Annotated in this window: 180 protein-coding genes, 3 tRNA genes, 1 other RNA gene and 3 pseudogenes (2 of these 187 running past the window's edge); 86 read left to right on the top strand and 101 right to left on the bottom strand. The window is 71.5% G+C overall.

All coding sequences use genetic code 11. The annotated features are described in order from the left end of the window. Both NUT86_RS23255 and NUT86_RS23250 read left to right on the top strand, forming a co-directional pair. On the top strand, positions 1-131 hold the end of the coding sequence (locus NUT86_RS23255) for a sensor histidine kinase (protein ID WP_274737443.1). 1,072 nt of this gene lie to the left of the window's left edge; the window shows 131 of its 1,203 coding nt (coding positions 1,073-1,203); its start codon lies beyond the left edge, outside the window; its stop codon occupies positions 129-131. 195 nt (positions 132-326) lie between these two features. Next, positions 327-902 carry a hypothetical protein gene (locus NUT86_RS23250; protein ID WP_274737442.1) on the top strand — a complete coding sequence of 192 codons (576 nt, stop codon included), beginning with the start codon at positions 327-329 and terminating at the stop codon, positions 900-902. Between the two features lie 88 nt (positions 903-990). On the opposite strand, the gene NUT86_RS23245 is transcribed toward NUT86_RS23250, so the two are convergent. The 3 genes from NUT86_RS23245 to NUT86_RS23235 all read right to left on the bottom strand — a co-directional run bounded on the left by NUT86_RS23245 (position 991) and on the right by NUT86_RS23235 (position 4,039). Beyond that, positions 991-1,695, bottom strand: coding sequence for a class I SAM-dependent methyltransferase (locus NUT86_RS23245; protein WP_018090050.1), 705 nt, complete (start codon positions 1,693-1,695; stop codon positions 991-993). Positions 1,696-1,788: 93 nt separating this feature from the next. Further along, complete coding sequence (locus NUT86_RS23240) at positions 1,789-3,084, bottom strand: acyltransferase family protein (RefSeq protein ID WP_274737441.1); 1,296 nt, start codon at positions 3,082-3,084, stop codon at positions 1,789-1,791. Next, positions 3,077-4,039, bottom strand: coding sequence for an alpha/beta hydrolase (locus tag NUT86_RS23235; protein WP_274737440.1), 963 nt, complete (start codon positions 4,037-4,039; stop codon positions 3,077-3,079). The genes NUT86_RS23240 and NUT86_RS23235 overlap by 8 nt, the downstream gene beginning before the upstream one ends. A gap of 911 nt (positions 4,040-4,950) precedes the next feature. Between NUT86_RS23235 and NUT86_RS23230 the strand changes: the two genes are divergently transcribed. Continuing rightward, positions 4,951-7,920 (top strand): AfsR/SARP family transcriptional regulator, encoded by a 2,970-nt coding sequence (locus tag NUT86_RS23230; RefSeq protein WP_266440448.1) that lies wholly within the window; start codon positions 4,951-4,953, stop codon positions 7,918-7,920. Between the two features lie 155 nt (positions 7,921-8,075). Here the strand turns inward: NUT86_RS23230 and NUT86_RS23225 are convergent. Next, a pseudogene (locus tag NUT86_RS23225) lies at positions 8,076-9,273 on the bottom strand (RNA-guided endonuclease InsQ/TnpB family protein); the annotation flags it as partial. 181 nt (positions 9,274-9,454) lie between these two features. Between NUT86_RS23225 and NUT86_RS23220 the strand changes: the two are divergent. The 12 genes from NUT86_RS23220 to NUT86_RS23165 all read left to right on the top strand — a co-directional run bounded on the left by NUT86_RS23220 (position 9,455) and on the right by NUT86_RS23165 (position 23,227). Next, the gene (locus NUT86_RS23220) at positions 9,455-10,636 is read left to right on the top strand and encodes a cytochrome P450 (RefSeq protein WP_274737439.1); all 1,182 of its coding nucleotides are present in this window, start codon (positions 9,455-9,457) and stop codon (positions 10,634-10,636) included. Positions 10,637-10,749: 113 nt separating this feature from the next. Then, on the top strand, positions 10,750-12,294 hold the full coding sequence (locus NUT86_RS23215) for a tryptophan halogenase family protein (protein WP_266440455.1): 1,545 nt from the start codon (positions 10,750-10,752) through the stop codon (positions 12,292-12,294). 147 nt (positions 12,295-12,441) lie between these two features. Continuing rightward, positions 12,442-13,020 (top strand): flavin reductase family protein, encoded by a 579-nt coding sequence (locus NUT86_RS23210; protein WP_109891626.1) that lies wholly within the window; start codon positions 12,442-12,444, stop codon positions 13,018-13,020. Continuing rightward, the gene (locus NUT86_RS23205; protein ID WP_018090043.1) at positions 13,014-14,396 is read left to right on the top strand and encodes a cation:proton antiporter; all 1,383 of its coding nucleotides are present in this window, start codon (positions 13,014-13,016) and stop codon (positions 14,394-14,396) included. The genes NUT86_RS23210 and NUT86_RS23205 overlap by 7 nt, the downstream gene beginning before the upstream one ends. 529 nt (positions 14,397-14,925) lie before the next feature. After that, positions 14,926-17,157 (top strand): non-ribosomal peptide synthetase, encoded by a 2,232-nt coding sequence (locus tag NUT86_RS23200; RefSeq protein ID WP_446750831.1) that lies wholly within the window; start codon positions 14,926-14,928, stop codon positions 17,155-17,157. After that, positions 17,141-18,136: a TauD/TfdA family dioxygenase gene (locus tag NUT86_RS23195; RefSeq protein WP_274737436.1), complete on the top strand. Its 996-nt coding sequence runs from the start codon at positions 17,141-17,143 to the stop codon at positions 18,134-18,136. The genes NUT86_RS23200 and NUT86_RS23195 overlap by 17 nt, the downstream gene beginning before the upstream one ends. Positions 18,137-18,200: 64 nt before the next feature. Continuing rightward, on the top strand, positions 18,201-19,238 hold the full coding sequence (sbnB, locus tag NUT86_RS23190; protein WP_274737435.1) for a 2,3-diaminopropionate biosynthesis protein SbnB: 1,038 nt from the start codon (positions 18,201-18,203) through the stop codon (positions 19,236-19,238). Positions 19,239-19,252: 14 nt separating this feature from the next. Beyond that, the gene (sbnA, locus tag NUT86_RS23185) at positions 19,253-20,248 is read left to right on the top strand and encodes a 2,3-diaminopropionate biosynthesis protein SbnA (protein WP_159486992.1); all 996 of its coding nucleotides are present in this window, start codon (positions 19,253-19,255) and stop codon (positions 20,246-20,248) included. Beyond that, entirely contained in the window at positions 20,245-20,481 is a 237-nt protein-coding gene (locus NUT86_RS23180; RefSeq protein WP_266440475.1) for an MbtH family protein, read from the top strand. The genes sbnA and NUT86_RS23180 overlap by 4 nt, the downstream gene beginning before the upstream one ends. Beyond that, the gene (locus tag NUT86_RS23175) at positions 20,481-21,464 is read left to right on the top strand and encodes a clavaminate synthase family protein (protein ID WP_274737434.1); all 984 of its coding nucleotides are present in this window, start codon (positions 20,481-20,483) and stop codon (positions 21,462-21,464) included. Before NUT86_RS23180 ends, NUT86_RS23175 begins: the two co-directional genes overlap by 1 nt. A 39-nt stretch (positions 21,465-21,503) precedes the next feature. Next, a complete protein-coding gene (locus NUT86_RS23170; protein ID WP_109891613.1) occupies positions 21,504-22,472 on the top strand; it encodes an ATP-binding cassette domain-containing protein in 969 nt (322 codons plus the stop codon). Further along, positions 22,469-23,227, top strand: a complete 759-nt coding sequence (locus NUT86_RS23165; protein WP_274737432.1) for an ABC transporter permease — start codon at positions 22,469-22,471, stop codon at positions 23,225-23,227. The genes NUT86_RS23170 and NUT86_RS23165 overlap by 4 nt, the downstream gene beginning before the upstream one ends. 60 nt (positions 23,228-23,287) lie before the next feature. Here the strand turns inward: NUT86_RS23165 and NUT86_RS23160 are convergent, their stop codons facing one another. Then, positions 23,288-23,464: a hypothetical protein gene (locus NUT86_RS23160; protein ID WP_018090034.1), complete on the bottom strand. Its 177-nt coding sequence runs from the start codon at positions 23,462-23,464 to the stop codon at positions 23,288-23,290. A 138-nt stretch (positions 23,465-23,602) separates the two neighbouring features. Next, entirely contained in the window at positions 23,603-23,791 is a 189-nt protein-coding gene (locus NUT86_RS23155; protein WP_229838067.1) for a hypothetical protein, read from the bottom strand. 106 nt (positions 23,792-23,897) lie between these two features. Here NUT86_RS23155 and NUT86_RS23150 point away from each other — a divergent pair, with 106 nt between their 5' ends. From NUT86_RS23150 to NUT86_RS23125, 6 genes are all read left to right on the top strand, one after another. Beyond that, positions 23,898-24,734 carry a helix-turn-helix domain-containing protein gene (locus NUT86_RS23150; RefSeq protein ID WP_274737429.1) on the top strand — a complete coding sequence of 279 codons (837 nt, stop codon included), beginning with the start codon at positions 23,898-23,900 and terminating at the stop codon, positions 24,732-24,734. After that, complete coding sequence (locus NUT86_RS23145) at positions 24,731-24,928, top strand: DUF397 domain-containing protein (protein ID WP_274737428.1); 198 nt, start codon at positions 24,731-24,733, stop codon at positions 24,926-24,928. The genes NUT86_RS23150 and NUT86_RS23145 overlap by 4 nt, the downstream gene beginning before the upstream one ends. 175 nt (positions 24,929-25,103) lie before the next feature. Then, on the top strand, positions 25,104-33,308 hold the full coding sequence (locus NUT86_RS23140; protein WP_274737426.1) for a non-ribosomal peptide synthetase: 8,205 nt from the start codon (positions 25,104-25,106) through the stop codon (positions 33,306-33,308). A 70-nt stretch (positions 33,309-33,378) separates the two neighbouring features. Next, complete coding sequence (locus NUT86_RS23135) at positions 33,379-41,250, top strand: non-ribosomal peptide synthetase (protein ID WP_274740586.1); 7,872 nt, start codon at positions 33,379-33,381, stop codon at positions 41,248-41,250. Further along, complete coding sequence (locus tag NUT86_RS23130) at positions 41,250-46,940, top strand: non-ribosomal peptide synthetase (RefSeq protein ID WP_274737425.1); 5,691 nt, start codon at positions 41,250-41,252, stop codon at positions 46,938-46,940. The genes NUT86_RS23135 and NUT86_RS23130 overlap by 1 nt, the downstream gene beginning before the upstream one ends. Then, on the top strand, positions 46,937-47,695 hold the full coding sequence (locus NUT86_RS23125) for an aspartate/glutamate racemase family protein (protein WP_018090027.1): 759 nt from the start codon (positions 46,937-46,939) through the stop codon (positions 47,693-47,695). Before NUT86_RS23130 ends, NUT86_RS23125 begins: the two co-directional genes overlap by 4 nt. On the opposite strand, the gene NUT86_RS23120 is transcribed toward NUT86_RS23125, so the two are convergent. Next, positions 47,653-48,432, bottom strand: coding sequence for a thioesterase II family protein (locus NUT86_RS23120; RefSeq protein WP_109891495.1), 780 nt, complete (start codon positions 48,430-48,432; stop codon positions 47,653-47,655). The genes NUT86_RS23125 and NUT86_RS23120 overlap by 43 nt on opposite strands. 227 nt (positions 48,433-48,659) lie before the next feature. Between NUT86_RS23120 and NUT86_RS23115 the strand changes: the two genes are divergently transcribed. From NUT86_RS23115 to NUT86_RS23095, 5 genes are all read left to right on the top strand, one after another. Further along, on the top strand, positions 48,660-49,859 hold the full coding sequence (locus NUT86_RS23115; protein ID WP_018090025.1) for an NAD(P)/FAD-dependent oxidoreductase: 1,200 nt from the start codon (positions 48,660-48,662) through the stop codon (positions 49,857-49,859). Between the two features lie 172 nt (positions 49,860-50,031). Next, positions 50,032-50,166: a lasso RiPP family leader peptide-containing protein gene (locus NUT86_RS23110; RefSeq protein WP_018090024.1), complete on the top strand. Its 135-nt coding sequence runs from the start codon at positions 50,032-50,034 to the stop codon at positions 50,164-50,166. 38 nt (positions 50,167-50,204) lie between these two features. Next, on the top strand, positions 50,205-52,043 hold the full coding sequence (locus tag NUT86_RS23105; protein ID WP_274737420.1) for a lasso peptide isopeptide bond-forming cyclase: 1,839 nt from the start codon (positions 50,205-50,207) through the stop codon (positions 52,041-52,043). Next, a complete protein-coding gene (locus NUT86_RS23100) occupies positions 52,021-52,278 on the top strand; it encodes a lasso peptide biosynthesis PqqD family chaperone (protein ID WP_109891491.1) in 258 nt (85 codons plus the stop codon). The genes NUT86_RS23105 and NUT86_RS23100 overlap by 23 nt, the downstream gene beginning before the upstream one ends. Further along, complete coding sequence (locus NUT86_RS23095; protein WP_159487012.1) at positions 52,275-52,706, top strand: lasso peptide biosynthesis B2 protein; 432 nt, start codon at positions 52,275-52,277, stop codon at positions 52,704-52,706. Before NUT86_RS23100 ends, NUT86_RS23095 begins: the two co-directional genes overlap by 4 nt. A 52-nt stretch (positions 52,707-52,758) precedes the next feature. Here the strand turns inward: NUT86_RS23095 and pssA are convergent, their stop codons facing one another. The 9 genes from pssA to NUT86_RS23050 all read right to left on the bottom strand — a co-directional run bounded on the left by pssA (position 52,759) and on the right by NUT86_RS23050 (position 62,167). After that, positions 52,759-53,598 carry a CDP-diacylglycerol--serine O-phosphatidyltransferase gene (pssA, locus tag NUT86_RS23090; RefSeq protein ID WP_026169706.1) on the bottom strand — a complete coding sequence of 280 codons (840 nt, stop codon included), beginning with the start codon at positions 53,596-53,598 and terminating at the stop codon, positions 52,759-52,761. A gap of 117 nt (positions 53,599-53,715) precedes the next feature. Continuing rightward, a complete protein-coding gene (locus NUT86_RS23085) occupies positions 53,716-54,705 on the bottom strand; it encodes a branched-chain amino acid transaminase (RefSeq protein ID WP_274737417.1) in 990 nt (329 codons plus the stop codon). After that, positions 54,702-55,364, bottom strand: coding sequence for an HAD family hydrolase (locus tag NUT86_RS23080; RefSeq protein WP_266440514.1), 663 nt, complete (start codon positions 55,362-55,364; stop codon positions 54,702-54,704). Before NUT86_RS23080 ends, NUT86_RS23085 begins: the two co-directional genes overlap by 4 nt. A gap of 11 nt (positions 55,365-55,375) precedes the next feature. After that, positions 55,376-56,716 (bottom strand): D-arabinono-1,4-lactone oxidase, encoded by a 1,341-nt coding sequence (locus NUT86_RS23075; RefSeq protein WP_229838072.1) that lies wholly within the window; start codon positions 56,714-56,716, stop codon positions 55,376-55,378. After that, complete coding sequence (locus tag NUT86_RS23070; protein ID WP_274737416.1) at positions 56,716-57,621, bottom strand: SDR family oxidoreductase; 906 nt, start codon at positions 57,619-57,621, stop codon at positions 56,716-56,718. Before NUT86_RS23070 ends, NUT86_RS23075 begins: the two co-directional genes overlap by 1 nt. A 9-nt stretch (positions 57,622-57,630) precedes the next feature. After that, positions 57,631-58,305, bottom strand: a complete 675-nt coding sequence (locus NUT86_RS23065; protein ID WP_159487020.1) for an RraA family protein — start codon at positions 58,303-58,305, stop codon at positions 57,631-57,633. A 44-nt stretch (positions 58,306-58,349) separates the two neighbouring features. Next, on the bottom strand, positions 58,350-60,266 hold the full coding sequence (locus NUT86_RS23060) for a transketolase C-terminal domain-containing protein (RefSeq protein ID WP_274737414.1): 1,917 nt from the start codon (positions 60,264-60,266) through the stop codon (positions 58,350-58,352). Positions 60,267-60,300: 34 nt separating this feature from the next. Then, positions 60,301-61,110, bottom strand: a complete 810-nt coding sequence (locus NUT86_RS23055; RefSeq protein WP_109891479.1) for an SDR family oxidoreductase — start codon at positions 61,108-61,110, stop codon at positions 60,301-60,303. Positions 61,111-61,117: 7 nt separating this feature from the next. Beyond that, positions 61,118-62,167, bottom strand: coding sequence for an N-acetylneuraminate synthase family protein (locus NUT86_RS23050; protein WP_274737412.1), 1,050 nt, complete (start codon positions 62,165-62,167; stop codon positions 61,118-61,120). 276 nt (positions 62,168-62,443) lie between these two features. On the opposite strand from NUT86_RS23050, the gene NUT86_RS23045 reads away from it, so the two are divergent. The 3 genes from NUT86_RS23045 to NUT86_RS23035 are packed head-to-tail and all read left to right on the top strand — an operon-like array spanning position 62,444 to position 66,191. Beyond that, a complete protein-coding gene (locus tag NUT86_RS23045; protein ID WP_274737411.1) occupies positions 62,444-63,706 on the top strand; it encodes an ATP-grasp domain-containing protein in 1,263 nt (420 codons plus the stop codon). After that, on the top strand, positions 63,703-64,968 hold the full coding sequence (locus NUT86_RS23040) for an ATP-grasp domain-containing protein (protein WP_274737409.1): 1,266 nt from the start codon (positions 63,703-63,705) through the stop codon (positions 64,966-64,968). The genes NUT86_RS23045 and NUT86_RS23040 overlap by 4 nt, the downstream gene beginning before the upstream one ends. Next, a complete protein-coding gene (locus NUT86_RS23035; protein ID WP_159487028.1) occupies positions 64,965-66,191 on the top strand; it encodes an MFS transporter in 1,227 nt (408 codons plus the stop codon). Before NUT86_RS23040 ends, NUT86_RS23035 begins: the two co-directional genes overlap by 4 nt. A 9-nt stretch (positions 66,192-66,200) precedes the next feature. Here the strand turns inward: NUT86_RS23035 and NUT86_RS23030 are convergent, their stop codons facing one another. The 8 genes from NUT86_RS23030 to NUT86_RS22995 all read right to left on the bottom strand — a co-directional run bounded on the left by NUT86_RS23030 (position 66,201) and on the right by NUT86_RS22995 (position 78,359). Continuing rightward, positions 66,201-68,135: an APC family permease gene (locus tag NUT86_RS23030; protein WP_093642070.1), complete on the bottom strand. Its 1,935-nt coding sequence runs from the start codon at positions 68,133-68,135 to the stop codon at positions 66,201-66,203. Positions 68,136-68,181: 46 nt separating this feature from the next. Next, a complete protein-coding gene (locus NUT86_RS23025) occupies positions 68,182-69,609 on the bottom strand; it encodes a SagB/ThcOx family dehydrogenase (RefSeq protein ID WP_274737407.1) in 1,428 nt (475 codons plus the stop codon). Then, complete coding sequence (locus tag NUT86_RS23020; RefSeq protein ID WP_159487034.1) at positions 69,606-70,643, bottom strand: lantibiotic dehydratase C-terminal domain-containing protein; 1,038 nt, start codon at positions 70,641-70,643, stop codon at positions 69,606-69,608. The genes NUT86_RS23025 and NUT86_RS23020 overlap by 4 nt, the downstream gene beginning before the upstream one ends. After that, complete coding sequence (locus NUT86_RS23015) at positions 70,627-73,155, bottom strand: lantibiotic dehydratase (protein WP_274737406.1); 2,529 nt, start codon at positions 73,153-73,155, stop codon at positions 70,627-70,629. Before NUT86_RS23015 ends, NUT86_RS23020 begins: the two co-directional genes overlap by 17 nt. Next, the gene (locus NUT86_RS23010) at positions 73,152-74,141 is read right to left on the bottom strand and encodes a hypothetical protein (protein WP_274737405.1); all 990 of its coding nucleotides are present in this window, start codon (positions 74,139-74,141) and stop codon (positions 73,152-73,154) included. The genes NUT86_RS23015 and NUT86_RS23010 overlap by 4 nt, the downstream gene beginning before the upstream one ends. A 32-nt stretch (positions 74,142-74,173) precedes the next feature. Beyond that, positions 74,174-76,180, bottom strand: a complete 2,007-nt coding sequence (locus NUT86_RS23005; protein ID WP_274737403.1) for a TOMM precursor leader peptide-binding protein — start codon at positions 76,178-76,180, stop codon at positions 74,174-74,176. Then, on the bottom strand, positions 76,167-78,122 hold the full coding sequence (locus NUT86_RS23000) for a group-specific protein (RefSeq protein WP_274740585.1): 1,956 nt from the start codon (positions 78,120-78,122) through the stop codon (positions 76,167-76,169). Before NUT86_RS23000 ends, NUT86_RS23005 begins: the two co-directional genes overlap by 14 nt. 87 nt (positions 78,123-78,209) lie before the next feature. Then, positions 78,210-78,359, bottom strand: a complete 150-nt coding sequence (locus NUT86_RS22995) for a hypothetical protein (protein WP_018090001.1) — start codon at positions 78,357-78,359, stop codon at positions 78,210-78,212. A gap of 300 nt (positions 78,360-78,659) precedes the next feature. Between NUT86_RS22995 and NUT86_RS22990 the strand changes: the two genes are divergently transcribed. The 4 genes from NUT86_RS22990 (at position 78,660) to NUT86_RS22975 (ending at position 83,230) form a co-directional block, all read left to right on the top strand. Next, the gene (locus NUT86_RS22990) at positions 78,660-79,844 is read left to right on the top strand and encodes a YcaO-like family protein (protein ID WP_274737401.1); all 1,185 of its coding nucleotides are present in this window, start codon (positions 78,660-78,662) and stop codon (positions 79,842-79,844) included. Beyond that, positions 79,841-81,211 (top strand): TfuA-like protein, encoded by a 1,371-nt coding sequence (locus NUT86_RS22985; RefSeq protein ID WP_274737400.1) that lies wholly within the window; start codon positions 79,841-79,843, stop codon positions 81,209-81,211. The genes NUT86_RS22990 and NUT86_RS22985 overlap by 4 nt, the downstream gene beginning before the upstream one ends. Positions 81,212-81,620: 409 nt before the next feature. Beyond that, positions 81,621-82,490 (top strand): response regulator transcription factor, encoded by an 870-nt coding sequence (locus NUT86_RS22980; RefSeq protein ID WP_266440553.1) that lies wholly within the window; start codon positions 81,621-81,623, stop codon positions 82,488-82,490. A 17-nt stretch (positions 82,491-82,507) separates the two neighbouring features. Further along, a complete protein-coding gene (locus NUT86_RS22975) occupies positions 82,508-83,230 on the top strand; it encodes a sensor histidine kinase (protein WP_266440556.1) in 723 nt (240 codons plus the stop codon). A 31-nt stretch (positions 83,231-83,261) separates the two neighbouring features. Here the strand turns inward: NUT86_RS22975 and NUT86_RS22970 are convergent, their stop codons facing one another. Next, entirely contained in the window at positions 83,262-83,897 is a 636-nt protein-coding gene (locus NUT86_RS22970) for a GNAT family N-acetyltransferase (protein ID WP_274737397.1), read from the bottom strand. 790 nt (positions 83,898-84,687) lie between these two features. Between NUT86_RS22970 and NUT86_RS22965 the strand changes: the two genes are divergently transcribed. Beyond that, positions 84,688-85,299, top strand: coding sequence for a hypothetical protein (locus tag NUT86_RS22965; RefSeq protein WP_274737395.1), 612 nt, complete (start codon positions 84,688-84,690; stop codon positions 85,297-85,299). Positions 85,300-85,949: 650 nt separating this feature from the next. On the opposite strand, the gene NUT86_RS22960 is transcribed toward NUT86_RS22965, so the two are convergent. From NUT86_RS22960 to topA, 5 genes are all read right to left on the bottom strand, one after another. Beyond that, positions 85,950-86,023 (bottom strand) — tRNA-Thr (locus NUT86_RS22960). Positions 86,024-86,126: 103 nt separating this feature from the next. After that, entirely contained in the window at positions 86,127-87,716 is a 1,590-nt protein-coding gene (locus NUT86_RS22955; RefSeq protein ID WP_026169700.1) for an alpha/beta hydrolase, read from the bottom strand. 394 nt (positions 87,717-88,110) lie between these two features. Then, positions 88,111-89,358: a DNA polymerase III subunit delta' gene (locus NUT86_RS22950; protein ID WP_018089994.1), complete on the bottom strand. Its 1,248-nt coding sequence runs from the start codon at positions 89,356-89,358 to the stop codon at positions 88,111-88,113. A 238-nt stretch (positions 89,359-89,596) separates the two neighbouring features. Further along, complete coding sequence (gene tmk, locus NUT86_RS22945; protein ID WP_274737392.1) at positions 89,597-92,929, bottom strand: dTMP kinase; 3,333 nt, start codon at positions 92,927-92,929, stop codon at positions 89,597-89,599. 130 nt (positions 92,930-93,059) lie between these two features. Then, positions 93,060-95,912, bottom strand: coding sequence for a type I DNA topoisomerase (topA, locus tag NUT86_RS22940; protein WP_274737390.1), 2,853 nt, complete (start codon positions 95,910-95,912; stop codon positions 93,060-93,062). A 506-nt stretch (positions 95,913-96,418) separates the two neighbouring features. On the opposite strand from topA, the gene NUT86_RS22935 reads away from it, so the two are divergent. Beyond that, on the top strand, positions 96,419-97,048 hold the full coding sequence (locus NUT86_RS22935; RefSeq protein ID WP_148589224.1) for a hypothetical protein: 630 nt from the start codon (positions 96,419-96,421) through the stop codon (positions 97,046-97,048). After that, positions 97,045-97,485 (top strand): DUF2752 domain-containing protein, encoded by a 441-nt coding sequence (locus tag NUT86_RS22930; protein WP_266440571.1) that lies wholly within the window; start codon positions 97,045-97,047, stop codon positions 97,483-97,485. The genes NUT86_RS22935 and NUT86_RS22930 overlap by 4 nt, the downstream gene beginning before the upstream one ends. A gap of 64 nt (positions 97,486-97,549) precedes the next feature. Here NUT86_RS22930 and NUT86_RS22925 read toward each other — a convergent pair whose 3' ends face one another. The 7 genes from NUT86_RS22925 to bldG all read right to left on the bottom strand — a co-directional run bounded on the left by NUT86_RS22925 (position 97,550) and on the right by bldG (position 105,147). Next, complete coding sequence (locus NUT86_RS22925; protein WP_109891443.1) at positions 97,550-97,954, bottom strand: hypothetical protein; 405 nt, start codon at positions 97,952-97,954, stop codon at positions 97,550-97,552. 234 nt (positions 97,955-98,188) lie between these two features. Next, entirely contained in the window at positions 98,189-98,386 is a 198-nt protein-coding gene (locus NUT86_RS22920; RefSeq protein WP_093642008.1) for a hypothetical protein, read from the bottom strand. An 86-nt stretch (positions 98,387-98,472) separates the two neighbouring features. After that, the gene (locus NUT86_RS22915) at positions 98,473-100,020 is read right to left on the bottom strand and encodes a DUF7059 domain-containing protein (RefSeq protein ID WP_371874917.1); all 1,548 of its coding nucleotides are present in this window, start codon (positions 100,018-100,020) and stop codon (positions 98,473-98,475) included. A 130-nt stretch (positions 100,021-100,150) separates the two neighbouring features. Beyond that, positions 100,151-100,735: a hypothetical protein gene (locus tag NUT86_RS22910; RefSeq protein WP_018089986.1), complete on the bottom strand. Its 585-nt coding sequence runs from the start codon at positions 100,733-100,735 to the stop codon at positions 100,151-100,153. 218 nt (positions 100,736-100,953) lie between these two features. Continuing rightward, positions 100,954-103,359, bottom strand: coding sequence for a sodium-translocating pyrophosphatase (locus NUT86_RS22905; protein WP_109891435.1), 2,406 nt, complete (start codon positions 103,357-103,359; stop codon positions 100,954-100,956). An 898-nt stretch (positions 103,360-104,257) separates the two neighbouring features. Then, positions 104,258-104,695, bottom strand: coding sequence for an ATP-binding protein (locus NUT86_RS22900; RefSeq protein WP_018089984.1), 438 nt, complete (start codon positions 104,693-104,695; stop codon positions 104,258-104,260). A gap of 110 nt (positions 104,696-104,805) precedes the next feature. After that, positions 104,806-105,147, bottom strand: a complete 342-nt coding sequence (gene bldG, locus NUT86_RS22895; RefSeq protein WP_018089983.1) for an anti-sigma factor antagonist BldG — start codon at positions 105,145-105,147, stop codon at positions 104,806-104,808. A 162-nt stretch (positions 105,148-105,309) separates the two neighbouring features. Here bldG and NUT86_RS22890 point away from each other — a divergent pair, with 162 nt between their 5' ends. After that, positions 105,310-107,673 (top strand): DEAD/DEAH box helicase, encoded by a 2,364-nt coding sequence (locus NUT86_RS22890; RefSeq protein WP_229838079.1) that lies wholly within the window; start codon positions 105,310-105,312, stop codon positions 107,671-107,673. Positions 107,674-107,817: 144 nt separating this feature from the next. Here the strand turns inward: NUT86_RS22890 and NUT86_RS40480 are convergent. The 7 genes and pseudogenes from NUT86_RS40480 to ssd form a co-directional block, all read right to left on the bottom strand. Next, a pseudogene (locus tag NUT86_RS40480) lies at positions 107,818-108,009 on the bottom strand (Rv3654c family TadE-like protein); the annotation flags it as partial. Positions 108,010-108,064: 55 nt separating this feature from the next. Then, entirely contained in the window at positions 108,065-108,460 is a 396-nt protein-coding gene (locus NUT86_RS22880) for a TadE family type IV pilus minor pilin (protein WP_159487056.1), read from the bottom strand. Then, entirely contained in the window at positions 108,447-108,653 is a 207-nt protein-coding gene (locus NUT86_RS22875; RefSeq protein WP_274737383.1) for a DUF4244 domain-containing protein, read from the bottom strand. The genes NUT86_RS22880 and NUT86_RS22875 overlap by 14 nt, the downstream gene beginning before the upstream one ends. A gap of 287 nt (positions 108,654-108,940) precedes the next feature. Further along, positions 108,941-109,789: a type II secretion system F family protein gene (locus tag NUT86_RS22870; RefSeq protein ID WP_274737381.1), complete on the bottom strand. Its 849-nt coding sequence runs from the start codon at positions 109,787-109,789 to the stop codon at positions 108,941-108,943. Positions 109,790-109,802: 13 nt separating this feature from the next. Next, positions 109,803-110,708 (bottom strand): type II secretion system F family protein, encoded by a 906-nt coding sequence (locus NUT86_RS22865; protein WP_274740583.1) that lies wholly within the window; start codon positions 110,706-110,708, stop codon positions 109,803-109,805. 11 nt (positions 110,709-110,719) lie between these two features. Continuing rightward, on the bottom strand, positions 110,720-111,886 hold the full coding sequence (locus NUT86_RS22860) for a TadA family conjugal transfer-associated ATPase (RefSeq protein WP_274737379.1): 1,167 nt from the start codon (positions 111,884-111,886) through the stop codon (positions 110,720-110,722). Further along, positions 111,883-113,130 (bottom strand): septum site-determining protein Ssd, encoded by a 1,248-nt coding sequence (gene ssd, locus NUT86_RS22855; RefSeq protein ID WP_274737377.1) that lies wholly within the window; start codon positions 113,128-113,130, stop codon positions 111,883-111,885. Before ssd ends, NUT86_RS22860 begins: the two co-directional genes overlap by 4 nt. A 469-nt stretch (positions 113,131-113,599) precedes the next feature. Between ssd and NUT86_RS22850 the strand changes: the two genes are divergently transcribed. After that, on the top strand, positions 113,600-114,493 hold the full coding sequence (locus NUT86_RS22850) for an HAD family hydrolase (RefSeq protein WP_018089975.1): 894 nt from the start codon (positions 113,600-113,602) through the stop codon (positions 114,491-114,493). A 369-nt stretch (positions 114,494-114,862) separates the two neighbouring features. Here NUT86_RS22850 and NUT86_RS22845 read toward each other — a convergent pair whose 3' ends face one another. Further along, positions 114,863-115,747, bottom strand: coding sequence for an oxidoreductase (locus NUT86_RS22845; RefSeq protein ID WP_093642313.1), 885 nt, complete (start codon positions 115,745-115,747; stop codon positions 114,863-114,865). A gap of 101 nt (positions 115,748-115,848) precedes the next feature. Between NUT86_RS22845 and NUT86_RS22840 the strand changes: the two genes are divergently transcribed. The 7 genes from NUT86_RS22840 (at position 115,849) to NUT86_RS22810 (ending at position 125,505) form a co-directional block, all read left to right on the top strand. Beyond that, positions 115,849-116,835: an ATP-binding protein gene (locus NUT86_RS22840; RefSeq protein ID WP_159487066.1), complete on the top strand. Its 987-nt coding sequence runs from the start codon at positions 115,849-115,851 to the stop codon at positions 116,833-116,835. Between the two features lie 489 nt (positions 116,836-117,324). Further along, on the top strand, positions 117,325-119,655 hold the full coding sequence (locus tag NUT86_RS22835) for a bifunctional SulP family inorganic anion transporter/carbonic anhydrase (RefSeq protein ID WP_274737374.1): 2,331 nt from the start codon (positions 117,325-117,327) through the stop codon (positions 119,653-119,655). A 149-nt stretch (positions 119,656-119,804) separates the two neighbouring features. After that, a complete protein-coding gene (gene acs, locus NUT86_RS22830) occupies positions 119,805-121,769 on the top strand; it encodes an acetate--CoA ligase (RefSeq protein ID WP_159487070.1) in 1,965 nt (654 codons plus the stop codon). Positions 121,770-122,237: 468 nt separating this feature from the next. Continuing rightward, positions 122,238-123,632: a Na+/H+ antiporter NhaA gene (nhaA, locus tag NUT86_RS22825; RefSeq protein ID WP_274737372.1), complete on the top strand. Its 1,395-nt coding sequence runs from the start codon at positions 122,238-122,240 to the stop codon at positions 123,630-123,632. A gap of 44 nt (positions 123,633-123,676) precedes the next feature. Continuing rightward, positions 123,677-124,135 (top strand): phage holin family protein, encoded by a 459-nt coding sequence (locus NUT86_RS22820; RefSeq protein ID WP_018089969.1) that lies wholly within the window; start codon positions 123,677-123,679, stop codon positions 124,133-124,135. Further along, entirely contained in the window at positions 124,132-125,070 is a 939-nt protein-coding gene (locus NUT86_RS22815; protein ID WP_127152288.1) for an alpha/beta fold hydrolase, read from the top strand. Before NUT86_RS22820 ends, NUT86_RS22815 begins: the two co-directional genes overlap by 4 nt. Before the next feature lie 237 nt (positions 125,071-125,307). Continuing rightward, positions 125,308-125,505 carry a hypothetical protein gene (locus NUT86_RS22810; RefSeq protein ID WP_078518634.1) on the top strand — a complete coding sequence of 66 codons (198 nt, stop codon included), beginning with the start codon at positions 125,308-125,310 and terminating at the stop codon, positions 125,503-125,505. A gap of 92 nt (positions 125,506-125,597) precedes the next feature. Here NUT86_RS22810 and NUT86_RS22805 read toward each other — a convergent pair whose 3' ends face one another. From NUT86_RS22805 to nth, 3 genes are read right to left on the bottom strand one after another with little or no spacing between them, the layout of a single operon-like run. Further along, positions 125,598-126,797 (bottom strand): MarP family serine protease, encoded by a 1,200-nt coding sequence (locus tag NUT86_RS22805; RefSeq protein WP_018089967.1) that lies wholly within the window; start codon positions 126,795-126,797, stop codon positions 125,598-125,600. Positions 126,798-126,810: 13 nt separating this feature from the next. Continuing rightward, entirely contained in the window at positions 126,811-127,539 is a 729-nt protein-coding gene (locus NUT86_RS22800) for an NUDIX hydrolase (RefSeq protein ID WP_018089966.1), read from the bottom strand. 54 nt (positions 127,540-127,593) lie between these two features. Beyond that, entirely contained in the window at positions 127,594-128,607 is a 1,014-nt protein-coding gene (gene nth / locus NUT86_RS22795) for an endonuclease III (protein ID WP_274737368.1), read from the bottom strand. Positions 128,608-129,052: 445 nt separating this feature from the next. On the opposite strand from nth, the gene NUT86_RS22790 reads away from it, so the two are divergent. Together NUT86_RS22790 and NUT86_RS22785 are read left to right on the top strand one after the other, a co-directional pair. After that, complete coding sequence (locus NUT86_RS22790) at positions 129,053-129,727, top strand: Crp/Fnr family transcriptional regulator (RefSeq protein WP_006604164.1); 675 nt, start codon at positions 129,053-129,055, stop codon at positions 129,725-129,727. Between the two features lie 139 nt (positions 129,728-129,866). Beyond that, positions 129,867-130,676: a nucleotidyltransferase gene (locus NUT86_RS22785; RefSeq protein WP_274737363.1), complete on the top strand. Its 810-nt coding sequence runs from the start codon at positions 129,867-129,869 to the stop codon at positions 130,674-130,676. Positions 130,677-130,762: 86 nt separating this feature from the next. On the opposite strand, the gene NUT86_RS22780 is transcribed toward NUT86_RS22785, so the two are convergent. The 4 genes from NUT86_RS22780 to NUT86_RS22765 form a co-directional block, all read right to left on the bottom strand. After that, a complete protein-coding gene (locus NUT86_RS22780) occupies positions 130,763-131,599 on the bottom strand; it encodes an MBL fold metallo-hydrolase (protein ID WP_109891411.1) in 837 nt (278 codons plus the stop codon). Then, the gene (locus tag NUT86_RS22775) at positions 131,596-132,543 is read right to left on the bottom strand and encodes an NUDIX hydrolase (RefSeq protein WP_018089962.1); all 948 of its coding nucleotides are present in this window, start codon (positions 132,541-132,543) and stop codon (positions 131,596-131,598) included. Before NUT86_RS22775 ends, NUT86_RS22780 begins: the two co-directional genes overlap by 4 nt. Positions 132,544-132,666: 123 nt before the next feature. Continuing rightward, positions 132,667-133,131 (bottom strand): RidA family protein, encoded by a 465-nt coding sequence (locus tag NUT86_RS22770; protein WP_148589799.1) that lies wholly within the window; start codon positions 133,129-133,131, stop codon positions 132,667-132,669. Further along, positions 133,128-133,289 carry a DUF4177 domain-containing protein gene (locus NUT86_RS22765; RefSeq protein ID WP_003975360.1) on the bottom strand — a complete coding sequence of 54 codons (162 nt, stop codon included), beginning with the start codon at positions 133,287-133,289 and terminating at the stop codon, positions 133,128-133,130. Before NUT86_RS22765 ends, NUT86_RS22770 begins: the two co-directional genes overlap by 4 nt. 208 nt (positions 133,290-133,497) lie before the next feature. Between NUT86_RS22765 and NUT86_RS22760 the strand changes: the two genes are divergently transcribed. After that, positions 133,498-134,556, top strand: coding sequence for an ArsA-related P-loop ATPase (locus tag NUT86_RS22760; RefSeq protein WP_018089960.1), 1,059 nt, complete (start codon positions 133,498-133,500; stop codon positions 134,554-134,556). Continuing rightward, positions 134,553-135,959, top strand: a complete 1,407-nt coding sequence (locus tag NUT86_RS22755; protein ID WP_018089959.1) for an ArsA family ATPase — start codon at positions 134,553-134,555, stop codon at positions 135,957-135,959. Before NUT86_RS22760 ends, NUT86_RS22755 begins: the two co-directional genes overlap by 4 nt. Positions 135,960-136,196: 237 nt before the next feature. Here NUT86_RS22755 and NUT86_RS22750 read toward each other — a convergent pair whose 3' ends face one another. After that, positions 136,197-136,538, bottom strand: a complete 342-nt coding sequence (locus NUT86_RS22750; protein ID WP_018089958.1) for a WhiB family transcriptional regulator — start codon at positions 136,536-136,538, stop codon at positions 136,197-136,199. A gap of 383 nt (positions 136,539-136,921) precedes the next feature. Here NUT86_RS22750 and NUT86_RS22745 point away from each other — a divergent pair, with 383 nt between their 5' ends. After that, positions 136,922-139,120 carry a transglycosylase domain-containing protein gene (locus NUT86_RS22745; RefSeq protein WP_274737353.1) on the top strand — a complete coding sequence of 733 codons (2,199 nt, stop codon included), beginning with the start codon at positions 136,922-136,924 and terminating at the stop codon, positions 139,118-139,120. Positions 139,121-139,210: 90 nt separating this feature from the next. Here NUT86_RS22745 and NUT86_RS22740 read toward each other — a convergent pair whose 3' ends face one another. Beyond that, on the bottom strand, positions 139,211-139,675 hold the full coding sequence (locus NUT86_RS22740) for a GatB/YqeY domain-containing protein (protein WP_018089956.1): 465 nt from the start codon (positions 139,673-139,675) through the stop codon (positions 139,211-139,213). A gap of 125 nt (positions 139,676-139,800) precedes the next feature. On the opposite strand from NUT86_RS22740, the gene NUT86_RS22735 reads away from it, so the two are divergent. The 6 genes from NUT86_RS22735 (at position 139,801) to NUT86_RS22710 (ending at position 148,606) form a co-directional block, all read left to right on the top strand. Next, entirely contained in the window at positions 139,801-140,727 is a 927-nt protein-coding gene (locus NUT86_RS22735; RefSeq protein ID WP_018089955.1) for a metallophosphoesterase, read from the top strand. Positions 140,728-140,911: 184 nt separating this feature from the next. Then, entirely contained in the window at positions 140,912-141,640 is a 729-nt protein-coding gene (locus NUT86_RS22730) for an integral membrane regulator (protein ID WP_159487082.1), read from the top strand. A gap of 12 nt (positions 141,641-141,652) precedes the next feature. After that, a tRNA-Pro gene (locus NUT86_RS22725) sits at positions 141,653-141,726 on the top strand. Positions 141,727-142,478: 752 nt separating this feature from the next. Further along, positions 142,479-146,489 carry an nSTAND1 domain-containing NTPase gene (locus NUT86_RS22720; RefSeq protein ID WP_274737351.1) on the top strand — a complete coding sequence of 1,337 codons (4,011 nt, stop codon included), beginning with the start codon at positions 142,479-142,481 and terminating at the stop codon, positions 146,487-146,489. 564 nt (positions 146,490-147,053) lie between these two features. Further along, positions 147,054-147,842, top strand: coding sequence for a GntR family transcriptional regulator (locus NUT86_RS22715; RefSeq protein WP_109891397.1), 789 nt, complete (start codon positions 147,054-147,056; stop codon positions 147,840-147,842). A 5-nt stretch (positions 147,843-147,847) separates the two neighbouring features. Continuing rightward, positions 147,848-148,606 (top strand): glycosyltransferase family 2 protein, encoded by a 759-nt coding sequence (locus NUT86_RS22710; RefSeq protein WP_037741790.1) that lies wholly within the window; start codon positions 147,848-147,850, stop codon positions 148,604-148,606. A gap of 36 nt (positions 148,607-148,642) precedes the next feature. Here NUT86_RS22710 and NUT86_RS22705 read toward each other — a convergent pair whose 3' ends face one another. Next, positions 148,643-149,566, bottom strand: a complete 924-nt coding sequence (locus NUT86_RS22705) for an FkbM family methyltransferase (protein ID WP_274737347.1) — start codon at positions 149,564-149,566, stop codon at positions 148,643-148,645. Between the two features lie 265 nt (positions 149,567-149,831). Between NUT86_RS22705 and NUT86_RS22700 the strand changes: the two genes are divergently transcribed. Then, the gene (locus NUT86_RS22700) at positions 149,832-150,359 is read left to right on the top strand and encodes a hypothetical protein (RefSeq protein ID WP_274737346.1); all 528 of its coding nucleotides are present in this window, start codon (positions 149,832-149,834) and stop codon (positions 150,357-150,359) included. 80 nt (positions 150,360-150,439) lie between these two features. On the opposite strand, the gene NUT86_RS22695 is transcribed toward NUT86_RS22700, so the two are convergent. Continuing rightward, positions 150,440-151,657, bottom strand: a complete 1,218-nt coding sequence (locus NUT86_RS22695) for an amidohydrolase family protein (protein ID WP_274740582.1) — start codon at positions 151,655-151,657, stop codon at positions 150,440-150,442. 189 nt (positions 151,658-151,846) lie between these two features. Here NUT86_RS22695 and NUT86_RS22690 point away from each other — a divergent pair, with 189 nt between their 5' ends. Both NUT86_RS22690 and NUT86_RS22685 read left to right on the top strand, forming a co-directional pair. Then, positions 151,847-152,296, top strand: coding sequence for a DoxX family membrane protein (locus NUT86_RS22690; RefSeq protein WP_093641925.1), 450 nt, complete (start codon positions 151,847-151,849; stop codon positions 152,294-152,296). 72 nt (positions 152,297-152,368) lie between these two features. Next, on the top strand, positions 152,369-152,935 hold the full coding sequence (locus NUT86_RS22685) for a hypothetical protein (protein WP_093641922.1): 567 nt from the start codon (positions 152,369-152,371) through the stop codon (positions 152,933-152,935). 35 nt (positions 152,936-152,970) lie between these two features. Here NUT86_RS22685 and NUT86_RS22680 read toward each other — a convergent pair whose 3' ends face one another. The 3 genes from NUT86_RS22680 to NUT86_RS22670 form a co-directional block, all read right to left on the bottom strand. Continuing rightward, on the bottom strand, positions 152,971-153,168 hold the full coding sequence (locus tag NUT86_RS22680) for a hypothetical protein (RefSeq protein ID WP_159487089.1): 198 nt from the start codon (positions 153,166-153,168) through the stop codon (positions 152,971-152,973). A 73-nt stretch (positions 153,169-153,241) separates the two neighbouring features. Further along, positions 153,242-154,042, bottom strand: a complete 801-nt coding sequence (locus tag NUT86_RS22675) for an ABC transporter permease (protein WP_274737342.1) — start codon at positions 154,040-154,042, stop codon at positions 153,242-153,244. After that, positions 154,039-154,980 (bottom strand): ABC transporter ATP-binding protein, encoded by a 942-nt coding sequence (locus NUT86_RS22670; RefSeq protein ID WP_274737340.1) that lies wholly within the window; start codon positions 154,978-154,980, stop codon positions 154,039-154,041. The genes NUT86_RS22675 and NUT86_RS22670 overlap by 4 nt, the downstream gene beginning before the upstream one ends. Before the next feature lie 143 nt (positions 154,981-155,123). Here NUT86_RS22670 and NUT86_RS22665 point away from each other — a divergent pair, with 143 nt between their 5' ends. Both NUT86_RS22665 and NUT86_RS22660 read left to right on the top strand, forming a co-directional pair. Further along, positions 155,124-156,323 carry a sensor histidine kinase gene (locus NUT86_RS22665; protein WP_274737339.1) on the top strand — a complete coding sequence of 400 codons (1,200 nt, stop codon included), beginning with the start codon at positions 155,124-155,126 and terminating at the stop codon, positions 156,321-156,323. 2 nt (positions 156,324-156,325) lie between these two features. Next, on the top strand, positions 156,326-156,940 hold the full coding sequence (locus NUT86_RS22660) for a response regulator (RefSeq protein WP_229838084.1): 615 nt from the start codon (positions 156,326-156,328) through the stop codon (positions 156,938-156,940). Positions 156,941-156,983: 43 nt separating this feature from the next. On the opposite strand, the gene NUT86_RS22655 is transcribed toward NUT86_RS22660, so the two are convergent. Beyond that, complete coding sequence (locus NUT86_RS22655) at positions 156,984-157,832, bottom strand: class I SAM-dependent methyltransferase (RefSeq protein WP_218041840.1); 849 nt, start codon at positions 157,830-157,832, stop codon at positions 156,984-156,986. A gap of 119 nt (positions 157,833-157,951) precedes the next feature. Next, a complete protein-coding gene (locus NUT86_RS22650) occupies positions 157,952-158,089 on the bottom strand; it encodes a hypothetical protein (protein WP_167540533.1) in 138 nt (45 codons plus the stop codon). A 463-nt stretch (positions 158,090-158,552) separates the two neighbouring features. Here NUT86_RS22650 and NUT86_RS22645 point away from each other — a divergent pair, with 463 nt between their 5' ends. The 7 genes from NUT86_RS22645 to NUT86_RS22615 all read left to right on the top strand — a co-directional run bounded on the left by NUT86_RS22645 (position 158,553) and on the right by NUT86_RS22615 (position 165,533). Next, positions 158,553-159,260, top strand: coding sequence for a hypothetical protein (locus NUT86_RS22645; RefSeq protein WP_274737336.1), 708 nt, complete (start codon positions 158,553-158,555; stop codon positions 159,258-159,260). Then, a complete protein-coding gene (locus NUT86_RS22640; protein ID WP_159487094.1) occupies positions 159,257-160,306 on the top strand; it encodes a TOMM precursor leader peptide-binding protein in 1,050 nt (349 codons plus the stop codon). The genes NUT86_RS22645 and NUT86_RS22640 overlap by 4 nt, the downstream gene beginning before the upstream one ends. Further along, a complete protein-coding gene (locus NUT86_RS22635) occupies positions 160,303-161,703 on the top strand; it encodes a YcaO-like family protein (RefSeq protein ID WP_274737333.1) in 1,401 nt (466 codons plus the stop codon). Before NUT86_RS22640 ends, NUT86_RS22635 begins: the two co-directional genes overlap by 4 nt. Before the next feature lie 13 nt (positions 161,704-161,716). Continuing rightward, on the top strand, positions 161,717-162,571 hold the full coding sequence (locus NUT86_RS22630; RefSeq protein ID WP_274737330.1) for a SagB/ThcOx family dehydrogenase: 855 nt from the start codon (positions 161,717-161,719) through the stop codon (positions 162,569-162,571). Next, positions 162,568-163,323 (top strand): CPBP family intramembrane glutamic endopeptidase, encoded by a 756-nt coding sequence (locus tag NUT86_RS22625; RefSeq protein WP_274737328.1) that lies wholly within the window; start codon positions 162,568-162,570, stop codon positions 163,321-163,323. The genes NUT86_RS22630 and NUT86_RS22625 overlap by 4 nt, the downstream gene beginning before the upstream one ends. Positions 163,324-164,115: 792 nt before the next feature. Further along, positions 164,116-164,871 carry a class I SAM-dependent methyltransferase gene (locus NUT86_RS22620; RefSeq protein WP_159487101.1) on the top strand — a complete coding sequence of 252 codons (756 nt, stop codon included), beginning with the start codon at positions 164,116-164,118 and terminating at the stop codon, positions 164,869-164,871. Further along, positions 164,868-165,533 carry a LuxR C-terminal-related transcriptional regulator gene (locus NUT86_RS22615; RefSeq protein WP_159487103.1) on the top strand — a complete coding sequence of 222 codons (666 nt, stop codon included), beginning with the start codon at positions 164,868-164,870 and terminating at the stop codon, positions 165,531-165,533. The genes NUT86_RS22620 and NUT86_RS22615 overlap by 4 nt, the downstream gene beginning before the upstream one ends. A 112-nt stretch (positions 165,534-165,645) precedes the next feature. On the opposite strand, the gene NUT86_RS22610 is transcribed toward NUT86_RS22615, so the two are convergent. The 3 genes from NUT86_RS22610 to NUT86_RS22600 all read right to left on the bottom strand — a co-directional run bounded on the left by NUT86_RS22610 (position 165,646) and on the right by NUT86_RS22600 (position 169,484). Next, positions 165,646-167,031 carry an LCP family protein gene (locus tag NUT86_RS22610; protein ID WP_274737325.1) on the bottom strand — a complete coding sequence of 462 codons (1,386 nt, stop codon included), beginning with the start codon at positions 167,029-167,031 and terminating at the stop codon, positions 165,646-165,648. Between the two features lie 180 nt (positions 167,032-167,211). Continuing rightward, positions 167,212-169,308, bottom strand: a complete 2,097-nt coding sequence (locus tag NUT86_RS22605; RefSeq protein WP_274737324.1) for a bifunctional polysaccharide deacetylase/glycosyltransferase family 2 protein — start codon at positions 169,306-169,308, stop codon at positions 167,212-167,214. Beyond that, complete coding sequence (locus NUT86_RS22600) at positions 169,305-169,484, bottom strand: hypothetical protein (RefSeq protein ID WP_159487109.1); 180 nt, start codon at positions 169,482-169,484, stop codon at positions 169,305-169,307. Before NUT86_RS22600 ends, NUT86_RS22605 begins: the two co-directional genes overlap by 4 nt. A 430-nt stretch (positions 169,485-169,914) precedes the next feature. Here NUT86_RS22600 and NUT86_RS22595 point away from each other — a divergent pair, with 430 nt between their 5' ends. Together NUT86_RS22595 and NUT86_RS22590 are read left to right on the top strand one after the other, a co-directional pair. Continuing rightward, positions 169,915-170,694: a TetR/AcrR family transcriptional regulator gene (locus NUT86_RS22595; protein WP_274737321.1), complete on the top strand. Its 780-nt coding sequence runs from the start codon at positions 169,915-169,917 to the stop codon at positions 170,692-170,694. A 276-nt stretch (positions 170,695-170,970) separates the two neighbouring features. Next, entirely contained in the window at positions 170,971-172,263 is a 1,293-nt protein-coding gene (locus tag NUT86_RS22590; protein ID WP_274737319.1) for a cytochrome P450 family protein, read from the top strand. 121 nt (positions 172,264-172,384) lie between these two features. Here the strand turns inward: NUT86_RS22590 and NUT86_RS22585 are convergent, their stop codons facing one another. Both NUT86_RS22585 and NUT86_RS22580 read right to left on the bottom strand, forming a co-directional pair. Next, positions 172,385-173,458, bottom strand: coding sequence for a hypothetical protein (locus tag NUT86_RS22585; RefSeq protein ID WP_274737317.1), 1,074 nt, complete (start codon positions 173,456-173,458; stop codon positions 172,385-172,387). Between the two features lie 340 nt (positions 173,459-173,798). Further along, positions 173,799-174,632 carry a methyltransferase domain-containing protein gene (locus NUT86_RS22580; RefSeq protein ID WP_274737315.1) on the bottom strand — a complete coding sequence of 278 codons (834 nt, stop codon included), beginning with the start codon at positions 174,630-174,632 and terminating at the stop codon, positions 173,799-173,801. Between the two features lie 246 nt (positions 174,633-174,878). On the opposite strand from NUT86_RS22580, the gene NUT86_RS22575 reads away from it, so the two are divergent. Beyond that, on the top strand, positions 174,879-176,705 hold the full coding sequence (locus NUT86_RS22575) for a S9 family peptidase (protein WP_159489178.1): 1,827 nt from the start codon (positions 174,879-174,881) through the stop codon (positions 176,703-176,705). Positions 176,706-176,777: 72 nt separating this feature from the next. Here NUT86_RS22575 and NUT86_RS22570 read toward each other — a convergent pair whose 3' ends face one another. Beyond that, complete coding sequence (locus NUT86_RS22570; RefSeq protein ID WP_018089939.1) at positions 176,778-177,764, bottom strand: cation diffusion facilitator family transporter; 987 nt, start codon at positions 177,762-177,764, stop codon at positions 176,778-176,780. Between NUT86_RS22570 and NUT86_RS40675 the strand changes: the two genes are divergently transcribed. Then, a complete protein-coding gene (locus NUT86_RS40675; RefSeq protein WP_446750780.1) occupies positions 177,744-178,088 on the top strand; it encodes a hypothetical protein in 345 nt (114 codons plus the stop codon). The genes NUT86_RS22570 and NUT86_RS40675 overlap by 21 nt on opposite strands. Before the next feature lie 204 nt (positions 178,089-178,292). Here the strand turns inward: NUT86_RS40675 and NUT86_RS22565 are convergent, their stop codons facing one another. The 10 genes from NUT86_RS22565 to ffs form a co-directional block, all read right to left on the bottom strand. Then, a complete protein-coding gene (locus NUT86_RS22565; protein ID WP_274737311.1) occupies positions 178,293-179,204 on the bottom strand; it encodes an SURF1 family protein in 912 nt (303 codons plus the stop codon). 88 nt (positions 179,205-179,292) lie between these two features. Continuing rightward, positions 179,293-180,915 (bottom strand): hypothetical protein, encoded by a 1,623-nt coding sequence (locus tag NUT86_RS22560; protein ID WP_274737309.1) that lies wholly within the window; start codon positions 180,913-180,915, stop codon positions 179,293-179,295. After that, entirely contained in the window at positions 180,912-181,574 is a 663-nt protein-coding gene (locus NUT86_RS22555) for a SigE family RNA polymerase sigma factor (RefSeq protein ID WP_174857682.1), read from the bottom strand. The genes NUT86_RS22560 and NUT86_RS22555 overlap by 4 nt, the downstream gene beginning before the upstream one ends. Positions 181,575-182,064: 490 nt before the next feature. Continuing rightward, positions 182,065-183,180 carry an aspartate-semialdehyde dehydrogenase gene (locus NUT86_RS22550; RefSeq protein ID WP_018089934.1) on the bottom strand — a complete coding sequence of 372 codons (1,116 nt, stop codon included), beginning with the start codon at positions 183,178-183,180 and terminating at the stop codon, positions 182,065-182,067. Then, positions 183,177-184,448: an aspartate kinase gene (locus NUT86_RS22545; RefSeq protein WP_018089933.1), complete on the bottom strand. Its 1,272-nt coding sequence runs from the start codon at positions 184,446-184,448 to the stop codon at positions 183,177-183,179. The genes NUT86_RS22550 and NUT86_RS22545 overlap by 4 nt, the downstream gene beginning before the upstream one ends. A gap of 344 nt (positions 184,449-184,792) precedes the next feature. Next, positions 184,793-185,458, bottom strand: coding sequence for a DUF5063 domain-containing protein (locus NUT86_RS22540; protein ID WP_159487121.1), 666 nt, complete (start codon positions 185,456-185,458; stop codon positions 184,793-184,795). Continuing rightward, on the bottom strand, positions 185,451-186,050 hold the full coding sequence (gene recR, locus NUT86_RS22535) for a recombination mediator RecR (protein ID WP_018089931.1): 600 nt from the start codon (positions 186,048-186,050) through the stop codon (positions 185,451-185,453). Before recR ends, NUT86_RS22540 begins: the two co-directional genes overlap by 8 nt. 51 nt (positions 186,051-186,101) lie before the next feature. Continuing rightward, the gene (locus tag NUT86_RS22530) at positions 186,102-186,452 is read right to left on the bottom strand and encodes a YbaB/EbfC family nucleoid-associated protein (RefSeq protein ID WP_078518632.1); all 351 of its coding nucleotides are present in this window, start codon (positions 186,450-186,452) and stop codon (positions 186,102-186,104) included. A 166-nt stretch (positions 186,453-186,618) separates the two neighbouring features. Further along, the gene (locus tag NUT86_RS22525) at positions 186,619-189,102 is read right to left on the bottom strand and encodes a DNA polymerase III subunit gamma and tau (RefSeq protein ID WP_274737306.1); all 2,484 of its coding nucleotides are present in this window, start codon (positions 189,100-189,102) and stop codon (positions 186,619-186,621) included. 45 nt (positions 189,103-189,147) lie between these two features. After that, positions 189,148-189,246, bottom strand: an RNA gene (gene ffs / locus NUT86_RS22520) — signal recognition particle sRNA small type. 130 nt (positions 189,247-189,376) lie between these two features. Between ffs and NUT86_RS22515 the strand changes: the two genes are divergently transcribed. Further along, a tRNA-Ser gene (locus NUT86_RS22515) sits at positions 189,377-189,464 on the top strand. A 182-nt stretch (positions 189,465-189,646) separates the two neighbouring features. On the opposite strand, the gene NUT86_RS22510 is transcribed toward NUT86_RS22515, so the two are convergent. Beyond that, on the bottom strand, positions 189,647-190,813 hold the full coding sequence (locus tag NUT86_RS22510; RefSeq protein WP_274737305.1) for a serine hydrolase domain-containing protein: 1,167 nt from the start codon (positions 190,811-190,813) through the stop codon (positions 189,647-189,649). 79 nt (positions 190,814-190,892) lie between these two features. Then, positions 190,893-192,089, bottom strand: coding sequence for a serine hydrolase domain-containing protein (locus NUT86_RS22505; RefSeq protein ID WP_274737304.1), 1,197 nt, complete (start codon positions 192,087-192,089; stop codon positions 190,893-190,895). A 141-nt stretch (positions 192,090-192,230) separates the two neighbouring features. Between NUT86_RS22505 and NUT86_RS22500 the strand changes: the two genes are divergently transcribed. Both NUT86_RS22500 and NUT86_RS22495 read left to right on the top strand, forming a co-directional pair. Then, positions 192,231-193,472: a sensor histidine kinase gene (locus NUT86_RS22500; RefSeq protein WP_274737303.1), complete on the top strand. Its 1,242-nt coding sequence runs from the start codon at positions 192,231-192,233 to the stop codon at positions 193,470-193,472. 23 nt (positions 193,473-193,495) lie between these two features. Continuing rightward, positions 193,496-194,176 (top strand): response regulator transcription factor, encoded by a 681-nt coding sequence (locus NUT86_RS22495; protein WP_274737301.1) that lies wholly within the window; start codon positions 193,496-193,498, stop codon positions 194,174-194,176. Positions 194,177-194,429: 253 nt separating this feature from the next. Here NUT86_RS22495 and NUT86_RS22490 read toward each other — a convergent pair whose 3' ends face one another. Next, positions 194,430-195,230, bottom strand: coding sequence for an alpha/beta hydrolase (locus NUT86_RS22490; protein WP_266440826.1), 801 nt, complete (start codon positions 195,228-195,230; stop codon positions 194,430-194,432). Positions 195,231-195,622: 392 nt separating this feature from the next. Between NUT86_RS22490 and NUT86_RS22485 the strand changes: the two genes are divergently transcribed. The 3 genes from NUT86_RS22485 to NUT86_RS22475 all read left to right on the top strand — a co-directional run bounded on the left by NUT86_RS22485 (position 195,623) and on the right by NUT86_RS22475 (position 197,282). Further along, a complete protein-coding gene (locus NUT86_RS22485; protein WP_381680967.1) occupies positions 195,623-195,976 on the top strand; it encodes a hypothetical protein in 354 nt (117 codons plus the stop codon). Positions 195,977-196,164: 188 nt separating this feature from the next. Further along, the gene (locus NUT86_RS22480; RefSeq protein ID WP_159489182.1) at positions 196,165-196,557 is read left to right on the top strand and encodes a DUF6153 family protein; all 393 of its coding nucleotides are present in this window, start codon (positions 196,165-196,167) and stop codon (positions 196,555-196,557) included. Between the two features lie 89 nt (positions 196,558-196,646). Continuing rightward, positions 196,647-197,282: a DUF305 domain-containing protein gene (locus NUT86_RS22475; protein WP_266440828.1), complete on the top strand. Its 636-nt coding sequence runs from the start codon at positions 196,647-196,649 to the stop codon at positions 197,280-197,282. A gap of 223 nt (positions 197,283-197,505) precedes the next feature. On the opposite strand, the gene NUT86_RS22470 is transcribed toward NUT86_RS22475, so the two are convergent. Beyond that, complete coding sequence (locus NUT86_RS22470) at positions 197,506-197,787, bottom strand: SHOCT domain-containing protein (RefSeq protein WP_018089920.1); 282 nt, start codon at positions 197,785-197,787, stop codon at positions 197,506-197,508. 228 nt (positions 197,788-198,015) lie between these two features. Beyond that, positions 198,016-198,522: a hypothetical protein gene (locus NUT86_RS22465; RefSeq protein WP_274737298.1), complete on the bottom strand. Its 507-nt coding sequence runs from the start codon at positions 198,520-198,522 to the stop codon at positions 198,016-198,018. 130 nt (positions 198,523-198,652) lie between these two features. Between NUT86_RS22465 and NUT86_RS22460 the strand changes: the two genes are divergently transcribed. Continuing rightward, complete coding sequence (locus tag NUT86_RS22460; protein ID WP_274737296.1) at positions 198,653-199,483, top strand: helix-turn-helix domain-containing protein; 831 nt, start codon at positions 198,653-198,655, stop codon at positions 199,481-199,483. Between the two features lie 25 nt (positions 199,484-199,508). On the opposite strand, the gene NUT86_RS22455 is transcribed toward NUT86_RS22460, so the two are convergent. The 6 genes from NUT86_RS22455 to NUT86_RS22430 form a co-directional block, all read right to left on the bottom strand. Next, the gene (locus NUT86_RS22455) at positions 199,509-201,167 is read right to left on the bottom strand and encodes an APC family permease (protein ID WP_229838093.1); all 1,659 of its coding nucleotides are present in this window, start codon (positions 201,165-201,167) and stop codon (positions 199,509-199,511) included. Between the two features lie 336 nt (positions 201,168-201,503). Beyond that, positions 201,504-203,435: an ABC transporter ATP-binding protein gene (locus NUT86_RS22450; protein WP_018089916.1), complete on the bottom strand. Its 1,932-nt coding sequence runs from the start codon at positions 203,433-203,435 to the stop codon at positions 201,504-201,506. Between the two features lie 606 nt (positions 203,436-204,041). Beyond that, a complete protein-coding gene (locus NUT86_RS22445; protein ID WP_018089915.1) occupies positions 204,042-205,238 on the bottom strand; it encodes an ABC transporter permease in 1,197 nt (398 codons plus the stop codon). Further along, complete coding sequence (locus NUT86_RS22440; protein WP_274737294.1) at positions 205,235-205,963, bottom strand: ABC transporter ATP-binding protein; 729 nt, start codon at positions 205,961-205,963, stop codon at positions 205,235-205,237. The genes NUT86_RS22445 and NUT86_RS22440 overlap by 4 nt, the downstream gene beginning before the upstream one ends. Continuing rightward, the gene (locus tag NUT86_RS22435) at positions 205,960-207,063 is read right to left on the bottom strand and encodes a peptidoglycan-binding protein (protein WP_274737293.1); all 1,104 of its coding nucleotides are present in this window, start codon (positions 207,061-207,063) and stop codon (positions 205,960-205,962) included. Before NUT86_RS22435 ends, NUT86_RS22440 begins: the two co-directional genes overlap by 4 nt. Then, positions 207,060-207,695 carry a hypothetical protein gene (locus tag NUT86_RS22430; protein WP_018089912.1) on the bottom strand — a complete coding sequence of 212 codons (636 nt, stop codon included), beginning with the start codon at positions 207,693-207,695 and terminating at the stop codon, positions 207,060-207,062. Before NUT86_RS22430 ends, NUT86_RS22435 begins: the two co-directional genes overlap by 4 nt. 133 nt (positions 207,696-207,828) lie before the next feature. Here NUT86_RS22430 and NUT86_RS22425 point away from each other — a divergent pair, with 133 nt between their 5' ends. From NUT86_RS22425 to NUT86_RS22410, 4 genes and pseudogenes are all read left to right on the top strand, one after another. Beyond that, positions 207,829-208,515: a response regulator transcription factor gene (locus tag NUT86_RS22425; protein ID WP_026169681.1), complete on the top strand. Its 687-nt coding sequence runs from the start codon at positions 207,829-207,831 to the stop codon at positions 208,513-208,515. Between the two features lie 7 nt (positions 208,516-208,522). After that, a complete protein-coding gene (locus NUT86_RS22420) occupies positions 208,523-210,064 on the top strand; it encodes an ATP-binding protein (protein ID WP_274737290.1) in 1,542 nt (513 codons plus the stop codon). Beyond that, positions 210,061-210,555 (top strand): GerMN domain-containing protein, encoded by a 495-nt coding sequence (locus NUT86_RS22415; RefSeq protein WP_159487144.1) that lies wholly within the window; start codon positions 210,061-210,063, stop codon positions 210,553-210,555. Before NUT86_RS22420 ends, NUT86_RS22415 begins: the two co-directional genes overlap by 4 nt. 75 nt (positions 210,556-210,630) lie before the next feature. Further along, positions 210,631-211,912 (top strand): annotated as a pseudogene (locus NUT86_RS22410) (SLC13 family permease). A 57-nt stretch (positions 211,913-211,969) separates the two neighbouring features. On the opposite strand, the gene NUT86_RS22405 reads toward NUT86_RS22410, so the two are convergent. Beyond that, positions 211,970-212,134, bottom strand: a complete 165-nt coding sequence (locus NUT86_RS22405) for a hypothetical protein (protein ID WP_018089907.1) — start codon at positions 212,132-212,134, stop codon at positions 211,970-211,972. A 229-nt stretch (positions 212,135-212,363) separates the two neighbouring features. Here NUT86_RS22405 and NUT86_RS22400 point away from each other — a divergent pair, with 229 nt between their 5' ends. Further along, positions 212,364-213,545 (top strand): sensor histidine kinase, encoded by a 1,182-nt coding sequence (locus tag NUT86_RS22400; protein WP_274737288.1) that lies wholly within the window; start codon positions 212,364-212,366, stop codon positions 213,543-213,545. Beyond that, positions 213,533-214,177 (top strand): response regulator, encoded by a 645-nt coding sequence (locus NUT86_RS22395; RefSeq protein WP_018089905.1) that lies wholly within the window; start codon positions 213,533-213,535, stop codon positions 214,175-214,177. Before NUT86_RS22400 ends, NUT86_RS22395 begins: the two co-directional genes overlap by 13 nt. A gap of 127 nt (positions 214,178-214,304) precedes the next feature. Here the strand turns inward: NUT86_RS22395 and NUT86_RS22390 are convergent, their stop codons facing one another. Then, complete coding sequence (locus NUT86_RS22390; RefSeq protein ID WP_274737286.1) at positions 214,305-215,105, bottom strand: Fpg/Nei family DNA glycosylase; 801 nt, start codon at positions 215,103-215,105, stop codon at positions 214,305-214,307. Positions 215,106-215,109: 4 nt separating this feature from the next. Next, positions 215,110-215,859: a TetR/AcrR family transcriptional regulator gene (locus tag NUT86_RS22385; protein WP_342456254.1), complete on the bottom strand. Its 750-nt coding sequence runs from the start codon at positions 215,857-215,859 to the stop codon at positions 215,110-215,112. A 76-nt stretch (positions 215,860-215,935) separates the two neighbouring features. Here NUT86_RS22385 and NUT86_RS22380 point away from each other — a divergent pair, with 76 nt between their 5' ends. Next, on the top strand, positions 215,936-217,669 hold the full coding sequence (locus NUT86_RS22380) for an FAD-dependent monooxygenase (protein WP_274737284.1): 1,734 nt from the start codon (positions 215,936-215,938) through the stop codon (positions 217,667-217,669). A 551-nt stretch (positions 217,670-218,220) separates the two neighbouring features. On the opposite strand, the gene NUT86_RS22370 is transcribed toward NUT86_RS22380, so the two are convergent. The 10 genes from NUT86_RS22370 to NUT86_RS22325 all read right to left on the bottom strand — a co-directional run. Beyond that, positions 218,221-218,841, bottom strand: coding sequence for a Pycsar system effector family protein (locus NUT86_RS22370; protein ID WP_274737283.1), 621 nt, complete (start codon positions 218,839-218,841; stop codon positions 218,221-218,223). Positions 218,842-218,876: 35 nt separating this feature from the next. Next, entirely contained in the window at positions 218,877-219,842 is a 966-nt protein-coding gene (locus tag NUT86_RS22365; protein ID WP_274737282.1) for a hypothetical protein, read from the bottom strand. Then, on the bottom strand, positions 219,839-222,103 hold the full coding sequence (locus NUT86_RS22360) for a hypothetical protein (RefSeq protein WP_274737280.1): 2,265 nt from the start codon (positions 222,101-222,103) through the stop codon (positions 219,839-219,841). The genes NUT86_RS22365 and NUT86_RS22360 overlap by 4 nt, the downstream gene beginning before the upstream one ends. Next, complete coding sequence (locus NUT86_RS22355) at positions 222,100-223,086, bottom strand: hypothetical protein (protein ID WP_274737279.1); 987 nt, start codon at positions 223,084-223,086, stop codon at positions 222,100-222,102. Before NUT86_RS22355 ends, NUT86_RS22360 begins: the two co-directional genes overlap by 4 nt. 179 nt (positions 223,087-223,265) lie before the next feature. Further along, positions 223,266-223,958, bottom strand: a complete 693-nt coding sequence (locus NUT86_RS22350; protein ID WP_274737277.1) for a Crp/Fnr family transcriptional regulator — start codon at positions 223,956-223,958, stop codon at positions 223,266-223,268. Between the two features lie 120 nt (positions 223,959-224,078). Beyond that, positions 224,079-224,837, bottom strand: a complete 759-nt coding sequence (locus tag NUT86_RS22345; protein ID WP_274737275.1) for a chitin-binding protein — start codon at positions 224,835-224,837, stop codon at positions 224,079-224,081. 212 nt (positions 224,838-225,049) lie between these two features. Beyond that, positions 225,050-227,200 (bottom strand): nuclease-related domain-containing DEAD/DEAH box helicase, encoded by a 2,151-nt coding sequence (locus NUT86_RS22340; RefSeq protein ID WP_274737273.1) that lies wholly within the window; start codon positions 227,198-227,200, stop codon positions 225,050-225,052. A gap of 238 nt (positions 227,201-227,438) precedes the next feature. Then, positions 227,439-229,673, bottom strand: a complete 2,235-nt coding sequence (locus NUT86_RS22335) for a family 2 encapsulin nanocompartment cargo protein terpene cyclase (protein ID WP_159487162.1) — start codon at positions 229,671-229,673, stop codon at positions 227,439-227,441. A gap of 157 nt (positions 229,674-229,830) precedes the next feature. Continuing rightward, on the bottom strand, positions 229,831-230,679 hold the full coding sequence (locus tag NUT86_RS22330; protein WP_274737271.1) for an ATP-grasp domain-containing protein: 849 nt from the start codon (positions 230,677-230,679) through the stop codon (positions 229,831-229,833). Then, positions 230,676-230,686: the 3' portion of an ATP-grasp domain-containing protein gene (locus NUT86_RS22325; RefSeq protein ID WP_274737269.1), read on the bottom strand. It continues 1,036 nt past the right edge of the window; 11 of the gene's 1,047 nt are visible here — the last part of the coding sequence; its start codon lies beyond the right edge, outside the window; it ends in the stop codon at positions 230,676-230,678. The genes NUT86_RS22330 and NUT86_RS22325 overlap by 4 nt, the downstream gene beginning before the upstream one ends.

Genomic DNA, 230,686 nt, shown 5'->3' with positions numbered 1-230,686 from the left:
GCGGTGCCGGGATCGGTCTGGGCCTGACCATCGTCGCCGGGCAGGCGCGGGTGCTGGGCGCCCGGGTGACCTACGAGAACCCCCCGGACGGCGGGGCCCTGGCCACTGTGGATCTCGCCCCCGACAGCTGACAGCCGCACCGGTCCGCCCATAGGGCCCGGGCTCCCCCGCCCCCGTTGTCCCTCTGCCGTAGGCCGGGCCGTCTTCGGGACAGTCTGCGTGCCTGTAGGCCAAGCAGCCGTACCCCACGCCCTACTGCGGTACGGGTGCGGGGACACCGCCAGGGAGTGACGCGGGTGACCGCGGCGCGAACCTACTGTCCTGGCATGACGAACCGACCCCCTGTCGTCGTGCGGCGTCCGGCCGGCTCCTCGGGCCCGCCCCGCCTTGCCGAGGCCGCCCGGCACGCCGGTCTCGCGGTGACCCTTTTCCCCGCCGGTGCCCTGGCGCTCTGCTCCACCCTCACCGGTCACCGGGAAGCCGCCCGGAGACGGTGGCTGCGCGCCGGGCCGCTGCCGCTGGGCGCCCGCTCACCGGGCGTCGCCCGGCTGGTCTTCCACGGCGCGCTGACCATACTCCTCGGCGTCGTGGCCCTGCTGCTGGCCGGTGCGCTCGCCCTGGCCGTCGCACGGGGGCTGCTGTACGGGTTCGTCGACCGGACTCCGCACGTCAACGACTGGGGCGGCCCCTCACTGGCCGGGGCGTGGCTGGCGCACTTCGCCGTTTCGGTGCCCTGCGTCGCCCTCGCGCTGGTCATACTGACCGGCCTCACCCGGCTGAACCGCCATACGACGGCTCCGCTGCGCGGTGAACGCCTCCCCGTCTGGGCGCTGCCCACCGCGGCCCTGGCCTGTGTCCTCGGCCTGCTCTTCGTCATCGCCTTCGTGCACCAGCTGCCGTGACCGGTCCCTGAGCACCCCGGACGCAGAAGTCCCCCACCTCGGTCGAGGTGGGGGACTTCGTGGTGTACCGCTGTGGGCCGCTACGGGCTCAGCTCTGCGGGAGGTTGAAGTAGATCATCGGGTTGTGGCGGCTCTCGCGGACCGGCTCGCTGAGGTTCAGTTCCTTCTTCACCTCGGCCAGTCGCGCCGTCACCTCGGGGGCCTTGGCCACGGACGGGGTGAAGTACTCGACGTTCTGGGCGGCCAGCCACTTGATCACGACCGAGCCCTCGCTCATGGGCTTCGGGCGGCGGCCGTGGAAGACGTCATGGACGCTGGTGGGGGTCCCGGGGCGGACCACCGGGAAGAGGTTGTCGATGTACCAGCGCGCGAAGCGGGCGCCGTGGTCGGCGTCGATGAAGAGGTAGTCGGTCTCCGCCGGGACCTTGGCGATGGTGTCCCGCAGATCGCCCTTGGTGAACGTCCAGCGCCCCTCGGAGAGTTCGGCCGGCACATTCTTCACGACGTTGTCGACGATGTCGAAGGAGTACAGGTGGCCCGTGCCGTTGTCACGCAGCGCGCTCAGGATCCATGTGGTGGACCAGCCGCGGAAGGTGCCCACCTCCACGACGACCTCGGGCTTGAGGTCCCGCAGGAGCAGGTAGGTGATCTCCGCCTCGTAGTCGTCGAGCTGGGCCTTGACCGTGTCCTTGTTGTCCTGGAGGAACTTCCGCTGCTGGTCACGCACCGCCCTCAAGTCGTCCGCGTACTTCGCATAGAGCGTGCTTATCGATTCGAGCGTGAGGGTGGACATCAATCCTCCGGAGGGAAGTGCGGGTGGTGCTGAACAAAAGGACACAAGGGCTACGACGGACGACGCGGCGGCGAACTACCTTCTCACATCACGTTATTGATTGATTATTGCTCGGTTGCCGCGGGCACCCTCCCGGTCCCGGAAGGCCGTTGCCAGCACGAGGAGGACCACCGTGAACACCGCGATCCACCCGAATCTGGCCGCGATCCAGGCCGGGGAGTCGGGGCTGGTGTGCAGACCGGGGAAGGTGTGCCCCAGGCCCAGCGGGATGACGGTGGTGGTGAGCATCGCGGTCTGGTGCCAGAGGAAGACCGTGACGGCCGAGAGGTTGAGCAGCGCGACCGCCGCCCAGAGGAACTGCGCCCACGTCGCGCGGCTTCGGGGCGCCGTGACGGGGCCCGTGGGGGCCGGAGCGGTCACCGCCCGGCGCAGCGGACCGCGCAGCAGCAGTGCCGCGCCCGTCTGGGCCAGGCCGAAGGCGACCGCCGCGAGGGTGGGCGGGCTGAGGTTGGAGAGGGTGGAACCCGGGACGCCGACCATGCTCGCGGGATAGCCGCCCCAGAGGATCAGCGCCGCCATGGCGCCGCCACCGCCGAGCAGCAGCGCCACCGCGGGCCGGCGGCGGGTGAAGCCGCCGGCCGCCCAGACCGCGCCGAGGCAGTACGGGACCAGCCAGCCCGCAGGGATGTTCAGCAGGCGGAGGGTGTCGGGCCAGCCGCTGTCCGCGAACAGCACCCGGGAGGCGTCCAGCGCGGCCACGACCAGGCAGGCCGCCACCGCGATACGGGCCCCTGCCTTGTGCACCAGCGGAGTGGCCGCGATCAGCAGCGCGTACACACCGAGGAACCAGAGCGGGGAGTACGCCAGCCACATCAGGGTGTGGATCGTCTCGTGTGCGGTGCCGGCGAGCACCAGGCCCAGCCACACCAGTCCCCAGGTGAGGGCGAACGCCGTCGCCGGGCGGAGCAGTCTCGCCAGCCGCTGGGCCAGCCAGGGCCGGTAGCCGATTCCGCGGGCCCGCGCCGTTGCGTAGCTGCGGGCGCTCACCCGGCCGCCCACCAGGAAGAACACGGCCAGGGGCTGCAGAAGCCAGGTCACCGGGGCGAGGCCGGGCAGATGTCCCAGCGGGCTGTCGCCGACCAGATGGCCGCCGGCCTGGAGGACGACACCGCTCACCAGCCAATGGCCCAGGACCACCCCCGCGATGGCCAGCGCGCGCAGCACATCTATGGCCCGGTCCCGTTCCGTCGGGGTCGCCGCGTCGATGCGCAGTACCGCCGTGTGCAGGGCCTGCCAGGGGGTGCGCCGCGGGGGGAGGGGGCGCAGCGGGCCGGTGGGCAGGGGTGGCCGGCGGACCGGTGACGGCGGGCGCAGTTCCAGATCAGTCATGGGAGACCTCCGTGCCCCGGCCGAGCGCGATCAGGGATATGTTGCGCAGCGCGAGTCCGCCGGGGCGGAGGTAGTCGCTGTGGCTGCCGGCGCCCGCGGGGAAGATCCGCGCACCGAACGCGGCGGTCACGGGGTCGGTGCCGAACCCGACCTGTTCGCCCAGCAGATCGAGGCTGACGTGGGGTACTCCCTCGATCCAGTCGGTCGCTCCCCGGCCCGCCCACACCGGGACCCGGGTGTGCAGTTCGGCCCGGGAGCGCACGCCCGTTCCCGGGCTGCCGTAGAGCACCACGTCCGCGAGGGAGGATTCGGCGGCGGCGTCCATACGGCGCAGGGCGGTCGCGCACACCACGGATCCGTAGGAGTGGCAGAGCATGGACACGGAGGCCGAGGCGTTCACCGTGCGCAGGTCCCCGAGCAGCCCGGCCAGGCGGCGGCCGCCGTCCAGTGCGCGGTCGGTGGACACGATGTCCCGGCTCATGGTGCGGGGCGCCGGATAGCCGTACCAGGCCACCACCGCGGTCTTCCGGTCCGGCTGGAGCTTGGCCATCTCGGCGTGCAGGGACCGGGCGCCGCCGTTCAACGAGGCGTAGACGGTGCCGAGTTGGTCGAAGGTGTCGACCGTGGTGTCCGAGCCGGGCACCACGACCGCGATCCGGTCGGCGTGGGCCAGGTCGCCGAGTACCTCCACGGCCTGGCCGTCGCCACGCGGGCTGAACGAGAGGAAGTGCCGCTCCTCGCGCGCCAGCCGGCCCAGCACCGTGGCCCGGCCGGTGTCGCCCATGTCCCGGGCCGCGCGCTCGGACCGGGCGATGAAGCGGTGGTTCGCCGCGTACCGCGCCGCCAGGCTGTCCGCCTGAAGCGCGGGGAGCCGCGGCTGCTCAGGCGTACCCGGCACGGTGGACCGTGCCGCGGCGGCGACCGTCACCACGATGGAGCATGCGGTGAGGGCCATTGCCAGCCCACGCCTGAGACGTGCAGCGCGCATCGCCGGCCTGCCTTCCTGTCCGTTGGGGGAACTGGAAAAGGAGGTTAGTGACGCGAACGGCCGCAGGAATCACACTGCGGAGCGGGCTTTGCGGTAGCTCTCAGGTAGGGGGTCGACTACGCCGGCGCGGTGCCGAGGGGCCAGCCGGGGCCCGGCCCGGCGAGCAGGCCCCGGGCTCCCAACCGGCCCGCTGTCACACCCAGTCCTGGTTGCGCCGGTGGCGCCCGGAAAAGTCCTGCTGCGATACGCGGACGGCAGCGGGGAACTCTAAGGTGGCGCAGGCGATTTGGGCCGGGGTGGCACGTCGGGCAGTGACGCCATGTATCGCAGTCATGATTCCCCCTAGTTAATACGTGCACGAACGGTGGTCGACCGTCGGTGCCATGAAGCATGAATTTATCCGGGGACGGCTTCACATCGTTATTGGCCTACTTTTCCGGGCGGCGGACGGGAGCCGTGGACCATTCAGTCCGTCAGGCCATGGCAGCGCGGCGGTGTCCGGCGGATGAACACCGGCACAACGACGCCCAGGATTCAGGAAGCGGTCTTGCCGGGGCGCCTTTCGGTCAGGAGGCTTTGATGTGCCGTCAGCGCGGTGCCCTCGGTCCGTCACCGTCCGCCCGGTCACCTCGCCCGGCGCCCGCAGCACACCCTCCCCCCATCGACGGCGCTCCGCAACGGCGTTTCCCGGCCACCCGCCCCGGTGCCCCGATGCCCTGTTCGGCAACAAAAATCACGGCGCGAAAGCCCGCAAAAGTGGTGGAGTAGACCTCTGCCCCGGGCCTCGGCAGGAGCCACGCTCAACGGTCGCGTTACGATCCCTATAGTGGCTGGATCACGGGCCTAGCGGGCCGTGCTACACGGGGGGTAACACAGCCATGCCAGAAGACCGTTCCATACCTCGCGCCATCAAATACTCGGTACTCAGGCCACTCTTGGTCATCACCGGGAGTGGCCGGATCATAGGGGTCCACGGTCCCCGGCAGCGCACCATTCTCACGATGCTCATCCTCGCGTGGGGACGTGTCGTATCGGTCGACAGCCTGGTCGACGCGGTATGGGGCGATGAACCTCCGGCCACGGCCAGGACGCAGGTGGCCATTTGCATCGGGGCGCTGCGAAAGTCCTTCAAACAGGCGGGCGTCGAGGGCGATGTCATTCTGACGACCCACCCCGGCTATCGCCTGGAGACCGCCGGGAGCGACCTCGACGCCCTGCAGTTCACCTCACTCGTCGCCGAGGCCGCCGCACACGTCAAGCAGGGCCGCCACGAACAGGGCCGTGTCCTGTACCGGCAGGCCCTCGACCTGTGGAAAGGCCCCGCCCTCGCGGGGGTCACCGGGCGGCCGGTCGAGGACGAGGCGACCCGGCTCGACGAGCGGCGCTACGCGGCCTACGAGGCCTGGTCCGAGGTGGAACTCGCCCTGGGGCACCACCAGGACATCATCTCCGAGCTGACCTCGATCGCGAACAGCTCCCCGCTGCACGAACAGCTCCGGTACAACCTCATGCTCGCCCAGTACCGCGCCGGCCTCCGGGCCGAGGCGACCGAGGGTTTCCGTATGTGGCGGCGCAACTTCGTCGATGAACTGGGTCTCGAACCGAGCGTGGCGATAAAGGAATTGCACGCGTCCATTCTTCAGGACGACCCGGGGCTCACTCTCCCGGTGCAAGTCAAGCCCATGGTGGTGCCCGCCCAGCTTCCGCCGGACGTGGACCTGTTCCAGGGCCGTGCGGCGGAACTCGGAGAACTCGACCGCCTTCTCGGGGAGAAGGCCCCGGGGATGGGGCTCATCACCGGAGTGGCCGGCGTCGGCAAGACCGGCCTCATTGTGCACTGGGCCCATAAGGTCGCCGGGGAATTCCCGGACGGTCAGCTGTATGCCGATCTGTCCCAGTACGACGGCAAGCAGCCGGAATTCGTGGCCGGCGCCCTGCTGGGGCGTTTTCTCCGGGCGCTCGGAGTGCCCGGGGACCAGATACCGTCCGACCCCGCCGAGCTCGCCTCGCTCTACCGCAGTGTGCTCGCCGACAGGAAATCGCTCATCGTGCTCGACAACGTTCGCACGATGAGCCAGATCACGGCCCTCCTTCCGGGCACCGGCCGCAGCTGTGTCCTCGCGGCCAGCAGGGAGCAATTGGCGGCCGATTCCGGCACGGTCCGGGTCGATCTGGGTCTGATGACCGCGCACGAGTCCCAGACCCTGATCACCAAAATCGCCGGTGAGGGCCGGGCCACCTCGGAAAAGGCGGCGGTCAACGAACTCTGCCGGCTGTGCGACGGGCTGCCGCTCGCCCTGCGGATCGCGGCGGCCCGCCTGGTCGCCAAGCAGCACTGGTCCGTACAGCATCTGGTGGACCGGCTCCGCGACGAGCACCGCCGGCTCGATGAACTCAGCACCGGCGGCCTGGAGGTGCGCGCGAGCTTCGCCCTCAGCTACCGCGGCCTGACCGAGCAGACGGCCCGGATGTACCGCCTGCTGGGGCTGCTCGACGTACCGGACTTCCCGGCATGGGTGGGCGGCGCGCTCCTCGATGTCTCGCCGGCTGAGGCCGAGGACATGATCGAGCGGCTGGTGGACGCCCATCTGCTCACCCCGATCGGCAGCGACGCCACCGGCACCATGCGCTACCGCTTCCACGATCTGCTGCGGCTGTACGCACGGGAGCGGGCCGAGTCCGACGAGGCCGAGGACAAGCGCCGCGCCGCGCTCCACCGGGTCTTCCGTACCTACCTCACACTGGCCGAGCAGGGCCATATCCGGGAGTACGGCGGCGATTTCGCGATCATCCACGGGTCGACGCCGCGCCGGCACCTCGATGCCCCGCTCGTCGGCAGGCTCCTCGGATCGCCGCTCGACTGGTTCGAGGCCGAGCGCCCGTCCCTGGTGGCCTCGATCCTCCAGGCCTGCACGCTCCGGATGGAGGAGCTCGCCTGGGACCTGGCGATGTCCAGCGTGGTCCTCTTCGAGACGCGCAACTACTACGACGACTGGCGCGCCGTCAGCGAGAAGGCGCTGGAGGCGAACCGGAACGCCGGGAACATCCGCGGGGAGGCGGCGATGTGCTACGAACTCGCCTCCGTGGAGATGTTCCAGCAGCGCTTCGACTCCGCCACGCCGCTCTTCACCAGGGCCTTCCAGCTCTTCGACAGTGTGCGGGAGGTGCACGGCCGGGCGCTGACGCTGCGGAACATGGCGATCACCGACCGGGTGCAGGGCGGCCTGCGGTCCGCCATGAGCCGGCTCGACGAGGCACGCAACACCTTCCGGGTCGTGGGCGACGCGTCCGCCGAGGCACACACCCTGAATCAGATGTCACAGATCGAGCTGGAGTGGGGAAACCCGGACGCCGCGGTCCGGCTCTCGCTGGAGGCCGTGCGGATAGCCACCGCGCTCGGGGAGACCCGCGGTGCGGCCCAGGCCCTCAACCGGCTGGCCGCCGCCTATGTGAAGCAGGGCCGTTTCGACGCCGCCAAGCAGTCGTACGACGGGGTGCTGCGGATCGTGCGCAGCAAGGGCGACACCCGCGGTGAGGCGTATGCGCTGCTGGGCATCGGGGAGACCCTGGTGGCGTCGGGCCAGTACGACGAGGCCGAGAGCATCCTGGCGGACGCCCTGGAGATAGCGGAGCGGGTCGACGACCTCTTCCTCCTCGCCAAGGTCCATCTGGCGCTCGGCACCTGCAGCCAGCAGCTGAACCAGCTCACCCGGGCCAGCCAGCATCTGCTGATCGCGCGCAACACCTTCCACGAGATCGGTTCGGTGTGGGGGGAGTTGCAGGCGAGCGCGGACATCAGCCGGCTGTCGGCCGAGACCTGCGGGGGCCGGACGCTGCCGGGGCGGTGACCGCGGGGCGGCGGTGGGTGTGCCGTGCCGATAACGCGCGGAAAACGGTGCGGGGTAGCGTCCGCTGGCGTTCGAGCCGGCACCACCGTTGACTCCTCCCCCTCGTAAACGACGGGGATTCCTGGTTCACGTTGCCTGCGGCCCGGCGGGCGCGCAGGTCTTACACGATCAACGCCAGCCGGGTTGAAGACCAGCCCGGACCAGCATCACGCGGGCGGAATTCTTGTCCCTGGGCGAGACAGCTCCGCACGCGGTGCAGGCATACGTTCGTTCTGAGAGGGGGAGTGCGTGCTTGGTTCTCGCTCCGCATTGTGCGCAGTCCATCGTGGTGTGCGCGGGGTGCACCAGGCGAACATCGCGCCCGTGCTTGCGGCCCATCTCGACCAGCGCAGCCTTCGTCGCGCCGATCGCGGCATCAGCCGCCTTGCGAGCCATGGTCGACTTTGTCAGAAACTTCGACTGGAAGTCCTCCACGGCCAGGGCGTCATGGTCGCGGACCACACGCTTGGCCCACTTGCGGCCGGTGTCCTGACGCTGCCGGGCAACCTTCTTATGGAGCTTTGCGGTCTGCCGCTTCGCCTCGCGGTAGCCCTTCGAACCTGGCCGGCCCTTCTTCGGCCTGCGGCGCGCCATCATCCGCTGGTACTTCGCGAGCTTCTGCGCGGCGGCCTTCCCATGCTGCGCGTGCGGCAGGTCATGGGCGTCGGACGTGGTGGTCGCGGTCTCCTTCACGCCCCAGTCGATGCCGATCACGCGGCCTGTAGCGGGCAGGGCCTCGGCCGTCGTGGCCACCACGAAGGATGCGTACCAGTGCCCGATGCTGTCTCGGTAGACCCGCACCGAGGACGGGGGTCGGGGCAGCGCGCGCGACCACACCACCCTCAGCACGGTTCCGCCGGCCAGGTGGAGACGGCCGTCTTTGAGCCGGAACGCGGTCTTGGTGTACTCCAGCGTCGGCAGGGCCTCGCGCTTCTTCTTGTACTTCGGCATCCCAGACCGCTGCCGCATCGGCAGCCGGGCCTTGATGTCCTTGAGGGCCTTGGCGCGGGACTTGCCGAAGTCTCGTATCAACTGCTGCTGTGGAACACATGCGCCCTCAGCCAGCCAGGGCGTCACCGCGCGAGCTTCGGTCAGCATCTTCGCGAGCTGAACCGGCCCGCACGTCTGCTTGTCCTCGGGGTGCGCCTTGTTGTGCAGGTGTACGGCCTTGGACTTCGCGACGCATTCGTTCCAGATCCACCGGCAGCGGTCCCACTCGGTTTCGAGGGCATGCCGGGCCGTGGACGACAGGCGCAGACGGAAGGTGTACCGGCAGCGCCCGGAACCCTCCGTGGTCTTCGCGTCCGTCGTCATGGATCTGAACCTACCTGGGAGGACTGACAGTTGAGAGCTCTTGATCACTGTGGGCTGCCTCATGCCCGTGATGGCTGTACGGCCAATCGCCCTGGAGGCGATTGCCCATTCCCTGCCCCGCTCACGCGGGAGCTTCGTTTCCTCCCCCGGCTGAAGCCGGGGTATCCACGAAGGAGTCCTGATGACTGTGCGCGACGAGATCGCCGTCCCGGATGCCGACGGCAGCAACGAGTTGTTCGAGTGGCTCGGCAGGATGCGGTCCGAGCACCCCGTGTGGCAGGAGGGGGACGGGCCGTATCACGTCTTCCGTTACGAGGACGTGCAGCAGGTCATCTCCGACCCGAAGACGTTCTCCAACGACTCCAGCCGTGTCATGCCCCATCTGAAGCCGCTGACCGAGGGGCACATCAACTCGATGGACCCGCCGGACCACGGCAAGCTGCGCCGGCTGGTCAATCAGGCCTTCACCCCGAAGACGGTGGCCGGGCTGGAACCCCGTATCGCGGCCGTGACGAACGAGCTGCTGGCCGGGGTCGACGCGGAGCACTTCGACCTGGTGGACGTGCTGACGTATCCGCTGCCGGTGATCGTCATCAGCGAGCTGCTGGGGGTGCCCGCCTCGGACCGTGACCTGTTCCGGGTGTGGGCGGACCGGTTCATCGCGCTCGGCGACCAGCCGATCGCGCCGGAGGATTTCGTCGCCACGTTCCAGGCCGCGACCCGTGAGATGGACGAGTATCTGCTGGGCCATTGCCGCAAGCGCCGGACGGACCCGAAGGACGACCTGATCAGCCGGCTGGCCACGGCCGAGATCGACGGCGAACGGCTCACCGACGACGAAGTCGTGAAATTCACCGGAATTCTCTTCCTGACCGGTCACCTGACGACGACGCTGCTGATCGGCAACGCCATGCAGTGCCTCGACAGCAACCCGGACGCTTATGCCGAACTCCGCGCCGACCGCTCCCTGATCCCGTCCGCCATCGAGGAAGTCCTGCGGTTCCGTTCGCCGTTCACCACGGTCAGCCGGGTCACCGTGACCGATGTCGAGGTGGGCGGCCATCTCATCCCGGCCGACCGCATGGTGACCCCGTGGGTGATTTCGGCGAATCACGACGAGGACCAGTTCCCGGACGCGCACCGCTTCGACATCCGGCGCACGCCCAACCGGCATGTCGCCTTCGGGCGCGGCGGGCACTTCTGTGTGGGCGCGCCGCTGGCGCGGCTGGAGGCGGAAGTGGCGCTCAACGCCCTGCTGGACACCTTCCGTGAACTGCGCGTCGACCACGGCCGCGACGTCGCCTATCACGCCCGCGGAATGTACGGCGCGAAGAATCTGCCGATGACGGCGCGACGCCGCTAATATAGATCGCTCCTTTCCCGATAACGAAGTAAAAGCCCACCTGTCTAACTTCTGTGCGTGAATCAGCCCACCCGCCCTTCTGAGGCCCGTTCACGAACAACAGGAGTCACAGCGTGATTAATTCAGTGGTCATTGTCGGCGGCGGCACTGCGGGATGGATGAGCGCCTCGTACCTGAAGGCGGCGTACGGTGACCGCATCAACGTCACTCTGGTTGAATCCGACCGCGTCGCGACCATCGGTGTCGGCGAAGCGACCTTCAGCACGGTCCGGCATTTCTTCGACTATCTCGGCCTGGACGAGCGCGAATGGATGCCGGAGTGCTCCGGCTCGTACAAGCTGGGAATCCGGTTCGAGAACTGGCGGGAGCCCGGGCACCACTTCTACCACCCCTTCGAGCGGCTGCGGACGTCCGACGGCTACACCCTCGCCGACTGGTGGCTGCAGGAGGGCGACCGCAGCCAGCCGTTCGACCGTTCCTGCTTCATCACGCCGGCGCTGTGCGAGGCCAAGCGCTCGCCGCGGCTGCTCGACGGGTCCCTGTTCGCGGGCGGTCTCGACGGCTCGCTGGGCCGCTCGACGCTGGAGGAGCAGCGGGCCCAGTTCCCGTACGCGTACCACTTCGACGCGGCGCTGCTGGCGAAGTTCCTGACCAAGTACGGCACCGACCGCGGTGTCCGCCATGTCGTCGACGACGTGACGCAGGTGGGCCGCGACGAGCGTGGCTGGATCAGCCATGTCGCCACCCGCGAGCACGGTGACCTCACCGGTGACCTGTTCATCGACTGCACCGGCTTCAAGGGCATGCTGATCAACGAGACCCTGGACGAGCCGTTCGAGTCCTTCCAGGACGTGCTGCCGAACAACCGCGCCGTCGCGCTGCGCGTACCGCAGGCCGACCAGGCCACCACCGGGATGAACCCGTACACCACCGCGACCGCGATGGACGCCGGCTGGATCTGGAACATCCCGCTGTTCGGGCGGAACGGCAACGGCTATGTGTACTCCGACGAGTTCTGCACCCCGGAGGAGGCGGAGCGCACCCTGCGGGAGCACGTCGCCCCCGGCCAGGACGACCTGGAGGCCAACCACATCCGGATGCGCATCGGGCGCAACCGCCGCTCGTGGGTCAACAACTGTGTGGCGATCGGCCTGTCGAGCGCCTTCGTCGAGCCGCTGGAGTCCACCGGCATCTTCTTCATCCAGCACGGCATCGAGCAGCTGGTGAAGAACTTCCCGGACGAGAACTGGGACCCGGCGCTGGTCGACGACTACAACAACCGGGTCGCCGAGGTCCTGGACGGGGTCAAGGAGTTCCTGGTCCTGCACTACAAGGCGGCGCAGCGCGAGGACACCCCGTACTGGAAGGAGGCGAAGACCCGCGCCCTTCCGGACGGGCTCGCCGAGCGCCTCGCGATCGGCGCCTCGCACCTGCTCGACGAGCGCACCATCTACCAGCCGTACCACGGCTTCGAGCAGTACTCGTGGATCACGATGATGCTGGGCCTGGGCCATGAGCCGAAGCGGCCGCGCCCCTCCCTCGCGCACATCGACCCGACGAACGCGCGCGCCGAGCTCGCGCGGCTCAAGGCGGACGCGGACGAGCTGGTCGCCGCCCTGCCCAGCTGCTACGAGTACATCGCCTCCCTCAACAGCTGAGCCCCCGGGCTCACTTCTGCTGCCGACGCCCCTACCCCTGTCCCCCCGGCGGGTACGGGCGTCGGCGCTTCACCCGCCTGCTCGGCCGGGAGTCCGGGGGCCGGTCCCCGGAACGGCCCGGCGCCCCAACCGGAGGACGACCTCACCATGGCTAGCCTTCCCCCACCCCCGTCCGCGCCGGACACGGCCACCCGCCCGGTGCCGGCCGACGACTTCCGCTCCCTGATGGGCGCCTTCCCCACCGGCGTCGCCGTGATCACCACGTACGGGACGGACGACCGGCCCCGCGGGCTGACGTGCAGTTCGCTGTCGAGCGTGACCACCGCGCCGCCGACCCTCTCCGTCTGGCTGACCACCCGGGGAGAGACCCTGGGCGCGCTGCGCGAGTACGGCGCCTTCGCGGTGAACCTCCTGCACGACCGGGGGCAGCGGGCCGGTGAGGTGTTCGCGCACCCGGTCGCGGACCGGTTCTCCCAGGTCGGCTGGCGGCGCTCGCCGGAGGCCGGGCTGCCGTGGCTGGCCGACGACGCCTTCGCGGTCGCCGAGTGCCGGGTGACGAAGCTGGTCGAGGTGAGCGACCACACCCTCGTGGTGGGCGCGGTCACCGGTGTCACCCAGGACCCCGGGACCCCGCTGCTGTACGGGGCACGGCGCTTCGCCTCCTGGCCGGGCGGCGAGGCCCCCGCCGCGCCGCTCGCCCTCGACACCCCCCTGACGTCATGCTGAAGGTCATCGCAGGCGTCGTCCTGCTGCTCGGGGCCATAGGGCTGTGGTGGGGCCGGCTGGGCTCCGGGGGCTCGTCGACCGAGGTCGACACGACGGCCAGGTTCCTGCTCGCCGTCATGGTGATCATTCTGCTCAGCCATCTGCTGGGAGCGCTGCTGGGCCGGCTCGGCCAGCCGCTGGTGATCGGTGAGATCCTCGGCGGTCTGCTGCTCGGCCCCTCGCTGCTGGGCTGGGTGTGGCCGTCCGGGCAGGCCTGGCTGCTCTCCGCCGATGTCGTCTCCGCCCTCAACACGGTGGCCCAGCTCGGGCTGATCGTCTTCATGTTCCTGCTCGGCTGCGAGCTGCGCATGGAGACCCCCAAGAAGGCCGTCGGTTCGCTCGGGGTGAGCGTGCTCGGCGCGATGGGTCTGCCGTTCGTGGCCGGGCTCGCCCTCGCGGCGGCGGCCCCCGCCATGCTGCGCGGCTCGACCCCGCACGACTTCGGCTACCTCTGCTTCTTCGGGCTGGCCATGTCGGTGACGGCGCTGCCGGTGCTCGCCAGGATCCTCACCGATCTGCGTCTGGACCGCTCCCCCGTCGGCCAGTTCGCGCTGGCCAGCGCGGCGGTGGGCGACGGTATCGCCTGGCTCGCGCTGACCGTCATCCTCGCGGCGACCGGGTCCGGTGACGCCACCGACATGGGCAGCACGATCGCGCTGGTGGTGGCCCTGGTGGCGTTCACCGCGCTGGTCGTGCGTCCGCTGCTGGCGACCGTGGTGCGGCGCGCGGAGGAACGGCCCGGCAAGGGGACGCTGCTGCCCCTGCTGCTGGTCGGCGCCATCAGCTATGCCGTGCTGACGCATCTGCTGGGGCTGCACGCGGTCATCGGGGCGTTCCTGTTCGGTACGGCGGTCCCGCGGGACTCCGCGGTCACCCACCGGATGAACCAGCAGCTGCAGGGCTTCACCCTGACGGTGCTGCTGCCGCTGTTCTTCGCCGGTGTGGGGCTCAATGTCTCGGTCGGGGCGCTGGGTCGGGACCCGTGGCACTGGCTGGTTCTCGCCGGGGTCGTCGTCGTGGCGACCCTGACCAAGATCGTCGGTGCGGGCGGCGCCGCCCGGGCGATGGGGTACCGGCCGAAGGAAGCCTTGCGCTTCGGCGCGCTGATGAACTGCCGCGGGGTCACCGAGCTGGTGGTCGCCGGGATCGGCTGGCAGCGCCATCTGATCAGCACGACGGGCCTGACGGTGCTGGTCCTGATGGCGGTCGGCACCACCGCGATGACCGGGCCGCTGCTCAAGCTGCTGGGGACGAAACCGCCGGAGCCGCCGCCCGGGGAGACCGATGACTCCCCGGTCGCCGTCCCGCAGGGCGCTCCGCTCCGGGCGGACGCCTGAGGCGGGCTCCGGACGGACGTCCGAGCCGGACTCCGGGCGGACGCCTGAAGCCGGCGTTCTCCCGGTCCGCCGAATATCTCCGGCCCGCGCAATACGGAGTATCGCCCGTGGCCGGCGGCACGATATCTGGCCAATAAGCCGCCGCCCTACTGTCTTGTTCGCTCATGGGACAGCACCGAGTAATGACAACCGGCAGGGCCATAAAGGAGGTTGCGGTGTGATGGCTGCGGACCGCGTATTCTGGCAAAGAGTTCTCGGCGGCGGGTTCACCCCTTTGCCCCGGTGGTCGAGGATTCCGGCGGACCTGCCTGCCGTGCGTCGCACCGCGATTCCCGCCGGGACCGCAGAGGCACTGCTGCTCCTTTCGGAACGCAGAGGTCTTTCGGAACGGCCGGGACTTTCGGAAGGACAGGGTCTTTCTCCGGACACCCTGCTGCTGGCCGCTTATGTCCGCGTCCTGGCGGCGGTGACGGGCGACTCCTCCGTGGTGACCGGATATCTGCCCGAAGATAGCCCGGAGAAAAGCCCGTTGCCCCTGTGGGCCGCGCTTTCCCAGGGCTCGTGGGCGGAACTCGTCACCGAGGTCGCACAGCTGGCGGACGAGGTCGGGCGGCATGCGCCGCAGGCCCTGGACGAGCTGCGCGCCGAGACCGGCCGGACGGAGCCGCTGTTCGACACCGTCCTGGTCGCCGGCCGGGCACCCGGCCCCGAGGACCTGACGGACGGCACCGTGCTCGCCGCCGGCCTCTCCCGGACCGGCGACCGGCTGGAGCTGGTGCTGAGCCACCGCCCCGACGCCCTGGACGGCGAGCAGGCCGACCGGTTCGCGGGCTATCTGCTCGCCGCGCTGCGCGAGCTGGCCGAGCGGCCCGGGGCGGACCACCAGGAGTGGAGCCCGGTGCCGGAGCGGGAGGTCGCACAGCAGCTGGCCGAGTTCGCGGGCCCGCGGCGCGAGCTGCCCGACCGCCGGGTGCACGAACTCTTCGAGGACCAGGTGCGGTTGCGCCCGGACGACATCGCCGCCGTCCACGGCACCGAGTCCTGGACCTACCGGGAGCTCAACGAGCGCGCCAACCGCGTCGCCCACGCGCTGCGCCGCGGCGGACTGCACGACGAGGACGTCGTCGCGGTGGTCACCGAACGCAATCTCCCCTGGCTGGTCGCCGTGCTGGCCGTGTTCAAGGCCGGCGGTGTCTACCTGCCGGTGGAGCCGCACTTCCCGGCCGACCGGATCAGCGGCATGCTGGTGCGCGCCGACTGCCGCCGGGTGCTGACCGAGCGGGATGCCTCCCCGGGACTGACCGAGGCGCTGGCCGGGCTGCCCGCCGTGCGCGCGGACCATCTGGACACTCTGCTCGCCGAGCACCACCCGGTCACCGACCCCGGCATCCCGGTGGCCGCCGGCCAGAGCGCGTACATCTACTTCACCTCCGGTTCGACCGGTGCGCCCAAGGGCGCCGTGTGCGAGCACGCGGGCTTCCTCAACCATCTCCTCGCCAAGATCGACGATTTGGAGATCACCGAGGGCCGGGTGGTCGCCCAGACCGCGCCGCAGTGCTTCGACATCTCCCTGTGGCAGCTGGTGGCCGCGTTGGCCGTCGGCGGACGCACCCTGATCATCGGGCAGCCGGACATCCTGGACACCGCGCGCTTCATCGAGACGCTCGACACCGGCGGTGTCGAGGTCCTCCAGGCCGTGCCCTCCTATCTCGAAGTGGTGCTGACGGAGCTGGAGCGCAGCCCCCGCGCGCTGCCCCGGCTGCGCCATGTGTCGGCGACCGGCGAAGCGCTCAAGAAGGAGCTGGTGGAGCGCTGGTTCGCCACGTTCCCCGACGTCGCGCTGGTCAATGCGTACGGCCTGACCGAAACCTCGGACGACACCAACCACGAGGTGATGCGCCGGGTGCCCGAACAGGCCTCGGTGCCGCTGGGCAAGCCGGTCGCCAATGTGCGGATCCATGTGGTCGACGAGCGGCTGCGGCTGGTGCCGCTCGGCTCCCCGGGCGAGATCCTGTTCTCCGGCGTCTGCGTCGGACGGGGATACGTCAACGATGAGGAGCGCACCCGGGCCGCGTTCATGCCCGATCCGCTGCTGCCCGGTGAACGGATGTACCGCTCGGGCGACTTCGGGCGGTGGCTGCCGGACGGGCGGCTGGAGTTCCTCGGCCGCCGGGACGCCCAGGTCAAGATCCGGGGCTTCCGGATCGAGATCGGCGAGGTGGAGAACCAGCTGCTGCGGGTGGACGGGGTGCGGGACAGCGCCGTCGTCGTCACCGGCGAGGGCGAGAGCCGGCAGCTGGTCGCCTTCCACAGCGGCGAGGAGCTGTCCGACGCCACGCTCCTGGAGTCGCTCGGCGCGGCGCTGCCCAGCTACATGATCCCCAGCCGGTTCCGCCGGCTCGACGTGCTGCCGCTCACCGCCAACGGCAAGATCGACCGCAAGGCGCTGACCCGGCTCGCCGGGCAGGAGGAGTCCGCGGGCGACGGCGTGGAGCTGCGCACCGGCACCGAGCGGCGGCTCGCGGAGCTGTGGTCCCAGGTCCTGAAGGTGCCGGCCGGCCGGATCGGCCGTGCCTCCCATTTCTTCGACAGCGGCGGGACCTCGCTCTCCATGCTGCGGCTGGCGATCGCGCTCGACCGTGTGGTGACGCCCGTCGAACTCCAGCAGCACCCGGTTCTCGCGGAATGTGCGGCGTTGCTCGACCGCCGGGCCGCCGAGGCTCCGAATCCAGGAAGGCAGCCAGTTGACAGCCACGTTTGACGGTACGGCCGTCCCCGAAACCCTCGGTGACGGCGCCGAGTTGATCCTCGGCGAAGGCCGCACCCCGGTCCTCGGGGTGACCGGTCCGGACCTCCCCGGCGAGACCGTGCGCGCCCTGCTGGGCCGGTACGGCGCCCTGCTCGTCCGGGGCCTGGGCCTGGCGGCGCCCGCCGATCTGGGCCGGGCCGCGCAGGCGCTCGGGGTGACGCCGATGACCGAGCGGGAGGGCTTCACCGGCCGGACCGACTTCGGCGACGGTGTGTACGGCGCCTCGGAGTGGCCGGCCGACGAGCCGATGTGCATGCACCACGAGCGCAGTTACGGCGACGAGGTGCCAGCCATCGCCCTGTTCGGCTGTCTGACGGCACCCCGTACCGGCGGCGCGACCGCCGTGGCCGACGCCCGGACGGTGCTGGCGAAGCTGCCCGCCGACCTCGTGGAGCGCTTCGCCCGCGACGGCTGGCGGCTGGCCCGCACCTACCGTGACATCGGCGTGAGCTGGGCCGAGTCGTTCGGCACCCAGGACACCGCGGAGGTCGACGCGTACTGCCGTGCGCACGCCCTGGACCACGAGTGGCTGCCGGACGGCGGGCTGCGCACCGTCCAGCACCGCGCGGCGGTGGTGCGCCACCCCGCGACCGGTGAACGGCTCTGGTTCAACCAGATCGCCTTCCTCAACGAGCTGACCATGGACCCGGCGGTGCGGGAGTACCTGGTGTCCCTGTACGGGCCCGGCTCCCTGCCGTTCACCACCTTCCACGGCGACGGCGAGCCCGTCCCGGCGCAGGTCGTCGAGACCATCAACGAGGTGTACACGGCGGCGACCGTGCGGGAGCCGTGGCAGGCGGGCGATCTGCTCGTGGTCGACAACCTGCGGATGGCGCACAGCCGCGAGGCCTACGAGGGCGACCGCGAGATCGTGGCGCTCTTCGGCGACCCGGTGCGCCTCGACGGGCATGTCCGGCCCTCCGCCGACTAGAAGGGCCGGCCCGCACCACACGCCTCAGGTCCCTCTTCTCTTCTACGGTTCCACGGAGCTTCACATGCCCCAGCAGCACGCTGCGCCCACGTTCTCCGTCATCTCCGGAGCCCAGGTGCACCGGGTCCTCGACGCGCACCACCAAGGCGTCGTCGACCTGATCGAGACGGCCTACCGGCTGCACGGCGGAGGCGAGACGGTGAACCCGCCGTCGTACTTCCTCCGCTTCCCCGACCGCCCGTCCTCCCGGATCATCGCGCTGCCCGCCTCGATCGGCGGTGAGCTGCCCACGGACGGCCTGAAGTGGATCTCCAGCTTCCCGGAGAACGTCGAGGCCGGTATCCCGCGCGCCTCGGCGGTGCTCATCCTCAACGACCACGACACCGGCTACCCGCTGGCGTGTCTGGAGAGCTCCATCATCAGCGCCGCGCGCACCGCGGCCTCCGCGGCGCTCGCCGCCGACCGGATCAGCGCCGCGCGCGGCGGCCGGCCGGCCCGGATCGGGTTCTTCGGCGTCGGCCTGATCGCCCGCTACATCCACACCTATCTGGCGGGCACCGGCTGGCAGTTCGACGAGATCGGGGTGCACGATCTGTCGGCGGCGCACGCGGGCGGCTTCGCCGACTACCTGCGCCAGTCCGGCGAGTCCGGCACGGTCACCGTGCACGGCTCCGCCGAGGAGCTGATCCGCTCCTGCGACCTGGTGGTCTTCGCCACCGTCGCCGGCACCCCGCATGTCACCGAGCCCGGCTGGTTCGCGCACAACCCTCTGGTGCTGCATGTGTCGCTGCGCGATCTGTCGCCCGAGGTGGTGCTCGGCGCGGCCAACATCGTGGACGACGTGGAGCACTGCCTGAAGGCGGACACCTCGGTGCACCTGGCGGAACAGCGGGTGGGCCACCGGGACTTCCTCGACGGCACGCTCCACGACGTCCTGACGGGGCGGCTGCGGCTGCCGGCCGACCGGCCGGTGATCTTCTCCCCGTTCGGCCTGGGAGTGCTGGATCTGGCACTCGGCAGGCATGTCTATGAATCCGTGAAGGAATCGGGCGAGTTGCAGGTCGTCGACGATTTCTTCCACGAGATGCGCCGTTACGGCTAGGGCGGGAGGCACCCGTGCCGACTATTTCGGCTCCGCAGGAATTCAACGAGGAAGACCTGTACGTCGATCTCGACGCCGTACTCGGTATCCCGCTCCACCTCAAGTGCGAGGGCTTCAACTTCACCGGATCGGTGAAGCAGAAGGCCGCGCTGGAAATGGTCGAGGCCGCGGAGGAGGCCGGGAAGCTGTCCCCCGGTTCGATCCTGGTGGAGTCCTCGTCCGGCAATCTGGGCGTCGCGCTGAGCGTCATCGCGGCCAGCAAGGGCTACCGCTTCGTCTGTGTCACCGACTCCCGGTGCAACCTGGCCTCCAAGCGTCTGATGGAGGCCCTCGGCGCCACCGTCCACACGATCGCGGAGCCGGCGGCCGACGGGGGTTTCCTCGGTGCGCGGATCGCCTACGTACGCCAGCTGTGCGAGGAGGACGCGCGGTACGTCTGGCTCAACCAGTACGTCAACCCCGCCAACTGGCGGGCGCATTACCGGTACACGGCCCCCGGCATCCACCGGAGCCACCCCGAGCTGGACGTCCTCTTCGTCGGGGCGGGGACCACCGGGACCCTCATGGGCTGCGCCCGCTGGTTCAAGGAGCACCGGCCCGAGGTCCGCATCGTGGCCGTCGACAGTGTCGGCTCCGTCGCCTTCGGCCACCCGCCGTCGCCCCGGATGATCCCGGGCCTGGGGTCCGGGGTCCGTCCGCCGCTGCTGGACGAGGACTACGTCGACGAGGTGCTGCTCGTACCGGAACCGGACACCGTGCGCATGTGCCACCGGCTGGCCGGGCGCGGCTTCCTGTTCGGCGGCTCCACCGGGACGGTCGTCAGCGGCGCCGACCGGTGGCTGACGGAGCACGGCAGACCGGCGGGGCTCTCCTCGGTCGCCATCTCGCCCGATATGGGCGAGCGCTATCTCGACACCGTTTACCACACCAACTGGGTGCAGGGCGTCTACGGCGAGGACACGCTCGGGCCCGCGCACCCCAGCCATGAGACGAGAGAGGCAATACGATGACCAACCCGTTCGAGGACACCGAGGGCCGCTACCTGGCCCTGGTCAACGACGAGGGCCAGTACTCCCTGTGGCCGGCGTTCGCCGAGGTCCCGGACGGCTGGAAGGCCGCCCTGCCGGAGACCGGCCGCGCCGAGGCCCTGGAGTACATCGCCGCACAGTGGACCGATATGCGTCCGCTGAGTCTCGTCCGTGCGATGGAGGACTCCGCCGGCACCGCGAAGGCGGCGTCCTGATGACCGTGACACTCGATACCGGGGCCGCGGCGCGGGTCGCGTCGCTGACCCCGGACGAATCCGTGGACGCGGAACAGGCCGCGCGCCGGGTGATGGCGTCCGGCGGTGCCCTGGTCGACAGCGCCGACTGGGTCGATGCCGCGCGTTCCGGCTGGCCGGAACTGCCGCTCGGGCTGCGCCGGCCGCTGCACGAGTTCCGCCGCGACTCCGGGCGCAGCGGAGTGCTGCTGCTGCGCGGCCTTCCGGTGGACGAGGCCGCGCTGCCCGACACCCCGTCCGGCGCCGGTTCCGTGCAGCGTGCGGGCTCGGTCTCCGCCGCGGTGCTGACGATGGTGGCCTGCGGTCTCGGCGACCCGGCCGCCTTCCGGCCGGAGAAGACCGGCGCCCTGGTCCAGGACGTGGTGCCGGTACCGGGGAAGGAGGAGTTCCAGGGGAACGCGGGCTCGGTACTGCTGACCTTCCACAACGAGAACGCCTTCCATCCGCACCGCCCCGACTTCGTCATGCTGCTGTGCCTGCGCTCCGACCACGAGAAGGTCGCCGCGCTGCGCACCGCCGGTATCCGCGGGGCGATGCCGCTGCTGAGCGAGGAGACCCGGGCGGCACTGTCCGCACCGGAGTTCGTCACCGCTCCCCCGCCGTCCTTCGGCGCGTCCGACGGCGGCACCGAGCCGCACCCGGTGATCTTCGGGGCGCCCGAGGACCCGGATCTGCGGATCGACTTCGCGGCCACCAAGCCGGTCACCGACCGCGCCCGCCGGGCGATGGACGAGCTCGGGGACGCCTTCGAGCGGACCGGCCAGAGCACGGTGCTGGCCCCCGGCGATCTGGCGATCGTCGACAACCGGGTCACCACCCACGGGCGCAGCGCCTTCCAGCCGCGCTACGACGGCCGCGACCGCTGGCTCCAGCGCACCTTCGTCCTCACCGATCTGCGCCGCTCCCGCGGATCCCGGTCCGGAGACGGTTACGTCCTTGACTGACAGCCTCCGTACCGCAATTCCCGAAAGGACCTGGAGCCGATGACCCCTGCCATCCGGATCGAGAATCTGGCGAAGAGCTTCGGCAGTACGGCGGCGATCCGGGGGGTCAGCCTGGAGGTTCCGGCCGGCCGGGTGCTCGGCCTGCTGGGCCCCAACGGCGCCGGCAAGACCACGCTGGTGCGCATGGTCTCCACGCTCGTCCGACCCGACAGCGGGCGGATCCTGGTGCACGGGCACGACGTCGTGCGCGAGGCCACCCGGGTGCGCCCGCTGATCGGACTCACCGGCCAGTACGCCTCGGTGGACGAGGACATCTCGGGCTGGGAGAACCTCTATCTCATCGCCCGGCTGTTCAACCTGCGCGGGCGCAAGGCCCGGGCCCGCGCCGACGAGATGCTGGAACGCTTCAGTCTGACCGAGGCCGGCAAGCGGCCCGTCGGCGGCTACTCGGGCGGTATGCGCCGCCGGCTCGACCTGGCGGCCAGCCTCACCGGCGACCCCCGCGTCCTGGTCCTCGACGAACCGACCACGGGCCTCGATCCGCACAGCCGCAACAGCCTCTGGGCGGAGGTGAACCGGCTCGCCGAACAGGGCACCACCGTGCTGCTCACCACCCAGTACATGGAGGAGGCGGAGGCGCTCGCCGACTCCCTGGTGGTGATCGACAGCGGCCGGGTCATCGCGTCCGGCTCCACCGCCGAGCTGCGGGCGCGCCTGGGCGGCCAGATGCTGCGGATCCAGCCGGAGGAGCCCGGCGACCTGGCGCGGATCCACCAGGTCCTGGTGACCGCGGGCCACACCGAGGCCACCGTCATGACGGACGAGGGACGACTCCAGCTGCCACTCACCGGCGGCGGCAGCCAACTCACCGCCGTGGTCCGCACCCTCGGCGAGACCGGTATCCCGCTCGCCTCACTGCACACCCACATCCCGAGCCTTGACGAGGTCTTCCTCAAGCTCACCGGACCCGCGGCCAGGGAACCCGTCGCCGCTAGGAGCGCGGCATGAGTTCACTGGTACGTCACTCACTGGCGCTCTCGCGCCGCAACCTGCGCAAGTCGCTGGCCAGTCCGGGCCAGGTGCTGGACACCGCCCTGATGCCGGTCGTCCTCTCCGTGATCTTCATCTACGCCTTCGGCGGCGCCATCGCCGGGAACAGCGCGGACTACCGGCAGTATCTGATGCCGGGCATCATGGCGCTGAACCACACCATCGTCTCCCGCACCGCGGGCATCGCGCTCAACACCGACTTCTCCTCCGGTGTGATGGACCGCTACCGGTCGATGCCCGTCGCCCGCTCCGCGGTGCTCATCGGCCGGGTCTCGGCGGACTCGGTACGGCTGCTGATCAGCCAGCTGGCGGTCTTCGCCTTCGCCCTGCTCATCGGCTTCCGCGCGGACAACGGCCTGCTGCCCACCCTCGCGGCCTTCGGTCTGCTCCTGCTGTACGGGATCGCGCTCTGCTGGGTGAACGCCTTCATCGGCCTGGCCGCCCGGAGCATCGACACGGTGCAGAGCGTGTCCACGATCGCCATGCTGCCGCTGCAGTTCGGCAGTTCGGTGTTCGTCGCCCCGGACACCATGCCCAGCTGGCTGCGGCTCTTCGTGGAGAACAACCCGATGACCCAGGTCGTCGACGCGTCCCGCAACCTGATGATCGGCGGCCCGGTCGCGGCCCACGCCCAGGGCGCGCTGCTGTGGATCGCGGGGCTGATCGCGGTGTTCCTGCCGCTGTCTGTGTGGAAGTACCGGTCTCGGGTCTGACCGGGCCGCGCGGGGGGCCGTCGCCGGCCTGACACCGGCGACGGCCCGTCCACACAGGGATTACTTGCCGTCCCCGCCCTGCGGCTGCGGCTCGCGGGGTGCCTCAGGGGGCATGGGCCCGCCGTCGTGCCTGCCGCCGTCCGCCTCCATGTCCGCGGGGTGCCGGAACGGGATTCCGCGCCAGCCTTCGGCGTCGGGCGTGCGCGTCTCATACGTCTCGACAGCCAAGGCGCTCATCTACCAGCCTCCTCTTTCGTAAGGGGCCATGCCGCCGTACGGTCGAGGGCATGACCCGTAGGCCGCGGAGTTTTCCTCCGCGGTTGGTCACCCGTCCCGGCGCTCACCTGTCCAGGGTTTTGGACGCCGGGGCGGGAGTCACTGCCCCTCGTGCTCGGGGTGGTTCCTGAGTTCGATGTTCAGGTCAACAACCTTGCTCTTGTCGCCCCGTGCCTCTGCCAACTGCCGCTCGTTTACCAGCGCCTGGCAGACATCGCACTCTGCCGCGGGCTTCGGGGCGGGCCGGGGTTCGCCGAGCTGTACGGGTGGGGTCAGACTGCCGGACACGACCACTCCTCTCCGTAGTGATTCCACTACCAGGAGTCCTCAGCGTGGCCTAGAGTCAGGGGCCATTCAACGTGTCACTTGCGGACGGAAGGACAGTGAAGGCCCTTTGAATCGCAACGACTTGAACCCCGACGCCTCCCCTGAAGCGGCCTACGGAGCACGTTTACGCAGCCTGCGAGAGGCGCGCGGCTGGACTCAAGAGGACCTGGCCGAGCGCGCGGAATATTCGAGCGTGCATGTTTCGGCCGTCGAAAATGGTCGGAAACCCCCAACTCTCCGGTTCTCGCGTAGCGTGGACCGTGTCTTCGGCCTTGAGAGCACAGCGGACTCGTTCGAGCGTGAGTACCGCGAGATCAAGCACGGCAGCCTGTTGGAAGGATTCCCCGAGTACGTCGGGTACGAGGGCCGAGCGGTAGAGATCCGGCTGTTTCAGATCGGGCTGATCCCCGGCTTGTTGCAGACACCGGAGTACGCGCGGACGGTGGCCGACGGCGATGTGCAGCGTGGGGCCATCACGCCCGAACAAGCTGAAGAGCGGGTCTCCTTCCTTGCGGAGAGGCAAGCCGCGCTGGTGCGATCCCGGCCCCCCATGGTGCTTGTGGTGATGGATGAGAGCTGTCTCCGTCACGAGATCGGTGGTGCCGAGGTCATGGAAGGTCAGCTCCGGCGACTGGCCGAAGTCGCTTCCCTCCCCAACTGGGTACTGCAAGTGGCACCCTTCGACATAGGCGCAAGGCGGGCGTTCAACCTGCCGGTGAACCTCCTCACCCTGGCTGACAGGTCCGTGGTCGCGTATGCCGAGTCTCAGGCGCGGGGGCACCTGGAGCGCGAAGGCACAGCCGTGCTGCCCATGCTGACGGCATACCATCAGTTGCAGGCCGAAGCGTTGTCGCAGGCGACGTCTGTGGCAATGATCGAGCAGTTGCGAAAGGGCATCCCGTGACGACCGAATCCCCCCGCTGGTTCAAGTCCTCCTACAGCAGCAACGGCGGCGATTGCATCGAGGTTGCCGCCACTGGCACCGGCGCCGTCCCCGTCCGCGACAGCAAGGACCCCAACGGCCCGGCGCTCACCTTCTCCGCGAACGGCTGGTCGTCGTTCGTCGCTGCCGTCAAGGGTGGGGAGTTCCCCGCCTGAACTCGCAGCAGACGCTGAGTAACCGGCCCTCGCCACACGGCGGGGGCCGTTGTCATACGCGGAAAAACCCCAGCTCAGCAAGCGAAATGGCTTCAATAGCGCACTGAAACCCGAGGTTCTTAGCCTCCCGTCGGTTGATGTGCCGCGTTTCTGCTGATGCACAAGGAGTTCCCCGATGAGTGGTCCGAAGGCCCAGGCGCAGTGGCAGGGAAATGAGCGGCCCTTCGCCGCGCTGACGCTTCCCGAGCTCTTCGAGGACCAGGTGCGGCGGACTCCTGACGCGCCGGCGCTCGGCTGTGGTGACGAGCAGCTCACCTACCGCGAGTTGAACGCCCGCGCCAACCGGCTGGCCCGGCTGCTGACGGAGCGGGGCGTGGGCCCCGAGCGGATCGTCGCGGTCCTGGTGCCGCGCTCCCTCGAACTCGTGGTGTCGCTGCTGGCGGTGGCGAAGACGGGTGCCGCCTATCTGCCGATGGACACCGACTACCCGGTGGACCGTGTCGCCTTCATGCTGTCCGACGCCCGCCCGGCCTGCCTGCTCACCACTGCCGGGGCCGCGGAGGCGGCGGAGGGCTTCGACGGGCGGGCCGTGCTGCTGGACGATCCTGCCGTGATGCAGGCGCTGTCCCGGGCCGGGGAGACGGACCTCGGTGACGGGGAGCGGATATCGCCGCTGCGTCCGGCGCACCCTGCCTACGTCATCTACACCTCGGGCTCCACGGGCGTGCCGAAGGCGGTCGTGATCGAGCACCGTGCGCTCGCCGACTATCTCGGCTGGTCGCGGCAGACGTACCCGAGCGCCCGCGGCACCTCGCTGTGGCACTCGTCGGTGTCCTTCGACATGACCGTCACCTCGCTGTGGGTGCCGCTGGTCAGCGGTGGCCGGGTGCTGGCGGGCCCGCTGGAGGAGGACGCGTTCGGCGGAGCGCCGGAGTGCACCTTCCTCAAGGCCACGCCCAGCCATCTGCCGCTGCTCGATGTGCTCCCGGCGGGCTTCTCCCCGACCGAGGAGCTGATGCTGGGCGGTGAGGCGCTGATCGGTTCCGTTCTGGACGAGTGGCGGCGGCGTCACCCGGCGGCCACCGTGCTGAATGTGTACGGGCCGACCGAAGTGACCGTCAACGCGGCCGAGTTCCGGCTGGAGCCCGGTGAGCCGACCCCCGACGGTGTGCTGCCGCTGGGCCGGCTGATGGACAACGCGCGCGGCTATGTCCTCGACGCCGCTCTGCAGCCGGTCGGGGAGGGTGTCGCGGGTGAGCTCTACATCGCCGGCCCGGGGCTTGCGCGCGGTTATCTGGGGCGGGCGGGGCTGACGTCGGAACGGTTCGTCGCCGATCCGTACGGTGCGCCCGGCAGCCGGATGTACCGCACGGGCGACCTGGCACGGTGGCGGCCGGATGGTCAGCTGGAGTTCCTCGGCCGGACCGACCACCAGGTGAAGGTGCGCGGGCACCGGGTGGAGCTGGGGGAGATCGAGGCGGTGCTGATGCGGCATCCGCTGGTCTCCCGGACCGTGGTGCTGGTCCGGGAGGACCGCGAGGGCGACCAGCGGATCGTTGCCTATGTGACGGGGACGGGCGGCTCGGAAGCGCCCGAGCCGGCGGTGCTGCGGGAGCTGGTCGGGGAGTCGCTGCCGGAGTACATGGTTCCGTCGGCCGTGGTCGTGCTGGAGCAGTGGCCGCTGACGCCGAACGGCAAGGTGGACCGCGCTCAACTGCCCGCGCCTGACTATGCCTCCCAGGCGGAGAGCGGCGGGCGGGCACCGCGTAACGCCACCGAGGAGAGCCTCACCGGCCTCTTCGCCGACGTGCTCGGTCTGCCTGCCGTCACCATCGATGACAGCTTCTTCCACCTCGGTGGGCACTCCCTGCTCGCGACCCGCCTCATCAGCCGTATCCGTACCACCCTGCACGCCGAGATCCCGCTCCGTGCACTCTTCGAGTACCCCACCGTCGCTGAACTCGCGCCCCAGCTCGCCGGTGCACCCTCCACCCGCAGCCCCCTCGCGCCCGCCACCGCACGCCCGACGCACCTTCCGCTCTCCCCCGCCCAGCGCCGCCTCTGGTTCGCCTACCAGCTCGAAGGCCCCAGCCCCACCTACAACATCCCCCACGCCTTCCGGATCGGCGGGCCGCTCGACCACCCCGCCCTGGCCGCCGCGCTGGCCGACCTCGCCGAGCGGCACGAGCCGCTCCGCACCCGTATCGCCGAACACGATGGTGAGCCGCACCAGACCGTGCTCCCCGCCGGTCAGGCGCACCCCGGTCTCCCCCTCCTCGACACCAGCGAAGAGCAGCTCCCGCACGAACTCGCCGAGCAGGCCGCTCACGCCTTCGACCTCACCCGCGAAAACCCGTTCCGTGCCGCCCTGTTCCGTCTGGCCGAGGACGAGCACGTGCTGCTGCTCCTCACCCACCACATCGCCAGCGACGGCTGGTCCACGGCCCCGCTGCTCAAGGACCTCGGTGCCGCGTACACCGCTCGCCATCAGGGCGCGGCACCCACCTGGCGGCCGCTCGCCGTCCAGTACGCCGACTACACCCTCTGGCAGCGGGAGATCCTGGGCTCCGAGGGCGACCCGGAGAGTCTGATATCGGGCCAACTGGACTACTGGCGTGGCCAGTTGACGGGTCTGCCGGAGTTGCTGGAGCTGCCGCTCGACCGGCCCCGTCCCGCCGTCGCCAGCCATCGTGGCGCGAGCGTGCGCTTCGCGCTGGACGCCGAGCTGCACCAGGGGGTGGCGCGGCTGGCCCGGCAGTGTGATGTCACCGTTTTCATGGTCTTCCAGGCCGCGGTCGCCGCGTTGCTGTCACGGCTCGGGGCCGGCACCGACATCCCTGTGGGCACCGCCGTCGCCGGGCGCACGGATGACGCGCTCGACGAGCTCGTCGGTTTCTTCGTCAACACTCTGGTGCTGCGTACCGATGTCTCCGGCGATCCGACCTTCCGCGAACTGCTCGCCCGGGTCCGGGACACCGACCTGGCCGCCTACGCCCACCAGGACGTGCCCTTCGAGCGCGTCGTCGAGGCGGTCAACCCGGCGCGCACGCTCTCGCACACCCCGCTGTTCCAGACGATGCTCACCTCGCAGAACATCCCGGACCACGGCCCGGCCACGGCCGGCCTCGACGCCGTGCCCGAGGAGGTGCCGCGGCGGACCGCGCGGTTCGACCTGTCCTTCCACACCTGGGAGCGGCAGGCCGCCGACGGTGCGTGGGCCGGGGTGGACGGGCTGCTGGAGTACGCCACCGACCTCTTCGACGAGGGCACGGCCGAGGCGCTGGTCGCGCGGCTGGTCAGGCTGCTCGGCGCGGCCGTCGCCGGGCCCGATCTGCCGGTCGGGGAGCTGGAGCTGCTGACGCCCGCCGAGCGGGACCGGCTGCTGCACGAGTGGCAGGGCGAGCCGCGCGAGCTGTCCGAGCGGACGGTTCCGGAGCTGTTCGAGGAGCGGGCCGCGCGGCTGCCGGAGGCCACCGCCGTCGTGCACGAGGGCAGTGCGCTGACCTACCGCGAGCTGAACGAGCGGGCCAACCGGCTGGCCCGGGTGCTGGCCGCCCGGGGTGTGGGGCCGGAGAGCTATGTCGCCGTGGCGATGCCGCGGTCGGTGGACCTGGTGGTCGCGCTGATGGCCGTGCTGAAGGCCGGCGGCGCCTACCTGCCGCTGGACCCGTCCTATCCGGCGGAGCGGCTCGGCTTCATGCTGGAGGACGTGGCGCCGGTGCTGGTGCTGACCGGGCGCGGGGTGGTCGAGGAGGTTCCGGCGCCGTGCCCGCTGCTGCGGCTCGACGAGCCCGGTACGGCCGCCGAGGTGGCGGCGCAGTCGGCCGCCGACCTGACCGACGCGGATCGCAACGGGGCGCTGTCGCTGGACAACGCGGCCTTCGTGATCTTCACTTCGGGCTCGACCGGCCGTCCCAAGGGCGTCACGGTCCAGCACCGCTCCCTCGACGGCTATCTGTCCTGGACCCGGTCCGCGTACCCCGGCGTCGCGGGGACGGCGCTGGTGCACTCCCCCGTCGCCTTCGACCTCACGGCGACCGGTCTGTTCGCCCCGCTCACCTCGGGCGGCTGTGTGCAGCTGATCGAGCTGGACGCGTCCAGCGCGGCGGCCGAGGGCCAGCGCAGCCCCAGCTTCGTCAAGGCGACCCCGAGCCATCTGCCGCTGCTGATCGAGCTTCCGGACGCGTTCTCGCCCGATGAGCAGCTGGTGCTCGGCGGGGAGTCGCTGATGGGTGAGGTGCTGGACGAGTGGCGGGGCCGGCACCCCGGGGCGACCGTCATCAACGAGTACGGCCCGACGGAGACCACCGTCGGCTGCTCGGAGTACCGGATCGAGCCGGGGGACAGCGTCCCGGCGGGTGTGGTCACCATCGGCCGGCCCGTCTGGAACACCCAGATGTTCGTGCTGGACGCGCGGCTGCAGCCGGTCCCGGTGGGCAGCCCCGGTGAGCTGTACATCGCCGGAGACCTGGTGACGCGCGGCTATCACCGGCGTCCCGACCTGACCTCCACCCGCTTCGTCGCCAACCCCTTCGGTCCGCCCGGCAGCCGGATGTACCGGTCGGGTGACCTCGGCAGGTGGCGGGCGGACGGCCAGCTGGAGTTCATCGCCCGCGTCGACGACCAGGTCAAGCTCCGGGGCTTCAGGATCGAGCTCGGTGAGATCGAGGGCGTCCTCGGCGCCCACCCCGAACTCGCCCAGGCCGCGGTGATCGTGCGCGAGGACCGGCCCGGTGACAAGCGCCTGGTCGGCTACGCGGTGCCCGCCCCCGGGTGTTCCCCGGACCCGGCGGAGCTGCGCCGGTACGCCGCCGGGCAGCTGCCCGACTACATGGTGCCGGTGGCCTTCGTCCTGCTCGACGAGCTGCCGCTGACCGTCAACCGGAAGCTGGACCGCAGGGCGCTGCCGGTGCCCGACTACGGATCGGCGCGTGCCCCGGGCCGGGGGCCGCGCACCGCGCACGAGGAGATCCTCAGCGGCGCGTTCGCCGAGGTCCTGGGCCTGCCGCGGGTGGGCGTGGACGACAGCTTCTTCGATCTGGGCGGCCATTCGCTGCTGGCGACCCGGCTGATCGCCGGGCTGCGCGGCACGCTGGGCGTGGAACTGTCCATCCGGGCGGTGTTCGAGACGCCCACGGTGGCGGGGCTCGCGGCCCGGCTCGACGAGGCCGAGCGCGCCCGGCCCGCGCTGGTGGCGGCACACCGCCCGGAGCGGGTGCCGCTGTCGTTCGCCCAGCGGCGGCTGTGGTTCATCCACCGCCTCCAGGGCTCCAGCGTCACCTACAACATCCCCACCTGGATCCGGCTGACCGGTCCGCTGGACCACGACGCGCTGCGGGCCGCGGTCGCGGACGTGGTGGAGCGGCACGAGGTGCTGCGCACCGTCTACCCGGAGGAGGCCGGTGAGCCGTACCAGCGGGTCCTGCCGGCCGGTGAGCTCACCCCGGACGTGACCTTCGTCCCGGTGGCGGGCGAAGCGGAACTGACCGAGGCGCTCGCGCAGGCGGCCCTGCACCCCTTCGGGCTGGTCGGTGAACTCCCGCTCCAGGTCCGGGTGTTCTCGCTGAACGAGCGGGAGCATGTGCTGGCGGTGGTGATGCACCACATCGCGAGCGACGGCTGGTCCATGGCGCCGCTGGCCCGTGATCTGTCGGAGGCGTACGGCGCGCGTCTCGCGGGCGAGCGGCCCTCGCGCGGTGCGCTGTCCGTGCAGTACGCCGACTACGCGCTGTGGCAGCGGGAGCTGCTGGGGTCGGAGGAGGCCCCGGGCAGTGTGATCTCGCAGCAGCTGGCGTTCTGGGAGCGTGAGCTGGCCGGCGCCCCCGAGCTGATCCAGCTGCCGCTGGACCGGCCCCGCCCCGCGGTGGCCAGTCACCACGGCGGCAGTGTGCAGCTGGAGCTCGACCCCGAGCTGCACCGTCAGCTGGTCGCGCTGGCCCAGAGCTCCGGCGCCACGCTGTTCATGGTGCTGCACGCGGCGATCGCCGCGCTGCTGTCGCGGCTCGGGGCCGGCACCGACATCCCGGTCGGTACCGCCGTGGCGGGCCGTACGGACCAGGCGCTGGACGACCTCGTCGGGTTCTTCATCAACACCCTGGTGCTGCGCACCGATCTGTCCGGCGACCCGACGTTCCGCGAGCTGCTGGCCCGTGCGCGCAAGACCGACCTGGCGGCCTACGCCCATCAGGACGTGCCCTTCGAGCGGGTCGTCGAGGCCGTCAACCCGGACCGGGTGCTGTCCCATTCACCGCTCGTCCAGGTCGTGACGACGCTCCAGAGCTACCAGCAGGGCGCCCTGGACTTCCCCGGCACGGAGGCGACCGCACCCAAGGTCACCAACGAGATCGCCAAGTTCGACCTGATCTTCTTCTGGGAGGAGCGGCAGGACGCGGACCTGGTCCCGGACGGGATCGGTCTCGAAGTGAAGTACGCGACCGACCTGTTCGACCACCGGACCGCGGTGGACGTCGCGGACCGGCTGCTGCGGGTGCTGCGGGCGGCCGTCGCCGACCCGGACGGCATGGTCGGGCAGATCGAGATCCTCGCTCCGCAGGAGCGCGACCGGCTGCTCTCCGGCTCGAACGACACCCCCCGCGGTGAGGCCGGGGCGACCCTGCCCGCGCTCTTCGAGGCACAGGTGGCGCAGGCTCCGGACGCCCCGGCGCTGGTCCACGGGGACCGTACGTACCGCTACGCGGAGGTGGCGGAGCGGGTGAACCGGCTGGCCCGGCTGCTGGTGCAGCAGGGCGTGGGCCCGGAGCGGGTGGTGGCGCTGGCGCTGCCGAAGTCGGCGGACCTGATCGTGGCCATGCTGGCCGTGGTCACGGCGGGCGGGGCCTATCTGCCCGTCGACCCGGAGTACCCCGCCGAGCGGATCGCCTACATGCTCGACGACTCCCGTCCCACCTGCCTGATCACCCTCACGGACGTCGCCCTCCCCGAAACCGACTGCCCCCGCCTCCTGTTGGACGACCCCGTCGTCGTCGCCGACCTCAACGACGCGCCCACCACGCCCCTCGACGCCCGCGCCGAGCCCCGGCACCCCGCCTACGTCATCTACACCTCCGGCTCCACCGGCCGCCCCAAGGGCGTCGAGGTCACCCACGCCGGAGTGGCCGACCTGTCCGCCGCCGCGCGGGAGAACTACCTCCTCGACGGCGACAGCCGGGTGCTCCAGCTCTCCTCGCCCAGCTTCGACGCCTCGGTGATCGAGCTGGTCATGGCGCTCACCACCGGCGCCGCCCTGGTGGTCCCGGACGGACAGCCGCTGGCCGGTGAGGCGCTGGCGAAGGTCCTGCGGGACGCGCGGATCACCCACACGCTGATCCCGCCGGCCACCCTGGCGACGCTCCCGGACGGTGAACTGCCGGACCTGCGCACCCTGGTGACCGGCGCCGACGCGGTGAGCGTCGAGCTGGCGGGCCGCTGGGCCACCCGGTACCGCATGATCAACTCGTACGGTCCGACGGAGTCCACCGTCGCCGCCACGATGAGCCGCCCGCTGACCGGCGAGGGCGTCCCGCCCATCGGCGTCCCGGTCCCCAACACCCGGGTGTATGTGCTGGACGCGGGGCTGCGGCCGGTGCCGGCCGGTATCCCCGGTGAGCTGTACCTCGCCGGGCACGGCCTCGCGCGCGGCTACCGGAACCGGGGCGCGCTGACCGCGGAGCGCTTCGTGGCGAACCCGTACGGTGCGCCCGGGGAGCGGATGTACCGCACCGGGGACCTGGTGCGCTGGCGCGCCGACGGCGAGCTGGAGTACGTCGGCCGGACGGACGCCCAGGTGAAGGTGCGCGGCTTCCGTATCGAACTCGGCGAGATCGAGGCGGTGCTCGACGCCCATCCGCGGGTCAAGCAGACGGTGGCGCTGGTCCGCGAGGACAGCCCCGGCGACAAGCGCATCGTGGCGTACACCGAGCTGCTCCCGGAGCTGTCCGGTCCGGCCCCCGCCGAGGATCTGCTGGAGCAGATCTCCGGCAGCCTGCCCCGGCACATGGTGCCCTCCGCGGTCGTCGTGGTGGAGCAGTGGCCGCTGACGCCGAACGGCAAGGTCGACCGCAAGGCGCTGCCCGCCCCGGGCCGGCCGGCGCCGTCCGACGGGCACCAGGCCCCGCGGACACCGCGCGAGGAGACGCTCTGCACGCTCTACGCCGAGCTGCTCGGGCTGCCGGAGGTCGGCATCCACGACAGCTTCTTCCGGCTGGGCGGGCACTCCCTGCTGGCGACCAGGCTGATCAGCGGGGTCCGGGCCGCGCTCGGCGCCGAGGTCACCGTGCGGACGATCTTCGAGAATCCGACGGTCGCCCAGCTCGCTCAGCAGCTCGACGGCGCCCGCAAGGCCCGTCCTTCGCTCCGTTCCATGCGCCGCCGCCCGTCCTGAACCGCCGGTGGCGCCTTTGCCCGGCCGGTCCCTTTCTGTTCAGTTCCTTGAGGAGTCCGCTTTGTTCCCCATGTCGTTCGCCCAGCGCCGGCTGTGGTTCGCGTTCCAGCTGGAGGGACCCAGCCCGACGTACAACTGCCCCCTGTACGTCCGCCTGGCGGGCGAGCTGAACCGGGACGCGCTGGTGGCGGCGGTCGCGGACGTGACCGGCCGGCACGAGGTGCTGCGGACCCGGTTCGCGGAGGAGGCCGGTGAGCCCTGCCAGGTGGTGCTGTCCCCCGAGGAGGGGCGCCCGGAGGTCCGGCTCGTGGAGCTGTCCGGGGAGGCGGCGCTGACCGAGGCGCTGGCGGAGCAGGCGCGTTACTGCTTCGACCTCACCACCGAGGTGCCGCTGCGGGTCACGCTCTACCGGGTCTCCGAGCGGGAGCACGTCCTGCTGCTGCTGATGCACCACATCGCGGCCGACGGCTGGTCGATGGCGCCGCTGGCCCGTGACCTGTCGGAGGCGTACGCCGCCCGGTGCGCGGACGCCGGCCCGGAGTGGGAGCCGCTGCCGGTCCAGTACGCCGACTACGCGCTGTGGCAGCAGGACGTCCTGGGCTCCGAGGACGACCCGGAAAGCCTGCTGTCGGAACAACTCGGCTACTGGCAGCAGCAGTTGGCGGGCGCCCCGGAGCTGCTCGAACTGCCGCTGGACCATCCGCGTCCGGCGGCGGCGAGCCATCAGGGCGCGACGGTGCGCTACACCGTGGACGCGGAACTCCACCGGCGGCTGGTGGAGCTGGCCCGCGACTGCGACGCCACGGTCTTCATGGTCGTCCAGGCCGGACTGGCGGTCCTGCTGTCGCGGCTGGGCGCCGGCAGTGACATCCCGGTCGGGACCGCCGTGGCGGGCCGTACGGACGAGGCGCTGGACGACCTCGTCGGCTTCTTCGTCAACACCCTGGTGCTGCGCACCGATCTCTCCGGCGACCCGACCTTCCGGGAGCTCCTCGCCCGGGTCCGGGACACCGACCTGGCGGCCTACGCCCATCAGGACGTGCCCTTCGAGCGGGTGGTGGAGGCGGTCAACCCGGGCCGGTCGCTGTCCCACACCCCGCTGTTCCAGGTGCTGCTGACCCTGCAGAGCAATGCGGACAGCACCTTCTCCATCCCGGGCGTCGAGGCGTCCTTCGGCGATGTGGCGACCGGGGTCGCCAAGGTGGATCTCACCTTCTACCTGGAGGAGCGGTACACCCCGCAGCAGGCTCCGGCGGGCATGGTCGGCGAGATCCAGTACGCCGTCGATCTGTTCCGGGAGGAGAGCGCGCAGGTCCTGGCGCAGCGTCTGGTCCGGGTGCTCGAAGCGGTGACCGCGGCCCCGGACCGCGCGGTGAGCCAGGCGCCGGTCCTCGACGCGGCCGAGCACCGGCAGCTGATCGTGGAGCGCAACGCGACCGGCCGCGCGGTCCCCCCGGCGACGATGCCGGAGCTCTTCGAGACCTGGGCCGCGCACGATCCGCAGGCGCCCGCCGTGGTGTTCGAGGACCGGGTGCTGAGCTATGCGGAGGTGGCGGAGCGGGCGAACCGGCTGGCCCGGCTGCTGGTGCAGCGGGGCGTGGGACCGGAGCGGGTGGTGGCGCTCGCGGTGCCGCGCTCACCGGAGATGGTGGTGGCGGCGCTGGCGGTGCACAAGGCGGGCGGGGCGTATCTGCCCGTCGACCCGGAGTACCCCGCCGAGCGCATCGCCTACATGCTGGACGACGCCCGCCCCACCTGCCTGATCACCCTCACCGGCGTCGCCCTCCCCGAAACCGGCTGCCCCCGCCTCCTGTTGGACGACCCCGCCGTGGTCGCCACCCTGAACGAGCAGCCCGCCACCGCTCTCGCCCCCCGCGCCGGGCTCCAGCACCCCGCCTACGTCATCTACACCTCCGGCTCCACCGGCCGCCCCAAGGGCGTCGAGGTCACCCATGCCGGAGTGGCGTCGCTGGCGGCCACCCACGCCGAGGCGTTCGCGGTGGGGCCCCGGTCCCGGGTGCTCCAGTTCGCGTCGCTGAGCTTCGACGCGGCGGCCTGGGAACTGATCATGGCGCTCACCACCGGCGCCGCGCTGGTGGTGGCACCCGCGCCCCGGCTGGCACCCGGCGAGCCGCTGGCCCGGCTGCTGGCGGAACAGCGGGTCACCCATGCCACCCTGCCGCCCGCCGCGCTCGGCGTCATGGCGCCGGACAGCCTGCCGGCCGGTATGACGCTGGTGGTGGCGGGCGAGGCCTGCGCCCCGGAGCTGGTCGGCCGCTGGTCGGCCGGGCGACGGATGGTGAACGCCTACGGCCCGACCGAGGCCACGGTCTGCGCCACCATGAGCGAACCGCTGTCGGGCGCCCAGGTCCCGCCGATCGGCGGCCCGATCCTCAATGCGCGCGTCTACGTCCTGGACGCGTCGCTGCGTCCGGTGCCCGCGGGGGTCGCGGGCGAGCTGTATGTCACGGGCCCGGGGCTGGCGCGGGGTTATCTGGGGCGGCCTGGGCTGACGTCGGAACGGTTCGTCGCCGATCCGTACGGCGCGCCGGGCAGCCGGATGTACCGCACGGGCGACCTGGCACGGTGGCGGGACGACGGTCAGCTGGAGTTCCTCGGCCGCACCGACCACCAGGTGAAGATCCGCGGCTTCCGTATCGAACTCGGCGAGATCGAGGCGGCGCTCAGCGCCACCGGTCTGGTGGCCGAGGCGCTGGTCACGGTGCATGACGCCGCGGGCACCGGGCCCCGGCTGGTGGCCTATGTGACGGGTGCGGGCGGTGCGGAAGCACCCGACCCGGCGGCGCTGCGGGAGTTGGTCGCGGAGTCACTGCCGGACTACATGGTCCCGTCGGCCGTGGTCGTGCTGGAACAGTGGCCGCTGACGCCCAACGGCAAGGTGGACCGGGACCGACTGCCCGCGCCCGACTACGCCTCGGAGAGCGAAGGCCGGGCCCCGCGTAACTCCACCGAGGAAACCCTCACTGACCTCTTCGCCGACGTCCTCGGCCTGCCCGCCGTCACCATCGATGACAGTTTCTTCCACCTCGGCGGGCACTCCCTGCTCGCCACCCGCCTCATCAGCCGTATCCGCACCACCCTGCACGCCGAGATCCCGCTGCGCGCGCTCTTCGAGCACCCCACCGTCGCCGAACTCGCGCCCCGTCTCACCACCGCACACACGGCACGCACTCCGCTCACCGCCACCACTCCGCGCCCCGCGCTCCTTCCGCTCTCCCCCGCCCAGCGCCGCCTCTGGTTCGCCTACCGGCTCGAAGGCCCCAGCCCCACCTACAACATCCCCCACGCCCTGCGGCTCACCGGGCCGCTCGACCACCCCGCGCTCGCCGAGGCCCTCGCCGACCTCACCACGCGCCACGAAACCCTGCGCACCCGCATCACCGAGCACGAGGGCGAGCCCCACCAGGCCGTCCTCCCCGCCGACCAGGCACGCCCCGGCCTCCCCCTCCTCGACACCACCGAGGACCAACTCCCCCGCCTCCTCGCCGAGCAGGCCACCCACCCCTTCGACCTCACCCATGAAAACCCCCTGCGCGCCACCCTCTACCGCTTGGGCGAGCACGAGCACGTCCTGCTGCTCCTCATGCACCACATCGCCGGCGACGGCTGGTCCATCGCCCCCCTCCTCAAGGACCTCGCCACCGCCTACACCGCACGCCACCGGGGCACGGCACCCGCCTGGCAGCCGCTCACCGTCCAGTACGCCGACTACACCCTCTGGCAGCGGGAGCTCCTGGGCACCGAGGACGACCCGGAGAGCCTGATATCGGGCCAACTGGACTACTGGCGTGAGCAGTTGGCGGGCGCTCCGGAGCTTCTGGAGCTGCCGCTGGACCACCCCCGCCCCGCCGTCGCCTCGCACCGGGGCAGCACGGTCGAGCTGACCGTCGACGCCGAGGTCCACCAGGGGCTGGTCGCGCTCGCGCAGGCCACGGACTCCACGCTGTTCATGGTGCTGCACACGGCGGTCGCCGCGCTGCTGTCCCGGCTCGGCGCGGGCATCGACATCCCCGTGGGCACCGCCGTCGCCGGACGCACCGACGACGCCCTCGATGACCTCGTCGGCCTGTTCATCAACACCCTGGTGCTGCGCACCGATGTCTCCGGCGACCCGACCTTCCGCGAGCTCCTCGCCCGGGTCCGGGACACCGACCTGGCCGCCTACGCCCACCAGGACGTGCCCTTCGAGCGCGTCGTCGAGGCGGCACAGGTCTCCCGGGTGCTCTCGCACATCCCGCTGGCCCAGGTGATGCTGCACCTCCAGAACAACGCGGACGCACCGGTCGGCCTGCACGACGGGGTGCGGATGACGACCGAGCCGACCACGCTGGAGGCGGCCAAGTCCGATCTGTCCTTCGGACTGCGCGAGCGCTTCACCGAGGCCGGTGCACCCGCGGGCCTGACCGGCTCCCTGGAGTACGCCGAGGATCTCTTCGCGCGTGAGGGGGCGCGGGCTCTCGCCGAGCGGCTGGTACGGATGCTGGCGGCCGCCGCGGCCGCACCGGACCGCGCCGTGAGCGAGGCCGACCTGCTGGCGCCCGGTGAGCGGCACCGGCTGCTGGTGGAGTGGAACGGTGACGCCGTCGAGGCGGCCCCGGCGTCGCTTCCGCAGCTGTTCGAGGCCCAGGTGGCGCGTACCCCCGATGCCGTGGCGGTGGTGTACGAGGGGACGTCGCTGACCTACGGCGAGCTCAATGCGCGGGCGAACCGGCTGGCCCGGCTGCTGGTGGCGCACGGCGCCGGTCCGGAGCGCTTCGTGGCGCTCGCGCTGCCGCGGACCGCCGACCTGGTCGTGGCGCTGCTGGCGGTGGTGAAGTCCGGGGCGGCGTATGTGCCGGTGGACCCGTCCTACCCGGCGGACCGGACCTCCTACATGCTCGCCGACGCCGGCCCCGAGCTGCTGGTGAGCACCGCCGAGGCCGCCGCCGGGCTGCCGGAATCCCGGCCCCGGACGCTGCTGCTGGACGACCCCGGCGTCGTCCGTGCGCTGGCGGAGTACGACACCGGCGACCTGAGCGACGAGGACCGCGGCGGCCCCCTGTCGCCGTCGAACGCCGCGTATGTCATCTACACCTCGGGATCGACCGGCCGCCCCAAGGGCGTCGTCGTTCCGCACCGCAATGTCGCGCGGCTGTTCGCGGCGACCGAGGAGTGGTTCGGCTTCGGCCCGGACGACGTGTGGACGCTGTTCCACTCGTACGCCTTCGACTTCTCGGTGTGGGAACTGTGGGGGCCGCTGCTGTACGGCGGCCGGCTGGTCGTGGTGCCGTACGCGGTGAGCCGTTCCCCGGAGGACTTCCTGCGGCTGCTGGGGGCCGAGCGGGTGACGGTCCTCAACCAGACGCCGTCGGCGTTCTACCAGCTGATGCAGGCAGACGCGGAACACCCCGATCTCGGCCGCCAACTGGCGCTGCGCCGCGTGGTGTTCGGCGGGGAGGCGCTGGATCTGGGACGGATGGCCGAGTGGTACCGCCGCCACGGGGACACCGCTCCGGTCCTGGTGAACATGTACGGGATCACCGAGACCACCGTGCACGTCAGCCATCTGCCGCTGGACGAGCGGGCGGTGGCCGGGCAGACGCGGAGCCTGATCGGCCGGGGCATCCCGGATCTGCGGGTGTACGTGCTGGGCGACCGGCTGGAGCTGCTGCCGCCCAACGTGCCCGGTGAGATGTATGTGGCGGGTGCCGGGCTGGCTCGCGGTTATCTGCATCAGTCCGCCCTCAGCGCCGAGCGGTTCGTGGCCGACCCGTTCGGCCCGCCGGGCGCCCGGATGTACCGCACCGGTGACGTGGCCCGCTGGACGGCCGACGGGCAGCTCGAATACCTCGGGCGGGCCGACGACCAGGTGAAGGTGCGCGGTTTCCGCATCGAACTCGGGGAGATCGAGGCGGCCTTCGAGTCCCATGCGGCGGTGGCGCAGGCCAGGGTCGTCGTCCGGGAGGACGGGCCCGGTGAGAAGCGGCTGGTCGCCTACGTGGTCGCGGAGGCCGGGGCGGGCGGGCTCCCCGCCGCGGGTGTGCTGCGGGCGCATGTGTCCGGGTCGCTGCCGGACTACATGGTTCCGGCCGCCGTCGTCGCCCTGGACGCCCTGCCGCTGACGGCCAACGGCAAGCTCGACCACAAGGCGCTGCCCGCGCCCGAGTACACCGGCAGCACCGGCGGGCGGGCCCCGCGCACCGCCCGTGAGGAGACCCTGTGCCGGGTCTTCGCGGAGGTGCTCAGCGTGCCGCGGGTCGGGATCGACGACAGCTTCTTCGAGCTCGGTGGGGACAGCATCAGCTCCATCCGGCTGGTCTCCCAGGCGCGTGCCGCGGGGCTGGACGTGACGGTCCGGCAGGTCTTCCAGTGCCGTACGGTCGCCGCGCTCGCCGCCGTCGCCACCGAGATCACCGGGGACAGCGCGCCGCGCCCGGCGGACGACGGTGTGGGCGACTTCCCCCTGACGCCGATCATGCACTGGCTGTACGAGCAGGACGGGCCCACGGACGGCTTCAACCAGTCGGTGACGGTCCGGGTCCCGGCCGGGCTCGGGGAACGGCGGCTCACCGACGCCGTACAGAGCTGGCTCGACCACCACGCCGTCCTGCGGCTGCGGATGGCACGGACCGGGGACGGCGCGCCCCGGCCGGTGACCGGCGCGCCCGGCTCCGTCCCCGCGGACTCCGTCGTGCACCGGGTGGAGATCGCCGGACTGCCGGGCGGCGAACGGGACCTGGCGCTCGCCGAGCACGGGGAGAAGGCGCGGCTGCGGCTCTCCCCGCACGACGGATCCGTGGTCCAGCTCGTCTGGTACGACGCCGGGGACACGGCACCGGGACTGCTCCAGATCCTGATCCACCACCTCGCGGTGGACGGGGTCTCCTGGCGCATCCTGCTGCCCGATCTGCAGACGGCCTGGGAGGCCGCGGCGGACGGACGGACCCCGGCGTTCGCCGAGGTGCGCACCTCGTTCCGCCAGTGGGCCCGGCGGCTGGCCGAGAGCGCGCAGGAGCCCCGGTGGGAGGGCGGCCTCGCGCAGTGGACCTCGGTCCTCAGCGACCCGTCGGCCGCCGGCCCGCTGCCCGGCGTACGGCCGCTGGACCCGCGGACCGACACGGCGGAGACCGTGCGCCATCTGACGCTCGACCTGCCGTCGGAGCGCCTCGAACCGCTGCTGACGACGGTCCCGGCGGCCTTCCACGCGAACGTGAACGACGTCCTGCTGACCGGCTTCGCCCTCGCCGTCCTGGAGTGGCGCCGCCGGCGCGGGGACCGCTCGGCCACGGGCGTCCTGGTCGACCTGGAGGGCCACGGCCGCGAGGACATCCTGGAAGGCGCGGACCTTTCCGCCACCGTCGGCTGGTTCACCAGCCTCTACCCGGCGCTGCTGGCCCCCGCTCCCCTCGACTGGGCGGAGCTGCGGGCGGGCGGCCCCGGCGTGGGAGCCGCGCTGAAGGCGGTCAAGGAGCAGCTGCGGGCGCTGCCGGGCAACGGGGTCTCGTACGGCATGCTCCGCCACCTCAACCCGCGCACCGCACCGCTGCTCGCCGAACTCCCCACCCCGCAGCTCGGGTTCAACTACCTGGGCCGGTTCACCGCGGCGGGCGGGACCGACGGCGGGCTGTGGACCATGGCGAACGGTCTGCCCTCCCCCGCCCCGCGCGACGCCGGGGCCGCGGTCCCGCACGCGCTGGAGGTCAACGCGCTCACCGAGGACCTGCCCGGCGGCCCGCGGCTGAACGCCACCTGGTCCTGGCCGGCCGGTCTCCTCCCGGAGCCGGACGTACGAGAACTCGCCGAGCTCTGGTTCGAGGCGCTGGACGCCCTGGTCGTCCACACCGCCAGCGCCGAAACCGGCGGCCACACACCCTCCGATCTCTCCCTCGGGCTCTCCCAGGACGAGATCGACGCACTTGAAGCAGAACTGGGGATGCTCTGATGAAAAAGCAGTCCGCGCTGGAAGACGTCCTTCCGCTGACGCCTCTCCAGGAAGGCATGTTCTTCCACTCCTGGTACGACGACGAGGCGGTCGACGTCTACGGCGTCCAGATGGTCCTCGCCCTCGACGGACCGCTGCGCCCGGACCTGCTCAAGGCATCGGTGGCGGCGCTCCTGAAGCGGCACCCCAACCTGCGGGCGGGCTTCCGGCAGCGGGCGAACGGGCAGCCGTTCCAGGTGATCCACCGCGAGGTGCCGCTCCCCTGGGAAGAGCTCGACCTGGGGGCCGCGGACGACGCCCCGCAGCGGCTGGCGGAGTTCCTCACCGCCGACCGCGCCCGGCGTTTCCCGCTCGACCGTCCGCCGCTGATGCGGTTCACCCTGGTGCGGCTCGGTCCTGACCGGCACCGGCTGGTGATCTCCAACCACCATCTGCTGCTGGACGGCTGGTCCACCCCGATCCTCGTACGGGAGCTGTTCACCCTCTACGAGCACGGGGGCGACGACCGGGCCCTGCCGCCGGTCGTGCCGCACCGGACCTACTTCAGCTGGCTGGCCGCCCAGGACGACGCCGGGTGCGAACGGGCGTGGCAGCAGGCGCTCGACGCCCTGCCCGGCCCCTCGCTGGTGGCGCCCGCCGACCCGGGCCGGGCGCCCGTCGCGCCGGAGCGGGTGGTGGCCGCGTTCCCCGAGGGCTTCGGCGGTGACCTCGACCGCTTCGCCCGGCAGCGCGGGCTGACCGTGAACACCCTGGTCCAGGGCGCCTGGGCGGTGGTCCTCGGCCGGCTCACCGGCCGCGACGACGTGGTCTTCGGGACCCTGGTCTCCGGCCGCCCGCCGGAGGTCACCGGGATCGAGACGATGGTCGGGATGTTCATCAACACCGTCCCGGTCCGGGTACGGCTCGCCCCGGACGCCCCGGTGGCGGACAGCCTCGAACGGCTCCAGGACGAACAGACCGCGCTGCTCAGCCGGCACCACCTCAGCCTCGCGCGCATCCAGCGCCTGGCCGGGACCGGCGATCTCTTCGACACCTTCATGGTGTTCGAGAACGCCCCCGGGGACGACGGCACCCGGCCCTCGTACGCGGGGGTGCGGGTCGAGGTCGTCGAGGGGCATGACTCCGCGCACTACCCGCTGCGGGTGGTCGCCGGTCTCACCGGGCAGCGGCTGCAGGTCGAGCTCGAATACCGTCCCGACCTCTTCGACCGGGACGAGGCCGAGGCCGTACTCGGCGCGCTGGAAGGCGTGCTGGGCGAGATCGTGGCCGGTCCCGGGCAGCCCGTGGCCGACCTCGCCTGCCCGCTGCCGGCCGCCTTCCGGCGCCTGGACTCCGGCGCCCCGGCTCCGGAGACCGGCACCGCCGGCGAGGCCGAGGCGCTGCCCCCGGTCGCCAGGACGGCGTACTCGGCCACCGAGGAGATCCTCCGCGGCCTCTTCGAGAGCGTGCTGGGCCGCCCGTGCCCGGGTGTCGACGACAGCTTCTTCACCCTGGGCGGGCAGTCGCTCACCGCGATCCGGCTGCTCAGCCGGATCCGCGCCGCCTTCGGTGTGGAGCTGCCGGTGCGGTCCGTCTTCGAGTCGCCGACCGTGGCCGGGCTGGCCGTGCGGCTGGCGCAGGCGGACACCACACGCCCGGCCCTGGTGCGGGCCGCGCGCCCGGAGCAACTGCCGATGTCGTACGCCCAGCGCGGCCTGTGGTTCGCCTTCCAGCTGGAGGGCCCGAGCCCGACGTACAACATCCCGCTGCCGCTGCGCCTGCGCGGCGCGCTGGACCGGGAGGCACTGCGGGCCGCCGTGGGGGACGTGGTCGAGCGGCACGAGTCGCTGCGCACCCGGTTCGCGGACGTGGACGGTGAGCCGTGCCAGGTGGTGCTGCCCGCCGAGGAGGCCCGCCCGGAGCTGGAGTTCGTCACGCTCGACGGCGAGGAGCGGCTGGCCGCCGCCCTGGCCGAGCGGACCGGGCACGGATTCGACCTGGCCGGGGAGCTCCCGCTGCGGGTGACGCTGCTGCGGATCTCGGACCGTGAGCATGTGCTGCTGCTCCTCATGCACCACATCGCGAGCGACGGTTCCTCGCTGGCGCCGCTGGTCCGGGACCTGTCCGTGGCGTACGGGGCGCGGCAGCGGGGCGGCGCGCCCCGGTGGCAGCCGCTGCCGGTGCAGTACGCCGACTATGCGCTGTGGCAGCGTGAGCTGCTGGGCTCCGAGGACGACCCGGAGAGCGTGCTGGCGCAGCAACTCACCTACTGGGGCGAGCAGTTGGCGGGCGCGCCGGAGCTGCTGGACCTGCCGCTGGACCGTCCCCGCCCGGCGGTCGCCAGCCACCGCGGCACGACGGCGCCGTTCGCCCTGGACGCCGCGACGCACGAGCGGCTCGTCGAGCTGGCCCGGCGGTCCGACGCCACGGTCTTCATGGTGCTCCAGGCCGGACTCGCCCTCCTGCTGTCGCGGCTCGGCGCGGGCAGCGACATCCCGGTCAGCACCGTGGTGGCGGGGCGCACCGACGAGGCGCTGGAGGAGCTGGTCGGCTACTTCGTCAACAACCTCGTGCTGCGCACCGACGTGTCGGGCGATCCGACCTTCCTGGAGCTGCTGGGGCGCATCCGCGAGACCGACCTGGCCGCGTACGCGCACCAGGACGTGCCCTTCGAGCGGGTCGTCGAGGCGGTCAATCCCACCCGGACGCTGTCCCACGCCCCGCTCGCCCAGGTGGCGCTCATCCTCCAGAACACCGGCAGCGCCACGCTGGAACTGCCGGGCCTCGCCGTCTCCTTCGAGGGGGAGGCCGAAGGGGCCGCCAAGGTCGACCTCGCGTTCAACCTGAGCGAGTCCCGTACGGCCGAGGGCCGCCCGGCGGGTATCGGCGGGATGCTCGAATTCGCCGAGGACCTCTTCGACCCGGCGACCGCGCGGCTGATCACCGAACGTCTGGTGCGGGTGCTGGCGCATGCCTCGGCCGCCCCCGAGCTGCCGGTCAGCCGTCTGGAGGTGCTCTCCGCCGAGGAGCGTGACGCACTGCTCCAGGACGGGCCGCACCGTCGCCCCGCCCCGCCGGCGGCCACCTTCCCCGAGCTGTTCGAGCGCCAGGTGCGCCGCGCCCCGGACCGCCCCGCGCTGGAGGCGGACGGTGTGCTGAGCTACGCGGAACTCAACGCGCGGGCCAACCGGCTGGCGCGGCTGCTCATCGCGCGCGGCGCGGGTCCCGAGCGCGCGGTCGCGGTCGCGCTGCCGCCGTCCGGGCACCTGGTGGAGGCCGTCCTCGCGGTGCAGAAGGCCGGTGCGGTCTATCTGCCGCTGGACCCGGGCTATCCGGCGGAGCGGCTGGCCGCGATGGTTTCGGACGCCGGTCCCGTCCTGCTGCTGACCACGGCGCCGCTCGCCGGGCGGCTGCCGGAGACCGGTGCGGTGCCGGTGCTGCTGGTGGACGACGCCGAGGTCGTCGCCGCGTGCGGGGAGCTGTCCGGCGCGGACCTCGTGGACGCCGAGCGGACCGTCCCGCTGCGGCTCGACCACCCGGCGTACACCATCTTCACCTCCGGCACCACGGGCCGCCCCAAGGGCGTCGTGGTCACCCACACCGGCCTGGCCGCGTTCGCCGCCAACCAGGCCGCGCACTACGGCGTCGAGGAGGGCAGCCGGGCACTGCAGCTCGCCTCGCCCAGCTTCGACGTCTCGGTGGCGGAGCTCTTCTGGTCGCTGCTGTGCGGCGGGTGCCTGGTCGTGCCGGAGGGCACTCCCACGGGCGCCGAGCTGGTCGGGGTCCTCCGGGAGCGCCGGATCAGCCATCTGATGATCCCGCCCTCGGTCCTGGCCGAAGTGCCCCGGGCCGACCTGCCGGAGCTGCGCGTGATGATCACCGGCGCCGAGGTGCTGCCCGGGGAGCTGGCCGCGTTCTGGGGCCGGGACCGGATGCTGATCAACGCGTACGGCCCCACCGAGGCCACCTGCGACGTCAGCTTCGCGATCCGCGACCCGCGGACCGCGGACGGGGCGGCGGACGGGGCGGCGGTCATCGGGCGTCCGATCGACGGCGCCCGGGTGTATCTGCTCGACCCGGCCCTGCAGCCGGTCCCGGCCGGTGTGGTCGGCGAGTTGTACGTCTCCGGCACCGGCGTGGCCCGCGGCTATCTGCACCAGCCGGCGGTGACCGCGGACCGCTTCGTCGCCGACCCCTTCGGCGCCCCCGGGTCCCGGATGTACCGCACCGGTGACCTGGCGTACTGGGACGGCGAAGGGCAGCTCAGGTTCTGCGGCCGGGCCGACAGCCAGGTCAAGGTGCGCGGCTTCCGTATCGAACTCGGCGAGGTGCAGGCGGCGGTGAGCCGGTGCGCCGGGGTGGGCCGCGCCGTGGTGACGGTCCGCGAGGACCGGCCCGGCGACCGCCGTCTGGTGGCCTACGTCCAGCAGGCGCCGGACGGGCCGCCGTTGAGCCCGGCGGCGGTGCGGGACGAGACCGCCGCGCTGCTGCCGTCGTACATGACGCCCTCGGCGTTCGTCGTCGTCGACAGCTGGCCGCTGACGCCCAACGGCAAGCTCGACCACCGGGCGCTGCCGGCGCCCGCCCAGGTCACCGGGCAGCCCACCCGGCCGCCGGCCTCCCCGCAGGAGGAGCTGCTGTGCCGGCTCTTCGCGGAGGTCCTGGGCGCCGAACAGGTCGGCGTGGACGACAACTTCTTCGAGCTGGGCGGGCATTCGCTGCTGGCCACCCGGCTGGTGAGCCGGCTCACGGCGCTCCTGGGAGGCGCCCCGGCGCTGCGGGACGTCTTCGCCGCGCCGACCCCGGCCCGGCTCGCCGCCCAGCTCGACGGCGGCGGCACCAGCGCGTTCGAGGTGATGCTGCCGCTGCGCACGGCGGGCAGCACGGCGCCGCTGTTCTGTGTGCACCCGGTCGCCGGATTCAGCTGGCGCTACTCGGCGCTGCTCGGCGCGCTGAGCACCGAGCACCCGGTGTACGCCCTGCAGTCCCGGGGCCTGGACGGCACGGAGCCGCCCGCCCGCTCCCTCGACGAGATGGCCGAGGACTACATCCGCGAGATCCGCCGGGTGCAGCCCGAGGGCCCGTACCACCTGCTGGGCTGGTCGCTCGGCGGGATCATGGCGCATGCGGTGGCCACCGCGCTCCAGGCGCAGGGCCAGGAGGTGGCGCTGCTCGCCGTGCTCGACGCCTACCCGGCGCCGGCCGACGGCCCCGGCACGGGCGGGCCCGAGGAGATCCTCACGCAGATGTACGAGGGCTACGCCGGGATCTACGGTCTGCCCGAGGGCGCCTCACCGGAGCTGCCGGACACCGACGTGATGCGGGCCCGGATCACCGACTGGCTGGGCCGCGGTGAGAGCGAGCTGCGCCATCTCGACGACGGGCAGCGGGCGGTGGCGCTGGACATCATGGTGAACAACGTGGCGCTCACCAACGCGCGCCGCCTCGACCGGTTCCGCGGCACGATGCTGCTGGTGGTGGCCACCCGCAATCAGCAGAAGTGGACCAGCCCGCAGGCGTGGAAGGAGTTCCTCGACGGCGAGCTGGACATCCACGAGGTGGACTGTGAGCACGCCAAGATGCTGGAGCCGGAGCCGGCCGCCGACATCTGCGCCGTCCTCGCGCCGCGGATCGCCGGGCCGGGGAGCGCCACGGCCGGTGCGACGCCGGGGAGCACCACGGCCGGTGCGACGCCGGGGAGCACCCGATGACCACCTCGGTGCTCCCCGCCGCGGGAGCCCTGGGCGTCCTGGGCGGGATGGGCCCGCTGGCCTCGGCCGAGTTTCTCAGGACGCTGTACGCCGGTGAGTGGCACGGGCCCGAGCAGTCCCGTCCGCGGGTGCTGCTGGACTCCGACCCGGCCTTCCCCGACCGCACCGAGGCCATCCGGCAGGGCAGGGCGCGGGAGATGACCGAGCGGCTGGAGGACCGGCTGTCCCAGCTGCTGGAGCGGGGCGCCGACCAGGTGGTCGTGGTGTGCTTCACCGCGCACCACTTCCTCCCCCTGGTCGATCCGGTGCTGCGCGGGCGGGTGGTGTCCCTGGTGGAGACCACGGCGGCCGAACTGGCCGGTGCCACCGGCCGGTTCCTGATGCTGTCCACGGACGGCAGCCGCCGCGCGCGGATCTTCGAGTCGCAGCCCGGCTGGGACGCCGTGGCCCACCGGGTGGTGCGCCCCGGCGAGGACGATCAGGCCCGGGTCCACCGCCTCATCTACCGGATGAAGCGCTACGGTCCGCTGCCGCACGAGGCGCTGCCGGAAGTGGAGCGCCTCATGCAGCGCCACGACTGCACGGGCGTCGTGCTCGGCTGCACCGAATTCCACCTGGTCTCACGGGACCTGACGGAACGCTACGGCCCGGACCGGACGGTGGACGCCCTGCGCACCCTCGCCGTCCGCTTCTCGGCGGGTCTGCCGGCCCCTCAGCGGCTGGTGAGCAGCCTGCCCACCTCGGCCACCAGATAGGGGGCCTGCTCCAGCAGGTAGAAGTGGTCACCGGACAGGATCCGCAGCCCGAAGTCCCCGTCCGTCACCTCCGACCAGGCCCGCATGTCCGCCTCGTGGACATGCGGGTCGCGGTCGCCGAGCAGGGCGGTCACCGGCACCCCGAGCCGGGGCGGCGGACCGGCCGGCCGGTAGTCGTCGATCAGCCGGTAGTCGGAGCGGATGGCGGGCAGCAGCAGCTCCCGCAGATCGGGGTGGTCGAGGGCGGCGGAGAACGTACCGCCGAGCTCCATGACATCGCGCACCAGCACCTCGTCGCTCTCCCGCGAGAGCCCGGTGGGCCGCAGCCGGGACGGTGCGCTGCGGCTGGAGACCAGCAGTCTGCTCAGCACCCGCCCGTGGCGCCGCTCGATCCGCATCGCCACCTCGTGCGCGACCGAAGCACCCATGCTGTGCCCGAAGAAGGCCAGCGGCCGGTCCAGGGCGGGCACCAGCTCCTCGGCGATCCGGCCGGCCAGCTCGTCCATCGTCTCGACGGAGGGCAGCGCTATCCGGTCCTCCCGCCCGGGATAACAGATAGCGACCACCTCGATATCCGCCGGCAGCCACTGCGGCCAGTCGCGGAAGAAGCTGGCAGCGCCGCCGGCGTGCGGAAAGCAGACCAGCCGCATGCGGGGGTCCGCCACGGGCCGGGGACGGCGGAACCACTCCTGGTCGAGGGCGCGGTGCGGCCCCCTCGCGGCACGGGAAACAGTCATGGTCAACCCTTCGGGGAGATACGGCACAGGGGAGGTACGACCGGGGCCGGACTCGGCCGGGAACGGTAGCGGGCGCCCCTATCGACGCCGTATCAAGACGCCGGCGGCACCACGGAACCGGCCAGAAATAACGACACAATGACGCCACGATTGCCGCCCTCCCTAACGTCCTGATCAGGAACTCGGCCCGCCCAGCAGCGGGTCATGAGCAGGTCAGGGAGTCGACTGTGTACGACGTCATCGTGGTCGGGGCGCGCTGCGCCGGGGCTTCTACGGCCATGCTCTTCGCCCGTGCCGGATACCGGGTGCTGATGGTGGACCGCGCCGAGTTCCCCCGGGACACGCTCAGCACCCTCTACATCCACCAGCCCGGTGTGGCGCTGCTGCGGCGCTGGGGCGTGCTCGACAAGGTGATCGCCACCGGCTGCCCGCCGCTGGACCGGGCGGTCTACCGCATCGCGGACATCCGTATCGAGGGGTGCTCGATCCCGGTCGACGGCCACCGCGCGGCGTACGCGCCCCGCCGCTATCTGCTGGACGAGATCCTCGCGGACGCCGCGGTCGCCTCGGGCGTGGAGTTCCGCCAGGGCTGCACCGTGACCGAGGTGCTGTCCGACGACGAGGGCCAGGCCATCGGGGTGCGCTGCCGTACCTCCGACGGCGGGACCACGGAGGAGCACGCCCGCCTGGTGGTCGGCGCCGACGGGATGCGCTCCCGTTTCGCCACGATGGTCGACTCCCGCATCACCACCGAGCACCCGGCCGCGACCTGCGCCTACTACACGTACTGGGAAGGCGTCACCGACCGCTTCGAGCTCTACGAGGCGCCGGGCCGCTGGGTCGGTACGGTGCCCACGAACGACAACGCCACGCTGATCGCGGCGTACTTCCCGCAGTCCGAGTTCGAGCGGGTCCGCAAGGACGCGATGGGCGCCTATATGGAAGCGGTCCGCGGCACGGCACCGGAGCTGTACGCGAAGATCGCGTCACAGACCCCGCTGGAGCGGCTGCACGGCACCGGCGACCAGCGGAACTACTTCCGGGAGGCGGCCGGGCTCGGCTGGGCCCTGGTGGGGGACGCCGGCCACCACAAGGACTCCATCACCGCCCGCGGTATCACCGACGCCTTCCGCCAGGCGCAGTTGCTGGTGGACTGCATCGGCACCGGGCTGCGCGACCCCGAGAAGCTGATCGACGGGCTGGAGGAGTACGCCTACCAGCGCGACGAGATCCTCGTCGACGCCTACCACTCGACGCTGTCGGTGGCGGCCCTCGAAGTGGCCGAGCACCGGCTGTCCATGCTGCGCACCGTCGCCGGGGACCAGGAGCTCATGGACCGCTACTTCGCCACGCTGGCGGGCGTCATCGGCGTGGAGGAGTTCTTCACCCCCGACCTGCACGCGCGCGAGGAACTCACGCGCCCATAGGGGCCCGCAACCTGGCGGCCCTTACCACCAACGTCCGCCCGGAACAAGCGTGTTCACTTCAGAACGCGCCCCACCGGACGGCTGCTCAAACGTCCTGCCCCCGCACCCGGCGGGGCGCGGACGGACACCGCAGGTGGCCGGATGACCACCTGTTTCACTCAAGGAGGCTGTGATGGAAGAGCAGAACGAGCTGTCGACCGTGGAGCCCTACGCCGCCCCGATGCTGGTCGAGGTCGGCGAGTTCAACGAGGACACGCTGGGCTTCATCGGCTGGGGCAAGGACATCTTCGGCCACTACGGCGGCTGAACCGTCCCCTCCCTGATCACTCTCAGGAGTATGCGTAGATGACCGGTACCGGATTCGTGGTCCTGCCGGACACGGCGGCCGCAGACGAGGCTCGCGCGATGTCGCCCTGGGCGGCCCCGCGGGTGCTCTCCCATGCGTCAGGGCGGCCGTGGCTGGTGGGCCGGTGGTCACCCGGGGAATTGCGGGTGGCCACAGCGGGCCCGGTGCAGGTGGTGGTGGCCGGGGTCTGCCCGGTCACCGCCACCCGGTTGTCCGAACTCACCGCGCGGATACGGACGGTGTCCGACGTGGACGCGCTGGCCGCGGCCCTGCCGGGCTCCTGCCATGTGGTGGCCTCGGTCGGCGGACAGGTCCGCGTCCAGGGCAGCCTGACCGGACTGCGCCGGGTGTTCCACACCCGGATCGGCGAGGTGGACATCGCCGCGGACCGGGCCGATGTGCTCGCCGCGATGACCGGTGCCGGGGTCGACGCCCGCGCACTGGCCGTACGGGTCGCCTGCGGAGGTCTCGTCCCCTCCCCGCTGGCCGATCAGCCCCTGTGGTCCGGTATCGCCGCCCTGGCCCCGGACCACTGCCTGGTGTGGGACCGCGAACGCGCCCGCGCGCTGCGCTGGTGGCACCCGCCCGCGCCCGAACAGCCGCTGGCGGCAGGTGCGGACGCCGTGCGGGAGGCGCTCACCTCCGCGCTGGACGACCGGGCGCCCGCCGAGGGCCGCTTGAGTACCGACCTGTCCGGGGGCATGGACTCGACGTCCCTCTGCTTCCTCGCCGCCCGGAACACCCCGGAGCTGCTGACGTTCCGATGGGGCGAGGCCGAGGCGGGCAACGACGACGCCGCCTTCGCCTCCCGGTCCATCCGCGCCCTCGACCGCGCCGAGCACCTGATCGTCCCGCCCGCCGAACTCCCCCCGCTGTTCGCCGACCCGGACACGCTGATGGACACGGAGGAGCCCTACCCGTTCGTCCGCACCGCCGCGCGCACCCGGCACACCGCCCGGCTCCTCGCCGGCCGTGGCGCGCGCCGGCATCTGGCCGGCCACGGCGGGGACGAGCTGTTCACCCCCTTCCCCGGCTATCTGCACCCCTTGCTCCGGCGCCGTCCGATGACCGCGCTACGGCACGTGCGCGGATACGCCGCCCTCAAACGCTGGCCCGTGCTGCACACCCTGGCCTCGCTGGTGCGCCCCGGGGACGAGGCGGCATGGTGGCAGGCCCAGGCCGAGCACCTCACCGACCCGCCCCTGCGCAAGCGCCGGCCCAGCCTCGGCTGGGGCCTGTGGCCGCTGCGCGCACCGTCCTGGGCCACCGCCACGGCAACCGACGCGGCCCGCGAGGCCCTCCTGCAGACCGCCGCACAGGCCCGGCCGCTCTCCCCCGACCTGGGGCAGCACCAGTCGCTGGTCGCGCTGCGCACCAGCGCCCCCTGGTACCGCCTGCTGGCCCGCCCGTTCGCCGAGGCCGGTGTGCAGCTGGACTCCCCGTTCTTCGACGACCGGGTCGTCGAAGCGGTCCTGGGCGTCCGGGTGCACGAACACGCCGGGCCGTGGCGCTACAAGCCGCTGCTGGCCGACGCGATGCGCGGCATCGTCCCCGAGAGCGTGCTGGGCCGCTCCACCAAGGGCGAGTTCAGCGAAGAGGCCAGTACGGGGCTGCGCCGCAACCTGCCCGCGATCCTCGACCTGTTCACCGATTCCGCCCTGGCCGCGCACGGCCTGATCGACCCCGGGAAACTGCGCACCGGGCTGCTGTCCCCGCAGGCGGACAACGCCATGGGCATCGCGCTGGAGCCCCTGATCGGCTGCGAACTCTGGCTGCGCGCCGCCACCCGCCCCACCCCTGCTTGGAGGTTCGACGATGTCCGTACGTCTTCACCCTGACGTGGTTGCCACCGACACCGACGACGGCACCGTGCTGCTCAACGAACGCACCGGCCGCTACTGGCAGCTCAACTCCACCGGCGGCCAGGTCCTGCGCCGGCTCCTCGACGGCGACGAGGCCCCGCGGATCGCCGCCGATGTCGCGGACCGGCACGGGATCGATCCCCACCGGGCCGAGCTCGATGTGACCGCGGTGATCGAGCAGCTCCGCGCCGCGCGGCTGGTGATCGCGTGAGTCTGCCCGTCGCCCTGTCCGAGCGGCGCAGACTGCCGCCGCACCGCCGCCTCGTGCCCCTCCTGGCCGTCGGCGTCGCCCGGCTGCTGGCCAAGGCCAGACCCGCCCGGCTGCGGAAGGTCCTGGAGTTCACCCGCCGCGGCGCCCGGCCGGCCACCGCCGACCAGGCCCTCGCGGCCCGCGAGGCCGTCGTCTCCGTCAGCCTGCGCTGCGCCGGCCAGGGCTGTCTGCAACGCTCCATCGCCACCGCGCTGCTGTGCCGCGCCCGCGGCGCCTGGCCCACCTGGTGCACCGGCGTCCGCACCCACCCCTTCGCCGCCCACGCCTGGGTGGAGGCCGACGACCACCCCGTCGGCGAACCCCACCCCAAGGGCCACTACAAACCGCTGATCGCCATACCGCCGGTGGGCGAGGCGGGCGGCCGCTGAGCCGCGGGTCCAAGATCCCCGCTGCTCCGCCGGCATGGCCCGCCGGCCGCTGTCAGGCCGCCTTGCCCCGGCCGAACGCCTGCCGCGCCGAGTTGATGCGGCGCACCGTGGCGAACAGCGGCAGCACCGCCGCAAGGGTGAGCTGGAGCACGCAGCCGGTGACCAGGAGGGTCTCGGCCCCCGGAACGTTGGCGGCCCAGGCGACCAGGCAGCCGATGTTGACCGCTGCCCAGCCCACCGCGGCGATCGCCAGCTTGCCCGTGGGCTTGGGGTACTCGACCCGGCTGACCATGAGCCAGGCGACACCGACCACGGCGGCCAGGGTGACCGCGAAGGGCAGTTCGAGCAGGACGATCGAGACCACCGTGAGCGCGGCGAAGGGGATCGGCATGCCCTGGAACATGCCGTCCTGCATCGTCGTGATGGAGAAGCGCGCGAGCCGCAGAAGACCGCCCAGGAGCACGGCGACGGCGGCCGCGACGACCAGCCCGAGATGCGAGCCGTCATTGACCAGGCCCCAGACCACCACGAAGTAGGCGGGCGAGAGACCGAAGCTGATCAGGTCCGAGAGATTGTCGAGCTCAGCGCCCATACCCGAACTGCGGAACCTGCGGGCGACCAGCCCGTCGCACAGGTCGAAGAGCGACGCCATCAGGATGAGCATGACCGCGGTGGCGGCGCCGTGGCGCACCGTGCCGTCACCCCGGCCCTCCGTGAGGTAGGGAACCAGGACGGAGGTGGTGATGAAGTAGATCGAGGAGAAGCCACAGACCGCGTTGCCCAGGGTGAGCACATCGGCGACCGACAGTCTCGAAGGCGACGGCCTGCGAGCCGCGTCCTCGGGCGCTTCCTCGGCCCAAGATGCTGACGTCTCAGGATCAGTAGTGGGCAAAGCTCTCTCCTACGCACGTGTGTGGCTGCCGGTCGGCGGTGGCGAGCATCATCCCAGCGGTCCGCCGGGACCGACAGCCGGGCCGGATGCCGCGGAGCGGCACCGGCCCCTGGACGATCAGAAGGGGATCTCGGTCAACCAGTCTGCATGCTCCACAGAACGGCCCCGCACCACGGAGTGGTACGCCGCATCCAGCGCACGGGTCACGGGACCGGCCTCCCCCTCCCCCACCTTGAGGCCGTCCACCCAGGTCACCGGGAGGATCTCCCACCCCGTGCCCATGAAGAAGACCTCGTCCGCCAGATACAGCTCCGTACGGTCGACGTCCCGCTCGACGACGGTGTGACCGAGCTCCCGCAGCAGGGTGATCGAGGTCTCGCGGGTCAGGCTTTCGAGGATCCCGCTGGTGGTGGACGGCGTCGAGACCACACCGTCGCGGACGATGGCGATGCAGGCCCCGGGACCCTCGCTGACCTTCCCGCGCTCGTTCAGGAGGATGGGCCAGTCATGGCCGTTCTCCCGCGCCTCGATCATGGCGAGACGGCCGTTGTGGTAGTTCGAGAACGCCTTCACGCGCGGGGGCATGGAGGCCTCGTTGATGCGCGTCCAGGAGCTCACCGCCGCGCGGCAGCCGCGCTCGGTGCCCAGGCCGCTCTGGAACGTCCAGCTGTCCACGACGAGTTCGCAGCTCACACCCGCCGGCACCATCTGCTCCTGGACGATGCCCGCGGGGAAGGCCCACGGCCTGAGATAGACGTCCTCGCGGTACTCGTTCGCGCGCAGCACCTCGATCACGGCGTCGCGCAGGGTCTCGACCCCGTACGGGATCTCGATCCTGACCAGGCGCGCGGACTCGTACAGACGCCTGAGGTGCTCGTCGAGCCGGAAGGCGAGCAGCCGGTTCCCGTCGTGGGACACGTACGCCTTGATGCCCTCGAAGACCGAGGCGACCGACGCGTGCCCCACGGCGTTGACGTGGATGCGCGCGTCCGCCCAGGGAACCAGACTGCCGCTGCGCCACAGCCACTTGGGGCCGCCGCGGTCGTTGCGCACCAGTGAATCCATGATCGACATGGGTGCCGCGCCGAGCTCTTGTTCCGTCGTCATGCGGATGCCACCTTTGCTGTGTTACGGGGAACATCGAGCTGTTCCAGACTGTCGAGAACCAGGTCGGCCGCCGCGACCGCGGGGCGCGTGCCCCGCGCCCCCGGTACCGCCACGCACCTCAGCCCCGCGGCCTTGGCCGCCGCCACCCCGACCGCGGAGTCCTCCACAGCAAGACTCGTCTCCGGCCCCGCCCCCAGCAGGCCGAGGGCGCGCAGATACAGGTCCGCGGCGGGCTTGCGGGCCTCGACCTGCTCGCCCGTGACCACCTCGGTGAACCGTGCGCGCACCGTCAGCCTCTCCAGATGGCCGAGCACCCAGTGCCGGTCCGAGCTGGAGACGACCGCGCACCGGATGTCCCGCCGCGCGGCGCTTTCGAGCAGACGCGCCACGCCGGGCCGCAGGGGTTCGGCGGCTGCGAGCCGGGCCTTCTCCGCGCGGCGCTCCGCCAGTTCCGCCGCGGACAGGGCCCGGCCGAGCCGCCCGGCCAGGTCCTGCGCGGCGTACGCCTCCCCGCTCGCGCGACCGGCCATCGCGTTCCAGACCTCGTCGGGAAAGACCAGGCCGTGCCGGTCGTAGAGAATTTCCCACGACCGGTGTGCGGCCCGCTCCGTATCGCAGATGAGTCCGTCGAAGTCGAACAGGAGCGTGTCCGCGGGCATCTCCGTGAGCATCAGCGCGCGTGACGCGTGCCGCCGAGGACACGCCGGAGGTAGTCGCTGGTGAACATGCCGTCGGGGTCGAGCTCGGCCCTGATGTCCTGGAACGCCTTCCAGCCCGGGTAGAGACCGGCGACCGTCTCCTCCGTCGCCGTGTGCGCCTTGCCCCAGTGCGGCCGCCCCTCGTGCTCCCGCAGCGCCGCTTCGAAGACGCGGAGGAGTTCGGTGTAGCCGACGGTGCGCGGAACGGTGATGTTCACATAGGCCGTCGTACGCCCCTGGGCCGGGCTGAGCAGGTAGTCGTCACCGGCGCCGAAGCGCACCGTGATCGAGTACGGGGTGCGCAGCCCGAAACCCTTGACGTCCTCGTGGACGTAGCGCACCGCGTCGGTGGCCCTGGTCAGCGGCAGGGCGTATTCGAGGGAGAGGAACTTGACCGGCTGCGGGAAGGTGAAGGCGTTGTAGCTGACGTCGACGTAGTCCGCGGGGCCCGCATCGCCGCCGAGCTGCGCCGTCATGATCCGCTGCACGGCACGCTGGTCGATCCGGCCCACCAGGCCGGCCGTGGCACAGCGCACCTCGCCGAGGGTGTTGGCCCTCCGGCGCTGCGCGGCGTCCGCGGAGACCGGCTCGTCGCTGGGCTCCAGCTTCAGGGTCGAGGCGTTGTCGCTCCAGCCCTTGAGCGAGAAGGTGGCGTGCTCCGCGCTTCCGGCGTACGCCTCGATGTCCTCAAGGATGCTCTCCAGCGGCTGGCTGCCCTCCGTCACCCTGAGGTTGAACTTGGGGACGCACCGCAGCGTGACCGTGGAGATCACTCCCAGCGCGCCGAGGGACGTCACCGCGGCCCGGAACAGCTCCGGGTCCTTCTCGGGGCCGCACTCGCGTACGGTGCCGTCGGCGGTCACGAGGGTCAGCGCCAGGACCTGCCCGGAGAAGGGACGGTGGTGCAGACCGCTGCCGTGGTTGCCCGTGGAAATGGCACCCGCGATGGTCTGCTCCTCCAGCGTGCCCATGTTGGACAGGGCCAGACCTGCCTTGTCCAGGGCCCAGTTGAGCTCCCGGAGCAGCGTGCCGCCGCGCACGGTCACGGAAGGCGCCGCCGGGTCGAGGGCGACGACGCCGGTGTAGCCGGTCAGGTCCAGCAGCACCCCGGTGGTCGTGGCTATGGGGTTGAAGGAGTGCCCCGTCCCGGCCGCCCGCAGCGTCAGACCGCGCTGCGCCGCGTACCGCACGGCATCGACGATGTCGCCCTCGTCGGTCGCGTGGACCAGACGGTGCGGTACGCACTCGGCGGAGCCCGCCCAGTTGCGCCACCGGGTCATGGCGCGTGAGCGCCCGGGTATCCGCTGACTCATCAGATGGTCCTTTCCTGGGTGGCCGGGCGGGGCAGCACGGCGCAGTGCCGGTTCACGGCGTCCCGCCAGTCGGGCATCGCGAAGCCGAGGCCCGCGAGCCGGTCGGTGTTGAAGGCCGAGAACCTGGGCCTGCCGCCGACGAATTCGCACTCGTCGAAGGAGATCGCGGTCGGCGGGTGGTCCGCGTTGAGCTTGGGGTCGTACTGGCTCAGCGCATACGCCCCGAGCTCGTACCGGGTCGCCCACCCCTCGTTGGCCGCGTGCACCGTGCCGGTGGGGAACTCATCCAGCGTGATCAGGTGGATGAGGGCGCGGGCCAGGTCGACGGTGTAGGTCGGCCTGCTGTACTGGTCGTCGATCAGCTTCTGCTGCTCTCCGCGCTCGGCCGCCCGGATGGTGGCCAGGACGTCGTCGTTGTTCTCGGCCGCGCCGCCGAACAGCCAGGACGTACGGACCACCAGGTGCTCCGGCACATGGGCGGCTATCTGCTCGCCCGCGAGCTTGGTGAGCGCGTACACGCTCAGGGGGTTGGGGACGTCGGTCTCCCGGTAGCCGTCCTCGGGCGCGCCGGCGCCGTCGAAGACGTAGTCACTGGAGATGTAGACCATCTTGCTGCCGACCCGGCGGCAGGCCTCTGCCACCTGGTGGACTCCGGAGACGTTGACGCGCAGGGCGAGCCCGGGGTCGGTCTCGCAGGGGGCCACGATGGAGATGGCTGCCAGGTGCAGGACGATGTCCGGCCGGAAGCTCTCGACGGACGCCAGGACCGCTGCTTCGTCACCGATGTCGAAGTCGGTGACGGAGACGCCCTGGACGGTCCAGCCGGCGGTACGGGGGTCGGTGCTCAGTTCCTGTGTCAGGGCCTTGCCGAGGCTGCCGTCGGCACCGGTGATGTAGAGGCGCATGGCTTCTCCTCAGAGGTTGCCGAACTCGGCCCGGAGGTCGGCGGCGGTCGCCCCGGAACTGATGCGGTCGCGGATCTCGTTCTCACGTGCCGCCACCCCGCGGGCGCTCTCCAGGACCTCCTTGGCCTTCTCCGATGCCACCGTGGCCACGCCGTTCTCGTCGGCCACGATGATGTCGCCGGGGAAGATGACCTGGCCGCCGACGGACACGGGGACGTTCACCTGAACCGGCTCGATGCGGTCGTGAACGGCGCCGGGGGACTGCCGCGGGGAGGTGGTGCGGTACCAGAGGGGGAAGCCGATGTCGCGGATCTCGTCGACGTCGCGGGCGGCGCCGTCGATGATGGCCCCGGCCACACCGAACTTGTGGGAGACCGTCGCGGTGAGGCCGCCCCACATGGCGGTGGTGGCCAGCCCGTGACAGGCCATGATGATGACGTCACCGGGCTTGGCCCGGGACAGGATCGGCAGGGTGTTGACCCAGTCGTCGATCGAGAGGTTGATGGTGAAGGCGGGACCCGCGATCTTCTGATCGTTGCGGATCACCTGGAAGCCACCGATGGCCCCGACACGGCGCTGGGCATCGGTGACGACGCAGCTGGGGCTGTACTCGGCGAGCAGCTCCCGGAAGCCGTCGATGATCTCCTGCGGGGGCCGCTTCAGCTCGTTGTAGACGGTTTCCATGGTTGTGTCCTCTTCTGGTGGTGGGCGGCTCTCTGGTCTGTCGGTCAGCGGTGCGCGCCGCTGCGGACGCGCTCCTGGATGCGCTCCGCGAGCCGCTTCGCGCTCAGTCCGTGGGCGTCGAGGGCCTCTGCCTCGGTGCCGCACCGGGGCACCTCGGTCAGACCGATTCCGGTGAAGGCGGGCAAGCGCTCTCCGCCGAGTTCGAGGAGCGAACGGGCGATCAGATCCGCCTGTCCGCCGTGCGTGTAGTGGTTCTCGACGACGAAGAGCTGGTCGGCCCCGGCGGCCAGGTCGGCGAGCCAGGCGGAGTCGACGCGGTTCAGCCAGGGCAGGGCGACCACGGTGAGCTCGATGCCCTCCGCGGTCAGCAGCTCGGCGGCGCGGAGCAGCTGGGTCAGGACGATGGGCCCGGAGCCGATGGCCACCGTCCTGCCGCCGGCCCGCACGACGCGGCCGTGTCCGAGCGTCAGCGGCCCGGCGCCGAGCGCCTCGGCCTCCTCGGAGACCGGAGTGCTGACGAGCCGCAGATAGGTGCTCGACCCGGCGTCGGCACAGTAGTCGACGGCCGCTTCCGTCTCGGCCGAGTTGGCGGGCTCCAGGACGACCAGCCCGGGAATCGCGCCCAGTGCGCTGATGTCCCGCACCGCCTGGTGGGAGTGGCCGGGCGCGGCCGGAATCAGGCCGGCGAGGGAGCCCACGTAGACGATCTTCCGGTGCTCCGACGCGTTGGTGTAGATCTGTTCGTTCGGCCTGGCGTGCAGGAAGCAGGAGAAGGAGTGCACGAAGGGCAGCAGTCCGCGCGAGGCCAGACCGCCGGCCATCGAGACCATGTCCTGTTCCGCGATACCGCACTCGACGAAGCGCTCCGGCAGGGCCTCCGAGAACGGGATCAGACCCGTGTCGAGCACCAGGTCCGCGTCCAGGGCGACGATCCGTTCGTCGGCCAGGGCCCGGTTCACGAGGGCACGGCCGTAGACCTGCGGAAGCTGCGGGCCCGAGGGCTTGACGGGCAGGGTGAGGTCGGCCCGGGAGAACGCGAGGGGGGCCAGTCCGTGCCGGCCGAGCAGCGCGTCCAGCGACGCGACCAGCTCCCCGTGTGCCCTGAGGTAGTCCTCGCGGGCCGGGGCGCCGCTGTGGAAGCGGTAGCGCCACTCGCCCTCGGGCATCGACGTGGCCTCGAAGGTGGCGGCTCCGGCGCCCTTGACCGTATCGGCGATGATGACGGCGGGAACCCCGGCGTACTCCTTCTCCCGCAGCCGGAACACGGTGTCCAGCTCCTGCGCCGAGTTGCCGTCGCAGCGCAGCACGCCCCAGCCGAAGGACCTGAACTTCGCCTCCAGGTCGCCCAGATCGCTCACTTCGGCGACCCAGGTGTCGGACTGGATCTTGTTGTGGTCGACGATGACGGTCAGTTCGTCCATGGCATGGCGGACCGCACCCGCCAGTGCCTCCCAGTTCTGGCCTTCCTGCAGCTCTCCGTCGCCGGTCAGGACGTAGACGCGGCGCCTGGCACCGGCCAGCCGGTCGCCGAGGATCATGCCCTTGGCCCGGGAGATCCCCATGCCGAGGGAACCGGTGTTGGCGTGCATGTGCGGGATGCTCACATCGGGGTGCCCCGGCAGCCCGCCCAGCCTGCGCAGCTGGTGCAGCTTCTCCTCGGGCAGGGCGCCGAGGCCGATCAGGGAGGCGTAGAGGCCGGGGGCGTCGTGGCCCTTGGAGGAGAAGTAGATGTCTCCACCGGGTTCGAAGGGCGACCGCATCTCCTGCAGCAGCAGCCAGGACACCGTGTCGGCCGCGCTGAAACTGGACCCGAGGTGGCCGGACCCGGCTCGCATGATGCTGTAGAGGGTGTTGATGCGGGAGGCGTCGGCGAAGGCGCGACTGCGCTCGTGCACATCGCCGATGCCCTCGAGAATGCGGGTGAACTCGTCGGCCGGCAGCCAGGCGAGAGAGGTGTTCATGACTTCTCCTGAAGTACGGGCGGCGGGCCGGGCCTCACCAGCAGACGTAGCCGCCGTCCACCAGCAGCTCCGTGCCGGTCACATAGCTGCTCATGTCCGAGGCGAGAAAGAGAAGAGGGCCGGTCAGATCCGAGGCCTCGGCCATCCGGCGCAGGGGCACCCGGTCGCTGAACTTGCCCCGGAACAGCGGGTCCTGGCCGCCCAGCACTCCGCCCGGCGACAGCGTGTTGACCCGTACCCGCCTGGGGCCCCACAGGGCCGCGAGATACCGGGTGAGCGCGGCCGCGCCCGCCTTGGACATGCCGTAGGCCGGCGGCTTGAGGAAGGGCGGGTCCTGCGGCAGGTGTTCGTACAGCCGCGGGTCCGGCGCCATGCTGCCGTACAGGGAACCGATATTGATGACGGAGCCGGTTCCGTTACGGGCCATCTCCGAGCCGAACACCTGGCAGACCCGGAGCACCCCGAGGGCGTTGACGCTCAGGACGGCCTCGGAGACCTCGGCGGGAATGTCGTCGAAGAGCCAGCTGCCGCCCGTGGCGCTCGGCGGTTGGTCGATCCCCGCGTTGTTGACGAGGATCGTCGGGGAACCCACCTCGGCCAGGCACGTTTTCAGTGCCGTGCGGAGGCTCTCGGTGTCCGTGACATCCGCTTCGAGGAGATGGAAGCGGCCGGCCGGACGACGGTCGAGCAGCTCCTGGAACTCCTGGGGAACCACTGTGGTGCGGTCGATGCCCACCACGGCGGCGCCCGCGCCGAGCAGGGCGTCCGTCCATATCCCACCCAAGCGGCCGAGGACGCCGGTCACCACCGCGACCTGACCGGTGAGGTCGATGTGCGTGCTCACGGGACGCTCAGCCGAGGTCGGTGAGCTGGATGGCGTCGTCGGCTGCCAGCGCCACCGACAGCGGACGGCCGATGACCTGGTCGATCAGATAGGGACGCAGGCCGTCGCCGGGAGACTTGATGGCGATGTCCTCGACGGTGAGGAGATGACCGGCACTCAGGTCGCGTGCGGCGACGAGTTTCTTGGCCATCTTGCGCAGGGCGGGGGCTTCGACCGGAAGCTGACGCTTCTCGGGGCTCCCCAGGGAAAGACGGGTCCGCTCCAGGCTGTCCACCAGCTCCCGCAGGTGGCTCCCCTCCAGGGAGAAGTGGTGGTCGCTGCCCGGCAGGGTGCGGTCCAAGGTGACGTGCTTCTCGACGACGCGGGCGCCCAACGTATAGGCGATCACGCTCGATTCGGTCTCGACGTCGTGGCCCGACAGTCCCACCACCACGTCCGGGAACTCCTCCCGGTAGGTGCTGATCACCGAGAGGTTCAGCACCTCCGGGGTGGCGGGGTAGGCCGCGGTGCACTGCAGCAGCGCCAGCTGGTCGTTGATCGGAGCGATGGTGTCGACGGCCCGGCGGACTTCCTCCATGTCCGCGCCACCGGTGCTCACAATGAGCGGAATACCGGTCTTGGCCGCGTAGGCGAGCAGGGGGGTGTTGGTCAGATCGCCGGAAGCAATCTTGATGGCGGGAACACCCAGCTCGGCGAGGAAGTCAACACTCGGGAAGTCAAAGGCGGTCGAGAAGAAATCGATTCCCAGCTCGTCTGCGAGCTGGGCAAGTTCACGGTACTCACGGACGCCGAACTCCAGGGCTTCACGGTGCTCGCCATAAGTGGCACCGAAGCTGTTCCGGCTCGTGTAGGGCTCGTTGTACATGGCCTTGGTGAACAGCGCCTTGTTATCGCGCTTCTGCAGCTTCGCTGCCTGTGCACCGGATTCCGCGGCCATGCGGACAAGTTCGGCCGCCTTCTCTAAATCACCGCCGTGATTGTGCCCGATTTCGGCGATGACATAGGCCTGGGAACTGTCAGTGATTAAGGTGTCACCGATAGTCACGCTGTGAGTCATGAGCAGATATCCCCCTACTTGCACGACAGCACGGAAGAGGGGGCCAAAAAGCGGACATCTCCCTCCCCCGAGCGATTGACCGCCTGAACGGTAACATGGTCTGATCGAGCGCGGTGTCCATTATTTTGACCGCAACTGACCACAACGGGGGCTCAGTTGATGATGATGGCGACCCATGTCTGAGTTGAGTACGAGTAGCCGCTGAAGCGACCGGGGGGCCGGCTCTCGCAGCCTTCAGTGTGGCGTGTCCCACAAACAATTGAGAGAAATGACACTGTGAGCATCCTGCTGCTGCACACGAGGAATCTGAGCCGCCGCAAGCACCTGGCCAGGGTGAGGGACTACGCCAGGGAACACGGTGAGCGCCTTTTGATGATCATGAAGGACGCCACCTGGGAGAGTTCTTATGTCGATTGCGTCGTACCCGCGGATACGACCAGCATCGAAGAGACGGTGGCGGCGGTTCGCACGCTGATCGCCGCAGAGGAAGAACCCGTACGCGGCATTGTGACGTTCGTCGAGCAGAGCGTCCCCGCGGCCGCCGCGGTGGCCGCGGAACTCGGCCTTCCGTCCATTGGCGAAAAGGCCGCGTACCTCGCGCGTGACAAGTACGCCATGCGCTCCGCATTCGGAGAGGCGGGCCTCGCACAGCCGGGATTCCAGCTCGCCACGGACCTGGACGCGGCCGTCAAGGGTGCCGCGGAGCTCGGATACCCGCTGGTCCTGAAGCCGTTGATCGGCGGGGGCAGCAAGTACGTACGCCGGGTGGACAACGACGCCGAGCTGGCCGAGCACTTCGCGCCGCTGCAGCGGGGCGCCTGGACCGGCTTCGCCCACGACCCGTTACACACCCGCACGCGCGCGCAGTACGACGAGGCCCTGCTCCTCGAGGCATACGTCCCGGGGTCCGAGATCAGCGTCGAGTCCCTCGTCGTCGACGGTGAGACCCGCATCGTGGCCGTCCACGACAAGCCGCTGCCCATGGAAGGCCCCTTCTTCGAAGAGGTCTACTACACGACCCCGACCCGGCTCCCGGACGGAGTGGTCCGGCGCATCACCGCTGCGGTCGGCGCCGCTCATGAGGCGCTCGGCATCACCACCGGCGCCACCCACACGGAGTTCCGCATCACCGCGGACGGCGAGCCCTACATCCTGGAGACGGCGGCACGCCTGGGCGGCGGGCCGGTCTACCAGTCCGTCCTCCTGAGCACGGGAATCGACATGGTCGAGGCCCAGCTCGACCTCGCGACCGGCCGCGCGCCACGCCTGGACGTGGCGGGCCCGCCGAGGCCCACCGGCTTCTACCTCTTCTTCGCCGAGCGGGCCGGCGAACTCGTCGGCGTGGCAGGTCTCGACCAGGTCGAGACCGACGACCGGGTCAGCGAGATCATGCTCTACGGGCAGCCCGGCGACCAGGTCCTCGTCCCACCCCATGCCTCGGCGGCCCACGGACATGTCGTCTTCTCTGCCGCCACCGCCGAAGCCGTCGAGGAGGCGTTCCACGAGTTCCGTGACGCCATCGCCGTGGAGGTCCGATGAGGTATCTGGTCCTCAACCGGACCCCTCTCACCGGGCGTCCGTTTCCGGACTGGCTCGGCGCCGGTCACGAGGCCGTTCTGCTGACCGACGCGGCGGCCGTCTCCGCCGAACCGGACGTGCGCTCGGCCCAACTCGGCGGCTACGCGCATGTGGAGGTGATCGACGACTTCCACTTCAACCCTCTGGTGGAGAGCCGGGCCCTGACGCTTCACCGGAAAGGGGGCTTCGACCGCGTCATCGCGCTGTCGGAGTTCGACATCCTCCGGGCCGCGCGCCTGCGTGAGCTGTTCGGCGTGCCCGGCCAGGACGTCGCGAGCGCGACCGCCTTCCGCGACAAGCTCGTGATGAAGCGCATCCTGGCCAAGGCCGGCATTCCGCTGGCCCCCTTCGCGCCCGTCGCGAACCTCCAGGACCTGCTCGGATTCATCGAGCAACAGGGATTCCCGGTCGTCGTGAAGCCCCGGCGCGGCGGCGGCTCCATGGATGTTCACGTCCTGCACGACCCGCAGGACGTCGAATCCCTGCTCGCCGCCCACCGGGACCTCGGCACCGACGACGGGGCCCAGCTGCTCGCCGAGAAGTACATCGAGCACGAGCTGGTGCACGTCGACGGCATCGTCACGGCCGGGGAGACCCGCCTGATGTGGCCCTCGACCCAGGGCGACAGCACCTGTCTGGACATCAAGCAGGGACAGGCGCTGCACAGCTGCCTGCTGGACGCCGACGACCCGCTCCTCGATCCCGTACGGGAACTCACCGGCCGCGCCCTGGCCGCGCTGCCGGTCCCGGACACCTTCATGTTCCACGCCGAGGTCTTCCTCGACGCGGACCGCCGCCTCGTGTTCAACGAGGTCGCCAGCCGTATGGGCGGCGGGATGATCGAGCACGTCCTGCAGCTGGGCTTCGGCATCACCCTGCCCGAGGTCTACGTCCGCTCCCTCGGCGGCAACGCCCCTGCCGCCGTCCCGGCCGTGCCCGAGCGGATCGCCGGCCTCTCCCTGTTCCCGCCCCGTGCCGGCACCCTGGTGGCGATCCCCGACACCTGCCCGGTGCCCGGCATCGACACGTACACCCGACACGCCGCGCCGGGGACCGTGCTCGAACCCGCCCGGCTGAGCGTGGAGAAGATCGGTTCCGTACTCGCCACCGGCCGTACGCGCGGCGAGGTCGAGACGGCGCTCGCCGAGGCCCTGGCGTGGTTCGAGCGCTCCACGGTGATCCGGCCCGGCACGGACGGCACCGGGGCAGGCAGCGCCTCGTGATCACCACGCTGCGCACCGCCGGACGTACGCCGGGCTGTCTGCTGCTGCTGAGCGGGAACTTCGCGGTCGCGTTCGGCAGCAACCTCGTCCTTCCCTACCTGGCGGTCTTCCTGACCCGGGAAGAGCACCTCAGCCCGGCCGTGGTGGCCGTGGCGATCACGGTGAAGTTCTGGTCCCAGCAGGGTCTGACCCTGCTGGGGGGCTGGATCGCCGACCGTCTCGGCGCGGTGGGCGCCATGTGCGGAGGGCTGCTGGTCAGAGCCCTGTCGTATCTGCTCCTCCTGGCCGCCTCCGGTCCCGTGCCGGTGGTCGCCGCCTGCGCGCTCCTCGGATTCGGTGGCGCGGTCTATGTACCGGCCTCGAAGTCGGCACTGGTACAGCTGCTGGGCACCAGCGAACAGCTCAGGACCGTGTTCGCCCTGCGCAGCACCGCCAACAACGCGGGCAACGCCCTCGGCCCCCTCGCCGGCAGCCTCCTGCTGCTCCTCGCCGACGCCCGGATCAGCTTCGTCGTCACCAGCGCCGTCTTCATGGTCCTGGCCGTCGTCCTGCTGCGGCTGCGCGCGCTGCCGGCCGTCGGCAGAAAGACGGAGACCTCAGCCACCGAGGACTCCCCGGCCGCCCCCGGACACCGGCCCAAGGGCTCCCGGAAGCTCGCATGGATCATGCTCTGCGCGTTCGCCTTCGGGTTCTGCTACATCCAACTGGAGTACGCGCTCCCGGTGTTCACCGGAAGCGTGCAGAGCTCGTCGTTCGTCGGTGTCCTGTTCGCCGTCAACGCGGTCGCCGTGGTGCTGCTCCAGGTGCCGCTGAACCGGTCCGTCAGCCGTGTCCGCAGTGGCGCGCTGGTCATCTCCGGCGCGCTCCTACTGATGGCGACCGGCTTCGCGGCCGCTTCTCTGGGGACGATGCCCGGCCTGGTGGTGTGCATTCTGCTCTTCTCCGTCGGAGAGGTGCTGATCGACCCGTGCATCGACAGTGAGGTCGCCGCGTCGGTCCCGGCACAGCACCGCGGTACGGCCTTCGGCTTCATCGGCACCTCCATAGCCGTCGGCGGAGCCGCCGCCAATGCCCTGGCGGCGCTGCTCTCCTCCGACCATGGAGCGGTGAGCCACCAGTTCTGGCTCCTCCTGGCCGCCGTGAGCGCCGGCTTCGCCGCCCTCGTCCACACCACCTCACTGTTCACGTCGCCGGGCCCGGCGGCGAGCGCGAAGAGCCGCTGAATGCCGCCCCTACCGCAGCTGCCACGGCACGTTCGTCACCGCGACCCCACGGACGAACAGCAGGGAGATCTTCAGGCGGAACGCCGTCTGGTTGTGCAGCAGATGCTCCCACCAGTGCGCGACGAGGTACTCGGGGATGAAGACGTTGACCAGCGTCCCCGGGTGCTCCCGCACCAGCTGGCGGACGTGATCGACCACGGGCTGGGTGATGTAGCGGTAGGGGGAGTCGAGGACGACGAGGGGGACGTCGATGTCCAGGGCGGCCCAGTCCGCGCAGAGCCGGCGGGTCTCGTCGGGGTCCACGTCCACGGACAGCGCGGTGACACGGCCGGCGCGGATGGCCTGGGCGTAGCGCAGGGCGCGCAGGGCGGGGCGGTGGACCTGGGAGACGAGGACGACGGCGTGGCTGTCGATGCGGGCATTGTGGTCGGTCTCCGCCTCACGTGACAGCGCCTCGTCCACGCGGCGGTAGTGACGGTGTATGCCGCGCATCGCGAGGAAGATCAGCGCCATGGCGACGAAGACGACCCACGCCCCCGACATGAACCGGCTGACGGTGGCGATCACCAGGACCGTCCCGGTCAGCACCGCGCCGAGCAGGTTGATGGCACGGGAGCGCCGCATCCGCCTGCGCTCACGGTCCGTCGGCGACGTTTCGCGCAGCGCGCGGTTCCAGTGCCGGACCATGCCGCTCTGGCCGAGGGTGAAGGAGATGAAGACGCCGATGATGTAGAGCTGCACGAGCCGGTTGGGGTCGGCGTCGAAGGCGACGATCAGCAGGCAGGCGCAGAGGGTGAGCAGCAGCACCCCGTTGCTGAAGACGAGCCTGTCCCCGCGGTGACGCAGCTGCTTGGGCAGGAACCGGTCCCGCCCCAGGATCGAGGAGAGGACGGGGAAGCCGTTGAACGCCGTGTTCGCGGCCAGGATCAGGATGAGCGCCGTGACGGCCAGGATGTAGTAGAAGAACGGGCTCGACGAGCCGCCGAAGACCGCCATGGCCAGCTGGGCGACGACGGTGCGCTGCGGATCGCTGCGGCAGTCCCCCTCGAACCCTTCGAGATCGCAGGTGTTCTCGGCCACCCGCACCTCGGAGAGGCAGGCGAGCGCGGTGATACCGACGAACATCGTCACGGACAGCGCCAGCATCATCAGCAGTGTGGTGGCGGCGTTGCGGGACTTGGGCCGGCGGAAGGCCGGCACCCCGTTGGCGATGGCCTCCACTCCGGTCAGCGCGGTGCATCCGGAGGAGAAGCCGCGCAGCGCGAGGAAGAGGATTCCGGCGGTGCCGAGGGCGGCGTGGCCGGGTTCCGGGTGCAGGACGTAGTCGGCGCTCTCGGCGCGGGGCAGGTGCCCCGTGACGAGCTGGACCAGACCGGTGACGATCAGTCCCAGGATGCCGATGACGAACGCGTAGGTGGGGACGGCGAAGGCCCGTCCCGATTCGCGTACGCCCCGCAGGTTGAGCAGCATCAGCAGCAGGACGCAGCCGAGGGTCAACTCCACCCGGTACGCGTGTAGTTGAGGAACCGCCGAGACGATGTTGGCGACGCCCGCGGAGGTGGACACGGCCACGGTGAGCACATAGTCGACGAGGAGGGCGCTGGCGACCGTGGTGCCGGCCCGGTCCCCCAGGTTGCGGGTGGCGACCTCGTAGTCGCCCCCGCCACTGGGATAGGCGTGGACGACCTGCCGGTACGAGGCGACGACGGTGCACAGAAGCAGCACGACGAGCGCGGCGAGCCAGGGCGTGAGGGAGAGGAAGGCCGTTCCGGCAACGGACAGTTTGAGCAGCATCTCCTCGGTGGCGTAGGCCACGGAGGAGAGGGGGTCGCTGGCGAAGACTGGAAGGGCGATGCGCTTGCGCAGCAGGGTCTCGCCCAGCTTGTCGCGGCGTACGGGGAGTCCGATCAAGATGCGCTTGGACACCATGGTGATCCAGGGCATGAGGCTGCACCTTTCGAGGAGGGTCCGGGGCACGGGCGGTGCGTACTCAAGGGGCCGTCGGAGCACTGCCGATCAGGAAGGCGCCGACAGGGATCTCGTCGTAGGGGTCGAGGCCGAAGGCGTGCACAGGGGTGTCGCTGTCCCCGCCGCCCAGGGCACACACGGACAGGCCCATCGCGGTGCCGACGAGGTAGAGGGTCTGCAGCAGCACGCCCGAGTTCTTCAGCGTGAGGGCGTACGCGTGCGCCGCGTACTTCCACGACAGGCGCTTGATGCGGGACACCACGGTGAGATGCACGTCCGGCGGGGGTGCGCCGCCGGTGGCGGCGGCCGACTCGTGCAGCAGGCGGTCGACGGTGCCGGGACCGCCGGGCAGCGCGGTGAGGGCGTGCCCCAGGGGGTCGTAGTGGTACAGGCCGCGGTCGAGCCCGTCGCAGCGGTGTACCGCGAGGTACAGCTCCAGTTCGTGGGCCGACCCCGCGCTGGGGTAGGGGCGGCCGGTCACCGCGTAGTGCCGGCCCTCCTCGGGGCGGGCGTCCAGCAGGGTGCGCACCCGGGCGGCCCGGTACAGGTACGCGCCCAACTCGGCCAAGGACAGGGGATGTTCTCCGTAGGCGCGGCGTGAGGCACGGTTCTCCAGGACGTCGGTGAAACTGCGGTCCTCGCGGGCGACCCGGCCGAGGTCCGGACGGTGCAGGCGGACGGTGCGTCCCGGCCGGGCGGGGGCGACCGGAGGCGGAGGCGGCTCGGTGTCGCGCAGCGGGTAAACAGGGCCGTACTGCCGGTCGCGGAGGCCGGCGCGGCTGCCGTCATGGGCGAGCAGTTCATGGAACGACCAGCCGGCGGGGAGCTCGGCGGCAGCCGCACGGCTCCTGTCGTCGGCGGGGTGCAGAAAGCCGGTGGCGTGCAGGAGGGACCGCAACGCGTCGACGGAGTCCGCGGGCAGACCACGCACCGCACACCGCAGTTCGGCGGCGGTGAGCGGTCGGGCCAGGGCCGCGAGGGCCGCCGCCGCCCGGCCGTCCTCGATGCGCACCCGGAAGCGCGACCGCGGTGACTCCAGAGCGAGGCTGTCGCCGACCGGCCGGAGATGGGCGGCGCGGGCGAGGACGACCGGCGCGTCCGGTGCGGGCTCCCGGCCGAAGGTGGCTTCGGGGGCGAGCGGTACGGCGGTGGCCAGGACCTGCGCGTCCGCGGTGATGTGCCGCAGCAGCGTGTGGCCGAGCCGGTCCACGGCGTGCCGCAGCAGGGCGAGCTGAGGCTCGGCGGGCGTCTCCGCGCGTGCGGCGGTACGGATCCGCTCCGCCAGCCCGTCGAGGCTCGCCGGACCGTCCGCCAGGGTGCGCAGCGCCGCGGCCAGCTGAGGGGCGTACGGACCGGTCGTGGTGGCGCCCCAGCGGTGCCGCACGATGAGCAGGCCCCGCTCGTCGTGGAGGGTGGTGCCGGGGTGGAGGGACAGCAGGTGCACGGTCATCGTCGGCGGGCCCCGGCTCCGGCACCGCTCAGGTCACCGCACGCGCGGGCGGCGAAATGACGCAGCAGGGCCTCCTGCGGTCCGTACAGTCCGAGCCGGTTGCACATGAGGTGTGCGCAGCGGTTGACGGTCAGGGCGGTGCGCGGGCCGGGCAGGGAGAGCAGGGACGGGTCGTCGCGCAGGGCGTCGAGCGCGGGGGCGAACTCCCCGTCCCGCTCCAGGACTTCGAGCTCCCCGTGCAGCCGGGAGACGCTCCGGTGCCAGCTGCCGAGCGGTCCCTCGGCACCGTCCGGCCGCAGCGTCGGTCCGGCATCCAGCAGATGGCCGGCGCGTCGCACCAGCGCGGTGCGGCTCCGTTCGTAGGCGCGGTCGAAGCCCTCGGTGTCGTAGTCGGGTCCGAGCATGCGGCGCCAGGCCTCGGCCCCGGCACGCAGACAGGCGAGCCGCCGGTCCGCGTCGGGTTCCACGACGGTCCAGGCCAGCAGCAGGACCGCGAACCCGGCCGACAGCCGCTCGGCGAGGCCGGGGCGGCCGGCGAGCAGCGTCCCGGCGCAGCGGCTGGCCGCCATGAAGTGCCGCTCGACGGCGTCGAGAGAGGCTCCGGAGCCGTAGCGTGCGTGTTCCGGCCGGTAGGTGCGCGGCTCCGCGCAGTCGTGCAGACCGCGCCAGGGCTCGTACGCGGGGAGTCCCTCTCGGGCGGCGGACTCCGTGGCGAACCGCAGATAGGCGTCTTCGTCGACGGCGCGCGGCGACGGATGGCGCTCCAGCCAGTCGTTCCACCGCTCCACGAGTTCCCGTTCGGTGCGGCGGGAGGCGTCACCCGGCGGGCCGGCGGCCCGCACGCGCACCCGCAGATGCGGTCCGCCTTCCCAGTAGCGCAGGAAGAAGTGGCCACGGGCACGGCCGGACCGGGCCAGGTCCGTCACCGCGGGAACGACGGCGTCCAGGACCAGGGCGTCGAGGTCACCCTGGTGGAACAGGTGCACGGCGATCCAGTGCCCGGGGTCCACCGGTGCGTCAGGCGCGTGGCTCATGAGGGTCTCCGGGGAGTTCGACGACGAATTCGCTGGTGTAGGGATCGGTGCCGGGCACGCCCGGATCGGGCAGGGCCTCCTCGATGTGGACCACGGTGTCCGGTCCGCCGAGGGAGCGTGCGAAGGCGGTGACCAGGAGGGGGCTGGCGAAGTCCACGTAGGCGGGCTTGTATCCCTTGTCCGCGAACGCGTCGGAGGTGGGACCGCCAGGGCGTCGGGTGCGGACGAAGCAGCGGTCGGGCAGTCCGAGGTCACGACGCCAGGCCAGCAGCCTCAGCAGGTGCTCGTGGTCGCGCTCGCCCGGTGCACGGCGGGGAAGGGCGGCGGCGCGCCCGAGCCAGGTCGTGCGGCGCAGCACCACACGGCCCACCTCGATGCGGGACAGTCGCCGAAACCCCCGGTCCGGGACGTCGTCCGTGAACGGACCGGGCAGGAGGGGGTGTCCCGTGCGGAAGAGCGTGTGCGGGTCGCCGAACAGCCGCAGGACGACGGCCAGCGGGGGCGGCAGCAGCAGCGGGCTCATCAGCCCGAGGTGGACGGGCACCAGGTCGGCGCCGAGCCGTGGCGCGTGCAGGGCGGGCAGCCCGGTCGCACGGTCGAGGTGGACGGTCACGGCGCCGAGCGGCACGCGCTCGGGGGCCGGGCGGGTGCTGCGGACGAAGGGGTGGTCGAAGGCATGGGGCAGGGTGGGCCGGCGCAGGTTGGTGTTCGAGGCGTACAGCCCGCCGATGTCGACGGGCAGCGGGCCGTCCGCCCTTCCGTGTCCGGGGCCCGGCGGGACCGCGCGGCCGTGCGCCAGGGCCTGAATACGGTCCAGGCGGCCCCGCCAGTGACCGTGGCCGACGGTAACGGAGTTGAGCACGGCGCGGGGCCGGCCGCCGGGGCCGTGCAGGGGCTGAACGTAGTAGGCCAGGCTGAGCGGCGGTCGTGGTGAGGTGAGGTCCGCGGGGAGTTCACCGCGGAGCAGCGTCTCAAGGACCTCGGCGCGGCGGTCCGCGAGAGCGTGCAGGACGGGTGACGGGCGCTCGCGCAGGAGACCGTCCTCGGCGCCGGAACCCGGCCGCAACAGGGAGCGGACATGCTCGGCGGTGGCCGACCGCTCGTCCTGCAGCCCGTGCAGGAAGGTCAGCAGCGGCACCCGCGCACCCCGCCCGTAGCGCTCGGCGAACCATGCGGCGGCCATGTACCGGGCGGGCAGGTCGCGGTCGAGGACGGCCAGGGCCCGGCCGGTCGCCGCCAGGTCGGACAGGAGCAGGGCCCAGGGTCCGCGGGCGAGTTCGGCTGCCGGCCCCGTCAGCACGGCGTCCTCGTGGAACGGGCGGCGTTCGAAGGCCTCGCGCGGCGGCGGCAGCCCGAGGCTCCTCTCCACGGTGTGCAGACGGGCGCGGACGGCCCCGTCGAGGTCGCGCCGTTCGGTGTGGTCCGCCGCCTGTGGGTGCCGCAGCAGCGCGGTGCGCAGCCCCGTCAGGGCGTCGAGCGTGCCGGCGGGCACCGCCCGGGTGTGGCGGGTCAGCCACTCGGTGAACGCCCCCAGTGGGCAGGAGTCCAGGTCGTCCAGGGGAACGTCCTCCAGGAGGATCCCGGCGGCCACGAAGCGCCGGACCGCGGGGCCCGCGCTCCCGGCGGTCATCCCGTCCACCTGCCCGATGGCGTCGCGGAGCTGGGGAAGCCGAGCCGGCGCGGGAAGGCAGGTGACTTGGGACGGGGGCCCTGGTGTGAGGACCCGGAGGGCATCGGACGCGGTGTCGAGTGCGGGGTTGGGCCGCAGGCGCAGACCGTCCCTCAGACCGGGCTCGGCCTGCAGCACGGCGTGGGCGATGCGGCGCAACCGGGCCAGGTTGAGTTCCGTGTGGGTGGTGCGCTGTTCCAGGTCGCCCATCCGGAGCCAGGGCCCCTGATCGGTCCAGCGCCCGCGTCCGGTGGCGGTGAACGCGCCCTGCGGGCTGGTCTTCACGGCGGCGCGGGCCAGGTACCGGGCGAGGCTCACGAGAGCCTTGCCGGCCGGCGGTCCGCTGCCGGGTGCGGCGAGCCAGCGCTCCAGTACGTCGTCGAGTTCGCGGCTGGCGTGCAGCAGTCCTTGCCGGAAGCGGGCCGAGGCCACGGTGTCGCGCAGCGCGCTGTGCACCTCGGGTGTCTCCGCGGCGAGGGCGGCGGCCAGCTCCTCGCGTTGCGCCTCGTACAGGTCACGTCTGTCGAGCCAGCGCCGGATGCGGTCGGCCAGCGGTCCGGGAAGGGCGGACCGCACGGCGGAGTCCCATTCGGCCGGACGCGGGGCACGTCCCCGGTGTACCGCGCGTCGCAGACCGACGACACGGGGCTTGAGCCGTGGATCGGGCAGCGCACCGATCACGGGGTGCAGGGCGTCCGCGAGGGAGCGGCCCTCTTCGGCGATCTGCTCCTGTGCGTCCAGGAGGTGCTCGGCCGCGGCGAAGCTCTTCGGGGTGCGCAGTACGGCGAGCGCGGAGCGGGGGACGCCGGCGACGCGCACCAACGGATCGGACGGAGTGTTCATGGCAGTCCGGGGAGGGCGAGAGGGATACGGATGCGGGGCTCGGGACGGGCCCGGCCGAGGGTGACGTGGCACACCACCTCGTCTCCGCCGGGTCCCATCCCGAGCAGGGGCGCTGCCGCGGGCGCGGGCCGGTCGTCGCACCAGGCGGTGAGTCCCCGGCCGGACACCGCGGTCTGCAGCCGGAGGGCTTCGGTCACGGGGCCCTGGCCGGAACCGGCGAGGTGCACGGTGGCCGCCGCGTCGGCCAGGGCGGCAGCGGCGGCGTGCCCGCCACGGGTGAGGACATGGGCGAGCGGCGCGGTGTGCCCGTGCCAGACGGCGGTGAACGCCCCGTCGGCGCCGTCGGCCCGATAGACCCCCGGAGCCACGCCGTCCACACAGCGCACACTCACCCAGTACGGGGGGACGGGTGCCGCGGCACCCAGCAGGGCGTGCAACTCCTCGGCGGTGAGCGGGGCCGGCGCCGGCAGATAGGCGGGAGGTTCGGCCGGCAGGGCGGCCAGGGCGTCCGCGAGGCCGGTTCCGGGCGGGGCCGGCACCGGGGCGCGGGCCGCCGAAGGGGCGTGCAGGAACAGGGTGTCCGGGCCGCCGGGGCCGGTCCGGGCGCACAGGCCGCTCGCCGCGGCCACGAGCTGCACCCGCGCCACGGCGCTCCGGTCGCCGCCGGGGAGCCGCAGGGCGAGGTCCGCGTCGTGCGGCGAGCCGGGGCGGCCGTCGGGCACGAGGGCATGCGCGACCAGGTCGTAGTGGTAACCCCCGGGCGGGATGGGGGCGTTGGTGCCCGCTGTCAGCCGGACTCCGTCCGCGTCGGCGTACCGGAGACCGGTCCGGCCGCCCGGCCGTGCCTCGAACGGGCCCGGCCCGCAGGCATGGCCCAGCACGGCGGCCAGCTGCCAGAGGGCCACCGGGTGCGGTGACCGCGTCGCGGAGAGGCAGCCCCGGGCGGCCCGCAGGGCGTCGGTGACCGTGCCCAGGGGCGGTGCCACAGGCAGGCGGAGGATGCCGCGTAACCGGCCGGTCATGGGAACGGGTGGGGGTCGGAGGAGAGGGCACCGGTGAGCCGCGGCAGCCCTTCGGTACGCCGCATGAGCGGTCCGTAGGTCACCGTGGCGGTACCGGGGACGACCACCTTCACCGCCGACAGGTCCCAGGCGGCGAGTTCGGCGGTGGTCTGGTCGACCGCGAGCACATCGAGGCCCCAGTCCAGATAGCGCTGTACGAGGTCGCGCAGGGCGTCCGTGAGATCCCGGTGGGGCCGCGGCAGTCGGCGGCCGCTGTGGACGTCGGTGAAGGGGCGGGGCGGCTTGCCGTCGAGGAGGAACGCCAGGCGCGGGAAGGCGTCAGGGGCGGCGGCCGCCAGGGCGTGGTCGGCCGGGTGGGCGATGAGCGACGGGTCGCGGGCCAGCCGGCGTGCCCGCTCCTGCTCGGCCGGATAGCGGGACAGCAGCAGGCTCAGATGGGGCGCCAGCTCCATCAAGGCGCGTACGGCGGCCTCCTCGGGGTCGAGGTGCGCACCGGCCGCGACGGCTGCCCGGGGCGTGTCCGGCCGCTCGTCCTCGTCGACGGCGAGCGCCACGACGCAGGGGATGTGGCAGTCCAGGGTGGCATCGAGCAGATGGATGCGGTGGCCGCTGCTCTGGGCGAGGTGCTCGGCGAGAAGCGGCACGAACCGGTTCTGCGCACTGCCGGGATCGATCGCGTCGAGCGGTGTGCGCCGGTACCAGGCGGTGAAGAAGGCATCCCGCTCGGCCACTTCGAGCAGCCCGTGCAGCTGGGCCTCCTCGGGACAGCCGCCCAGCGCGCAGCCGTTGGAGACCTCGAAGACGAAGGCGGGGTCCTGCTCGGTGGCCGAGAGGAAGTACACGTAGGAGCGCGGCAGCAGAACGGGCTGAGCGCGCCGGTACGACCATGCCCACACCCAGTCGGTCACCTGCTCCTCGCCGAAGCGGCGGAACGGGAAGCCGGGCAGGTCGTAGTGGCTGTCGGGGTGGAGGCCCAGGGTCCGCGGATCGACGGCGCGGTCCCGCACCTCGGCGTAGGCGGCACGGACCGTGGTGCGCCGGGCCCGCGGCCGGACACTCACATACCGCTCGACGCCCTCCAGCAGCGCAGCGGCCGTTGCCGCACGCCAGTCCCTGCCCGTGCCCAGCCCGGCCTCCGGCTCACCGCCGCCGGGCAGGGCGAGGGGCGCCCGGGCCAGCGGAACGGCGGCGGACAGTGCGCCCGCCCCGCGCAGCAGCCCGGTCTCGGGGTCGGCGAGGACCTCGCGCAGCCGCTGCGGATCGGGGCGCCGGAGCCGGTACCCCGCGTCCCGGCCGGCCGTGGGACGCGGGCTGAGCGTGCCCGGCGCGGCGTCGGGGCCGTCGTCCGGCAGCCCGCCGCAGTGGGGGCAGCACGGGTCGGGCAGAAAGCGGTGGCGGCTCACATCGAGGTGGCGCAGGTCGACGACGGTCATCTCGGACGTCGGCCGGTGACCGGGTAAGGGGTGGCCGGGTAAGGGGTGGCCGGGTGATCCTGCGCCGGTCGGCGACGCCTCGACGGGCAAAGCCCCGTCGGCGCCGGGCAGCGCCGCCAGACGGGCCGCCACGAGGTGTGCCGTCACCATGGCGGCCGCGCCGGTGAGCAGGGTGGCCGGCTCCGAGGCCAACTCGGCGGCGTAGCGGTCGCGCACGGCGCTCACCACCGGCCAGTCCTCCCGTGCGTGCGCCCGGCGCATCCGCAGGCAGCGGTCGCATCCGGGGGTCCCGGGGACGACCACGGGGCCGACCACGGCACGGCCGACCTCGGTCCAGACGGGGAGCCAGGGGATGCCCGCCGCGGCGGCATCGCGTCGATACCGGTCGTGCGCGGCATCGGCCTCCCATGCGTCGCTCACCGTGAGCAGAGCGGCGCATCCTGCCTGATCCAGGGCCCCTCCCGAAGAGGCGCGAAGGGTGAACTCCCCTTCGGCGGCCAGGGTTTCGGCGACGGCGCGGTGCAGCAGGCCGTCCCCGGCGATGGCTACGACGACGTCAGCGTGGTTCATGAAGGGCTACCCGGGCCACGTAGGGAGCAAGCGTGTGGAAGGCCGTGTCGTGGACGAGCGGCATCACGTACCCGAGGCAGCCCTGCCGGTCCAGGTGCCCGGCAAGACGGGTGACCCGCTCTCCGGCCGTCGCGCCGGGCAAGGGCCCGGGTACGGCGTCGGTGACGGGGGCCGGTGCCGCGAAGGCACCGGCCGGCGCGTCGGCCGGCCGCGGACGGCCCTGCTGCCGGGCGAGGAGCAGATCACGGGCAGCGGCGGTGAAGGCCCCGGCCGCCGTGGCGGCACAGCCCAGGGCGCCGGGTTCGCCCTCGGCCGCCAGGGCGATCAGAGGTGCCCCGGCACCGCGGGACACGTCCCGGACCTCCGGTGCGGGACCGAGGGCACACAACAGCCGCCAGTGGCGGACCGCTTCGGAATCGGCCGCCAGAGCGTCGGGCGCGAGCCTGGGGTACGGAACCGAAGCGACGGCCATACGCCGGCGGACGAACTCGCGCACGGCGTCGTAGAGGGCCTCCTCCACCGCGGCGTCCCAGCTCTCCGCGCAGACGGTGCCCTCGGCGACGAGCAGCCCGCTCCGGTGTGTCCCGGAGGGCCGGTCCGGCGCCGATGGCGCGGGCAGTCGCTCCGTACGGCCGTCCGTCAGGCGCGCGGCGAAGACATGGACGGCTTCCGGCGTTTCCGGGGCGCCCCATGCCTCACGGGCCACACGGACAGCGTGTGCCGCGGCCGCGCGGCGCAGCGCCACGGCGCGCGCCGCCCGCGGATCGAGGGATGCGCCGACGACGACGTCGCCGGCCACGGCACACCGCGCCACCGTGAGGGGTATCTGGTCTCCGTGGACCGTCGTGGGCTCCCCCCACGGACCGGTGAGGTCATCGGCGCAGGCGGCGAGACGCCCGGTCAGCTCGTCGGCCGGGACCGGGGGTCCTTCGCGCAGGGATGCCATACGGCGGCCGAACTCCGCGGCAGCGCCCTCGGGTTCCGTGCCGGCCGCGCCCCGCACGGGCGGCCCGTCCGGCCTCGGCAGCACGCGATGCCGGTGCGCCGCGAGTGTGCCGAGGTCGATCCGGAGGCACTCGCGCACCGGACCTTCGTCCAGGGCGCTCTCGTCCGCTGCGCTCTCGTCCGGCACCCCGGTCAGCAGCCGGAAGACGGACAGGGCCAGCCGCCCGCCGACGAGCGCGGCAGCGGCCACACCGGGCTGCCGCGCACCGGGCTGCCGCACACCGAGCTCCGCACCGTCCGGCGCCGGACCGGCAGCCACCCTGTGCCGCACCTCGGCCCATCGCGGAGAGCCGGAGTGCGGCAGCAGCCAGCAGTCCCCGTGCCGTCTCAGGGCACGGAACAACGGCCTGTCGTGGCAGGCCTGTTCGGCCGCGGCCACGGCGGAGGCCGATCCGGGGGTCGTGCCGTCGCCCGCGTACACCACGGCGTCGGCCCGCCGGGCCGCCGCGTGCAGCTCCTCGTACGGCGGCCGCGCCCCCAGGGCACATACCTGCCGCAGTCCGCAGGAGAGCAGGGCGTGTTCGGTCGCCGCGCGCAGCGGGCCGTCGCCGAGGAGCAGGACCTGTGCGGTGCGGTAGCGCTCGAAGCGGTGCTCGGGAGAGTCGAGCCAGTGACCGATGTAGGCGATCTCGTGGGCGTGGCGTCGCAGCTCGTCGTCGTCGAGGCCGTGCGGCAGCTCGTCCCCGGGTTCCCTCACGAAGCCCTGCCGCCGCAGAGTGTCGAGCAGGCGCAGTCCCACCGCGCGGTGTCCGGCGGGGAGCCGGTCGAGGGCGGGGTCCACGTCCTGTACGCCGTCCAGCAGCGGGCGCAGCTGCTCCAGCCAGGCGTGGACGAAGGCACCCCGCAGGGCGAGCGTGCCGGACGGACCGAGCACCGCCGCGCCGTCGGCGGTCGGCGCGAACCGGACCTGCCGTACCAGCCTCAGCCGGCGGCCCATGGCGAACACCCCTCTTCCTTCCGGGCTCGTACGCGCGGGGTGACCGGCCCCGGCCAGATCATGTGCCGGAGGCCGGTCGTCGGAGTGCTACGACAGCGCGCAGGAGCTGCTGGCGCTCTGACAGCAGGCGTAGGCCCACGCCGAGTTGGCGTCGCCCTCACCCTGAGCAGACTCCGACCCGACAACCTCGAACATCTCGTCACCGAGCTGCTCAAGGTCGAGGAGGGTGTTCTCCATTTCCCTGTTCCTTTCGGTCGTCCGGCAATGACAACCGCATTGATATCCCGTCCCGGCAACGCCGGTACCCCTCCCTGCACCTCCCGCCGCCACTCCCCCTCCTCCCCTCCTGACCTGCGACGACAACACCTCAAAAACCCTCCTCTGCAATACCCATGACGTTCTCCTTACGCACTTCTTCCGGTGCACTCACAGAAATTTTCCGCATCGCTGCACCAGTGCTTCCCTCCTGCTGTCCGGGCCTTTCGGTAGGACCGTCGATGCTGATCCGCAGGCCACGGAGCAGGGGAAGGGGGACGCGTGCGGAAGGTTCATTTCGACGGCACACACCGCGTCCGGCATCCAGAGGAGACCTGGGCGGTCATCGACCGACTGCGGGGAACGTTCGGCATCACCCGCGTCGCCGATGTGACCGGGCTGGACACCCTGGGCGTGCCCGTGGTGATGGCCGTGCGGCCGGCGGCCAAGACCCTCACCGTCTCCCAGGGCAAGGGCACCTCGCTGCTGCTGGCACGCATCTCCGCCGTCATGGAGTCCGTGGAGCTGTGGCACGCCGAGTACGCGTGCCCGGCCTCCGAGGTGCTGGGCACCCCCGCGTGCGAGCTCACTCTGCCGTACGACGTGCGCGATCTGCAGCAGCACCACGGCAGCCTGCTGAGCGAACGGACGCCACTGGACTGGGTGGTGGGCACCGACGCGGCGACCGGGGAGAAGACCCTGGTCCCCCGCGCCTCCGTCGGCATCGACTACCAGGTGTCGGAAGCCTGGCAGCCGCCGTTGCTGCACGGCTCGACCAATGGTCTGGCGAGCGGCAACAGCTACCACGAGGCGGTCACGCACGCGCTCCACGAGGTCATCGAGCGGGACTGCACCGCGGCGATCGGCTCGGTGCCGGTCTCCGAACGGCGGCATGTGGACCCGTCGACCGTGGACGACCCGATGTGCGTGGGCATGCTGGGGCGGATCGCGGACGCGGGGGCCTGGATCGAGATCGCCGACGTGCCCAACCGCTGGGGACTGCCCTGCTTCGTGACGTACCTCTGGTCCGAGGACTTCCCCGCGCTGGCCGTCGGCTCGGGGGTCCACAGCTCCCCCGCCGTGGCGCTGAGCCGCGCCGTCACCGAGTCGGCACAGAGCCGGCTGACCGCGATCGCCGGCAGCCGCGACGACCTGTCCGCCGCACTGTTCTCACCCGCTCCCTCCGCGGCCGGGCGAGCTCCGGTCACCCAGGGGGACGTGGTCGGGTGGGCGGACGTCTCCGCTCCGGTCCACCAGTTCGCCGAGGACACCGACGAGACACGGTGGCTCGCGGACCGGGTGTGCGAGCTGACCGGTTCGCCGCCCGTGGTCGTCGACCTCAGCACCCACGACGGCTTCAGCGTGGTCAAGGTCGTCGCCGCGGGTGTGACGTTCGACGGACGGCACGAGATCCCCCGCCCCCTCGCCCCACCTGCCTCTCCGCCCGCCCCGAAGGAGTCCGCGTGACCACCCACGTGTTCGTCGGACCCACCATGCCCGCGGACGAGGTCCGCCGGGCCGCGCCCACCGCGGTGGTGCACGGCCCGGTGCGGCACGGCGATCTGCTCGCCCTGTCCACCGGCCCCCGCGACACGGTGCTGATCGTCGACGGGGTGTTCCACCAGAGCGCCCCCGTGCGGCACAAGGAGATCCTCGACGTCCTGGCACGTGGCACCCGGGTCGTGGGCGCCTCCAGCATGGGCGCGCTGCGGGCCGCCGAACTGTGGCCGTACGGCATGGAGGGCGTGGGCCTGGTCTTCGGCATGTACGCACGCGGCGACCTGGAGGCCGACGACGAGGTGGCCGTAAGCCATCTCCCGTCGGGCGACCACCGGCAATTCACCGTCCCCCTGGTCAACCTGCGCTGGACGGTCGCGAATGCGGTGGCCGAGGAGGTGCTGTCCGCCGAGGCCGGCGACGCGCTGCTGGACAGGGCAAGAGCCCTGCACTACACCGAACGGACCTGGCCGGCCCTCGTGCACGCCACTCGGGAGGCGGACCCGTCGTCCACCGACGCTGCCGTGCGGTTACGGGAGTTCGCACAGCGCCATCCCGAACTGTCCGACCTCAAGCGCCGGGACGCGCTCGTGGCACTGTCCCACTGCGCACATCCCCGCCGTCCGGCCGTCTCCCCGTCCACACCGGCCTGGCTGTCCCCACGGACGATGTACCTCGCCCGTTGGTGCGGCCTCTTCCGTCCCGCGACGCCCGGCAGACACCCGGCCGGGGTCTCCGAACTCGACGTGCTGCGCTTCCAGCAGCTCTACGCCCCGGACTTCCCCGCCCGCTACCGCCGGTACGCCCTCGCACGGATCGCCCGCGAGCACCGGTCCCCGGATGACCGCGATCCGGCACCCGCCGCCATCGCTGCGGCCGCCGAACGCGGCATCACCGCGGAGCTGCTGCCGCAGGAGGCGTGGGAATACTGGCTGACACCCGAGGAACGGCGCGGCAGCAGTCCGGAAGGCCGTCTCCTCACCCTGCTGGTGCGGTCCTTCCGGGCCGCTCCGGGTGCGGCCCCCTTCCATGACGCACCCGACGCGCTGCGGGGAACGGACGACGCCTGGGCGGCCAGCGCCGACGCCGTGGCCGCGGCCGGCCGGCTCAACGAGCAGATGGCACGCACCGGAACCCACCGCACCCCCGGGCACCTGCCGCACAGCGTGGTCCGCCGCCACCTGGCGGAGGCCTGGCAGGGCAGCGGAAGCGGGCACCTGGAGGCCACGGCCCGCGACCGGGGCTTCCTCGCCCTCACGGAGGCCGAAGAGGCGGCCCGGCACTTCGTCCTGCTGCACCGGGCCCGGCCCGCTGCATACCGCTTCACGGCACTCTGACGCCTGCCCTTCGCAAGCTCAGCCTTCCCCCTGCCCTCCCCCGGCCCTTCCCCCGCGACGGCCTCTCCCCCACCGTCATGACGCGCCCACCAGCAGCCCCCCACCACGCCTCCGGCAGGGCGCGCCGCCCTCCAGAACTGCACTCCTCCGCCTCTGAGTTGGCCTCCCATAACATCCTCGCTCATACGAGCGAACGGCGTTAAGATCGCGACAGTTCCTGCGATCCACAGCCGGCCGCATCGAAGCAGCACCCGATGCCGAACCTCATCAGGCACCCACCTTCCACACTCGGTCGGGGACGGATTGACCGGCGCGGATCGGCCGGCACGACAACCGCATAGGGGGAAGGCTCTTCGACCAGGACCTTCCACCGCTGTCATGCGCCACGAACGGGGAAGGACGCAGTTCCATGAACGTTCTGATCGTTGAGGACGACGACGGAGTGGGCGAGGCGTTGGAACAGGCCCTCGGCTTCCACGGATTCCTGACACACCGGGTCTGTACCGGCGCCGAGGCACTGGAGCGGCTCACGGACACGAACCTCGTCCTGCTCGACCTCGGCCTGCCCGACCTCGACGGGTACGAAGTCTGTCAGCGCATCCGCGATCGCTCGTGCGTCCCGATCATCGCACTCAGCGGACGCACCAAGGAGCTGGACCGCGTGCTGGTGCTGCACATGGGCGCCGACGACTTCATCCCCAAGCCTTTCAGCCGCTATGAACTGGTCGCGCGCATCGGAGCTGTCTCCCGCAGGGCCAGAGGCTGTCGACAGCACGGAACGGGCCAGTTCACCCCCGGCAGGCCCGCCGCACAGTCCCCCACCACCCCCACGGACTTAGCCCCCCTGCCCCCGTCGGCCCCACCCCCATCCCCATCCTCACCCCCGTCCCCGTCCCCGTCCCCGTCCCCGTGCCAGACTTTCGCGCCCCTCGCCGCGGAGCACCGGGTCGAATCGCACCGGAGTACTGGCCAGGCGCCACTGCAGGTCGGCCCCCTGCGCCTTGAAGCACGCACCCGCAAGGTCTTCGTGCACGGCGAGGAAATACACGTCACCAGGAAGGAATTCGACCTCCTGGCGATGCTGATGGAGGCACCCGGCGCCGTCATGGGGCGTCAGGACATCATGTCCCGGGTGTGGGACGAGAACTGGTTCGGCTCCACACGCACGCTGGACGTCCATGTCGGGTCACTGCGCAGCAAGCTCGGCAGTAGCGAGTGGATCGAGACGGTGCGCGGGGTCGGCTACCGCCTGACGATTCCGGCCGCCGCGCACACCTGAGACAGGAGGGACCGCCCGTGAGCGTCACCCCGCCCCCTCCCTTACCCGTTCCGGCTCCCACCCCGACCGTGGAGGACCCCTCCGCCGTCGCCGCCGCTGCCGCGCACCAGGTCCGCGGCCCCCTCTCCTCCATCCAACTCCGCCTGGAACTGCTGAGGGACCGGCTCACCGGACCGCCGAACGCCTCTGCCCGGCAGGAGATCCAGGACATCCTGCGGGAGATGGAGCGGCTCTCCGAGATTCTGGGCCAAGTCCTTGCCTGGGGCGCTGTTGATCACAGCTCCGGCCCCGTGGAGACGGTCGATGTCCTCGGCGTAGCCGCCACACGTGTCGATGCCTGGGCCGCCCAGGCCTGCGTCCGCGGGGTCCGGCTGTGCCTGGACGGCGTCGCCGTCACCGGCACACAGGTCCGAGGCAGCCTGGAACAAGCCCTCGATGTCTTCCTGGAAAACGCCCTGCACGCCGCGCCCGAAGGCAGCGACATCTGCGTCACGGTGTACGCCACGCCCTCACTGGTCCGCGCGGAGGTCCGTGACCAGGGCCCCGGTATGTCGGACGAGGAGATCGCGCGTGCCTGCGAGCCCTTCTGGCGCGGAACCGCCGGCCGCAGCCGCGAGGGCACCGGCCTCGGCCTGACCGTCGCCGCCGCCCTCCTCGCCGCTTCGGGCGGCCACCTCGAACTCGGCAGGGCCCCTACGGGCGGGCTACGCGCGATCGCCGTACTGCCGGTGGCCGACTGACGGGCTTCCTGAGCACCGGGCCGAGCCCCCGCTATCGGCCCCGGCGCAGGGTGTACGACCACAAATGGTCCACCTCGATGAATCCGGCTGATTCATACAGGGCGTTGGCCGCTGTGCGGTCTCGTTCTCCGCCGGGGGGCTCATCGTCGTCCACGTACAGGACCACCTGATCGGCGCCCAGGTCACTCAGGGCTTGGAGCGCGGAGCCGAGCACGGCGCGGCCGAGGCCGTGCCCCCGTGCGTCGGGGCTGACCTCGATCCACCACAGGACGCCGATGCCCTGGAGCGGCAGGCCGATGACCGCTTCGGCGACCGTCCGGTCGTCGCGACGGACCTGCAGTTTCCGCGCCGCACGGCGTTCCGGCTCGGCAACGATGCGGATGTCCGAGACCCGTGGCAGCTCGGGGCGCGGCAGGTCGGCGCGCATACAACGCCACAGTCGCTCCCCGGCGAACCCGGCGTGTTCCAGTGCCGCCCGCGTCACGGGCCGGTGACGGGCCGGCAGCGCCTCAAGGCCCTGGGTGAGCGCGGTGGCGAACTGAAATGCCTCGACAGGGCGCGGTGGCAGTGTGGTCAGCGCGTGGGCGATCAGCGCCTCGGCCACGGTCGCGTCCTCACGGCAGTGCAGCCACTGAATCAGCCCCGTGTCATCCTTCGTGCGCCGCACACAGGAGATGACCCCCACAAGGCCTCCGGCAGCACTGACGGCCACGTGAACGGCCGGCGGTCCGAACTCACCCCACCAGGAGTCTTCTTGGGCAGCACTGCCTCGCATGGCCTCCGCCAACATGGCGGGAGTGACTTGCGGCTGCCCTGGAAGCCGGTCCGCGTCGATCACCGCCAGAACGGCCGTCTGATCCATCGGGCCGTAGGGACGCAGCGTCACAGGCCCCGGGGAAGACGCGGATGCAACCATGGTCACTGGTCACCTCTCTGTCCGGTATGACTGATGTCGCGAGGGCCGGAAGAAAACCCCCAGAGGAAGTCACCGCCCCCTTCCCATACGGCATCGCGATCGAGCCGGGAGTGCGTCAGGAGGAGCGGCACCTGCGTCTGCGGGCCGGCATGGGCAATCAGCAGACCGATTGCCTGTTCAAGTCTCTTGCACAGCTGGGTGCTCTCGTCGTGCTGAGGGACGACGGCCCTGCACGCCGTCAGGGAAGGTCGGCTGTACCGAGCGGCGCACACCTCGTTTGATGCCTTCTGCCTCGAACGGTGGACCATTAGTCAGAACCACGTCACGGGCCTGATTTGCGCGTGGCGTATCACTGAAGCGCTGTTCGAGATGGAATTAAACGGAGCGGTTCCTATAGGCACCATGAAGAAGCCCGCTGGGGCCGGAAGATCGCCGGTATCCGGTGGGGGATTCCCTTCGCGGAACACCGGGTTGTCGGCCTGCTACGCGGGGATCGGCGTGGCGTGGCATCAGCTGACGGGCAGGATGCGAAACTGACATGGTGTCTGCCACCACCGACGCCATTCAGGCGGCCACAGGTGTGGCTGCCCTGGTCGTTTCCGTATTGGCACTACGAGAGACTCGCCTACTGCGAGTGAAGGACGCGTCCTCGAAGTCGACTGGCGCCGCTGTCAGTCCCGCACGCAGGCCGAAGGCACCCGAACCGCCATCACCCGCCCCCACGGCCGCCGAGCCTCGTGACACGCAGCGCTTGCCAGCATTGACGCAACCGGCGACGTCCGGGCCCACCACGCAGTGGGTCGTCGCGCGTGCCGTGCTCGTCGGGGCCATCTACGGTTTTCTGTTCGATGCGCTGCATGACTGGCCCCTGCTGCAACTGACATTGTCGTTCGGTGTTCTCGCCATTGCGATTGGCCTTTTCGTGTCCCTCCGATTTGCTCCACTCGAGCGCACAAAAAAGACAAAGCTCCTCGGCATCGTAGGTGGCCTTCTCGGAGCGTCAGTTGCCTCAATTTTCACTGCATTCACTACCCGAAAGCAGTCATTGCCCACACAATGGGACATCGTTAGTGCAGTCGCACTCCTGGTCGTTTTGGTTGTCTGGTTTCTCGTCGACAAGCGTCGAGCCGACCGTCAGCAACCACCACACTAAGCGGCTGGCGTTTTGCTCGGCCAAGCGTTCTGGGGGGGCATCCTGCCGGTAGAGCACGCCGTTCTTCTACGGGCCAGCTCCTGCGCCGCGCGGGCCTCATGGACCACCTGTCCCGCAACCGCGCCTACACCAACCCCGCCCGCCTTGCGGGAGTGACCAACCAGACCAACATCCTGCGCGGAGTCGGGTTCTGTGCCAGCAGGGCGCAGCAATGCGTGCACGATCACGCGTGCACCGTGGCGAACACGTGCCGCTCCGAACGGCACCCGCAAGTGCCGAACGTGCCGGCGATAACGAGCCGACGAGCACTTCATCGCCGACGGGAGGTGACCAATGCCCTGCCTGAAACTGACATGCCGCCGCCGCGGTCGCCGCCGAGTCCCGCGAAATGTGCGTCGACGACTCTTGGTACTCCGGCGACCGCAAGCGCCTCACCGAGGTCTACGCCCGCGACCAGCTGCGCCCCGACGGAGGCCTCCGGCCTCCATGGGGACGTCGACCGTCGTCGCCCGGCCAGCGTGACGACCGGCCAACCTGATGGCCACACAATGGCCACACACGAGGGAGCAAAGATCCTTGCGTTCCGCCCCCGCAAGATCCCGCATAAGAAAAAGCCCAGGTCACGAGCTATGTGACCTGGACTTTCTTAGAGCCGCCTTCGGGATTCGAACCCGAGACCTACGCATTACGAGTGCGTTGCTCTGGCCAACTGAGCTAAGGCGGCGTGGTGCGCGGCCCAGTCTACACATGGCGGAGGGGTGCTCTGTAACGCGTTCAGGGGCTGGTCAGAGGGCGGCGGGGTGAGAGGGGGACGGGTGTGGTGTGGGTCACTTGCAGCGTTTGCCCTTCGGGGGGACGGTGCCCTTGAGGAGGTAGTTGTTGATCGCGGTGTCGATGCACTGGCTGCCGCGGCCGTAGGCGGTGTGGCCGTCGCCCTCGTAGGTGAGGAGGGTGGCGCTGGAGAGCTGGGCGGCGAGGGCCTTGGCCCAGGTGTAGGGGGTGGCCGGGTCGCGGGTGGTGCCGACGACGAGGATCGGGGCGGCGCCCTTGGCCTCGATGCGGTGGGCCGTGCCGGTGGGCTTGACCGGCCAGTACGCGCAGTTCAGGGCGGCCCAGGCGAAGTTTTCGCCGAAGACCGGGGAGGCCTTGCGGAAGCTGGGCAGGGCGGCGCGGACCTGGTCGGGGCCGTTGAAGGCGGAGGCGAGGTCGAGGCAGTTGACGGCGGGGTTGGCGTACATCTGGTTGGCGTAGGTGCCGTTCGGGTCGCGCTCGTAGTAGCTGTCGGAGAGGGTGAGCAGCCCGCGGCCGTTGCCGGCCTTGGCCTGGGCCAGGTATTCGCGCAGGACGGGCCAGGCGCGCTCGTCGTACATGGCGGCGACGACGCCCGTAGTGGCGAGGGATTCGGTGAGCTTGCGCTCCTCGCCCGTTGCCACCGGATGGGCGTCCAGCTTTTTGAAGAGGGCGGAGAGCTGACGGCCGGCGTCCTCGACGCTCGTGGTCCCGAGCGGGCAGTCCTTGTGCTTGATGCAGTCCGCGGCGAAGGCGCTGAAGGCGGTGTTGAAGCCGGCGGTCTGGTTGAGGTTGACGGTGCGGGAGTCGAGCGCCGGGTCCATGGCGCCGTCCAGGACCATGCGGCCGACGCGGGAGGGGTAGAGGCCGGCGTAGGTCGCGCCGAGGAAGGTGCCGTAGGAGGCGCCCACGTAGGTGAGCTTCTTGTCGCCCAGGACGGCGCGCAGCACATCCATGTCGCGGGCGGCCTCGATGGTGGAGACATGGGAGAGCAGCTTGCCGGCGCGGGACGCGCAGCCCTTGGCGAAGCTGCGGTAGGCGCTGATGAGCTTGTTGACCTCGGCCGGTGAGTCCGGGGTCACATCGGTCTGGGTGTAGCGGTCCATCTGCTTGTCGGTCAGGCACTCGACCGGTTCGCTGTGGTCCACACCGCGCGGGTCCATCGCCACCAGGTCGTAGCGCGCGCGGACCGGGGCGGGCTGGGGCGCGTACTGCTGGAGGTAGTCGATGGCCGAGCCGCCGGGGCCGCCCGGATTGACCTGGAGGGAGCCGATCCGGCTGCCGGGGCCGGTGGCCTTCTTGCGGGCCACCGCGAGCTTGAGGTCGGTGTCCGCGCTGGGCTTGGCGTAGTCGAGGGGCGCCTTCATCGTGGCGCACTCGAAGCCCGCCACGCTACAGGGACGCCAGCTCAGCTTCTGGTCGTAATACGGGCGGAGGCTTGCCGGAGTGGAAGCCGGGAGGGGCGCGAGGGAGGCGGCCTCGGCGGGGCGCTGGACACCGGCCTCCGTCCTGTGGCCCGGGGACGCCTCACTGCCGGGGGACGAACTCCCCGAGGAGCAGCCGGAGATCAGCAGAGCGGTGGCCGCGAGAACGGCGGCAGAGGTGCGGAGCAGGCGGCTGGTGGCCATGGGCGGTCCCTTGGTCTCGGTCCCTGGGAGTGGAGTGTGGAGTGTGAAGTGCGGAGTCGGTCCCTGGATGTGGAGTGCTGTGGAGTCCGGTGCGGTGGATGGGGCCGGTGGATGAAGTGCGGCGGATCAAGTGCGGTGGATGGAGTGCAGGTACTGCACGGGTACGGCGTGCCGTGCGGGGAGGGGAGCGCTGAGCGGTCGGGCCGGGGCGGTCCGGGCCCGGCTTCAGGCAGAGAGCCGGCTTCGGGCCGGTAGGGCGGATAGCGGTTGGCAGGTGACAGGTGACAGGAACACTCCCGCACGGAGAGTATCCGGGTGAGGACGTGGTGTGTGCGGCTCCTGGAGTAGACGGCCGGGTGACCGGCGGGGCCGGTGCCCTGGGTGGGTGGGGTGGTCAGCCGGCGCGGAGCGCCACCGTCATCGCCTCGACCGCGAGGAGGGGGGCCACATTGCGGTCCAGGGCCTCACGGCAGGCGATGACGGCTTCTATACGGCGGAGGGTGCGCTCGGGGGTCGATGCGGTGGCGATGCGCTGGACGCTGTCGCGTACCTCGTCGTTGGCGAGGGGTACCGAGGCGCCCATCTGGAGGGCGAGGACGTCGCGGTAGAAGCCGGTGAGGTCGACCAGGGCCAGATCGAGGCTGTCGCGCTGGGTACGGGTCGAGCGGCGCTTCTGCTTGTCCTGGAGTTCCTTCATGGCGCCGGCCGTGCCGCGCGGCAGCCGTCCGCCGGTGCCGGCGGCGGCGCCGAGCGCGGCGCGCAGCTCCTCGGTCTCCTTGGTGTCGACCTCCTCGGCGACCTGCTTGGCGTCCTCGCCCGCGGCGTCGATCAGCTCCTGGGCGGCCTTGAGGCAGCCGCCGATGTCGTCGACGCGGAGGGGGAGTTTCAACACGGCCGTCCGGCGGGCCCGGGCGCGCTCGTCGGTGGCGAGGCGGCGGGCCCGGCCGATGTGTCCCTGGGTGGCGCGGGCGGCCCGGCCGGCGGCCTCCGGTTCGATGCCGTCCCGGCGGACGAGGACATCGGCGACCGCGTCGACCGGCGGCGTACGCAGGGAGAGCAGGCGGCAGCGCGAGCGGATGGTGGGGAGGACGTCCTCCACGGAGGGGGCGCAGAGCAGCCAGACCGTACGGGGCGCGGGCTCCTCGACGGCCTTGAGGAGGACATTGCCGGCGCCTTCGGTGAGGCGGTCGGCGTCCTCCAGGACGATCACCTGCCAGCGGCCGCCGGACGGGGAGAGCGAGGACCGGCGGACCAGGTCGCGGGTCTCCTTGACGCCGATGGACAGCAGGTCCGTACGGACGATCTCGACATCGGCGTGGGTGCCGATCAGGGCGGTGTGGCAGCCGTCGCAGAAGCCGCAGCCGGGGCCGCCGCCGAGGGCGCGGTCCGGGCTGACGCACTGCAGGGCGGCGGCGAAGGCGCGGGCGGCGGTGGAGCGTCCGGAGCCGGGAGGGCCCGTGAACAGCCAGGCGTGTGTCATCTGGGAGGCGCCGCTGCGGTCGGCGGAGAGCTCCGGCCGCTCACCGGGCGGGGGCTCCTGCCCCGCCCGCTCCGCGGAGACCAGGGCGTCCGCATCGCGCGCGGCCGCGGCCAGCGTCGCCGTCACCCGGTCCTGGCCGACCACGTCGTCCCATACCGCCATCGCTGTCCGCCGTTCCTGTGCCGATCCCGTGCTGCCCGTGCCGCGCGGTGTGCGGGTGCGCCCGGCCTCGCACACCGCGCAGCGCTCCGCGCCTGACCCATTGTGGTGCAACCCACTGACAAACGAATCCGGAAGCCGGCGCCGGGTGGCCGGACGCCCCCTCCGGAAACGGAGAACGGCCGTGGCCGCAGCTTTTCCGCTGCGGCCACGGCCGTTCGTACGGGGGCGTCCCGGCCGGCTAGCCGCGCCGTCCCTGGCCGCCGCGACGGCCGTCCTCGCCCCTGCCGTCGTCCGCTTCCTCGTCCCCGCGCGGGCCCAGCAGCTCGTCGGCGAGCGTGGGCAGATCATCCAGCGGGGTCTCCTCCGCCCATTCGGGGCGGGGGCGGCTGCGCTGCGGGATCTCCACGGGGTGGCCCGTCGCCGGGTCGATCTGCGGGAGTTCGCGGGTGCGCTCGACGCGTGACTCCGCGGGGGCGGACCGCTGTCCCGACGCCGCGCCGTTCCCGCCGGCCGCCGCGTCCGGTGTCTCCTTGCGGAACATCCACGGCGGCACGCGGTCGGCGGGGTCACCGCTGCGCCCGTCGTCACCGCGTACGTCGCCCCGTACGGGCGGCAGCACGGCGGTCTCCTCCACGTCCGCGCCGGTGTCCAGGCCGCGCCAGGGGTCCTGCGCGTCCCGCACCGGGGGCAGCACCGCCGTCTCGTCCGCCGCACGGGGGACGTCACCGCCCGGTGTCCCGGGCCGCGGCAGCGACTCCTCGGTCCGCTCGCTGTCCGAGCCGGAACCGGAGGACGGGGACGCGTCGTCGGGCGCGCTCTCGCCGAACCGCTTGCGCAGATCCGCGACGTAGGTCTCCGCCGTGGGCGCGTCGGCCGCCTTCGCCGCCTCGGCCGCTTCGGCCGCGGCCTTGGCCTCCGCCGCGGCAGCCGCCTCGGCCGCCGCCTTCCGCGCCTCCTCGGCGCGCACCAGGGCCGCCTCGGCCTTGCGCTGCTTCTCCAGGCGGCGCTCCTCGGCCTCCTTGCGCAGCCGCGCCTCCTCCTCGTGCTGCTTGCGCAGCCGCTCCTGCTCGGCCTGGCGGGCGCGTTCCTCCGCCTCGCGGCGGGCCCGCTCCGCCTCGGCGGCCTGCCGGGCCTCCTCGGCGCGCTTGCGGGCCTCCTCGGCCCGGCGGGCCTCCTCGCGCGCCCTGGCCGCCTCGGCCTCCTGGCGCTTGCGCTCTTCCTCCTCGGCGCGCAGCCGGGCGAGCTGCTCCTGGCGCTCGCGCTCCAGGCGCTCCGCCTCCGCCTTGCGCGCGGCCTCTTCCTCGGCCTTGCGGCGGGCCTCTTCCTCGGCGGCCTTACGGGCCTCGGCCTGCGCCTGGAGCTCGGTCTCGGACAGCGGGAGCACCTGGTCGAGGCGGTGCCGTACGACGGTGGTGACGGCTTCCGGTTCCTGGCCGGCGTCGACGACCAGATAGCGCGCGGGGTCGGCGGCGGCCAGGGTGAGGAAGCCGGCCCGTACCCGCTGGTGGAATTCGGCGGGCTCGGACTCCAGCCGGTCCGGTGCCTCGGTGAAGCGCTCCCGTGCGGTCTCCGGGGAGATGTCGAGCAGCACCGTCAGATGGGGGACGAGACCGTCGGTGGCCCAGCGCGAGATCCGGGCGATCTCCGTGGGGGCGAGGTTGCGCCCGGCGCCCTGGTAGGCGACCGAGGAGTCGATGTACCGGTCGGTGATGACGACCGCGCCGCGCTCCAGGGCCGGCCGGATGACGCTGCTGACGTGCTCGGCCCGGTCGGCGGCGAACATCAGCGCCTCCGCACGGTCCGAGAGCCCGGACGTCGAGACGTCCAGGATGATCGAGCGCAGCCGCTTGCCGATGGCGGTGGCGCCCGGCTCGCGGGTCACCACGACCTCGTGGCCCTTGCCGCGGATCCACTCCGCGAGCGCCTCGACCTGGGTGGACTTGCCGGCGCCGTCGCCGCCCTCCAGGGCGATGAAGAAGCCGGTGGGGGCGGGCGCCTGCGCCGGGTCGCCGCCGCGCAGCGCCTCTCGCAGATCACGCCGCAGCGGTACGCCCTGCCGGTCGTCGACCTTGCCGAGCACCAGCGCGGCGACCGGCAGCAGCAGCGCACCGGCCAGCATCAGGGTGTAGGCGGCGCCGCCGTACGCGAAGCTGAAGGGGCCGTCGCCGACGTGGTGCGGGCCGATGACGGCCGCGAGCAGCGGCGCGACGATGGCGGCCAGCGCGATGGAGAGCCGGACGACGGCGTGCAGATGCTCGGTCGTACGGGCGGTGCGGGATTCCTCGGACTCCTGGTCCAGCAGGACGTGCCCCGTATTGGCGGCGATGCCGGCGCTGATACCGGCCAGCAGCGCGAGCACCAGCACCGTCGTCGGGTCCGGGACCAGGCCCATGGCCAGCAGCGCGAGACCGGTGGCGGCCACCGCGAGGGCGAGCAGCCGGCGCCGGGAGAGCGTGGGCAGCACCCGCTGGGCGCCGCGGATGCCGACGGCCGTGCCGCCGGTCAGCGCCAGCACCAGCAGCGCGAAGGCGGCCGGCCCGCCGGCCAGGTCGTAGCCGTGCAGGACGGCGAGCGAGACGGCCGCGGCGAGGGCTGCGGCCACCGCGGCGCAGGCCGCCACCAGCAGCGGGATCGCACCCGTACGGCCCTTGTCGACGGCCGGGCGGGCGGTGCCGTCCTCCGGCTTCTCGCCCTGGACCGGCTGTCCGGTTTTCGCTCCTGCGGCCTTGGGCCGGCGCAGTCCCTCCAGAGGGGAGCGCGGCCGCGGCGTCGGCACACCGGGGAACTCGATGAAGTAGAGGATCGATACGGAGGCGGCGAACAGCCCGGCGGCGACATACGAGCCGAGCGCGGCCTGGTGGAGGTGGAACCAGTCGATGCCGGTGCCCAGCAGCTTGCTGATGAGGGTGACGACCACCAGGGCGGCGGCCGCGATCGGCAGCGAGACGAAGGCGGTGCGCAGCGAGAGGCGGCGCAGGGCGTCCATGTTGTCGGGCAGCGGGCGGACCGCGGCGCCCTCGGGGGGCGGGGTGGGCAGCAGCCCGGGTGCGGCGCTCTCCCGTGCGACGGTCCAGAAGCGTTCGGCGACACCGGTGACGAAGACCGTGACCAGCAGCCAGGCCAGTGCGTCGTCCGGCGTCCAGTCGATCCAGAGGGGCGCGATGACCAGCAGCGCGAGCCGCAGCACATCCGCGCCGATCATCGTCCAGCGCCGGTCCAGCGGCCCGGCGGGCGCCGTCAGCGCGGACAGCGGGCCCAGCAGGACGGCTCCGAAGAGCAGCATCGCCAGCATCCGGGCCGCGAAGACCGCGGTGACCGCGAGGGCGGCTCCCCGATAACCGCCGCCGAAGACGGCTTCGCCGCCCAGGGGGACGTACAGCGCCGCCTGCAGGGCGAGCAGTACGAGGACAAGCATGGACAGGGCATCGCCGATGCCCCCGACAAATTGGGCGCTCCACAGTCGCTTCAGTGGGGGGAAGCGGAGCAGGGCTCGCACGGCGCGCTCGCGGGAATCCGCCGCTAGGGCGCCTGAAGTGGGGGTCACGACCGTTGGCTGCTCGGCACGCGTCATCTCGCCAGCCTATCGATACGGCGCGGAGCGTCGAGCGCCTGCCCGAACAAAGGGGCGGGCCCGACGGAACGTGTCCGTCTTGCCCGCCCTTGTCCTGCGGCTTTGCCGGCCGGAACCGGCCGGTGCCGCCTCAGTCCTCGGCCGACGCCGCCGTCTTCTTGGCCGCCGCCGTCTTCGCGGTGGTCTTCTTGGCGGTGGTCTTCTTGGCGGTCGTCTTCTTCGCCGTGGTCGTCTTCTTCGCCGCGGTCTTCTTGGCGGCCGTCTTCTTCGCGGCCGTCTTCTTGGCCGGCGCCTTCTTGGCCGCCTTCTTCGCGGTCTTCTTCGCCGGCCCCTTGGCGCGCTTCTCCGCGAGCAGCTCGTAGCCCCGCTCGGCGGTGACCGTCTCGACGTCGTCGTCCCGCCGCAGCGTCGCGTTGGTCTCGCCGTCGGTGACATACGCACCGAACCGGCCGTCCTTGACCACCACCGGCTTGCCGCTCACCGGGTCCGTCCCCAGCTCCTTGAGCGGCGGCTTGGCGGCGGCCCGCCCGCGCTGCTTGGGCTGGGCGTAGATCGCCAGCGCCTCGTCGACGGTGATCGAGAAGAGCTGCTCCTCGCTCTCCAGGGAGCGCGAGTCGGTGCCCTTCTTGAGGTACGGGCCGTAGCGGCCGTTCTGCGCGGTGATCTCCACGCCCTCGGGGTCCTTGCCGACGACGCGCGGCAGCGACATCAGCTTGAGCGCGTCCTCCAGCGTCACCGTGTCCAGGGACATCGACTTGAAGAGCGAGGCGGTACGCGGCTTGACCGCGTTCTTGCCGGTCTTCGGGGTGCCCTCGGGCAGGATCTCGGTGACGTACGGGCCGTAGCGGCCGTCCTTGGCGACGATCTGGTGGCCGCTGTCCGGGTCCATGCCCAGCTCGAAGTCGCCGCTCGGCTTGGCGAGCAGCTCCTCCGCGTACTCCACGGTCAGTTCGTCGGGCGCCAGGTCGTCGGGGACGTCGGCGCGCTGGTGGCCCTCGGCGTCCTTCTCCCCGCGCTCCACATACGGGCCGTAGCGGCCGACGCGCAGCTTGATGTCCTCGCTGACCGGGAAGGACGAGATCTCCCGGGCGTCGATCGCGCCCAGGTCCTCGACCAGTTCCTTGAGCCCGCCGAGGTGGTCGCCGTCGCCGTTGCCGGCGTCCGCGGCACCGCCCTCGCCGTGGCCCTGACCGAAGTAGAAGCGCCGCAGCCACGGCACGGACTGCGCCTCACCGCGGGCGATGCGGTCGAGGTCGTCCTCCATCTTGGCGGTGAAGCTGTAGTCGACCAGCCGGCCGAAGTGCTTCTCCAGGAGGTTGACCACCGCGAAGGACAGGAAGGACGGGACGAGCGCGGTGCCCTTCTTGAAGACATAGCCGCGGTCGAGGATCGTGCCGATGATCGACGCATAGGTCGACGGGCGGCCGATCTCGCGCTCTTCCAGCTCCTTGACCAGCGTGGCCTCGGTGTAGCGGGCGGGCGGCTTGGTGGCGTGCCCGTCGGCGGTGATCTCCTGCGCGGCCAGCGCATCGCCCTCGGCGACCTGCGGCAGCCGGCGCTCGCGGTCGTCGAGCTCGGCGTTGGGGTCGTCGGCGCCCTCCACATAGGCCTTGAGGAAGCCGTGGAAGGTGATGGTCTTGCCGGACGCGCTGAACTCGGCGTCCCGGCCGTCGGCGGCCCGGCCACCAATCTTGACGGTGACGGAGTTACCGGTCGCGTCCTTCATCTGGGAGGCGACCGTCCGCTTCCAGATCAGCTCGTAGAGCTTGAACTGGTCGCCGGTCAGACCGGTCTCGGCCGGGGTGCGGAAGCGGTCGCCGGAGGGGCGGATCGCCTCGTGCGCCTCCTGGGCGTTCTTGACCTTGCCGGCGTAGGTGCGCGGCTTGTCCGGCAGGTAGTTCGCGCCGTACAGATGCGTCACCTGCGCCCGGGCCGCGGCGACCGCGGTGTCCGAGAGCGTGGTGGAGTCCGTACGCATATAGGTGATGAAGCCGTTCTCGTACAGCTTCTGGGCCACCTGCATGGTGGCCTTGGCGCCGAAGCCGAGCTTGCGGCTGGCCTCCTGCTGGAGGGTGGTCGTACGGAACGGGGCGTACGGCGAGCGGCGGTAGGGCTTGGACTCGACCGAGCGCACCGCGAAGTCGGTGTTCTCCAGGGCGGCGGCGAGCGCGCGGGCGTTCGCCTCGTCCAGATGGAGCACATCGTTCTTGAGCTGCCCGTTGGGACCGAAGTCGCGGCCCTGGGCGATACGGCGGCCGTCGACGGTGTTCAGCCGTGCGGTCAGCGTCGAGGGGTCGCTGGCGTCACCGGCCCGGCCGGTGGCGAAGGTGCCGGTCAGGTCCCAGTACTCGGCGGAGCGGAAGGCGATGCGCTCGCGCTCCCGCTCGACGACGAGACGGGTCGCGACGGACTGCACCCGGCCGGCCGACAGCCGGGGCATGACCTTCTTCCACAGGACCGGCGAGACCTCGTAGCCGTAGAGGCGGTCGAGGATCCGGCGGGTTTCCTGGGCGTCGACCAGCTTCTGGTTCAGATCGCGCGGATTGGCGACGGCCTCGCGGATCGCGTCCTTGGTGATCTCGTGGAAGACCATCCGGTGGACGGGGACCTTGGGCTTGAGGATCTCCTGGAGGTGCCAGGCGATGGCCTCGCCCTCGCGGTCCTCATCTGTGGCGAGGTAGAGCTCGTCGGACTCGGCCAGCAGCTCCTTGAGCTTCTTGACCTGGTCCTTCTTGTCACTGTTGACGACGTAGATCGGCTGGAAGTCGGCGTCGACGTTCACGCCGAGGCGGGCCCAGGGCTCGCCCTTGTACTTCGCCGGGACCTCTGCGGCGCCGTTGGGCAGATCGCGGATGTGTCCGACGCTGGCCTCGACCACGTAGCCAGGGCCGAGGTAGCCCTTGATCGTCTTCGCCTTGGCAGGCGACTCGACGATGACGAGTCGGCGGCCGCCGCCGTCTGTGGTCTCGCTGGTCGGGGACAACTTCGCTCTTCTCTCCGGTCGACGCTGGGAATGCTCCCCGGCCGGACGCCGGGACGCACTGCGGTGACGCTTGACGCTGCGGAGTGTGACGGTACCTCCCGGCCCCGTGTCAAACGGAAAAACCCCGCAACGCCACTCGAACGGTAACCCGACTACATGCCTTCATGCCGCCCGGACCGCATCAGGCGCCCGCCACGGGCCCCGGAGGCGACGTTATGGATCATGACGGGGCCGTCCCGCACCCCGGTGTCCACGCCGGCCGTTCCCCGCGGGCCGCAGCCGCGGCACCTTCGGTGATCTCACACAGTGACGATCCCCGGCGGTTCCTCGCTCGCCCGGGGCCGCGCACCGCACCGTCCGCCGGCCGGCGACTGTCACAAGGCGGCGCCGGATGCCGTCATTGCCTTGATACAGCACGTGACCGGGCTGGCAGGATGGACACGGCACGGCTCGCCGTTCGAGCCGAGTACTGCCGTCATCACGCACTCTCGGGGGGAACACCACCCATGGCGAACCAGTACCCCGGACCGCCTCCGGAACAGCCGCCCGGCGGGCCCGGCCAGAACCCTTATGCCGCACCGGAGAGCGGTCAGCCCGCCGACCCCGGTTACGGCTATCCGCAGGGCGGCCGCCCCGGGGAGCCGGGATACGGCTATCCGCAGGCCGGCACTTCGCCTCAGCCCGCTTACGGCTATCCGCAGGACGCCGCGCAGCCGGCGCCCCCGCCCGCTTTCCCGCCGGGCGCGCCGCCGCAGCCGGCGCCCGGCGGTTTCCAGCCCGGGGCCCAGCCCGGCGGGATGTCGCTGTCGCTCGGCGACATCGCGGTGAGCGGCGACACGATCATGACGCCGGCCGGGCCGATGCCGCTCAAGGGCGCGGTGTGGACGGCCACCGATATGTCGCGGACGGAGGAGAAGATGCCGACGCACGCGGTCGTGCTCGCCATCGTCTTCTTCCTCTTCTGTCTGCTCGGTCTGCTCTTCCTCCTGATGAAGGAGCGGGTGACGACCGGGTTCGTGCAGGTCACGGTGAACAGCGGCGGCCGGCACCACTCCACGATGATCCCGGTGCAGTCGCGCGAGCAGGTGATGTGGGTGCTCAACCAGGTCAACTACGCCCGGTCGCTGAGCGTGTGAGCACCGGGGAGTCCTGGGGTCCCGCCGAGCCCGCGGGACCCACCGGGGCATCGGTGCGGACCCGCACCCTCCGGCGGGCGTCGGTCATGCTCGGCGTCGGTGCGGCGGCCGCCGTCTATCTCTGGCACACCGATCCCCACCAGCCCGGGCAGCTGCTGATCCCCTGCCCCTTCAAATGGGCCACCGGGCTGTTGTGCCCGCTGTGCGGCGGGACCCGGATGGCGTACGACCTGATGCACGGCGAGGTCGTGACGGCCTTCCACGACAACGCCGTGCTGCTCGCCCTGGGCGGGCCGGCCGTGGCGTACGCCGTCGGGCGCTGGCTGGTCGCCGGCCTCCGCGGGCGGGTCCACCGCCCGCGGCTGTCGGGCCGCGGCAATGCCGTGGTGCTCGGCATCGCCGCGGTGTGGATGCTCGCCCGCAATCTCGTCGGCTGAGTACGTCCGACGGTCCGGCCGCGGTCCGGACCGTCCGGCGTCAGCGCGTCAGCGCGTCAGCACCTCAGCGCACGGTGACCGTGACCACCGGCGAGACGGTGCTGCCGGTCGCCATGCGGAGCTGGTTGACGCCCTTGATGCCGAGCTTGACGCGGACCGCGTACGCACCGCTGCTGTTGACCGGCGTCTGCGCGGGCAGCGAGACCCACTTCGCGCCCTGCTTCTGCTGGACGGTGAGCTTGGTGCCGGCCTTGATGCCCTTGGCGACGCCGGTGATCCGGAACTGCTCCCAGGCCTTGACCGTGGTCGCACTCGCCTTGGCCGTCAGGGTGGCGGCGGCCGGTGCGGTGGCCACGACCGGCGAGGGCGAGTGCAGGTCCTGCGGTGCGGCGAAGGCCGCGGCCGAGCCACCGGCCAGCAGGGAGACGGCGATGGCGCCGACGGCGGCGTAGCGAAGTGCACGGTTCATAGGGCTTCCTCACTGCGGGGGCCGGCCCGTTGGGCGACCGGCCTGTTGGTGACCTTCACTGAGGAACATGCCCTGACGGCACCGGAAAGTTCCCGCGTACCGGCACACACCGGCCATTTATGGCAGAACTGGCCGGAAGTGAACGTAGCGCCTTCCGGCGGCAGTTGAGGACGGCGCCCCGCCAACGATGGTGACGAACCGATGGGCGACGGAACAACAGGACGACGCCTGCGGCTACAACGCCGCCAGCAGCCAGCAGCCCGTGGCCAGGAACACCACCCCGGACAGCAGTGCCGTCACGGTGGCGACCGGACGGCTGACACCGTCGGCGACCGGGGAACCGGTCCGCGCGCACACGCCCGTCCACACCAGAAGTCCGGCGCCGAACAGCGCGAACGCCACACCGGCGAATGCCTCGGGTCCACTCTCCACGCGGGCAGCCTGGCACCCCGGGGCGGCATCCCGGCGAACGCCGGATGAACGGCGTCCGCATGTCGCCCGCCGCTCCCCCGTCCGCCTCAGCCGTCCGCGGCCACCGGCTCCAGGAACCCCTGCTCGACCAGCATCCGGATCGAGGCCGGGGTGCGGTCCCGCAGCAGGACCGGGTCCTCGCCGACGAGTTGGGCGATGGCGTCCAGAATCCGCCCGGCGGGCAGTGAGCCGTCGCACACCCCGGCGAAGCCGGCGCCGACCGTGTCCACCTTCGTGGCCCGCCGCATACCGCGGTGCTGACGCAGCACCACATGCTCCGGGTCCTCCGCCCCGGGCAGCCCGACCTGCTCCTGGACCACCTCGTCGGCGAGCCGGAAATGGCCGGCCAGCAGCGCCGCGTCGTCCGTGGCCCGTAGATAGTCCTGGCGGTCGAAGTGCCGTACGACCGACTCCCCCAGCGGCTGCTCGACCGGGTGCGGCCACTCCTCGACCGTGATGGAGGGGGTGTCCGAACCGGACTTGCGCAGCGTGATCCATCCAAAGCCGATGGCCTTGGTCTTGCGCGCCTCGAACTCGTCGAGCCAGGCGTCGTAGCGCGCGGTGTACGCCTCCTCGCCCGCCCGGTGATCGCCCGCGTCGCGCAGCCACAGCTCGGCGTACTGGGTGATGTCCTGGACCTCGCGCTGCACGATCCAGGCGTCGCAGCCGCGCGGCACCCAGGACCGCAGCCGGTCGTGCCACTCCTCGCCCGCCACATGCTGCCAATTGGCCAGCAGCTGGCAGTAGCCGCCGTCGTTGAGATGCGCGGCGGACTGCTGGACGAGCGTCCGGCACAGGTCGTCGCCGCCCATACCGCCGTCCCGGTAGGTGAGGCGGGCGCCCGGCGAGATCACGAAAGGCGGGTTGGACACGATCAGGTCGTACGTCTCGTCACCGACCGGCTCGAACAGCGAGCCCTCCCGCAGGTCCGCCGCCTCCGCCCCGGAGAGCGCCAGCGTCAGCGCGGCGACCCGCAGCGCCCGGGGGTTGAGGTCGGTGGCCGTGACGCGCGTGGCGTGCTGGGCGGCATGCAGCGCCTGGATGCCGGAGCCCGTACCGAGGTCGAGCGCCTTGGCGACCGGCCGGCGCACGGTGAGCCCGGCCAGGGTCGTGGACGCACCGCCGACGCCGAGCACCAGCTGTGCCCGGTCCGCCTCCCCGACGCCCCGGATACCGCCGGCCCCGCCGACCGCGCAGCCCAGGTCGGAGACGATCCACCAGTCCTGCCCCTCGGGGCCGCCGTACGGGCGCACGTCCACACTGGCGCGCAGCTCGTCGCCGTCCTGCACCAGCCAGCCGTCGGTGAGGCAGTCCGCGACCGGCAGCGCGGTCTGCGCCTGCCGCAGCTCCACCGGGCGCTGCAGCAGGAACAGCCGCACCAGGGTCTCCAGCGGGCTGTCGCCGCGCGTCGCCCGCAGCGCGGGGACGGTCTCACTGCGGGCCAGCGCGGCATAGGCGGGCGCGCCGAGCAGCTCCAGCAGCCCGTCGGCGGTGAAGGCGGCGGCCAGCAGCGCCTCGCGCAGCCGGGCCGTGCGGGCGTTGCTCTCGGGGTCCTGGGCATCTGCGGTGGGGAGGTGCGTACTCACGCCCACCATTGTCGGCCCTGCCACTGACAAACGGCGACGGCCCGGCGCCACGCCCTTCCCGGGCGCGTCGCCGGGCCGTCGGAGCCGTTGCCGGTTCGCGGATGCCGCGGCTCACCGGCTGGGCCGGCTCCCCTGGCCGCTACGACTTAGGGGACTGTGTGGGCGCCGGGGCACCGGACGCGGCGGGGTTCTGGCAGCCCTTCTGGGCGGCCATCGCCGTGCCGACGTCACCGGCCTCGAGGTTCTTGAAGGCTGCCTCGCTCTGCTTGTTGAGCTTGTTGATGCCGCTGGAGAGGTCGCGCAGACCGTCCGCGAACTTGAGCTTGTCCTTGGTGTCGAGGCTGTCGACCTGCTTCTGGAGGTCCGCATAGCCCTTGGAGAGCGAGTTGAGCTCCTTGACGGCGTTCTGCTGGGCCTGCTTGCCCTGGTCGGTCGGCGGGGGACCGGCCTTCTCCAGGGACTTGGCCAGCGAGGCGTAGGCGCTGGAAATCTTCTGGAAGGCGGCCGAGTCGGTCTGCTGGACCTTTTTGGAGTCCGTGCTGCCGTTGTCGGCCGTCTGCATGGCGCCGTTGGCGTCCTGGATCTTCTTGAACTGAGCCTGCGCAGGGTCGCAGAAACTCTTCGCCCAGTCATTGAGCTTCTTGTTGCTGTCGTCGCTGCAGCCGGTCAGCGCGAGCACCAGTGCGGCACCGCCGGACAGTGCAGCCACAAGCTTCTTGTTCACCGGATTGGTCCCTTCCATGGCTCTCGGCCCCGGAACATACACGTCCAAACGGCCTGGGCGACCGGTCGGGCATCCCGCCCTGCCCTCATTGCAGCCATTTGCACCAAGGACCGCAGGGCCACCCGGGCACGCGGAGGGCGGGTGGCCGGCGCCTGCAAAATACGCCGTCCACCCGCCCAGTTGAGCGGTCCGCGAGCCCTGTTGGTGGTCCTTTGCGGCTAGGACGCCACCGCCGTCTTGGCTGACTTGGCGATGGTTTCCGGATCTTCGGAGTTGTCTTCGTCACCCACGGCGATTCCGCGCCGCTTGGAGACGTAGACCGCACCGACGATGACGGCGATCGCCAGCACCGAGACCACGAGCCGGACGCCGGTGCTCTTGTCCTGGCCGTATGAGAACTTGACCACAGCAGGTGCGATCAGGAGCGCCACCAGGTTCATGACCTTCAGCAGCGGGTTGATCGCCGGGCCGGCGGTGTCCTTGAACGGGTCACCGACGGTGTCGCCGATGACCGTCGCGGCATGCGCCTCGCTGCCCTTGCCGCCGTGGTGCCCGTCCTCGACCAGCTTCTTGGCGTTGTCCCACGCGCCACCGGAGTTGGCGAGGAAGACCGCCATCAGCGTGCCGGTGCCGATCGCACCCGCCAGGAACGAGCCGAGCGCGCCGACGCCGAGCGAGAAGCCGACCGCGATCGGGGTGAGCACGGCCAGCAGCCCGGGAGTGGCCAGCTCACGCAGCGCGTCCTTGGTGCAGATGTCCACGACCCGCCCGTACTCGGGCTTCTCGCTGTAGTCCATGATCCCGGGGTGCTCCCGGAACTGCCGGCGCACCTCGAAGACCACCGCTCCCGCCGACCGCGACACCGCGTTGATCGCCAGCCCGGAGAACAGGAAGACGACCGAGGCGCCGAGGATCAGCCCGACGAGGTTGTTGGGCTGCGAGATGTCCAGGCTGAGGCCCATCCCGGAGGCGGCGTTGCCGACCTCCCGTACGGCGGTGGCGATCGCGTCCCGGTACGAGCCGAAGAGCGCGGCCGCGGCCAGTACGGCCGTCGCGATGGCGATGCCCTTGGTGATGGCCTTGGTCGTGTTGCCGACCGCGTCCAGGTCGGTGAGCACCTGCGCGCCGTCACCGGTGACATCGCCGGACATCTCGGCGATGCCCTGCGCGTTGTCGGAGACCGGACCGAAGGTGTCCATCGCCACGATCACGCCGACGGTGGTCAGCAGACCGGTACCGGCGAGCGCCACCGCGAACAGCGCCAGCATGATGGAGGCGCCGCCCAGCAGGAACGCTCCGTAGACGGCCAGGCCGATCAGCACCGCCGAGTAGACGGCCGACTCCAGGCCGATCGAGATACCGGAGAGCACGACGGTGGCCGGGCCGGTCAGCGAGGTCTTCCCGATGTCCCGCACGGGCCGCCGGTTGGTCTCGGTGAAGTAGCCGGTCAGCTGCTGGATCAGCGCGGCCAGCACGATGCCGATGGCGACCGCCACCAGCGCCAGCATCCGCGGGTCGCCGCTGGTGCTCAGGATCTCGACGTCGGTGACGCCCTTCAGGCCCTGGTAGCTGGACGGCAGGTAGGCGAACACGGCGACGGCCACCAGGACCAGCGAGATGCCCGCGGAGATGAAGAAGCCGCGGTTGATGGCCGTCATGCCGCTGCGGTCGCTGCGCCGGGGCGCGACCACGAAGATGCCGATCATCGCGGTGAGCACACCGATGGCCGGAACCAGCAGCGGGAAGGCGAGCCCGGCGTCGCCGAAGGCCGCCATGCCCAGGATGAGCGCGGCAACCAGGGTCACCGCGTACGACTCGAAGAGGTCGGCGGCCATACCCGCGCAGTCACCGACGTTGTCGCCCACGTTGTCCGCGATGGTCGCGGCGTTGCGCGGGTCGTCCTCGGGGATGCCCTGCTCGACCTTCCCGACGAGGTCGGCGCCGACGTCCGCGGCCTTGGTGAAGATGCCGCCGCCGACCCTCATGAACATCGCGATCAGCGCGGCGCCGAGGCCGAAGCCCTCCAGCACCTTGGGCGCGTCGACCGCGTACACGAGCACCACGCAGGAGGCACCGAGCAGGCCCAGCCCCACGGTGAACATTCCGACGACGCCACCGGTACGGAATGCGATCTTCATGGCCTTGTGAGAGACGGCCGTAAGATCCCTTTCCCGGGTATCGCCCTCTTGCGGAGTGGCTTCCCGGGCGGCCGCCGCAACGCGCACATTGCTGCGTACGGCGAGCCACATGCCGATATAGCCGGTGGCCGCCGAGAATCCGGCGCCGATCAAGAAGAAGGCGCTGCGTCCGGCGCGCTGCGTCCAATCGTCCGCAGGCAGCAGCATGAGCAGGAAGAACACCACGACGGCGAATACGCCGAGAGTCCGCAACTGCCGTGCCAGGTAGGCATTTGCGCCTTCCTGCACGGCCGCCGCGATCTTCTTCATACTGTCGGTTCCCTCACCGGCCGCGAGCACTTGGCGGACCAGCACCGCCGCGACTGCCAGCGCCGCCAGGGCGACCGCGGCGATCACCAGCACGATGACGCGGTTGCCCGCCGTAAGTGACGGCCCGGCCAGAAAAGTGGGGGTGTCAAGCAACTGAGGGGTGTAAGGCCCCGCCATTCGTCCTCCTTGACGTTTGGCACATGGGCGCGCGGAAGCACGCTCAGGCGTCCTGAGCAAGATGTGGACGGATTGTAGGGAGCCGCGGTTGATCAAAACAGTACGCGTCAAAGGGAATTCGCCGGTAGCGGCGAAGATCAAAAGGCCGACGCGCTACGGAATTCGCCCGGACGAAGGAAAGCAGCGAATTCGCTGACCACTGCCCGATGATCTCTCTGTCGTACTGATCGCCCGTGGATCGCCCGCTGATCGCCGCTGCTCAAGGACGCCGCCCCGGAGCCCGGGCCGATTGAGGCGTGCGGGACACCGGAGAGAATTGTTCCACCCCACTACGGCCGAACGGGTGACCCGGGGCGCGCGGACCGCTCCCCGCCACCCGATGAAGAGCCGTCAGATCGAGTCCGGATCGCAACGCATGAGACGGGAGCGGAGACCAGGGCCGGCCGGTAGGGCTCCCCGGTTCGTGCCCGGTGATGACGGTCCGGGGCACCGTCGGGTCGCGCAGTCACACGGGGTGCACGGGGTGCACGGGGTGCACTGGGTGCACAGGACGCACGGGGCGACACACGTCGGCGTGCACGGGGTCAGGGCCATCAAGGGCGCCCCGGAGCCATCACAGGGCCGGAGCCCGGTAGAACGCCGTATGGACGCCTCTCCGGCGACCTCACGGCCGGGCCGGCGCCACTGCCGTGACCGAGCCCGCCACAGCCGCCGTCAGCGCCCTGGGGGCATAGGTGCGTGGAGAGTCTGAGGTGTCAGTGCGTGGAGAGTCCGGGGCGTCAGTGCGTGGAGAGTCCGGGGCGTCAGTGCGTGGAGAGTCCGGGGACGTGACGGCTCGTGCCGCGTCACCTACGGACAGCGCGGCTCGGAGGCGTCCCGCTGACGGGCCACCGGAGCGCTACGGCAGGACCGCAGCCGTCGTGGTGGGCCAGGTCATGCGGATCAGTCCGCCGTCCTTGCCGGCGGTCACCTCGACATCGTCGACCAGCCCGCTGATCACGGCGAGGCCCATCTCGTCCTCGCCTTCGGCATCGCTCTCCGCGACGCCCTCGGCCTCGTCGGCGCCGCGCGCCGAACCGGAGTCGCCGGTCACCCCGTCGCCCACCTCGATCGAGAACTTCTTCTCGTCCTCGATCAGCAGCACCCGCACCGGAGCCGCGATCTCATGGCTCTCGTGCAGGCCCACGGCACGGCTGCACGCCTCACCGACGGCGAGCCGCACCTCGTCCAGCACGGCCTCGTCCACCCCCGCGCGCCGTGCCACGGCAGCCGCGACCAGACGCGCGGTGCGGACATGCTCGGGAAGGGCGCTGAAGCGAAGTTCGACGGTGGCCATGCCATCCCCCTCGTTATGCGGGCGTGCGACGCAGGGGGCCGGACCTCCGTCCGGTACCCCCCACTTCTTCCTCCCCCCGCGCCTGGTGGCGCGGGGGACCGGCAAAACCGTCAGTCAGTCGCCGAGACGGCTTCCTCGACCGAGGTGTGAATCGGAAACACCTTGGTCAGTCCGGTGATACGGAAGATCTTGAGAATGCGCTCCTGGTTGCAGACCAGGCGCAGCGAGCCCTCATGGGCACGCACCCGCTTGAGCCCGCCGACCAGCACGCCGAGCCCAGTGGAGTCCAGGAAGTCGACACGTTCCATGTCCACCACGAGGTGGTAGCTTCCGTCGTTCACAAGCTCGACCAGCTGCTCCCGCAGCTTGGGCGCGGTGTATACATCAATCTCGCCACCGACCTCGACGACCGTACGGTCGCCAACGGTCCGGGTCGACAGGGACAGGTCCACGGATCCTCCAGCACCTTGCTATCGAGCGGTCGCCCCCCTGGGGCCTCCCCACCGAAGGTAGGGGCGGATCTGGCAGCCGCGATGGCATTCAATCACTTACCAGTAGGCGTGCACGACGCCCTTTAAGCATTGTCCGTCACTCCGGTGACACACTCGGTGCCGATGGCCTCCAATCCAGTCCCGCCGGATGCGGGCGCGCGCCCGTCCCCAGGCATGATTCTCGAACGTCTCGCCAGGGGCGCGACCCGCGCTGCGCGCATCACTCATACGGAGCACTTGCCCCCGCGCATCGGCAGCCATGCCGACTGGCCGGAACAGATCCGGCCGGAAGTGATCGATGCCATCCGCTCGGCCGGAATCGATCGTCCCTGGGCCCACCAGGCACGGACGTCCGAACACGCACTGCGCGGCGAATCGGTCGTCGTGGCCACCGGCACCGCCTCGGGGAAGTCCCTGGCCTATCTCGCGCCGGTCCTCTCCACGCTCCTGGACGGCTCCGAGGCCCCGAACGGGAGAGGGGCCACGGCCCTGTATCTGGCCCCCACGAAGGCGCTGGCGGCCGATCAGCGGCGCGCCGTACGTGAGCTGGCCGCCCCGCTGGGCCCGGCCGTCCGGCCCGCGGTCTACGACGGCGACACCCCCGTCGAGGAGCGCGAGTGGGTCCGCCAGTACGGCAATTACGTCCTGACCAACCCCGACATGCTGCATCGCGGCATCCTGCCGTCGCACCCCCGCTGGTCCTCCTTCCTGCGGGCGCTGCGCTATGTCGTCATCGATGAATGCCACAGCTACCGCGGCGTCTTCGGCTCCCATGTCGCGCAGGTCGTCCGCCGGCTGCGCCGTATCTGCGCCCGCTACGGCTCCGAGCCGGTCTTTCTGCTCGCCTCCGCCACGGCCGCGGAGCCGGGACAGGCCGCGACCCGGCTCACCGGCCTGCCCGTGGTGGAAATCACCGAGGACACCTCGCCGCGCGGCGAGTTGGTCTTCGCGCTGTGGGAGCCGCCGCTGACCGAACTCCACGGTGAGCAGGGCGCCCCGGTCCGCCGGACCGCCACCGCGGAGAGCGCGGATCTGCTCACCGACCTCGCCGTCCAGGGCGTACGCACCGTCGCCTTCGTCCGCTCCCGGCGCGGCGCCGAACTGATCGCCCTGATCGCGCAGGAGCGGCTCGCGGAGGTGGACCGCTCGCTGCCCGGACGGGTCGCCGCCTACCGGGGCGGCTATCTGCCCGAGGAACGCCGCGCCCTGGAACGTGCCCTGCACAGCGGTGAGCTGCTCGGCCTGGCCGCCACCACCGCGCTCGAACTGGGCGTGGACGTGTCCGGGCTGGATGCCGTGGTCATCGCCGGATATCCGGGGACCCGGGCGTCCCTGTGGCAGCAGGCGGGGCGGGCGGGCCGCTCCGGGCAGGGCGCGCTCGCCGTGCTCGTGGCCCGCGACGACCCGCTGGACACCTATCTCGTCCACCACCCCGAGGCACTCTTCGACCAGCCCGTCGAGTCCACCGTCCTCGACCCCGACAACCCCTACGTGCTCGCCCCGCACCTGTGCGCGGCCGCCGCCGAACTCCCGCTCACGGCATCGGATTTCCCGCTCTTCGGGCCCGCGGCCGGCGGTCTGATGCCGCAGCTGGAGGCCGCGAGCCTGCTGCGCCGGCGCGCCAAGGCCTGGCACTGGACGCGCCGCGAGCGCGCCGCCGACCTCACCGACATCCGCGGGCAGGGCGGCTCGCCGGTACAGATCGTGGAGGCCGGTACCGGGCGGCTGCTGGGCACCGTGGATGCCGCCGCCGCGCACACCGCCGTCCACGACGGCGCGGTCCACCTCCACCAGGGCCGTACCTACGTCGTGCAGCAACTCGACCTCGCCGACGATGTGGCGCTCGTCGAGGAGGCCAGCCCGCCCTACTCCACGACCGCCCGCGACACCACCGCGATCTCCATCCTCGACACCGACACCGAGATCCCCTGGGGCGATGCCCGGCTGTGCTTCGGGTCCGTCGAGGTCACCAATCAGGTCGTCTCCTTCCTGCGCCGCAAGCTGATCACCGGCGAGGTCCTGGGCGAGACCAAGCTCGATCTGCCGCCCCGTACGCTGCGCACCCGCGCGGTGTGGTGGACGGTCACCGAGGACCAACTCGACGCCGCCCGCGTCAATCCCGAGCAGCTGGGCGGTGCCCTGCACGCCGCGGAACACGCCTCCATCGGCATGCTGCCGCTCTTCGCCACCTGCGACCGCTGGGACATCGGCGGCGTCTCCGTGCCCCTCCACCCGGACACCCTCCTGCCGACCGTCTTCGTCTACGACGGCCACCCGGGCGGCGCCGGATTCGCCGAGCGCGCCTTCCACACGGCCGCCGACTGGCTCACCGCCACCCGCAGCGCCATCGCGTCCTGCGAATGCGAGGCCGGCTGCCCTTCCTGCATCCAGTCGCCCAAGTGCGGCAACGGCAACGACCCGCTCCACAAGCGGGGAGCCATCCGGTTGCTGGGCGAGCTCCTGCGCGGCGCGCCGCAGGGGACGTAGCGGGGGTGCCGCCGCGGGCCGGGCGCGGACCACGGCGGCCGGGGCCGGCCCGGCTCGGGCCCTCGCCGGGTCACCGCGCCCCGGCGGCCCGGCCCGCGCCCGTACCCGGGAGGTGAACGGGCTGCTGCCCGCCTCGGCCGAGACATCCGCGACCTGCCCGGTCACCGCGCAGCGCACCAGACGGGTGTGCTGCGCGGCCGCCACCCGGCGGGCCGCCGCGCAGGCCACGGCCGGGCCCCGCAGGGCGTGATCCGCGGCGGCCAGCGCCGCCAGGTCCGCGGCGCCACCCGCCCGGTGCCGCGCCGTGACGGCCTGGCCCACACCGACCAGGGCCACGAAGACCGCGCAGAGCGCCGCCGTGGCGAAGACCGTCCAGACCGTCGCCGAGCCCTCATCGCCGCACCGTTTCCTCCGCAAGAGCCACCGCCTCCCCCATGACCTGCACCGTCAGCCGCCCCACACCGGGCAGCTCGGCCGCGACCCGTACGCGCACCAGATCGCCCTCCCGTGCCAGCGCGATCCGCGCGTCCCGTGGAGCCGCGCCCCGGGCCGCCGAGATCACCGCCGCCCGCGGCTCCGACCTCGCCGCGGCACGCGCCCCGGCCCGCGCCGCATCCACACACTCGATACGGGCGCAGACCGCCATCAGCCCCCAGACGAGCGCCGCCACCACCGCCACCAGGACGGGTATGACCACGGCCGTCTCCGCCGTCACGAACCCGGCGTCGCGCGTGCGCGGGGTGCCCCGGGCCCGCAGGCCCGGGGCACCGCGGTCAGAACTGGACATTGATCGCCCGCTCGAGCGTCGACCGCAGCAGCGCCTGCACCGGCCCGCTCGTCACGACCTTGTAGAGCACCGCGGCCAAGGCACACGCCGCGAGCGTCCCGACGGCGTACTCCGCCGTGGTCATCCCCCGGTCATCGGCCCCGATCGCGCGCAGCCCCGCCCACCACCGTCGCAACCTTCCGCCCCGAAACATGCGAACCCCCTTTGAACGGCCCTGAGAAGGGCAGCTGATCCATGACTTCTGATGAATGAATTGCTGAATGACCTTGGTGAATGGCTTTGGTGAATGGCTTCTGACCTGCCGGTTGGTCTATGGCCTCCGGCCTGGTAGGCCTCGCCCACCAGGCCCACCAGGCCCGCCTGGCCCGCCTGGCCGGTGAGCCGGTCCTTTCCATCGGTCCGGTCCTTCCGTCGGCCCGGCTCGGTCCGCCGCCCTCGCGGCGAGCTCCGGAACGCCAGCGAACGCGCTGCGCCCGCCGCTCAGTTACGTCCCAGCAAGCCGCTTGCCAGGCCGATCAGCACGGGCGCCACCCCGAGCGTCAGGAACGCCGGCAGAAAGCACGCCGACAGCGGCAGGGTGACCAGCACCCCGGCCCGTCGGGCCTGCGCGGTCGCCGCCCGGGCCTGTTCCGCCCGGAGTTCGGCGGCGATCCGGGACACCGACTCGACGGCCGGTACCCCGGATATCCCGGCGCGCTCCATGGAACGCGCCAGTCCTCCGGCGCCGGGGAGAGCGGCCAACCGTGGCCATACGACGGCTGGTTCACCGCCCAGGCGCAGTTCCGCCGCCACCTGGCGCAGCCGCTCGGCGACCGGCCCGTCGAGCGACCGGCCCACCGCCTCGGCCGATTCCCGCGGTCCGGCCCCGGCCGCGAGGCAGGCCGCCAGCAGATCGCCGGCCGGGGCCAGCTCCGCCCGTACCTCCGCGGCCGCCGAACGGACCGCCTCCGCGCCCCGTTGGCGGGCCAGATAACGATGCGCGGCGTAGCCCACGGCGAGTCCCGCGAGGACGCCCGCCATGCCACCGACGAGGATGACCACGAGGCCGGCCGCCCCCAGGGGCCCGGCCCATTCCCACGGTCGTCCGTTCCGTGCCGCGCCGTCCCGCACTGCCGCTGTGCGCCGGCGCCACCGGGCACGGGCGAACGATCCGGTCCCGGTCCCGGCCCCGTCCTTCCTGCGCCGGACCTGTCCGGCGCCCCACACTGCCGAGATCCGCTTCCGGGCGGCGCTTCCGCGGTGTGCCTCCCGCACCAGCGCCACGGCACACAGCACCGCCGTCATGGCGACGATCGCCATCCCCACCCTGTGGACAACTTCCGTGCCCATACCGATCCCCTCCCTACGCGCCTTCCGCGGCCGCGACGATCCGGGCCGTCCAGGCCACCCCGCCCCACTCCAGAAGCCCGCCGACCACCAGGCAGCCCCACCCGGCCGGGGTGTGCAGCAGCACCCTCAGTGGGTCGGCACCCAGGGCGCTGCCCATCAGGAGCCCGGCCGCGGGCAGCAGTGCGAGCATCAGCGCGGTGGCCCGGGGGCCTGCCAACTGGGCGCGCAGCTCGTCGCGTTGATCGCGCTGTGTCCTGAGCCCGGCCGCGATCCGCTCCAGCCCTGAAGCCAGCCCCGCGCCGCCCTCCACGGCCACCTGCCAGCACGCGGCCATGCCGGTCAGTCCCGCGGCCCCCGGCTGCCGTGCCGCCACCCGCAGCGCCCGGGGCACATCTCCTCCGTACCGCGCGGCCGCCAGCACCGCCGAGCCCTCCGCTCCGAGGCCCGGCGCCCCCACGGCGAGCAGGGCCTGGGCGGGCTGCCGCCCGGCCCGCAGCTCCCCCGCCACCGCCGCGCACAGCCCGATCACCGCGGCAGCCCGCCGGTCGCGCACCCGCCCCGCGCCACGGGTGACCAGCCACCGGCGGACGAGGAAGACGACACCCACGGAAGCGATCACCGGGACCACGGATCCGCCCAGCACCCCCAGCACCAGCCCCGCCGGCAGACACCAGACCTCCCGCCCGACGTCCCACCGGCGGCCGACGCTCCAACGCCGCCCCGCTTCGCCCTCGACCAGCCGCCCCGCGCACCACTTCCGCACCCCCTCGCCCCGCAGGCAGGCCCGCCATCCCCCTGGCGGGACCGCTTCTCCGCGGCCCCCGAACAGCGCCCGGGCCCGCCGCCGTACGTCCTCCGGCCGGCCACCGCCCGACCGGAGTGCGGCGCCCGCGCAGAGCAGCGCGATCACCAGCGCCATCGCGGCCACACTCACCGGGACGCACCCCCGCCTCGCTCACACAGCTCCCGCAACCGCCCCCAGCCGCGCTCCTCTTGGAAGCCGTCCGAGCCCCAGACGGCAGCCGGCACGGTCACCACGAAGCCGTCGCGGTCCCGCTCCAGGACATGGAGCTCGGCGATCCGCCGCCGCCCGGCCCGGTCGCGTACGAGATGCAGGACGACCGAGAGCGCGGCCGCCAGCTGGCTGTGCAGCGCGGCGCGGTCCAGGCCCGCGGTCGACCCCAGGGCTTCCAGCCGCGCGGGGACATCGCATGCGGCGTTGGCATGGACCGTGCCGCAGCCGCCTTCATGGCCCGTATTCAGGGCCGCCAGCAAATCCGTGACCTCCGCACCGCGCACCTCGCCGACCACCAGCCGGTCCGGGCGCATCCGCAGCGCCTGGCGTACGAGGTCCCGCAGCATCACCCGGCCGACGCCCTCCTGGTTGGCGGGCCGGGTCTCCAGCCGCACCACATGGGGATGGTCCGGCCGCAGCTCCGCGGAGTCCTCGGCAAGGACGATCCGCTCGGCCGGGCCGACCAGGCCGAGCAGGGTGCTGAGCAGAGTCGTCTTGCCGGAGCCCGTACCGCCACTGATCAGGAACGACAGCCGGGCCGCCAGCAGCGCCCGGAGCAGCCGGTCGCCGCCCGGCGGAACCGTGCCGGCCGCCACCAGCTCCGCGAGGCCGAAGGCCCGCGGCCGCAGCACCCGTAGGGACAGACAGGTCCCGGCAACGGCCACCGGGGGCAGCACGGCATGCAGCCGGGTCCCGTCCGGAAGGCGGGCGTCCACCCAAGGCCGGGCATCGTCCAGCCGCCGGCCGGCCACCGCCGCCAGCCGCTGGGCGAGTCTGCGCACCTCCGACGCGTCCCGGAAGCGGACGTCCGTACGCTCCAGCCCGCCACCGCGGTCCACCCACACCTCGTCCGGCGCGGTGACCAGGACATCCGTGACGTCGGGTGCGGCCAGCAGCGGCTCCAGCGGCCCGCTGCCCACCATCTCGGACCGCAACGCGGCCACCACGCCCAGCACTTCGGCGTCCCCCAGCAGCCGCCCCTGCTCGCGCAGCGCCACGGCCACCCGGGCGGGTGTCGGCTCCGCGCCGGCCTCGGCGAGCCGCCGGCGCACCACCTCCAGCAAGTCCTGTCCCTGGCTCATGCCCGGCCCCCGCCCCGGCCGGCCGCACGGGACGCCACCGGGAGGGCCGCAGGACCCGTCGCACCGGCTCCGGGGCCCGTGCCCCACCCGGGACCACCGCCCGGCCCCGGCGCCGCGCCAGCCGGCGGTCCGCCGCCGTCGCCCCCGCTCTCCGTCAGCCGCTCCCAGAACGCCGTACAGAATCTCGCCAGCGGTCCGCGCGCCTGCGCCCCCGGTGGCGCCCCTCGCGACAGATCGGCCAACAGGTCGGCCTCCCACGGCACTTCACCGGCCAGGGGCAGCTCCATGAGGCGGGCGATCTCGTCCGGCGGCAGGCCGTGCCCATGGCGGCCGGGAGCCCCGCGCGCCACCACACGCAGATCGCCGAGCACCTTCCGTACCCCGGCGGCCACCCGTTGCGCCGCCGCGACCGCGCGCAGCTCCGTAGGGACGAGCAGCAGACCCATGTCCACCTGGGCGAGGGCCTCCGCCACCGCGGCGTCGACCCTGCGCGGCAGGTCCACCACCACGACCCCGCCACGCCGGCGTGCCGCGGCCATGACCGCGCGCATGGCCGCGGGCGGGATGCTGACATCGGAGCCCCGGTCCCAGCTGAGGACCCGGAGCGAGTGCAGCCGCGGCAGTGACTCGGCCAGTGCGCCGCAGGCCACCCGGCCCCGTGATTCGGCGAAGGCGGGCCAGCGCAGCCCCTTTTCCTTCTCGCCGCCCAGCAGGACGTCCAGCCCGCCGCCCAGCGGGTCTCCGTCGACGAGCAGCGTGCGCCGTCCCGTGCGGGCCGCGGTGACGGCCAGCGCGCCGGCCAGGGTGCTCGCTCCGGCGCCGCCGCAGCCGCCGATCACGCCGACCGTCAGGGCCGGCGGTCCGACGCCCTCGACCGCATCGGCGATCCGGTCCGCCAGCCAGCGTTCGCCGTCGGGGAGAGCCAGCACCCGCTCGGCCCCCAGGGCGACGGCCAGCCGCAGGACGGCCGGATCGTCCGCGTCCCGCCCCGTGAGGATGACGCCCGCCCGGCGTCCGGCGCCGCGCAACCGGGGCGCGCAGTCGGCGCCGATGATCACCAGGGGCGGCGCTTCCCAGTCCCCTTTACGGGCGGGCAGTCCGTGCGCCACTTCGGGCAGCGCCCCGGCCGCCGCACACAGCCGCAAAAGATCGTCGAGAAGCTTTTCGTCCTCGGTGATGATCAGCGGCCCGCACCGCTCCTCGCCGGTGTGGACCAGCCGTTCCGATGGCGTGATTCCGGCCACGTTCCGTCCCCCTATCGCTACGCAACTCGCACTCCGCGAACTCGCGGACTTTTACGTTGCAGCGATCGGGAAAATCTTGTGGATCTTGACCCGAAATTGTGGACAACTCCGCGGCTGTGAATATCCCTGTCACCTATTCCAGCGACGGGCGGCTACTTCTGGGGCCCAAGGGGGCCTTCCTCAGAGCAGCGCTTCAACTACGGTGAGTAATGGCACGGGAGCGTCGGGACAGCGGGCGCCGCGCGGGCAAGGAGAAGTGTGGATCAGCGTCCGGTGCCGGAAAATGCATCCGGACATGCGACGACCCCCGCCGGGGGGGAGAGCGGGGGTCGTCCCCACGGCCGACTCGGGGGGGGAGGAGCCGGACCGGGTTAGCACGGTCGCGAACGATCCGTGACTTCCATGGTGTACCCGAGAGCCTTCTCAGGCAAACCCACGCGCCACACCTTACGCCGAATGGTGGGCGCCTATGCTCACCCCCGTGGAAAACCACTCCGTGCCTCACTCGACTCCCCGTACTGCCGCGTTCTTCGACTTGGACAAGACCGTCATTGCTAAGTCGAGCACGCTGACCTTCAGCAAGTCGTTCTACCAAGGCGGCCTGATCAATCGGCGGGCCGTACTGCGCACTGCGTACGCCCAGTTCGTGTTCCTGGCGGGCGGCGCCGACCACGATCAGATGGAGCGGATGCGGGAATATCTCTCCTCACTGTGCCGCGGCTGGGACGTGGCCCAGGTGCGGGAGATCGTTGCCGAGACGCTGCACGATCTGATCGACCCCATCATTTATGACGAGGCGGCCTCACTCATCGAGGAGCACCATGCCGCGGGACGGGACGTCGTGATCGTCTCCACCTCGGGTGCCGAGGTCGTCGAACCGATCGGCGAACTCCTGGGCGCGGACCGGGTGGTGGCCACCCGCATGGTCGTCGGCGAGGACGGCCGCTTCACCGGAGAGGTGGAGTACTACGCCTACGGCCCGACCAAGGCGGAGGCCGTCCAGGAGCTTGCCGCGTCCGAGGGCTACGACCTCGACCGCTGCTACGCCTACAGCGATTCGGCCACCGATGTCCCGATGCTCGCGGCGGTCGGCCACCCCTTCGCCGTCAACCCGGACCGGGCGCTGCGCCGCGAGGCGGTCGCGCGGGGTTGGCCGGTTCTCTCCTTCAATCGGCCGGTCCCGCTCAAGCAGCGGCTGCCGGCACTGTCGATGCCCTCGCGGCCGGTGCTCGCCGTCATGGCCGCGGCGGGCGCGGCCATGGCCACCGCGACGCTCGTCTGGTACGCGAGCCGGAGGAAAACCACAAAGCCTCGCCTCCTTATTGGCCGGAGCGGCCGCACCGCCCGCAATGCCCGCGTTTGAAGTCAAACGTAAAGATCTGGGGCACGGGGTTCCGCTTCCCCCGCCCGAGTAGTACAAAGGACTTAACGGCCCGCGAGACCAAGGACATCCGAGAGGAACACCTTTAACGCAGGAAGTGGCCCACGGACCGATGCATGAATGCCGGGCACCCACGCGACGTCGACCCGTCGATTGCGGGCCAGCCGCACCAGGTAACCGGACGAAGATTCCGACCTGATGGGCAAATATTCGAGCACGCATGGTAACCCGGCGGACATGCCAGCGGCGGTACCACAGATTGGTACCGCCGCATCTCTTGTTCAGGGCCGAATGAAGCAATCCTTCCGGAATTCTTCGAGCGCCACCCAAAGGGTTTCGCCCGGTCGCCCCTTATGCCGCGCCGCGCTGCAGCGCCTCACAGACGGCGGTGCTCTCCCGTACACCGAGCTCCACCGCGCGTCCGCAGTGCGCGATCCACGCCGCGACGCCCTCCGGGGTGCCCGAGACATAGCCCTCCAGGGCCGCGACATACGCCGCGCGCCCCAGTTCGGCGTGCCCGACCTCGGCGGGGCAGATCGACTTCGGGTCCAGTCCGCTGCCGACCAGCACGATCCGCTCCGCGGCCCGCGCGACCAGCCCGTTACAAGTGGCGAACGGCCGCAGGGCGAGCAGCTCGCCGTGCACCACCGCCGCGGTCACCAGCGCCGGCGCCTCGCTGCCCGCGAGGAGCAGCCGCGCCAGCCCGTCCAGCCGCCCGGCGACCTCGTCGGCACCCGGCAGCGGCAGCTCGATGAGCGGTTCGTCGACCGGCTCGGCACCCAGCCGGGGCCGCCCCACCGTGTCGTCTGCCGCACGGCCGGGCTCATCGGCACTTCGGCCCGCGCCTGACGCGGCCACCAGGTGGAGCCGTGCCAGCACCCGCAGCGGCGACTGCCGCCACACACTGAGCAGCTGCCCGGCCTCGGCGGTCAGCCGCAGGGCCGCGCCGACCGTACGCGGTTCGCCCTCGACGCCGAAGTCGGTGCGGCGCCGGACCTCTTCGAGCGCCCAGTCGGCCCCCGAAAGGGCCGCGGAACCGCGCGCTCCGCGCAGCGCCGCCTCGGACGTCACCTCATTGCTGCGGCGTCGCATGACCCGGTGCCCGTAGACCCGGTCGACGCCCTTGCGTACGGAGTCCACGGAGTCGGCGACTCCCGGGAGCGAGGCCAGGGTCACGAGCGGGTCGGCGCTCGCTTGCGGGGGTTCGGGGGGCGTCCCCCGGGAGATTCCAGCCATGGGTACGACCCTACGCACCACCAGGCCGGACCCCTCGAAGGAGTGGTCTTCCTCACCCAGCTCTGTCACCCGGAGCGAGATCAAGATTACCCTTGGTGAACATGAAGATCGCTTTCGTAGGCAAGGGCGGCAGTGGCAAAACCACCCTGTCCTCCCTGTTCATCCGGCATCTCGCCGCTTCCCGGGTCCCCGTGATCGCCGTGGATGCCGACATCAACCAGCATCTGGGCGCCGCCCTCGGCCTCGACGAGGCGGAGGCCGCCGCGCTTCCCGCGATGGGTGCCCATCTGCCGCTGATCAAGGACTACTTGCGCGGCAGCAATCCCCGGATCCCGTCCTCCGAATCAATGATCAAGACCACCCCTCCTGGCGAGGGCTCGCGACTGCTGCGGGTAGGCGAGGACAACCCCGTCTACGACGCCTGCGTCCGGACGGTGGACCTCGACGGAGCCGCCGTGCGGCTGATGGCGACCGGGCCGTTCACCGAGGCCGATCTCGGTGTGGCCTGTTACCACTCCAAGGTCGGTGCCGTGGAGCTGTGCCTGAACCACCTCGTGGACGGCCGTGAGGAGTATGTCGTCGTCGATATGACGGCCGGTTCCGACTCCTTCGCCTCCGGGATGTTCACCCGCTTCGACATGACTTTCCTGGTGGCCGAGCCGACCCGTAAGGGCGTCGCCGTCTACCGCCAGTACAAGGAGTACGCACGGGACTTCGGCGTCCCCTTGAAGGTCGTGGGCAACAAGGTGCAGGGCCCGGAGGACCTGGCGTTCCTTCGTGACGAGGCCGGCGACGATCTGCTGGTGACCGTCGGCCACTCCGACTGGGTGCGTGCCATGGAGAAGGGCCGCCCGGCCCGCTTCGCCCACCTGGAGGAGGCCAACCGGCACGCCCTGGAAACGCTGCATCACACGGCCGACGCCGCCTACGGGCGCCGCGACTGGGAGCGCTACACCCGGCAGATGGTCCACTTCCACCTGAAGAACGCGGAGAGCTGGGGCAATGCGAAGACCGGGGTCGACCTCGCCGCTCAGGTCGATCCTTCCTTCGTGCTCTCCGAGGGCGCGGCCACACCACAGCCCGCCTGACCTGCCTGACCTGCCGGACGGCGCGGGCGGGCCCGGAGGGCATGGGGGAGGTACGCCGCCCAGCCGCCCTTCGGCGCCCGCCCATTCGCTTTTCGGTGTCCGCCCCGCCGGCAGCGCCCGCGAGTAAGCCGGGCCGCAGCCCGTTTTGCGTCGCGGCTGAGCAGCCGGCCCCTCATTCACGGCACCGGTGAGCGCCTTCCGAGGGGTGCATCGAAATCACCGCGCACACACCTTCCCGCACGAAGAAAAGAGCGGAAAACCACAAGACGAAAGTCACCCTGTTCACCGGATAGGGGGAAGGATTGCGGCGAATGCCTGCAAAAGCTTCTCCTTACCTTTACCTCTCATTACGGTTCATTTACCGAAGCTTGAGAGTCACCGGACCGTCACCCAACAGCGACGACCGCCGGTCGGCTCACGTCCCGCCGCAGTACACCGCCGCCCCACGATCGCGCCCCGCGCGACCGCGTCGCCCCGGAGGAGACGGGAATGTCGCAGACCGAGAAGTCGCCGCCGCAGCCGCCGCGCACACCGCACCCCACCGAAATCGCTCCCGGCCCCCGTATGCCCTCGGGGCACGGCACCCGTCCGAAGAGGGGCCGGGCCGTCCGCCGTGACCTCTCCGCCTCGGCCGTCGTCTTCCTGCTCGCCGTCCCGCTGTCCCTGGGCCTCGCCCTGGCCACCGGCGCCCCGCTCCAGGCCGGTCTGGTCTCCGCGGTCGTCGGCGGGATCGTCGCCGGTCTGCTCGGCGGCGCCCCGCTCCAGGTGACCGGCGCGGCAACCGGCCTCCTGGTGGTCACCGCCGATCTGGTGCAGCGCTACGGCTGGCGCGCCACCTGCGCCATCACGGTGCTGGCCGGACTCGCCCAACTCGCCCTGGGCGCACTGCGCGTGGCCCGTGCGGCGCTGGCCATCAGTCCGGCGATCGTGCACGGCATGCTGGCCGGCATCGGGGCCACCATCGCCCTCGGCCAGCTCCATGTGGTGCTCGGCGGCAGCCCGGACAGCTCGGCGCTCGACAACGCCGCCGCACTGCCCGGCCAGTTGGCGCACCCGCACACCGTCGCGCTGCTGATCGGCGCCGTCACCGTCGCCGTGCTCCTCGGCTGGGGACGGCTGCCGGGCCGCGTCGGGCGGTGGGCGCGGGTGCTGCCCGCCCCGCTGGCCGCCGTGCTCGCCGCGACGGCCGTCAGCGCGGGGACGGAGGTGGCGCGGGTGGAGCTGCCGTCCTGGCGGACGCCCGAACTGCCGGTACTTCCGGACGGGTCCCTTCCGGCTCTTGCCGCCGCGGTGCTGACCGTCACCCTGGTCGCGAGCATGGAGTCGCTGCTGTCGGCGCTGGCCGTGGACCGGCTGGCGGCCGAGCGGCCGGACGCTCCCACGGGGCGTGCGCGGCTCAACCGTGAGCTGGCCGGCCAGGGTGTGGCCAATACCGTCTCCGGGCTGCTGGGCGGGCTGCCGGTCTCCGGGGGCGCGATGCGCGGCTCGGCCAATGTGCGGGCGGGTGCGGTCACCCGACGCGCCACCGTGCTGCACGGCGTATGGGTGCTGCTGTGCGCGGGCCTGCTGGCCACGGCGCTGGAGATGATCCCGCTGGCCGCGCTCGCCGCACTGGTGATGATCGTCGGCGTACGGATGGTGAGCTTCGCGCACATCCGGCATGTGCAGCGGCACCGCGAATTCCCGGTGTATGCCGCCACCTTGGGCGGCGTCGTCCTCTTCGGGGTGCTCCAGGGTGTGGTGACGGGCATCGCGGTCGCGGTCTTCCTGGCGCTGCGCCGGCTGACGCACACCCGTATCACGGTCACGGAGGAGGCCGACGGCCACCGGGTGCGGGTCAGCGGGCAGTTGACGTTTCTGGCGGTGCCGCGGCTGACCCGGGCGCTGGCGCAGGTGCCGGCGCACACCGATGTCGTCGTCGAGCTGTGCGGCTCGTTCATGGATCATGCCGCCTACGAGGCGCTGCAGTCCTGGTCGGCCGCCCACCGGGCGCACGGCGGCCGGGTGACCCTCGGCGGCCGCTCGGGCCGGCCGATCGCCGCGGAGGCCGGTGCGCACTCCTGCCGGCCGTGGACGCCCTGGCGCAACCATCACTGCACCCGGCCCGCCCAGGACCGGGCGGCGGTCCCGGAGAGCAGCGGCAGCCAACTGCTGGGCGGGGTCTCCGCGTTCCAGCGCCATACGGCTCCGCTGGTGCGCGAGGAGCTGTCCCGGCTGGCGCGCGAGGGCCAGCGGCCCACCCAGCTGTTTCTGACCTGCGCCGACTCCCGGCTGGTCACCAGCATGATCACGTCCAGTGGGCCGGGCGATCTGTTCACCGTGCGCAATGTCGGCAATCTGATGCCGCCGCCCGGCTCGGACGCCTCCTGCGACTCCGTAGGGGCAGCGATCGAGTACGCGGTGGAAGTACTGCGGGTCGGCTCGATCACGGTGTGCGGGCATTCGGGGTGCGGCGCCATGGCGGCGCTGCTGGGCGCCGCCGCACCGGAAGACGCCGAGCCGACCCCGCTCGCCCGCTGGCTGCGGCACGGCCGGCCGAGCCTGGCCCGGATGCAGCGCATCGGACGGCTGGGCCGGGGCGAAGTCGCTCTCAGCGGGCGGCCGGTGGGCGACGACCAGGAGCGGCTGGCGCTCGTCAACGTCATGCAGCAGCTCGACCACCTCCGGGCACACCCGTGTGTGGCCCGCCGCGTGGCCGAGGGCACGCTCGCCCTGCACGGCATGTATTTCCATGTCGGTGAGGCCCAGGCATATGTGCTCGACGAGGCCGCCGGGCGGTTCTGCGCGGTGCGCGGCGAAGCGGCGCCGGCCACGGTCTGACCTGCGCAGCTTCCCCTCAACAGCCCTGGCACGGACCGCGAACTGATAGGTCTACACCAATATTTGTCCACAGCCCTTGTCAGGGCCCGGCGCGGGCTGATGAGCTATGACCTGGGGACACATCGGACGCCCTGGGAATGGGAGAAGTTGTGAGCAACGAAAGCCTGGCCAACCTGCTCAAGGAGGAGCGGCGGTTCACGCCGCCCGCCGATCTGGCCGCGAACGCCAACGTCACGGCTGCCGCGTACGAGCAGGCCGCGGCAGACCGGCTGGGCTTCTGGGCCGAGCAGGCCGAACGCCTGTCCTGGGAGACCCCGCCCACCCAGACCCTCGACTGGTCCAACGCGCCCTTCGCGAAGTGGTTCGCCGACGGCAAGCTCAATGTCGCCTACAACTGCGTGGACCGGCATGTGGAGAACGGCCTGGGCGACCGGGTCGCCCTCCACTTCGAGGGCGAGCCCGGCGACACCCGCGCGATCACCTACGCAGAGCTCCAGCGTGAGGTCTCCAAGGCCGCCCATGCGCTGACCGAGCTGGGTGTGCGCAGCGGCGACCGGGTCGCCATCTACCTGCCGATGATTCCGGAAGCGGTCATCGCCATGCTGGCCTGTGCGCGCCTGGGCGCCCCGCACTCCGTCGTCTTCGGCGGCTTCTCCGCGGACGCCCTGGCGACCCGTATCAATGACGCGGACGCCCGCGTGGTGATCACCGCCGACGGCGGCTACCGCCGCGGCAAGCCCTCCGCCCTCAAGCCCGCCGTCGACACCGCCCTGACCAAGCCCGGTACGGAGAACGTCCGCAGCGTCCTGGTCGTGCGCCGCACCGGCCAGGAGGACATCGACTGGCACGAGGGCCGGGACGTCTGGTGGCACGAGATCGTCGAGCGGCAGAGCGACCAGCACACGCCCGAGGCCTTCGACGCCGAGCACCCGCTGTTCATCCTCTACACCTCCGGCACGACGGGTAAGCCCAAGGGCATCCTGCACACCACCGGCGGCTACCTCACCCAGGTGTCGTACACCCACCACGCGGTCTTCGACCTGAAGCCGGAGACCGACGTCTTCTGGTGCACCGCCGACGTCGGCTGGGTGACCGGCCACTCGTACATCACCTACGGCCCGCTCTCCAACGGCGCGACCGAGGTGCTCTACGAGGGCACGCCCGACACCCCGCACCAGGGCCGCTGGTGGGAGATCGTGCAGAAGTACGGCGTGACGATCCTCTACACCGCGCCGACCGCGATCCGCGCCTGCATGAAGTGGGGCGACGACATCCCGGCGAAGTTCGACCTGTCGTCGCTGCGCGTCCTCGGATCGGTGGGCGAGCCGATCAACCCCGAGGCATGGATGTGGTACCGCAAGCACATCGGGGCCGACAAGACACCCATCGTCGATACCTGGTGGCAGACCGAGACCGGCGGGATGATGCTCAGCCCGCTGCCGGGCGTCACGGCGACCAAGCCCGGCTCGGCCCAGGTGGCACTGCCCGGTATCGCCGCGACCGTCGTGGACGACGATGCGCGCGAGGTCCCGGACGGCGCCGGCGGCTACCTCGTCCTGACCGAGCCCTGGCCGGCCATGCTCCGCACGATCTGGGGCGACGACCAGCGTTATCTCGACACGTACTGGTCGCGCTTCGAGGGCAAGTACTTCGCCGGCGACGGCGCCAAGAAGGACGACGACGGCGACATCTGGCTGCTCGGCCGGGTGGACGACGTGATGCTGGTGTCCGGCCACAACATCTCCACCACCGAGGTGGAGTCGGCGCTGGTCTCGCATCCGAAGGTGGCCGAGGCCGCGGTCGTCGGCGCCGCAGACCCGCAGACCACCCAGGCCATCTGCGCCTTCGTCATCCTGCGCGGCGGTGCGGCGGAGGACGAGGGCCTGGTCGAGGAGCTGCGCGCCCATGTCGCCCAGCAGCTCGGCCCGATCGCCAAGCCCAAGCGGATCATGCCGGTCGCGGAGCTGCCCAAGACCCGCTCCGGCAAGATCATGCGGCGGCTGCTGCGCGATGTCGCCGAGAACCGCGACCTCGGTGATGTCACCACCCTCACCGATTCCTCGGTCATGGACCTGATCCAGGCGAAGCTGCCGAGCGCGGCCAGCGAGGACTGAGCAGGACGGAAGGCGCAGGGGGCATCCGGCCGGCGCGGCCGGGTGCCCCCTTGCCGTGGGGCCTCTTGTCGTGGGCCCGGCTCGTCGTGCCCCGGCTTGTCGTGGCCCGCTTGTCGTGGCCCGGCTTACCGTGACCCGGCTCCTCGTGCCCCGGCGGCCCACCTGCCCATCAGCCACGCGCGACGGGCAACGCCCCGGCCGCGGCCCGTCCCTCTCCAGCGGCCCGACGCCCGGATTGACCGTAAAGTGAGGCCACCGGATAGCAGCTTGCACCCGCCCGGTACAGTGGGACACGCGTCAATGACACGCTAAAACTCTGGGTGCGCCGGGAAGTCTGGTCGGCAACTGCAACAGCCGTACACAGCTGCCGAAAGCCGGAGGTCACCGAGTGAGCGCGCCGAGCAACCCAACGATCAAGAAGCGTGTGCTGCGCGCATACCGCCCCGTCGAGCGCAGTGAGGCCGGCGCATGAGCGGCCCCGGAAACCGTCGCGCCCCGTTCCTCGGACGGATGTCCCTGCCCGAGCGGAACTTCATCGCGGAGGCGCTCCGCGCCGAAACCGTCGGCGGCATCCTCCTCCTCGTCGCCGCCGTAGCGGCTCTGATCTGGGCAAACACCCTCGGCGGAAGCTATGAGGCGGTCCGCGGCTTCCATCTCGGACCGGCCGCGCTGGGCCTGGACCTGTCCGTCCAGCACTGGGCCGCCAACGGGCTGCTCGCGGTCTTCTTCTTCGTCGCCGGTATCGAGCTCAAGCGCGAACTGGTCGCCGGCGAGCTCCGGGACCCCAAGGCGGCTGCGCTCCCGGTGGTCGCCGCCCTCTGCGGGATGGCGATGCCGGCGCTCGTCTACTTCGCCGTCAACAGCATCGGCGGCGGCTCGCTGCAAGGCTGGGCGGTCCCGACCGCCACCGATATCGCCTTCGCGCTCGCCGTCCTCGCCGTCATCGGAACGTCCCTGCCCGCCGCGCTGCGCGCCTTCCTGCTCACCCTCGCCGTCGTCGACGACCTCTTCGCGATCCTGATCATCGCGATCTTCTTCACCTCGAAGATCGACTTTCTGGCGCTCGGCCTCGCCGCCGCCGGCCTGGTGATCTTCTATCTGCTGCTGCGCAAGGGCGTCCGCGGCTGGTACGTCTACGTCCCGCTCGCCCTGGTCATCTGGGGCCTGATGGAGAACAGCGGGGTGCACGCCACCATCGCCGGCGTCGCCATGGGCCTGATGCTGCGCTGCACCCGGCGCGACGGCGAGACACAGTCCCCGGGCGAACACATCGAGCATCTGGTCCGCCCCCTGTCGGCCGGCCTCGCCGTGCCGCTGTTCGCCCTCTTCTCCGCGGGCGTGTCCATATCCGGCGGCGCGGTCCATGAGGTCTTCACCCGGCCGGAGACGCTCGGGGTCGTGCTCGGCCTGGTGGTGGGCAAGGCGCTCGGCATCTTCGGCGGCACATGGTGCACCGCCCGCTTCACCAGGGCCGAGCTCAACCCCGACCTGAAGTGGCCGGATGTCTTCGCCGTCGCCTCCCTGGCCGGCATCGGCTTCACGGTCTCCCTGCTCATCGGCGAACTCGCCTTCGCCGGGGACCTGGTGCTGACCGACGAGATCAAGGCATCGGTGCTGATCGGCTCGCTGCTGGCGGCCGTCTTCGCCGGCATCCTCCTCAAGGTCCGCAACACCAAGTACAAGAAGCTGTGCGAGGACGAGGAGCGGGACGAGGACCAGGACGGCATCCCCGACATCTACGAACTCGACAAGCCGGAGTACCACCTGCGGATGGCGGCAATCCACGAAGCCAAGGCCGCCGAGCACCGGCGGCTTGCCGAAGTGGCCTCCGGCACGCATGCCGGAGACGATGGTCCGGCATGATCTGAGAGGCTTTGCATCCGGGTGAAGAGATGAGGGAGACGGCGATGAGCGCAGTGCACGACGGCACGGACCGCAGCCTCGGACAGCTGGTGGCCACGGCCACGGCCGAAATGTCCGCGCTGGTGCACGACGAGATCGCGCTGGCCAAGGCGGAGTTCCGGCAGGACGCCAAGCGCGCCGGCATCGGCAGTGCCGCGTTCATGGTGGCCGGCGCGCTGGCGCTGTTCGCGCTGCCGGTGCTGAGCTTCGCGGCGGCGTACGGCATCCACAACCTCGGCCTCGGGCTCGCCTGGTCCTTCCTGATCGTGGGCGGTGCCTTCCTGGTCCTCGCCGGGCTGCTGGCCCTCATCGCGATGGCCAAGATGAAGAAGATCAAGAAGCCGGAGAAGTCCATCAACTCCGCCAAGGAGACCGCGGCCGTACTCCAGAAGGCCAAGCCGCACCCGCGCGTGGCGCCCGTGGAGCACCCGGTGCTGGAGTCTGTGACACGCTCATCGGTATGACAGCCCCTGACAGCACCGCGTCGGTCGTACGGATCGACATCCCCGGCGGGAGAGAGGTGTCGCACCGCGATGTCGCGGCCAACGGCGCCCGCTTCCACATCGCGGAGATGGGCGACGGCCCCCTGGTGCTGCTGCTGCACGGCTTTCCGCAGTTCTGGTGGACCTGGCGGCATCAGATGCCGGCGCTCGCCGACGCGGGCTTCCGCGCGGTCGCCATGGATCTGCGCGGCGTCGGCGGCAGCGACCGCACCCCGCGCGGCTACGACCCGGCGAACCTCGCCCTGGACATCACCGGCGTCATACGGTCCCTGGGGGAGCCGGACGCCGCGCTCGTCGGGCACGATCTGGGCGGCTATCTCGCCTGGACGGCGGCGGTGATGCGGCCCAAGCTGGTGCGCCGGCTGGCCGTGTCCTCGATGCCGCACCCGCGCCGCTGGCGCTCGGCGATGCTGGCCGACGTCCGGCAGAGCGCCCGGAGTTCGCACATCTGGAACTTCCAGCGGCCCTGGCTGCCGGAGCGCGCGCTGACCGCGGACGACGCGGCGCTGGTGGGCCGGATGATCCGCGACTGGTCCGGCCCCCGGCCGCCGGAGGACGAGGCGCTGGCGGTCTACCGGCGGGCGATGAGCATCCCCTCGACGGCGCACTGCTCGATCGAGCCGTACCGCTGGATGGTCCGGTCGATGGCCCGCCCCGACGGTCTCCAGTTCAACCGCCGGATGAAGATGCCCGTACGGGTCCCGACGCTGCATCTGCACGGCTCGCTCGACCCGGTGATGCGCACGCGCAGTGCGGCCGGCTCCGGCGAGTACGTGGAGGCGCCGTACCGCTGGCGGCTGTTCGACGGCCTGGGGCACTTCCCGCACGAGGAGGACCCGGTGGCGTTCTCCACCGAGCTGATCAACTGGCTGAAGGACCCGGAACCGGACCGGTGACGAGGCTCGGCCCGGGAGGGGCAATGACGCCCCCGGAACGGACCGTTGAACCCGCCGCGCGAACCGGTTCGCCCGTAGGCCCGCGGACCGCTGAGCGGGCTCCCCGAACCGCTCAGCGGAGCCCCTCCGCACCGCGCTCGAACGCGCGTATGACGAACAGCCACTTGCCCGGCGCATAGGCCAATTGGCGGTCCCCGGGGCGGTTACGGACCTTGGGGCACGGGCAGAGTCGAGGGTATGGGCTGGACGCACGACTACCGTGACGTGGCACGCAACCGCCGCAGCAGTGCCGCTGCAGTGGGTACTCAGGAAAGGGGAACCCCGGACCTCAGGTCCGGCGAATCCCCCGACCCGACGCACCCGATGGGGATCCCGCGCATCCTGCGCCGCAGAGCGCGCTGGATGAGCGCGCGGCTACGCCATCCCCGTACCTGAATTCCCGGCCCGCTGACGGGGCGCGGGATCCTTCCCCCGCGTCCCGCCGGCGGACCCGGCAGTGACCCGCCGGCAGACCGGGGTGGCACCCCCTAGATCGCGCAGCCCTGGCTGTCGACCTGCTGCTGGGCCGCGCGCCCCCTGGTGACGTCCTCGCGGACCTCGTCGGCGGTCAGTGCATAGCCGGTGCGCGAGTCGTCCAGCGACTTCGCGAAGACGACACCGTAGACCTTGCCCTGCGGGGTGAGCAGCGGGCCGCCGGAGTTGCCCTGCCGGACCGTGGCGTAGAGGGAGTAGACATCGCGGCCGACCGTGCCGCGGTGGTAGATGTCCGGGCCCTTCGCCTGGATACGGCCGCGGACACGGGCGGCGCGGACGTCATAGCCGCCGTTCTCCGGGAAGCCGGCGACGATGGCGCCGTTGCCGCTGTCCGCGTCCGCGCCGGTGAACTGCAGCGCCGGGGCGTCCAGCGAGGGCACGTCCAGGACCGCGATATCGCGCCGCCAGTCGTAGAGCACGACCTTGGCATCGTACGTACGGCCCTCGCCGCCCACCTGGACGGTCGGCTCGCGCACCCCGCCGACGACATGGGCGTTGGTCATCACGCGGTGCCGGCCGAAGACGAAGCCGCTGCCTTCGAGGACCTTGCCGCAGCTGGGAGCCGTGCCGACGACCTTGACGATGCTGCGCTTGGCCTGCGCCGCGACCGGGCTGGTGGCCAGCCGGGGATCGGGCGCCGGCACATTGGTGATCGGTTCGTTGGAGAACGGCGTGAAGACCTGCGGGAAGCCGTTCTGCGCGAGGACCGAGGAGAAGTCCGCGAACCACGTGCCGGCCTGCTGGGGCATCACCCGGGACACCCCGAGCAGCACCTTGGAGTTACGGACCTCCTTGCCGAGGGTCGGCAGGGAGGTACCGGCCAACGCCGAGCCGATCAGCCAGGCGACCAGCAGCATCGCCAGGACGTTGACCAGCGCGCCGCCGGTCGCGTCCAGCGCTCTCGCCGGTGACCACGTGATGTGGCGGCGCAGTTTGTTGCCCAGGTGGGTGGTGAACGCCTGGCCCACGGATGCGCACACGATCACGATGGCGACGGCCGCGATGGCCGCGAAGGTGCCGGGGGTGGCATCGCCGGTGATCTCGTTCCAGATCACGGGCAGCAGATAGACCGCGATCAGACCGCCTCCGAGGAAGCCGATCACGGACAGGATGCCGACGACAAAGCCTTGCCGATAGCCGATGATCGCGAACCACACGGCCGCGACCAGCAACAGGATGTCCAGGACGTTCACGCCGGACACCGTCTCACGAGCGCCAGTCGAGCGGGACCGCCTTGTCACGGTCCCACGGAATCTCCCAGCCCGCGTAGTGCAGGATCCGGTCGATGACTCCGGCCGTAAACCCCCAGACCAGGGCGTTCTCGACAAGGAACGCAGGACCGATGTGGCCGCTGGGATGGCGGGTTGTCACGCGATGGGCCGGGTTCGTGAGATCCGCCACGGGAACCGTGAACACCCGGGCGGTCTCCGCCTGGTCGACCGCGCCGACCGGGCTCGGCCGGCGCCACCACCCCAGGACGGGCGTCACCACGAAGCCGCTGACGGGGATGTAGAGCCGCGGCAGGACGGCGAAAACCTGCACACCGGAGGGGTCGAGGCCGGTCTCCTCCTGGGCCTCGCGCAGCGCCGCCCGTACCGGACCGGAACCCTCCGGGTCGCCGTCCTCCGGGTCGAGGGCGCCACCGGGGAAGGAGGGCTGGCCGGCGTGTGAGCGAAGGGTGCCGGCGCGCTCCATCAGGAGCAGCTCGGGGCCGCGGGGGCCGTGGCCGAAGAGGATCAGCACCGCGGACTGCCGGCCACCGCTCTCGGGCGGCAGAAAGCGGCTGAGCTGGGGCGGCTCGATGGTGGCGGCCACCTGGGCCACCGGGTCCAGCCACTCGGGCAGGCCCTCGGCCGTGACCGTCGCCTCCCGGCCGGACGCCGGCTCTCCGGCGTCCGCCTCCTTGCCGTACTGCTGCTCCCGTGCACTCCTCATACGCGCCCCCTCAGGCCTGGCGTCGATCGTCGGTCACCTCTGGGCGGGCGGTCGTCAGGAAGCGGCCACCGGGGGCGCCATCGGCGGCGCGGGCTGTCCCGGATAGTCGGCCGGGGGCTTCAGCCGCTGCCCCGGCTGGCCGCCCAGCTCGTACTTCAGCAGCTTCTTGGCCTTCTCCGGGTCCGTCTCGCCCTCGCCGTACGCGGGGCACAGCGGGGCGATGGCGCAGGCTCCGCAGGCGGGCTTGCGGGAGTGGCAGACGCGGCGGCCGTGGAAGACGACCCGGTGCGAGAGCATCGTCCACTCGCTCTTGGGGAAGATCTCGGCGACATCCGCCTCGACCTTCTCGGCATCCTCCGCGGTGGTCCAGCCGAAGCGGCGCGCCAGACGGCCGAAGTGGGTGTCGACGGTGATGCCCGGGACACCGAAGGCGTTGCCCAGCACCACATTCGCGGTCTTGCGGCCGACCCCGGGGAGGGTGACGAGGTCCTCCAGGCGGCCCGGCACCTCGCCGCCGAAACGGTCGCGGAGCGCCGCCGACAGGCCGATCAGCGACTTCGTCTTGGCCCGGAAGAAACCGGTCGGCCGGATCAGCTCCTCCAGCTTCTCCGGGGGCATCGCCGCCATGTCCTCGGGCGTCGGGCAGACCGCGAAGAGGCGCGGAGTGGTCTGGTTGACCCTCAGGTCGGTGGTCTGCGCGGACAGGACCGTCGCGACCAGGAGCTCGAAGGGGTTGGTGAAGTCCAGCTCGGGGTGGGCGTACGGATACAGCTCGGCCAGCTCACGGTTGATCCGGCGGGCCCGCCGCACCATGGCGACCCGGGACTCGGGCTTGCGCGCGGCGGCCTTCTTGGCGGGGGCCTGCCCGGCGGCCGTCTTTGCGGTCTTCTTCGCCGTGGCCTTCTTCGCCGTCGCCTGCTTGGCCGGGGCGGTCTTCCTGGCGGCCGTCTTCTTGGCGGGGGCCTGCTCGGTGGCCGCGGTGGACTTCTTGGTGACGGCCTTCTTCGCGGCAGCCGTCTTCGTGACGGCCTTCTTGGCCGCCGCCGGCTTCTCGGGGGTTGCGTTCACGGAGCGGCCTTCTTCCCTGCCGAGGTCTTGCCTGCCGGAGTCTTCCTCGCGGCGGTCTGCACGGTCGTGTCCTGCGCCGACGGGCGCGACGCGCCGGATTTCCGGACGGGCGGCTTCCGGTGGGGCGTCACCCCGGAGAGCGATTTGTTACTTTTATCCGAATCCGGTGTGCGGCCGGACGGCTGTTCGCCCACAGCGGAATCACGCCCTGCGCTCACTCGTCCGGCCCCCCAGTCCTCTGCTCTCACCGGCGTATTGGACACTCGGCCAGACTAAGGCCAGCCACTGACATCCGGCTTGATCGCTGTGAATCCTGACCCCAATCGGCCCCCTGCCTTATGGCTCGGGGCACCGGTCCGGCAAACTTGTGATTGATCGCACTGTTTTGCATTCCGGCATGATGGGGACCACAGTCCCCCGGAGCATGTCGACAAGGAGAGATCTCGTGGACGACGTTCTGCGGCGCGCACCGCTCTTCGCGGCGCTCGATGACGAGCAGGCGGCCGAGCTGCGCGCCTCTATGGGAGAGGTCACGCTCGCCCGCGGCGACGCCCTGTTCCACGAAGGGGACCCCGGCGACCGCCTGTACGTGGTCACCGAGGGCAAGGTGAAGCTGCACCGCACTTCCCCCGACGGGCGGGAGAACATGCTCGCCGTCCTCGGCCCGGGAGAGCTGATCGGTGAGCTCTCGCTCTTCGACCCCGGCCCCCGTACGGCCACGGCTTCCGCCCTCACCGAGGTAAAGCTCCTCGGCCTGGGCCACGGCGACCTCCAGCCCTGGCTGAACGCCCGCCCCGAGGTGGCCACGGCCCTGCTGCGTGCGGTCGCCCGCCGACTGCGCAAGACCAACGACCAGATGTCCGACCTGGTCTTCTCGGACGTACCGGGCCGCGTGGCACGCGCCCTGCTCGACCTGTCGCGCCGCTTCGGCGTGCAGTCCGAGGAAGGCATCCACGTCGTCCACGACCTGACGCAGGAAGAGCTGGCCCAGCTGGTCGGCGCCTCCCGCGAGACGGTCAACAAGGCGCTGGCGGACTTCGCGGGCCGCGGCTGGCTGCGCCTGGAGGCGCGCGCTGTGATCCTGCTGGACGTCGAGCGGCTGGCCAAGCGCTCGCGCTGACCGGCTCGCAGACAGCCTGGAAGGGCCCCGCTCCGGCGGGGCCCTTCGTCATGGCCGCGCGGGCCCGGCGGAGGCCCCATGGCCCCGCGGGCCCGTAAATGGCTCGCCGGACCGCCGGCGGCCTCGCCATGGTGACGCCATGACCCACGGCACCGGACTGGACCGCGACGGCTGCTTCCTGCGGGAGGGGTCCCTGGACCGGGTGTCCGCGCAGTTCGCGCCCGTCGTGGCGGAGCTGGGCGCGCGGCTCGGCGACCACTTCGGCCCCGGCCGGCTGCACAGCAGCTATCTCTACGGCAGCATCCCGCGCGGCACCGCCGTCCCCGGCACCTCCGACCTCGATGCGCTGCTCGCCCTGCGTCAGGAGCCCACCGAGGCGGACCGGGCCGCCGCCCGCGCCGTCGAGGACGGCCTCGATGCGGCCTTCCCCCAGGTCAACGGCGTCGGAATCCTGCTGGTCGGTGTGGACCAGGTGATGAGCGAGCCGGAGCGGTACGACCTGGCGTGGTTCGTCGCCTGTCTGTGCACCCCGCTCAGCGGTCCCGATCTCGCCGCTCGGCTGCCCCGCTACCGCCCCACCTCGCTCCTCGCCCGCGAGACCAACGGCGACCTCTTCCGCGGCCTGCCCGGTCTGCGCGCGAAGGCCGCGGCGGCCACCACGGAAGCCGAGCGCACCCGGCTGACCCGGGGTGTGGCGCGCCGGCTCGTCCGTACCGGATTCACCCTGGTCATGCCGCGCTGGGGCGGCTGGACGAGCGATCTCACCGAGTCCGCCGAGGTGTTCGGCCGCTATTACCCGGCGCACGCCGGCCAGATGCGCGCCGCGGCCCGCGCCGCCCGGACGCCCGCCGCGTACCCGCAGCTGCTGGACGAGCTGCTTTCCGGCCTCGCCCCCTGGCTGGCCGACGAATATCTGGCCGTCCACGGGGCGAAGGCTCCCCGCCCGTAGGCGCGCTGACGGGGCCTCTCGGCGACTGCGAGGGCCGGCCCCGAGGAATCGCCCCGGGGCGGCCCGCCGGCCGGTCCGCGCCGCCGTCAGTCCTCGATCAGCCCGTGCTCGCCCAGATAGTCCAGCTGCGCCCGTACCGACAGCTCGGCGGCCGGCCACAGGGAGCGGTCCACATCGGCGTACACGCTCGCGACGACCTCGGCGGGCGTGCGATGGCCGGCCTCGACCGCGGTCTCCACCTGGGCGAGCCGGTGCGCCCGGTGCGCCAGATAGAACTCCACCGCCCCCTGGGCGTCGTTCAGCACCGGCCCGTGGCCCGGCAGGACCGTCGCGACCCCGTCGTCGACCGTGAGGGAGCGCAGCCGGCGCAGCGAGTCCAGATAGTCGCCCAGCCGGCCGTCGGGGTGCGCGACCACGGTGGTGCCGCGCCCCAGGATCGTGTCGCCGGTGAGCACCGCGCGGTCGGCCGGGAGATGGAAGGAGAGCGAGTCCGCGGTGTGGCCCGGGGTGGGCACCACCCGCAGTTCCAGGCCTCCGGTGGTGATGACATCGCCCGCGTCGAGCCCCTCGTCGCCCAGGCGCAGCGCCGGATCCAGCGCCCGTACGGACGAGCCGGTCAGCTCGGCGAAGCGGGCGGCGCCGTCGGAGTGGTCCGGGTGACCGTGGGTCAGCAAGGTCAGCGCGATGCGCTTGCCGGCCCGCTCGGCGGTCTCGATGACGGCGCGGAGATGGGTCTCGTCGAGCGGCCCGGGGTCGATGACGACGGCGAGGTCGGAGTCCGGCTCGGCGACGATCCAGGTGTTGGTGCCGTCCAGCGTCATCGGCGAGGGGTTCGGGGCCAGTACGCACTGGGCGCGCGCGGTCGCGGGCCCCGAGATCACTCCGCCGCGGGGCTGACCGGGGAGGGCGGCTGCATCGGTCATGTGGGGGTCCCTCCCGAGGGGCCGGCGCCGTCCGTGGACCCGTCGGGCTCGCCGCCCCCAGGGGCACCGGTACCGGCGTCCGTCTGTGTGATGTGCTTGGTGAACTCATCGTGCCCCGGCCAGCTCAGCTCGATCTCGCCGCCCACGAGGCGGGCCCGGGCCAGCACCGGCGTCAGGTCCTGGGCCTCCGCGGCGGCCAGCGCGTCGGCGGCGGTGGCGTACGGCTGGAGCCCGCGCAGGGTCGCGATGGTCGGCGGCATCATCAGCAGCTCACCACGGTCATAGCCGGCCGCGGCCGCCGCCGGCCGGATCCACACCGTACGGTCCGCCTCCGTGGAAGCGTTCCGGGTGCGCTGGCCCTCGGGCAGCGCGGCGACGAAGAACCAGGTGTCGTAGCGCCGCGGTTCGAACTCCGGGGTGATCCAGCGGGCCCAGGCGCCCAGCAGATCGGAGCGCAGCACCAGACCGCGCCGGCCCAGGAAGTCGGCGAAGGACAGCTCATGGGCGACCAGGGCGGCGCGGTCCGCCTCCCAGTCCTCGCCCGTGGTGTCCGCGACGACCGTGTCGGCCGAGGCACCGGCGAGCAGCACCCCCGCCTCCTCGAACGTCTCGCGGACCGCCGCACAGACGATGGTCTGCGCGGTGGCCGGGTCGACACCCATACGGACCGCCCACTGGGCGCGGGACGGGCCGGCCCAGGCCACCGGCCGCTCGTCACGGGGATCGACGGACCCGCCCGGATAGGCGTACGCGCCTCCGGCGAAGGCCATGGAGGCGCGTCTGCGCAGCATGTGGACGGCGGGGCCGCCGGAGTCGGAGTCCCGCAGCAGCAGGACGGTCGCGGCCCGCCGGGGCTCGGCGGGGGTCAGCTCGCCGTTCGCGAGCGCCCGGATACGGTCCGGCCACTCCGGCGGGTACCACTGGCCATTGGTCGTGGACGACATGGCCGGATGCTATGCGCTCGCGCGCGGATGTTCGAGGGCCTCTTTCGCGCCGGAGGGCCCCTGCTGACGAGGGGCCCTCCGGCACACGGCACGCACTACGGGTGCCGGCGTTCCTACGGGTGCCTATTCGGCGATCTCGACCTGGATCTCGACCTCGACCGGCGCGTCGAGCGGCAGCACCGCCACGCCCACCGCGGACCGGGCGTGCACGCCCTTGTCGCCGAGGATCTCGCCCAGCAGCTCGCTGGCGCCGTTGAGGACACCCGGCTGGCCGGTGAAGTCCGGCGCGGAGGCCACGAAGCCGACGACCTTCACGACCCGCTGGATCCTGTCGAGGTCGCCGATGACGGACTTCACGGCGGCCAGCGCGTTGAGCGCGCAGGTCGCGGCGAGTTCCTGGGCCCGCTCCGGGCTGACCTCGGCGCCGACCTTGCCGGTGGCCGGCAGCGCGCCGTCCACCATCGGCAGCTGGCCGGAGGTGTACACATAGGCGCCGGAGCGCACCGCGGGCTGGTAGGTGGCCAGCGGCGGCACGACCTGCGGCAGCTTGAGGCCGAGCGCCGCGATCTTTTCCTCCGCCGCGCTCACGCCTGCTTCTCCCGCTTCAGGTAGGCCACCAACTGCTCGGGGTTGTTCGGGCCCGGAACGACCTGGACCAGCTCCCAGCCGTCCTCGCCCCAGGTGTCCAGAATCTGCTTCGTCGCGTGCACGAGCAGCGGCACGGTCGCGTATTCCCACTTGGTCATGGGCCGAGCGTAATGCCTGTCCACGGCCGCCGCGGACCCCGTCCGCCACAGCCCGCCCGTACCCGTCCCGGACGGCGTTCAACGGCCCGGCCGCCGGGCCCCTAGGGAGCATCCCCGACCCGCCCCGGAGGGATCAGGGGCAGATATCCGGGGCTTCCCAGGCGTATCCCGTGCGTAGCCGGGACGCGGACTGGTTAGGCTCCTTGGCGTGAGCAGGCTCCATGTCGTCAGCGGCAAGGGCGGCACCGGCAAGACCACGGTCGCCGCTGCCCTCGCCCTCGCCCTGGCCACCGAGGGGCGCCGTACCCTCCTGGTCGAGGTCGAGGGCCGACAGGGCATTGCCCAGTTGTTCGAGACCGAAGCGCTTCCTTACGAGGAACGCAAGATCGCGGTGGGTCCCGCATCGGAAGGGGCCTCACCGTGGGGTTCGCCCCGCGCGGAATCCGGTGGGGACTCCGCGCGCGGCAGTGGCGGGAGACGGGCGGGCGGCGAGGTCCACGCCCTCGCCATCGATGCCGAACGCGCCCTCCTGGACTACCTCCAGATGTTCTACAAGCTGGGCAGCGCGGGCCGGGCGCTGAAGAAGCTCGGCGCCATCGACTTCGCCACGACCATCGCGCCGGGCCTGCGGGACGTCCTGCTGACCGGCAAGGCGTGCGAGGCGGTGCGCCGCAAGGACAAGAACGGCAAGTTCGTCTACGACGCGGTCGTGATGGACGCCCCGCCGACCGGCCGCATCACCCGCTTCCTGAACGTCAATGACGAGGTGGCCGGTCTGGCGAAGATCGGCCCGATCCACAATCAGGCACAGGCCGTGATGCGGGTCCTCAAGTCGCCCGAGACCGCGGTGCATCTGGTGACGCTCCTGGAGGAGATGCCCGTCCAGGAGACCGCCGACGGGGTCGAGGAGCTGCGCGCCGCCGGCATCCCCGTGGGCGGCATCGTCATCAACATGACCCGCCCGGCGCTGCTGGACAACGGCGATCTCGACATCGCCGCCCGTGGCGCCCGTGCGGGCGTCGCCAAGGCGCTCTCCCAGGCCGGTCTGGGCGGCGCCCGCCGCGGCGGCCTGGCCGACCGGCTGATCGACCCCCTGCTGGAGCAGGCACGCGAACACGCCGAGCGGGTCGAGCTGGAGCGCGCCGAGCACGCCGAGCTGACCGCCATCGGCCTGCCCACCTACGAGTTGGAGCTGCTCCCCGAGGGAGTGGACCTCGCCGGGCTCTACCACCTGGCGAGAGACCTGCGGAAACAGGGGCCCATATGACCTCGGACACCACGACGCTGGACGCCTCGGCCCCGCGGCTCGAGGTCGATGCGCTGATCGACGACCCGCACACCCGCATCGTGGTGTGCTGCGGTTCGGGCGGCGTCGGCAAGACCACGACCGCCGCGGCGCTGGGTGTGCGTGCCGCCGAGCGCGGCCGCAAGGTCGTCGTGCTCACCATCGACCCGGCCCGGCGGCTGGCGCAGTCCATGGGCATCTCCGAGCTCGACAACGTCCCGCGTCAGGTCAAGGACGTCGACGAGAGCGCGGGCGGCGAACTGCACGCGATGATGCTGGACATGAAGCGCACCTTCGACGAGATCGTCGAGGGCCATGCGGACGCCGACCGGGCCCGCGCGATCCTGGAGAACCCCTTCTACCAGTCCCTGTCGGCCGGTTTCGCGGGCACACAGGAGTACATGGCCATGGAGAAGCTGGGCCAGCTCCGCGCGAACGACGAGTGGGACCTGATCATCGTCGACACCCCTCCGAGCCGCTCCGCACTGGACTTCCTGGACGCGCCCAAGCGCCTGGGCTCCTTCCTGGACGGCAAGTTCATCCGGGTGCTGATGGCACCGGCGAAGGTCGGCGGCCGGGCCGGCATGAAGTTCCTCAATGTCGGCATGTCGATGATGACCGGCACCCTCAGCAAGCTCATGGGCGGCCAACTGCTGCGCGATGTGCAGACGTTCGTGGCCGCGATGGACACCATGTTCGGCGGCTTCCGCACCCGCGCGGACGCCACCTACCGCCTGCTGCAGGCGCCCGGTACGGCATTTCTCGTGGTGGCCGCGCCGGAGCGGGACGCCCTGCGCGAGGCGGCGTACTTCGTCGAGCGGCTGGCCGCCGAGCAGATGCCGCTGGCCGGCCTGGTGCTGAACCGTGTGCACGGCAGCGGCGCCGCCCAACTGAGCGCCGAGCGCGCACTGGCCGCCGCCGAGGCCCTCACGGACCGCATGGCGGAGGACACGCATGCGGACGCCCCCGCGGACACCGAAGCGGAGGCGGAGTCGGCCCCGGAATCCGCGGCCGGTCCCGCCCCCGACCGCACAGAAAATAATCTTGAAGCCACCGGCATTGTGGATCTCGACGGCGGGAAGGCTGGATCACGTACCGCCGGCGGCCTCTCCCCCGCTGCCGCGGCGGAGCAAGTGACACCCACATCGGCCTCAGCGGCGCAACTGGCCGCCGGGCTGCTACGACTGCACGCAGAGCGTATGCAGGTCCTCGCTCGCGAACGGCGCACGCGGGACCGCTTCACCACGCTGCACCCCGAGGTTCCGGTGACGGAGGTCGCCGCGCTGCCCGGCGATGTCCATGACCTCGCAGGGCTGCGTGCCATCGGCGACCGCCTGGCGCTGAACCCCACGGACACCGAGGACCTCACGAACACCGACGACTGAGCCGTACGCACGGCCGGTTCAGCCATCCGCCCAGCGGCACGGCGCGGTTCACCACGCACCCGCCAGGCGTCTCACCATGTCTTCACGGGGCGCGCTGATCAGCGCGCCCGCCCCCCATCCATGCCTCCAACTCCGGTGGAAATCACCGTCACCGACGGCACGTTGCGTCTGCTGACCGATCAGACCGCGCCATCAACCGAACCTTCTCGGCCGACTTCTCCCGGCCGCTGCCCGCCGCTATCCCACCGCGGCCAACTCGTCGAAGGCGTCGTCGTCACAGTCCACCGGCAGAATGCCCGTGCTGCGCTCATATTCCGTACGCGCTGTCTCCAGCAGCCGGCGCCATGACGTCACGGTCGGGCGGCGACGCAGCAGCGCCCTCCGCTCGCGTTCGGTCATTCCGCCCCACACGCCGAACTCCACCCGGTTGTCCAGGGCGTCGGCCAGGCACTCCGTGCGCACCGGACATCCGGTGCACACCGCCTTGGCGCGGTTCTGCGCCGCCCCTTGAACGAACAGCTCATCCGGATCGGTGGTGCGGCACGCTGCCTGCGTACTCCAGTCGGTTACCCAGCCCATGCTGGCGCCGTCCTCTCCCGAATCGAGGCTCCCCCACGGCGGCAAGCGGCATATTCACCGTTGCCAGTTGAGGACGTTACGGAAGGCAGGCAGGGCGCAACACCCCCTTCGGGCCCAATCTTGGATGGCCCGAACGGACTATGCGTATGCGGCAGATCACCCAACGGAGTGACCGTGCGGCATACGTCACTTTGCGCACAAGGCAGGACAGTTCACCGTCCTGACACGGGGTTTTGCTCGACACCTGCGGGCACGTGGGGGCGCGTCCCGCGGGAAGTAGGGGTTGACGAACCGAGGCGTAACCGTTCGACTGTGGTAGCTGAGGACAGGCTAAACGAACACGTGCGCCCCTGTCCGGCGGATTGAGAACGTAGGCTGCCCTCATGCCTAAGAAGCGCGATGGCGGAGGTCTGTCCAAGACGCAGCAGGCCGCCAAGTTCCTCGGAGTCAGCGTCCTGGCCGGAGCGGTACTCGCCGGTCTTGCGCTCCCGGCGGCCGGGGCGCTCGGCCTGACCGCCAAGGGGTCGGTCGAGGGCTTCGACGACATCCCGGCGAACCTCAAGACGCCGCCGCTCAGTCAGCGGACCAGGATTCTGGACGCGAAGGGCGGCGAGATCGCCAAGGTCTACTCCCGTGACCGCACGGTCGTCGGCCTCAAGGACATGTCGCCGTACATCCGGCAGGCGATCGTCGCGATCGAGGACGCGCGCTTCTACGAGCACGGCGCCATCGACCTGAAGGGCATCCTGCGGGCGGTCAACAAGAACGCCCAGTCGGGCGGCGTCTCCGAGGGTGCCTCGACGCTGACCCAGCAGTATGTGAAGAACGTCTTCGTCGAAGAGGCAGGGGACAACGCGGACAAGGTGGCGCAGGCCACCCAGCAGACCCTCGGCCGCAAGGTCAAGGAGCTCAAGTACGCGATCCAGGTCGAGAAGGAACTCGGCAAGCGGAAGATCCTGCAGAACTACCTCAACATCACGTTCTTCGGGCAGCAGGCCTACGGCGTCGAGGCGGCCGCCCAGCGCTACTTCAGCAAGCACGCCAAGGACCTGAACCTGGAGGAGTCGGCGCTGCTGGCCGGAATCGTCCAGTCGCCCACCCGCTACGACCCGGTCAACGCCCCGCAGGAGGCCACCAAGCGGCGCAACACCGTCCTCCAGCGGATGGCCGATCTGAAGGACGTCACCCAGGCGCAGGCCGACGCGGCTGCCAAGAAGCCCATAAAGCTGGCGGTCAGCCGTCCCAAGAACGGCTGCATCACCGCCACCGACGGCGCCGGCTTCTTCTGCGACTACATCCGCAAGGTCTTCCTCAACGACAAGAACTTCGGCAAGAGCCGGAAGGTCCGCCTGCAACGCTGGGACGAGGGCGGTATGACCATCCGCACCACCCTCGATCCGCAGTCCCAGAAGTCGGTCCAGGCCTCGCTGAAGGACCATGTCTACGAGGACGACCCGGTCGCCGGTGCCGCCACCATCGTCGAGCCGGGCACCGGCAAGATCCTCGGCATGGGCCAGTCACGCCCGTACGGCTTCCGCGAGAACCAGACCGTGATCAACCTCTCGGTCGATCACGACATGGGCGGCGGCGCCGGCTACCAGCCCGGGTCGACCTTCAAGCCGGTGATCGCGGCGGCCGCGCTGGAGCAGGGGACGAATCCGGAGCAGGAGTACCCCTCGCCGTACCGGATGCCGTATCCGAGCCCGGTCCAGACCTGCGACGGCGAGTGGCAGGGCACCGACATGACGCAGAACGAGAACAAGGAAGAGGTCGGCCCGTACGCCATGAAGGAGGCGACCGCGAAATCGGTCAACACCTACTTCGTGCAGCTGATCAGCGACATCGGCATCTGCCCCGCGGTGAAGATGGCCCAGAAGATGGGCATCGAGCGGGCGGACGGCAAGCCGTTGCAGCAGGTCCCGTCGATGACGCTCGGCGTGCAGGAGATGTCGCCGCTGACCATGGCCGCCGGCTACGCCGCCTTCGCCAACGGCGGTGAGTACTGCTCCCCCGTCGCCATCGAGTCGATCACCGACGCACGGGGCCGGGCGCTGAAGGTCCCGCAGACCAGCTGCCGCAGCGCGATGTCCAAGAGGACCGCCGACACGATCAACACCCTCCTCAAGGGTGTCGTCGAGGACGGCACCGGCAAGGAAGCCGGTCTCCAGGGACGTGACAGCGCCGGCAAGACCGGTACCAGCGACAGCCGCTACGCCGCCTGGTTCGTCGGCTACACCCCGAACGCGGCCGGCGCGGTCTGGGTCGGCGACCCGCTGCACAAGCGCAAGATGTACGACATCAGCATCGGCGGGGTCCCGCACGACAAGGTCTACGGCGCCGACACCCCCGGCCCCATCTGGCGCGACGCGATGGCCGGTGCGCTCGCCGACCGGCCCGCGCCCGAGCTGCCCACCGTCCCGATCGCCGATCCGGCCAAGGACAGGGGCCACGGCGACGAGGGCGGCAAGGGCCGCGGCAAGCACAAGCCGGGCCGGGGCCACGGCGGCGACAACAAGCCGGGCGGCGGCTGGAGCATTCCGGGCTTCCCCGACATTCTGGGTGGCGGCAACGGCGGCTGGTAAGCGGCCGGTTGGCCCGTACGACAACGGCTGAGGGGCGCCCCCACCACGGGGGCGCCCCTCAGCCGTCCTTCAAAGACTCCGTCCGGCCGCTCAGCCGGCCAGCAGCTTCTTGACCACCGCGGCCACCCGGCCGCCCTCGGCGCGGCCCGCCACCTGCGGGTTGACGATCTTCATGACGGCGCCCATGGCCCGCGGCCCCTCGGCCCCGGCACCCTTGGCCTCCGCCACCGCCGCCGCGACCAGCTGCTCCAGCTCGTCGTCGGACAGCTGCTTGGGCAGGTAGTCGGCGAGCACCTCGCCCTCGGCGCGCTCCCGCTCGGCCTGCTCGGCACGGCCGCCCTTCTCGAAGGCCTCCGCGGCCTCGCGCCGCTTCTTCGCCTCCCGCGCGATGATCTTCTCGACCTCGCCGTCGGACAGCTCACGTGCCTCGGTGCCCGCGACCTCCTCCTTCTGGATCGCGGTCAGCGTGAGACGGAGGGTGGAGGAGCGCAGCTCGTCGCGCGCCTTGATCGCGACGGTGAGGTCGTCCTGCAGCTTGGACTTGAGCGTGGTCATGACGTCGAGTATGCCTCCCCCCACCGACACCTGCCGCGCCTTTTCCTCCCGGCCCGCCACACCCATCACCCCACGGGGCCGCTCCTCCGCTGCATCCACCCCGCTCACTCTGCGACGATGGGACGATGCGCGCGCGATACGGAGTACCCCTGACCCTGACCGCAGTCGGCGCGGCCGGCCTGGCCTACGCCGCCGGCTTCGAAGTCCGCTCGTTCCGCCTCCGGCGCGTCACCGTGCCCGTACTGCCCCGCGGTATGCGGCCGTTGCGCGTCCTGCAGGTCTCCGACATCCACATGGTCGGCGGGCAGCGCAAGAAGCAGCGCTGGCTGCAGTCGCTCGCCGGGCTGCGCCCCGACTTCGTCATCAACACGGGCGACAACCTCTCCGACCCCGAGGGCGTCCCCGAGACGCTGGACGCGCTCGGCCCGCTGATGGAGTTCCCCGGCGCGTACGTCTTCGGCTCCAACGACTACTACGGCCCCAAGCTCCGCAACCCTGCCCGCTACCTGATCGAGCGGGTCCAGGGCCGGCACGGCCTCAACGGCAACGCACCCGCCGTGGGCGTCGTCCACAACCCGTGGGAAGAGCTGCGGGACGCGTTCGACGCGGCCGGCTGGGTCGGCCTGTCCAATTCCCGCGGCCGGCTGAAGCTGGAGGGCATCGAGATCGCCCTGACCGGCCTGGACGACCCGCACATCAAGCGGGACCGCTACGCCGAGGTGGCCGGCGGCCCGGAATCCGGCGCCGATCTCTCCCTGGCCGTCGTGCACGCCCCCTACCTGCGCTCGCTGGACGCCTTCACCGCCGACGGCTATCCGCTGGTCCTGGCCGGCCACACCCACGGCGGCCAGCTCTGCATCCCCTTCTACGGTGCCCTCGTCACCAACTGCGACATCGACACCGACCGGGTGAAGGGCCTGTCCACCCACACCGCCGCAGGCCGCACCTCCTACCTCCATGTCTCGGCCGGCTGCGGCACCAACCGCTACACCCCCGTCCGCTTCGCCTGCCCCCCGGAGGCGACACTGCTGACGCTGACGGCGCGGGACTGAGAACGGCGCGGGACTGAGAGGGGCCCGGGGCGGGTCCGGGGGCTGAAACCCAAGAGTGTGAGGGCTCGGGCCGAGGATCGTGGGCTCGGGCCCGGGGCCTCGCGTGCCGAGGCCGGGGTGCGGGCGGCGGCAGCGGCCGGATCGGGTCTCCCCCGCCCGCTGATCATCCCCCTAACGTGGAGGAATGTCCGACCCCACCCGGACCTCGCAGTCCACGCGCCACGCCACCGACCCTGCCGCTGCCGCCGCCCGCACCCCGGCCGCCGCCGTCGCCCCCACGATCCGCCGCCCCCGGGCAGCCGCCTTCCGCGCTCTGCTCGCCGCGGCCGCCCTGACCGGCCTGCTCCTCGCCGCCCTCGGCTCCCCCTCCCCGGCCCACCTGCTCACCCGCTTCACCGTGCAGGCCAACCTCGCCGTGGCGCTGGTCTCCGCCTGCTCCGCCCACCGCGCATGGACCGGCCGCCGCCCCGTGAGCCCCCGCATCACCGGCGCCCTCCTCCCCTTCCTCGCCCTGCCCGCCCTCGCCCACTACGCCCTCCCCGCCGACACCACCGCCTTCACGCTGCCGGAAGCCGGCACCCCCACCGCCGCCGCCCGAGTCATCGCCCCTCAGCTCCTCTACGTCCTCACCCCGCTCGCCACCCTCGCCGACTGGCTGCTGCTCACCGGCCCCCGCGGCTTCCGCCTGTCCTGTGCCTGGCAGTGGCCGGCCTACCCCCTCCTCCACCTCGCGTTCGCCCTCGCCTTCCCCGCCGCGGCCGGCGCCCCGCCCCCCACCGTCGCCACCGCTCTCACCCTCGCCCTGGCGATCTGTCTGCTCCCCTTGATCACCATCGGGATCGACCAGGTCAGGCCCGCTCCCCGGCTCCACAACAACCGGATTTCGCCTCAGGGGATCGGTCCGCTAAAGTAGAGCTCGTTGCTTCGGGGTGTAGCGCAGCTTGGCAGCGCGCTTCGTTCGGGACGAAGAGGTCGTGGGTTCAAATCCCGCCACCCCGACTGAGAAGTAGCAGGTCAGGCCCGGCTTCCGGAAACGGAAGCCGGGCCTGATGCGTACTCCGGGCCGCCCCGGGAGCAGCGGAGAGTGGATCTTGAATTCGTGCCCGCCTCCCGGCCGCCGCCTGCTGACGCCCCTTCAGGGACTTCCCCTTGGTTACCGGGCACCGCACCAGAAGTGATCCGGGCCACAATCGGCAGCGCCGCACGAGGTCGGGTTCGCCCGGCGGGACAGGGCGCGGGCCCAACTCACCCCCGGTCCGGCCGGCGAGGCCCACGGTCGGGCCGGGCTGAGCCGCACGGTCCGCACACCCGGCCCGGGTCGTACGGCAGAACCAACGCCGCGCCGTTCGCCACCGGTCCCTCCCCTCGTGGGGACCGGTGCCGAACGGCGCGGGCGGCGTCGATCCGCGCCCCCCGTACCGGCGCGGATCCAGAAAGGGCCGGACCCGTGGTCGACGCGGCGGCAGTCCGGATGGGACGGTTCCACAGTTCCCTCACGCTCATCGCGCCGAGTCCGTCACGACCGTCTTGTGACTCCGACGGAAGGAGACCGCATGCATCAGGAGTTGTCTCCGAGCACTGAACTGGTGGCCTGTCCGGGCAACGCCCACTTGCTGCGCCGCTGCGAGGTGATCCTGCCAGCTGTGGCTCCCGCCGAGGAGGTTCCGGCATCGGGCCGACGGTTTAACCACAGGTCAGCCCGCTAAGGTGAGTTTTCCGGTCCGGATGTCCAAGTGCGGGGGACGTAGGGGGTGGAGACCTTGAGTGCCGACTCAGGGGCACGCAGAGCCTTCGCGGAACGTCTCGCGCTGCTGTACAAGGAGGCCGGCAACCCTCCTCTCAAGAAGGTGGCCGAGGCGGTCGTCCGGCTTCAGCGGGTCGACGAACGAGGGCGGCCCGTGCGGGTGTCCGTCCAGCGGATCAGCGACTGGCGGCGGGCCAAGAACGTACCCGCGCAGTTCGCCGCCCTCGCGGCGGTGCTGCACATCCTGATCCCCCAGGCCCGGCGCCTGCGGCCCGCGCCGGTGTCCACGGGCCTGTACGACCTGGCCCAGTGGCAGCGGTTGTGGGAGCGGGCGGTCGACGACCGTGCCGCGGCGTCCGCGGCATCCGCGCAAGAGGACGAGAGCCCCCCGGACGAGGCCGCGACCGTCCAGGGTGTGTGTCCGTACCGGGGGCTGGCTTCGTACCGTCAGCAGGATGCCCGGTGGTTCTTCGGACGGGAGCGGAGCACGGAGGCCCTCGTCGCCCAGCTCCGCGCTGCGGAGAAGACGGGCGGCCTCGTCATGCTCGTGGGCGCCTCGGGGGCCGGAAAGTCCTCCCTGCTGAACGCCGGCCTGGTGCCCGCGTTGCAGAGCGGCGCACCGGGCGACGAGGACCGCCCGGAGCGGGAGGTCCTGCAGCTCGTGCCGGGCGGCGATCCGCTCGCGGAGCTGACCCGCCGTGTCCCTGAGCTCGCCCACGTCCTCTCCGGCGCGCAGGAGTCGGCGGCGCGGGAGCCCGGTACACCGCACTTCGCGCGCGCGGTGCGGGAGGCCGTCACGGCATGGGCGGAGCGCGGGACGTCCTCCGCCGCCCGTCCGGTCGTGATCGTGGACCAGTTCGAGGAGGCGTTCACCCTCTGCTCCGACGAGGCGGCCCGGCGCACCTTCGTCCAGCTGCTGCACGCCGCGTGCACGCCCTCCGGCCCGGGCGGCCCGGCTCCCGTCCTCGTCATCCTCGGCATACGCGCCGACTTCTACGAACAGTGCCTCGGGTATCCCGAACTGGCCGACGCGCTGCAGCACCGGCACATGGTGCTCGGACCGCTGACCACCACGGAGCTGCGCGAAGCGGTGACCGGCCCGGCCAAGGCCGTGGGTCTGGAGCTCGAACCGGGGCTCGCGGAACTGATCGTCCGGGAAGTGAGCGCCGACGGCTTCAACGGGGCGCACGACGCGGGGGTGCTGCCGCTGCTCTCCCACGCCCTGCTCGCCACCTGGCAGCGGCGGAAGGCGGGACGGCTGACGCTGTCCGGCTACCGCGCGGCGGGCGGGATCCAGGGCGCGGTGGCGGCGACCGCCGAGCAGGCCTGGTCCGGCCTCGACCCGACCGCGCGCCTGGCCGCGCGACTGCTCCTCCTCCGGCTGGTCCGGCTGGGCGAAGACACCCAGGCCACCCGCCGGCGGGGGACGCGGCACCAGCTGGCGGACGAGTCGGCGGACCCGCACAAGACGAAGGAGTCGCTCGAAGCGCTGGTGCACGCCCGTCTGGTGACGCTCGACGCGGATGCGGTGGAGATCACCCATGAAGCGCTGCTGCACGCCTGGCCGCGCCTGCGCGACTGGATCGACGAGGACCGGAACGGCAATCTGCTGCGCCAGCGGCTGGAGGAGGACGGCAGGGCCTGGGAGGGCTCGAACCGCGACACCTCACTCCTCTACCGGGGTTCCCGTCTGGAGCAGGCCCGCAACTGGGCCGATTCTGCCGGTGACACCTTTCTGACCCGCAGCGCGGTGGAGTTCCTGGCCGCCTCGGTCCGGCTGCGCAAGCGCTTCGTCCTGCTCAGCCGTGGTGCGGTGGCGGCTCTGATCGTCATGGCGATGCTGGCGGTCGGTTCCGCGGTGGTCGCCCGGCAGCAGCGCGACGACACCGTTTTCGCGCAGGTGCTCGCCCAGGCCGACCGCGCCCAGTACACGGATCCCTCCTTGTCGGCGCAACTGGACCTGGTGGCACACGGCTTGCGGCCCGACGACGAGGGCACCAACAACCGCTTGATCTCGATGGTGAACGCGCCGCTGGCCACGCCGCTGCTGGGCCACACCGGCGCCGTCTACCTCACCTCGTTCAGCCCGAACGGGCGGATCCTGGCCACCGCCAGTTATGACCGGACCGTCCGGCTGTGGGACGTGGCGGACCCGACGCGTCCCGAACCCCTGGGCAAGCCCCTCACCGGCCATGCGAGCTGGGTGAGCACCGCTGTCTTCAGTCCGGACGGACACACCCTCGCCACTGCCTCGGACGACGGCACGGTCCGGCTGTGGGACGTGCGCGACCCCCGCCACCCGCGCCCGGTCGGGGCGCCCCTGGCCGGCCGTAACGGCACGGTCTTCCTGCTCGCCTTCAGCCCCGACGGGCACACGCTGGCCACCGCCAACGAAGATCACACCGTTCGTCTGTGGGACCTCCGCGACCCGCGGCGGCCGAAGGCGCGCGCTGTCCTGACCGGCCCCACCGCCGCCGTACGCTCCGTGGCGTTCAGCCCCGACGGCCGGACCCTGGCGGCCGGTGGCGACGACAACAGGATCCGGCTGTGGGACGTGGCCGACCGGCGTCGTCCGGCGCGGCTCGACAGGGCCCTGACCGGCCACACGGACACCGTCCACTCCGTGGCCTTCAGCCCGGACGGCCACACCCTCGCCAGCGGCAGCTCGGACAACACCATCCGGCTCTGGAACGTGGCCTCGCCACGTCACGCGGCACCGCTCGGCGCGCCCCTCACCGGCCACACCGGCCCCCTGTGGTCCGTGGCCTTCAGCCCCGACGGCAACATGCTCGCCGCCGGCAGCGCGGACAGCACGGCGAGCCTGTGGAACGTCAGCGATCCGGCGTACCCGTCGCAGGTCGGCGAGCCCCTCGCGGGCAGCAGCGGCGAGATGTACGCAGTCGGCTTCAGCCCTGACGGCCGGACGCTGGCCACGGGAAGCGGCGACAGCAAGGTCCGTCTCTGGTCGATTCCGACCTCGAACATGGTCGGCCGCATCGGCACGTTCCGCCCGGACGGGCGGGTGCTCGCCACGGGCGCCCGCGACCGGAGGGTGCGGCTGTGGAATGTGCAGAATCCCCACCGGCCCGCGGTGCTGGGCAAACCGTTCACGCCCGGTAAGGGCGATGTGCGTTCGCTGGCGTTCTTCCCCGACGGCCGCACCCTCGCGGTGCTGATGGGAAGCCAGACGGTGGAGCTGTGGAACGTCGCCGACCCGACTCATCCGGTCTCGTACGGAAAGCCCGTCGAGCTGCGGACCCGGTTCGTGGGCCCCGATGCGCTGGCCATAAGCCCGGACGGGCGCACGTTGGCAACCGCCTACGAGGACCACACCATTCAGCTGTGGGACGTCAGCGCCCCGTCCCACGTGCGCCGGCTCGGCACACCGCTCACGGGCCACAAGGGCTACGTCAACTCCCTCGTCTTCAGCCCCGACGGACACACCCTCGCCAGCGGCAGCGCGGACGACACCGTCCGGCTCTGGAACACGGACGACCCCCGTCATGCCGCCCAACTCGGCGCGCCCCTCACGGGGCATCTGGGCCCCGTCAACGCGCTCGCCTACAGTCCGGACGGCCGCACCCTCGCCAGCGGCAGCGACGACGACACCGTCCGGCTCTGGAACACGGATGACCCCCGCAGGGCGACCCGGCTGGGCTCCCCCCTCTCCGGGCACACCGAAGCGGTCGTGTCGCTGACGTTCAGCGAGGACGGCCACACCCTGGCGAGCGGCGGCAATGACAACACGGTCCGGTTCTGGCGCGTCGCGCATCCGTCCAAGGCCGCTCCCATCGGTCAGTCGACGAGTCCCAACGCCAAGACAGGCAATTTCCTGTCGTTCAGTCCCAAGAGCCACATGCTCGGGGTGTCGAGCGGCGCCGGTACCGTCCGGCTGTGGGACCTGGATCCCGACAAGGCCATTCGCCGTATTTGCTCAACCACGCGGGGCGTTCTGACCCCGGAGAAATGGCACGAGTATCTGCCGCTTCTCTCGTATGAGCCGCCGTGCGGCACGTAACGAAGCCGCCCGGCCGAACGCCCTCGGCCCAAGCATCGGGCGGGACGCTCCCGGCCGACTCCGCAGCAGCCTCGGTCCGGCGTTTCCACCCCTCACGCACCGCTTTACGTGACTCCAACCACAACTCTGTATGGCAATTCGGCAGTTGGCCCCCACTACGCGGACAGCCTTGCTAGTCTTGGCCACAGCCCGATCGCTGGTGCATCCCCCGTCGCCAGCGATCGGGCGTTTTCGCGCCCTGCGCCGCACATATTGCGCGGCGCATTCGCTACGGTGCGGGGCCGGAATTGGCCGTCCCCCCTCTCGTCCGGATCCCACCCGGATCTCGTCGGCATCTCGCCCGCATCTCGTCCGGGCCCTTTCGGGGCGAAATGGTCGCGGCTTCAAATACCGCCACCCCGCTGCAGGAATGGCACGCCGTTCAGCCCCTTAACTCCTCTTCATGAGCGGCCCCCGCTACGGCGCAGACGTCTCCACTCGTCAACACCTCTTTAGGAGTCGTAAGCTGGAGCTGTCCGGCCGGTGAGCCGGCCGGGGCGCCAGGAAACGGAACGGTGAGCACCCATGGCAGTGGCGTACGAGCGGATCGCGGACGAGCTCCGCGAGGCCATCCGCGCAGGTGAGCTGAAGCCCGGGGACAAACTGCCGGCGGAGTCGAAGCTCGCCGAACGGTTCCGGCGCAGCGTGCCGACCATCCGCGAGGCGCTCCGCGCCCTCCGGGACGAGGGCCTGATCGAGAAGCAGCACGGGCGCGGCAATTTCGTCCGCCGGCAACGCACCTCCGCGCTCCGCACGAACCGCCGCCACCAGTGGGAGAAGAACCGGGCACGCGAGCCGCTGGCGGAGCGGGCCCAGACCGGCGCCACCGAGCACGACACCGGCCTGACGGTCGACGATCTGGTCTTCCACGCCTCGTACCGCAAGGTCGAGGCGGACAAGGGCCTCGCGGAAGCCTTCGGTCTCCCCGAGGGCACCGCCCTCCTCGAACGCACCTACCGCACCAGGTACGCGGCCGAGAGCGCGCCCTTCAGCCTGGTGACCTCGTACCTCGTCCACGACCTGGTCGCGAGGAACCCCGCTCTCCTGGACGAGTCGAACGAGCCGTGGCCCGGGGGCTCGCAGAGCCAGCTCTACACCGTCGGTATCGAGCTGGACCGCGTCGAGGAGCGCGTCACCGCCCGCCCTCCGACGCCGGAGGAAGCAGCGGAGCTGGAGCTGTGGCCCGGCACGTCCGTACTCGCCCTCCGGAAGACCTCGATCGACATCAACGACCGGGTAGTTGACGTCTCCGACGTCATCCTTCCTGGCGACCGCACGGAAATGCTGTTCACCACTCCCCTGGAAAGGTGGTGAGTGCCGTGCGCCGGCGCATCATCATCGTCACTGCCGTGCATGCGCCCTCGGCGCACTTCCTGCCGGAGGCCTATAAGTCGCTCTGCCAACAGGACCTCCCCGACGGATGGGAATGGCACTGGGTCATCCAGGAGGACGGAAAGAGCAACGACGTCGCTCCCCATGTCCCCGATGACGAGCGGGTGACGTTCCGGCAGGGGCGGCCCGGCGGTCCCGGCGTCGCCCGCACCATCGCCCTCGCGCACGCGGAGGGCGAGTACATCAAGGTCCTGGACGCCGACGACCAGTTGACGCCCGGTGTGCTGGCCCGTGACCTGGCCGCGCTCGAAGGCGGCAACGGCATCAGCTGGACGACGTCACGCGTCCTCGATCTGCTGCCCGACGGCTCCACCGCCGGCTTTCCAGGGGACCCCGAGCCGGGGCCGGTCGAGCGGGGAGCCGTGCTCGACTTCTGGAAGGCGAACGGTTTCCGCGCCCAGGTCCACCCCGCGACCCTCTGCGTCCGGCGCGACCTGCTCCTCGCCCTCGGCGGGTGGATGGCCCTGCCCGCCTCGGAGGACACCGGCCTGCTGCTCGCCCTGAATGCCACGAGCCGCGGCTGGTTCTCCTCCGAAGTAGGCCTCCACTACCGCAAGTGGCCCGGCCAGGCGACCGGCCAGGCATCCCACACCGACACCGCCGAACGCGATGCCCGCATGGCGGTCGTGGAGGCCAGGGCACGGCAGCTCACACGGTTCAAGTGGCGTTACCCGGCTACGGATTGACCTGGGGGCAGCTCAGCCGCCGGCCGGCCCAGCCTCTCAAGGCAGCGTTTCCCCATCGATGCGCGAGAAGACCAGATCGCTCTCCTCGACCACCGGATGCCGCCACCGCACCGGCACCGCCGCTGGGCCGCGCAGCGCCGCCGGATAGCTGCCCGGGGCATAGCTGTTGGGGAGTCGATAGACGTGGAACCCGTGCTCCCGCATCGTCGTGAGCAGCTCACCGGGCGACTCCCCCAGCGCTTCCATCCGCTCAGGGGTCACCTCCACAGTGATCTCCGCATCCGGCCGGAGCTTGTCGAGCACCGGAGCCAAGCCACGGATCACGGCGCCCTCCGCGCCTTCCACATCAATCTTGATCACGCGCGCGCCGGCGATTTCGTCCGCGTCCAGCACCTGGGGAAGCGGGTACGCCTCGACATCGAGCGTGGACTCGGCCGGGCCGCCGTACGGAACGATGCTGGCCGCCCCCATGTTGCTTGAGCTCGCGAGGATGAGCGTCACCGTCTTCCGCTCGTCGGCAACGGCGGCATTGACGGTGCGGAGGTTGCTGCAGCCGTTGATCTCGGCGTGTTGGAGGACCCTGGCGTGAAACGTCGGTGAGGCCTCGATGGCCACCACCCGGCCCTCCTCCCCCACGAGCTGTGAGGCGAGCAGGCTGAAGTAGCCGACGTTGGCGCCGACGTCGATGTAGGTGTCCCCCGGTCGGAGCCGGCGCTGGAGCCAGTGCGTCATGTGCGGTTCCCACAGGCCGAACAGGTAGACGAAGCGCTGGATCAGATCCTGCGTGTCCACGGCCATGGCGGCGCCGAACCGGGTACGGACGAGCCTCTGGCGTGGGTGATCCCGTAGCCATGGGTTCAGGTACCGCGTGGCGAGTGCCGCCTTGCCCAGCGAGCCGGGAGCGTCCCTCATATATCCGCGTCCGAGAGTGGCCAGCGTCTCACTTATGGTGCTGCTCATCCGATCGCCCTCCGCCGCCGGGTCCTCCCGGAACCGTAGCGCCCGGTCCCCCCCCCGTACGGCCCTTGCCTCCGCGTCCCCGGCGTCTGCCGGGCGGGCGAGGAGACCGGGCGACGCTCTGGTCTGTTGAGGCCCGGCGTGCCACTCTGCGCGACACCCGTCGCTCGGCCCTGACCGTCACCGTGCCCAGGGCCGGCGAGGGATATCCATGACGCAGCGCTGTCGCTCTGACAGACACGTCGCTCTGACGGACAAGGAGACGGCAATGAGCGAGTCCCACGGAGATGAGCAACCCAGCGCCCCGCAGGCCCACGCCACCCTGATCCAGGGAACGGGGGTGCCGAGCACCGAGGAAGCCCTGAGGAAGAGGCACACCGCACGCGCGCGGAGCGCCGCCGACCGCACCAGGGCCGCGTGCCGCTGTGCCGGAGTCGAGACGGACCCGGGCGCCGTCATAGCCGTACCGACCGAGGCCGCCGCGAAGGCCGCCAACGCCCTTCGTCTGTCCGCCGACGGGCTGGTGGCGATGGCGGAGGGGGCCCCCGACCCGGCGGCCGACGCCCGTCAGGCCCGGAACGCCGCCGCTGCCTCCGTACTCGCCGCCCGGACGGCCCGGGACCGTGGCGCCGACGCGCTCTCCGAGGCCGCGTACCAGGCCGCCCTGAAGGCCTCGCAGGCCGCCGGCACGGCCGCGGGGAGGGAGGGCCTGGGCCGCAACGAGGCGCTGAACGCCGAGGCGGAGGCGGCCGAGGCGGCCGCCGTCGCCGCTGCCAGGGTCGCGGGCTGGGTGTAGGGCGACCCGGGACCCGTCCGGCACCGCATGACCACGACGTGGACGGTGCCGGACAGGGCCGGCGGGCGTGGGGCGGCCGGTCACTCCTGGTCGAAGGGGAGATCCAGCATCCGGATGGCATTGCCGCGCAGGATCTTGTACGTCACGTCGTCGGGGAGGCCCGCCACATGCTCGGCCGCCACCTGCTTCGTGTGCGGCCAGGTCGAGTCGACGTGCGGGTAGTCGGTCTCGAAGGTGGCGTTGTCGACGCCCACGGTCTCGATCGAGGCGACGCCGTGCTTGTCGCGGAAGAAGCAGCAGAAGATCTGCCGGTAGTAGTACGACGACGGCGGCTCGGGGATCAGGTCCTTCACCCCGCCCCACGCCCGGTGCTCCTCCCAGACGTCGTCGGCGCGCTCCAGTGCGTACGGGATCCACCCCATCTGGCCCTCGCTGTAGGCGAGCTTCAGCCGGGGGAACTTCACCAGGACGCCGCTGAACAGGAAGTCCATCATCGAGGCCATCGCGTTGTTGAAGCTCAGGGAGGCCTGCACGGCGGGCGGTGCGTCCGGTGACGCCGCCGGCATCTGCGAGGACGAGCCGATGTGCATGTTCACGACCGTGCCCGTCTCCTCGCACGCGGCGAAGAACGGGTCCCAGTAGCCGGAGTGGATGGACGGCAGCCCCAGGTACGTCGGAATCTCGCTGAAGGTCACCGCACGCACCCCACGCGCGGCATTGCGCCGGATCTCGGCGACCGCCAGGTCGATGTCCCACAACGGGATGAGGCACAGCGGGATCAGCCGGCCCCCGCTGTCCCCGCACCACTCCTCCACCATCCAGTCGTTGTACGCCCGCACGCAGGCGAGCCCGACCTCCTTGTCCTCGGCCTCGGCGAAGGTCTGCCCGCAGAAGCGCGGGAACGTCGGGAAGCAGAGCGACGCCTCCACGTGGTTGAGGTCCATGTCCGCCAGCCGGGCCTTGGGGTCCCAGCAGCCGCGCCGCATCTGCTCCCGGGTGATCCCGTCCAGCGTCATCTCGTCGCGGGAGAAGCCCACGGCGGCGATGATGCGCTTGTACGGGAAGATCAGCCCCTCGTACTCCCACCAGTCCGTGATCTGCCCCTCGGGGTCCGTCGTGAACCGGTACTTCCCGCCGACGTACTCCAGCTCGCCGATGCCTGCGGTGAAGGGCTTCGGCCCCCGGTCCTGGTACTTCTTCGGAAGCCAGGTCTGGAAGAGGTGCGCGGGCTCGATCACGTGATCATCCACGCTGATGACCCTGGGAAGCTCCGCCGTGCCGTTCTCGTTGCTGATCACGCTGTACCCCCAACTGCCTGCCGGATGGCCACGCCGCCGGACCGATACCTGACGACCCATCAGTTCGGAGGTTATGGGCTCACCCTTGCGACGACAAGGCGGGGCCGGGAACTCCACCCCCTTGCGGGATCGCGCGCCTTCCGCTGAACTGACGCATCGTCAGTTCAGCTTGGAAGTCGAGGGGGCAGCATGCAGACGATCTGGCTCAGCGGCGCCGAATGGTGCGCCGTCCTCCGTATCGGCCTCGGGCTGTGGTGGCTGGAGAGCTGGCGCCACAAGGACAAGAAGACCTGGTTCACCGGCGGCGGCATCACCTGGGCGGCCGGCATCGCGGCCGAACACCGATGGCCCGCCGTCCGCAAGAGCTTCGACCGCTTCGTGAAGCCCCACCCCCGCCTGATGGCATACCTCGTCGCCTATGCGGAACTGGCCCTCGGCCTCGGCCTGATCGTGGGCCTCCTGACCCCGATAGCCCTGGCCGCCGGGGCGGTGCTCAACCTGATCTACCTCGCGCTGATGATCCACGACTGGGCGGAGCAGGGCCAGAACCTGATGATGACGCTGATCTCCGTCACCGCACTGTTCGCCATGAGCTGGCAGACCTGGTCACTCGACGGGGCCTGGGGGCTGTTTCTGTAGCCGGGCCGGCGGCGGGCCCGCACTTATATGATCGCCCGGTCGTAGCGAAGAGTGCGTGTACCGGGGGGACGCATGGATGCCGGCGAGCAATGGGCCACGATCGCCGCGGTGTTGCTGGGATCGATTTCCACACACCTGACCACTTACGCGATGGAACGGCAGCGCAAGAAGCACGAATTGGTGACGCGCTGGGACAGCAAGAAGCTCGATGCGTACGAGGGTTACGTCGACAGCATGCGGTCGTGCATCTTCCTCGCGGTGCAGCTCTATGAGCACCGGAACGGCATACGCGCCGGCGAGACGAGCGAGCAGGACATGCTGGCGGAGATGTCGGCGGCGGGCCGGTTACGGGGGCGCGCCTTCGAGCGGATCATGCTGCTCGGCGGCGACGACGTCGTAGAGGCGGCGCACGAACTCAACGCCCTGGCCCTGAAAGTCGATTGGCAGGCAAACGGGAAGATCGACGGCACCTTGGCCGATTGGCGTGAACGCAATCGCGCCGTGTTCCGGGGAATCAACGACTTCCATGAGGCGGCCCGCTCAGACCTGGGTGTCGACGGTGGCGTCACGGGCGAGAAGCACCCCGAGCGCGATCTCCTGCTGCCGCCGGCGCAGCGCGACGGCGGCGGTGGTCCGTGAGCCGGGTGTTCGGTGTGGGCTCCGGCAGTTCCTCGTCAGCGGCCGGAGCGGGCGACGACCAGGTAGATCACCAGACCTATGGCCAGGCCCATCCCTGTCGCGGCCGCGGCAACGGAATAGCTGCCCGAGAATCCGTAGGCCGCCCAGCCTCCCAGAAGGCTCATGACGAGGGCGACCGATGCCCCTATCGCGGCCTCCCTGGCTGACGAGGGCTGCTTCTTCTTGTTCTTCATGGGCGCTCGAACTCCTCTTCCGTTCCTGATGAATGGGATCGGGGCGCAGGGCCCGCCGTGCCCTCCCACGGGGTCATCGGCGGCGCCGCGGCACCCAGCGAAAGCGGGTGGCGACCAGCGTGAGCGCCGCGGCCGTCCAGACGCCGGTGGCCAGGGCCGTCTCACCGAGATCGGCTACGGTCGCCGCACCCTCGTAGCCGGCGACCGCCGCGTCGATTCCGGAGCCGAAGGGCAGGAAGGAAGCCAGCTGCCGGACCCACTCGGGGGAAGCGTCCAGAGGGAAGAAGCCGCCGGAGACCATCAGCAGCGGCAGTGCCAGGGCGTTGGCGATCGGGCCGGCCGCGTTCTCCCCGGGGATCAGGACGGTGAGCGCGAGTCCCAGGGCGCTGCCCGCCATGGCGAGCATCAGCACGGCCGCCACCACGGACATCGGCTGCTCGGGCACCACTCCGTGCACCGCGGCGGCGTACGCGGCGAGCAGGAGCACGCCTCCCAACGAGAGCAGTCCCGAGGCGCCGACCCGGCTGCCGAGCAGTGCCGCACGGCGCACCGGCAGCAGCTGGAGGCGTTTGAGCAGGCCGTACTCCCGCAGGTAGACCAGCGTGATCGCGATGTTGGAGAGGGTGCCGCTGACGACGGCGATCGCCATGGTGGCCGGGGCGTAGTAGACCGCCGTGTCGTCTCCCCTCGCCCCGATCAAGGTGAAGGTGATCAGGAAGATCAGCGGAAGGCCGAGCGAGAAGAAGGCCGCCGCAGGATTGCGCGCCTGCGCCAGAAGGTCGTAGCGGAGCTGCCGGCCGAAGGTGCGCACCGCACCGGGCACGGCGTCGGCGCTCTGCTCCCTCCGGTTGCGGGCAGGGGCGTGCCGGCTCATCGGGGCGCCACCTCCAGGCTGCGCAGCAGGTCGAGGTAGACGTCCTCGAAGGTGGGCGTCCGCACTGCGAGGTCCAGCAGGCTGAAGCCTTCGCGGGACGCCGCCGCGGAGAGCCGCCGCACAGCCTCCGCGGGATCGTCCGTGGTGAGGGTCCAGCGCCCCGTCGGAGCGTCGTACTCCGCCTCACTCAGCGCGGGTGGCCGTGTGCCGCCGGTGAGTTCCGGCGCGAGGAACCCGACCCGGGCGGGCAGCCCGCTCCGCTCGCGCAGTCCGGCGACGGTCCCCTCCCGCCGCACGCGCCCCCGCACCAGGATCACCACCCGGTCGGCCAGGGCCTCCACCTCTTCGAGCAGGTGGGTGGTGAGGAGCATCGCGACGCCGTCGGTGCGTAAGGAGCGCAGCATCTCCCACAGGTCACGGCGGGCCTGGGCGTCCAGCCCGGTCGTCGGCTCGTCCAGGAAGACGAGTTCGGGCCGGCCGATCAGGGCCATGGCGATGTCCAGCCGGCGGCGCTCGCCGCCCGACAACTTGGCGACCCTGCGGCGGTGCAGGCCCTCCAGACCCACCGCGGCCAGCACGTCCTGTACCGGCAGAGGATCGGGGTAGTACCCCCGGGTCATGGCGGTGAACTCACCCACGGTCAGTTCGCTCTCGATCCGGCAGTCCTGCAGCACGGCTCCGATGCGGGCCCGCCAGTGACCTGGAGCCCGCCACGGATCGCGCCCCAGGACCTCGATGCGCCCGCTCTGCGGCCGTTGAAATCCCTCGAGGCACTCGACGAGGGAGGTCTTGCCGGCGCCGTTCGGGCCCAGCAGCGCCACCACCTCGCCCTCGGCCACCGTCAGCCCTGCATCGGCCAGCACCGTAACACCCGCACGGGACAGGCCGATGCCTTCCGCACTGAGCACCGCCTCCCGGGAAGTCCGTTCCTGTCTCATGCAGTTCAGCCTGGCCCCGGCACGAAGAGGCGGACACCATCGTTCGGCTGAGCACGCCTCCACCTATCGGTGGAGGGGTGTCCGTACCTTCCGCGCGGATAATGGGGCTTTACGCCCAGCGACCCGAGGGGGGCAGCCGCGCCGTGCCGGAGTCCAACAGCCCGCCCTCCACGGCCGCGTCCGATGTCTGGCAGTTCCGCCCCGCCGTGTGGTCCGTGCTCTGGGTCTGTACGGCTTCCCTGTCCGCCGGGGCCCTGGCTGCCTTTCCACCGAGCGGGGTGCTCCGGACCTGGGCTGCGGCAGGTGTGCTCTGCGCGGCGCTCATATGGCATGCGCTGCTGGCGCGACGCCTGGTGAGGCGTCACCGGGAGGGTGGTAGGCGGGGAACAGAGCGCGCCGCCGTACTGCTCATCGTTCTGTGGTGTGCCGCGCTCGCCACGGCGCCGGTGGTCTGGCTGGGCACGGCGCCGGTCTCACTGCTGCTGTATTCGACGGCACGGACCGCGGTCGCCCATGTGGGGTCGGCGCTCTTCGCGCTCTCCGGCGGCCTGGCCATCCTGCTGTCCGCACCCGGCCTCCCGGTCGGCTCACGGCTGGTTCTCGCCGCCACGGCCGCGGGATACAGCCATGCCCTGGGCTGGTGGATCGCCCGTATCGTGGCGGAATCGCACGACCGCAAGGGCCTGCTGACCCGACTGGAGAAAACACAGTCCGAACTCGTGGAGGCGGGCCACAGGAACGGGGTGCTGACCGAGCGGCAGCGGCTTGCGCGGGAGATCCACGACACCCTCACCCAGGGCTTCGGCAGTATCCGGATGCTGTTGGAGGCTGTCGAGGCCGAACTCGCCACCGACCCCGAGAAGGCCGTCGCGCACATCCGGCTGGCCCGCCGCACGGCCGAGGACAACCACCGCCAGGCCAGGGCCTTGGTCATGGAGGGCGTCTCGGAAGGCCTGGAGTCGACGCTGCCCAAGGCGCTCGAACGTCTCCTGGACGGAACCTGGGGGTGCGAGGCCCGGCTCCGGATACGCGGCAGACCACGCGCGGTCCCGGTCACACGGGAGGTCACACTCCTGCGGGCAGCGCAGGAATCCGTCGCCAATGTGCACAAGCACGCGCGGGCGACATCGGTCGAGCTCACACTGGAGTACCTCCCGGACCGTGTGGTGCTGACCGTGGCCGACGACGGGGTCGGGTTCGACCAGTCGGCAAGTCCCGGAACGGGACTGGGAATCGTGGGCATGCGGGAACGGATCGCCGGGACAGGGGGAGAGGTAAAGCTGTGGAGCGGACCGGGAAAGGGAACGACGGTGACGGTGAGCGTCCCCGACCGATCCGCGTGATCGTGGCGGACGACCACACCGTGGTACGCCAGGGCATCGTGGCGCTGCTGTCCCTGGAGTCCGACATCGAGATCGTGGGCGAGGCCCAGGACGGTACGTCCGTGGTCAGCGCGACGACAGCGCTGCGTCCCGATGTCGTGCTGATGGATCTGCGCATGCCCGGCGGTGGGGGCATCGCCGCCACCAGAAAGATCAGCTCGCTGGTGCCGGACTGCCGCGTCCTGGTGCTGACGACCTATGACAACGACGCGTCGATCGTCGGTGCCATCGAGGCGGGCGCCATCGGCTATCTGCTGAAGTCGACCTCCACACCCGAACTCGTGGCAGGCGTACGCTCCGCCGCCGTGGGACGCTCCGTGATCACCCCCGCGGTCACCCTGCAGATGGCACGGCGGCGCAGCGGTACGGCCGCCTCCTCCCCGACCCCGCGCGAAATCGAGATCCTCGCCCTCGTCGCCCAGGGACGGACCAACGCCCGCATCGCCGAACAACTGGGCATCGGCGAAGCCACCGTCAAGACCCACCTGCTCAGCGCCTTCCGAAAACTCGGCGTATCGGACCGCACGGAAGCCGTCATGGCGGCGCTGTCGGCGGGGCTCATCAGCTTGCCGGAGTGATGAGCCGGGCCGTGGGCGACGCGGGTCCGTGCGCCCACGGCAGCTACCGGATGGCGGCCACCGTAGCCATGGAGTCGGCCCACCAGTACGTGCAGTCGACGGGCGGTTCCAGGCCGGAGACCACACCGACCCGGAAGCTGCTGAAGTGGCGCAGCAGCGCACGCTGGTGGCGGCGGCTGAGCGAGTCGATCTCCATCGTGTAGTAGCTCAGGGTGCCGCCCGGCCGCAGATGTCCGGCGGCGGCGGGCAGGAAGTGTTCGATGTAGGCGGCGTCGCGGACGACATACTGGTCGTATTCGTGCTCATCCGTGGGGTAGGTGTCGAACAGGATTCCGTCGAAGGTGCCGAGTGAGTCGATGACGTCCTGCCAGCGGCCCTGGACGACACGCGTCGTTGCGCTCCTTTCGCCCGCCCACTTCCGCGCCGTCTCTGCCACCTCGGGGTTGGCCTCGATGACGGTGTGCGAGGCGACCCCTTCCTCCTGGAGCAGGGATGCCGAGATTCCCATGCCGAAGCCCACTTCGAGAACATGGCCGTGCGAGCCGGCAGCGAGCCTGCTGAGTTCGGCCATGAGGGGGCGCTCCCAGCTCTGCATGACCTGTTGCCCGGCGATCACCAGCTGTTCTTCGTCCCGGTGGGCCACCGCACCGGCCAGGTTCGCGGCGATGCCCGGACGCCGGTCACCTGCCACCCCTCGCTCGGACACCGCGTGGAGTTCCTCGAAGTCGTCGATGGCATCGTCGAGGAAACGACGCATCACGAACTGCCGCAGGTCCGGATGGAGACGGGCCAGGTAGCCCGGATCTGTCCGGGTGATCTCCAGGTCCAGGAGCCCGGAGCGCTGCCCGGTGCGGGCGGCGGAGTACGGTCGCAATGCTGGTGTCTCGGTCACGGGCGCATCCTCACCTGCTGTCGGAACGGTACGGTCCGGTGCCCGGGGTCGCCCCCGGGCCCCGGACCACAGGATGTGCGGGTCCGGACCGGCCGGCCCGGGCCCGCACGTCGGCTGCGTCAGCCGGTGCAGCAGCAGGTACAGGTGCTGGACGAACTGCAACGAGCTGCGGTCGGCTCGAAGTAGCTCGACTCCTCACCGTGGAAAGAGAGTTCGATCTCTTCCACATCACCGGCCATCTCAAGAACCTTGATCATGTATTCCCCCTGAACTGTGTTGTCGGAGAGTACGGCTGGGACTGCCGTGGAAAGAGCATCGGATGTTTCCTCGGCCCGGCTCAAGGGGGACCCCCGGATGATTATGGGCGTCCACCCATCGGTTTACCTCCGCCCTCTCCCCCGGCGATAGCCGTTCTCTTCGCGGCCTGGCTCAGGGCGCCTTCGCAGGCCGCAGGGCCTGGCCCGGGACCCGGTTGCCGGTTCACGGAATGAATTGCGGCGTCATCTGATCGACGGACAGGGGAATTCAGTTGATCGGATGTCCTCGCCCGGACAAAAACAGAGCAAAACTCTTGTCATGCGTACAGAAACATCCGGAACTCCCGCACCTTTGCGGTTGTTGTTCATCGGTGGCCGACCCGCGTTGCACAGGGCCTTGGAGGCCACATCCCGGGCGGTCTTGGTCAGCGATCCTGCCGAAGCCAACTGTGCACTGGTGGACGTGGCGTCCCTGACCCCGACCGCACACGCCGAGGCGTGCCGCTATCCGCTCGCCCCGTCCCTTCCGCTGATCATCATCTCGGCCCTCGGGGCCGACACCGCCGCGGAGAGCAATCCCTACCTGGCCGAAGTTGCCCGAGCCGAGAGCACGGCGGCCCAGGCCCACGCGGACCACTGCGTCCTGCGCTGCGCTCCGATGGACGTGGACCTCGCCCAGGTCGCACGGCAGATCGAGGACTTTTCCACCGTCTACGGCTGCTTCTCCGGTGGCCGGGTGCCCTGGCTGGCCGTCGAGGACGTCCTCGACCTCGCCGCGGTGCTGGCCACCGAGCCGGCACGACGCGCCGGCCGGGTCTACGAGATCACCGGCCACGAGTCCGTGACGGTGGCGACGGCCGTCGATCGGCTGGCCTCGGCCCTGGGATCCCGGGCCGACTACCACGTGCTCGAGCCCGCCCAGCTCGTCGACGCCCTGTGCGTGAGCGTCGGATGGAGCCTGGACGTGGCCCTGCGGGTGCCCCACCACCAGCAGTGGATCGGTATCGAGCACCCGACGAGCCCGCTCGTCGAACAGGCCCTCGGCCGCCCGCCGCGCCTCCTTGAGGCATGCATCGCACACGCAGCAGCGTCCGTCGCCGGACCCGCGCCGGAGCCAGGCCCCGGCACCGCCGACAAGCTCGCCGCCCCGACGAAAGGAACACGCTCATGAGCCCCCAGGACGGCATCGCCGTCGCCGTCAATCCCGGCGTGAAGGTCGAAGTGACCGAGGACGCGGTCCTGATCAGGCAGGGAGACCACGTCGCCCGCCTCGTCGGCGGACGGCTACCGGCCTTCACCGAGGCCCTGCTGACCGTGCTCTCCGACGGGAGGCGCACCCTGGATGTCGGCTCCGACATCGACGACACCCGCAGGCTGGCACTCGAATCCGTGCTGACGCAGATGACCGAAGCCGGCCTGCTCCACCGCGACGAGGCCGCCGACGACCTTCATGACGTCCCGCCCGCGGCCGTCGGCATGTGGCTGCGGGTACTGCGCAATGTCCCGCTGCGCACGGTGCAGACCCGACTCGAACAGGGAACGGCCACCGTCCTGGGCCGGGGACTGCTCGCCGAACGCCTGGTGACATCGCTGCGCGACGCCGGTGTGCGGACCGAGACCGCCGCCGTACCGGACGCCGTACCGGAGACGACCGACCACGTCCGCGACGTGGTGATCGTCGCCGGAGAGAGCGAGAGCGACCCCGTCCTGGGCGAGTGGAACACCCAGGCGCTCAAGAGCGGACGCACCTGGCTTCCGGTCATTCCGTTCGACGGACGGCGCGCCCTGGTGGGACCGTGGACGCTGCCCTCCGAGTCGGCATGTTTCGCGTGCTACCGGCTGCGCCGCGCGGCGTCCTTCCCCGACCGGGCCCTGATCGACGACATCCTGGCCGCCCGTCCCGTACGCGACGGCGGAGAGCGCGCGGCCCTGTGGCCCGGGCTGACCACCATGCAGGTAGGGCTGGTCGTCGAGCGGGTCGTGGAGTGGTTCGGACTCACCGACACCAACGCCGGTCTTGCCACTCCCGGCGGGATGCACACCCTGGAGATGACCTCCAGCGGGCTCCGGCTGGACACCCACCGCCTGTTCCGGGTGCCGCGCTGCCCCGAGTGCTCACCGGCCCGTGACCGGGGCTACCCCATGATCTGGTTCCATCCCGACGCCGGCGTGCCCCTGCACCGCCACGACGACACAGACGGAGGGCGGCGGAGTTGACGACCACTGCAGATCACCTCGCCACCTCCCGCGCACGGGACGGGCTCCCTGAGGGAGAAGGGCCGGAGTGGACCCCCGCAGCGGAGTCCGAGCGCCTGCTCAGGCCCCTGCTGTCCGAAGTCGTGGGCGTGGCAACCCGGTTGTACCGCCAGATGCACGACGTCGACGACGCCTTCGCTTTCGCCGTGGGCGCCCGCGCCTGCCAGTCCGAGCACCTCGTGGGCGAGCCCTGCGCCCAGGCGGCCGGCGGAGGCTCCCTCGACGAACGCTCCGCCACCCTTTCGGCCATCGCGGAGACCGTGGAGCGGTACAGCGCCGTTTACTGGTGGGAGCAGGCCATGGTCCAGGCGACCTGGTCGGAGCTGACCGCCAGGGGCGAACCGGCCGTCTCTCCTGAGCAACTGAGGCTGTTCACCGACGCTCAGTACGCCGACCCGGAGTTTCCGTTCACCCGGTTCACCGAGGACACCCGCATCAGCTGGATACGGGGCACCGATCTGCGGGACGGGAGCGCCACCTGGCTCCCGGCCGTTCTCGTGTTCCTGTCCGGGCCGCACCGCGAGACGGCCGAACGCATCTCCAACAGCACGAGCAACGGACTGGCCGCCGGCTGTACCTGGGACGAAGCTCTCTGCTCGGGACTGCTGGAACTCGTCGAACGTGACGGGTTCAGCACCGTATGGCACAACCGGCTGAGCATGCCGCTCATCGACCCCGACAGTGACCCCGAGGTCAAGGCGTTCTTCGACCGTCATGTCCGGCCGGCCGGACTGGATGTCTCCCTGGTCGACCTGAGTCGCTTCTGCGACGTTCCCGCCGTGCTGACCGTCGTGCGGAACCGTGTCACTGACATCAGCCCGATCGCGGTCGGCGGTGCCGCGGCCGGTACTCCGCAGCGGGCGATCGTCAAATCGGTCATCGAGGCGTTCCAGACACGGGTGTGGATGCGGGCCGAGCAGCGCGAGGGCAACCTCCTGCCCCCGGACACCGACTTCGCGGCCGAGGTGCATCGCTTCGACGACCATGTGCGCCTCTATGCCGGGCCAGGACTGGAGCACGAGACGGAGTTCCTGGACGCGAGCACGGAGCGGGTGGCCGTCGCGGACCTGCCCGTACTGCCCGACCACCGTCCGCGCGCCCTGGCTCGCGCCGTCCTGGAACGGCTCCACCGTCAGGGCATCGACGTGTACCTCGCCGACGCCACCAGCCCCGACGTCTATGACGCCGGCCTCATCGTGGCTCGGGTCTTCGCTCCCGCGCTGGTCCCGCTCGACTCCTCCTTCCGGGCGCGGTTCATCGGACCACCGCGTCTGCGCTCCCGGCCGGTCGAACTGGGCCTGCTCGACGGACCGTTGACCGACGCCGAGCTGAACCCCTTCCCGCACCCCTATCCCTGAGCCGGAGGCGACCATGCCCGAAACAGAGAACCTGCACGGGGCGAACCTCATCGACGCCGTCTACGGTGAGTCGCCTCCCCCGCTCGACGACCCCATGGAGTGCTACTTCGAAGCCTCCAAGCTCCATCTCCGAGCCCTGAGCTGGGACGTCCCTGGTGGCGTCGCCCTCGACAAATCGGAGGAACTGCGGCTGTTGACGCAGCGCGCGGCCCGCCTCAACCCCAGCCGCTCGCTCATACCCCTGCCGGACCCGGCGCCGCTGCAGGCAGATCTCGCCGGCGTCATCGACGCCCGGCGCAGCTCCGAGACCTTCGGCCCCGGCGAACTGCCGCTGCCCGTACTCTCCGGGATGCTGGAGCGCTCGTACCGGGTCCGCCTGGTCCAGGGGTGGCCCCGCCGGCCCGTCCCCTCGGGGGGTGCTCTCTATCCCCTCGACCTCTACGTGATCGCCCAGCGTGTGGAGGGCCTGCGACCCGGGCTGCACCACTACGACCCGTTCCGCCACGGCCTCACCTGGCTGCGGGAGGTCGACCATGAGGCACTCCACCTGGCAACGCTCCAGCCCGAGATGGCAGGCGACGCGGCGGCCATGCTCGTCATCGGTGCCTCCTTCTGGCGCTCCCGGTTCAAGTACGGCCAGCGCTCCCTGCGGTTCTGCCTGCTGGAGGCCGGTCATCTGGGGCAGAACCTGCTGCTCCTGGGTACCGCCTACGGGCTCGCCTCCCGCCCGATCGGCGGCTTCCTGGACGACGACTTCACGGCCGACATGGACTACGACGGGGTGAACGAGTCCCCGCTCTACGTCGTACTGCTCGGCCCGTCTGCCGACGAGGGCACCGCAGACCGTCCCGGGCCGCCGACGGCATGACCGCCGCCCTGCTCCCCGCCACGGCGGGGAGCGTCCTGGCCCTCGGCGCCCTCGCCGCGCACACCGCCGTTCCGCGGCTGCTTCGGCACCTGCGCTCCCGCAATCGGCTGCGTCGCTACGACAGGGCGACGATGCTGCTCGCGCTCTGCGCGGTGCTCGCCATCGGTGCCGGCCCGGCGGCCTTCACCGTTCCATGGGGAGCAGCGGAGTCCCCCGCGGACGCGGCGTGGCCGGTCTCCCTCATGGCCTGGCCACCATGGGAACCGGCCATCCTGGTGGCGGCCGTCGCGGCGGGAGTTGCGCTCCCGTGGGCGGCCGCGCGGTGCACCGGGCGGCCCCTGAGGCGCCGTCACGGCAGGCCCCGGGCAGGCCGTCGTGAGCGCGCGGTGGAGGGCGCGCACCTGGCGGGCTGCGCCCTGGGGGAGGAGATCCTGTGGCGCATGGCCGGACCGGTGGCGCTGACCGCGCTGGGGATCCCGCTCCGGCCGGCGATCGCGCTGTGCCTGGTCGCCTTCTGCCTTCTCCACCTGCCGAACTCCGGCTGGCGTTCCCTGCCGTACGTGGCTGTCACCGCGATGCTCTTCACGGTCGCCGCGGCGACCGGCGGTCTGCCGGCGGCGGCCCTCGCGCATATCGCGCACAACGGTGTCCTGGCCGTCGCGGCTCCGGTACGGCGCGACGTCCGGAGGCGGGGAACCTCCGGGCCCGTGGAGGAGATCCCGCGCCTGCCCGCTCCGGGCGGCTGGGACTGAACGGCGTTACAGGACACCGGCCTCGAGCTGGTGAGCGAATCTCTGGCCGGAAGGACCCGCAACCTCGAAAGGACCGATCTAGCATAGGGACAAGTCATGACCGGGGTGTGTTTCTGCCTGGCCACCTGTGTTCCCGCGCCGTTCTCGTGGCCCGGGTGAGCGATTCCATGCCTGACTCCATGGAATCCAGGACACGGGCGAAGAGCAGAAGACGTCAATCCGCCTGGCAGCGGCGGGAAGTGACGACGGTTCGGGTGTCGGGGGGCACAGACGGGGCGACGAGCTTGTGTGGGGACCTGGGGACTGCGTCCTGTGCCCAAGCGCCCGGTCACGAATCCTCGTGAGCCCGGCGCCGGCTACGGCGCTGCGACGGGACTGCTGTAACGGGGGAGGGCGGTCGTACGCGTGAACGCGACAGATCTTCGTGCCGGTGACGGCGCCGCGGGGCCGGCAGGTGTCCCCCGCCGCCCACGAGGCCGGCCGCGGTGTCGTCGGAGGTCCCACCCGTCTGCGTACGGCTTCCGCGCCCCGGGCGTTCTGTCCGTCGCGCCCACCACGATGCAACGCACGGACAGTGGCTTCCGTCTTTCCCCGTGCCCACCCGTCCTCTGTTGGACCGACGACCACCGCCTTCAGAACTCGGGCAAGGAGCCCTCCGGTTTCCCGTGCCCTTGTCTCGATATCGAGGAGTCCGACATCAACGAGCGGAACTTAGTCCATCGGACGTTACGCGCCGGGGAAGGGAAGCGGGACCAGGCACGGAAATGGTTCGAGCACCCTTCGATGGCAGCCGTGAGCACGTGCTACGACGACCGGGAGACGGAGCTGTCCCGCGCCCTCTGTGTGGAGGTGGGACTGGTCCTGGGAGAACACCCGCCCTCCCGTGTTCTCGATGTGGGCTGCGGCACCGGGGGGAGCCTCGCACGGATCCGTCAGCACCTACCCGACGCCGAGCTGGTCGGCATTGACCCCAGCGAGACCGCGGTACGGTCCGCCCGCCGCCTTCTGGGTCCCGGCCGAAGAATTCATGTCCACGCTGTTGCCGCCGAAGACCTGGCGGACCCGGCGGACCACCGCTTCGGCCGTTTCGACCTGATCCTGGTCCACCTGAGCCTGGCACTGATGCGCGATCCCTTCACCGTCGTACACGCCCTGGCCGGGATGCTGACACCGGGAGGCCACTGCTACGTCGTCGATCTCCTGCGCCCCGAGGACTGGGACGGCCGGACGGTCCCCGCTGCGCTCGGTGCTCGAGACGCCTCCGAACAGGCCTATCTGCGCGACCAGCTCGCCGCGTCCATGTCCCTGCCGGAACTCCGCGCTGTGGCGGCCGAGGTCGAACGCCAGGTGCTTGACGTCCGGTCCGAGGTGTACCAGGGCGGGCTCGGCGGGCACGGCCCCGGCACCCCGCAAGCCCGGCGGATATGGGCGCGGGCTCCGCGTATCGGCGGCCTGCTCGCCTCCGCGGGCGCCCGTCCCGGCTCCGGCGCGCAGATGAACACCGTCGCCCATCTCGTGCTTCGCCGGAACGGCGGGGGCGAGCGATGAACGTTTCGCAGGCCGCGGGGATCAGGGTGGCCATCATCGCCTCGCACCCCATCACCGTCGCCGGTCTGGCCTCGGTCGTCGACATACGCCCCGACATGACGGTGGTGGCCACCGCGCCCACTGTGGCGGAGGGCCTGACGGACATCCTGCGCGCCGAGCCCGACGCCGTGATCGCCGAACTGACGCCCGGCTGCGGCGGTTCGCACATCCCCGACCTGGTCGATGCCCTCCGGCGGCAGGGCGGCAAGGCAGCCGTCATCGCCCTCGCCGAGGACCCGGGGCAGGTCGTCACCGCGCTCAAGGCGGGTGCCCGCGGCTTCCTGCTCAGGGATTGCTCGACGGACGAGATCGTGACCGGTGTCGGCCAGGTGGTGCACGGTGCGGTCCCCGTCTCGCCACGCACCCTGCCCCACCTCGTCTCCGAGGTCGTGTCTCCTACGACGCCACCCGCGCTTTCGCAGCGCGAGCGTGAGGTCCTCGAACTTGTCGCCCGCGGCCAGTCCAACTCCAGGATCGCCGCGTCCCTGCATGTCTCGGAGGCGACCGTCAAAACTCACATGCGCCGGATGTTCCACAAACTAGAGGTGAACGACCGCGCCTCCGCCGTCGCCGTCGCCCTCTCCAAGGGGCTGCTGGCGCTGCATGAGGACCAAAGCGCATGAAGCGAACGCGGCGGCCGCGGGGCCGAGGGCATGGGTGACAGAGGGCTCCTGGCCCGTGTGGCCGCCGGGTCCCCTCGCCCACCCTCATCCGGCCGCCCCCTGCCGGACGCGGTCACTTCTTCGCCCCCACCGTCACCGGACGGTCATTGTTCAGTTCGGTGAAGAGTTGGTTTGCGAGGCGCGTGTTCCACTTCACGGCGCTGCCCTTGGGGGTTTGGAAGGCTAGGTTCGATACGGGGACGGTGAGGCGCTTGCCGTCGCCTGTCGTGACGGCCTTCATCGCCTTGAAGAGGGCGGTGAGGTTCGGCAGGCCGGTGTCCTTGTCCACGATGAGGGTGCCGAGGCCCGCGCTCATGGTCGGGTAGACGGTGGACGGGTCGAGCAGGACGCCGGGGGTGGCGGCCTTCTTTGCGAGTGCGGCCAGGAACTTCTGCTGGTTCTCGCCGCGGCCCAGATCGCCCTTGGCCTCCTGGTGGCGCTGGCGGACGAAGGCGAGCGCCGTACGGCCGTCGAGCGTGTGGCAGCCCTTCTTCAGGTCCGCGCCCGACTTCTCGTCCTTGATGTCCCGGTCCAGGCACATCGGCACACCGCCGACCGCGTTCACGATGCCGACGAAGCCGGCGAAGCCGATCTCCGTGTAGTGGTCGATGTGCACGCCGGTGTTGTGCTCGATGGTCCGGACGAGCAGGTCGGGGCCGCCGAACGAGAACGCCGCGTTGAGCTTGTTCTTCGACGCGCGGTAGTGCTTGCCGGTCTCGGGGCGGATGTGCGACGGGATGGTCACCCACGAGTCACGCGGCAGACTCACCATCGTCGTTCCGTGTTCACCTGTGTGCAGAAGGATCATCGAGTCGGTGCGGCGACCGGCGTCGGCCGAGCCGCCGGTGTGCAGATTCTTCCTGGCGCGGTCGGAGAGACCCACCCGGCTGTCGGAGCCCACGATCAGATAGTTGGTCCCCCCGCCGGACGACGGGCGGTCCGCGATCTTGCCCAGGTCGACCTCGCGGTTGAGCTCGGTGTCGGCCCAGACGTAGGTGCCCGCGGAGCCGAGGCCCAGCACGGTGGCCAGGACGATCAGCGCCCGCGTGATCCGCCGGCGCCGGCTGGGAGGGCTCGGGGCGCGCCTGCCGCGGCCGGGGGTGCCGCCGCCGGGGCCCGTAGGGCCGGTGCGGGCCGCGGGGCGCCCGTTGCCGGGGTGACCGTTGCCGGGGTGACCGTTGCCGGGGTGACCGTTGCCGGGGTGACCGTTGCCGGGGTGACCGTTGCCGGGGTGACCGTTGCCGGGGTGACCGTTGCCGGGGTGACCGTTTAAGCGGGGTGGGGGTACCGGTACCGGCGCCTGTGGGGCGGCGCCGGGCGGGCCGAGGTTCGGTGGCGGCGCCTGGTGTACCTGAGGCGGGTGGTCGGCCGGGCTCCATATCTGCCCGCTGATGTGCTCCGCCTGCGCTTCGCCGCCGCGCCAGTTCCCGTCGAGCGGCCCCTCCAGCCAATCAGTCATGCGCGGCAGTCTGCATGCTCATCCGCTCTTCACCAAATGGTGCGCGGATCTGCACAAGCGAATGGGGTGAATGCGGGAAATGCGCGGTCCGGCGGCGGGTGGGGAGCGCCCGGCCGTGCCCCTCAGGGGGTCCGTCCGGCACTGAACCGGGCGGGCCCCCTGAGGGCGTACGGACGACGGTCATCTCGACGGCAGACTCTCGTACGCGACCGGCTGGCCGATGTGCTGCGCGGCGGTGCCGGAGCGGTGCATGCGCTGCCACTTCAGCCTGGTGCCGAGCAGGAAGGCCACCACGGACTGGATGACCACCAGGTACATCAACTGCCGGTAGACGAAGAGCTGGAACGGCATCGCCCACAGCTCCCGCACCGGCTCGCCGTCGAGCTTGAGGGCGTATCCGGCGCAGGCCAGTTGGAGGGCGAGGAAGCCGACCCACACCCCGGCCGAGAGCACCGGACCGCGGAAGAGCGCCCCGTACAGGGCGAAGACGTCGACGATCGGTGCGAGCAGGGGCAGCGCGACCTGGAAGAGCGTGAGGTAGCTCAGCCCGCGGCGTCCGAAGCGGCCGGCCGGGCCCACCTCGAACACGGCACGGCGGTGTTTCCACATGGCCTGGAGCGTGCCATAGCACCAGCGGTACCGCTGCCGCCACAACTGGCTCAGCGAGGTGGGCACTTCGGTCCAGGCGATCGCGGACTCCTCGTAGACCACCCGCCAGCCCGCCTGCCACAGGGCCATGGTGAGGTCGGTGTCCTCGGCGAGGGTCTCTTCGCTGACCCCGCCGACACCCATCAGCGCGTCCCGGCGGAAGGCGCCGATGGCGCCGGGGACCGTCGGCATGCACTCCAGCACTTCGAACATCCGCCGGTCGAGGTTGAAGCCGAAGACGTACTCCAGGTGCTGCCATCTGCCCAGCAGGCGGCGGCGGTTGCCGACCTTGGTGTTTCCGCTGACGGCGCCCACGGCCGGGTGGGCGAGCGGCTGGACGAGCCGGTAGATAGCGTCCGGCTCGAAGACGGTGTCGGCGTCGACCATGACCACGATGTCGCACCGCGCGTGGGCCAGACCGGTGTTGAGGGCGGCCGCCTTGCCCGAGTTGGGCTGGCGGATCACCTCCACGCGGGGGTCGTCGATGGCGGCGGCGATGTCCGCGGTTTCGTCCGTCGACCCGTCGTCGATCACGATGATCTGTAGTTGCGGGTGGGTGGAGGCGAGCAGCGAACGGACGGTGGACGCGATGCCGGCCGCTTCGTTGTAGGCGGGCACCAGGACCGTCACCGGGTCGGTGATCTCGCGCAGCCAGGGAGAGCCCGGGCGGAAGCGCACCAGTCGCCGCACATGGGCGCGGGCGAAGAAGACGAGCGAGGCCAGCCGCAGCACTCCCAGACCGCCCGCGATGCCCAGCACCCAGGTCATCCCGTTCACGAACCCATGCCCGAGGGCCTTGGTCCACACCAGCGCCTTGCCCAGCCAGCGCTCATAGACGGGCGCCGGCGCATCGGCCGCGGGCAGCCCGGCCCCCCAGGTCACCGTGGTGAATTTGTCGATTCTGGGGTTATTGAGCAGCTTTTTGGTGTCGCTGTAGGCGACATCGTTCTGGCTGAACTGCCGGATCACACCCTGTGACGGCTTACGGAACCACCGGTCGGCGGCCACCAGCGTGTAGCCCTCCGCGCCGGCCCGCTGGGCCGCCTTCCACTCGCCGCCGCACATCGTGTCCACCGCGGTGGTCTGCGGCAGCCTCAGCAGGTTGGTGCGGATGCCCGCCGTGCCGGCCAGCGCCTTCTGCGTCAGCTCCAGCTCCAGCCCCGCCCGGAAGTCCGATGCCGAGCCCATGACCGCGCCGGTGTAGGTGTTCGAGCCGATCTCATGGCCCTCGGCCTGGATCCGCCGCACCAGGTCCGGGTGCTGGGCGACCTCGGCGCCGCGCAGGAAGAAGGTGGCCTTCGCATGATGCTTGCGCAGCAGATCGAGCAGACGTGGCGTCCATACGGGGTCGGGGCCCCCGTCATAGGTGAGCGCCACGTTACGGACGGGCATCCCGGCGGATTTCACCTTGTCACCGTTGAGGCGCACCACCGGGCCGCCCTTGTCCACCGCGCTCGGCACCGGGGTGGTGCAGTCGCGCCGGGTCTTCGCGGCGTCGACCTCGTGTGTGGTCCAGCCCTCGAAGAGCAGGGCGCCGAAGGCGAGGGGCAGGATGAGCATCAGCAGCAGCCAGTGACCGCGCGGGTCACGGGACTGCGCGTGCCGGGCGCGGTTCGAACGGCGCCTCACGTTGCGGCCGGGGTGACCTCGGCCATGGTCAGGGTGGGGTGTCTGCGGCCGGCCGCGCCGGCGGCGGCCACCGAAGCCGCCGCGGCGCGCGTGAGGAGCGTCGGGACGCCGTCGGCAGCCGCGGCGGACGCCCGGCGGGGGGCGACTCCGAGCGCGGCGACCGAGTTCCGCAGCACCTTTTCGTGCCGGACGGAAGGATCGGCACATGACTGGGAAACACGTATTTTCTGCCGTTTTGCGTTCCGGCTGGCCTCACACATGGTCGGCGAGTGTACTCATCACCGATCTCGGGTAGCGGCCTGCTCCCAAGATCCCTTGCCTGAGTGACAAGCCTCCGGACCGGCGGCCGACCCCCTGCACCCAGGGCGCGTTTGTGCAGGTCAGACGGTTAACACTGGTGAACTTTGCCCGGTATTGCGACCTCTGCAACGCGGCGTTCAACCGCCTCGGCCTGAGAGTGTTCTAACACCTGGCCCCGCCTGGGCGTCCGGGATCGCCGTCCCGGCCGGTGACTGAAAACACCCTTATCCCCTGGCTCCGTCCGACCTAGCTTTGACTGTGTGACCGGATTCGAAATCTGGTCATGGAGTCGATGGGGGGCATGGCGTGGAACGAGAGCAACGCGCTGACCGCATCCTGGACGCGGCAGGTGAGTTGCTGCTCGCCTGGGGCTACGGGCGAGTGACGATCGATGAGATCGCCCGCCGCGCCAAGGTCGGCAAGGGCACGGTTTATCTGCACTGGAAGACCAAGGACTCACTGCTCCTCGCCGTCGTGCTGAGGGCTCAATTCCGAATGCACCAACGGCAGTTGGCGCGTATGCGGGAAGATCCGCTGGAGCTGCTGCCCAGCCGGATGATGTGCCGGAACTTCCTCGAATGCCAGGCTGAACCGGTATTGCGCGCGCTCTACACCGATGACGCCGATATCCTCGGCCGGCTGACCGAGACCGCGAAGAAGGACTTCGCGGAGCTGATGGTCCAGGCCGACCGGAATCTGCGTCGTCATCTGGAAGTGCTCCGTGCCCACGGTCTGGTCCGCGACGACACCGACGTACAACACCAGCACTACAGCTTGCTGGCGACGGCCACCGGCTTCTTCCTGTCCGAGGCACTGCTCGCCGATCGCGCCCCGGACAGCCTGGAGGCGCGCGCCGAAATCCTCGCCCACACCCTCCGCAGCGCGCTGGAGGTGCCGGCCGGCGCCGGCTCGGATCCCGGCTCTGACCTGGGCTCCGGCACCGGTCCGGGCTCAGGCTCCGGACCGGACGCCGCTTCCGCCCGGCTCCGCGCCGCCGCGGCCGCGGCCGCTCCCGAAATCCTCGCCGTCTACGAGCAATTCACCGAATTCTGCGCACAGGAGATGCGCCGGCAGATACGCGACTGAAGCTGCTCAGTGCATTCCTGGGCGGCGGATCCATGCGGTGTATGCCTACCGCTTCGGATACGCGCAATGGGCTCCCTGCGAGCGGCTTCATGACGCCGGCTCCACGGGGCGGAATCCCTCCCATCCGGCTCCACCCAACTGACTCCGCCTGACGGACATCCGGCCACGACTGCTCCCGCGCGTTCCGCGAAAGAAAAGAGCCACGTCCACGCCCCGGCCCGGCCGGGTCCCACCCGGACCCGCGGGCCAACTCCCAAACCCGGAGGAGATCAAGAGATGTCGGCATTATCCAGCTCACCGTTCGCCGCGCATGTCGGGAAACACCCGGGCGAGCCGAATGTGATGGACCCGGCGCTGATCGCCGATCCGTTCGGTGGTTATGGCGCACTGCGTGAGCAAGGGCCGGTCGTACGGGGCCGGTTCATGGACGACTCACCCGTCTGGCTCGTGACGCGCTTCGAGGAAGTCCGCCAAGTCCTGCGCGACCAGCGGTTCCTGAACGATCCGACGGCCCCCTCCCTGGGGCGCTCATTCGACGACAGCCCCACGGCCAGGCTGCTGGAGATGATGGGGCTGCCCGAGCATTTCCGGCCGTATCTGCTCGGTTCGATTCTGAACAACGACGCTCCCGACCACACCCGGCTGCGCCGTCTGGTGTCGCGCGCCTTCACGGCACGCAAGATCACCGACCTGCGGCCGCGGGTCGAGCAGATCGCCGACGAGCTGCTGACCCGGCTTCCCGAGTACGCCGAGGACGGCGTGGTCGACCTCATCAAGCACTTCGCCTACCCCCTGCCGATCGCCGTCATCTGCGAACTGGTCGGCATAGCCGAAGCGGATCGTCCGCAGTGGCGGAAGTGGGGTGCCGACCTCGTCTCGCTGCAGCCGGACCGGCTCAGCACCTCGTTCCCGGCGATGATCGAGCACATCCATGAGCTGATCCGCGAGCGGCGCGGGGCGCTCACGGACGATCTGCTCAGCGAGCTGATCCGTGCCCATGACGACGACGGCGGCCGGCTCAGCGACGTCGAGATGGTCACCATGATCCTCACGGTGGTGCTCGCCGGCCACGAGACCACCGCGCACCTCATAGGCAACGGCACGGCGGCGCTGCTCACCCACCCCGACCAGCTGCGGCTGCTCAGGGACGACCCGGCTCTGTTTCCCCGTGCCGTCCACGAGCTGTTGCGCTGGTGCGGGCCGGTCCACATGACCCAGATGCGGTTTGCGTCCGAGGATGTCGACATCGCCGGGACGAAGATCCGTAAGGGCGACGCCGTACAACTGATCCTGGTATCGGCCAACTTCGACCCCCGCCACTACACCGACCCCGAACGTCTCGACCTGACCCGTCACCCCGCCGGCCACGCCGAGAACCATGTGGGCTTCGGCCACGGGATGCACTACTGCCTGGGCGCCACCCTCGCCAAACAGGAGGGCGAAGTCGCGTTCGAGAAGCTCTTCGCGCACTACCCGGAGGTGTCGCTGGGCGTCGCACCGGAACAACTGGAAAGGACACCACTGCCCGGCAGCTGGCGGCTCGATTCCCTGCCGCTGCGGTTGCGGTAACGCCCCGTACGCCCGTACGGACAGCGCACGGCCGATGCGGACAAGGGCCCCGTGCAGGCGCCGACGCGGACAAGGGCCCCGTGTGGAGCGGTTCTCCGCACGGGGCCCCCGTCTGCCGCCGCTACTTGTCGTCGTCCACCGACGCCCGCCAGGTGACCTGCTTCGCGCCCTCCCCCTCGCCGGTGAAGACGACGGCGGCCGGGGCATCGCCCTTCGGCAGCAGGTGGATGGAGCACTCGGTGACCGTGCCGCCCGGCTTGACCATCTCGTGCGGGACGGCGTCGGGGCACTGGCCGACCCCGGGGCCGCCGATGTCGATCAGCGTCAGCTTCTGCACCGTCTGACCGCCCCTGGTACGCAGCGTCACCCCGTCGCTCATGCTGGGCAGCAGGTCGTACTTGCCGCTGTTCCGGTACTGCATCGTCACGTAGTACGGGATCAGCTTCTTCTCGTCCGCATCCAGGTCGAAGCGGCTCAGATCGGCGAGGGAGCCGGCGCGCACGCCCTTCGGTGTGATGAGCAGCGGGACGGGACGGCTGCGGCTGTCCTCGGTGATGCCGTCGGCGGGCCTGCCCGCGGGCAGCACTCCGGCGGACGCGCCGCCCTTGCCGCCGCCGACCTGCCAGATGAGGGTGTCACCGCCGTCGTCCTTGTACGAGACGGTCGCCGGCCGCTGGCCCTTCGGCAGCATGAAGATCCGGCAGATCGCCGCCGTGGCACCGGCCGCCAGTTCGGACGCGCCGCTCTCGCGGCACTCGGGCGGCAGGCCCGAGCCGGTGGCCATCGGGTTGCTCTGGAACAGGGAGACCTGCTCGGCGGCCTGGCCGTCCGCCCCGTTCACGGAGAAGTTCCGCGCCGGGTCCACTTCGCTCACCGTCTTCTTGCCGGTGTTGGTGTAGGAGAAGGTGAGGTAGTACGGCACCATCCCCTTGAGGTCGTCGTCGAGTTGGATGTGTGCCAGGTCGGAGTCCGAGCCGCGGGCCAGCCGGGTGGGTGTGATCCGCAGCTGGTGCGCCTTGTCGTCGGAGTCGGTCCAGGTGGCCGGGCGGGGTACGGCCTTCATCGGCAGCGGCTTGGTGGGCGTGACGGCTTCCGACGCCCCCGGCTTCGCCTTGCCGGCGCCCGGACCGGCGCACCCCACGGTCAGCAGCATGAGCGCGCTGACGCTGGCAGCGCTCGCAATACGTATGGGCATGCGCACGGTGAAACCCCCGTTGTTGTGTGCCGCGTGGCGCCGCACGCACCACACGACCGTTGTCACGTCACTCGACGCGCGGACCGGCGGGGCCGGTGGGCCGGGGTGGTGCCGGTGGGCAGGGCCCGGCCGGGGCGCCGTCGGGCCGGCCGGGCCGGTCCGGGCCGGTCCGGGCCGGTCCGAAGATTAGCCGCCCGGGGGGTGGGCGGTCGGCGGCGGCCCCTGGCCCTGTCGGGGCGGCGGGGTCGGGTCCGGGTCCGGGTCGGGTCCGGGGCGGGTCCGGGTCGGGGCGTACGACCGGAGCGTGGGCGGGTGGCCGGCGCCCGGCGCCCCGCCGTCATCAGCGCGGGCGGCTGGCCCTCAGCGAGTACATGAGGGGGATGCGGGGGCGGTCGCCGGGGAAGCAGTGGTAGCCGTCGTCGTCGCGGCGCAGCGCGGTGAACCGCTGGAACATCGTCTTGTCGTGTTCGTGCAGGAAGTCGATGCGCAGACCGGTGGCGGCCAGGGCGGAGACGACATCGCCGAGCGGGTGCTGCCATTCGACGCTGCGGTTCTTGACCGTCGGTGCGCCGAAGTCCGCGTAGGTGCCGGGGAGTTCGTCCACCCATGCGTCGCGGCTGAAGTAGTCGTGAACGATACGCGATCCGGTCTCGTCGTCCAGGACGTCGCAGAGCGGATGGAATTCGGCGAGGTAGAGGAAGCCGCCGGGGGCGACGAGGGAGGCGGCGGTGTCGGCCCAACGCGCCACGTCCGGGAGCCAGTTCAGGGCGCCGATGCCGGTGTAGACGATGTCGTACGCGGCGTCGGGGACGGCTTCGGCGGCGTCATAGACGTCGGCGGCGACGAACGCCGCGCGGTCGGGGCCGTAGCCGAGCTCGGCGGCGAGCCCGCGGGCGGTTTCGATGGCCGGCTCGGAGAAGTCCAGGCCGACGACGCGGGCCGCGCCGCGGTGGGCCCAGGAGAGGGTGTCCTGGCCGAAGTGGCACTGGAGGTGGAGGAGGGACCGCCCGGTGACGTCGCCGACCTCGGCGATCTCGAAGTCACGGAGCACGTCCCGGGTCCGGCGAAATCGGTCCTGGTCGTAATAATCACTCGCGGTGTGGATGGGGACACGTTCGTCCCACCTCGCACGATTGGCCTCCTGCCAGTCCTCGGGGCCCGTAATTTTTCGCATTCGGCGAAGTTATCCACAGGCTTGTGGCCCTCGCCAACGGATTTTTTGCACCGGGCGCAGAATGGGCCCATGACTGACGAGACGACCCCAGCCCCAGGCCCCGACACCACCACTCCGCACCCTTCGACGACCGACACCCGGCAGGCGGCCGGGACGAGGACGGGCGCGGCCGGCCCCATAGCGGGGGCGGAGGGGTCGGCGACGGGCGCGACAGGCTCGGCGACCCCCGGTGGTGTGGACGCCGCGATGCCGGACTGGGAGAAGCGCTTCCGCGCGCCGCGGATCGGGCTGCCGGACTGGGCCGAGGACGCCCCGGACCGTTCCCTGTTCGTCTCGAACGCCACCGGCACCTTCGAGCTCTATGCCTGGGACCGGGCCACCGGCGAGCAGCGGCAGGCCACGGACCGGCCGAACGGCACGACGGACGGGACGCTGTCGCCGGACGGCCGGTGGATCTGGTGGTTCTCGGACACCGACGGCGATGAGTTCGGCGTCTGGATGCGGCAGCCGTTCGAGGGCGGCCCGGATGAACCGGCGACCCCTGGTCTCACCCCCTCGTATCCCGGCGGGCTGGCGATCGGCCGCGATGGGACGTCGGTCGTCGGGTGCTCGACGGACGAGGAAGGCTCGACGGTCCATGTCGTCCGGCCGGGGGAGCCTCCGGTCGAGATCTACCGGCACCGCGAGTCAGCGGGCGTCGGCGATCTCGCGCACGACGGCTCGCTGATCGCCCTTGAGCACACCGAGCACGGCGATGCGATGCACTCCGCGATCCGCGTCGTACGGCCCGACGGCTCCACGGTCGCGGAGCTGGACGACACCAAGGGCGGGACCGAGGAACTGGGCCTGTCGGTGATGGGCTTCGCACCGGTCGACGGGGATTCCCGGCTGCTGGTCGGGCATCAGCGGCGGGGCCGCTGGGAGCCGATGATCTGGGACCCGCTGACCGGGGTGGAGACGGCCCTGGACATCAACCTTCCCGGAGATGTGGGTGCCGACTGGTATCCCGACGGGTCGGCGCTGCTGGTGGAGCACGAGTACCAGGCACGGAGCGAGCTGTGGCGCTATGAGCTGGGCACGCCGGACGGCAACGGCGCCCCGGCCGGTGCCGGAGCTGCGGCCGCTGCGGCCGGTGGTCGGCTGACCCGGGTCGAGACCCCGGCCGGCTCGGTCTCGGGCGCCACGGCGCGGCCGGACGGCACGGTGGAGTTCCTGTGGTCGTCGGCGGCCCAGCCCCCGGAGGTGCGGTCGACGAGCGGCGAGGTCGTGCTGGACCCGCCCGGTATGAAGGCGCCCGGGTCGGTGCCGGTGCGGGATGTCTGGGTGGAGGGCCCCGGTGGCCGCATCCATGCGCTGGTGCAGCAGCCGGCGGGCGAAGGCCCCTTCCCGACGGTGTTCGACATACACGGCGGTCCGACCTGGCACGACAGCGACGCGTTCGCCTCGTCGCCCGCGGCCTGGGTGGACCACGGCTTCGCGGTCGTACGCGTCAACTACCGCGGCTCGACCGGCTACGGCCGCGCCTGGACGGATGCGCTCAAGCACCGCGTCGGGCTGATCGAGCTGGAGGACATCGCCGCGGTGCGTGAGTGGGCGGTCTCGTCCGGGCTGGCCGATCCGGAGCGGCTGGTGCTGGCGGGCGGCTCTTGGGGCGGCTATCTGACACTGCTGGGGCTCGGTACCCAGCCGGACGCCTGGGCCGTGGGCCTGGCGGCGGTTCCGGTCGCGGACTACGTCACGGCGTACAACGACGAGATGGAAGCCCTCAAGGCGATGGACCGGACCCTGCTGGGCGGCACCCCTGAGGAGGTCCCGGACCGCTTCGAGGCGTCGTCACCGCTGACGTATGTGGACGCGGTGCGGGCCCCTGTCTACATCTCGGCCGGCGTCAACGACCCACGCTGCCCGATCCAGCAGGTGGAGAACTACGTCCAGCGCCTGGAGAGCCGCGCCCATCCGCACGAGGTCTACCGCTACGACGCCGGGCACGGCTCCCTCGTGGTGGAAGAGCGCATCAAGCAGGTCCGCCTGGAACTCGATTTCGCCCAGCGACATGTGATCGAGAGGAGCTAGAGGCTCGGCCGGGGGGGGAGGGGCTCGGCGGGGCAGGGTCGGGGGCGGGGGGGAGGGGCCCCCGGGGGGTGGTCAGGCTGCGATGTGGTGGGCCAGGGCCGCATGTGGGTCCCGCCCCTCGGGGGTGTCGTCGGGGGTGTGGTCCGTGTGGACGGTCGCGGCGGTGAGGCGGGGGACGGCGTGGATAAGGGCGTGTTCGGCGGCGACGGCGAGGGCATGGGCCTGCACCACGGTCAGGCGGGAGTCGACGACGATGTCCGCCTCGGCCCGCAGGGTGTGGCCGATCCAGCGCATACGGACCTGCCCGACGCCGTGGACGCCGCCCACCGCGCGTAGTGCGGTCTCGGCGGTGTCGATGAGTTCGGGGTCGACGGAGTCCATCAGCCGCCGGTAGACCTCCCGGGCGGCGTCCCGCAGCACCATGAGGATGGCGGCGGTGATCAGCAGGCCGATGAGCGGGTCGGCCTGCTGCCAGCCGAGCGCCGCACCGCCCGCGCCGAGGAGGACGGCGAGGGAGGTGAAGCCGTCGGTACGGGCGTGCAGACCGTCGGCGACGAGCGCGGCCGAGCCGATCTTGCGGCCGGTACGGATGCGGTAGCGGGCGACCCACTCGTTGCCGAGGAACCCGATCACGGCGGCCGCGGCCACGGCCCACAGGTGCGTGACCTCGCGGGGGTGCAGCAGCCGGTCCACGGACTCGTAGGCGGCCCAGACCGACGAGGCGGCGATCGTCAGCACGATGGCGATGCCTGCGAGGTCCTCGGCGCGACCGTAGCCGTAGGTGTAGCGGCGGTTCGCGGCCCGGCGGCCGAGCAGGAAGGCGATGCCCAGCGGCACGGCGGTCAGGGCATCGGCACCGTTGTGGATCGTGTCGCCGAGCAGTGCCACCGACCCCGACAGCGCGACGATCACCAGCTGGATCAGGCTGGTCAGGCCCAGAATGCCGAGCGAGATCCAGAGCGTGCGCAGGCCCTCGCGGGAGGTCTCCAGCGCGGCATCGACCTTGTCCATGGCCGCATGGCTGTGCGGGGTCACCAGATGGGCGAGCTGGTGCCGCATCCGCGCCCAGCGGCCGGAGCGGTGAGGATCGTGGGCGTGGTCATGCCCGTGGCCGTGCGTGTGGTCATGCCCGTGGCCGGTCCCGTGACCGTGCCCGTGACAGTTCGCTCGGTCATTCGCGTGGTCGTGGGCGGGCTTCTGCGTGTGATGGGCGTGAGGGGCCTGCTCGGGCTCGTGCCCGTGCGCGTGCGGATCGCGCTGTACGTGATCAGGGATATGCGGATGACCATGGCCGTGCACGTGATCATGGCCGTGCGGGTGAGTGCCATTGTCTGCCATATGGCCTACCGTGGCACGCCGATCCGATTGCAGCTACCACCGTGATACGCCCTCTGACCAGGTGCAACGTCGTTGCAGAAGCAGAGCCCGTGCGGGTCGCGGAACGGAGCGGGTTGCAGCCTGAACGGGTACCGAACGAAGCGGGACCCTGAACGGGAGCTGGTCCCGAACCTGAGCGGATACCGAACCGGAGCGGTCCCCAAACCGGAGCTGTCCCGAATCGAAGAGGACCCCCAACCCGCAGCGCCTTCAGACCTTCCCGGCCCGCGCCGCCTCCCCCTGCCCGTCGCCGCTGCCCTCGCCCCGGCCTAGGCCGTCCTCCCCCAGGCCGGCAGCAATGCCACTCCCCAGCCCCCCGCCTTCGCCCTCCACCTCCACAACAATCCCCAATGCCGCGTCCTTGGCGGCCTCGGTGTCGCGGCGGAAGAGGCGGAACCACATGAAGACGACGAAGCCGGCGAAGACGAACCACTCGCCGGTGTAGCCGAGGTTCTGGAAGGCCTTCAGGTCCAGTCCGCTGCCCTCGGCGGCGGCCGGGGGGACGGCGCGCAGCGGTGCCTGGGCGTCGGTGAGCGTGATCCAGGCGTCGTAGACCTCGTACGGCACGATGTTGACCAGCGACGCCGCGCTGATCATGCCGAGCTGTCCCGGCGCCAGCCCGCCACCGGCCTGTACACCGTCGGTGCCCTGGTTCTCGGAGGCCTGCAGCGCTCCGGTGACGGTCACCTCGCCCTTGGGCGGCGCGGGCACCTTCGCCGTGTCGGCCTTCGTACCGGCGTCGCCGGGCAGCCAGCCCCGGACGACCGGCAGGGCCTTGCCGCCGTCCGTGCGGAGCAGGTTGAGGACGTAGAAGCCCTGCCGCTCGCCGTGCTTGTCCTTCAACGTCCGGCCCGGTACGAGCAGTTGGTGCCCGGTGTCGTAGCGCCCGCGGGCGCTGGCCTGGCGGCCGGAGGTCACCTTGTCGACGGGCAGCAGCCGCTCCAGGGGGCGGGCGGCCGCGGTCTTTGCCCGGGCGGAGCGGTCCTCCTGCTGCTGGTGGGTGTCGACGCGGTCCTCGAAGCGGCTCAGCTGCCAGCTGCCCATGAAGATGCAGAAGGGGATCGCCAGTACGGCGAAGACGTTGATTCCCCACCACCGCGGGGTCAGCAGGAACCGGTACACGCCCTCAACGGTACGGGGCCCGGGCGGCGGGGCCGCACCGGCCCCTCCACGCTCCGGTCCCGGTGGCCGGGACCTGGGCCATCGGCTGTTACCGGGCCGCCAGCGCCTCGGTGCGGTAGACCGTTCCGGCGCACGCGTCCGTGACCTTGGCATCGGCCGCGGCGGGCTCGCCGGCCTCCGGCGTGTGGCTGAGCACGATGCTCCCGGACGCGGTACCGCCGTCGCCGGGGCCCTCGTCGCCGCCCGCCTGGCCGCCGCTGTCGCCGGCGGTCGTGGTCCCGGTGTCCGGTGACTGTCCCGGGTCGCTGGAGGCGTCGGGCGTCGGGGACGGGCCGGGATTGACGCACCCCGTGGCGCCGCCGCCGGACTCCGGAATCCAGGCGAACTTGACCTCGTACGCCTCCCCCGGCTTGAGAACCAGCTGGTCAGGGGTGGTGGCCGGGTCGGGCAGTCCGGTGGCCTCGTCGCCTGAGGTGTGGTCGACGACGTGGATGCGGTCGGGCTTCGTGGAGCCCTGGGCGACCAGGCCGATGGTGCCGCCGCCCTCGACGGAGCAGGCGGCGGAGGAGGTGTTGACCACCCGGAACGCGCCGTAGACGCGGCCCGCGGAGTCCGCCGCACCGACGGTGCTGGTGCCCTGGCCGAGCTGTTCCCGCCCGCAGACCGGCGAGGTGACGTCCATGGTCTCGTCCGGGGCGGGGGTGCCGGCGCCCGCACCGTGGCCCACGCCGCCCTTCTCCGTGGCCTTGCCCTTGCCCGCGGGCTTGTCCTCGCCCCGCTTCTCGCCGTCTTTGCCGGCCGGCCGCGGACCGGCCTGCTCGGTGCCTTCGCCATGGGCCCCCTCGGCGCCGCCCTGGGGGTGCGGGCTGCTCGCCGCGTTGGCGGGCCGCTCCTCGGAGCTGCCGGCGAGGTTGGCCACATGGACCATGGCGGGGATGGACGTACCGCCGAGCAGCAGTGCGGCCGCGGCGCCCACGACGGCGTGCCGGCGGCGCTGGCGACGGGCGGGCACCGCGCGGCGCAGCTGCTCCAGCGCGTCCGGCGAGGGTTCGAGGTCGTCGACGCGGGAGTGCAGCAGCCGCCTCAGGTCGTCCTCGTCGCCGAAGTCGCCGCCGGTGGGGTGGCTTCGGCCGGGTCCGTCGCCGCCGCCGTTGCCGGTGCCGCCGCCGGAGCCGGTGGGCCCGTCGTTGCCGTACGCATGGCTGTCGGCCTCGTCACCGGCGTCCGCCGCACCCTCCGTGCCGTCCGGCACACCGTCCGTGACACCGATGTCATCGCCGTGGCCGGATACTTGGCCGGTTTCCGTGCCCTGCCCGCTGCCGGCGTCGGGCCGACGGCCGCCACCCGACTCGCCGTCGGGACGTCCTTGCGCCTCACGCGCCGCATACAGCCCACGCGCCACATCGGCGGGCTTTCCGCGCGCACCGGTCAGCTCGCCCGGGTCACGCCGCTCCCCCGCGCCGGGAGTCCCACGAGCGCCGGGCGCCTCGTGGATCCGGCCGTACGCGGTGCCCGGACGCGCCGGGTCGAGCGGGCCGGGCCGGTGGGTGCGGGTGCCGCTGTGATTCATGGGGTCGATCGACGTGCTCGGGAAGTCCGGGGCACTCGGGAAGTTCGGGGGACCCGGGAAGTCCGGGGTGCTCGGGCGGCTCGGGCTGAGCGAGCCGTACGCGTCGTACGGGTGGTGCCGGCCAAACGTCGTGCCACTCATGCCGGAGCCTCCATCGCGACGCGGAGCGCCGCGATGCCCCGCGAGCCGTAGGCCTTCACGGAGCCGAGCGATATGCCCAGGGTCTGGGCCACCTGCGCCTCGGTCATATCCGCGAAGTAGCGCAGCACCAGCACTTCGCGCTGCCGGCGCTGCAGCCCCCGCATCGCCTTGATCAGCTGGTCCCGCTCCAGCAGGTCGTACGCGCCCTCCTCGGCGCTCGCCATGTCGGGCATCGGCTTGGAGAGCAGCTTGAGCCCGAGGATGCGGCGACGCAGCGCGGAGCGCGAGAGGTTGACGACGGTCTGCCGGAGATAGGCGAGGGTCTTCTCTGGGTCGCGCACCCGTCCGCGCGCGGAGTGCACGCGGATGAAGGCCTCCTGGACGACGTCCTCACAGGAGGCGGTGTCGTCGAGGAGCAGCGCGGCGAGACCGAGCAGCGAGCGGTAGTGCGCGCGATAGGTCTCGGTGAGGTGGTCGACTGTGGTGCCCGCTGCCATCGCGTCGTCAGTGTCCCCACGCTGAGGGGGAATCTGCGCGGGACGCGTGGTGGGCCAGGGAGCGATCACCGGCATGCCCCCGGACACACGGGGCCGCGGTGGGCGCACTGCCGCGCCGGCTGCGCCAGCTGGGGCGATGGTGAATCCGAGTACCTCTGCCACGCCTGTTGGACACGCTTCCCCCTATAAGGGTTGTACGCGCAAGGCACCGCTTTTGACGATGCATCAAATGCCCTCATGCGTACCAGCTCTTCCTGAATGCCCTAATTGCCCCGACGCGAAGACCCTCATGCCCAAGGGCTCACCATGTGGCCCGCCCGGCACACCCGGAGCCACCCCTGAGGGCGGCGACAAAGACGCTCCCCGCCCAACTGCCGGTTGCAGTGCGGCGGGGAGCGAATGGTCGAACAGATCGTCAGCCCAGATCAAGAGGTTTGGACCGGCAATTCGCTCACAGAATCTTCACACGCTCCACAAAGTATCTCCCAGGTGGCCGGTGCACGACGGCCGATCCCGCCAAGTCGTATACCGTCCCCGGCTGTCACGGCAGCAGGGCGCGGGGACGCCGGAGAGAAACGGGAACGGCAGAGCACCGGAACAGCACCGGAACAGCACGACAGTAAGGCACGGGGAGAACGGTCCCGGACCGGACCTACCCCTGCAGCTCGGCCGCCACCAGCTCGCCGACCTGCGCCGTGTTCAGAGCCGCTCCCTTGCGCAGGTTGTCCCCGCACACGAACAGCTCCAGCGCCCGCGGATCGTCCAGCGAACGCCGCACCCGCCCGACCCAGGTCGGATCCGTCCCGACGACATCGGCCGGGGTGGGGTACTCGCCCTCGGCCGGGTCGTCGCTGAGGACGACGCCGGGGGCCGCGGCCAGGATCTCGTGCGCGCCGCCGACCGTGACCTCGTTCTCGAACCGGGCGTGCACGGTCAGCGAGTGGGTCGTGATCACCGGAACCCGTACACAGGTCGCGGTGACCGGCAGCTCCGGCAGCCCCAGGATCTTGCGGGACTCGTCACGGATCTTGAGCTCCTCGGAGGACCAGCCGTCCTCCTGGAGCGAGCCGGCCCAGGGCACGACATTGAGGGCGATCGGCGCCGGAAACGGCCCCAGGGTGTCCCCGACGGCCCGCCGGACATCACCGGGCGTGGTCCCCAGCTCCGTGCCGGACACCGCGGACAGCTGCGCCCGCAAGGTGTCGACGCCTGCTTTGCCCACCCCGGAAACGGCCTGGTACGAGGAGACGATCAGCTCGCTCAGCCCGTACTCGGCATGCAGCGCGCCCAGCGCGACGATCATCGAGAGCGTCGTGCAGTTCGGGTTGGCGATGATGCCGCGCGGACGCACCCGCGCGGCGTGCGCGTTGACCTCGGGCACGACGAGGGGCACGTCCGGGTCCAGCCGGAACGTGCCCGCGTTGTCGATGACAACCGCGCCCTTGGAGACCGCGACCGGCACCCACTGCGCGGAGACCTCGTCGGGGACGTCGAACATCGCGACGTCGATCCCGTCGAAGGCCTCCTCGCTCAGCGCGACGACCTCGACCTCCGCGCCCCGCACGGTCAGCTTGCGGCCGGCCGAGCGGGGCGAGGCGATCAGCCGGATCTCGCCCCAGATGTCGGCCCGCTCGGACAGGATGCCGAGCAGGACCGAGCCGACGGCGCCGGTGGCACCGACGACGGCGAGCTGGGGCTTGGCGGCCGTACGGGCGTCCGCCCTCAGCGTGTCAGCGAGGGACGGACGGCCCGCCTCGGCCGGAATCATCGACCGGTGCCGCCATAGACCACGGCCTCGTCACTGTCGGTGTCGAGACCGAAGGCGGTGTGCACGGCGCACACGGCCTCGTTGACGTCATCGGCACGGGTGACGACCGAGATGCGGATCTCGGAGGTCGAGATGAGCTCGATGTTCACGCCCGCGTTCGACAGCGCCTCGAAGAACGTCGCGGTGACGCCCGGGTTGGTCTTCATCCCCGCGCCGACCAGCGAGATCTTGGCGATCTGGTCGTCGTAGCGCAGCGAGTCGAAACCGACCGCGGCACGGGTCTTCTCCAGGGCCGCGACGGCCTTGCGGCCCTCGGCCTTGGGCAGCGTGAAGGAGATGTCGGTCAGACCGGTCGACGCGGCCGAGACGTTCTGCACGACCATGTCGATGTTGACCTCGGAGTCCGCGATCGCACGGAAGATGCGCGCGGCCTCGCCCGGCTTGTCCGGGACTCCGACGACCGTGACCTTCGCCTCGGAGGTGTCATGTGCGACGCCCGAGATGATTGCCTGCTCCATCGGCTGGTCCCCTTGCGGTTCGTTGCTGACCCACGTGCCCCTCAGTCCCGAGAAGGACGAGCGGACATGGATCGGGATGTTGTAACGGCGTGCGTACTCGACGCAACGGTGCAGCAGCACCTTGGAGCCGGAGCTGGCCAGCTCCAGCATGTCCTCGAAGGAGATCCAGTCGATCTTCCGGGCCTTCTTCACGACCCGGGGGTCGGCGGTGAAGACACCGTCCACATCGGTGTAGATCTCACAGACGTCGGCGTCCAGGGCGGCCGCCAGCGCGACGGCGGTCGTGTCCGACCCACCGCGCCCCAGCGTCGTGATGTCCTTCTTGTCCTGGGACACACCCTGGAAGCCCGCGACGATGGCGATGTTGCCCTCGTCGACGGAGGTCTTGATCCGGCCCGGCGTGACGTCGATGATCCGTGCCTTGTTGTGCACGGAATCGGTGATCACACCGGCCTGGCTGCCCGTGAAGGACTGCGCCTCGTGGCCGAGGTTTTTGATCGCCATCGCCAGCAGGGCCATGGAGATCCGCTCTCCGGCGGTCAGCAGCATGTCGAACTCGCGCCCCGACGGAATCGGGGACACTTCCTGCGCGAGATCGATCAGCTCGTCCGTCGTGTCGCCCATCGCCGAAACCACCACGACAACCTGGTTGCCGTTCTTCTTGGCTTCGACGACTCGCTTGGCAACGCGCTTGATGCCCTCGGCATCCGCAACGGATGAGCCGCCGTACTTCTGCACGACAAGGCCCACGTGCGCTCCTCGCAACTGTCTCTTCGGGAGTTTCCTCCCGGACCCCCGGAAATGGGGGTACTGCGGTCGGCTCAGTCTAACGAGCAAGCGGAGTCCGCCCTGCTAATACCACATCGTGAGACATGAGACTCACTCATTGATCACGGCTGTCTCACCGTGATCACCTGACTCGTGAGTTCCACGTCCCGCGGCGGCTCCACAAGGCGCACCGTTGCGCCTGCTCGGCGAGCACATGCCCGCTCCAGGCCGGTACACACGGAAACGTAACCCAGGTCACAGGGTCCGGGCGCGGCGAGAGCGCCCGGGGAGCCGGAAAATTCCGCCCCGGCGCGCGTCCCCCGGGCTCAGGTCCCCCGCAGCCCCAGCGGCCCGGCGATCTCGGCCGCCATGACCTTCCCGGCCTCCTCGGCGAGCAGCTCCTCGTCGCCGGCGGTGACGTCGCTGTCGGTGTCCAGGCCGTCCAGCTCGACCAGCGGCTGGTCGAGCCGTACGTGGGCGACCAGCGACTGCAGCGCGCGCAGGGCGGCCGAGGCGGTCGGTCCCCAGTTGGAGAGGTAGGAGAACTGCCACCACCACAGGGCTTCGCTGATCCGGCCCGCGTGGTAGTGCGCCAGGCCGTGCCGCAGATCGGTGATGATGTCGGCCAGGTCGTCGGAGATCCGGCTGGCGACCGGCTCGCTGCGCGGCACATACGGGTCGAAGACCTCGGAGTAGACGTCCACCGGGTCGAGCAGGGTCGCGAAGCGCTCGCGCAGCTCGTCGACGTCCGGCTCCGGGCCGGTGTCCGGCTCGTAGCGCTCGTCGGGGACGAAGTCCTCGTGCGCGCCCAGACGGCCGCCGGTGAGCAGCAGCTGGGAGACCTCCAGCAGCAGGAAGGGCACCGCGCTGTCCGGCTCGTCGCCCTTGGCGACTTCCGTCACCGCGACGATGAAGCTCTCGATCGAATCGGAGATCGAGACGGCAAAGTCGTCCGGGTCCTGTGTCGCGTTGTGCAGCGTGGCATCAGACATCGAGAAGTCTCCTCCCTTCGAAGGCCCGCCCGAGCGTGACCTCGTCCGCGTACTCCAGATCGCCGCCGACCGGCAGTCCGCTCGCCAGTCGCGTCACTCTCAGGCCCATGGGTTTGATCATGCGGGCCAGATACGTGGCCGTGGCCTCGCCCTCCAGATTCGGGTCGGTGGCCAGAATCAGCTCGGTGACGGTGCCGTCCGCGAGCCTGGCCAGCAGTTCCCTGATCCGCAGGTCGTCGGGGCCCACGCCCTCGATCGGGCTGATCGCCCCACCGAGGACGTGGTAGCGACCGCGGAACTCGCGGGTCCGCTCGATCGCCACGACGTCCTTGGGCTCCTCCACGACGCAGATGACCGCCGGATCGCGCCTCGGGTCCAGGCAGACCCGGCACTGCTCCTCCTGCGCCACATTGCCGCAGGTGCCGCAGAACCGGACCTTCGCCTTGACCTCCATCAGCGCGTTCGCGAGCCGGCGGACATCGGTCGGCTCGGCCTGAAGAATGTGGAAGGCGATCCGCTGCGCGCTCTTGGGACCGACGCCGGGCAGCCTGCCCAACTCGTCGATCAGGTCCTGGACCACGCCTTCATACACGGAACGTCTTCTTTCTCTTCTGCCGTGCTGCGTACGCTAGTTGGCTACTCCTCAGAAGGGGAGACCAGGGATTCCGCCACCGCCCAGACCCTGGGCGAGCGGACCGAGCTTCTGCTGCTGCAGCTGCTGGGCGCTGGCGTTGGCGTCCCGGACCGCCGCCAGCACGAGGTCGGCGAGCGTCTCGGCCGTCTCCTCCGCGGAGTCGGTGTCGACCGCCTTGGGGTCGATGACCAGGCCCTGGAGCTCTCCCGAGCCGGTCACCGTCGCCTTGACCAGACCGCCGCCCGCGGAACCCTCGACGGGTGTCTCCGCCAGTTCCTGCTGGGCTGCCGCGAGGTCCTGCTGCATCTTCTGAGCCTGCTGAAGCAGCTGCTGCATATTGGGCTGACCACCGGGGATCACGACGTGACTCCTGCCATACGACAACGATTGGTGCGGTAGCCCGAGCCTACGTGTTTCACGGGCCCCGCGCCCTACGCCGTAGGGAGGAGCACGGGTGTACGCCCGGCGTACGCCCGGTTACCCGTTTTCGCCCCGCCCGGCCCGCCTACGCGGTGCCGTACGGCGCCTACTCGTTGTTGAACTCTTCCAGCACCGTCGCGCCGAGTTCGCGCACGATCAGGTCGTGTCCGCTGAGCGCGGAGTCGACGAGGTCCGGGTCGTCCTCGGCCGGCATGTCGTACTCGATCGACATCGGCGGGGGCTCCGGCGAGCTGTACGAGGACTCCGCCGCGGGCGCGGTCTGCCCGCCGCCCGTGGACGACGGGGAGGACACGGCCTCCCGCGCCATCCGCGCACCCTGGCTTCCGCCGGCGCTGCCGCCGCCGTCCTGCCCGTACTGGCCGCCGGACGACGGGGGCGCCGCCGGTCCGCTCTGCTGGGGCGGGGGCTGCGGGGCGCCCTGCTGCGGGGCGGCGGGCGCACCGCCGCCGAAGCCGCCGCCCCCTCCGCTGCGGGGGGCGCCGCCGGACGGCGGATTGGCGCCGCCCGACGGGTCGACGATCGCCTCGACCCGCCACTGCACCTGGAACCGCTCGGCCAATACGTCCTTGAGGACGTCCTCGCTGCCGCCGTTGGCGAAGCTGTCGCGGGCCCCGGCATTGGGGAAGCCGATCTGGAGGGTGGTGCCGTCGAAGCCGGAGACCTGGGCGTTCTGGCTCAGCAGGATCCAGGTGAAGCGGCGGCGGTCCTTCACCGCTTCCAGGATGTCCGGCCACATCTGCCGCACCTGGGCGGCACCCTGCGCCGCCCCCGGGGCCGCACCGGCGGGCGGTGCCTGCGGGGACACCGGCGCGGGCGCACCGGCCGGCGGTCCGGACACGGCGGGCGGTGCGGCGGGCGGCGCGGCGGGGGCTCCGCCCTGCGGTGCCTGGCCGCCCTGCCCCGGCGCCACGGCCGTGGGCCAGCCGCCGGGCTGCCGCCCGGCGCCACCGCCATTGCCCCCCGCAGGGCCTCCGCCGCCGGTTCCCTTGCCCGCGCTTCCGGGCCAGGCCCCGGGCCGCGGGGCGGCCGCCTCACGGCCACCGCCCTGGACACCCTGCGGAGCGTCCGCCGGAGCGCCCTGGGGCGCCGCCGCGCCACCGCCGTCACCCCGCTGCTGCTCACCACCGGGCCCGGCCGCCGGGCCCCCGGACGCGCCCGCACCGGCCGTCGGCGCCGCCGGGGCGGGAGCCGGAGTGCCGGCACCAGCGGACGGGCCGCCGCCCACCGCGCCCCGCACCGCGGCACGCGCGGCGGCCGGCCCGGACGGTCCCGCAGGCATCGCCGGATGCGCCTCCGGCCCCGGTACATAGCCGGCCGCGGGCCCGCCACCGGACGCCACCACAGGCGGCGCTCCCGGCCCGGGCTCTCCCCCGGAGCCCGCACCGCCGGCCCCGCCCAGCAGCGCCGCGCCCGCGCCACGCTCCAGACGGTCGAGCCGCGCCTGCACCGACCGTTCGTCGTCGTACGCCGCGGGCAGCAGCACCCGAGCACAGATCAGCTCCAGCTGCAGCCGCGGCGAGGTCGCCCCGCGCATCTCCGTCAGGCCCGTATTGACCAGGTCGGCGGCCCGGCTCAGCTCGGCCGCCCCGAAGACGGACGCCTGCGCCGTCATCCGCTCCACGACATCGGCGGGGGCGTCGATCAGCCCCTTCTCCCCGGCGTCCGGCACGGCCGCCAGGATCACCAGGTCCCGCAGCCGCTCCAGCAGATCCGCGACGAAGCGCCGCGGGTCGTTGCCGCCCTCGATGACCCGGTCCACGACCTCGAAGGCCGCCGCGCCGTCCCCCGCGGCGAACGCCTCCACGATCGAATCCAGCAGCGACCCGTCGGTGTACCCCAGCAGCGCCGTCGCCATGGCATAAGTCACACCGTCCGCACCGGCACCGGCGAGCAGCTGGTCCATCACGGACATCGAGTCACGCACCGAACCGGCTCCGGCCCGCACCACCAGCGGCAGCACCCCGTCCTCGACCGGGATCTCCTCCCGCCCGCACACCTCGCCCAGGTACTCCCGCAGCGTCCCCGGCGGGACCAGCCGGAACGGGTAGTGATGGGTACGCGACCGGATCGTCCCGATGACCTTCTCGGGCTCGGTCGTCGCGAAGATGAACTTCAGATGCTCCGGCGGCTCCTCGACGACCTTCAGCAGGGCGTTGAAGCCCGCGGAGGTCACCATGTGCGCCTCGTCGATGATGTAGATCTTGTAGCGGCTGCTGGCCGGCCCGAAGAACGCCTTCTCCCGCAGCTCACGGGCGTCGTCCACGCCACCGTGCGACGCCGCGTCGATCTCGATCACATCGATCGAGCCCCGGCCGTTCCTGGCCAGGTCCACACACGACTGGCACTTTCCGCAGGGTGTGGGAGTGGGACCTTCCTCACAGTTGAGGCAGCGCGCCAGGATCCGCGCACTCGTCGTCTTGCCGCAGCCGCGCGGGCCACTGAACAAATAGGCGTGGTTGACCCGGTTGTTCCGCAGAGCCTGCTGCAGCGGATCGGTCACGTGCTCTTGCCCGATGACCTCGGCGAAGGTCTCGGGCCGGTAGCGGCGGTACAGCGCAAGGGACGACACGCATACGACGATATCGGCCCGCACTGACAACCGACGGGCCCCGTAAACGCAAGCGCCCCCCACGCACCCGCCAGAGCCGACCTACCCTTGCTGCCTTCCGGCCCTGGGGGAGTTCAGTCAGATAGCGCCACGTGAGGGGCTGCGCACCACAGTAGCGGATCCCCCACCCAAGAAACGACCCGGACCCTCACCCCCGGCCCACATCACTCCCCTCCGAACCCCTCCCCGCGATCATGGTCGCGAGCACTCCCCAACGTCTTGTATTGTTTGCGGCGGAGGATTCGCCTAGTGGCCTAGGGCGCACGCTTGGAAAGCGTGTTGGGGGCAACCCCTCACGAGTTCGAATCTCGTATCCTCCGCCAGTGCTCTCACCGGGCACGATGTCGAAGGGCCCCACCGTTCGCGGTGGGGCCCTTCGACGTTGTCTCAGCCCTCGTTGTCCTGGTCTTTGTCCACAAGAGCTGTTTCCGGGGTTCCCCAGATCGCCGCGCCGATCTTCCGGGCCACCTCCTTCAACAGGTGGTCGGAACGCCCTCGGCGGGGTTCAGCGGCACAGGGCGGTGTCCACGGCGCGTTCGAGATTCCTCCGGGCCGCCTCGTCGGTGAGCTGCAGGGTGACCGCGACGTTGGTGGCGCGGCCGTCGTCGGTGGCGCCGCCCCGGGTCTCGTACCCCGGGAAGCTGCCGCCGTGGCCCCAGGAGAGGCCGCCGCACGGCAGCGGCCTGCTGACGAGTCCAAGTCCGTAGCGGGCGCCGGGGCCGAAGGTCGCTTCGGCGGGGACGGTGGAGCGCATCTGGGCGAGCTGGGCCGAGGGCAGGAGGCGGCCGGCCAGGAGTGCGGTGAAGAAGCGGTTGAGGTCGGAGCCGGTGGAGACCATCTGGCCTGCCGCCCAGCTCCAGGAGGGGTCGGTCTCCGTGATGTCGCGCAGCGGCGCGTCCGCCGATTCCCGGTAGTAGCCGTGGGGGTGGGGTTCCCGAATGCTCGCGTCACCGGGGGCGGGGAAGTAGGTGTGGCGCAGCCCGGCGCGTTGGACGACGCGCCGGTCGATCTCCTCGGCGAGGGGGCGGCCGGTGACCTTCTGGACGATCAGGCCGGCGAGCACGTAGTTGGTGTTGCTGTACTTCCAACTCGTCCCGGGGGCGAAGTCGGCCGGGTGCTGGAGGGCTGTGGCGAGCAGTTCGCGGGGGGTGTAGTACCGGACGTCGTCCCCGAGGTGGTCGCTGTAGTTGGGGAGTCCGCTGGTCTGCTGGAGGAGCTGGCGGACGGTGATGTGCCGTCCGTCGATCCCTTCCCCGCGGACGAGGCCCGGCAGGTAGGTATCGACGGAGGCGTCCAGGTGCACCCTCCGCTCCGCGACGAGTTGGAGGACGACGACCGCGACGAAGGTCTTGGTGTTGCTGCCGATCCGTACCTGGCCGTCCCTGGGCACCTTCGAGCCGGTGGTCAGGTCGCCCACTCCTGCGGTGTAGGTGCGGATGCGGCCGTCACGGTCCTGGACGCTCGCCAGCGCGGCGGGCATCCCGTCGTCGCGCACCAGCGCGTTCAGGCTCTGCTGGACGGTGTCCGGCCTGGTGGCGGAGGCGGCGGGCGGGGCGAGGGCGCCCAGTGTCATGACACCGATGGCCACCGCGACCGCGGCGGGCAGGGCCCGTCGCCGCGTGCCCTGCTGCCGGCCCGGCGAGCGAAGCCCTTGCCGTGCCTGTCCACGCATGAGTCAACTCCTGAGGAATCGCTGGACCGTTGTTCAGGTTTGCCGGGTTGCCGGGTTGCCGGGTTGCCGGGTGCGTGATTCAGCCGCACAGGGCCCTGTCCACGGCGTCCTTCACGTGCTGCGTGGCTGCCTCGTCCGTCGGAATGTTGGTGACCGCGACGTTGGCGGCGCGGCCGTCGTCGGTGACACCGCCCCGGGTCTCGTACCCCGCGATGTCGCCGCCGTGGCCCCAGTAGACGCCGCCGCACGACAGCGGCCTGCTCGTGAGCCCCAGCCCGTAACGGAGGCCGGAGGTCCCGGCGGGGACGGTCGTGCGCATCTCGGCGAGCTGGGCCGCCGGGAGGAGCCGGCCGGCGAGGAGCGCGGTGAAGAAGCGGTTGAGGTCGGAGTTGGTGGAGATCAACTGACCTGCGGCCCAGCCTACGGAGGGGTCCATCTCCGTGAAGTCGCGCAGCGGTGTGTTCGCCGGGTTGCGGTGGTAACCGTGGGGGTGCGGCTCTCGGATGCTCATCTCGCCGGGGGTGGGGAAGTAGGTGTGGCGCAGCCCGATGCGCTTGATGATGCGCCGGTCCATCTCCTCGGCGAGGGGGCGGCCGGTGACCTTCTGGACGATCAGGCCGGCCAGGACGTAGTTGGTGTTGCTGTACCCCCACTTCGCCCCCGGAGCCGCGTCGGCCTTGTACCGGAGGGCGATGTCGAGCAGCTCGCGGGGCTCGAAGTACCGGTTCCTGATCTCGTCGTCGTCGACGTGGATGCCGTACTCGGGGAGTCCGCTGGTGTGCTGGAGGAGCTGGCGGACGGTGATGCGGCGCCCGTCGATCCCCTTTCCGCGGACGAGGCCGGGCAGGTAGGTGTCGACGCAGGCGTCCAGGCCGATCTTCCCTTCGCCGACCAGCTGCAGGACCACGACCGCCGTGAACGCCTTGGTGTTGCTGCCGATCCGTACCTGGCCGTCCCTGGGCACCTTCGAGCCGGTGGTCAGGTCGCCCACTCCTGCGGTGTAGGTGCGGATGCGGCCGTCACGGTCCTGGACGCTCGCCAGCGCGGCGGGCATTCCGTCGTCGCGCATCAGCGTGTTCAGGGCCTGCTGGACGGCGTCCGGCCTGGCGGCGGCGGCAGCAGCGGAGGCGGCAGAATCCGAGGCGGCGGGCGGGGCGAGGGCGCCCAGCGTCATGACGCCGATGGCCACCGCGGCCGCGGCCGACACGGCTCGTCGCCGTCTGCCGCCCTGCTGCCGGGTCGAGGAACGAAGGCCCTGCCGGGTCTGAGCACGCATGAGTCAACTCCTGGGGAATCGTTTGGTCGAGGCACGATCCTGGTTTCCAGGGCCCGCTGACCGCATCGCGGGAAGGCGGGAGAAATCGCTCCCCCGATCGGGGGAGGCTGCCGGGGGGGCCGCCCGGCGATACTGGCGCGCATGATCAGGGGAATTCGGCCGCTGCTGCGCGGCTCCACGTATGCGGGTGTGCTGTTCGCCTATTGCGGCGCGCTGGCGAGCCTTCCGCTGCTGCCTTTCGCCCTGTTGCCGGCGCTGTCGTGGCGATCCGCTTCCGAGAGCGTGCAGATCGTCCTGGTCCTGCTGGTCTGGGCGGTACTGGTCGGCGTGGTCGGCCTGGCGCGCCCCGTACGACGGGCGCTGGTCGTGTCGGCCCGCCGGCTGCTGCGGGTGCCGCTGCCGAATCCGGTGGCCGGTCGCCGGCCCTCCGGTTCACTCGGCCTCGACCGCTGGCGGACCCCGCTCTGGCTGGTGCTGCACGTGGCCGTCGGTTGGACGGGGGCGCTGGCGAGCGGGGTGCTGTTCATCATGGGCCTCGCCCTGCCGGGGAACTGGCTCGGCGCCGAGGCGCGGGCGAGTCTGTTCGGCACGTCGGTCCGGGTGTCGGGCGGGTGGAGCTGGGTGGTGGCGGCCGTGTGCCTCCTGCTGGCGGTGGCCATCTGCTTACTGGTGACGAAGACCCTGCGGTGGGCGGCGCCACGGCTGCTGGGGCCGTCGGCGGCCGAACGGCTCGCGCTGGCCGCCGAGCGGGAACAGCTGCTGGCCGAACGCAACCGGATTGCCCACGAGTTGCACGACTCGATCGGGCACACGCTGACGGCGGCCACCATCCAGGCGGCGGTGGCGGGCGAGGCGCTCTCCGCCGACCCGGCGACGGCGCGGGCCGCCATGCGCAGCATCGAGGAGTCGACGCGGGCCGCGCTGGAGGACCTGGACTACGTGCTCGGAGTGCTGCGCGAGGAACAGTCGGGGACGGCTCCGACCCGGACCCTGGCCGACCTCCCCGAGCTGCTGGACCGCCTGCGGCACGCGGGCGCGGTGGTGGAACCGGAGCTGTCGGGCGACCTGGCGCAGGTGCAGGGGACGCTCTCCCGGGCGGCGTACCGGATCCTCCAGGAGGGGCTGACGAACGCGCTGCGCCACGGGGCGGGCGGCCCGATCGTGGCCCGGGTGGCGGCCGGGCCGGACGGACTGGATCTCACGGTGGTCAACCGGACCGGGGCACGGACGGGCCCGGGCCCGGGGGCCTTCCCGACCTCCGGCCACGGTCTGCCCGGACTGGCCGAGCGCATCCGGCTGCTGCACGGTGAGTTCCAGGCCGGCCCGGACGGGACGCAGCACTGGCGGCTGGCCGTCCGGCTGCCGGCACGGGCGTCGGCGTGAGTGGATCCGACGCGGGCGAAGGCATGCCCCTTCCCCCCGTCACCAGCCCCGCCGTCACCCTCCTGATCGCGGACGACGAGGAGGTGACCCGCAGCGGCCTGCGCATGCTGCTCGCCGCACAGCCGGGCATCACGGTGGTCGGCGAGGCCACCGACGGCGTCGAGGCGGTCGAACGGGCGCAGAGCCTGCGGCCGGACGTGGTCCTGATGGACGTACGGATGCCGCGTCGCAACGGGATCGAGGCCACCCGCCAACTGCTGGCCGAAGCGGCCGACCCGCCGAAGGTCGTGGTGATCACCACCTTCGAGAACGACGGCTACGTCACCGCCGCCCTCAGCGCGGGCGCCAGCGGCTTCGTCCTCAAGCGCCTCCCGGTCCGTCAGATCGCCGAGGCGGTCCGGGTGGTGGCGGCGGGCGAAGCGGTCCTCTTCCCGGCCGCACTGGGCCGTATGGTCGCCGCCCGCCCGCTGGGCTCCGCCCAGGCCCTGCCGCACGCCGCCCTGACCGGCCGGGAGGAGGAGGTGCTGCGCCTGATGGCCACCGGGCTCTCCAATCCGGAGATCGCGGAGTCCCTCACGGTGAGCCTGGAGACGGTCAAGACCCACGTCGGAAACGTGCTGACCAAGCTCGGCGCGCAGAACCGGACCCATGCGGTGGTGATCGCGTACGAGTCCGGCCTGGTGGTCCCGGGCTTCGCCGGCTGACGGCTTCCGCCCCTCTGCGCGGTCGCCCGCAGGCTGCTCAGTACCGGCCGCGACGTAACTCCACAGCCACTCGTATCCTCCGCCCGGCCTCACCGGGCTGAACGAAGGCCCCGACCGGGAAACCGGCCGGGGCCTTCGTCGCGTTCCGTCTCGGTCGATGCCGAGTGGGCTGCTGCCGGCGCTGTCGGGGGGCGCCCCCGCTCTCGTCCGTCTGCCCCGGAGGGCGTGGCCATACGTCTGTGCGTGGCCGGCTCTACGCCTGACGGAGTCGGGCGATGATGCCGTCGATGTCGCGGAGGGCCATCTCGGGGCGGACGAAGTGTCCGCCGGGCTCCTCGTGCCACTCGTGCGGGATGCCTGCTTGGTCGAGGCCGGCTCGGAACTCCCGCTGGCCGGCGAGCACCTCGGTCTCGTTGAGCAGGTCGAACGGGTCAACCAGGGTGGGACTGGTGCCGGCGACCATGAAGACCCGCTTGTTGCGGTAGCTCTCGATGTGCTCCATGGGGTTGTCGGCGCTGACCATGGCCTCGTCGAACGGCTCGCCGTAGATCGTGCCGCCGCCCAGGTCCAGGGCCGCGGAGGACACGTTGGCCCAATGGGCGACCGCGCTGAGGTCGCGGCGCAGGCTGGGCGGGCCGGAGTGGGCGCTCACCGAGGCGAAGTGGCCGTAGTACTTGGCTGCGTACTTCAGCGCGCCGAAGCCACCCATCGAGAACCCGCCGACGGCGCGGCCGTCGTACTCGGCGTACGTCCGGAAGTTCGCGTCGATCCACCGGAGCAACTGGTCGATATGGAAGGTTTCCCAATTCCGGGGGCCGGTATTGGAGTTGACCGGGTTGGAGTACCAGCCCGCGTGTCCGCCGTCGGGCATCACGACGATGATCGGCTTGCCGGCGGTCCAGGCGCGGATGCCTCCCTCCGGCAGCCGGTCCCAGGTCATGAAGCCCTGGTCGCTACCGCCGCCGTGGAACAGGTCCGGGCCCTGTCGGGCCGCCGGACGCCGGGCGAGCGGTTCGTTCCGCGGTGGGCCGGGGGCTGCGTCGGTGGAGATCACGGCCGGTCGCGCCCTGCCGAGATCCGGTCACCCACGTTTGCAGGGATCTTGGTCACCCGCGCCTTGCGGGGATCATCGCCACCGGCGTCTCGCCGAGACCGGGGACGCGGCCGTTCGCTGACCGAGCTCAGACCGGCGGCTACATCGACGGGCAGTAGGGACTCTGCCCGTGGGGCCGCCGGGGTCGCTCGGCTCACCCGGCGGCACGCCAACTCCCGTTTCGGGTACGGAAATCACGGTAACGCCGGACCATTCTGCGCGGAAGAAAAGAAGGCGATGAATTACGGCGCAATGGACGCGGGAAACCGGGCGGTCGCCAATGATGCCGAGTGGTTATCGAATCGCAGGCATGAGTGTGGTTTCGCGTACTCGCCCCAGGCAAACAAGAAGGCATGAATAATGCCCACGACCCCATGCCCACAAACAACTCGTATGACGGCTATGGCACCTATGACCGCAACCGGTCCGGTGTCGGCGCAAATCGGGCCGCGCTGATCATCCACACAATCGGGGATGTGGCCGCCGGCTTCCTGGGTCTGTGGATCCTGCTGTACCTGCTCGAAGCGAACCAGGGAAATATCTTCGTCGAATTCGTGCACGGAGTGGCCGACTGGCTCGCCGCGTGGTCGCAGGACATCTTCACCATGGACAGTGAAGGTGTGCGGGTTTTCCTCAATTACGGTCTTCCTGCGGGGCTTTACCTGCTGCTCGGCCATGGGATCGCTGCGCGGGTTCGTCGCGTCTGACCGTATTTCGCTGCCGGGGTGGATTTGAGGGGCTTGAGGGGTCCGCGACCGGACCGAGCGGAAGTGGAAGTGGAAGTCGAATGGGTCGCGGACTTCGCGGCGGAGGTTGGGCCCCGGCCCCGGCAGGTCGATCCCATACGGGAGCCGCCCGTTGGCGGTCTTCCCCCAGTGCCTAGCATGAAGGCGTGATGCCCAGCCGCCCGTACGTACCACCACGGCCCGCCGCCCGGCGGTGGCGTGTGCTGTGCGTACTCGGGCTGCTGGCAGGGCTGCTGGGCATGCACGGACTCGCTCCCGTCGCTGCCGCGCCCTCCACCGCGCACGATCACCGCATGTCCGTGGTGGCCAAGGCCCATGCGCACTGCCCGGACGGTGACTGCGGCGGCACCGGGCATGTCCATCACGCGGACCCGACCTGTGCGTCCGCCGCGCTCCACGGGCCGCCCGCGCCCCCGGCCCTGGCTCCCTCCCTCGGCAGCCCCGTACAGCCCTCCGAGGCGGCAGGCGCGGGCGAACCGGTGAACCGGGACGGCGGACGAGCGCCGCCCTCTCTGGCCGAACTCCAACTCCTGCGGATCTAGGAACACCCCGACGGCACGGCGCCCCGCTCAAGGGCGCGGTGCCGCCGTCCGGCATGTTCCGATACCGCTGCTTTCCAGGAGTACACCGAATGAAGCCCACCCGTACGTCCACGCGCCGCCTCGCACTCGTGGCCGCCACCGCCGCCTCCGCGGTGCTGCTGGCCGCCTGCGGCGGCAACGACAGCGGCAGCCACTCCGCTCACCGTTCCCCGACGAAGTCCGCCTCTTCGCCCGGCGCCTCGGCCTCGGCCGGCGCGCACAATGCGGCCGATGTGGCGTTCGCGAAGGGGATGATCCCGCACCACCGGCAGGCCGTGGAGATGGCCGGCCTGGCTGCGACCCGAGCCTCGTCGAGCCAGGTGAAGGAGCTCGCCACCAAGATCGAGCAAGCCCAGGACCCGGAGATCAAGACCATGTCCGGGTGGCTGACGGCCTGGGGCGAGCAGGTGCCGGAGGAAATGCCCGGCATGGACCACTCCGCCCACTCCGGCATGCCCGGAATGATGAGCACGAAGGATATGGCGGCGCTGAAGAAGAAGTCGGGCAAGGCCTTCGACACGGCCTTCATGGAGATGATGGTCGGGCACCACCAGGGTGCGGTGGAAATGGCGGGCACCGAGAAGAAGAAGGGTGCTTACGGCCCCGCGAAGACTCTGGCGGACGCCGTCATCAAGGCCCAGAACGCGGAGATCGTGCGGATGAACAAGCTGCTGGGGAAGGGCTGAGCGCCGAAGGCAGGGCGAGTCCATACGGCCGTCGGCCGTAACCGCCGGAGGTAGTCCGTAATCCGCCTGACCGTTGTCCGTCGAGTGTCCGTCGAGTCTTTCGCAGACGGCGGGCGACGGTCAGGCATCAGCGGCGGGGCGCTGCCCCGGATGGGAGTGGACCCCGCCGTCAGGCCTCCTCACCCACCAGGCCTCCTCGCTGCCCGGGCCCCGCTGCCCGCCCTCAGGGCGAGGGGCCGCCCGGTGGGGCGCCGCGGAGGGTGGCCAGCCGTCGTTGGTACTCCTCTTCGTCGATCTCACCGCGTGCGTACCGCTCCGCGAGAATCTGTTCGGGGCCGGGTGCGCGGCGGGTGCCCGGGTGCGCGTCGTGGCCGGGGCCCGAGCGGCCCAGGGCGCGGACGATCAGCAGCGCGATGACGAAGAGCAGCGCCAGGAACAGGAACAAGCTGACCGACATCGCGAGCCAGGCCCACCCGCCGCCATGACGGCCGTACCAGCACAACATCGACCTCCACCTCCCGCGCGACGCGGGGCGCGGGGCGCGGGCCCGGTGCCCGCGGGTGCCCTCGGTTCCCTGCCCTCCCTCTCATTCCCTTCCGTGCCCTTCCCTTCCATGGTCTCTCGGTCCGGGGCGGGGGGCCATGGGCTCGTCGCGCTGCGGCGGGAAGGGCCGGGGCGCCGGGCTCATCAGCCGGCGTGCGCGGCCTGCGCGGTCGTCGCCTGGGCCGAGCGGCTACCCCGCCCTCCCCCCACGGCAATACCCCCGGTATTCCAGTGCGGCGAATACGGCGACCACCACGGCGCCGATGAGGAGGAAGGCGGTTCCCGGGGTGGTCAGGGGCAGGGCGTTGGTGAAGGGGAGCAGGAGGAGGGCGAGGCAGGAGAGGGTGTTGGCGGCGATGACGGTCAGGGTGAGGCGGGCGGGGATGCGGGGATAGCCGGCGATGAGGGCCAGGGCCGCGGCGCCGCCGAGCATGGCGATGCCGAAGGGGACGGACCAGGTGGTCGGCAGGCCGAGCGGGCCGCTGAGCGCGCTGCCGCCGGCCAGCAGGACGACACCGAAGGCGGCGGTGCCCCAGCTGTCGATGCGCAGGACGGTGCGCAGCAGGTCCTGTGCCCCGCGGCCGGCTGCGGGGGGCGGGGCGGCGGGGTGTGGGGCGGCGGTGGCCGGGCCAGGAGTGGTCGGGGCAGGGGGCTTCGGGCCAGGAGTCTTCGAGGCAGGGGTGGTCGGAGTGGCCATGGGGTCTCCTTGGGGTGGGGCCGGGCCCAGTGGTTCCGGCCGGGGGTAGACCGTGGCATCGCGTGGGTTCTGGTCTCAATGACCTGGGAGGTCATGGCCGGGGTGATCTCCGGGTGGCTATTCTCCGGAGATGCCGGAGATGGATGTGGATCAGTGGCCGCGGGTGGGAGTCCTGTTACGGGAGTGGCGTCGGCGGCGCAGGCTCAGCCAGCTCGATCTCGCGCTGCTGGCGGACACCTCCACCCGCCATCTGTCCTGTGTGGAGACGGGCCGGTCGCGTCCGAGCCGGACGATGGTGCTGCGGCTGGCCGACGCCCTGGAGGTCCCCCTGCGCGAGCGCAACACCTTGTTGCTGGCCGCCGATTACGCGCCGGCGTACCGGGAGAGCGACCTCGATGACGCGGGGATGGCGCAGATCCGGGCCGCGCTCGACATGATGCTGACGGCGCACGAGCCGTACCCGGCCGTCGTGGTCGACCGCTGGTGGAACGTGGTGACCGGCAACGGGGCGATGTCCGTTCTCATGGCGGGCATTCCGCCCGAGGTGCTGGTGCCGCGGCCGAATGTGTTCCGGCTGACCCTGCATCCCGAGGGGCTCGCCACCCGGCTGGCCAATGCCGGTGAGGTCCGTGCCCTGCTCCTGGAGCGGCTGCTGCGCCAGGTGCAGGCGACCGGGGACGCGCAACTGCGGGCGCTGTACGAGGAGGTGTGCCGCTACCCGGCCCCCGCGGAGCAGGAGACGGTCCGGGCCGATGCCGCGGCGGCGCGGCCGGGGCCGATTCAGGTGCCGCTCAGAATGCGTGTCCCGGGCGGCGAGCTGTCGCTGTTCAGCACCATGGCCACGTTCGGTGCCCCGGCCGATGTGACGCTCTCGGAGCTGGCGATCGAACTGTTTTATCCCCTCGACGAGTTCACTGCCGAGGCGCTGCGCGCGGCGGCCGCGGCCGCCGCCGGCCAGTAGGGGGCATCCCCCGCCCCCTGGGCCGTCATCGTGCGGAGGCGGCGGGCGGTGGGGGCACGGATTCGCCCTCCTCCTCGCGCCGTACGGCCGCGTCCACCGACTCCGCGGGGACGGCGAGCCGCACCGCGGTGTAGTGCACGGCCAGGCTGAAGACGATCACGATCACCAGGTCCCACCATTCGGGGAGCGCCCCGGTGCCGCCGTAACGGCCGAAGTAGGCGATGAGGATCATGCCGCCCAGCCAGGGCCACACCCAGGCGGCCGATTTGCCGCGCAGTCCGCTGCGTTCACCCGAGGGGATGCCGCGGCGGGTGAGCGCGAGGAAGACGAAGCCGATCAGGGCGGCGATGCCGAGCTTCCAGTCCGCCTCGTACCCGGACCAGTAGAAGATCAAGTTGGCGAAGACGAAGCCCAGCGGTGCCAGCACCATTCCGGACGGCATCCGGTAGGGGCGGTTCCGGTCGCCGTCCCGTACGCGCAGGGCGTGCAGGGACACCGGCGCGAACGCGTACATGATGGCCGCTGCCGAGGTGACCAGACCCACCAGGGCCTGCCAGCTGGGGAACGGCAGGAAGGCCAGCTCGCCGACGACGAAGGCGAGGAAGGTCGACACGACGGGCACCCGGCTGCGGCCGATCCGGGCGAGGGGCCGGGGCAGGACCCGCTCGCGTCCCATGGCGTAGGAGAGCCGCGCGGCACCCGCCATGTAGACCAGGCCGGTGCCCGCCGGGGAGATGACGGCGTCGACGTAGAGGATGGTCGCCAGCCATGCGGCCCCGGCGGCGGCCGCCAGAGTGGCGTAGGGGCCGAAGTTGCCCGCCCCCACGGGGTTGTCCCAGCCGCGGGTCAGGGCAGCGGGATCCAGGGCGGCGATGAAGGCGACCTGGAGCAGGAGGTAGAGCGTGGTGGCGATCGCCATGGCGACGATCACCGCCCGGGAGATATCGCGCTGTGGATCGCGTGCCTCACCGGCCAGCTGGATGGCCTGCTCGAAGCCCAGCAGCGCGAACACCACTCCGGCGGGCAGTGCCGCGAAGACACCATGTGCCCCGTGCGGGGCGAAGCCGCCGCCCGCGGTGAAGTTCGAGGGGTGGAAGGCCAGCGTCATCAGGACCGCGACGGTCAGCAGGGGGACGACGGTCTTCACCACGGCGGTGACCGAGTTGATCCCGGCCAGCAGCTGGACCCCGAGGATGTTGATGATCGTGAAGATCAGCATGAGGCCGCTCCCGATCAGCAGGCCCGCGGCGGTGAGGGTGCCGTTCGCACGCAGCAGGTCCGCCCGGTCATGGATCCAGCCGATGCGGTCCATGTACGAGAGCGTGGCCTCGACCTGGATGGGCGCGATCAGGACCGACCGCAGCCAGGACATCCAGCCCGCGGAGAAGCCGGCCAGCGGGCCGAAGGCGAAGAACGGGAAGCGGGCGGTGCCGCCCGCGATCGGGTAGGTGGCACCCAGCTCCGCGTGGGCCAGCGCGAGGACGGCGAGCATCACCGAGGCGAGCGCCCAGGAGATCAGCGAGGCCGGGCCGGCGACGACGGCGGTGGTGAGCGCGCCCAGCAGCCAGCCGGAGCCGATGATCGATCCCAGGCAGATGAACATCAGCCCCCAGAACCCGACCACCCGGCGCAGGTGACGGCCACCGCCGACGCTGTCACTCCCCACTACGGCTGGCTTGCTCACGCGCGCTCCTGGTTCACCGAGCCATCTTGGTCCCGGGACGCGGACCTCGCGCTTCTGGGGCGCGCCGCGTCGCCTCGTATACGGAGAGTCAACGCGCGGACCGCGGTCAGGTTCCGGCTTGGCGCGCGAGTTCCCTCGTCGGGCCGTGCGGACGGTGACGGGGTGGATGGCCGGTCATCGGCCTGGGGAGGCCTGGGGAGGCCTGGGGGAGCCCGTCACCCGGGTTCGGGGAGCGCGGTTGCCGGGAGCGGGGAGTGTGGTCGCCGGGCGCGGGGAGCGTGGTGTGCGCGCGGGCGGACGCCGTGTGTCATCCGCGGGCGCGGCACCCACTTCCGGTTACCGCCAGTGACTGCTTGAGGGGTGCGCGAGGGGGTGCGGAGAGCCGTTGCGGGGCGGGGGGTGGGTGTGGAACAGCGTGGAGTAGAGGCCGCTGCCGGCGAGGAGTTGGGTGTGGGTGCCCGACTCCACCAGACGTCCCTCGTCCAGGACCAGGATGCGGTCGGCGTCCATGGCGAGGTCCAGATCGTGGGTGATCACGATGGTGGTGCGGCCCTCGGCGAGGCGCCGTAGTGGCGCGAGGATGCGCTGGGTGGCCAAGGTGTCCAGGCCGGTGGTGGGCTCGTCGAGGATGAGCACGGGGGCGTCGCGCAGCATGGCCCGCGCGATCGCGACGCGCTGCAGCTGGCCGCCGGACAGCCGCGAGGTGCCGGGCGCGATGACGGTGTCATAGCCGTCGGGGAGGGCGGCGATGAACACCTCGGCGTCGGCCGCCCGGGCGGCGCGGACGACATCGCCATGGGTCACCTGGTCGCGCCCGCAGGCGATGTTCTCCTCCACGGTGTCGTGCAGGACGAGGGTCTCCTGGGGCAGCAGCGTGATGTTGCGGCGGAGCCGGTCGAGCGGCATCCGGTTCACGGGGATGCCGTCGAGCCGGATGCTGCCGGTGTCCGGGTCGTAGAACCGCAGCAGCAGGGCGGCGAGCGTCGACTTGCCCGCGCCGCTGGGGCCGGTGATGACCACCAGTTCCCCGGGTACGGCGCCGAACGAGAAGTCCTGGAGGACCTCGTTCTTGCCGCCGGGGTAGCGGAAGTGCACCCGGCACGCTTCCACCGCGCCGACCGCGCGGCTCGGCGCCGGGACGACGACGGCGGGGTCCGGGTCGGTGACGGCGGGCCGGGCGTCGAGGATCTCCAGCAGCCGCTCGGATCCGGCGGTCGCTTCGGTGACCGTCAGCCCGAGCTGGCCGAGGTCGCGGATCGGCGGGTAGAGGTAGCCGACGAAGGCGGCGAAGGCCAGCAGTTCCCCGAGCGTCATCCGCCCAGTGGAGATCTCCCACGCGCCGAGGCCGATGATCGCCAGGACGCAGAGCGTTTCGAGGACCTCGACGATCTGCTCGTACAGCTCGTTGAGGCGGGCGCTGGTCACCGAGGCCCGCAGCCACCTGCGGGCCTCGCGGCCGAGCCGCTCCTGCTCGTCGCGCTGCCGGTTGTAGGCCTGCGTCAGGACGACGTTGACCAGGCCTTCCTCGACGACCGAGGTGATGGCGCCGTCGGCCGCGCGCTCCCGGCGGGAGACCTCCTTGACCCGGCCGGTGAAACGTTTGGTGGCGATCCAGAAGAGCGGGGCCAGGGCGAAGGTGACCAGGGCCATGTCCCAGCGCAGCCAGAACGCGGCACCGGCGTAGAAGATGACGCCGAAGACGGCCGTGGCCGCCTGGACCAGGCCGCTGACCACGAGCGCTTCGATGGCGTCCACGTCGCCGGTCATCCGCTCCACCAGGTCACCGCGGCGATTGCGCTGGAAGAAGTGGGGCGGCAGCTTCTGGAGGTGGGCGAAGACGCGGGCCCGTAGCCGCATCACGAAGCGCTCGGCCGTCCATGCGGCGAGCGAGTTGCCCAGATATCCCACGATCCCGCCGGCGACGGCCACGCCCAGCCACAGACCGGCCGGTGCCCAGAAGGCGCTGACCGAGCCCTTCTGCAGAGCGTTGTCGGTGAGTTCGGCGAAGACCAGGATGGCCACGGTCTCCGCGAACGCGGCCAGGATGGCGCTGAGGCAGACGAGGAGGATCCAGCGCCGGTCGCCCCGGGTCAGCGGCCAGAAGCGCCGCACCGACTCCTTGAACCCCACCCGCCTGGTGCGGATCGGGGCATCCGCCACCAGGCCGCTCCCGAGAACCCGGTCCGCACCGGTCTCCAGGGTCGGCTGCGCCGCTGCCCGTGGTCCCACCCCAGGGAGGGCGGACGCGTCGTCGTCCTGCTTCGACACGGACGAACCGTGTCCAACAGGCGGTGGCTCCGTGCCTTGTTGAGGCGACGTTTCACGGCGCTGCGGGCGCCGGCGTGAGCTGCGAAGGTGCATGGTCGCTACGTCATATCGTCGCTGCTCGGACGGTTGGCCGGGACCGAAGGGGGCCCCTCACACCAACGAGGCGGACCCGCGCGGTACGCGAGCCTGCCTCGGACTCAGGTTTTTGAGTCAGTGGAAACGACGGCGCCTGCGCAGATACCTGCGTCCACGCCTCCTGCGGCGCCTGCGGCGGCCGTCGTGGTCGTGGTCGTAATCGTCGTCGTGCCTGCGCCTTCTGGGGAAGACATTCCGGAAGCTCATTCTCGCCTCCTAGGAGTTTGTTCCTTTTTGTCGAACCGTTACCAGTACGACAACTCCCAAGCTACGACGCTCACCTGCCTCCAACAAGGCGAAATGCGTGAAAATTCAGATATAAGCCAAGATTCTTCCTAAATATGGCAAAGGGTGCCGAATCGTCACTCTCCGGATACCGTGGAGGGGAGCGCGACGGGCCGGCCGGGCGCCCCCGCAGTGGAGTCCGCCCCAGCCGGCCCGAGCGCCGCACTCCGGCACCGCCGCCCCCGGTCAGGTCGCGCTGAGCGCCACCGTCGGATGCAGCCGGGAAGCCCGTACGGCCGGGTACAGACCGGCGACGACCCCGATCACCAGAGTGGCGCCCAGTCCGCCGGCCAGGGCCCAGGGCGGTACGACGGCGGTCCACCCCTGGGCACGGGCGAAGCCGATGGTGGCGGCGGCGCCCAGGGCCGCGCCCGCCAGCCCGCCGAGTGCCGACAACAGCAGTGACTCGGTGAGGAATTGAATCCGGATCGAGCCTCTCGTCGCCCCCAGGGCGCGGCGCAGCCCGATCTCCTGACGGCGCTCCAGCACCGAGATCACCATGGTGTTGGCCACGCCCACACCGCCGACGAGCAGCGCCACCGCACCCAGGCCCAGCATCAGGCTGGTCAGCCCCTTGTCGGTGGCGGCCTTGGCCGCGAGGGCGTCGGAGGGGCGGGAGACCTTCACCGAGGTTTCGTCGCCCGGGTTGACCGTACGGGCCAGGACCCCCTGGACCGCCTCGACCGAGGCGTCCGGCGAACGCTCGAAGATGACGCTCGGATGGCCGCCGAAGCCCAAGTAGCGCTCGGCGGACGGGTATCCGACCAGCGCCGTACGGTCCAGGGTCGGCACCAGCTCGATGGGCGCCAGGATTCCGGTGACGACGTACCAGCGGTCGTCCAGCAGGATCTTGGCGCCGGGCGCGGTGATCCCGAGGCGGTCGGCGGCCACCGAGCCCAGCACGACGGTGGGCAGTCGTTCACTGGCGCGGTTCAGCCAACTGCCCTGATCTATATGGGCGTTGAGGGTGTCGAGCAGATCGGTGCCGGCGGCCTGCACCGTGACACCCGCCGGCATCTCCTCCGGTACGGCATCGCTGCGCCGCACCCGGGCGTCGACCGCGCCGACGGAGGTGGCGTGCTGGACCGGGCCGATCCGCTCGACCATCGCCACCGCGTTCTTGGGGAGTTTGGCGTCCTTGCCCATGGCGTCTTGGCCCGCCTCGGCGGTGAGCAGATTGGTGCCGAGGCGGTCCAGCCGGTTCATGAGGTCGGCGCGGCTGGAGGTGGACAGCCCGATGACCGCGACCATCGTCGCGATGCCGATCGCGATGCCGAGGGCGGACAGCACGACGCGGGTGCGGCGGCTGCGCAGGCCCTCGGCGCCGACCCGCAGCACATCGGCCGGGGAGAGCCGGGCCGCCCGGAGTGCGGGGCCGCTCATCGGGTCACCTCCTCGGTGGGCTCAGCGAAGGAGCCGGGTGCGGCGGGAGCGGCACCGGAGTCGTCGACGATCTCGCCGTCGCGGAAGCGGATCCGGCGGGGCAGCGAGTCGGCGATCTCGTTGTCGTGGGTGATGACACAGACGGTCGTCCCGGCCGCATGCAGCTCGCGGATGAGGTTCATGACCAGCTCGCCGCTGGCGGTGTCCAGCGCACCGGTCGGTTCGTCCGCGAGCAGCAGATCGGGGTCGCCGACCAGCGCGCGGGCAATGGCGACCCGCTGCTTCTCGCCGCCCGAGAGCTGGTGGGCGAGGTGGCCGATACGGTGCCCGAGCCCCACCTCTTCCAGGGCCGTACGGGCGCGGGCACGGCGCTCCCGCAGGCCCGTCCCGCCGTACAGCAGACCGTCGGCGACATTGTCCTGGGCGCTGCGGCCGGGGGCGAGGTGGAAGTGCTGGAAGACGAAGCCGATGTGCCGGGCGCGCAGCACGGAGAGCTGGGCGTCGGACAGCGTGCTGACGTCGTACCCGGCCACCCGGACCTCGCCCGAGGTGGCCCGGTCGAGGGTGCCGAGCAGGTTGAGCAGGGTGGACTTGCCGGAGCCGGACGGGCCGACGATGGCGGTCAGTTCGCCGCGCTCCACCCGGAGGTTCACGCCGCGCAGGGCGTGCACCCCGCCCGGGTACGACTTGGTGGCCGCCCGCAGTTCGATCACGGGTGGGGTCATTGCTCGGCCGCTCCGACCTTCATGCCCTCGGCCAGGCCGGTGCCGCTGACCTCGATCCGGCCGTCGGCCGTCAGACCCGTCTCGACCGCCACCATGCGGGTCTTGGAGCCCTGGACCAGCTCCAGCCCGTAGCCGCCCTCGCGCAGCGCGACGATCGCCTCCACCGGAACCGTCAGCACGTCCTTGCGGCTTTCGCTGACGAACTTCACGTGGAGGGTGCCCTGCCGGTCCTTCTCGCGGACCTCGGTGCCGTCGTCGAGTGTGATCTCCACGTTGATGGCGTCCCCGGGCGAGCCACCTGCGCCTGCGGCCTCGCCCTCGCCGGACTCGGAGTCCTCCGGGGCCACCACGCCGCTGACCTTGCCGCGCTGGGTGCCTCCGCCGGGCATGGCGATCTCCACCTTGGTGCCCTTGGCGGCCAGCGCCCCGTCGGCCGCGTCGAGCTCGGCCCGTACGACCGGCTTGGTGGAGGCGACCGTCAGGACCTTGCTGTCCGGGCCGATGCTGTCGGCGAGCGCGGCGTCGGCGGACACCACCCGCACGGGGCCGCGCTGGAAGACGACGTCCCCCTGGCCGACCTCGCCGCTGGCGGTCACGTCGAGGGACTTCTGCCACTGCTTGACGGCGGCCTTGGTCGCCTCGTCGAAGCGGACGTCCACATACAGTCCCGCCCCGAAGCCCAGGTCGCGGAGGTTGCGCTCCAGCTGGAGGACGTCCGGGCCGCGGGCGCCGGCCTTCATCGTGCGGAACATCGGTGTCGAGCCGTAGAGGAGGGTCACCGGGCGGGCGTCGCGCTCGTACAGGCGCTGGCCGAGCGACACGGTCCTCCCCGATGTGGCGGCCTTGGTGACCGTGCCCTCCACAGGGGACTTCACTACCCGGCGCTGCGCGTAGTCCAGCTTCCCGTCGACGGTCTTGCTCTGGACCAGATCGGTGCGGGTGATCTCGGTCGTGGTGGGCGGCCCCTTCGGTCCCCGGCCGTCGGCCGAGGCGTCCTTGCCGCTGCCGGTGAGGGTCATGACCCCGGCGGTCGCCGCGGTCGCGGTCACCGCCGCCGCCAGGGCGACGAGCCCCCGGCGGCGCTTCGGTGCGGGGCTCACTGCAGGCCGTCCAGGCCGTCGAGGAGCTTGCCCTTGCAGGCCTGGCGGGCCTGCTTGTAGGTGGACGAGTCCGACGAGACCTCGGGCGAGGTGGGGTTCGGGTCACCGCCGGGGATGACGTTGCCGTCCTGCAGCTTCGGGTTGGTGAACTTCGATACCCCGTTGGCGCGCATGCACTTGGCGTGCGCGAGCATCGACTCGTAGTCCTTCTGCGTGTCGCGGGGCGGCTCCAGGCTCATGGCCTTCCGCATCTCGGTCGTACACTCGCCGTCCCGGCCGCCCTTGGCGATGCGGTCGTTGCCCATCGCCTCCTGGAGCGCGTCGATCTTCGTCCAGTCGAGATGGCCGCTCAGCTTGGGGTCGGGGTAGTCCTTGTTGATCTTCTTGCGCATGCACTGGACGAACTTCATCTGTGCGTCGTAGAACGCGCTCTTGCCCTTGGGCGCACCATCCTTGGACGCGTCGGCGCCGTCCTTGGTCTGGTCGGTGGAGGGCGCGTTGCTGACGGAGGCGACCCCTCCGTCGGACGACTCGGCGGCGCCGCCGCAGGCCGTGGTCAGGGCGAGGGCGGGTACGGCGATCAGCAGCGCGAGGCGTGCGGCACGGGAGCGGGAGCGTGTCTTCTGCGTCATGCGGACAATGTCGGGGGCCGAATTGGTGGCCGCTCCATGGCCGCATGATGAGAACGTAACAATGCCGCCGGACCGCATCTTCAGCCTGTGGATAACTCCTGAGCTGCACAAACCCTCGCCCATAATCGTCGGCATGCCGCATGTGCTGTTGATCGAGGACGACACGTCCGTCCGGGACGGAATGGAGCTGGTGCTGCGCCGGCACGGCCATGAGGTCGACGCCGTCGCCAGCGGCGAGGCGGGCCTGGAGCTGCTGTCCCGCCCGCGCGCCGGCGGCATCGAGATCGCGGTGGTCGACCTGATGCTGCCCGGTATCGACGGCTTCGAGGTCTGCCGCCGGATCCGCGGCCGGGGCCAGCTGCCGATCATCATGCTCACCTCCCGCGGCGACGATCTGGACGTGGTCAGCGGGCTGGAAGCGGGCGCCGACGACTACGTGATCAAGCCGATCACCGGCCGGGTGCTGGAGGCCCGTATCCGGGCGGCACTGCGACGGTCCGGCCCGGCCACCCGTCAGGACAGCGACGACTTCGCCGGACTCGTCATCGACCGGGCCGGTCTGACCGTCACCAAGCGCGGCACCCGCATTCCCCTCCCGCCCACCGAGCTGCGGCTGCTGCTGGAGCTGTCGGCCGCCCCCGGCCGGGTCTTCAGCCGGGAGCAGCTGCTCGAACTCGTCTGGGAGCACGACTTCCTGGGCGACTCCCGGCTGGTGGACGCGGCGGTCGGACGGCTGCGCGCCAAGCTGGAGGACCTCCCCGCCAAGCCGCGCTACATCCAGACGGTGCGCGGCTTCGGCTATCGCTTCGGGCCGCTGTGAGCGCGCCATGAGCACCACGGAGGAGAGCACGGAAGAGGCCACGGAAGAGGCCACGGCGGCGTCCGCTCCGGCGGCCGCCCGGCGCACCCCGCTGCGGGCCCGTCTGCGGCTCCCGCGCCTCGACGGGCTCCGCGGCCGGCTGATCATCACCGTCGTCGTGGTCGCCCTGATCAGCGCCGTCACGGCCACGGCACTGGCCTACCGGGAATCACGTGACGCGGTGCTCAAGCGGGCGCAGAACGCCGCCGTCGAGGACTTCCGCAACCGCGTCAACAACCTCGCGGCGGAGCTCGATGTCCCGACCGATCCCCGCTCCATGGGCCGGTTCGCCACCGATGTCTCGTCCGGTCTGCGCGGCGCGCTGGTCGTCGCCCAGTACCGCGACTACACCGCCTCCTCCGACCCGTCCGCGGACCGCAGCCGGATCACCGCCGACCTGCGCGCGACGGTGCGCACCCGCACCCAGGTCTCGCTCCAGCGGGTGGAGCACGGCGGGAAGCCCTGGCTGGCCCTCGGCGCCCCGGTCCTTCTGGACTCCGCGGGCCGTGCCGGCGGCTCCGGGCAGCCGTCCGGGGTCGAGATATTCGCGGTGGTCTCCCTGGCGGACGAGGAGCGCGACACCGCCGATCTGGTGCGCAGTGTGCAGAGCGGCCTGCTGCCCGTGGTGCTGCTGGCCGCCGTCCTGGCGCTGCTCGCGGCGCGTACGGTGCTGCGGCCGGTCCGCAAGCTGGCGCGGGCCACCCGCAGGCTGGCCACCGGCGAGCTGAGCATCCGGGTCGAGGAGAAGGGCCGCGACGAACTCGCGGAACTCGCCCACACTTTCAACGAGACGGCCGGTGCGCTGGAGCACAGCGTCGGCGAGCTGCGCGAACAGGAAGCCCTGGCCCGCCGTTTCGTCGCCGATGTCTCCCATGAGCTGCGCACCCCGCTCGCCGCCATGACCATCGTCTCCAGCGTCCTGGAGGAGGACGCCGACCAGCTCACCCCCGACACCGCACACGCGGCCCGCACGGTCAGCGCCGAAACGGCCAAGCTGACCCGGCTCGTCGACGACCTCATCGAGATATCCCGCTTCGACGCCCGCGCCGTGGCGCTCACGGTGCACTCGGTGGACATGGCCGAGGCGGTACGCGGCACGCTCGCGGCCCGCGGCTGGACCGACCGGGTCGAAGCCGATCTCCCCCCGGGCATACGGGCCCGGCTCGACCGCCGCCGGCTCGACGTGATCGTCGCCAATCTCGTCGGCAACGCCCTCCGCCACGGTGCGCCGCCGGTGACCGTCACTGTACGGGCGGCCGACGACTGGCTGACCGTCTCGGTCGCCGACCACGGCCCGGGGCTGGCCCCCGAGGTCGCCCGCCATGTCTTCGACCGTTTCTACAAGGCGGACAGCGCCCGCAGCCGCTCGGAAGGCAGCGGCCTCGGCATGGCCATCGCCCTGGAGAACGCCCGTCTCCACGGCGGCACCATCGAGCTGGCGCCCCCGGCGCCGGACGTCGGCGCCGTCTTCACCCTTCGCCTCCCCCTCCGTACGGAATCCGCCTCATGACGCGCCCCCGCACCGCCCTCACCTGCTGTGTGCTCGCCCTCGTCACCACGGGCTGTGGCATCCGTCCCACCGGAGTCACGTCCGGCGGCACCGCGCCCTCCGGGATCTCGAACAACATGCGGATCTACTTCGCCTCCGACAGCGGGCTGCGGGGGGTGCCCCGGCCCGGCAGAAAGGTCGAGGACTTCAACGTCGCCTACCGGCTGTTGCTCGACGGGCCGACCCCGGAAGAGCGGGGCGACGGGCTGGCCAGTCTCGTCACCCCCGACAAGTGGCTGAGCGTCACCTCCCGCCATGGCAGTGTCACCATCAACACTCCCGGCTACTCCGCCGACTCCCCCCAGGACCAGAGCACCGGCCAGCTGGTCTGCACCTTCGCCCGTGCCGAGGTCCTCCTCCACGGCACCCGTCCGGACAAGGTCCAGGTGACCATCGTGGCGGGCAAGGAGCGCGCCGGGCCGTACCAGTGCCAGCAGTTCCTGTCGCACTGAGCGTCTGGCGGGGCGAGCACCAGGGAGTACCAGGCGAGCACGGGAGACCGCCGCGCGGAAGGGATCATTCAGCGCATGGTGGTTGCCGAATCCCTGTCCCTGGCCATGCTGCTCGTCGTGCTGGTGTGTGCCGTCGTCCGGCCGTTCCGGCTGCCGGAGGCGGTCTTCGCGGTACCGGCGGCGGCCGTGGTGATCGCGGCCGGGGCGATCACGCCCGCCCATGTCCGCGACGAGGCGGAGCGGCTGGGCCCGGTGATCGGCTTCCTCGCCGCGGTGCTGGTCCTCGCCAAACTCTGCGACGACGAGGGACTCTTCCACGCCTGCGGCACCTGGATGGCGCGCTGGTCGGCAGGCCGGCCCGGCCGCCTCCTGGGCGCGGTCTTCGCCCTCGCCTCGGCCATCACGGCCGTACTGAGCCTGGACGCCACCGTGGTCCTGCTGACCCCCGTGGTCTTCGCCACCGCCGCCCACATGGGAGCCCGCCCCACCCCGCACGTCTACGCCTGCAGCCATCTGTCCAATACGGCCTCGACGCTGCTGCCCGTCTCCAACCTGACGAATCTGCTGGCCTTCACCGCCAGCGGGCTGAGCTTCACCCGGTTCGGCGCGCTGATGGCCCTGCCGTGGCTGGTCGCCATCGATGGGGGCACCTCCCGCGCCCTTAAGGCGTGGGGGCGAATACCTGGTCTTCCGCCGCTTCTTCGCCCCCGCGCTGCGGGACGTGGCGCCCGGCCCGCACCCCGCCGAGCCGCCCGAACTCCCGCTGTTCGCGCTGCTCACGGTGGCCGGCACGCTCGCCGGCTTCGTGCTGACCTCCGCCCTGGGCATCAACCCGGCCTGGGCCGCGGCGGCCGGTGCGCTCGTCATGGCGGTCCGCGCGCTCGCCCGGCGCCACACCACCCCGGCCGCCGTGGTCCGGGCCGCCGGACTGCCGTTCCTCGCCTTCGTCCTGGCCCTGGGCATCGTCGTCCGCGCCGTCGTCGACAACGGGCTCGCCGACGCGCTCGGCCACCTGCTGCCCGACGGCACCGCGCTCCCCGCCCTGCTCGGCAGCGCCGCGCTGGCCGCCGTACTCGCCAACGTCATCAACAACTTGCCGGCCGTGCTGGTGCTGGTGCCGCTGGCCGCACCGAGCGGCCCCGGTGCCGTGCTCGCGGTGCTCCTCGGGGTGAACATCGGCCCCAACCTCACCTACGCCGGATCGCTGGCCACACTGCTGTGGCGGCGCATCGTCCACCACCACGAACACGACGTCGACCTACGGGAGTTCACGCTGCTCGGCCTGCTGACGGTGCCCGCCGCGCTGGCCCTGGCGACGGTGGCGCTGTGGCTCTCGCTCCGGCTGATCGGCACCTGACCCGGGCCCGGCCCGCCTCAGGACCGCCCGGCCCGCGTTAGGACCGCCCGGCCCGCCTCAGGACCGCTTGGTGCGCATCAGGAACAGCCCCACCGCCGAGCCGATCACCACGACGCCGCTGCCGACACTGATCAGCACCTGCTGCACCCCGTCGAAGGCGAAGCTGGTGGCGACATTGAAGGCGACGGCGACCACGAGCACGAACCAGAGCAGGGCTTTCATGGGAGTTCCTTCCGAAGGGTCAGACGTAAGGGCCAGGCGTAAGGGTTAAGACGTAAGGGTTAAGGCGCAGCACCGTGCCGGTGCGCCGGGTCTCTGTGGTCGAGACTGCCCGCTCCGGACCGGCGGTTCGAGGGAGCGTCCTCCCGAATACGGGGTGGAGCGCACTACACCCCCGGCCGGGGAGCGCACCCGCCCGCGCCGCGGCGACCGGTCGCTTAGCCTGAGCCCCATGGGGGAGACGGTGCGGCGGGCGGGGCGGGCCACGGCCCAGCTGATGACGGCGGGCGGGCTGGCGCTGCTGTCGTATCTCTTCCTCGGGGTGCTGCTGTTCACCGCCGTGGCGACGGTCATCGTGATCGGCGCGGGTGTGCTGCCCGAGACGGTCCTGCTGCTGCGCAGGATGGCCGGGTTCAAGCGGCGGCGGGTGGCGGCCTGGACGGGTACGGCGGTGCCCGAGGCGTATCTGCCGCTGACCGGGGGGCTCTCCGAGCGGGTGCGTACCGCGCTCGCCGATCCGGGCACGTACCGGGATCTGCGCTGGCTCGCCGCCCACTTCGGCTACGGCTGGCTCCTGGCGTATCTCGCGCTGCCGCTGTGGGCCGTCGGGCTGCTGGCCGACGGGGTGTGGTGCGGGCTGCTGCGGCAACGGGCCGTCGTACTGCCGCTGATCGGACGCCTCGCCGACCTCGACGCGGCCTGGTCGCGTGCGCTGCTGCGGCCGTCGCCGGACAGCGGGAACCGGGCCCGGCTCGCCGAGCGGGTCGAGGAACTGACCGTCACCCGGGCCGGTGCCGTCGCCGCGCACGGCGCCGAACTGCGGCGGATCGAACGGGATCTGCACGACGGCACCCAGGCCCGGCTGGTGGCGCTGTCGATGCGGGTGGGGCTGGCCCGGCGGGCCTACGACAAGGACCCCGAGGCGGCCCGCAAGCTCCTCGACGACGCACAGAACCAGGCCGAGGAGGCCCTCACCGAGCTGCGTCACGTCGTCCGCGGCATCCATCCGCCGATCCTCACCGACCGGGGCCTGGTGGGGGCGGTGCGGGCGCTCGCGGCGAGCAGCGGCCTGGAGGTGGCGGTGGGCGAGGACGGGCTGGCGGAGGGCCCGCGCGCGCCGGCGGCGGTCGAGGCGGCCGCGTACTTCGTCGTCGCGGAGGCGCTGACCAATGCCGCCAAGCACAGCGGTGCTGACCGGGCCCGGGTGGAACTCGTCCGCGGGCCCGGCCGGTTGACCCTGTCGGTACGTGACGAGGGGCGCGGCGGCGCGGAGACCGGCTCCGCGGGGGCGTCGGGCGGCAGTGGGCTGCTCGGCATCCGGCGCCGGGTCGCGGCGCTCGACGGGACCGTGGAAGTGACCAGCCCCGCCGGGGGCCCGACCGTGATCGATGTGGAGCTGCCGTGCGCGTGGTGATCGCCGAGGACAACGCCTTGCTCAGGGAGGGGCTGGTCCTGTTGCTGACCTCCGCCGGGCACGAGGTGGCCGCGGTCGCGGCCAGCGGGCCCGAGGTGCTGCCCGCACTCCTCGAACACCGCCCGGACGCCGCCGTGTTGGACGTCCGGATGCCTCCCGGCTTCCGCGACGAGGGGCTGCGGGCGGCGCTGGCGGCCCGGCGGGAGATACCCGGTCTGCCGGTGCTGGTGCTGTCGCAGTACGTGGAGGAGACCTATGCCGCGGAGCTGCTGGGCGGCGGCGCGAGCGGCGTGGGCTATCTGCTGAAGGACCGGGTGGGCCGGGTCGACGAGTTCCTGGACGCACTGGAACGCGTCGCGGCGGGCGGCACCGCGCTGGACCCGGAGGTGGTCACGGAGCTGATGACCCGGCGCCGTGACGATCCGCTCGACACCCTGACGCCGCGCGAGCGTGAGGTACTTCAGCTGATGGCGGAGGGCCGGGACAACACCACGATCGCCCAGCTGCTGGTGGTGTCGGACCGGGCGGTCAGCAAACACATCGGCAATGTCTTCGCGAAGCTGAGCCTCCCGGCCGGCGACACCGGCCACCGGCGGGTGCTGGCGGTGCTGGCGTACTTGAACGGGGGGTAGTGGGGGCGCGGTTGGGTTGTCGGGGGGCGGCGGGGAATCAGGTACGGGGGAGGCCGGTCACGGGTACGGCCAACGGGACGTGCGGCCATCGGCGCATACGGCCAACGGGGCGTGCAGCAGGCGCAGTTCAGGCACCGCCCCTGGCGGTTCGGTCGGGCTGGCAGCGGGGGCACCACACCGTGCCGCGGCCCGCGAGGCGTCTCCGGCACAGGGTCGCGCCGCAGCGCGGGCAGGTCGCCCCGGAGTCGTCGCGGCGCCCGGTGAGCCAGGACCTGCGCGGCGGTACGCGTCCGGCGCGTACCGCTGACCGCAGGGTGCGGCGCAGCTCCGTGTACAGGCGGCCGCACTCGTCGGCGGAGAGCGCACCGGCCCGGCGGGCGGGGTGCAGCCGGGCGCGCCACAGGATCTCGTCGACGAGCAGATTGCCGAGTCCGGCCAGTGCCGACTGGTCCATGAGGACCGACTTGAGGCTGCCGCGCCGCCCGGCGAGCACCGCCTCCAACGTCCTGCGGGTCACCGTCGCCGCATCCGGCCCCTGATCGCTCAGCATCCGGTCGAGACCGGCCTCGTCGACCAGCCACAGGCCCTGGAGTTTGCGCTGGTCGCGGTAGCGGAGCTGGCGTTCGCTGCCCACCGTGAACACCACCCGGTCATGGGCGTGCGGCGGGTCGGCGGGGCCGGCGCACACCAGCTCGCCGGTCATCCCGAAGTGCAGCAGCACGGTGGGGCCGTCGGTGTGCGCGAGCAGCCACTTGCCGCGCCGCTCCGGCTCGGCGAACCGGCGGCCGGTCAGCTCGCGGCGCAGCCGCCGGGCACTCACCCCGTGCAGGACGCCCGCGTCGTACACCTCGGTCCGCCGGATCAGCCTCCCCTGCGCACAGGAGGCCAGAATCCCCCGGAACGCCTCGACGTCGGGCAGCTCGGGCACGGCGTCACCCGCCGGTCCCCGGGGGCGTGGAGCCGGGCCCGAGGGCGCGCAGGCCCTGGAGGAGCAGCCCCAGCCCGAACTCGAAGTGGGCCGTGAAATCCGTACTGGTCAGCACCGGCAACGCGGCGGCCAGATGGGGGTACTGCCCCGGCGTCACCGCCGCGCACAGCAGGTCCGGGTCTGCCGGCCCTTCGTCCGCCGCACCCTGGAGGGCGGCCTGCTCCTCCAGGGTGTGGCCGAGGGTGAAGTTGACGAGCGTGAGGGCGGCCCGGGCGGCGGCGTCGGCGGCGAAGCCCGCCTCCCGCAGGACACCGATGAGGGCGTCGGCGAAGCCGAGGGTGTGTGCGCCGGTGGCGTGCGTACCGGCGTAGACGCGGGCGCCGTCGCGGCGGCCGAGGAGCGCCGTACGCATCCGGCGGGCCAGTTCGGCCAGCCGCTCGCTCCAGTCCGGGGACGAGAGCGGCCGTTCGAGGCAGTCGGCCAGCAGCACCTCGGCCATCGCGGTCAGCAGCTCGTGCTTGGTCGCGAAGTAGCGGTACAGGGCACCGGCCCGTACGTCCATCGCCTCGGCCAGCCGCCGCATGGTGAGCGCGTCGAGCCCGACCTCGTCCAGCAGCGCCAGAGCCGCCTCGACGGTACGCACCTGGTCGAGCTTCGGGGGCCGGCCACGACCCGTGGGGGCGGCGGACCGGGCGCCGGGAGAGCTCGGAGAGCTGGGAGGGCTGGGAGGGCTGGGGGTTGACGCGGCGCTCATGACTCTCACTATAGTGAACGGCGTTCACGTGAACACTGTTCACTAAATCGCGCCCAGCAATACGGGGAGACAGCTGATGGATGCGGCTATCGACGGCAACGCCCACGTCCACGTCAACACCGACACCGACGTCGATGTCGATGTCGATGTCGATGTCGATGTCGATGTCGATGTCGATGTCGATGTGATCGTGGTGGGTGCGGGACCGACCGGGCTGATGCTCGGCGCCGAGCTGGCGTTGGGCGGCGTACGGGTGCAGATCCTTGAGCGGCGGACCGAGGCGCAGCGGCAGTCGCGGGCGCTGACCCTGCACCCCCGCAGTGTCGAGCTGATGGACCAACGGGGCCTGGTGGAGCGCTTCCTGGCACGCGGGCGAGCCGTACCCGGGTGGCACTTCGCCGGACTGGACACCCGGCTGGACTTCAGCGCGCTGGACACCCGGCACGGCTACACGCTGTTCCTCGCCCAGGCCCGTACCGAGCAACTGCTCGCGGAGCGCGCCCACGCACTCGACGTGCCGATCCGGCGCGGATACGAGGTGGTCGGCCTGCGCCAGGACGACGGCAGTGACAGCGGCCGAGGTAGCGACGACGGGCGGGGCGGGCGCACGGACCCGGGCCGTGTCGAGGTGGACGTCCGCGGGCCCGGCGGTGACCTGAGGACCGTACGCGCTCGGTATGTGGTCGGGTGCGACGGCGGACGGAGCGCGGTGCGGCGGGCCGCCGGTATCGAGTTCCCCGGCACCGACGAGACCCTGACCGGCGCACTGGGGGATTTCGCGGTCGTCGATCCGGCGGCCCTCGACCGTGCGCGTGCCCATGGCGTACTGATCGCCCCGCTGGAGCCAGAGCCGGAGCCAGAGCCGGAGCCGGAGGACGAACGGACGGACGGCGGCCCGGCGGAGGGGCGGCCGGGAGGCCTCACCCGGATCGTCCTCGTCGATCCGCGGCGGATGCGCACACCGGCCGCCGAGCCGCTGACGCTGGAGGAGTTCCGGACCTCCCTGGCGGACATCTGCGGCACCGACTGCGGTGTGGCGCAGCCCCGTTGGCTGTCGCGCTTCGGCAATGCCACCCGGCTCGCCGCCCGTTACCGCGCCGGTCGTGTCCTACTGGCGGGCGATGCCGCGCACATCCACTTCCCGGCGGCCGGCCAGGGCCTCAACACCGGACTCCAGGACGCGATGAACCTGGGCTGGAAGCTCGCCGCCGAGATCAACGGCTGGGCGCCGCCCGGGCTGCTCGACAGCTACCACGCCGAGCGCCATCCGATCGGACAGGCGGTCACGGAGAACACCGAGGTCCAGACGCTGCTGATGGAGCTGACCCTGCTCCCGCCGTATCAGCGCCCGGCCGCCGCGCTGCGCAAACTGCTGACGGAGCTGCTGGGCATCGAGGAGGTCAACCGGCGTCTGGCCGGGCGGATTTCCGCGCTCGACACGGCCTATCCGCCCACCGCCGCCGACGCCGACCCCCTGGTGGGACGACGGATGCCCGATGTCGCCCTGACGGCGGCCGACTCAACGGCCGGCCGCGCCCATGAGCTCCTGCCGCCCGGCCGGTTCGTCCTGCTGGACCTCGCGGGCGACGAGGAGCTGAGGCGAACCGTCACCACGGGCTGGGGGCCGCGGGTGACCGCCCTGACCGTCACCCGGCACGAGCACCGCACCGACCTCGACGGGGTACGCGAGATCCTCATCCGCCCCGACGGCCATATCGCCTGGGCCACCCGTACCCCGGCGCTGCCGGCCCGCCGCATCGAGCGACACCGCGCCCTGACCGACTGGGCCGGCCGCCCCGCACGGCGCTGAGCGATTTCGGGGTACCGAGCCGAGAGGTACCGTCCTGCGTCTCGTCCGCGGCGCGTCGTGGCCGGTCGCGACACCATCCTGGTCACCGGGGCCGCCGGCACCGCAGGCAGCCGCCTCGTGCCCCGACTCCTCGCTCTGAGACACCCCGTCCGGGCCGCCGGCCGCCGCGCCTCCGAGCTGCCCGGCACCCGGCCCGTCCTCTTCGACTGGCACGACCCCGCCACCCACGACGCCGCCCTGCCGAGAGCGGCCCGGCTCTACCTCGTCCCGCCCACCGCGGCCCCGAACCCGGCCGCCGTGATGCTGCCGTTCCTGACACGGACCCGTACGGCGGGAGTGCGCCGCGCCGTCCTCCTCAGCTCCTCCGCCCTCCCTGCCTGCGGCCCGGGAGTCGGGCAGGTGCACGCGGCGCTCCAGGACCTCTTCGACGAGTGGGCGGTCCTGCGGCCCTCCTGGTTCCTGCAGAATTTACGCGAAAGACTGGTGGCGCAACGGCCAGGCGCAGGGAGGCTGAGTGCCTGCCCTTCCCCTCTCCTTACCGGTGGTCGTCGTCATGTCGGCTGTAACGCGGCGGCGAACTGCGGAAGTGCGACGAGCAGTAACGCTGTCCCCATCTCGATCCAGCGGTACTTGGAGCGGATGATCGCGCTGGTGCGCCGGACGGAGTCCAGCAGCGGACCGGTGGGGTCGTGCGCGATACGGGCGAAGGCGTGGCTGAGGCCGTCGCCGTCCTCCCCCCGTCCGATGTGCTCGAAGTAGCCGGGGCCCGCCAGGTTGGGCTTCCGTCCGCCGCGCCGTCGGGGGGCGATGGCGGAGACGAAACAGACGATGGCCAGCAGCGCGGTGCCGACCGCGCCCCACCACAGCACATCCGCCTTCCAGGAGGCGGCGGCCTGATGCGTCGCGGCACCGCGGGTCACCGTGATGAAGGCGCCGAGCACCGCGCCCATGAAGCCCAGCAGCACCGCGGCCTTGGTGTCCGCTCGTGCGATCTCCACGCCGTTGGCGGCCAGGAAGCGTTCCATCGCCGCCAGGGTCTCCGGGCGCGGCGTCCCCGGAGCGGCGCCGGACTCGCGGCGGTCACGCAGGGTCCGGTGCGGCTGACGGTGCAGGCGCGGAGCCGGGCGCCGGCGCGCCACGGCGGCCCCGGCCCGCGCAACCCGCTGCGGCACGGGGCGCACCGAAGGACGGCGGACGGCCGCGCGCCTCACACCGACCACTCCTTCGCCGTCCCGCGCCAGTGGCCGTTCGCCCCCGGGGCCCCGGGCCCCTTGTCCGCCGGCGCTTCCTGCGGTGCCGACGGTGCGGGCACCCGGCGTCCCAGCCCGGCGAGCCGGTCCCGCAGCAGACCGGAGAGTTCCTGCCGCTCCTGCTGCGTCAACTCGCCGAGCAGACCTGCCATTTCGTCCTGCCAGTTGGTCTCCTCCTTGAGCAGGTCCCGGTGGTTCACCGACCAGTCCAGCACCTGGCTGACCTGGTCGGGGTGCCGAACCAGCCAGAGCGCCGCCAGCGACACCGGGCCGTTGCGCACGGCCTGCTCGCAGAACTGGAACTCCTCCCGCCGGTTGGCGGTCCAGGAGTACGGCAGTCCGGCCGCGCCGGGCTGGCCGAGCCGCAGCTCGCCCTCCGATTCCTGCCCGCTGATGTCCGTCACGCGATAGGTGAGGCCGAGACCGTCCAGCTCCTGCGGCGCGGCGAGGTCCTGCATGATCTCGGGCGCGCCAAGGGTCTGCCCATCGGCCGCGTGGGCGTCCTCCAGGTGACGCAGCCGCCGGTCCAGCTCCTTGCGGACCACGTCCCAGCCGTCCGCGGTCCGCGAGCGCACCACCTCCACCGGGTCGTGCACCCACCACAGCACCCGGAGGTCCACCGACTCCGTGCCGTAGGCGGTGGGCAGTGCGACGCTCCGGGTCCCCGACTGCTCATGGAGCTGGACGTGGAAGGCGCTGTCGTAGCCGCCCAGCAGCCTGGGCGCGGACGACGCCTGCACGACCACTTCATCGGTTGCCCCGAGCGGTGTCCGCTTCCGGGAGCCCAGTACCCGGTATGCGCCGCTGTGCTCCCGCAGCACCAGGGCCCGGTCAAGGCGGCCGGACCAGCGGTGTCGCAGGATCTCCCGCCAAGGGGCCTGTGCGGCGGGGGCGTAGACGGGCTGGTTGCTGTCGGTCGTCATGACGTACTCCCGTTCGAGTGGGTGCTGCCGTTCACCGGCTGCCATGGCTGCTCGCCGTTCCGCCAGGTGTTCAGAGCGTCCCGGGCGATGGCGAGTCCGGCGAGATCGGGGATATCCGCCCGGTCGATCACGACGAAGAGGCGGAACACCCCGTGCCGGAAGTCCGCCGCGAGCGCGCTGAGCAGCGTCTCCACGGCCGTCCGCGGCAGGTCGCCCCACGTGGCCATCCGGCACCACCAGAGCACCGCGTTGCAGGTCGCCACGAAGCGCTCCTCGTCGTTGAGTGTCCGGTGGACGAGGTCGATGATCTGCGCCGCATATTCGCCGTCGTTGACCAGCTGTTCCTGACACCACGAGGTGTTCTGGAGCAGTTGCGGAAACGTCCAGAGCGCGATGTCGGCCAAGGCCCCCTCGCCGTCGGCCCATTCGGCCAGATGCCGGAAGACAGTGGCCTGGCTGCCGGAGGCGAACAGATCGCCCAGCGCGTCGCGGACCGCCCGGTCCACGGTGTGCTCGTGCTCGTCGTCCAGGCCGCGGGGCACATTCCGCAACAGCCGCATGGCCACCTCGGGACGGGAGGCACCGAAGTCCGCACCGCAGGTGTAGGCGACGGTGGAGCGCACCTGCCAGCTCTGCTGCGCGCTCCACCGGCTGAGGCGGTATTTGACCTCGCGGGCCAGGACGGGATCTCCGGCCGCCATACCCAGCGCGTACGCGGCGATGGTGCGGCTGCTCCGGCGCGAAGACCTGGCGAGGGTGCCGATGTGCTCGAGAGCCCGGCGGCCCCCGCCCCAGCCGGCGGCCCGGCCCATCACCCGGCCTACCGGTTCGGTCAGCTCTTGCTCGTTCTTGAGGTCTGCCATCCACTCGGTCAGCAGACCGGAGAGGTGTCCGTACTCCCGCCAGACATGCCGCAGCACGGCCTCCGCCTGCCGGTGGCGGGTGAAGCGCACGGCCTCCACGGCATAGGTGTAGCCCGAGTTGGAGCGGATCTCCCTGGGGCGGCGCTCTGCCCGGACGCTCCACAGGAGTTCGTCCAACGACCGCCGGAAGACGAACTGCGGATTGGGCCGCGGCTTCCGCTCCCGGTGACGCCGCCCGTCCTCGTCGGAGCCGTCGGCACCCTCCGGCAGTACGGAGCTGAGCCGCCCGTCGGCCAGTTCCAGGAGCCGCTCCGCCTCCTCCCGCACGATCCGGTGGTCCAGGCCCTCGAACACACAGGTCGCGAGGAGGAAGGCAAGCCCGTCGGCGTCGTCCCGCAGCTGGGCGAGCAGGTCCGGCACCTCACCCTCCGCGAGGAAGCTCAGCCTCTTCTGGATGTCGGCAAGGTCCGGCCCGCCGTCCTCCGCGGTGGCCACCGCGGCCACCAGCTCGGCCACCTGGGCCGGCACCAGCTCCGGGGCGAGCAGCTCGTCCAGCAGGCCGGGCGCCAGGAGGGCCAGGCGCCGGGCGCGCTCCGACGGGTCCGGCACCGCGTCCGCGAAGCGGGCGTCGAACACCGCCCGCGCGGCCGGTGGCGTACACCGGACGGGAGTGACATGGAGTTCGCGCGACAGGCGCCGGACCAGCTCAGGGGCGTCCGGCAGCACCACCACCATGCGGGCGTCGGCCGTACTCAGAAGGCTCTGGAGATGGCGGACCATCCCCGGCTTCAGGGGGTACTCGGGCAGCAGCCCGTCCACCAGATAGCCGCGGGTGTCGCGGTGCTTGGGGCGCCAGGAGGCGAGGTTCATATCGCCGTCGACCGCCCGCAGGCTCATGCTGCCGCCGGTGTGCCGGTGCAGCAGGTTGAGCGCCGCGGTGCGGCGGCCGGTACCGGGCTCGCCGGTGAGGAACAGCAGCCGGCTGTCGAGTTCGGCCAGGGCCGCGGGAAACCAGTCGGGCTCCGCGAACCCGGCCTTCGCAGCGAGGATCTCGACCGCGGAGATGGGCCCCTCGTGCGCCTCGACCCGCCGCCCGCCGGTGCCGGTGGCGCCCCCGCTGTTCTCCACCCGCTGGCCGCCGTGCACGGAGCCGGTGTTGATGTTGGCGTGCGGAGCAACGATCACCGGGTACGGCTGACGGCCGAACGGCAGACCGGCGAACTCCCCGCCGTGGAGCGCGTACTCCGCCGCCACCTCGTCGAAGTCCCCCTCGTCCGGGTCCGCGAAGCCGATATCGCCATCGGGCGGCTCTCCGCCCGCTGTCTGCGGTTCCGGTTCCTCGCGGGACGCCCCGTCGTTCTGCTGAGGGATGTCCGGACGCGCGTCGTCGGCGCTCATCGGCGGCCCTCGTGCTTGTCGCCGTGGACCGTGTCGCCCTGATTGCCGTGCACCGTGCCGGCCTTGTTGCCGCCGACGTAGTCACCACCGAAGCGGTCGCCACCGACGTAGTCGCCGCCGATGTAGTCGCCCCCGGTCTCGACGTTCTGAACGCTCTGACCGCCGTACACAGTCCCGCTGTTGATGTTCCCGCGGTCGGCCCGGTTGCGCACCTGCGGGGCGGCGGCCCGGCGCGCGGCCCTCCGGGAATCCTCAGCGCGCTCGCTACGCCCGGACTCGTGGTCCTCGACCACCCGGTCCCCGAGGATGCGACGGTCGTACAGGTTGCCCGACGGGGCCGGGACATACAGCCAGGCCGCCTGTTCGAACCGCTTGCCCTCAACGGTGGCCGGCACCTGGAGGAAGTGGTCGGGATGCCGTCCGGTGTAGCCGCTCACCACCGCGTCCTGGTAGCAGCGGTCGGAGAGGATGGCCGCGACCTGGGTGATGCTGGCGCTGGAGGCCGCCAGCATGGCCTTGACCGGGCGCGAGTCGAGCAGCCGGTGGGTGTCGTTCCGCGGTGTGCCGTTGCCGTCGTACTCCTGCCCCGCGTCGGGCAGCGGCCCGATGTGCAGGCTCACCCTGAGCCGGATGCGCACCGCGCCCGTGGAGTGCAGATGGAACTCGGTCAGGACGTCCTGGAGGGTGCTCAGCCAGGGGTGGATGACGAAGGGCATCTTCGCCGGGTCGAACCCGAAAACATATCCGTCGCCGGTGGAGTCGGGGAACCTCCGCTCCGCCCAGACCTCGGCGATGCCGGCCCGCTCGAACGAGGTCTGGAGGAGCTGCGGAATGGCCCGGCTGATCGCGCCGTGCTCGATGGCCGGATATCCGGTGAAGTCCTTGGCGTCGACCGCGACGATCCCCCGGTACGGCGGCAGCAGCCGGCTGCGGGAATAGGGCTGGGCACTGGCTTCGGGCAGGTCCGGGCGGGACGGTGACATCGGAACTCCTTGGCTTTCCCGTGCGGTCTTCACCGGGTTCACGGACGGGCGACGGGCCGTCCATGGACCGGGGCTGAATCCCTCGTTCAGCTCCACGTCCCGAGTCTCGCGAGCGACGGTTCCTCGGTGTGCACCCGTAGTGCACTGACGGCGTGACGCGCGCCACACCGGACGGGGCGTCAGCTCCCAGACGCGGCGACCATCCGGCGCAGAGTGGTCAGATCCCCGAGGACGATGCGCTTCCGTCCGGCCTGCACATCGCAGGACTCCAGCTCGGCGAGCGTCGCCGAGATCGTGTTACGGGAAATACCCAGGTACTGGGCCAGTTCATGACGGGTGAGGGCCAGTTCCAGCGGCTCGCCGGGTCGGCCGCCCGTCTGCCCGGAGATATCGGCCAACCCCACCAGGGTGGCCACCAGCCGGGTCAGGGTGTCACCGCCGCCGCGGGCTTCGTCCGACTCCCGCATCCTGGTGAAGGCGTACCGCACCAGCACCGGAAACAGGTCGTGGTCCACGACGAACCGCAGGAACTCCGCCTTGCCGATGACCCCCACGGTGCATGAGGAGATGGTCTCCACGCTCGCCGACCGTACGTCGTCGTCCAGCACCGCGACCTCGCCGAGCAGCTCCCCCGGACCGCGGAACGCCAGCAGGGTGAGATCCCCGTTCCGCTCCCGACGGAGCACCTTGGCCACTCCGCTCAGCACGGCCAGCACATGCGTCCCGGGTTCTCCCTGACGGAGCATCATGCTCCCGGCCGGATGCCGGCGCTCGTAGACCTGACCCAGCAGGTCCCGCCAAACCGCGTCGCCGACGAAGTGCCGCAGTGTCCGGCCCGCCGGGACCGGCGCTCCCCCTCCGATCTCACCCATATGCCGAGCCTAGAAGATCTCCTCCCACCGCGACGGCGGAAGGCGGTGACGGGAGCCGGCCCCGCCCGGCTCCCTCGCACCTCAGCCCCCCTCAGCCCCCTCAGCCCCCTCAGCTGTGCCTCAGCCCGCGCGGACCGGACGTACCTGCCGCCCCGGACGTCCCGGGTTCCCCGCGTTCACCGGGTCCACGGGGCTCGCACTCGCCGAACTCGCGGGCCGCTCCCGGCGCTCCGTGCCGTCCGCGTCCTGCGGGGCCTCCGGGTACTCGGAGTGATCCAGGCTGTCGGAGGGGTCGGCGCTGCCTGTGGTGTCCCGGGCTACGTCGGAACGGCCCGGGGTGTCGGAGTCATCCATGTCATCCGAGCGGTCCGGACGGTCGGAGGAGTCCTGACCGTCGGAACGGTCCGGGCTGTCCGAGCGATCCTGGTCGTCCCGGCGGTCCTGGTCATCGCGGCGATCCTGGTCGTCCCGACGATCCTGGTCATCGCGGCGATCCTGGTCGTCGCGACGATCCTGGTCGTCCCGACGGTCCTCGTCGGCGGACGTGACCGGTTCCCGGGGGCCGTTCGCGCTCAGTTGGAGGCTGCCGAATTTGGCGTTGAGCCAGGAGCGGGCGCGCACGACGGTCACCACGCGGCCGGTGCAGTCGCGGCCGGTGTACAGGACGAGGTCGGTGGGGGTGTCGTTGTCCACCTCGCCGTAGCCGTCCCCCACTCCGTAGCAGTGGTCGTCGCCGGGGTCGAGGATCTCGTGCGGCCGGTTCTCGGGCCGGGTGTGGTACGTGATGACGCCGGTGACGGCATGTGCGCCGGAGGGAGCGAACGCGACGAGCCCCCCGGTGAGAGCCAGCGCACCAAGGAAAGCGGTCTTGCGTCGCACAGTCGGAACTCCTGTCAGCCATGACGGCGGGCCGGTCCTGGGTCAGGCCCTTACGGAATGTCGCCATGTGGGGTTCCCGACGCCCTCTCGGGATATTCACCTCGAAGGGGAGATTCACCGAGCAGCAGCACATTTCGGGCCGCCTGGGCGCGCCGACCGGCCGTGTCACCGGCCGTGTCACCGGCCCCGCCGTCATCGGCCGCGCCAGTGGGTCAGTCCGCCCGGACCGCCCGGACCGGGCGGACGCTGCCCAGCCAGAGGACGTCGCGGGCGCGGGTCATGGCGACGTAGAGCTGACTGCGTGCCAGTTCCGCGCGCTCGTGGGCGGTTTCGGCGGGGGCCGGGCCGTCCGGGGGCTCCGGGGTCCCCTTGGGCAGATGGGCGTCGTGCTGCGGCAGATAGACGCGTTTGAATTCCAGGCCCTTGGCGCGGCGGTAGCTGCCGAGTTTGACGGCCTCGACCGGGTGTCCGTCGTAGCGGTCGAGCGCGCAGACGGGCAGGCCCGCGCGGGTGAGGAGGCGCTGGTAGTGCTCGATGGCGCGCTTCGAGGGGCAGAGGACGGCGGAGCCGGCCAGCTCCTGGGGTGTCAGGGCGCGCAGGGCGGTCAGCAGGGCCTCGTCGTGCGCGGCGGGGGTGGGCAGTACGGCGCGCTGCACCTCGCCGTCGTGGTAGGTCAGGTCGACGTCCCGGCGGCCCGGGGTGCGTGTGCCGTCGAGGTCCTCGAAGGCGTCCTCGGCGACCACGGAGAGCGCGGTGTCCACGATCTCCTTGCTGTTGCGGTAGTTGGCGCGCAGCACCTGGCCGCGGTCGCCGCGGATGTCGATGCCCGCGTCCGAGAGGCGGAACCCTCCCGGGTAGACGGCCTGTTGGCCGTCCCCGACCAGGAGGAGGCCGTTGGGGGTGTCGCCCACCAGGGCATGCAGCAGGCGCACCCCGACGAGGGTCAGGTCCTGGACCTCGTCCACGACGACGGCCGTGTAGGCGCTGTGGCCGGTACGGCCGGCCGCCTCGGCGAGCGCCAGGGAGAGCACATCGTTGAAGTCGTGGACGGCGCGCTCGGTGCGCTGTGCCTCGTACGCCTCGTACAGGGACCAGACGGCCTGCCGGTGCGGGCGGCGCAGACCGGCGCGGCGGCGACGGCGCGGGAGGGCGGCGTACTCCTCGAAGGAGGTGAGGCCGCGGCCCTTGATGACGTAGTCGATCTCTTCCCGCCAGTACGGGTGCAGCGGATCGATCTCGGTCAGACAGCTGTTCCGGCCGACGTGTTTCCAGGCGAAGCTGAAGGCCGTCTCCGCCTTCTCCTTGTGCAGATGGACCGGGACGCCCCGGTCGCGCAGATACTCCTGCGCCCAGGAGTGCAGGCTGCGGAAGTCGACCCGGTCGGCCACCGCCGGGGCCATGGTCTTCAGGAAGGTGGCCTGGACGCGGGGGAGGTTGTTGGCGAAGGTGACGTACAGGATGCGGCCGTTGGTGCGCTGGGCGAGGTAGGCGGCGCGGTGCAGGGCGATGACCGTCTTGCCGGTGCCGGCCGGGCCGCTGATCCTGGCCGGGCCGGCCCAGTTGCGCCGTACCAGCGCGAGCTGGTCGGGGTCGAGGAAGGTCATCCACTGCTCGATGGGGGCCCGGCGCGCCTCGTCGAGGGCGGCTTCCCGCAGCCCGTCGAGGTCGAAGAGGCCGTCGGACCCGTCGGCCGGCGGCCGGGCGGCGGCGGCCGGGGTGCGGGCGGCGGCGTCCGGCGTGCGGGCGGCGGGCGGGGCCTCGTACTCGGGGAAGGCCCGCTCCAGATGGTCGGCGAGGGCCCGGACGGACTCCGCGGACAGCCGGGTGCGCTCCGACAGCAGCGCCGGTCCGATCTCCCGCTCGCCCAGCAGCCGTATCCGGCCCAGCTCCGCGTCGACCCGGTGCCCCGCGAAGGCCAGCAGCGGACGCACCGCCACCGGGGACATCCCCAGGGACGCCACCGCGCTCTCGGCTGCCTTGGTGACCGCGAGCAGCTTGCGACGGTGCTCATCGCGGGAGAATCCCCCGGCCCGCAGCCGGCCGCCCGAGGCCTCGGGTGCGGCCCGCCAGTTCTTGACGTCGATGACGAAGACCCCGCCGGGGCCGATCAGCAGCATGTCGACATTGGCCGCGCGGGTGCCCGGCCAGCGCCGGTCCACGAGCAGCCGCCAGCCCCGCTCGGTCAGCATCAGCAGCTGGGCGGCGACCCGCCGTTCCCCCTCGCTCGCCGCCTCCCAGCGCTCGGCCCGCTGTCGGGCGGCCTGCCATTGTTCGCGTAACAGCCGCTCCTGACGGCGGGCCTGCTGCGCCCGCCGTGCCGCCGAAGCACCTGCCGACCCGCCCGGTGCACTCCCTGCCGCCATCGCTCGCCCCCTGACCGCTCGCCCCCGTAGGCATGGGTCATGAACCATAGGTCGATGGCACATGACGCGAAAGTGCGCACGGGAGGGGCACGGGCGCATGGCGCGGGGAGTCCGCGGCCGGCGGGCCCGGCCCCGCCTCGGGCCGATGCCCGGGGCCGACACCAGCGCCCAGCCCGACGCCGGCGCCCGGCCCGCTCCGCAGCCGGCGAGGGAGTCCGCGGGCCGGGCCGCCGCCCGTCTACCCCACCCGCGCGACCGACCGGAAGAGGCGGGCCGCGGACGTGCCCAGACCGGTCGGCGCGCCCACCCGGCCCGGCGAGCCCGTCGGGTGGCGCAGCTCGGAGGCCTGGTAGCGCCGGCAGTCCCGGTGCCAGATGAGGATGCCGGCCATCCAGCGCTCCAGCTCGCGGACATAGCCGTCCAGCGCCTCGCGCTCCTCCGCCGAGAGCTGGAAGTCCTCGCAGACGACCGGGAGTTCATGGGCCGCGACATGCTGGAACTCGCGCATCCGCGAGGTCATGAGGTCATGGACGATGGTCAGCGCGGTCGGGTAGTCGCAGCCGAAGAAGGTCTGGACGACCAGGATGCCGTTGTGGACCTCCCCCTCGTACTCGATCTCCTTCTGGTACGAGAAGACATCGTTCATCAGGCCCGCGTAGTCGGCGGCGGCGTTCTCCAGTGAGCGCAGGGTGCCGGTGCGGTAGATCTCCGGCGGGACCTGCCGGCCACGGCCGATCCGGCTCAGGCTCATGGTGAGGTCGGCGCCGAAGGTCGCCCGGCGCATCTCGATGTAGTCGACCGGGTCGGGGATGCGGTTCTGGATCTGGTTGTCGATCTCCCAGAGCCAGCTGGCCGTCATGGTGTCGACGGCTGCACGGAACTCCCGGCGCGCCTCAAGACCCATGGAGCCCGTCGTACGGGGCCACAGGTCCGCCAGCCCGCGTTCGAGGGCGTTGACCGGCTCCGGTGCGGGCGTCGTGGCGTCGAGCGGCATGAAGGCCGACAGCCGCTCGGTGCACACCCTGGCCGAGGCGATGTCGCGGGTGCGGCCGAAGACCGCCGGGTAGTAGTCGTCGGCGTAGGTGCCCCAGGCCAGCCAGGCGGCGCTCAGGTCCAGTTGCTCCGGGGTGGCGTCCGGATGGATGCCGGCCGCGCACAGCGCCAGATCGTGCCGGATCATCGCGGGCTCGTCCCAGACGTCGGAGAGCGGCACCCCGGGCTGCGGCTGGAGGATGCCCATCCGGTGCGCCCAGTCGAGGAGCCGCTGCCGGGCGCCCTCCAGATGCGGGCTGAGGGTGGTGGTGAACGGCATGAAGAAGTCGGGGAGTCGGGACGGTCCGACCTTCCGGTGCGGGAGGTGGGTGCCGCTGCGGAAGCGGAGCGCACCGGCCGTGGCCAGGGCGGTGTCCAGGTCCGCCGCCGAGGTGCCGAGTCCGCCGAAGGAGAACGGCGACCAGGGCTGCGAGCGGCCGGCCGCGGCCCCGCCGCCGTTCATGTAGCGGCTGGAGCGCATATGCCATTCGTGGCCGCCGGACTGCCAGTCCTGGAGCCCCTTGGCGTACGCCAGCACATCCGCGCAGGACGCCGGATCGAGGCCCTTCTCCAGGAAGAGCGCGGGGAGTTCGGCGACGACGGTGTTCTCGAACTGCTGCAGCCGGGAGGTGATCAGATCGTTGACGGCGTCCGCCGCCTCCTGGGTGGTGCAGTCCAGGAACGTCTCCAGCACCAGGACGCCATTGCTCAGCTCGCCCTCCTCCTCCGTCTCCCGCTGGTAGGAGAACAGGTCGTTCCGCAGATGGACGGCGTCGGAAAAGGTGTCGCGCAGTACCCGCAGCGGCCGGGAGGCGGCGACGGCCGCGGGCACCTCGGCGCCGGTCGCGTACTCCACCAGGCCCGCCGACCAGGGCGCGCCACCGACCTTGCGGCGCATCTCGATGTACTCGACGGGGTTGGGCACGCGGTGAATGTTGATATTGGACAGTTCCCACAGCGACTCGTTGAGCAGATGCTCGGTGCTCTCGGCGAACCGCCGCCGCCAGTCCATGGACATCCGCGGCACCGTGCGCGCCCACAGGTCGGCGAGCCCGGCCTCGACAGGGTTGACCGGCTCCGGGAGGGGCGTCGTCAGGTCCATCGGCATGAAGGCGGGCAGCCGGTCGAGGTACTCCTTGCCGCCCTTCCGGTCCAGCGTCCGCTTGAACGTCTCCAGGAAGTGGTCGTCGAAGAAGAAGACCCAGACGTACCAGTCGGTCACCAGCGAGAGCGCATCGGCATCGCAGTCCGGGTGGGTGTAGGAACACAGCAGGGCGTAATCGTGGGAGTCGAGGTCCTTCTCCTCCCAGATGTCCGAGCCCTCCAGCATCCCCATGTCACGGGCCCACTTCTTGGAATGGGCCCGCGCCGTCTCCAGATGCGGGTTCAACCGCGCCGGATGGGGCGTGTAGAAGTGGGGCAATTCAAATGGCTGTGTCACCGGTGCCGGCCTCTCCCCATACGTACGGAAGGAAGGCGCGTTGCACCACGCCCTCCTTGACGGGGGCAGCGCTACCCCAGGGGTCAGCGCCTTAGGCCTTATGGAGGAGGAGCTTCCGCCTCCGCTCTCCTTCGGTCCGGAGTGCTCCGAACCGGGTTCATTTCTCGCTGACTTGTGGCACTTTTCTTTCGGCCGCGCTACCGGTCCGGCCGCTCACCGCGGTCCGCAGGGCGAGTGCCGCCAGCGCCTCCGGGGCACCGGCCTGGCCGCGGATGCCGGGGAAGGCGTTGATGTCCACGATGAGGGGCGCACCGCCCCCGGCGTCGAGAAGATCCACCCCGTAGACCTCCAGCCCGAAGACCTCGCCGACCCGGAGCGCGGCGTCCGTCCAGCTCGCGGGCAGTTCGCCGACCGGCAGCGGCAGCGTCGGGCCGCGGCCGTCCGGGGCCAGCTCCGAGCGGCGCAGCGCGGCGAAGAGCTGCCCGTCGACCACCCACAGTTTGTGGTCCCAGCCGCTGTTCACGGTGAACTCCTGGACCACCACCGGCTCTTCGGGCCAGTCGGCGGCCAGTTCCCGCAGCTGTACGGCGCTGTCGGCGCGGGTCACCAGGTCCCGGCGCCGGCTGAACCGGCTCTTGATCACCAGCGGCCCGGCCGGGCCACCTTCCGCGGCCAGTTCCCCGAGGGTGGCCGCGAAGCGGGTGCCGGCGAACGGCAGCCCGTCCGCGCGGGCCACCGCGGCCATCTCCACCCGGTCCTGGCACCGGGCCGTCGCCGCGGCCGAGTTGAGCACCGGGGCGCCGTGCTCCTCCAGGAGCGCGGCGAGCGCCAGCGCCCGGGGCGTCCGCGCCTTGAGGAGATAGACATCGGCGAGCGAGGAGAGGTCCGGGCCCGGTCCCTCGGCGCCCGGGTCCAGGGTTTCCACCTGGTGCTCCGGGGTCAGCAGACCGGTGACCGCGGCGAGCAGCGGATGCCCGGGGTCCGCGGTGAGCAGACAGATCCTCACCGGCCGC

It is taken from the genome of Streptomyces sp. G7(2002), assembly GCF_028870195.1.
Lineage (GTDB): Bacteria > Actinomycetota > Actinomycetes > Streptomycetales > Streptomycetaceae > Streptomyces > Streptomyces nigrescens.
Note: the sequence above shows the minus strand (reverse complement) of the source record. Positions and strands in the feature narration are given on the sequence as shown.

Coding starts and splice junctions, on each gene's coding strand:
- NUT86_RS22905 (WP_109891435.1), bottom strand. CDS start 103,359: ATGGCGGGGCCTTACACCCCTCAGTTGCTTGACACCCCCACTTTTCTG.
- NUT86_RS22700 (WP_274737346.1), top strand. CDS start 149,832: ATGAGCGAGTCCCACGGAGATGAGCAACCCAGCGCCCCGCAGGCCCAC.
- NUT86_RS23210 (WP_109891626.1), top strand. CDS start 12,442: ATGGCTAGCCTTCCCCCACCCCCGTCCGCGCCGGACACGGCCACCCGC.
- NUT86_RS22740 (WP_018089956.1), bottom strand. CDS start 139,675: ATGACCACGCTCAAGTCCAAGCTGCAGGACGACCTCACCGTCGCGATC.
- NUT86_RS22425 (WP_026169681.1), top strand. CDS start 207,829: ATGCCGCATGTGCTGTTGATCGAGGACGACACGTCCGTCCGGGACGGA.
- NUT86_RS22780 (WP_109891411.1), bottom strand. CDS start 131,599: ATGACCGATGCAGCCGCCCTCCCCGGTCAGCCCCGCGGCGGAGTGATC.
- NUT86_RS22630 (WP_274737330.1), top strand. CDS start 161,717: ATGCCCGAAACAGAGAACCTGCACGGGGCGAACCTCATCGACGCCGTC.
- NUT86_RS22495 (WP_274737301.1), top strand. CDS start 193,496: ATGCCCCTTCCCCCCGTCACCAGCCCCGCCGTCACCCTCCTGATCGCG.
- NUT86_RS22380 (WP_274737284.1), top strand. CDS start 215,936: ATGGATGCGGCTATCGACGGCAACGCCCACGTCCACGTCAACACCGAC.
- NUT86_RS22995 (WP_018090001.1), bottom strand. CDS start 78,359: ATGGAGAACACCCTCCTCGACCTTGAGCAGCTCGGTGACGAGATGTTC.
- NUT86_RS22900 (WP_018089984.1), bottom strand. CDS start 104,695: ATGGCCACCGTCGAACTTCGCTTCAGCGCCCTTCCCGAGCATGTCCGC.
- NUT86_RS23060 (WP_274737414.1), bottom strand. CDS start 60,266: ATGAACACCTCTCTCGCCTGGCTGCCGGCCGACGAGTTCACCCGCATT.
- NUT86_RS22730 (WP_159487082.1), top strand. CDS start 140,912: ATGTCCGACCCCACCCGGACCTCGCAGTCCACGCGCCACGCCACCGAC.
- NUT86_RS23000 (WP_274740585.1), bottom strand. CDS start 78,122: ATGGGCCGCCGGCTGAGGCTGGTACGGCAGGTCCGGTTCGCGCCGACC.
- NUT86_RS22785 (WP_274737363.1), top strand. CDS start 129,867: ATGACCCACGGCACCGGACTGGACCGCGACGGCTGCTTCCTGCGGGAG.
- NUT86_RS22675 (WP_274737342.1), bottom strand. CDS start 154,042: ATGAGCCGGCACGCCCCTGCCCGCAACCGGAGGGAGCAGAGCGCCGAC.
- NUT86_RS23110 (WP_018090024.1), top strand. CDS start 50,032: ATGGAAGAGCAGAACGAGCTGTCGACCGTGGAGCCCTACGCCGCCCCG.
- NUT86_RS22755 (WP_018089959.1), top strand. CDS start 134,553: ATGACCTCGGACACCACGACGCTGGACGCCTCGGCCCCGCGGCTCGAG.
- NUT86_RS22485 (WP_381680967.1), top strand. CDS start 195,623: ATGAATAATGCCCACGACCCCATGCCCACAAACAACTCGTATGACGGC.
- NUT86_RS22715 (WP_109891397.1), top strand. CDS start 147,054: ATGGCAGTGGCGTACGAGCGGATCGCGGACGAGCTCCGCGAGGCCATC.
- NUT86_RS22865 (WP_274740583.1), bottom strand. CDS start 110,708: ATGGCGCTGGTGATCGCGCTGCTCTGCGCGGGCGCCGCACTCCGGTCG.
- NUT86_RS22880 (WP_159487056.1), bottom strand. CDS start 108,460: ATGTCCAGTTCTGACCGCGGTGCCCCGGGCCTGCGGGCCCGGGGCACC.
- NUT86_RS22475 (WP_266440828.1), top strand. CDS start 196,647: ATGAAGCCCACCCGTACGTCCACGCGCCGCCTCGCACTCGTGGCCGCC.
- NUT86_RS23205 (WP_018090043.1), top strand. CDS start 13,014: ATGCTGAAGGTCATCGCAGGCGTCGTCCTGCTGCTCGGGGCCATAGGG.
- NUT86_RS22420 (WP_274737290.1), top strand. CDS start 208,523: ATGAGCACCACGGAGGAGAGCACGGAAGAGGCCACGGAAGAGGCCACG.
- NUT86_RS23075 (WP_229838072.1), bottom strand. CDS start 56,716: ATGAGTCAGCGGATACCCGGGCGCTCACGCGCCATGACCCGGTGGCGC.
- NUT86_RS22340 (WP_274737273.1), bottom strand. CDS start 227,200: ATGGCGGCAGGGAGTGCACCGGGCGGGTCGGCAGGTGCTTCGGCGGCA.
- NUT86_RS22690 (WP_093641925.1), top strand. CDS start 151,847: ATGCAGACGATCTGGCTCAGCGGCGCCGAATGGTGCGCCGTCCTCCGT.
- NUT86_RS23070 (WP_274737416.1), bottom strand. CDS start 57,621: ATGCGCCTCTACATCACCGGTGCCGACGGCAGCCTCGGCAAGGCCCTG.
- NUT86_RS23170 (WP_109891613.1), top strand. CDS start 21,504: ATGACCCCTGCCATCCGGATCGAGAATCTGGCGAAGAGCTTCGGCAGT.
- NUT86_RS40675 (WP_446750780.1), top strand. CDS start 177,744: ATGGGCGAGCTGGTGCCGCATCCGCGCCCAGCGGCCGGAGCGGTGAGG.
- NUT86_RS22560 (WP_274737309.1), bottom strand. CDS start 180,915: ATGAGTGGCACGACGTTTGGCCGGCACCACCCGTACGACGCGTACGGC.
- NUT86_RS22350 (WP_274737277.1), bottom strand. CDS start 223,958: ATGGGTGAGATCGGAGGGGGAGCGCCGGTCCCGGCGGGCCGGACACTG.
- NUT86_RS22815 (WP_127152288.1), top strand. CDS start 124,132: ATGACAGCCCCTGACAGCACCGCGTCGGTCGTACGGATCGACATCCCC.
- NUT86_RS23165 (WP_274737432.1), top strand. CDS start 22,469: ATGAGTTCACTGGTACGTCACTCACTGGCGCTCTCGCGCCGCAACCTG.
- NUT86_RS23065 (WP_159487020.1), bottom strand. CDS start 58,305: ATGGAAACCGTCTACAACGAGCTGAAGCGGCCCCCGCAGGAGATCATC.
- NUT86_RS22810 (WP_078518634.1), top strand. CDS start 125,308: ATGGGCTGGACGCACGACTACCGTGACGTGGCACGCAACCGCCGCAGC.
- NUT86_RS22510 (WP_274737305.1), bottom strand. CDS start 190,813: ATGCGTGGACAGGCACGGCAAGGGCTTCGCTCGCCGGGCCGGCAGCAG.
- NUT86_RS22705 (WP_274737347.1), bottom strand. CDS start 149,566: ATGAGCAGCACCATAAGTGAGACGCTGGCCACTCTCGGACGCGGATAT.
- NUT86_RS22610 (WP_274737325.1), bottom strand. CDS start 167,031: ATGACTGATTGGCTGGAGGGGCCGCTCGACGGGAACTGGCGCGGCGGC.
- NUT86_RS22925 (WP_109891443.1), bottom strand. CDS start 97,954: ATGAACCGTGCACTTCGCTACGCCGCCGTCGGCGCCATCGCCGTCTCC.
- NUT86_RS22470 (WP_018089920.1), bottom strand. CDS start 197,787: ATGTTGTGCTGGTACGGCCGTCATGGCGGCGGGTGGGCCTGGCTCGCG.
- NUT86_RS22540 (WP_159487121.1), bottom strand. CDS start 185,458: ATGTCTGATGCCACGCTGCACAACGCGACACAGGACCCGGACGACTTT.
- NUT86_RS23030 (WP_093642070.1), bottom strand. CDS start 68,135: ATGCCCTGGATCACCATGGTGTCCAAGCGCATCTTGATCGGACTCCCC.
- nhaA (WP_274737372.1), top strand. CDS start 122,238: ATGAGCGGCCCCGGAAACCGTCGCGCCCCGTTCCTCGGACGGATGTCC.
- NUT86_RS23220 (WP_274737439.1), top strand. CDS start 9,455: ATGACTGTGCGCGACGAGATCGCCGTCCCGGATGCCGACGGCAGCAAC.
- NUT86_RS22465 (WP_274737298.1), bottom strand. CDS start 198,522: ATGGCCACTCCGACCACCCCTGCCTCGAAGACTCCTGGCCCGAAGCCC.
- NUT86_RS22870 (WP_274737381.1), bottom strand. CDS start 109,789: ATGGGCACGGAAGTTGTCCACAGGGTGGGGATGGCGATCGTCGCCATG.
- NUT86_RS23160 (WP_018090034.1), bottom strand. CDS start 23,464: ATGAGCGCCTTGGCTGTCGAGACGTATGAGACGCGCACGCCCGACGCC.
- NUT86_RS22800 (WP_018089966.1), bottom strand. CDS start 127,539: ATGAGGAGTGCACGGGAGCAGCAGTACGGCAAGGAGGCGGACGCCGGA.
- NUT86_RS22950 (WP_018089994.1), bottom strand. CDS start 89,358: ATGGCGGTATGGGACGACGTGGTCGGCCAGGACCGGGTGACGGCGACG.
- NUT86_RS22550 (WP_018089934.1), bottom strand. CDS start 183,180: ATGATTCCGGCCGAGGCGGGCCGTCCGTCCCTCGCTGACACGCTGAGG.
- NUT86_RS23040 (WP_274737409.1), top strand. CDS start 63,703: ATGAGGTATCTGGTCCTCAACCGGACCCCTCTCACCGGGCGTCCGTTT.
- NUT86_RS22980 (WP_266440553.1), top strand. CDS start 81,621: ATGAACGTTCTGATCGTTGAGGACGACGACGGAGTGGGCGAGGCGTTG.
- NUT86_RS23235 (WP_274737440.1), bottom strand. CDS start 4,039: ATGGCCCTCACCGCATGCTCCATCGTGGTGACGGTCGCCGCCGCGGCA.
- NUT86_RS22765 (WP_003975360.1), bottom strand. CDS start 133,289: ATGACCAAGTGGGAATACGCGACCGTGCCGCTGCTCGTGCACGCGACG.
- NUT86_RS22875 (WP_274737383.1), bottom strand. CDS start 108,653: ATGTTTCGGGGCGGAAGGTTGCGACGGTGGTGGGCGGGGCTGCGCGCG.
- NUT86_RS22575 (WP_159489178.1), top strand. CDS start 174,879: ATGCCGGACTGGGAGAAGCGCTTCCGCGCGCCGCGGATCGGGCTGCCG.
- NUT86_RS22640 (WP_159487094.1), top strand. CDS start 159,257: ATGAGCCCCCAGGACGGCATCGCCGTCGCCGTCAATCCCGGCGTGAAG.
- NUT86_RS22775 (WP_018089962.1), bottom strand. CDS start 132,543: ATGTCGTCCACGACCAATGGCCAGTGGTACCCGCCGGAGTGGCCGGAC.
- NUT86_RS22480 (WP_159489182.1), top strand. CDS start 196,165: ATGCCCAGCCGCCCGTACGTACCACCACGGCCCGCCGCCCGGCGGTGG.
- NUT86_RS22580 (WP_274737315.1), bottom strand. CDS start 174,632: ATGCGAAAAATTACGGGCCCCGAGGACTGGCAGGAGGCCAATCGTGCG.
- NUT86_RS22915 (WP_371874917.1), bottom strand. CDS start 100,020: ATGGTGGGCGTGAGTACGCACCTCCCCACCGCAGATGCCCAGGACCCC.
- NUT86_RS22585 (WP_274737317.1), bottom strand. CDS start 173,458: ATGCCCATACGTATTGCGAGCGCTGCCAGCGTCAGCGCGCTCATGCTG.
- NUT86_RS22745 (WP_274737353.1), top strand. CDS start 136,922: ATGCCTAAGAAGCGCGATGGCGGAGGTCTGTCCAAGACGCAGCAGGCC.
- NUT86_RS22415 (WP_159487144.1), top strand. CDS start 210,061: ATGACGCGCCCCCGCACCGCCCTCACCTGCTGTGTGCTCGCCCTCGTC.
- NUT86_RS22500 (WP_274737303.1), top strand. CDS start 192,231: ATGATCAGGGGAATTCGGCCGCTGCTGCGCGGCTCCACGTATGCGGGT.
- NUT86_RS23050 (WP_274737412.1), bottom strand. CDS start 62,167: ATGACTCACAGCGTGACTATCGGTGACACCTTAATCACTGACAGTTCC.
- NUT86_RS22820 (WP_018089969.1), top strand. CDS start 123,677: ATGAGCGCAGTGCACGACGGCACGGACCGCAGCCTCGGACAGCTGGTG.
- NUT86_RS22735 (WP_018089955.1), top strand. CDS start 139,801: ATGCGCGCGCGATACGGAGTACCCCTGACCCTGACCGCAGTCGGCGCG.
- NUT86_RS23250 (WP_274737442.1), top strand. CDS start 327: ATGACGAACCGACCCCCTGTCGTCGTGCGGCGTCCGGCCGGCTCCTCG.
- NUT86_RS23125 (WP_018090027.1), top strand. CDS start 46,937: ATGACCACCTCGGTGCTCCCCGCCGCGGGAGCCCTGGGCGTCCTGGGC.
- NUT86_RS23140 (WP_274737426.1), top strand. CDS start 25,104: ATGAGTGGTCCGAAGGCCCAGGCGCAGTGGCAGGGAAATGAGCGGCCC.
- NUT86_RS23230 (WP_266440448.1), top strand. CDS start 4,951: ATGCCAGAAGACCGTTCCATACCTCGCGCCATCAAATACTCGGTACTC.
- NUT86_RS22680 (WP_159487089.1), bottom strand. CDS start 153,168: ATGAAGAACAAGAAGAAGCAGCCCTCGTCAGCCAGGGAGGCCGCGATA.
- NUT86_RS23015 (WP_274737406.1), bottom strand. CDS start 73,155: ATGAACACTCCGTCCGATCCGTTGGTGCGCGTCGCCGGCGTCCCCCGC.
- NUT86_RS23080 (WP_266440514.1), bottom strand. CDS start 55,364: ATGCCCGCGGACACGCTCCTGTTCGACTTCGACGGACTCATCTGCGAT.
- NUT86_RS23085 (WP_274737417.1), bottom strand. CDS start 54,705: ATGACGACGGAACAAGAGCTCGGCGCGGCACCCATGTCGATCATGGAT.
- NUT86_RS22955 (WP_026169700.1), bottom strand. CDS start 87,716: ATGGCCACCAGCCGCCTGCTCCGCACCTCTGCCGCCGTTCTCGCGGCC.
- NUT86_RS22460 (WP_274737296.1), top strand. CDS start 198,653: ATGCCGGAGATGGATGTGGATCAGTGGCCGCGGGTGGGAGTCCTGTTA.
- NUT86_RS23240 (WP_274737441.1), bottom strand. CDS start 3,084: ATGACTGATCTGGAACTGCGCCCGCCGTCACCGGTCCGCCGGCCACCC.
- NUT86_RS22685 (WP_093641922.1), top strand. CDS start 152,369: ATGGATGCCGGCGAGCAATGGGCCACGATCGCCGCGGTGTTGCTGGGA.
- NUT86_RS22650 (WP_167540533.1), bottom strand. CDS start 158,089: ATGATCAAGGTTCTTGAGATGGCCGGTGATGTGGAAGAGATCGAACTC.
- NUT86_RS22400 (WP_274737288.1), top strand. CDS start 212,364: ATGGGGGAGACGGTGCGGCGGGCGGGGCGGGCCACGGCCCAGCTGATG.
- NUT86_RS23005 (WP_274737403.1), bottom strand. CDS start 76,180: ATGAACCACGCTGACGTCGTCGTAGCCATCGCCGGGGACGGCCTGCTG.
- NUT86_RS22385 (WP_342456254.1), bottom strand. CDS start 215,859: ATGAGCGCCGCGTCAACCCCCAGCCCTCCCAGCCCTCCCAGCTCTCCG.
- NUT86_RS22850 (WP_018089975.1), top strand. CDS start 113,600: ATGCTCACCCCCGTGGAAAACCACTCCGTGCCTCACTCGACTCCCCGT.
- NUT86_RS22860 (WP_274737379.1), bottom strand. CDS start 111,886: ATGAGCCAGGGACAGGACTTGCTGGAGGTGGTGCGCCGGCGGCTCGCC.
- NUT86_RS22430 (WP_018089912.1), bottom strand. CDS start 207,695: ATGACGCAGAAGACACGCTCCCGCTCCCGTGCCGCACGCCTCGCGCTG.
- NUT86_RS22405 (WP_018089907.1), bottom strand. CDS start 212,134: ATGAAAGCCCTGCTCTGGTTCGTGCTCGTGGTCGCCGTCGCCTTCAAT.
- NUT86_RS22835 (WP_274737374.1), top strand. CDS start 117,325: ATGTCGCAGACCGAGAAGTCGCCGCCGCAGCCGCCGCGCACACCGCAC.
- NUT86_RS22590 (WP_274737319.1), top strand. CDS start 170,971: ATGTCGGCATTATCCAGCTCACCGTTCGCCGCGCATGTCGGGAAACAC.
- NUT86_RS22445 (WP_018089915.1), bottom strand. CDS start 205,238: ATGAGCGGCCCCGCACTCCGGGCGGCCCGGCTCTCCCCGGCCGATGTG.
- NUT86_RS22365 (WP_274737282.1), bottom strand. CDS start 219,842: ATGACGACCGACAGCAACCAGCCCGTCTACGCCCCCGCCGCACAGGCC.
- NUT86_RS22505 (WP_274737304.1), bottom strand. CDS start 192,089: ATGCGTGCTCAGACCCGGCAGGGCCTTCGTTCCTCGACCCGGCAGCAG.
- NUT86_RS23175 (WP_274737434.1), top strand. CDS start 20,481: ATGACCGTGACACTCGATACCGGGGCCGCGGCGCGGGTCGCGTCGCTG.
- NUT86_RS22750 (WP_018089958.1), bottom strand. CDS start 136,538: ATGGGCTGGGTAACCGACTGGAGTACGCAGGCAGCGTGCCGCACCACC.
- NUT86_RS23245 (WP_018090050.1), bottom strand. CDS start 1,695: ATGTCCACCCTCACGCTCGAATCGATAAGCACGCTCTATGCGAAGTAC.
- NUT86_RS22935 (WP_148589224.1), top strand. CDS start 96,419: ATGGCGAACCAGTACCCCGGACCGCCTCCGGAACAGCCGCCCGGCGGG.
- NUT86_RS22360 (WP_274737280.1), bottom strand. CDS start 222,103: ATGAGCGCCGACGACGCGCGTCCGGACATCCCTCAGCAGAACGACGGG.
- NUT86_RS23105 (WP_274737420.1), top strand. CDS start 50,205: ATGACCGGTACCGGATTCGTGGTCCTGCCGGACACGGCGGCCGCAGAC.
- tmk (WP_274737392.1), bottom strand. CDS start 92,929: ATGACGCGTGCCGAGCAGCCAACGGTCGTGACCCCCACTTCAGGCGCC.
- NUT86_RS22440 (WP_274737294.1), bottom strand. CDS start 205,963: ATGACCCCACCCGTGATCGAACTGCGGGCGGCCACCAAGTCGTACCCG.
- NUT86_RS23025 (WP_274737407.1), bottom strand. CDS start 69,609: ATGACCGTGCACCTGCTGTCCCTCCACCCCGGCACCACCCTCCACGAC.
- NUT86_RS22355 (WP_274737279.1), bottom strand. CDS start 223,086: ATGTCACCGTCCCGCCCGGACCTGCCCGAAGCCAGTGCCCAGCCCTAT.
- NUT86_RS22670 (WP_274737340.1), bottom strand. CDS start 154,980: ATGAGACAGGAACGGACTTCCCGGGAGGCGGTGCTCAGTGCGGAAGGC.
- NUT86_RS23130 (WP_274737425.1), top strand. CDS start 41,250: ATGAAAAAGCAGTCCGCGCTGGAAGACGTCCTTCCGCTGACGCCTCTC.
- NUT86_RS22625 (WP_274737328.1), top strand. CDS start 162,568: ATGACCGCCGCCCTGCTCCCCGCCACGGCGGGGAGCGTCCTGGCCCTC.
- NUT86_RS22615 (WP_159487103.1), top strand. CDS start 164,868: ATGAACGTTTCGCAGGCCGCGGGGATCAGGGTGGCCATCATCGCCTCG.
- NUT86_RS22570 (WP_018089939.1), bottom strand. CDS start 177,764: ATGCGGCACCAGCTCGCCCATCTGGTGACCCCGCACAGCCATGCGGCC.
- NUT86_RS22845 (WP_093642313.1), bottom strand. CDS start 115,747: ATGGCTGGAATCTCCCGGGGGACGCCCCCCGAACCCCCGCAAGCGAGC.
- NUT86_RS23120 (WP_109891495.1), bottom strand. CDS start 48,432: ATGACTGTTTCCCGTGCCGCGAGGGGGCCGCACCGCGCCCTCGACCAG.
- NUT86_RS23100 (WP_109891491.1), top strand. CDS start 52,021: ATGTCCGTACGTCTTCACCCTGACGTGGTTGCCACCGACACCGACGAC.
- NUT86_RS23020 (WP_159487034.1), bottom strand. CDS start 70,643: ATGAGCCACGCGCCTGACGCACCGGTGGACCCCGGGCACTGGATCGCC.
- NUT86_RS22890 (WP_229838079.1), top strand. CDS start 105,310: ATGGCCTCCAATCCAGTCCCGCCGGATGCGGGCGCGCGCCCGTCCCCA.
- NUT86_RS23180 (WP_266440475.1), top strand. CDS start 20,245: ATGACCAACCCGTTCGAGGACACCGAGGGCCGCTACCTGGCCCTGGTC.
- NUT86_RS22840 (WP_159487066.1), top strand. CDS start 115,849: ATGAAGATCGCTTTCGTAGGCAAGGGCGGCAGTGGCAAAACCACCCTG.
- sbnB (WP_274737435.1), top strand. CDS start 18,201: ATGCCCCAGCAGCACGCTGCGCCCACGTTCTCCGTCATCTCCGGAGCC.
- NUT86_RS23135 (WP_274740586.1), top strand. CDS start 33,379: ATGTCGTTCGCCCAGCGCCGGCTGTGGTTCGCGTTCCAGCTGGAGGGA.